This window comes from Kribbella sp. NPDC104218, from assembly GCF_055584105.1.
Genome location: NZ_JBVJMQ010000002.1, coordinates 913134 through 1139486, shown reverse-complemented (window position 1 = coordinate 1139486; position 226353 = coordinate 913134). Strand labels below are relative to the sequence as shown.

At 68.9% G+C, this 226353-nt stretch carries 205 protein-coding genes and 4 tRNA genes (2 of these 209 running past the window's edge); 125 read left to right on the top strand and 84 right to left on the bottom strand.

Annotation, left to right across the window (positions count from 1 at the left end):
• Positions 1 to 438, bottom strand: the 5' portion of a protein-coding gene (gene orn / locus ACZ6ZD_RS21180; protein ID WP_465674598.1) for an oligoribonuclease. 159 nt of this gene lie to the left of the window's left edge; only the first 438 of its 597 coding nucleotides appear in the window; its start codon is at positions 436 to 438; the stop codon falls past the left edge of the window.
• A gap of 190 nt (positions 439 to 628) precedes the next feature.
• Between orn and ACZ6ZD_RS21175 the strand changes: the two genes are divergently transcribed.
• From ACZ6ZD_RS21175 to ACZ6ZD_RS21165, 3 genes are read left to right on the top strand one after another with little or no spacing between them, the layout of a single operon-like run.
• Positions 629 to 3811: a tetratricopeptide repeat protein gene (locus ACZ6ZD_RS21175; RefSeq protein WP_465674596.1), complete on the top strand. Its 3183-nt coding sequence runs from the start codon at positions 629 to 631 to the stop codon at positions 3809 to 3811.
• A gap of 33 nt (positions 3812 to 3844) precedes the next feature.
• Positions 3845 to 4243 carry a M23 family metallopeptidase gene (locus ACZ6ZD_RS21170; RefSeq protein ID WP_465674595.1) on the top strand — a complete coding sequence of 133 codons (399 nt, stop codon included), beginning with the start codon at positions 3845 to 3847 and terminating at the stop codon, positions 4241 to 4243.
• The gene (locus ACZ6ZD_RS21165) at positions 4240 to 4710 is read left to right on the top strand and encodes a GNAT family N-acetyltransferase (protein ID WP_465674593.1); all 471 of its coding nucleotides are present in this window, start codon (positions 4240 to 4242) and stop codon (positions 4708 to 4710) included. Before ACZ6ZD_RS21170 ends, ACZ6ZD_RS21165 begins: the two co-directional genes overlap by 4 nt.
• 44 nt (positions 4711 to 4754) lie before the next feature.
• Here the strand turns inward: ACZ6ZD_RS21165 and ACZ6ZD_RS21160 are convergent, their stop codons facing one another.
• Entirely contained in the window at positions 4755 to 4958 is a 204-nt protein-coding gene (locus tag ACZ6ZD_RS21160; RefSeq protein WP_171671343.1) for a cold-shock protein, read from the bottom strand.
• A 262-nt stretch (positions 4959 to 5220) separates the two neighbouring features.
• Between ACZ6ZD_RS21160 and ACZ6ZD_RS21155 the strand changes: the two genes are divergently transcribed.
• The 4 genes from ACZ6ZD_RS21155 to ACZ6ZD_RS21140 all read left to right on the top strand — a co-directional run bounded on the left by ACZ6ZD_RS21155 (position 5221) and on the right by ACZ6ZD_RS21140 (position 9947).
• Positions 5221 to 6018 carry a hydroxypyruvate isomerase family protein gene (locus tag ACZ6ZD_RS21155; protein WP_465674591.1) on the top strand — a complete coding sequence of 266 codons (798 nt, stop codon included), beginning with the start codon at positions 5221 to 5223 and terminating at the stop codon, positions 6016 to 6018.
• Positions 6019 to 6075: 57 nt separating this feature from the next.
• Positions 6076 to 7842, top strand: a complete 1767-nt coding sequence (gene gcl / locus ACZ6ZD_RS21150; protein ID WP_465674589.1) for a glyoxylate carboligase — start codon at positions 6076 to 6078, stop codon at positions 7840 to 7842.
• A 2-nt stretch (positions 7843 to 7844) separates the two neighbouring features.
• Complete coding sequence (locus ACZ6ZD_RS21145) at positions 7845 to 8822, top strand: 2-dehydropantoate 2-reductase (RefSeq protein ID WP_465674587.1); 978 nt, start codon at positions 7845 to 7847, stop codon at positions 8820 to 8822.
• A gap of 138 nt (positions 8823 to 8960) precedes the next feature.
• Positions 8961 to 9947 carry a LacI family DNA-binding transcriptional regulator gene (locus ACZ6ZD_RS21140; protein WP_465674585.1) on the top strand — a complete coding sequence of 329 codons (987 nt, stop codon included), beginning with the start codon at positions 8961 to 8963 and terminating at the stop codon, positions 9945 to 9947.
• Positions 9948 to 10027: 80 nt separating this feature from the next.
• Here the strand turns inward: ACZ6ZD_RS21140 and ACZ6ZD_RS21135 are convergent, their stop codons facing one another.
• The 3 genes from ACZ6ZD_RS21135 to sucC are packed head-to-tail and all read right to left on the bottom strand — an operon-like array spanning position 10028 to position 12955.
• A complete protein-coding gene (locus ACZ6ZD_RS21135; RefSeq protein WP_465674583.1) occupies positions 10028 to 10903 on the bottom strand; it encodes a 2-hydroxy-3-oxopropionate reductase in 876 nt (291 codons plus the stop codon).
• Positions 10900 to 11790: a succinate--CoA ligase subunit alpha gene (sucD, locus tag ACZ6ZD_RS21130; RefSeq protein WP_465674581.1), complete on the bottom strand. Its 891-nt coding sequence runs from the start codon at positions 11788 to 11790 to the stop codon at positions 10900 to 10902. Before sucD ends, ACZ6ZD_RS21135 begins: the two co-directional genes overlap by 4 nt.
• Before the next feature lie 13 nt (positions 11791 to 11803).
• Complete coding sequence (gene sucC / locus ACZ6ZD_RS21125) at positions 11804 to 12955, bottom strand: ADP-forming succinate--CoA ligase subunit beta (protein ID WP_465674579.1); 1152 nt, start codon at positions 12953 to 12955, stop codon at positions 11804 to 11806.
• Positions 12956 to 13110: 155 nt separating this feature from the next.
• Here sucC and ACZ6ZD_RS21120 point away from each other — a divergent pair, with 155 nt between their 5' ends.
• Both ACZ6ZD_RS21120 and ACZ6ZD_RS21115 read left to right on the top strand, forming a co-directional pair.
• Positions 13111 to 14481 carry an OFA family MFS transporter gene (locus ACZ6ZD_RS21120; RefSeq protein ID WP_465674577.1) on the top strand — a complete coding sequence of 457 codons (1371 nt, stop codon included), beginning with the start codon at positions 13111 to 13113 and terminating at the stop codon, positions 14479 to 14481.
• The gene (locus ACZ6ZD_RS21115) at positions 14478 to 15029 is read left to right on the top strand and encodes a hypothetical protein (protein ID WP_465674575.1); all 552 of its coding nucleotides are present in this window, start codon (positions 14478 to 14480) and stop codon (positions 15027 to 15029) included. Before ACZ6ZD_RS21120 ends, ACZ6ZD_RS21115 begins: the two co-directional genes overlap by 4 nt.
• Here ACZ6ZD_RS21115 and ACZ6ZD_RS21110 read toward each other — a convergent pair.
• Positions 14990 to 15274: a hypothetical protein gene (locus ACZ6ZD_RS21110; RefSeq protein WP_465674573.1), complete on the bottom strand. Its 285-nt coding sequence runs from the start codon at positions 15272 to 15274 to the stop codon at positions 14990 to 14992. The two genes, ACZ6ZD_RS21115 and ACZ6ZD_RS21110, sit on opposite strands and share 40 nt — an antisense overlap.
• Positions 15275 to 15392: 118 nt before the next feature.
• Here ACZ6ZD_RS21110 and ACZ6ZD_RS21105 point away from each other — a divergent pair, with 118 nt between their 5' ends.
• The 5 genes from ACZ6ZD_RS21105 (at position 15393) to ACZ6ZD_RS21085 (ending at position 22612) form a co-directional block, all read left to right on the top strand.
• Positions 15393 to 17102, top strand: coding sequence for a thiamine pyrophosphate-binding protein (locus ACZ6ZD_RS21105; protein ID WP_465674571.1), 1710 nt, complete (start codon positions 15393 to 15395; stop codon positions 17100 to 17102).
• Positions 17103 to 17114: 12 nt separating this feature from the next.
• Positions 17115 to 18341, top strand: coding sequence for a formyl-CoA transferase (frc, locus tag ACZ6ZD_RS21100; protein ID WP_465674569.1), 1227 nt, complete (start codon positions 17115 to 17117; stop codon positions 18339 to 18341).
• 30 nt (positions 18342 to 18371) lie between these two features.
• On the top strand, positions 18372 to 20516 hold the full coding sequence (locus ACZ6ZD_RS21095) for an acetate--CoA ligase family protein (RefSeq protein ID WP_465674567.1): 2145 nt from the start codon (positions 18372 to 18374) through the stop codon (positions 20514 to 20516).
• A 61-nt stretch (positions 20517 to 20577) separates the two neighbouring features.
• Positions 20578 to 22077 (top strand): Nramp family divalent metal transporter, encoded by a 1500-nt coding sequence (locus ACZ6ZD_RS21090; RefSeq protein ID WP_465674565.1) that lies wholly within the window; start codon positions 20578 to 20580, stop codon positions 22075 to 22077.
• Between the two features lies 1 nt (position 22078).
• Entirely contained in the window at positions 22079 to 22612 is a 534-nt protein-coding gene (locus ACZ6ZD_RS21085) for a hypothetical protein (protein ID WP_465674563.1), read from the top strand.
• Between the two features lie 53 nt (positions 22613 to 22665).
• On the opposite strand, the gene ACZ6ZD_RS21080 is transcribed toward ACZ6ZD_RS21085, so the two are convergent.
• The 5 genes from ACZ6ZD_RS21080 to ACZ6ZD_RS21060 all read right to left on the bottom strand — a co-directional run bounded on the left by ACZ6ZD_RS21080 (position 22666) and on the right by ACZ6ZD_RS21060 (position 26566).
• Positions 22666 to 23241, bottom strand: coding sequence for an acyltransferase (locus tag ACZ6ZD_RS21080; protein ID WP_465674561.1), 576 nt, complete (start codon positions 23239 to 23241; stop codon positions 22666 to 22668).
• Entirely contained in the window at positions 23242 to 23997 is a 756-nt protein-coding gene (locus ACZ6ZD_RS21075) for a GntR family transcriptional regulator (RefSeq protein ID WP_465674559.1), read from the bottom strand.
• Positions 23998 to 24123: 126 nt separating this feature from the next.
• Entirely contained in the window at positions 24124 to 24285 is a 162-nt protein-coding gene (locus tag ACZ6ZD_RS21070) for a hypothetical protein (protein ID WP_465674557.1), read from the bottom strand.
• A gap of 103 nt (positions 24286 to 24388) precedes the next feature.
• Entirely contained in the window at positions 24389 to 25549 is a 1161-nt protein-coding gene (locus ACZ6ZD_RS21065) for an NAD-dependent formate dehydrogenase (protein WP_465674556.1), read from the bottom strand.
• Between the two features lie 45 nt (positions 25550 to 25594).
• Positions 25595 to 26566 (bottom strand): LysR family transcriptional regulator, encoded by a 972-nt coding sequence (locus ACZ6ZD_RS21060; RefSeq protein WP_465674554.1) that lies wholly within the window; start codon positions 26564 to 26566, stop codon positions 25595 to 25597.
• A gap of 180 nt (positions 26567 to 26746) precedes the next feature.
• On the opposite strand from ACZ6ZD_RS21060, the gene ACZ6ZD_RS21055 reads away from it, so the two are divergent.
• Positions 26747 to 27508 carry an alpha/beta fold hydrolase gene (locus ACZ6ZD_RS21055; protein WP_465674552.1) on the top strand — a complete coding sequence of 254 codons (762 nt, stop codon included), beginning with the start codon at positions 26747 to 26749 and terminating at the stop codon, positions 27506 to 27508.
• A gap of 80 nt (positions 27509 to 27588) precedes the next feature.
• Here ACZ6ZD_RS21055 and ACZ6ZD_RS21050 read toward each other — a convergent pair whose 3' ends face one another.
• On the bottom strand, positions 27589 to 28032 hold the full coding sequence (locus ACZ6ZD_RS21050) for an Lrp/AsnC family transcriptional regulator (RefSeq protein WP_465674550.1): 444 nt from the start codon (positions 28030 to 28032) through the stop codon (positions 27589 to 27591).
• A 143-nt stretch (positions 28033 to 28175) separates the two neighbouring features.
• On the opposite strand from ACZ6ZD_RS21050, the gene ACZ6ZD_RS21045 reads away from it, so the two are divergent.
• Genes ACZ6ZD_RS21045 through ACZ6ZD_RS21030 form a run of 4 tightly spaced genes read left to right on the top strand, consistent with a single transcriptional unit; the run spans position 28176 to position 32382 of the window.
• The gene (locus ACZ6ZD_RS21045) at positions 28176 to 29351 is read left to right on the top strand and encodes a trans-sulfuration enzyme family protein (protein WP_465674548.1); all 1176 of its coding nucleotides are present in this window, start codon (positions 28176 to 28178) and stop codon (positions 29349 to 29351) included.
• 16 nt (positions 29352 to 29367) lie between these two features.
• Positions 29368 to 30657, top strand: a complete 1290-nt coding sequence (locus ACZ6ZD_RS21040; protein ID WP_465674546.1) for an amidohydrolase family protein — start codon at positions 29368 to 29370, stop codon at positions 30655 to 30657.
• 22 nt (positions 30658 to 30679) lie between these two features.
• Positions 30680 to 31495, top strand: a complete 816-nt coding sequence (locus ACZ6ZD_RS21035; protein ID WP_465674544.1) for an MBL fold metallo-hydrolase — start codon at positions 30680 to 30682, stop codon at positions 31493 to 31495.
• A gap of 17 nt (positions 31496 to 31512) precedes the next feature.
• A complete protein-coding gene (locus ACZ6ZD_RS21030) occupies positions 31513 to 32382 on the top strand; it encodes a fumarylacetoacetate hydrolase family protein (RefSeq protein ID WP_465674542.1) in 870 nt (289 codons plus the stop codon).
• 84 nt (positions 32383 to 32466) lie between these two features.
• On the opposite strand, the gene dnaN is transcribed toward ACZ6ZD_RS21030, so the two are convergent.
• Together dnaN and ACZ6ZD_RS21020 are read right to left on the bottom strand one after the other, a co-directional pair.
• Complete coding sequence (gene dnaN, locus ACZ6ZD_RS21025) at positions 32467 to 33588, bottom strand: DNA polymerase III subunit beta (RefSeq protein WP_465674540.1); 1122 nt, start codon at positions 33586 to 33588, stop codon at positions 32467 to 32469.
• A gap of 79 nt (positions 33589 to 33667) precedes the next feature.
• Positions 33668 to 34639 carry an NAD(P)-dependent alcohol dehydrogenase gene (locus ACZ6ZD_RS21020; RefSeq protein ID WP_465674538.1) on the bottom strand — a complete coding sequence of 324 codons (972 nt, stop codon included), beginning with the start codon at positions 34637 to 34639 and terminating at the stop codon, positions 33668 to 33670.
• A 91-nt stretch (positions 34640 to 34730) separates the two neighbouring features.
• Here ACZ6ZD_RS21020 and ACZ6ZD_RS21015 point away from each other — a divergent pair, with 91 nt between their 5' ends.
• Positions 34731 to 35372, top strand: a complete 642-nt coding sequence (locus tag ACZ6ZD_RS21015) for a TetR/AcrR family transcriptional regulator C-terminal domain-containing protein (protein WP_465674536.1) — start codon at positions 34731 to 34733, stop codon at positions 35370 to 35372.
• Here the strand turns inward: ACZ6ZD_RS21015 and ACZ6ZD_RS21010 are convergent.
• A complete protein-coding gene (locus ACZ6ZD_RS21010) occupies positions 35359 to 35877 on the bottom strand; it encodes an AAA family ATPase (RefSeq protein WP_465674534.1) in 519 nt (172 codons plus the stop codon). The two genes, ACZ6ZD_RS21015 and ACZ6ZD_RS21010, sit on opposite strands and share 14 nt — an antisense overlap.
• 226 nt (positions 35878 to 36103) lie before the next feature.
• Complete coding sequence (locus ACZ6ZD_RS21005; protein WP_465674532.1) at positions 36104 to 36652, bottom strand: hypothetical protein; 549 nt, start codon at positions 36650 to 36652, stop codon at positions 36104 to 36106.
• A gap of 195 nt (positions 36653 to 36847) precedes the next feature.
• Here ACZ6ZD_RS21005 and ACZ6ZD_RS21000 point away from each other — a divergent pair, with 195 nt between their 5' ends.
• Positions 36848 to 37348 (top strand): RICIN domain-containing protein, encoded by a 501-nt coding sequence (locus tag ACZ6ZD_RS21000; RefSeq protein WP_465674530.1) that lies wholly within the window; start codon positions 36848 to 36850, stop codon positions 37346 to 37348.
• A gap of 70 nt (positions 37349 to 37418) precedes the next feature.
• Here the strand turns inward: ACZ6ZD_RS21000 and ACZ6ZD_RS20995 are convergent.
• A tRNA-Arg gene (locus ACZ6ZD_RS20995) sits at positions 37419 to 37495 on the bottom strand.
• Between the two features lie 154 nt (positions 37496 to 37649).
• Between ACZ6ZD_RS20995 and ACZ6ZD_RS20990 the strand changes: the two genes are divergently transcribed.
• The 3 genes from ACZ6ZD_RS20990 (at position 37650) to ACZ6ZD_RS20980 (ending at position 45355) form a co-directional block, all read left to right on the top strand.
• Positions 37650 to 39089, top strand: coding sequence for a PrsW family glutamic-type intramembrane protease (locus tag ACZ6ZD_RS20990; RefSeq protein WP_465674528.1), 1440 nt, complete (start codon positions 37650 to 37652; stop codon positions 39087 to 39089).
• Between the two features lie 90 nt (positions 39090 to 39179).
• Positions 39180 to 43679 (top strand): midas domain-containing protein, encoded by a 4500-nt coding sequence (locus ACZ6ZD_RS20985; RefSeq protein WP_465674526.1) that lies wholly within the window; start codon positions 39180 to 39182, stop codon positions 43677 to 43679.
• Positions 43680 to 43684: 5 nt separating this feature from the next.
• On the top strand, positions 43685 to 45355 hold the full coding sequence (locus ACZ6ZD_RS20980) for a P-loop NTPase family protein (protein ID WP_465676073.1): 1671 nt from the start codon (positions 43685 to 43687) through the stop codon (positions 45353 to 45355).
• 35 nt (positions 45356 to 45390) lie between these two features.
• Here the strand turns inward: ACZ6ZD_RS20980 and ACZ6ZD_RS20975 are convergent, their stop codons facing one another.
• Both ACZ6ZD_RS20975 and ACZ6ZD_RS20970 read right to left on the bottom strand, forming a co-directional pair.
• A complete protein-coding gene (locus tag ACZ6ZD_RS20975; RefSeq protein WP_465674524.1) occupies positions 45391 to 46005 on the bottom strand; it encodes an SRPBCC domain-containing protein in 615 nt (204 codons plus the stop codon).
• A gap of 48 nt (positions 46006 to 46053) precedes the next feature.
• A complete protein-coding gene (locus ACZ6ZD_RS20970; protein WP_465674522.1) occupies positions 46054 to 46695 on the bottom strand; it encodes a single-stranded DNA-binding protein in 642 nt (213 codons plus the stop codon).
• 132 nt (positions 46696 to 46827) lie between these two features.
• Between ACZ6ZD_RS20970 and ettA the strand changes: the two genes are divergently transcribed.
• From ettA to ACZ6ZD_RS20950, 4 genes are all read left to right on the top strand, one after another.
• Positions 46828 to 48510: an energy-dependent translational throttle protein EttA gene (gene ettA / locus ACZ6ZD_RS20965; protein ID WP_465674520.1), complete on the top strand. Its 1683-nt coding sequence runs from the start codon at positions 46828 to 46830 to the stop codon at positions 48508 to 48510.
• 111 nt (positions 48511 to 48621) lie between these two features.
• Positions 48622 to 48960 carry an ArsR/SmtB family transcription factor gene (locus tag ACZ6ZD_RS20960; protein WP_465674518.1) on the top strand — a complete coding sequence of 113 codons (339 nt, stop codon included), beginning with the start codon at positions 48622 to 48624 and terminating at the stop codon, positions 48958 to 48960.
• Positions 48957 to 49421, top strand: a complete 465-nt coding sequence (locus ACZ6ZD_RS20955) for an SRPBCC domain-containing protein (RefSeq protein WP_465674517.1) — start codon at positions 48957 to 48959, stop codon at positions 49419 to 49421. Before ACZ6ZD_RS20960 ends, ACZ6ZD_RS20955 begins: the two co-directional genes overlap by 4 nt.
• Positions 49418 to 50035, top strand: coding sequence for a dihydrofolate reductase family protein (locus tag ACZ6ZD_RS20950; protein WP_465674515.1), 618 nt, complete (start codon positions 49418 to 49420; stop codon positions 50033 to 50035). Before ACZ6ZD_RS20955 ends, ACZ6ZD_RS20950 begins: the two co-directional genes overlap by 4 nt.
• On the opposite strand, the gene ACZ6ZD_RS20945 is transcribed toward ACZ6ZD_RS20950, so the two are convergent.
• Together ACZ6ZD_RS20945 and ACZ6ZD_RS20940 are read right to left on the bottom strand one after the other, a co-directional pair.
• Positions 50019 to 50888: an aminoglycoside phosphotransferase family protein gene (locus ACZ6ZD_RS20945; RefSeq protein WP_465674514.1), complete on the bottom strand. Its 870-nt coding sequence runs from the start codon at positions 50886 to 50888 to the stop codon at positions 50019 to 50021. The genes ACZ6ZD_RS20950 and ACZ6ZD_RS20945 overlap by 17 nt on opposite strands.
• Before the next feature lie 40 nt (positions 50889 to 50928).
• Positions 50929 to 51363, bottom strand: coding sequence for a MarR family winged helix-turn-helix transcriptional regulator (locus tag ACZ6ZD_RS20940; RefSeq protein WP_465674512.1), 435 nt, complete (start codon positions 51361 to 51363; stop codon positions 50929 to 50931).
• A gap of 80 nt (positions 51364 to 51443) precedes the next feature.
• On the opposite strand from ACZ6ZD_RS20940, the gene ACZ6ZD_RS20935 reads away from it, so the two are divergent.
• Entirely contained in the window at positions 51444 to 52781 is a 1338-nt protein-coding gene (locus ACZ6ZD_RS20935; RefSeq protein ID WP_465674510.1) for an FAD-dependent oxidoreductase, read from the top strand.
• On the opposite strand, the gene ACZ6ZD_RS20930 is transcribed toward ACZ6ZD_RS20935, so the two are convergent.
• Positions 52782 to 53243 (bottom strand): MarR family winged helix-turn-helix transcriptional regulator, encoded by a 462-nt coding sequence (locus ACZ6ZD_RS20930; protein ID WP_465676071.1) that lies wholly within the window; start codon positions 53241 to 53243, stop codon positions 52782 to 52784.
• 144 nt (positions 53244 to 53387) lie between these two features.
• Here ACZ6ZD_RS20930 and ACZ6ZD_RS20925 point away from each other — a divergent pair, with 144 nt between their 5' ends.
• Complete coding sequence (locus ACZ6ZD_RS20925) at positions 53388 to 53954, top strand: YceI family protein (protein WP_465674508.1); 567 nt, start codon at positions 53388 to 53390, stop codon at positions 53952 to 53954.
• A 42-nt stretch (positions 53955 to 53996) separates the two neighbouring features.
• Here ACZ6ZD_RS20925 and ACZ6ZD_RS20920 read toward each other — a convergent pair whose 3' ends face one another.
• The gene (locus tag ACZ6ZD_RS20920; protein WP_465674507.1) at positions 53997 to 54596 is read right to left on the bottom strand and encodes a TetR/AcrR family transcriptional regulator; all 600 of its coding nucleotides are present in this window, start codon (positions 54594 to 54596) and stop codon (positions 53997 to 53999) included.
• Positions 54597 to 54670: 74 nt separating this feature from the next.
• Between ACZ6ZD_RS20920 and ACZ6ZD_RS20915 the strand changes: the two genes are divergently transcribed.
• From ACZ6ZD_RS20915 to ACZ6ZD_RS20905, 3 genes are read left to right on the top strand one after another with little or no spacing between them, the layout of a single operon-like run.
• A complete protein-coding gene (locus tag ACZ6ZD_RS20915; RefSeq protein ID WP_465674506.1) occupies positions 54671 to 55816 on the top strand; it encodes an acyl-CoA dehydrogenase family protein in 1146 nt (381 codons plus the stop codon).
• 15 nt (positions 55817 to 55831) lie between these two features.
• Positions 55832 to 57052 carry an acetyl-CoA C-acetyltransferase gene (locus ACZ6ZD_RS20910; RefSeq protein ID WP_465674505.1) on the top strand — a complete coding sequence of 407 codons (1221 nt, stop codon included), beginning with the start codon at positions 55832 to 55834 and terminating at the stop codon, positions 57050 to 57052.
• The gene (locus ACZ6ZD_RS20905) at positions 57052 to 57807 is read left to right on the top strand and encodes an SDR family oxidoreductase (protein ID WP_465674503.1); all 756 of its coding nucleotides are present in this window, start codon (positions 57052 to 57054) and stop codon (positions 57805 to 57807) included. The genes ACZ6ZD_RS20910 and ACZ6ZD_RS20905 overlap by 1 nt, the downstream gene beginning before the upstream one ends.
• Here the strand turns inward: ACZ6ZD_RS20905 and ACZ6ZD_RS20900 are convergent.
• Complete coding sequence (locus tag ACZ6ZD_RS20900; protein WP_465674501.1) at positions 57804 to 58370, bottom strand: TIGR03086 family metal-binding protein; 567 nt, start codon at positions 58368 to 58370, stop codon at positions 57804 to 57806. The two genes, ACZ6ZD_RS20905 and ACZ6ZD_RS20900, sit on opposite strands and share 4 nt — an antisense overlap.
• A gap of 53 nt (positions 58371 to 58423) precedes the next feature.
• Between ACZ6ZD_RS20900 and ACZ6ZD_RS20895 the strand changes: the two genes are divergently transcribed.
• The 3 genes from ACZ6ZD_RS20895 to ACZ6ZD_RS20885 all read left to right on the top strand — a co-directional run bounded on the left by ACZ6ZD_RS20895 (position 58424) and on the right by ACZ6ZD_RS20885 (position 61485).
• Positions 58424 to 59395, top strand: coding sequence for a helix-turn-helix transcriptional regulator (locus ACZ6ZD_RS20895; protein ID WP_465674499.1), 972 nt, complete (start codon positions 58424 to 58426; stop codon positions 59393 to 59395).
• A gap of 205 nt (positions 59396 to 59600) precedes the next feature.
• Positions 59601 to 60500, top strand: a complete 900-nt coding sequence (locus ACZ6ZD_RS20890; protein WP_465674497.1) for a GNAT family N-acetyltransferase — start codon at positions 59601 to 59603, stop codon at positions 60498 to 60500.
• A gap of 100 nt (positions 60501 to 60600) precedes the next feature.
• On the top strand, positions 60601 to 61485 hold the full coding sequence (locus ACZ6ZD_RS20885; protein ID WP_465674495.1) for a GNAT family N-acetyltransferase: 885 nt from the start codon (positions 60601 to 60603) through the stop codon (positions 61483 to 61485).
• On the opposite strand, the gene ACZ6ZD_RS20880 is transcribed toward ACZ6ZD_RS20885, so the two are convergent.
• The gene (locus tag ACZ6ZD_RS20880; protein WP_465674493.1) at positions 61482 to 61937 is read right to left on the bottom strand and encodes a MaoC family dehydratase; all 456 of its coding nucleotides are present in this window, start codon (positions 61935 to 61937) and stop codon (positions 61482 to 61484) included. The genes ACZ6ZD_RS20885 and ACZ6ZD_RS20880 overlap by 4 nt on opposite strands.
• A gap of 10 nt (positions 61938 to 61947) precedes the next feature.
• On the bottom strand, positions 61948 to 62703 hold the full coding sequence (locus tag ACZ6ZD_RS20875) for an SDR family oxidoreductase (protein WP_465674492.1): 756 nt from the start codon (positions 62701 to 62703) through the stop codon (positions 61948 to 61950).
• 92 nt (positions 62704 to 62795) lie between these two features.
• Here ACZ6ZD_RS20875 and ACZ6ZD_RS20870 point away from each other — a divergent pair, with 92 nt between their 5' ends.
• Genes ACZ6ZD_RS20870 through ACZ6ZD_RS20855 form a run of 4 tightly spaced genes read left to right on the top strand, consistent with a single transcriptional unit; the run spans position 62796 to position 64519 of the window.
• Complete coding sequence (locus tag ACZ6ZD_RS20870; RefSeq protein WP_465674490.1) at positions 62796 to 63221, top strand: acyl-CoA thioesterase; 426 nt, start codon at positions 62796 to 62798, stop codon at positions 63219 to 63221.
• A complete protein-coding gene (locus ACZ6ZD_RS20865; protein WP_465674488.1) occupies positions 63218 to 63634 on the top strand; it encodes an acyl-CoA thioesterase in 417 nt (138 codons plus the stop codon). Before ACZ6ZD_RS20870 ends, ACZ6ZD_RS20865 begins: the two co-directional genes overlap by 4 nt.
• A 15-nt stretch (positions 63635 to 63649) precedes the next feature.
• On the top strand, positions 63650 to 64069 hold the full coding sequence (locus tag ACZ6ZD_RS20860) for a globin (protein WP_465674486.1): 420 nt from the start codon (positions 63650 to 63652) through the stop codon (positions 64067 to 64069).
• Positions 64070 to 64090: 21 nt separating this feature from the next.
• On the top strand, positions 64091 to 64519 hold the full coding sequence (locus ACZ6ZD_RS20855; RefSeq protein WP_465674484.1) for an OsmC family protein: 429 nt from the start codon (positions 64091 to 64093) through the stop codon (positions 64517 to 64519).
• Positions 64520 to 64578: 59 nt separating this feature from the next.
• Here the strand turns inward: ACZ6ZD_RS20855 and ACZ6ZD_RS20850 are convergent, their stop codons facing one another.
• Positions 64579 to 65301, bottom strand: a complete 723-nt coding sequence (locus tag ACZ6ZD_RS20850) for a mechanosensitive ion channel family protein (RefSeq protein WP_465674482.1) — start codon at positions 65299 to 65301, stop codon at positions 64579 to 64581.
• 102 nt (positions 65302 to 65403) lie between these two features.
• Here ACZ6ZD_RS20850 and ACZ6ZD_RS20845 point away from each other — a divergent pair, with 102 nt between their 5' ends.
• The 6 genes from ACZ6ZD_RS20845 (at position 65404) to ACZ6ZD_RS20820 (ending at position 70661) form a co-directional block, all read left to right on the top strand.
• Positions 65404 to 66402 carry a hypothetical protein gene (locus ACZ6ZD_RS20845; RefSeq protein WP_465674480.1) on the top strand — a complete coding sequence of 333 codons (999 nt, stop codon included), beginning with the start codon at positions 65404 to 65406 and terminating at the stop codon, positions 66400 to 66402.
• Between the two features lie 50 nt (positions 66403 to 66452).
• Positions 66453 to 68570 carry a 4-alpha-glucanotransferase gene (malQ, locus tag ACZ6ZD_RS20840; RefSeq protein WP_465674478.1) on the top strand — a complete coding sequence of 706 codons (2118 nt, stop codon included), beginning with the start codon at positions 66453 to 66455 and terminating at the stop codon, positions 68568 to 68570.
• A 141-nt stretch (positions 68571 to 68711) separates the two neighbouring features.
• Complete coding sequence (locus ACZ6ZD_RS20835; protein ID WP_465674476.1) at positions 68712 to 69320, top strand: lytic polysaccharide monooxygenase auxiliary activity family 9 protein; 609 nt, start codon at positions 68712 to 68714, stop codon at positions 69318 to 69320.
• Between the two features lie 102 nt (positions 69321 to 69422).
• Positions 69423 to 69704 (top strand): aa3-type cytochrome oxidase subunit CtaJ, encoded by a 282-nt coding sequence (gene ctaJ, locus ACZ6ZD_RS20830; protein WP_465674474.1) that lies wholly within the window; start codon positions 69423 to 69425, stop codon positions 69702 to 69704.
• Complete coding sequence (locus tag ACZ6ZD_RS20825) at positions 69691 to 70089, top strand: DUF5130 family protein (protein ID WP_171671250.1); 399 nt, start codon at positions 69691 to 69693, stop codon at positions 70087 to 70089. Before ctaJ ends, ACZ6ZD_RS20825 begins: the two co-directional genes overlap by 14 nt.
• The gene (locus ACZ6ZD_RS20820; protein ID WP_465674472.1) at positions 70086 to 70661 is read left to right on the top strand and encodes a GNAT family N-acetyltransferase; all 576 of its coding nucleotides are present in this window, start codon (positions 70086 to 70088) and stop codon (positions 70659 to 70661) included. Before ACZ6ZD_RS20825 ends, ACZ6ZD_RS20820 begins: the two co-directional genes overlap by 4 nt.
• Here the strand turns inward: ACZ6ZD_RS20820 and ACZ6ZD_RS20815 are convergent.
• Positions 70643 to 71251: a hypothetical protein gene (locus ACZ6ZD_RS20815; RefSeq protein ID WP_465674470.1), complete on the bottom strand. Its 609-nt coding sequence runs from the start codon at positions 71249 to 71251 to the stop codon at positions 70643 to 70645. The genes ACZ6ZD_RS20820 and ACZ6ZD_RS20815 overlap by 19 nt on opposite strands.
• A gap of 247 nt (positions 71252 to 71498) precedes the next feature.
• Here ACZ6ZD_RS20815 and ACZ6ZD_RS20810 point away from each other — a divergent pair, with 247 nt between their 5' ends.
• Complete coding sequence (locus ACZ6ZD_RS20810) at positions 71499 to 72623, top strand: serine hydrolase domain-containing protein (protein WP_465674468.1); 1125 nt, start codon at positions 71499 to 71501, stop codon at positions 72621 to 72623.
• Here the strand turns inward: ACZ6ZD_RS20810 and ACZ6ZD_RS20805 are convergent.
• Together ACZ6ZD_RS20805 and pepN are read right to left on the bottom strand one after the other, a co-directional pair.
• Positions 72620 to 73150, bottom strand: coding sequence for a hypothetical protein (locus tag ACZ6ZD_RS20805; RefSeq protein ID WP_465674466.1), 531 nt, complete (start codon positions 73148 to 73150; stop codon positions 72620 to 72622). The two genes, ACZ6ZD_RS20810 and ACZ6ZD_RS20805, sit on opposite strands and share 4 nt — an antisense overlap.
• Before the next feature lie 49 nt (positions 73151 to 73199).
• Positions 73200 to 75770, bottom strand: coding sequence for an aminopeptidase N (gene pepN / locus ACZ6ZD_RS20800; protein ID WP_465674464.1), 2571 nt, complete (start codon positions 75768 to 75770; stop codon positions 73200 to 73202).
• Between the two features lie 108 nt (positions 75771 to 75878).
• On the opposite strand from pepN, the gene ACZ6ZD_RS20795 reads away from it, so the two are divergent.
• The 3 genes from ACZ6ZD_RS20795 to ACZ6ZD_RS20785 all read left to right on the top strand — a co-directional run bounded on the left by ACZ6ZD_RS20795 (position 75879) and on the right by ACZ6ZD_RS20785 (position 78109).
• On the top strand, positions 75879 to 76475 hold the full coding sequence (locus tag ACZ6ZD_RS20795) for a mycothiol-dependent nitroreductase Rv2466c family protein (RefSeq protein WP_465674462.1): 597 nt from the start codon (positions 75879 to 75881) through the stop codon (positions 76473 to 76475).
• 115 nt (positions 76476 to 76590) lie between these two features.
• Positions 76591 to 77631 (top strand): hypothetical protein, encoded by a 1041-nt coding sequence (locus ACZ6ZD_RS20790; RefSeq protein WP_465674461.1) that lies wholly within the window; start codon positions 76591 to 76593, stop codon positions 77629 to 77631.
• A gap of 10 nt (positions 77632 to 77641) precedes the next feature.
• The gene (locus tag ACZ6ZD_RS20785; RefSeq protein ID WP_465674459.1) at positions 77642 to 78109 is read left to right on the top strand and encodes a ribose-5-phosphate isomerase; all 468 of its coding nucleotides are present in this window, start codon (positions 77642 to 77644) and stop codon (positions 78107 to 78109) included.
• Here the strand turns inward: ACZ6ZD_RS20785 and ACZ6ZD_RS20780 are convergent.
• Positions 78073 to 78273, bottom strand: a complete 201-nt coding sequence (locus ACZ6ZD_RS20780) for a hypothetical protein (protein ID WP_465674457.1) — start codon at positions 78271 to 78273, stop codon at positions 78073 to 78075. The two genes, ACZ6ZD_RS20785 and ACZ6ZD_RS20780, sit on opposite strands and share 37 nt — an antisense overlap.
• Before the next feature lie 10 nt (positions 78274 to 78283).
• Here ACZ6ZD_RS20780 and ACZ6ZD_RS20775 point away from each other — a divergent pair, with 10 nt between their 5' ends.
• From ACZ6ZD_RS20775 to ACZ6ZD_RS20745, 7 genes are all read left to right on the top strand, one after another.
• Positions 78284 to 79108 (top strand): Fpg/Nei family DNA glycosylase, encoded by an 825-nt coding sequence (locus ACZ6ZD_RS20775; protein WP_465674455.1) that lies wholly within the window; start codon positions 78284 to 78286, stop codon positions 79106 to 79108.
• A gap of 62 nt (positions 79109 to 79170) precedes the next feature.
• A complete protein-coding gene (locus ACZ6ZD_RS20770) occupies positions 79171 to 80265 on the top strand; it encodes a PP2C family protein-serine/threonine phosphatase (protein WP_465674453.1) in 1095 nt (364 codons plus the stop codon).
• 27 nt (positions 80266 to 80292) lie between these two features.
• The gene (locus ACZ6ZD_RS20765; RefSeq protein ID WP_465674452.1) at positions 80293 to 80694 is read left to right on the top strand and encodes a hypothetical protein; all 402 of its coding nucleotides are present in this window, start codon (positions 80293 to 80295) and stop codon (positions 80692 to 80694) included.
• Positions 80695 to 80743: 49 nt separating this feature from the next.
• Positions 80744 to 81178, top strand: coding sequence for a nitroreductase family deazaflavin-dependent oxidoreductase (locus ACZ6ZD_RS20760; RefSeq protein WP_465674450.1), 435 nt, complete (start codon positions 80744 to 80746; stop codon positions 81176 to 81178).
• A gap of 179 nt (positions 81179 to 81357) precedes the next feature.
• Positions 81358 to 82086 carry a CDP-alcohol phosphatidyltransferase family protein gene (locus ACZ6ZD_RS20755; RefSeq protein ID WP_465674448.1) on the top strand — a complete coding sequence of 243 codons (729 nt, stop codon included), beginning with the start codon at positions 81358 to 81360 and terminating at the stop codon, positions 82084 to 82086.
• A 1-nt stretch (position 82087) separates the two neighbouring features.
• Positions 82088 to 82924: a hypothetical protein gene (locus tag ACZ6ZD_RS20750; protein ID WP_465674446.1), complete on the top strand. Its 837-nt coding sequence runs from the start codon at positions 82088 to 82090 to the stop codon at positions 82922 to 82924.
• Between the two features lie 84 nt (positions 82925 to 83008).
• Positions 83009 to 83581 carry a dihydrofolate reductase family protein gene (locus ACZ6ZD_RS20745; RefSeq protein WP_465674444.1) on the top strand — a complete coding sequence of 191 codons (573 nt, stop codon included), beginning with the start codon at positions 83009 to 83011 and terminating at the stop codon, positions 83579 to 83581.
• A 2-nt stretch (positions 83582 to 83583) separates the two neighbouring features.
• Here the strand turns inward: ACZ6ZD_RS20745 and ACZ6ZD_RS20740 are convergent, their stop codons facing one another.
• The 3 genes from ACZ6ZD_RS20740 to ACZ6ZD_RS20730 all read right to left on the bottom strand — a co-directional run bounded on the left by ACZ6ZD_RS20740 (position 83584) and on the right by ACZ6ZD_RS20730 (position 88319).
• Positions 83584 to 84732 (bottom strand): AAA family ATPase, encoded by a 1149-nt coding sequence (locus ACZ6ZD_RS20740; RefSeq protein ID WP_465674442.1) that lies wholly within the window; start codon positions 84730 to 84732, stop codon positions 83584 to 83586.
• A gap of 69 nt (positions 84733 to 84801) precedes the next feature.
• On the bottom strand, positions 84802 to 86658 hold the full coding sequence (locus ACZ6ZD_RS20735) for an ABC transporter ATP-binding protein (protein ID WP_465674440.1): 1857 nt from the start codon (positions 86656 to 86658) through the stop codon (positions 84802 to 84804).
• Positions 86655 to 88319 (bottom strand): ABC transporter ATP-binding protein, encoded by a 1665-nt coding sequence (locus ACZ6ZD_RS20730; RefSeq protein ID WP_465674438.1) that lies wholly within the window; start codon positions 88317 to 88319, stop codon positions 86655 to 86657. The genes ACZ6ZD_RS20735 and ACZ6ZD_RS20730 overlap by 4 nt, the downstream gene beginning before the upstream one ends.
• Positions 88320 to 88757: 438 nt before the next feature.
• Between ACZ6ZD_RS20730 and ACZ6ZD_RS20725 the strand changes: the two genes are divergently transcribed.
• On the top strand, positions 88758 to 89951 hold the full coding sequence (locus ACZ6ZD_RS20725; RefSeq protein ID WP_465674436.1) for an MFS transporter: 1194 nt from the start codon (positions 88758 to 88760) through the stop codon (positions 89949 to 89951).
• On the opposite strand, the gene ACZ6ZD_RS20720 is transcribed toward ACZ6ZD_RS20725, so the two are convergent.
• On the bottom strand, positions 89904 to 90476 hold the full coding sequence (locus ACZ6ZD_RS20720; protein ID WP_465674434.1) for a 2'-5' RNA ligase family protein: 573 nt from the start codon (positions 90474 to 90476) through the stop codon (positions 89904 to 89906). The genes ACZ6ZD_RS20725 and ACZ6ZD_RS20720 overlap by 48 nt on opposite strands.
• A 157-nt stretch (positions 90477 to 90633) precedes the next feature.
• Here ACZ6ZD_RS20720 and ACZ6ZD_RS20715 point away from each other — a divergent pair, with 157 nt between their 5' ends.
• Positions 90634 to 91101 carry a DinB family protein gene (locus tag ACZ6ZD_RS20715; RefSeq protein ID WP_465674432.1) on the top strand — a complete coding sequence of 156 codons (468 nt, stop codon included), beginning with the start codon at positions 90634 to 90636 and terminating at the stop codon, positions 91099 to 91101.
• Here the strand turns inward: ACZ6ZD_RS20715 and ACZ6ZD_RS20710 are convergent.
• On the bottom strand, positions 91098 to 91643 hold the full coding sequence (locus tag ACZ6ZD_RS20710) for an AAA family ATPase (protein ID WP_465674430.1): 546 nt from the start codon (positions 91641 to 91643) through the stop codon (positions 91098 to 91100). The two genes, ACZ6ZD_RS20715 and ACZ6ZD_RS20710, sit on opposite strands and share 4 nt — an antisense overlap.
• Positions 91644 to 91652: 9 nt before the next feature.
• Positions 91653 to 92870 carry a vWA domain-containing protein gene (locus ACZ6ZD_RS20705; protein ID WP_465674428.1) on the bottom strand — a complete coding sequence of 406 codons (1218 nt, stop codon included), beginning with the start codon at positions 92868 to 92870 and terminating at the stop codon, positions 91653 to 91655.
• 325 nt (positions 92871 to 93195) lie between these two features.
• Here ACZ6ZD_RS20705 and ACZ6ZD_RS20700 point away from each other — a divergent pair, with 325 nt between their 5' ends.
• Positions 93196 to 93339: a hypothetical protein gene (locus tag ACZ6ZD_RS20700; protein WP_465674426.1), complete on the top strand. Its 144-nt coding sequence runs from the start codon at positions 93196 to 93198 to the stop codon at positions 93337 to 93339.
• A gap of 90 nt (positions 93340 to 93429) precedes the next feature.
• Here ACZ6ZD_RS20700 and ACZ6ZD_RS20695 read toward each other — a convergent pair whose 3' ends face one another.
• Together ACZ6ZD_RS20695 and ACZ6ZD_RS20690 are read right to left on the bottom strand one after the other, a co-directional pair.
• The gene (locus ACZ6ZD_RS20695) at positions 93430 to 94491 is read right to left on the bottom strand and encodes an ATP-binding protein (RefSeq protein ID WP_465674424.1); all 1062 of its coding nucleotides are present in this window, start codon (positions 94489 to 94491) and stop codon (positions 93430 to 93432) included.
• Positions 94492 to 94711: 220 nt separating this feature from the next.
• Positions 94712 to 94782 (bottom strand) — tRNA-Gly (locus tag ACZ6ZD_RS20690).
• Between the two features lie 122 nt (positions 94783 to 94904).
• On the opposite strand from ACZ6ZD_RS20690, the gene ACZ6ZD_RS20685 reads away from it, so the two are divergent.
• From ACZ6ZD_RS20685 to ACZ6ZD_RS20640, 10 genes are all read left to right on the top strand, one after another.
• A tRNA-Pro gene (locus ACZ6ZD_RS20685) sits at positions 94905 to 94977 on the top strand.
• Positions 94978 to 95056: 79 nt separating this feature from the next.
• Positions 95057 to 96442 (top strand): trigger factor, encoded by a 1386-nt coding sequence (gene tig / locus ACZ6ZD_RS20680; protein WP_465674422.1) that lies wholly within the window; start codon positions 95057 to 95059, stop codon positions 96440 to 96442.
• 150 nt (positions 96443 to 96592) lie between these two features.
• Positions 96593 to 97216, top strand: coding sequence for a ClpP family protease (locus ACZ6ZD_RS20675; RefSeq protein WP_132410344.1), 624 nt, complete (start codon positions 96593 to 96595; stop codon positions 97214 to 97216).
• A 25-nt stretch (positions 97217 to 97241) separates the two neighbouring features.
• Positions 97242 to 97853: an ATP-dependent Clp protease proteolytic subunit gene (locus ACZ6ZD_RS20670; protein ID WP_171671208.1), complete on the top strand. Its 612-nt coding sequence runs from the start codon at positions 97242 to 97244 to the stop codon at positions 97851 to 97853.
• A 173-nt stretch (positions 97854 to 98026) separates the two neighbouring features.
• Positions 98027 to 99322, top strand: a complete 1296-nt coding sequence (clpX, locus tag ACZ6ZD_RS20665) for an ATP-dependent Clp protease ATP-binding subunit ClpX (RefSeq protein WP_465674420.1) — start codon at positions 98027 to 98029, stop codon at positions 99320 to 99322.
• 105 nt (positions 99323 to 99427) lie between these two features.
• Positions 99428 to 101068 carry an alpha/beta hydrolase gene (locus ACZ6ZD_RS20660; protein WP_465674418.1) on the top strand — a complete coding sequence of 547 codons (1641 nt, stop codon included), beginning with the start codon at positions 99428 to 99430 and terminating at the stop codon, positions 101066 to 101068.
• Positions 101069 to 101152: 84 nt separating this feature from the next.
• The gene (locus ACZ6ZD_RS20655) at positions 101153 to 102685 is read left to right on the top strand and encodes an alpha/beta hydrolase (RefSeq protein ID WP_465674416.1); all 1533 of its coding nucleotides are present in this window, start codon (positions 101153 to 101155) and stop codon (positions 102683 to 102685) included.
• An 83-nt stretch (positions 102686 to 102768) separates the two neighbouring features.
• Entirely contained in the window at positions 102769 to 104169 is a 1401-nt protein-coding gene (locus ACZ6ZD_RS20650) for a glycoside hydrolase family 6 protein (RefSeq protein WP_465674414.1), read from the top strand.
• A 188-nt stretch (positions 104170 to 104357) separates the two neighbouring features.
• On the top strand, positions 104358 to 105896 hold the full coding sequence (locus ACZ6ZD_RS20645) for an alkaline phosphatase D family protein (protein WP_465674412.1): 1539 nt from the start codon (positions 104358 to 104360) through the stop codon (positions 105894 to 105896).
• 2 nt (positions 105897 to 105898) lie between these two features.
• Complete coding sequence (locus ACZ6ZD_RS20640) at positions 105899 to 107155, top strand: hypothetical protein (RefSeq protein WP_465674410.1); 1257 nt, start codon at positions 105899 to 105901, stop codon at positions 107153 to 107155.
• 3 nt (positions 107156 to 107158) lie between these two features.
• Here the strand turns inward: ACZ6ZD_RS20640 and ACZ6ZD_RS20635 are convergent, their stop codons facing one another.
• The 7 genes from ACZ6ZD_RS20635 to ACZ6ZD_RS20605 form a co-directional block, all read right to left on the bottom strand.
• On the bottom strand, positions 107159 to 110593 hold the full coding sequence (locus tag ACZ6ZD_RS20635) for a glycoside hydrolase domain-containing protein (protein WP_465674408.1): 3435 nt from the start codon (positions 110591 to 110593) through the stop codon (positions 107159 to 107161).
• A gap of 103 nt (positions 110594 to 110696) precedes the next feature.
• A complete protein-coding gene (locus ACZ6ZD_RS20630; RefSeq protein WP_465674406.1) occupies positions 110697 to 111251 on the bottom strand; it encodes an ABC transporter ATP-binding protein in 555 nt (184 codons plus the stop codon).
• Positions 111245 to 112042, bottom strand: a complete 798-nt coding sequence (locus ACZ6ZD_RS20625; RefSeq protein WP_465674404.1) for an ATP-binding cassette domain-containing protein — start codon at positions 112040 to 112042, stop codon at positions 111245 to 111247. Before ACZ6ZD_RS20625 ends, ACZ6ZD_RS20630 begins: the two co-directional genes overlap by 7 nt.
• Positions 112039 to 112872 (bottom strand): ABC transporter permease, encoded by an 834-nt coding sequence (locus tag ACZ6ZD_RS20620; RefSeq protein WP_465674402.1) that lies wholly within the window; start codon positions 112870 to 112872, stop codon positions 112039 to 112041. The genes ACZ6ZD_RS20625 and ACZ6ZD_RS20620 overlap by 4 nt, the downstream gene beginning before the upstream one ends.
• Positions 112869 to 113858, bottom strand: a complete 990-nt coding sequence (locus ACZ6ZD_RS20615) for an ABC transporter permease (protein WP_465674400.1) — start codon at positions 113856 to 113858, stop codon at positions 112869 to 112871. Before ACZ6ZD_RS20615 ends, ACZ6ZD_RS20620 begins: the two co-directional genes overlap by 4 nt.
• The gene (locus ACZ6ZD_RS20610) at positions 113855 to 115459 is read right to left on the bottom strand and encodes an ABC transporter substrate-binding protein (protein WP_465674398.1); all 1605 of its coding nucleotides are present in this window, start codon (positions 115457 to 115459) and stop codon (positions 113855 to 113857) included. The genes ACZ6ZD_RS20615 and ACZ6ZD_RS20610 overlap by 4 nt, the downstream gene beginning before the upstream one ends.
• A gap of 196 nt (positions 115460 to 115655) precedes the next feature.
• Positions 115656 to 116735 carry an alkene reductase gene (locus ACZ6ZD_RS20605; RefSeq protein WP_465674396.1) on the bottom strand — a complete coding sequence of 360 codons (1080 nt, stop codon included), beginning with the start codon at positions 116733 to 116735 and terminating at the stop codon, positions 115656 to 115658.
• A gap of 45 nt (positions 116736 to 116780) precedes the next feature.
• Between ACZ6ZD_RS20605 and ACZ6ZD_RS20600 the strand changes: the two genes are divergently transcribed.
• Both ACZ6ZD_RS20600 and ACZ6ZD_RS20595 read left to right on the top strand, forming a co-directional pair.
• Positions 116781 to 117161 (top strand): MerR family transcriptional regulator, encoded by a 381-nt coding sequence (locus ACZ6ZD_RS20600; protein ID WP_465674394.1) that lies wholly within the window; start codon positions 116781 to 116783, stop codon positions 117159 to 117161.
• Positions 117162 to 117213: 52 nt separating this feature from the next.
• Positions 117214 to 118866 carry a glutamate--tRNA ligase gene (locus ACZ6ZD_RS20595; RefSeq protein ID WP_465674392.1) on the top strand — a complete coding sequence of 551 codons (1653 nt, stop codon included), beginning with the start codon at positions 117214 to 117216 and terminating at the stop codon, positions 118864 to 118866.
• Positions 118867 to 118913: 47 nt separating this feature from the next.
• Here ACZ6ZD_RS20595 and ACZ6ZD_RS20590 read toward each other — a convergent pair whose 3' ends face one another.
• Together ACZ6ZD_RS20590 and ACZ6ZD_RS20585 are read right to left on the bottom strand one after the other, a co-directional pair.
• Positions 118914 to 120179, bottom strand: coding sequence for a phosphodiester glycosidase family protein (locus tag ACZ6ZD_RS20590; RefSeq protein ID WP_465674390.1), 1266 nt, complete (start codon positions 120177 to 120179; stop codon positions 118914 to 118916).
• Between the two features lie 212 nt (positions 120180 to 120391).
• On the bottom strand, positions 120392 to 121750 hold the full coding sequence (locus ACZ6ZD_RS20585; RefSeq protein ID WP_465674388.1) for a phosphodiester glycosidase family protein: 1359 nt from the start codon (positions 121748 to 121750) through the stop codon (positions 120392 to 120394).
• A gap of 147 nt (positions 121751 to 121897) precedes the next feature.
• On the opposite strand from ACZ6ZD_RS20585, the gene ACZ6ZD_RS20580 reads away from it, so the two are divergent.
• Positions 121898 to 122824: an AEC family transporter gene (locus ACZ6ZD_RS20580; protein WP_465674386.1), complete on the top strand. Its 927-nt coding sequence runs from the start codon at positions 121898 to 121900 to the stop codon at positions 122822 to 122824.
• Here the strand turns inward: ACZ6ZD_RS20580 and ACZ6ZD_RS20575 are convergent, their stop codons facing one another.
• Both ACZ6ZD_RS20575 and valS read right to left on the bottom strand, forming a co-directional pair.
• Entirely contained in the window at positions 122825 to 123832 is a 1008-nt protein-coding gene (locus ACZ6ZD_RS20575; RefSeq protein ID WP_465674384.1) for a hypothetical protein, read from the bottom strand.
• Positions 123833 to 123971: 139 nt separating this feature from the next.
• On the bottom strand, positions 123972 to 126512 hold the full coding sequence (gene valS, locus ACZ6ZD_RS20570; RefSeq protein WP_465674382.1) for a valine--tRNA ligase: 2541 nt from the start codon (positions 126510 to 126512) through the stop codon (positions 123972 to 123974).
• A gap of 72 nt (positions 126513 to 126584) precedes the next feature.
• Here valS and ACZ6ZD_RS20565 point away from each other — a divergent pair, with 72 nt between their 5' ends.
• The 13 genes from ACZ6ZD_RS20565 to ACZ6ZD_RS20505 all read left to right on the top strand — a co-directional run bounded on the left by ACZ6ZD_RS20565 (position 126585) and on the right by ACZ6ZD_RS20505 (position 151586).
• Positions 126585 to 127943, top strand: a complete 1359-nt coding sequence (locus tag ACZ6ZD_RS20565) for a bifunctional folylpolyglutamate synthase/dihydrofolate synthase (RefSeq protein WP_465674380.1) — start codon at positions 126585 to 126587, stop codon at positions 127941 to 127943.
• Positions 127940 to 128299, top strand: a complete 360-nt coding sequence (locus ACZ6ZD_RS20560; RefSeq protein ID WP_465674378.1) for a DUF4233 domain-containing protein — start codon at positions 127940 to 127942, stop codon at positions 128297 to 128299. Before ACZ6ZD_RS20565 ends, ACZ6ZD_RS20560 begins: the two co-directional genes overlap by 4 nt.
• 3 nt (positions 128300 to 128302) lie before the next feature.
• Positions 128303 to 128713 carry a nucleoside-diphosphate kinase gene (gene ndk / locus ACZ6ZD_RS20555; RefSeq protein WP_171671170.1) on the top strand — a complete coding sequence of 137 codons (411 nt, stop codon included), beginning with the start codon at positions 128303 to 128305 and terminating at the stop codon, positions 128711 to 128713.
• A 267-nt stretch (positions 128714 to 128980) separates the two neighbouring features.
• Positions 128981 to 132835 (top strand): LamG domain-containing protein, encoded by a 3855-nt coding sequence (locus ACZ6ZD_RS20550; protein ID WP_465674375.1) that lies wholly within the window; start codon positions 128981 to 128983, stop codon positions 132833 to 132835.
• 11 nt (positions 132836 to 132846) lie between these two features.
• Complete coding sequence (locus ACZ6ZD_RS20545) at positions 132847 to 138681, top strand: RHS repeat domain-containing protein (RefSeq protein ID WP_465674373.1); 5835 nt, start codon at positions 132847 to 132849, stop codon at positions 138679 to 138681.
• Positions 138675 to 144431, top strand: a complete 5757-nt coding sequence (locus tag ACZ6ZD_RS20540; RefSeq protein WP_465674371.1) for a phospholipase A2 — start codon at positions 138675 to 138677, stop codon at positions 144429 to 144431. Before ACZ6ZD_RS20545 ends, ACZ6ZD_RS20540 begins: the two co-directional genes overlap by 7 nt.
• Positions 144432 to 144567: 136 nt before the next feature.
• Entirely contained in the window at positions 144568 to 145596 is a 1029-nt protein-coding gene (locus ACZ6ZD_RS20535; RefSeq protein WP_465674369.1) for a rod shape-determining protein, read from the top strand.
• A gap of 2 nt (positions 145597 to 145598) precedes the next feature.
• Positions 145599 to 146531: a rod shape-determining protein MreC gene (gene mreC / locus ACZ6ZD_RS20530; protein WP_465674367.1), complete on the top strand. Its 933-nt coding sequence runs from the start codon at positions 145599 to 145601 to the stop codon at positions 146529 to 146531.
• Positions 146532 to 146534: 3 nt separating this feature from the next.
• The gene (gene mreD / locus ACZ6ZD_RS20525; RefSeq protein WP_465674365.1) at positions 146535 to 147068 is read left to right on the top strand and encodes a rod shape-determining protein MreD; all 534 of its coding nucleotides are present in this window, start codon (positions 146535 to 146537) and stop codon (positions 147066 to 147068) included.
• Positions 147065 to 149122 carry a penicillin-binding protein 2 gene (gene mrdA / locus ACZ6ZD_RS20520; protein WP_465674364.1) on the top strand — a complete coding sequence of 686 codons (2058 nt, stop codon included), beginning with the start codon at positions 147065 to 147067 and terminating at the stop codon, positions 149120 to 149122. Before mreD ends, mrdA begins: the two co-directional genes overlap by 4 nt.
• Entirely contained in the window at positions 149122 to 150288 is a 1167-nt protein-coding gene (rodA, locus tag ACZ6ZD_RS20515) for a rod shape-determining protein RodA (RefSeq protein WP_465674362.1), read from the top strand. The genes mrdA and rodA overlap by 1 nt, the downstream gene beginning before the upstream one ends.
• A 79-nt stretch (positions 150289 to 150367) precedes the next feature.
• The gene (locus ACZ6ZD_RS20510) at positions 150368 to 151087 is read left to right on the top strand and encodes a hypothetical protein (protein ID WP_465674360.1); all 720 of its coding nucleotides are present in this window, start codon (positions 150368 to 150370) and stop codon (positions 151085 to 151087) included.
• Between the two features lie 55 nt (positions 151088 to 151142).
• Positions 151143 to 151586: a carboxymuconolactone decarboxylase family protein gene (locus ACZ6ZD_RS20505; protein ID WP_465674358.1), complete on the top strand. Its 444-nt coding sequence runs from the start codon at positions 151143 to 151145 to the stop codon at positions 151584 to 151586.
• A 69-nt stretch (positions 151587 to 151655) separates the two neighbouring features.
• On the opposite strand, the gene ACZ6ZD_RS20500 is transcribed toward ACZ6ZD_RS20505, so the two are convergent.
• On the bottom strand, positions 151656 to 152105 hold the full coding sequence (locus ACZ6ZD_RS20500) for an Lrp/AsnC family transcriptional regulator (RefSeq protein WP_171671154.1): 450 nt from the start codon (positions 152103 to 152105) through the stop codon (positions 151656 to 151658).
• Between the two features lie 78 nt (positions 152106 to 152183).
• Here ACZ6ZD_RS20500 and ACZ6ZD_RS20495 point away from each other — a divergent pair, with 78 nt between their 5' ends.
• From ACZ6ZD_RS20495 to ACZ6ZD_RS20475, 5 genes are read left to right on the top strand one after another with little or no spacing between them, the layout of a single operon-like run.
• Complete coding sequence (locus tag ACZ6ZD_RS20495; RefSeq protein WP_465674356.1) at positions 152184 to 152594, top strand: DUF2000 domain-containing protein; 411 nt, start codon at positions 152184 to 152186, stop codon at positions 152592 to 152594.
• Positions 152595 to 152605: 11 nt separating this feature from the next.
• Positions 152606 to 153352 (top strand): alpha/beta fold hydrolase, encoded by a 747-nt coding sequence (locus tag ACZ6ZD_RS20490; RefSeq protein WP_465674354.1) that lies wholly within the window; start codon positions 152606 to 152608, stop codon positions 153350 to 153352.
• Positions 153353 to 153362: 10 nt separating this feature from the next.
• Positions 153363 to 153968, top strand: a complete 606-nt coding sequence (locus ACZ6ZD_RS20485; RefSeq protein ID WP_465674352.1) for a hypothetical protein — start codon at positions 153363 to 153365, stop codon at positions 153966 to 153968.
• Positions 153965 to 154390 carry a hypothetical protein gene (locus tag ACZ6ZD_RS20480; protein ID WP_465674350.1) on the top strand — a complete coding sequence of 142 codons (426 nt, stop codon included), beginning with the start codon at positions 153965 to 153967 and terminating at the stop codon, positions 154388 to 154390. Before ACZ6ZD_RS20485 ends, ACZ6ZD_RS20480 begins: the two co-directional genes overlap by 4 nt.
• Positions 154391 to 154444: 54 nt before the next feature.
• Entirely contained in the window at positions 154445 to 156376 is a 1932-nt protein-coding gene (locus ACZ6ZD_RS20475) for a TIGR03960 family B12-binding radical SAM protein (RefSeq protein WP_465674348.1), read from the top strand.
• Here the strand turns inward: ACZ6ZD_RS20475 and ACZ6ZD_RS20470 are convergent.
• From ACZ6ZD_RS20470 to ACZ6ZD_RS20420, 11 genes are all read right to left on the bottom strand, one after another.
• Positions 156373 to 157200 carry a hypothetical protein gene (locus ACZ6ZD_RS20470; protein WP_465674346.1) on the bottom strand — a complete coding sequence of 276 codons (828 nt, stop codon included), beginning with the start codon at positions 157198 to 157200 and terminating at the stop codon, positions 156373 to 156375. The genes ACZ6ZD_RS20475 and ACZ6ZD_RS20470 overlap by 4 nt on opposite strands.
• Positions 157197 to 159668, bottom strand: a complete 2472-nt coding sequence (locus ACZ6ZD_RS20465) for an Hsp70 family protein (RefSeq protein ID WP_465674344.1) — start codon at positions 159666 to 159668, stop codon at positions 157197 to 157199. The genes ACZ6ZD_RS20470 and ACZ6ZD_RS20465 overlap by 4 nt, the downstream gene beginning before the upstream one ends.
• The gene (locus tag ACZ6ZD_RS20460; protein ID WP_465674342.1) at positions 159661 to 160176 is read right to left on the bottom strand and encodes a hypothetical protein; all 516 of its coding nucleotides are present in this window, start codon (positions 160174 to 160176) and stop codon (positions 159661 to 159663) included. Before ACZ6ZD_RS20460 ends, ACZ6ZD_RS20465 begins: the two co-directional genes overlap by 8 nt.
• Complete coding sequence (locus ACZ6ZD_RS20455) at positions 160173 to 161198, bottom strand: serine/threonine-protein kinase (RefSeq protein ID WP_465674340.1); 1026 nt, start codon at positions 161196 to 161198, stop codon at positions 160173 to 160175. Before ACZ6ZD_RS20455 ends, ACZ6ZD_RS20460 begins: the two co-directional genes overlap by 4 nt.
• A complete protein-coding gene (locus ACZ6ZD_RS20450) occupies positions 161195 to 162346 on the bottom strand; it encodes a hypothetical protein (protein ID WP_465674338.1) in 1152 nt (383 codons plus the stop codon). Before ACZ6ZD_RS20450 ends, ACZ6ZD_RS20455 begins: the two co-directional genes overlap by 4 nt.
• A gap of 94 nt (positions 162347 to 162440) precedes the next feature.
• Positions 162441 to 162812, bottom strand: coding sequence for a hypothetical protein (locus ACZ6ZD_RS20445; protein WP_465674336.1), 372 nt, complete (start codon positions 162810 to 162812; stop codon positions 162441 to 162443).
• Positions 162813 to 162861: 49 nt separating this feature from the next.
• A complete protein-coding gene (locus tag ACZ6ZD_RS20440; protein WP_465674334.1) occupies positions 162862 to 164199 on the bottom strand; it encodes an HAD-IA family hydrolase in 1338 nt (445 codons plus the stop codon).
• A 15-nt stretch (positions 164200 to 164214) separates the two neighbouring features.
• A complete protein-coding gene (locus ACZ6ZD_RS20435; RefSeq protein WP_465674332.1) occupies positions 164215 to 165297 on the bottom strand; it encodes a M28 family metallopeptidase in 1083 nt (360 codons plus the stop codon).
• Positions 165298 to 165455: 158 nt separating this feature from the next.
• Positions 165456 to 165623: a hypothetical protein gene (locus ACZ6ZD_RS20430; RefSeq protein ID WP_465674330.1), complete on the bottom strand. Its 168-nt coding sequence runs from the start codon at positions 165621 to 165623 to the stop codon at positions 165456 to 165458.
• A 110-nt stretch (positions 165624 to 165733) separates the two neighbouring features.
• Positions 165734 to 167941 (bottom strand): DUF8189 domain-containing protein, encoded by a 2208-nt coding sequence (locus ACZ6ZD_RS20425; RefSeq protein WP_465674328.1) that lies wholly within the window; start codon positions 167939 to 167941, stop codon positions 165734 to 165736.
• Between the two features lie 219 nt (positions 167942 to 168160).
• Entirely contained in the window at positions 168161 to 168802 is a 642-nt protein-coding gene (locus ACZ6ZD_RS20420; RefSeq protein WP_465674326.1) for an SDR family NAD(P)-dependent oxidoreductase, read from the bottom strand.
• A gap of 57 nt (positions 168803 to 168859) precedes the next feature.
• On the opposite strand from ACZ6ZD_RS20420, the gene ACZ6ZD_RS20415 reads away from it, so the two are divergent.
• Positions 168860 to 169150, top strand: a complete 291-nt coding sequence (locus tag ACZ6ZD_RS20415; RefSeq protein ID WP_465674324.1) for a winged helix-turn-helix transcriptional regulator — start codon at positions 168860 to 168862, stop codon at positions 169148 to 169150.
• Here ACZ6ZD_RS20415 and ACZ6ZD_RS20410 read toward each other — a convergent pair.
• The gene (locus tag ACZ6ZD_RS20410) at positions 169147 to 170025 is read right to left on the bottom strand and encodes a prephenate dehydratase (protein ID WP_465674322.1); all 879 of its coding nucleotides are present in this window, start codon (positions 170023 to 170025) and stop codon (positions 169147 to 169149) included. The two genes, ACZ6ZD_RS20415 and ACZ6ZD_RS20410, sit on opposite strands and share 4 nt — an antisense overlap.
• A 38-nt stretch (positions 170026 to 170063) precedes the next feature.
• Positions 170064 to 170870, bottom strand: coding sequence for a lysophospholipid acyltransferase family protein (locus tag ACZ6ZD_RS20405; protein ID WP_465674320.1), 807 nt, complete (start codon positions 170868 to 170870; stop codon positions 170064 to 170066).
• A 151-nt stretch (positions 170871 to 171021) separates the two neighbouring features.
• Between ACZ6ZD_RS20405 and ACZ6ZD_RS20400 the strand changes: the two genes are divergently transcribed.
• The 9 genes from ACZ6ZD_RS20400 to ACZ6ZD_RS20360 all read left to right on the top strand — a co-directional run bounded on the left by ACZ6ZD_RS20400 (position 171022) and on the right by ACZ6ZD_RS20360 (position 183101).
• Positions 171022 to 173268, top strand: coding sequence for a M64 family metallopeptidase (locus ACZ6ZD_RS20400; protein ID WP_465674318.1), 2247 nt, complete (start codon positions 171022 to 171024; stop codon positions 173266 to 173268).
• A gap of 100 nt (positions 173269 to 173368) precedes the next feature.
• On the top strand, positions 173369 to 173866 hold the full coding sequence (locus ACZ6ZD_RS20395) for an anthrone oxygenase family protein (RefSeq protein ID WP_465674316.1): 498 nt from the start codon (positions 173369 to 173371) through the stop codon (positions 173864 to 173866).
• A gap of 106 nt (positions 173867 to 173972) precedes the next feature.
• Entirely contained in the window at positions 173973 to 174797 is an 825-nt protein-coding gene (locus tag ACZ6ZD_RS20390; protein ID WP_465674315.1) for a TIGR03936 family radical SAM-associated protein, read from the top strand.
• Between the two features lie 139 nt (positions 174798 to 174936).
• Positions 174937 to 178272, top strand: coding sequence for an Rne/Rng family ribonuclease (locus tag ACZ6ZD_RS20385; protein WP_465674313.1), 3336 nt, complete (start codon positions 174937 to 174939; stop codon positions 178270 to 178272).
• A gap of 162 nt (positions 178273 to 178434) precedes the next feature.
• Complete coding sequence (gene rplU / locus ACZ6ZD_RS20380) at positions 178435 to 178749, top strand: 50S ribosomal protein L21 (RefSeq protein WP_171672361.1); 315 nt, start codon at positions 178435 to 178437, stop codon at positions 178747 to 178749.
• Between the two features lie 12 nt (positions 178750 to 178761).
• Entirely contained in the window at positions 178762 to 179022 is a 261-nt protein-coding gene (gene rpmA / locus ACZ6ZD_RS20375; RefSeq protein WP_171671131.1) for a 50S ribosomal protein L27, read from the top strand.
• A 110-nt stretch (positions 179023 to 179132) separates the two neighbouring features.
• Positions 179133 to 180716 (top strand): GTPase ObgE, encoded by a 1584-nt coding sequence (gene obgE, locus ACZ6ZD_RS20370; RefSeq protein ID WP_465674311.1) that lies wholly within the window; start codon positions 179133 to 179135, stop codon positions 180714 to 180716.
• 5 nt (positions 180717 to 180721) lie between these two features.
• Positions 180722 to 181834, top strand: coding sequence for a glutamate 5-kinase (gene proB / locus ACZ6ZD_RS20365; protein WP_465674310.1), 1113 nt, complete (start codon positions 180722 to 180724; stop codon positions 181832 to 181834).
• A 22-nt stretch (positions 181835 to 181856) separates the two neighbouring features.
• Complete coding sequence (locus tag ACZ6ZD_RS20360) at positions 181857 to 183101, top strand: glutamate-5-semialdehyde dehydrogenase (RefSeq protein WP_465674308.1); 1245 nt, start codon at positions 181857 to 181859, stop codon at positions 183099 to 183101.
• Here the strand turns inward: ACZ6ZD_RS20360 and ACZ6ZD_RS20355 are convergent.
• Positions 183086 to 183742, bottom strand: a complete 657-nt coding sequence (locus ACZ6ZD_RS20355; RefSeq protein ID WP_465674306.1) for a 4'-phosphopantetheinyl transferase family protein — start codon at positions 183740 to 183742, stop codon at positions 183086 to 183088. The two genes, ACZ6ZD_RS20360 and ACZ6ZD_RS20355, sit on opposite strands and share 16 nt — an antisense overlap.
• 8 nt (positions 183743 to 183750) lie before the next feature.
• A complete protein-coding gene (locus ACZ6ZD_RS20350) occupies positions 183751 to 184203 on the bottom strand; it encodes an Lrp/AsnC family transcriptional regulator (RefSeq protein ID WP_465674304.1) in 453 nt (150 codons plus the stop codon).
• A 150-nt stretch (positions 184204 to 184353) separates the two neighbouring features.
• On the opposite strand from ACZ6ZD_RS20350, the gene ACZ6ZD_RS20345 reads away from it, so the two are divergent.
• The 9 genes from ACZ6ZD_RS20345 (at position 184354) to ACZ6ZD_RS20305 (ending at position 189881) form a co-directional block, all read left to right on the top strand.
• Entirely contained in the window at positions 184354 to 184479 is a 126-nt protein-coding gene (locus tag ACZ6ZD_RS20345) for a hypothetical protein (protein ID WP_465674302.1), read from the top strand.
• 78 nt (positions 184480 to 184557) lie between these two features.
• Positions 184558 to 184713, top strand: coding sequence for a hypothetical protein (locus tag ACZ6ZD_RS20340; RefSeq protein WP_465674300.1), 156 nt, complete (start codon positions 184558 to 184560; stop codon positions 184711 to 184713).
• Between the two features lies 1 nt (position 184714).
• On the top strand, positions 184715 to 185326 hold the full coding sequence (gene nadD / locus ACZ6ZD_RS20335) for a nicotinate-nucleotide adenylyltransferase (RefSeq protein ID WP_465674298.1): 612 nt from the start codon (positions 184715 to 184717) through the stop codon (positions 185324 to 185326).
• Positions 185327 to 185333: 7 nt separating this feature from the next.
• Complete coding sequence (rsfS, locus tag ACZ6ZD_RS20330; protein WP_465674296.1) at positions 185334 to 185726, top strand: ribosome silencing factor; 393 nt, start codon at positions 185334 to 185336, stop codon at positions 185724 to 185726.
• A complete protein-coding gene (locus ACZ6ZD_RS20325) occupies positions 185723 to 186370 on the top strand; it encodes a histidine phosphatase family protein (RefSeq protein WP_465674294.1) in 648 nt (215 codons plus the stop codon). The genes rsfS and ACZ6ZD_RS20325 overlap by 4 nt, the downstream gene beginning before the upstream one ends.
• A gap of 720 nt (positions 186371 to 187090) precedes the next feature.
• Positions 187091 to 187163: transfer RNA gene (locus ACZ6ZD_RS20320), tRNA-Ala, on the top strand.
• Positions 187164 to 187793: 630 nt separating this feature from the next.
• The gene (locus ACZ6ZD_RS20315) at positions 187794 to 188036 is read left to right on the top strand and encodes a hypothetical protein (protein WP_465674292.1); all 243 of its coding nucleotides are present in this window, start codon (positions 187794 to 187796) and stop codon (positions 188034 to 188036) included.
• Entirely contained in the window at positions 188033 to 188740 is a 708-nt protein-coding gene (locus tag ACZ6ZD_RS20310) for an HAD family hydrolase (RefSeq protein ID WP_465674290.1), read from the top strand. Before ACZ6ZD_RS20315 ends, ACZ6ZD_RS20310 begins: the two co-directional genes overlap by 4 nt.
• Before the next feature lie 202 nt (positions 188741 to 188942).
• Complete coding sequence (locus tag ACZ6ZD_RS20305; RefSeq protein ID WP_465674288.1) at positions 188943 to 189881, top strand: hypothetical protein; 939 nt, start codon at positions 188943 to 188945, stop codon at positions 189879 to 189881.
• Between the two features lie 435 nt (positions 189882 to 190316).
• Here the strand turns inward: ACZ6ZD_RS20305 and ACZ6ZD_RS20300 are convergent, their stop codons facing one another.
• Together ACZ6ZD_RS20300 and ACZ6ZD_RS20295 are read right to left on the bottom strand one after the other, a co-directional pair.
• Positions 190317 to 190796, bottom strand: coding sequence for a hypothetical protein (locus tag ACZ6ZD_RS20300; RefSeq protein ID WP_465674286.1), 480 nt, complete (start codon positions 190794 to 190796; stop codon positions 190317 to 190319).
• Positions 190796 to 191497: a hypothetical protein gene (locus ACZ6ZD_RS20295; protein WP_465674284.1), complete on the bottom strand. Its 702-nt coding sequence runs from the start codon at positions 191495 to 191497 to the stop codon at positions 190796 to 190798. The genes ACZ6ZD_RS20300 and ACZ6ZD_RS20295 overlap by 1 nt, the downstream gene beginning before the upstream one ends.
• A 444-nt stretch (positions 191498 to 191941) precedes the next feature.
• On the opposite strand from ACZ6ZD_RS20295, the gene ACZ6ZD_RS20290 reads away from it, so the two are divergent.
• Positions 191942 to 192298 (top strand): hypothetical protein, encoded by a 357-nt coding sequence (locus tag ACZ6ZD_RS20290; RefSeq protein WP_465674282.1) that lies wholly within the window; start codon positions 191942 to 191944, stop codon positions 192296 to 192298.
• A 265-nt stretch (positions 192299 to 192563) separates the two neighbouring features.
• Here the strand turns inward: ACZ6ZD_RS20290 and ACZ6ZD_RS20285 are convergent, their stop codons facing one another.
• Positions 192564 to 192896, bottom strand: coding sequence for a hypothetical protein (locus ACZ6ZD_RS20285; RefSeq protein WP_465674280.1), 333 nt, complete (start codon positions 192894 to 192896; stop codon positions 192564 to 192566).
• A gap of 59 nt (positions 192897 to 192955) precedes the next feature.
• On the opposite strand from ACZ6ZD_RS20285, the gene ACZ6ZD_RS20280 reads away from it, so the two are divergent.
• On the top strand, positions 192956 to 193501 hold the full coding sequence (locus ACZ6ZD_RS20280; RefSeq protein ID WP_465674278.1) for a PadR family transcriptional regulator: 546 nt from the start codon (positions 192956 to 192958) through the stop codon (positions 193499 to 193501).
• Between the two features lie 3 nt (positions 193502 to 193504).
• Entirely contained in the window at positions 193505 to 195961 is a 2457-nt protein-coding gene (locus ACZ6ZD_RS20275) for an excinuclease ABC subunit UvrA (RefSeq protein ID WP_465674276.1), read from the top strand.
• Here ACZ6ZD_RS20275 and ACZ6ZD_RS20270 read toward each other — a convergent pair.
• Positions 195946 to 196488 carry a P-loop nucleotide/nucleoside kinase family protein gene (locus tag ACZ6ZD_RS20270; RefSeq protein WP_465674274.1) on the bottom strand — a complete coding sequence of 181 codons (543 nt, stop codon included), beginning with the start codon at positions 196486 to 196488 and terminating at the stop codon, positions 195946 to 195948. The genes ACZ6ZD_RS20275 and ACZ6ZD_RS20270 overlap by 16 nt on opposite strands.
• Before the next feature lie 102 nt (positions 196489 to 196590).
• On the opposite strand from ACZ6ZD_RS20270, the gene ACZ6ZD_RS20265 reads away from it, so the two are divergent.
• Positions 196591 to 197253, top strand: a complete 663-nt coding sequence (locus tag ACZ6ZD_RS20265; protein WP_465674272.1) for a DUF899 domain-containing protein — start codon at positions 196591 to 196593, stop codon at positions 197251 to 197253.
• A gap of 60 nt (positions 197254 to 197313) precedes the next feature.
• Here ACZ6ZD_RS20265 and ACZ6ZD_RS20260 read toward each other — a convergent pair whose 3' ends face one another.
• Both ACZ6ZD_RS20260 and ACZ6ZD_RS20255 read right to left on the bottom strand, forming a co-directional pair.
• Positions 197314 to 197832 carry a hypothetical protein gene (locus tag ACZ6ZD_RS20260; protein ID WP_465674270.1) on the bottom strand — a complete coding sequence of 173 codons (519 nt, stop codon included), beginning with the start codon at positions 197830 to 197832 and terminating at the stop codon, positions 197314 to 197316.
• Entirely contained in the window at positions 197829 to 198572 is a 744-nt protein-coding gene (locus ACZ6ZD_RS20255; RefSeq protein ID WP_465674268.1) for a phosphotransferase family protein, read from the bottom strand. Before ACZ6ZD_RS20255 ends, ACZ6ZD_RS20260 begins: the two co-directional genes overlap by 4 nt.
• Before the next feature lie 55 nt (positions 198573 to 198627).
• On the opposite strand from ACZ6ZD_RS20255, the gene ACZ6ZD_RS20250 reads away from it, so the two are divergent.
• Together ACZ6ZD_RS20250 and ACZ6ZD_RS20245 are read left to right on the top strand one after the other, a co-directional pair.
• Positions 198628 to 199017 carry a hypothetical protein gene (locus tag ACZ6ZD_RS20250; RefSeq protein ID WP_465674267.1) on the top strand — a complete coding sequence of 130 codons (390 nt, stop codon included), beginning with the start codon at positions 198628 to 198630 and terminating at the stop codon, positions 199015 to 199017.
• A gap of 35 nt (positions 199018 to 199052) precedes the next feature.
• Positions 199053 to 199406, top strand: a complete 354-nt coding sequence (locus ACZ6ZD_RS20245) for a DUF2200 domain-containing protein (RefSeq protein WP_465674265.1) — start codon at positions 199053 to 199055, stop codon at positions 199404 to 199406.
• On the opposite strand, the gene ACZ6ZD_RS20240 is transcribed toward ACZ6ZD_RS20245, so the two are convergent.
• Positions 199397 to 199777, bottom strand: coding sequence for a VOC family protein (locus tag ACZ6ZD_RS20240; RefSeq protein ID WP_465674263.1), 381 nt, complete (start codon positions 199775 to 199777; stop codon positions 199397 to 199399). The two genes, ACZ6ZD_RS20245 and ACZ6ZD_RS20240, sit on opposite strands and share 10 nt — an antisense overlap.
• 86 nt (positions 199778 to 199863) lie before the next feature.
• Here ACZ6ZD_RS20240 and ACZ6ZD_RS20235 point away from each other — a divergent pair, with 86 nt between their 5' ends.
• Both ACZ6ZD_RS20235 and ACZ6ZD_RS20230 read left to right on the top strand, forming a co-directional pair.
• A complete protein-coding gene (locus ACZ6ZD_RS20235) occupies positions 199864 to 200796 on the top strand; it encodes an ATP-binding cassette domain-containing protein (protein WP_465674261.1) in 933 nt (310 codons plus the stop codon).
• Positions 200793 to 201536 carry an ABC transporter permease gene (locus tag ACZ6ZD_RS20230; RefSeq protein ID WP_465674259.1) on the top strand — a complete coding sequence of 248 codons (744 nt, stop codon included), beginning with the start codon at positions 200793 to 200795 and terminating at the stop codon, positions 201534 to 201536. The genes ACZ6ZD_RS20235 and ACZ6ZD_RS20230 overlap by 4 nt, the downstream gene beginning before the upstream one ends.
• Here ACZ6ZD_RS20230 and ACZ6ZD_RS20225 read toward each other — a convergent pair.
• The 4 genes from ACZ6ZD_RS20225 to ACZ6ZD_RS20210 all read right to left on the bottom strand — a co-directional run bounded on the left by ACZ6ZD_RS20225 (position 201520) and on the right by ACZ6ZD_RS20210 (position 212871).
• The gene (locus ACZ6ZD_RS20225; RefSeq protein WP_465674257.1) at positions 201520 to 204606 is read right to left on the bottom strand and encodes a BTAD domain-containing putative transcriptional regulator; all 3087 of its coding nucleotides are present in this window, start codon (positions 204604 to 204606) and stop codon (positions 201520 to 201522) included. The two genes, ACZ6ZD_RS20230 and ACZ6ZD_RS20225, sit on opposite strands and share 17 nt — an antisense overlap.
• A gap of 15 nt (positions 204607 to 204621) precedes the next feature.
• Positions 204622 to 209100 (bottom strand): glycoside hydrolase family 2 TIM barrel-domain containing protein, encoded by a 4479-nt coding sequence (locus ACZ6ZD_RS20220; protein ID WP_465674255.1) that lies wholly within the window; start codon positions 209098 to 209100, stop codon positions 204622 to 204624.
• A gap of 63 nt (positions 209101 to 209163) precedes the next feature.
• Entirely contained in the window at positions 209164 to 210177 is a 1014-nt protein-coding gene (locus ACZ6ZD_RS20215) for an acyltransferase domain-containing protein (protein WP_465674253.1), read from the bottom strand.
• 48 nt (positions 210178 to 210225) lie between these two features.
• The gene (locus ACZ6ZD_RS20210) at positions 210226 to 212871 is read right to left on the bottom strand and encodes a helix-turn-helix transcriptional regulator (RefSeq protein ID WP_465674251.1); all 2646 of its coding nucleotides are present in this window, start codon (positions 212869 to 212871) and stop codon (positions 210226 to 210228) included.
• Positions 212872 to 212992: 121 nt separating this feature from the next.
• On the opposite strand from ACZ6ZD_RS20210, the gene ACZ6ZD_RS20205 reads away from it, so the two are divergent.
• Both ACZ6ZD_RS20205 and ACZ6ZD_RS20200 read left to right on the top strand, forming a co-directional pair.
• Complete coding sequence (locus ACZ6ZD_RS20205) at positions 212993 to 214003, top strand: medium chain dehydrogenase/reductase family protein (RefSeq protein WP_465674249.1); 1011 nt, start codon at positions 212993 to 212995, stop codon at positions 214001 to 214003.
• 14 nt (positions 214004 to 214017) lie between these two features.
• On the top strand, positions 214018 to 214566 hold the full coding sequence (locus ACZ6ZD_RS20200) for a nuclear transport factor 2 family protein (RefSeq protein WP_465674247.1): 549 nt from the start codon (positions 214018 to 214020) through the stop codon (positions 214564 to 214566).
• A 3-nt stretch (positions 214567 to 214569) separates the two neighbouring features.
• Here the strand turns inward: ACZ6ZD_RS20200 and ACZ6ZD_RS20195 are convergent, their stop codons facing one another.
• The 3 genes from ACZ6ZD_RS20195 to ACZ6ZD_RS20185 all read right to left on the bottom strand — a co-directional run bounded on the left by ACZ6ZD_RS20195 (position 214570) and on the right by ACZ6ZD_RS20185 (position 217227).
• A complete protein-coding gene (locus tag ACZ6ZD_RS20195; protein ID WP_465674245.1) occupies positions 214570 to 215673 on the bottom strand; it encodes an NAD(P)/FAD-dependent oxidoreductase in 1104 nt (367 codons plus the stop codon).
• Positions 215674 to 215734: 61 nt separating this feature from the next.
• Positions 215735 to 216388 (bottom strand): response regulator, encoded by a 654-nt coding sequence (locus ACZ6ZD_RS20190; RefSeq protein WP_465674243.1) that lies wholly within the window; start codon positions 216386 to 216388, stop codon positions 215735 to 215737.
• Positions 216385 to 217227, bottom strand: a complete 843-nt coding sequence (locus ACZ6ZD_RS20185) for a sensor histidine kinase (RefSeq protein ID WP_465674241.1) — start codon at positions 217225 to 217227, stop codon at positions 216385 to 216387. Before ACZ6ZD_RS20185 ends, ACZ6ZD_RS20190 begins: the two co-directional genes overlap by 4 nt.
• Before the next feature lie 121 nt (positions 217228 to 217348).
• Here ACZ6ZD_RS20185 and ACZ6ZD_RS20180 point away from each other — a divergent pair, with 121 nt between their 5' ends.
• From ACZ6ZD_RS20180 to ACZ6ZD_RS20165, 4 genes are read left to right on the top strand one after another with little or no spacing between them, the layout of a single operon-like run.
• Positions 217349 to 218053, top strand: coding sequence for an ABC transporter ATP-binding protein (locus ACZ6ZD_RS20180; protein ID WP_465674239.1), 705 nt, complete (start codon positions 217349 to 217351; stop codon positions 218051 to 218053).
• Positions 218050 to 218754, top strand: coding sequence for a hypothetical protein (locus ACZ6ZD_RS20175; RefSeq protein WP_465674237.1), 705 nt, complete (start codon positions 218050 to 218052; stop codon positions 218752 to 218754). The genes ACZ6ZD_RS20180 and ACZ6ZD_RS20175 overlap by 4 nt, the downstream gene beginning before the upstream one ends.
• Positions 218754 to 219281, top strand: coding sequence for a hypothetical protein (locus tag ACZ6ZD_RS20170; protein ID WP_465674235.1), 528 nt, complete (start codon positions 218754 to 218756; stop codon positions 219279 to 219281). Before ACZ6ZD_RS20175 ends, ACZ6ZD_RS20170 begins: the two co-directional genes overlap by 1 nt.
• A gap of 7 nt (positions 219282 to 219288) precedes the next feature.
• Positions 219289 to 219804, top strand: coding sequence for an NUDIX domain-containing protein (locus ACZ6ZD_RS20165; RefSeq protein ID WP_465674233.1), 516 nt, complete (start codon positions 219289 to 219291; stop codon positions 219802 to 219804).
• A gap of 91 nt (positions 219805 to 219895) precedes the next feature.
• Here the strand turns inward: ACZ6ZD_RS20165 and ACZ6ZD_RS20160 are convergent, their stop codons facing one another.
• The 3 genes from ACZ6ZD_RS20160 to ACZ6ZD_RS20150 all read right to left on the bottom strand — a co-directional run bounded on the left by ACZ6ZD_RS20160 (position 219896) and on the right by ACZ6ZD_RS20150 (position 223528).
• A complete protein-coding gene (locus ACZ6ZD_RS20160; protein WP_465674231.1) occupies positions 219896 to 221956 on the bottom strand; it encodes a PQQ-dependent sugar dehydrogenase in 2061 nt (686 codons plus the stop codon).
• A gap of 146 nt (positions 221957 to 222102) precedes the next feature.
• Entirely contained in the window at positions 222103 to 222921 is an 819-nt protein-coding gene (locus tag ACZ6ZD_RS20155; RefSeq protein ID WP_465674229.1) for a MauE/DoxX family redox-associated membrane protein, read from the bottom strand.
• Positions 222922 to 222925: 4 nt separating this feature from the next.
• Entirely contained in the window at positions 222926 to 223528 is a 603-nt protein-coding gene (locus tag ACZ6ZD_RS20150) for a cell wall protein (protein ID WP_465674227.1), read from the bottom strand.
• 24 nt (positions 223529 to 223552) lie between these two features.
• Here ACZ6ZD_RS20150 and ACZ6ZD_RS20145 point away from each other — a divergent pair, with 24 nt between their 5' ends.
• Entirely contained in the window at positions 223553 to 223813 is a 261-nt protein-coding gene (locus tag ACZ6ZD_RS20145) for a hypothetical protein (RefSeq protein ID WP_465674225.1), read from the top strand.
• A 295-nt stretch (positions 223814 to 224108) separates the two neighbouring features.
• Here the strand turns inward: ACZ6ZD_RS20145 and ACZ6ZD_RS20140 are convergent, their stop codons facing one another.
• Positions 224109 to 226353, bottom strand: the 3' portion of a protein-coding gene (locus ACZ6ZD_RS20140) for a glycoside hydrolase family 20 zincin-like fold domain-containing protein (RefSeq protein ID WP_465674223.1). It continues 188 nt past the right edge of the window; 2245 of the gene's 2433 nt are visible here — the last part of the coding sequence; its start codon lies off the right edge, out of view — the gene reads right to left on this strand; it ends in the stop codon at positions 224109 to 224111.

Genomic DNA, 226353 nt, shown 5'->3' with positions numbered 1-226353 from the left:
GTAGACGCGCGGGTACCAGCGGCGGACGAGCTCCTTGATCGAGCTGACGTCGACGTTGCGGTAGTGCAGGTGGGACTCGACGCGCGGCATGTCGCGGACCAGGAAGGTGCGGTCGGTGCCGACGGAGTTGCCGGCCAGGGCGGCCTTGCGGGGCTCCTTGACGAAGCCGGCGATGTAGTCGAGGACCTGCTGCTCGGCGTCGGCCAGCGCGATGCCCTGGTCGAGCTCGGCGAGCAGGCCGGACTCGGTGTGCATGTTGCGGACGAAGTCGCCCATCTGGTCGAGCGCGCCGGGCGGCGGTGCGATCACCAGGTCGATGCCGTCGTCGAGCACGTTGAGCTCGTAGTCCGTGACGAGCACCGCGACCTCGATCAAGGCGTCCGCCGCCAGGTCGAGCCCGGTCATCTCGCAGTCGATCCACACCAGCCGGTCGTTCATGGGCACCCACCCTACGACCGGGCGCCGACGGTCGTGCGCCCGCCGGGCGGTATCGGCGGACTTTCCGGTGGCCGATGCCGTTCCGAGACCGGCCGTTCCGGCAATTCACCCGGTGCATTCCGTGTCAACACGGTTGCGAAGCGGTAGCCGGTGGTGCTGTCCTGTTCGGGATTGGGGAGGGGAGGCGCCGGTGGCGGAGGGGACCGTGGTGAGGCCGCGGCTGACGTCGTTGCTGGACGAGGGTGCGCGGCGGCGGTTGCTGACCGTCGTAGCGGACGCCGGCTTCGGCAAGTCGACGCTGCTGTCGGCGTGGGCGGCCGGGCGGAGCTGTGCGTGGCATACGGTCCGCGCCGAGGACGCCTCCCTCGCCGGCATGGTCGCTCGCCTGGTTGACGCGCTCCGCAGTCAGGTGCCTGCGCTGGCAGCCATTCCGGCCGAGCTGCAGAGCCCGCGGGGCCCGGACGCCGATGCGGAGCAGCAGACTCGTGCCTTCGCGTACGCCGCTCTCCTGGCCGATGCGCTCGCCCAGAACCTCGACGACGACCTCGTCCTCGTTCTGGACGATCTGCACGAGCTGGGCCCAGATGCGCCGGCCAGCAGGCTGATCGAGGGCCTGGTCCGGATCGCGCCGCCGAACGTGCACCTGATTGTTGCCTCCCGCACCTCGATGCCCTTCGGGATCGACCGGCTCCGGGGCCGCGGCCAGGTGCTGGAGATCGATGCGACCAGTCTGGCGTTCACAGTGGCCGAGACACTCGCCGTACTGGAGACAGTGCTCGGTGACGGCACCGAAGAGCTAGCTGAGTCCCTGCAGTCCGCAGTCCAGGGTTGGCCGGCCGCAGTCCGGCTTGCAGTCGAGGCTCTGCGGACGGCGCCGCCAGCCGAGCGGTTGGGCCGCCTGCAGCGTGCGCTGCGCTCAGACGGTCCCCTCTACGACTACCTGGCCGAGGAGGTCTTTGCCGCCGAGCCGGTGGCCGTACGACGCCTGGTCGCCGGCGTCGCCGTACTGCCCCGGTTCGGGACAGACCTCTGTCAGGCGATCGGCCTGACGAGTGGCGTCGAGACTCTGCAGCAGCTGCGGACCCGCGGCCTACTCGTCTCCGCAGGAGACGCAGACGGCTACGAACTCAATCCACTCGTCAAGAACTTCGCCAACGACAGACTGACTGTGGACGCCGAGGAGCTGACAAAACTCACTCTGGACGCCGGGCAGTGGTTTGAGTCGGTCGGTGAACACCGCGACGCCCTGGCCTGCTACCAGGTCGTCGACCCCGCCAGAGCGGTTCGCATGCTCACCGACACCGGGCATGCGATGGTCAGCGGCGGCCTGGCCGAGGTAGTCGTCGCAGCTGTGACCGCCTTGCCGGCCGAGCATCGCGACCAGGCGATGGATCAGCTCGAGGGGGAGGCGCGTCAGGTCCTCGGTGACTGGCAGGGCGCCGTCGAGTGCTTCGACCGCATCATCGAGCCGGACGGCGAGATCCCGGTCGGAGTCGCCTGGCGGCTCGGTCTGATCCACCACCTCCGCGGCCAGACCGATGTCGCGATAGCGACCTACCAGCGTGGCCGGATCAACGGTGCACAACCGATTGACGAGGCTCTGCTCCAGGCTTGGTGGGCGGGCGCGCACTGGCTGCGCGGCGAGTTCGACGAGTGCCGGACGCTCGTCAACGCAGCGTACGCAGCGGCCAAGGGCGACGACCGGGCGCTGGCCATCTCGCACACCGTTCTCGCCATGCTGGCCGCCGTCGACAGCGACCCGAACGGCAACTCCTCGAACTACCTACGGGCGTTGGAGCACGCAGAGCGCGCAGGTGACCTCCTGCAGTCGATCCGGATCCGCGTGAACCGTTCGTCGCACCACATCAGCGAGGGCGACTACGAGCCCGGTCTGAAGGAGCTGGACGTCGCCCTGGAGCTGGCCGACCGCGCAGGCTTCGCAGTCTTCCGCGCACTGGCACTGAACAACCGCGGTGAGGCGCTACTGCACCTAGGGCGGCTGGACGAGGCGATCGGGGAGCTGGAGGCATCCCGAGCGCTCTACCAGAAGCTCGACTCCAAACGGGTTGCGCAGCCGCTGTCCGTGCTCGGCGAGGTCTACCGGCAGCGTGGTGACCGCGCGATGGCCAGGGCCTGTTTCGAGGAGGCCAAGGCGATCGCCGAGGAAACCAAGGACATGCAGTCCCTGGTTCCGTCGCTGGCGGGCCTGGCTCGAGTCCTAGCAGTTGAGGAGCCAGAGCGTGCAGCTGAGCTGGCTGAGCTCGCACGGCAGGCTGTTGCCTACGGCCCGGTCCTGGGCCAGTCCGGCGCGCTGGTTGCTCTCGGCTGGGTGACTCTGCACGCCGGCAACAAGGTCGAGGCGGCGTCGACAGCGGAGGACGCCGCCGCGCTCTGCCGCAAGCGTCGCGACCGCGCCGGGCTGGCCGATGCCCTTGAGCTGTACGCCGAAGCCAGCGGCGCCGCCGTCCTTCATGAAGTGCTGAACATTCGGAGTGAGCTGGGCGACCAGCTGGGGGAGGCCCGTGCCGAGCTGATGCTCGCCAAGCGCACTCCGGGTGCAGAAGGCCGTGAGCTTGCCATGCGGGCCCACCAACGCTTTCTGGCCGCCGGTGCGACCCGGTACGCCGCTGCGGCGCTGGCCACCAGCGACCAGACCGGACCGGCCGCCGTCCGAGTCGAGTGTTTGGGCGGTTTCCGCGTCCTCCGAGACGGCAAGGCGATCCAGCTGGGGGAGTGGCCGTCCAAGAAGGCCCGAGACCTGCTCAAGATCCTCGTGGCCCGCCGCTGCCGCCCGGTGGCGCGCGTCCAGCTCCTCGACTTCCTCTGGCCCGAGCAGGACGAGGCGGTCGCCTCACCGAGGCTCTCTGTCGCGCTATCGACCGTCCGCTCCGTGCTGGACCCGGAGAAGAAGTACGCCGCCGACCACTTCGTCGGCGCCGACCGGGCGACGATCTGGCTGGACGGCGATCAGGCGGCCGTCGACGTCGAGCTCTTCCTCCGGGACGCCCGTGAAGGGCTCAACGCCGGTGACCTCCGGCAGCTGCGCACAGCCGAGGCGGCGTACAGCGGAGACTTCCTGGAAGAAGACGTGTACGCCGACTGGGCCGCAGGTATGCGCGAAGAGGCGCGGGCGCTGTACGTCCGGGTGGCGCGAGTCCTGGCCGAGCGCGGACGGCGCGACCCGGACGCCGTGGCCGGCTACCTGCTCCGCATCCTGCAGCGCGACCAGTACGACGAACGCGCGCACCTGGGCCTGGTGACCGCTTTCCAGGCCAGCGGCGCCCACGGCGAGGCCCGCCGCGCCTACCGCACCTACGTCCAGCGGATGGGTGAGCTGGAAGTAGAGCCTGCACCGTTCCCAGCACGCCTTTAAGACTGTCTGAAGGTCGCTTCGCACGATCTGCACATGGCAGCGCCGGTGCACAACCCAACGGTGATCCGCGAGTACGACGCAGCGGACCACCCAGGGCGGGATTACCGGACCACGCCCGGGACGTCGGTCCGGGCGACGCTGGCCGGTGTGGTCCTGCAAGTGCGGGGCGAGCTGGTCGTCGTCGAGACGAACGCGATCCAGCACCTTTACCGGCCGTTGTCCGGTCCCACGGTCAGCGAGGGGGAGACCGTGGAGACCGGTGAGGTGCTCGGCGCAGCCGCCGGCTCGCATCTGCACTACGAGGAGCGGGGCGACGGCGTCCGGAAGCCTCAGTTCGATCTGCACACCAACGCCCGGATGCGGGTGGTGGCGCCAGGTGAGTCGGCCGTGGAGGGAGCCGCCGAGCCGCCTGGCGCTACCGTGCACCCGTGATCGCCACTCCGTTCGCCACCGCACGCCTCCAGGCCCTGCCGCTCCGCGTCGAGTACGCCGAGCCGATGGCCGCCGTCCTCGCGGACCCTGCGCTCTACACCTTCACCGGCGGCGAACCGCCGTCCGTCGACCAGCTGACCGCCCGCTACGAGCGTCAGGTCGCCGGCTCACCGACCGAGCAATGGCTCAACTGGGTCCTCCGGACCGAGGAGCTGGTCGGCTACGTCCAGGCCACCGTCAGCACGGACGGCGCGGCGGAGATCGCCTGGGTGGTCGGCACCGCCTGGCAGGGGCACGGCTACGCCAAGGAGGCCGCTCAGGGCCTCGTCACCTGGCTGAACGCCCAGGGCGTCGAGCGGATCACCGCCACCATTCACCCCGACCACCACGCCTCGGCGGCCGTCGCCACCGCGGTGGGACTCACCCGGACGGACACCCTTGTCGACGGCGAGTACCTCTGGACATGAGAACGGGCCCGGTCGACCAGCGACCGGGCCCGCTCCACAAGACTTCAGACCGGGCGGACGTTCTCCGCCTGCGGGCCCTTCTGGCCCTGGGTCAGGTCGAACTCGACGCGCTGGTTCTCGTCCAGGGTCTTGAAGCCCTGGGTGTTGATCGCCGAGTAGTGCACGAAGACGTCGGCGCCGCCGCCGTCCTGGGAGATGAAGCCGAAGCCCTTCTCGCCGTTGAACCACTTCACTGTTCCGCTGGCCATGATGTACCGCTCTCTGATGGGTAATGAGATGTCGGTTGCCGTCAATCCGGCCCGGAACGAGAAAAACGCCCTGCGGATCACAAATCCGCGGGCGTCAAGAACGAACGAGGAACTGCAAAACTGCAACCGCTGGTAACCGTAGCACAACCCGCCGCAGCTCGGGGCCGGCGATCCGGCGAGCGCTTGCCGCCGGTGTGATCTTGACCGCATCCGGGCTCACGCCTACTGTATCCCGTATACAAAACCACGGAAGGTGGGATCGATGCCGTCTGCCCGATTCGCCGTCAACTGCTCGATCCTGTTCACCGAGCTGCCGTTGCTGGAGCGGCCCGCGGCAGCCAAGGCGGCCGGTTTCGAGGCCGTGGAGTTCTGGTGGCCGTTCGACACGCACCTGCCCGGCGACGCCGAGGTGGACGCGTTCGAGCGCGCGATCCGGGACGCCGGCGTCCAGCTGATCGGGCTGAACTTCGCCGCCGGCGACATGCCGGGCGGTGACCGCGGCCTGGTCTCGTGGCCGCAGCGGGCGCTGGAGTTCCGCGACAACATCCCGGTCACGCTGGGCATCGGCGAGCGGCTCGGCTGCCGGGCGTTCAACGCCCTGTACGGCAACCGGGCCGAGGGGTTCAGCGCGGCGGCCCAGGACGAGCTGGCCGTGGCGAACCTCGCGCTCGCGGCCACCGCGGCGGCCGACTTCGGCGGCGTCGTCCTGGTCGAGCCCGTCAGCGGCGCCGACCGCTATCCGCTCCGGACGGCGGCCGACGTCGTCCAGGTCATCGAGCGCGTCGAGGCCGAATCCGGCGTCACCAGCCTCGGGCTGCTCCTCGACCTCTACCACCTGACCGTCAACGGGGACGACGTGAGTACGGCGATCGCGACGTACGCGGACCGGATCGCGCACGTCCAGCTCGCCGACGCCCCCGGCCGGAACGAACCCGGCACCGGGAAGATCCCCGTCGACCAGCACCTCGCCGAGCTCGCCACCGCGGGCTACGCGGGCTGGATCGCCCTGGAGTACAAGCCGTCCGGCAGTACCGCGGAGAGCTTCGACTGGATCCGCTGAGCCTGAGACGCGCTCTGACACCGCAGTACCGCTCGTTCCTGTTCGATTGGAGCTGGTATGCCCCGAATGACCGCTGCCCGCGCCGCGGTGGAGATCCTCCGCCTCGAAGGCGTCACCCACCTCTTCGGCCTGCCCGGAGCGGCCATCAACCCGTTCTACGCCGCCGTCCGCGCCCAGGGCGAGTTGCGGCACGTCCTCGCCCGGCACGTCGAGGGCGCCTCGCACATGGCCGAGGGGTACACCCGGGCCCGGGCCGGCAATCTCGGCGTCTGTGTCGGTACGTCGGGGCCGGCCGGCACCGACATGATCACCGGCCTGTACTCCGCGAGCGCCGACTCGATCCCGATCCTCTGCATCACCGGCCAGGCGCCGGTCGCCAAGCTGCACAAGGAGGATTTCCAGGCCGTCGACATCACGTCGATCGCGGAGCCGGTGACGAAATGGTCGGTGACCGTACTGGAGGCGGCTCAGGTCCCCGGTGCGTTCCAGAAGGCCTTCCAGATCATGCGTTCCGGCCGTCCCGGGCCGGTGCTGATCGACCTGCCGCTCGACGTCCAGCTGACCGAGATCGACTTCGATCCGGAGCTCTACACACCGTTGCCGGTGGCAACACCCCGGGCCAGCGTCGCGCAGGCGAAGGCCGTGCTGCAGTTGCTCGCGCAGGCGGAGCGGCCGCTGATCGTGGCCGGTGGCGGCATCGTGAACGCCGATGCGGCGGACCTGCTGGTCGAGTTCGCCGAGCTGACCAACGTGCCGGTCGTGCCGACGCTGATGGGCTGGGGGACGATTCCCGACGACCACCGGCTGATGGCCGGGATGGTCGGCCTGCAGACCTCGCACCGCTACGGCAACGAGACGATGCTGGCCGCCGACCTGGTGATCGGGATCGGCAACCGCTGGGCGAACCGGCACACCGGCGGGCTCGACGTCTATCGCGAGGGCCGCAAGTTCGTCCACATCGACATCGAGCCGACGCAGATCGGCCGAGTCTTCGCGCCGGACCTCGGGATCGTCTCCGACGCCAAGGCTGCGCTCGAGGTGCTGCTGCACGTCGCCCGGCAGCAGACGCCGCTCGACGACCGCTCGGAGTGGGCCGCGGCCTGTCGCGATCGCAAGGCGCGGCTGCGGCGGCGTACCGATTTCGACAACGTCCCGATCAAGCCGCAGCGCGTCTACCAGGAGATGAACAACGCCTTCGGGCCGGAGACGCGGTACGTGAGCACGATCGGTTTGTCGCAGATCCAGGCCGCGCAGATGCTGCACGTCTACCGGCCGCGGCACTGGATCAACGCGGGTCAGGCCGGTCCGCTGGGGTGGACCGGCCCGGCCGCGCTCGGCGTCGCCGTCGCCGACCCGGACACGCCGGTCGTCGCGCTGTCCGGCGACTACGACTTCCAGTTCCTGATCGAGGAGCTGGCGGTCGGGGCGCAGTTCAACATCCCCTACATCCACGTCGTGGTGAACAACGCCTACCTCGGCCTGATCCGGCAGGCGCAGCGCAACTTCGACATGGACTTCTGCGTCCAGCTCGCCTTCGACAACATCAACACCCCGGAGCTGGCCGGGTACGGCGTCGACCACGTCAAGGTGGCCGAAGGCCTGGGCTGCAAGGCCGTCCGGGTCTTCGAACCCGACGGGATCCAGCCGGCCCTGGACGAGGCCAAGAAGCTGCTCGCCGAGTTCCGCGTCCCGGTGATCGTCGAGGTGATCCTGGAGCGCGTCACGAATGTTGCCATGGGCACCGAGATCTCCAATGTCGTGGAGTTCGAGGAGCTCACCGACGTCCGGCACCCGGTCCCGACCGCCTCCGGCCCGAGGGAGTGACGATGAAGGTCGCGGTTCTCGGCGCCGGAGCGATCGGCGCGTACGTCGGCGCCGCGCTGCATCGGGGTGGCACGGAGGTGCACCTGATCGCGCGCGGCGCGCACCTGGAGGCGATCCGGCGCGACGGCGTCCGGGTGCTCAGCCCGCGCGGCGACTTCGAGGCGCGGACGCCGGCCACGGACGATCCGGCCGAGGTCGGGCCGGTCGACTACGTCTTCCTCGGTCTGAAGGCCAACTCCTACGCGTCGTCCGGCCCGTTGCTGGCGCCGCTGCTGCACGACAAGACGGTGGTGATCGCCGCGCAGAACGGCATCCCGTGGTGGTACTTCCACAAACTCCACGGCCCGTACGAGGGACGCCGGATCGAGTCCGTCGACCCGGACGGCTCGGTCACCCGGGTGATCGACCTGGACCGCGCCGTCGGCTGCGTCGTCTACTGCTCGACCGAGCTGGAGGGCCCCGGCCTGGTCCGGCATCTGGAGGGCACGCGATTCTCGATCGGCGAGCCCGGCGGGGGAGTGTCCGCGCGGTGTACGGCGTTCAGCGACGCGATGATCGCGGGCGGGCTGAAATGCCCGGTCGAGGACGACATCCGCAAGGACATCTGGATCAAGCTGCTCGGCAACGCGGCGTTCAACCCGATCAGCGCGCTGGCCCGGGCGACGATGGTCGAGATCGCCACCCATCAGGGCACCCGGGCGATGATCCGGCTGATGATGGAGGAGTCGCTGGAGATCGCGGCCGCGGTCGGCTGCCGGCCGGAGATCTCGGTCGACAAGCGGATCGACGGCGCCGAGCGGGTCGGCGAGCACAAGACCTCGATGCTCCAGGACCTCGAGAAGGACAAGCCGCTCGAGCTCGACGTGATCCTCGCGGCGGTCGTCGAGCTGGCCGAGCTGACCGGGACGCCGGCGCCCACGCTACGCGCCGTCCACGCGGTCGCGGATCTGCTCGCCAGCAAGATCGGCACGCCCGCCTGAGCCCAGGTGGGTCCGGCGTACAGCGACCGTCGGACCCACCTGTTTCCACTTCTCATGGCCCCGAGCCGGTCGTAGTGTTCACGTCAACACGCGCCGGATCGGGGGGAGCGGATGGAGAGACCACGGCGAGGGCCTTCGATGGCGGACGTCGCCGCGCTGGCGGGCGTCTCCGGCCAGACCGTCTCCCGGGTCGCGAACAACCGGACGAACGTCGACGCGACCACGCGGGCCCGGGTCCGGGCCGCGATGCGCGAGCTGGGCTACCGCCCGAACGGCGCCGCCCGCGCGCTGCGCAGCGGAGCGTTCCACGGGATCGGCGTGATCGTCTTCGAACTCTCGACCTTCGGTACGACGCGGACGCTGGACGCGATCGCCACCGCCGCCACCGAGCGCGGGTACGCCGTCAACCTGATGCCCGTCCTGGACATCAACCAGCGCGCGGTCACCGCCGCGTTCAACCGGCTCAGCGCGCAGGCCGTCGACGGCGTGATCATCCTGATCGAGGCGTATCTGCTCGACGAGGCCGGCGTCCAGCTCCCGCACGGCCTGCCGGTCGTGGTCGTCGACTCCAGCGCGCATTACGACTACCCGGTCGTCGACACCGATCAGTTCCAGGGTGCGAGCCAGGCGACCGGCCATCTGCTCGACCTCGGTCATCGCACGGTCTGGCACGTGGGCGGCCCGGTCACGTCGTACCCGGCGGCGCACCGGCGTCGGGGCTGGGAGCAGACACTGTTCGACCATCGCCGCGAAGTCCCGCCGGTTCTCTTCGGCGATTGGACGGCGCCGTCCGGCTACGAAGCCGGCCGTCGGCTGGCCGCCGACCCCGCGGTGACCGCCATCTTCGCGGCCAACGACCAGATGGCCCTCGGCGTCCTCCGGGCCCTGCACGAGGCCGGCCGCGCCGTCCCCGGCGAGGTCAGCGTCGTCGGCTTCGACGATATGGAGGAGTCGGCCCACTTCTGGCCACCCCTCACCACCATCCGCCAGTCCTTCAGCGCGCTCGGGCAGCACTCCGTTGAGTCGCTCCTCGAAGCCATCGCCGCCGGCGGACCCCAGTCGGCGCCGATCTCGGTGCCGACCCAGCTCATCGTCCGCGCGAGCACCGGACACAAGAACGGGTAGTAGTGGCCGCGGCGGCCGATTGCGCGCCCGCCGTGAGCGTGGCCGCCGGCTGCCGCGCCGACTACTACCCGTTGCTTGGTTCAGCGACCGGACAGCTCTTCGACGACCTTGAGCAGGGCGGAGTGGTCGAGGGAGCCGTGGCCTTGGGCCCGGGCGGCGGCGACGAGTTGGGCGACGATGCCGGTGACGGGGAGGGCGACGCCGGCTGAGCGGGCGGCGTTCTGGGCGATGCCCATGTCCTTGTGGTGCAGGTCGATCCGGAAGCCGGGCTCGAACTGCCGGGCGATCATCGAGGTCGCCTTGAGGTCGAGGATCCGGTTGCCGGCCAGGCCGCCGGCGAGGACTTCGAGACCGCGAGTGCTGTCGACGTCGGAGGCCTCCAGCAGCACGATCGCCTCGGCGACCAGGCTGATGATGCCCGCGACCATGAGCTGGTTCGCGGCCTTCACCGTCTGACCGGCGCCGTGCGGCCCGACGTGCACAATCGTCCGGCCGAGTGCGTCGAAGATCGGCTGCGCTGTCGCGAAGTCCTCCGGCGAGCCGCCGACCATGATCGACAGCGAGGCCTTGATTGCCCCTTGCTCACCACCGCTCACCGGCGCATCCAGCACCCGGACGCCGCGCTCCGCGCCCGCGGCCGCGACGGCCCGCGACGTCTCCGGCGCGATCGAGCTCATGTCGATCAGCAACGCGCCCGGCTCCACCGCCGAAAGCACGCCGCCCGGCTCCAGCACTACCTCCACCACCTGCGGTGAGTCCGGCAGCATGGTGATCACGACCTCGGCCCCCGCAACAGCCGACGCGATATCGGACGCCGGCTTGCCACCCGCCTGCGCCAGCCGATCCACGGACGCCGGGACGACGTCGTACCCGGCCACCGAATGCCCCGCGGCGATCAGGTTCGCCGCCATGTGCGAGCCCATGATCCCCAGTCCGATGAATCCGATCGCGGTCATACGGCAACCTCCGCGTGCAGGACCGCGCGGAGCAGTTCGGCGGTCTCGGTCGGGGTCTTGCCGACCTTCACGCCGGCTGCTTCCAGCGCCTCCTGCTTGGCGGCCGCCGTCCCGGACGAGCCGGACACGATCGCGCCCGCGTGGCCCATCGTCTTACCCTCCGGGGCGGTGAATCCGGCCACGTAACCGACGACCGGCTTGGTGACATGCTCGGCGATAAAGGCCGCGGCCCGCTCTTCGGCGTCGCCGCCGATCTCGCCGATCATGACGATGGCGTCGGTGTCCGGGTCGTCCTGGAAGGCGCGCAGCGCGTCGATGTGCGTCGTCCCGATGATCGGATCGCCGCCGATGCCGATCGCGGTGGAGAAGCCGAAGTCCCGCAGCTCGTACATCATCTGGTAGGTCAGCGTGCCGGACTTCGAGACCAGCCCGATCCGGCCGGGCCCGGCGATGTCGGCCGGGATGATGCCGGCGTTCGCCTGGCCGGGGCTGATGATGCCCGGGCAGTTCGGCCCGATCACCCGGACGCCCGCGGCCTCGGCGTGCGCGAAGAACGCGGCCGTGTCGTGGACCGGTACGCCCTCGGTGATCACCACCACCAGCGGGATCCCGGCGTCCACCGCCTCGATCACCGCGCCCTTGGTGAACTTCGGCGGGACGAACACCACCGACACGTCGGCCCCCGTCGCCGCCACGGCGTCCGCGCAGGATCCGTAGACCGGGATCGAGCGCTTCGCGAAGTCGACCGACTGGCCGCCCTTGCCCGGCGTGACGCCGCCGACGATATCGGTGCCGGCGGCAAGCATCCGGCTGGTGTGCTTCTGTCCCTCGGCGCCGGTCATCCCCTGTACGACGACCCGGCTCTTCTCGGTCAGGAAGATCGCCATCTGTTCGATCCCTTCAGTTCTGAGCGGCCAGCTCGGCGGCGCGCGCGGCGGCGCCGTCCATCGTGTCGACCACGGTGACCAGCGGATGATTGGCGTCGCTGAGGATCCGGCGACCTTCGGCGACGTTGTTCCCGTCGAGCCGGACGACGAGCGGTTTGTCGGCCTGCTTGCCGAGTAGCGCGAGCGCCTGGACGATCCCGTTCGAGACGGCGTCGCAGGCGGTGATCCCGCCGAAGACGTTGACGAAAACACTGCGTACCTGCGAGTCGCCGAGAATGATCCCGAGCCCGTTGGCCATCACCTCGGCCGAGGCGCCGCCGCCGATGTCGAGGAAGTTCGCCGGCTTCACGCCGTACTGCTCACCGGCGTAGGCGACGACGTCCAGCGTCGACATCACCAGCCCGGCGCCGTTCCCGATGATGCCGACCTGGCCGTCGAGCTTCACGTAGTTGAGGCCCTTGTCGTGCGCCGCCGCCTCCAGCGGGTCCGCGGACGCGCGGTCCTCGAAGGACGCGTGATCGGCGTGCCGGTAGGCCGCGCTGTCGTCGAGCGTCACCTTCCCGTCCAGCGCCTCCAGTGATCCGTCGGCCAGCTTCACCAGCGGGTTCACCTCGACCAGCGTCGCGTCTTCGGCGACGAACACGTCCCACAGCTTGCGGACGACGTCCTCCGCACTGGCCGGGAACCCGGCCGCGGCCACGATCTCGGCCGCCTTCGCGTCGTCGACGCCGACCGCCGGATCGATGGCGATCTTCGCGATCGCGTCCGGGTTGGTGTGCGCGACCTCTTCGATCTCGACGCCGCCCTCGGTACTCGCGATGCACAGGTACTCGCGGTTGGTCCGGTCGACCAGGAACGAGAAGTAGTACTCCTCGGCGATCGCCGCCGCCGGTGCGAGCAGCACCCGGTGGACGGTGTGCCCCTTGATGTCCATCCCGAGGATCTCGCCGGCCCTGGCGGTCGCCTCCTCGGGGGACGCGGCCAGCTTGACGCCGCCGGCCTTGCCGCGGCCGCCGGTCTTCACCTGCGCTTTCACCACCACGCGCCCGCCCAGCTCGGCGGCGGCCGCGGCCGCGTCGGCCGGATCCTCGATCACCCGGCCGAGCGTCACCGGTACGCCGTGCCGGGCGAACAGCTCTTTGGCTTGGTACTCCATCAGGTCCACGGGGGAGTCCTCCGATCGTCTACGGTCGCATGGCGACTGTATGCGGTATGCAATCTGGTCACAAGAGCCAGTCGCAACACGCCAGCTCTGGACAACCGGCGGCGGAGAGGAGTACCACAGATCTCATACGGTATGCAGTAGCCATGGGAGGCGATATGAATCACGTGACGCCCCGGGATGTACGTGATGTCTACGGCCGGCGCTACCGGATCGGCGAGGAGGCTCAGGACCTCACCGGTCACTCGCGGCGCTGGCAGCTGTGGGCGGCCTGGGCCTGCATGATCGCGATCAGCCCGTTGCAGTACTCGTTCGGCACGGCCGCCCTTGGCCTGCAGTCGGATCGCGGCTGGGGTCCAGTGCAAACCCTGTGGCTGCTGGCGATCTTCGTCGCCTGCCAGGCTCTGGTCGCGGTCCCGGCCGGCTGGCTCCAGCGCGTACGCCGAGCCACGCCGACCCAGCTCGTCGTCCTCGGCGGCGTCCTCTCGGCGATCGGCCTCGCGACGCTCGCACACGCGGACAGCTATGTCGTCGTCGTCCTCGGCTATGCGCTGGTGGGCGGCACCGGCGCCGGTGTTGTGTACGCCGCGTGCATCACCACCGCGGCCCGTTGGTTCCCGGATCGCCGGACGGGGACGATCGGTTTCGTCACCGGCGGTTTCGCGATCGGCGCCGTCCCGAGTATCGCGTTGCTGACGCTCGCGGATTCGCCGGGGAGCCGGCGGCTCGTCTTCGATCTGGCTGCGATCGTCGCCGTCCTGGTGACCGCGGTCGGCGGCGGGTTGCTGAAGGATCCGCCTCGGCATTGGTGGCCCGCGGACCTGGATGCCCAGGTTTGGGCGGTCGACCGCAAGCTCAACCGGAGCATCCCGCACAACGCGCCCGCCGTTCGGCACTACCGACCGGCCGAGGCGATGCGGACCGGCGCACTCCCGCTGATGTGGATGATGCTCGCGATCAGCGCGGCGCTCTCGCTGTTCGGGATCGCGTTCGTGGTCAGCTATGCGGTCTCGACCGGGCTCGGCGTGGTCGTGGCCGGCTTCGCCGCCGGATTGCTTGCCGCAGTCAACGGTCTTGGCCGCTCGTTCGCGGGTAATCTCTCCGACCGGTTCGGACGCCGACGCGTGCTGGCCGCGGTCTTGATGGTGGAGAGCTTCACCCATGTCGGGCTGGTCGTCGCCGGTGAGGCGGGTGCGGGCTGGGCGTTCGTGATCTGCGCGATGTTCGCCGGCCTCGGCGGCGGCGCGTTCTACGCGATCATGGCCAATCTCGTCCTCGAGTTCTTCGGCGAGAACAGTCTCGTCCAGAACCAGGCGATCCTGTACTCCGCCAAGGCGGTCGGTGGTCTGGTCGGCGTCGGGGTGGCGGCTTCGGTGATCGCCGCGGTCGGCTACCGCCCGTTGTTCCTGGGTGCGGGGTTGCTCGGCGTCCTCGCGGCCTTGAGCGTGCGGCTGCTGAAACAACCTGGGCGACCCGCGCTGTCGGTCCGCCGTCAGTTGGGTACGCCGGTTGCCGGGTCGAACGAGTGAGTGAGTACGGGCGCGTCCGGCGGCCCGACCCCTGTGTGATGGAGCTGGTGTCGAAGCTGGCCCGGGAGCCGTGGACGGATCGGCCGACTTGCGTGCATCCGACCCTGAGCGCGGCGGCCCGGGCCGTTCACGACCACTCCAGCTCGGCCGGACGCCGGGCGCTCGTCCCGCTGGCGCCGAAGTTCATCAACACTGCCCGGCCGGGGCTGGATGTGTCGGCGCGGATGGTGGCGCTCTGCGTCTCCACCGCGCTGACCACCGGCGAGCTGACGAGTGACGAGAGCGCCCGGATGCATCGAGCGCACGAGACCGCGCTCCATCTGCTGACCGGCCAGGGAGCGGCACGCTGGTGGCTGCCGCTCCTCGACCGGTTCGGCTGGAGCGAGCCCTTCTATCGCACGTTCGTCGCGACCGAACAGGTCGCGGAAGCAGTCGCGGTCACCGCCCGCCATGCGAACGGTGACCGCGACCGAAAACTCAGAAACCTGCTGAAACAGTGCCTTTCGGCTCACGGCGCCCTGCGGCCCGGGGCTCCGACGCCCTCGTGATCGACGTCTCCGACGCCCCACAGGCCGTGGTCGCGGTCGTCCTCGGGGATCACCATCAGCTCGCCGCGGCGGGGGAGCCGGACCTGCTCCTCCAGGCGCCGCAGATCCGTCGTGCAGCGCTCGAGATCGTCCTGCAGTCGCAGGACGTCGAGATGCGGGCCGAGGTGATTCCGCAACGAGACAAGGGATTTCTCGAGGGCCAGCAGGGCGGTCCGGGTCCGTTGCAGCTCTTCGTGGATGGTCATTGAAGCCTCCCTCTGGACAACCACCGTGGCCTGGGTTAAGACTACGACTACCACATACGGTATGCAATCTACATTCAAGTAAAGCCGCACCCCGGCCCTTCCGAGGAGATGACTGCAGATGGCGCAGACAGTGTCGGAGACCCAACCCGTCGCAGAGGTGAAGGAGCCGGAGACCATCTCGGGCGGTCACCTGGTCGCCAAGGCCCTGAAGGCCGAGGGAGTCGAGGTGATCTTCACCCTCTGCGGTGGGCACATCATCGACATCTACGACGGTTGCGTCGACGAGGGCATCGCGGTGGTCGACGTCCGGCACGAGCAGGTCGCCGCGCACGCGGCCGACGGCTACGCGCGGATCACCGGTAAGCCCGGCTGCGCGGTCGTCACCGCCGGCCCCGGTACCACCAACGCCGTCACCGGCGTCGCGAACGCGTTCCGGGCCGAGAGCCCGATGCTGCTGATCGGCGGCCAGGGCGCGCTGAACCAGCACAAGATGGGGTCCCTGCAGGACCTGCCGCACGTCGACATGATGACGCCGATCACCAAGTTCGCCGCGACCGTGCCGCACACCGCGCGGGCCGCCGACATGGTCTCGATGGCGTTCCGCGAGTCCTTCAACGGCGCGCTCGGCCCGTCGTTCCTGGAGATCCCGCGCGACATCCTGGACAACTCGGTCCCGGTGGAGTCCGCGACGATCCCGGAGTCCGGGCACTACCGGGCCTCGACCAAGAGCATCGGCGACCCGGCGGCCATCGAGGCGCTGGCCGACCTGCTGGTCCGGGCCGAGAAGCCGGTCGTCCTGCTCGGCGGCCAGGTCTGGACGTCGCGGGGCTCGGACGCCGCCACCGAGTTCGTCCGGGCGCTCGACGTCCCGGCGTTCATGAACGGCGCCGCCCGCGGCACGCTGCCGCCCGGCGACCCGCACCACTTCCACCTGTCCCGGCGCTACGGGTTCAACAACGCCGACCTGATCCTGATCGTCGGTACGCCGTTCGACTTCCGGATGGGCTACGGCCGCCGGCTGCCGAAGTCGGCGACCGTCGTCCAGATCGACATGGACTACCGGACCGTCGGTAAGAACCGGGACGTCGACCTCGGTCTGGTCGGCGACCCGGGTGCGATCCTGGCCGCGGTCACCCAGGCCGCGTCGGGCCGGCTCGCCAAGGCCGACCGCAAGGCCTGGTTCAAGGAGCTGCGCGCGGAGGAGGAGGCGGCGTACCAGAAGCGGCTGCCGCGCCAGCTGTCCGACGCGAACCCGATCCACCCGCTGCGGCTGGCGCACGAGATCAACGAGTTCCTCACCGAGGACTCGATCTACATCGGCGACGGCGGCGACATCGTCACCTTCTCCGGCGGCGTCGTCCAGCCCAAGTCACCCGGCCACTGGATGGACCCGGGCCCGCTCGGCACCCTCGGCGTCGGCATCCCGTTCGTCCTCGCGGCCAAGTACGCGCGGCCGGACAAGGAGGTCGTCGCGCTGTTCGGCGACGGCGCCTTCTCGATGACCGGCTGGGACTTCGAGACGCTGGTCCGCTTCAAGCTCCCGTTCGTCGGGGTGATCGGCAACAACTCCTCGATGAACCAGATCCGCTACGGCCAGGAGGCCAAGTACGGCCACGACCGCGGCCGGATCGGCAACACCCTCGGCGACGTCAAGTACGACGAGTTCGCGCGGCACCTCGGCGGTTACGGCGAGGAGGTCCGCGACCCCAAGGACATCAGGCCGGCCATGCAGCGCGCCCGCGAGTCCGGCCTGCCGTCGCTGATCAACGTCTGGGTCGACCCGGACGCGTACGCCCCCGGAACCATGAACCAGACGATGTACAAGTAGGGGAGACCGCCCATGAGTAAAGCTCTCGACGGTGTTCGCGTCCTCGACATGACGCACGTCCAGTCCGGACCTTCGTGCACCCAGCTCCTCGCCTGGCTCGGCGCCGACGTGATCAAACTCGAGGCGCCGACCGGAGACATCACCCGCCAGCAGCTGCGCGACCTCCCCGATGTCGACAGCCTCTACTTCACGATGCTGAACTGCAACAAGCGCAGCATCACGCTGAACATGAAGTCCGACCGCGGCAAGGAGATCTTCACCGACCTGGTGAAGAACTCCGACGTCCTGGTGGAGAACTTCGCGCCCGGCGCGATCGACCGGATGGGCTTCACCTGGGAGCGGCTGCAGGAGCTCAACCCCGAGCTGATCTTCGCCTCGATCAAGGGCTTCGGTCCGGGCCGCTACGAGAACTTCAAGGCCTACGAGGTGGTCGCCCAGGCCATGGGCGGCGCGATGAGTACGACGGGGTTCGAGGAGGGCCCGCCGACCGCGACCGGCGCCCAGATCGGCGACTCCGGGACCGGGATCCACCTGGTCGCCGGCATCCTCGCCGCGCTCTACCAGCGCACCCACAGCGGTAAGGGTCAGCGCGTCTCGGTCGCCATGCAGGAGGCCGTGCTGAACCTGACCCGGGTCAAGCTGCGCGACCAGCAGCGGCTCGCGCACGGCCCGCTCAAGGAGTACCCGAACGACAACTTCGGCACCGAGGTGCCTCGCTCGGGGAACGCGTCCGGCGGCGGTCAGCCGGGCTGGGCAGTCCGGACGGCGCCGGGCGGGCCGAACGACTACATCTACGTGATCGTCCAGCCGCCCGGCTGGGCCCCGATCGCGGAGCTGATCGGCAAACCCGAGCTGGCCGAGGATCCGGACTGGGCCACTCCGGTCGCGCGCCTGGACAAGCTGGACAAGATGTTCGCGCTGATCGAGCAGTGGACCGAGCAGCACACCAAGTTCGAGGTGATGGACAAGCTCAACGCGCTGAACGTGCCGTGCGGGCCGATCATGTCCACCCGCGAGCTGATCGAGGACGAGACGCTCGCCGCGCTCGGCGCGGTCGTCGAGGTCGAGCACCCGCAGCGCGGGTCGTTCAAGACCGTCGGCTGCCCGATCAAGCTGTCCGACTCCGCCGTCGACATCGAGACCTCACCCGGGCTCGGTGAGCACAACTCCGCCGTCTACGGATCGCTCGGGATCGACACCGCCGAGCTCTCCGAACTCAAGGCCGCCGGCGTCGTCTGACGCCACTTCTCCCGAATTGGAGTGCATGGCATGACCTATGACAAGGCAGCAGTCCGAACCATCCTCGACCAGGCTCTGGCGGACGGCCGCACCTCGCTGAGCGCGCCCGAGGCCAAGCAGGTCGCGGACGCGTACGGCATCCCGACGCCGGGTGAGGGGCTGGCCACGACTGCCGAGGGAGCAGCCGGTCTCGCGGCCGAGATCGGCTTCCCGGTCGTCCTCAAGATCTCCTCGCCGGACATCCTGCACAAGACCGACGCCGGCGGCGTGATCGTCGGCGTCGACAGCGAGGCGGCGGCGCGGGCGGCGTACGAGCAGATCATCGCGAACGCCAAGGCGTACAAGGCCGACGCGGACATCACCGGCGTCCAGGTGCAGAAGATGCTGGTCACCGGCGGTGACGTCCAGGAGGTGATCGTCGGCGCGGTGACGGATCAGACCTTCGGGAAGGTGGTCGCCTTCGGTCTCGGCGGCGTCCTGGTCGAGGTGCTGAAGGACGTCACCTTCCGGCTCGCGCCGCTGAACGACGCCGAGGCGCGCGAGATGATCGACGGGATCAACGCGCACGAGATGCTCGAAGGTGTCCGCGGCGCGAAGCCGGTGGACAAGGACGCGCTCGGCGACCTGGTCAAGCGGCTGTCCGACCTGGTCACCGATTTCCCGGAGTTCGCCGAGGTGGACCTGAACCCGGTGCTCGCCGGGCCGGCCGGCGCCACCGCCGTCGACTTCCGGATCATCGTGGACGCCGAGGCCGGCAAGGAGGTCGAGCGGTACAGCCAGGAGGAGATCCTGACCGCGATGACGCGGATCATGAAACCGCGCGCGGTGGCCGTGATCGGGGCGTCCAACGAGGACGGCAAGATCGGCAACTCGGTGATGAAGAACCTGGTCAACGGCGGGTACGCCGGGGACATCTACCCGATCAACCCCAAGGGCGGCGAGGTCCTCGGGCTGAAGGCCTTCCCGTCGATCCTGGACGTCCCGGGCGACGTGGACGTCGCGGTGTTCGCCGTCCCGGCCAAGTTCGTCGGCGGGGCGCTCGAGCAGTGCGGTGAGAAGGGCGTGGCGGGCGCGATCCTGATCCCGTCCGGGTTCGCCGAGACCGGTGAGCACGAGCTCCAGGACGAGGTCGTCGCGATCGCCCGCAAACACAACGTCCGGATCCTCGGGCCGAACATCTACGGCTACTACTACCTGCCGGAGAGCCTCTGCGCGACGTTCTGCACGCCGTACGACGTCCGCGGCTCGGTAGCGCTCTCATCACAGTCGGGCGGAATCGGGATGGCGATCCTCGGGTTCAGCCGATCGAGCCGGATGGGCGTCTCCGCGATCGTTGGGGTAGGCAACAAGGCCGACATCGACGAGGATGACCTCCTGACGTTCTTCGAGAACGACGACAACACCAACCTGATCGCCATGCACCTTGAGGATCTCAAAGACGGCCGGGCGTTCGCCGAGACGGCGGCGCGGGTCTCCAAGAAGAAGCCGGTCGTCGTGCTGAAGGCCGGCCGCACCGACCTGGGTGCGCGGGCCGCCAGCTCGCACACCGGCGCCCTGGCCGGCAACGACAAGGTGTACGACGACATCCTGCGCCAGAGCGGCGTCGTCCGGGCCCCGGGCCTGAACGAGATGCTCCAGTACGCCCGGGGGATCCCGCTGCTACCGACCCCGAAGGGTGAGAACGTCGTCATCATCACCGGCGCGGGCGGCTCCGGCGTCCTGCTCTCGGACGCCTGCGTGGACGCCGGGCTGACGCTGATGGACATCCCTGACGACCTGGACGCCGCCTTCCGCAAGTTCATCCCGCCCTTCGGGGCGGCCGGCAACCCGGTCGACATCACCGGCGGCGAACCGCCGTCGACGTACCGGAACACGATCGCGCTCGGTCTGACCGACGAGCGGATCCATGCGCTGATCCTGGGTTACTGGCACACGATCGTGACACCGCCGATGGTGTTCGCGAAGCTGGTCGCCGAGGTGGTCGAGGAGTACCGGGCCCAGGGCATCGACAAACCCGTCGTCGCATCGCTGTCGGGTGACGTCGAGGTCGAGGAGGCCGCCCAGTACCTGTTCGAGCACGGCGTGGTCGCCTATCCGTACACCACCGAGACACCGGTCCAGGTGCTCGGCGCCAAGTACCGCTGGGCCCGCAACGCGGGACCGCTCGGAGCCTGAGGAGGGATGAGACCAGCGGGGGTTTCCATCAGCTGCCTGGCGTCGATCTAAGGAGTCCGCCTTGGACGTCACAAGCAAGACCTCAGAAGTACCCGAAGAACCGGCCGCGGCGGCCGTGACCGAGAAGGTCTGGAAGGCCGGCCGGCTGGAACCGATGCCGATCCGGAAACTGCCGGACGCGCCGCCGTCCATCCACATCCTCGGCCCGACCGTGTTCCTGGTCGCGCTGGGCGTGGGGATGGGTGAGTCGTACATGTGGCCGCGGCTGGTGCTGGTCTTCGGACCGGACATCCGCTGGCTGTTCATGGTCGGCGTCACGCTGCAGGCGTTCGTCCTGCTGGAGATGGCCCGGTACGCGATGGCGACCGGGGAGAGCATCTTCTTCGGCGCCGCCCGGATCTTCAAACCGTTGATGTGGTTCTTCTACGTCGCGGCGATCCTGATCTACATGTGGCCCGGCCACCTGTCGGCCGGCGCCGCCGCGTTCGAGGAAGTGACCGGAATACCCTGGCAGATCACCGCGTGCGTGGCTCTGGTGTTCGTCGGTGTGCTGTTCAGTCTGCTCTCGGTCATCTACAACTTCCTGGAGAAGCTGCTCGGTCTGCTGATCGGCTTCCTGGTCGTCGGGACGTCGGTGATCGCGGCGATCGTCGGCAGCTGGGACGACCTGGCCAAGACCGTCTCCGGGATGTTCGCGGTCGGTTTCCTCCCGCAGGAGGCGATGACGGCGGCCTGGTTCCCGGTCGTGGTCGGCTCGATCGCGTTCGCGGGCCCGTCCGGGATGCAGCAGATGTGGTACACGCTGCAACTGCGGGACTCCGGCGCCGGCATGGGCGCCCACATCCCGAAGATCCGCGGGCTGCGGTCGGCCGGCGAGGCGGAGTCGATGCCGTCGCGCGGGTTCATGTTCGACACCGAGGACCCGGCGGAGATGGCCAAGTGGAAGGGCTGGCGCAAGTGGGTGACGTTCGACGCGCTGCTGCTCTTCTGGGGAATCACGATGCTGGTGACGATCTCGTTCACCGTGCTGGCCATGTCGGCGGCCCGGACGAACCCGAACGTCGCCTCGCTGATCGAGGGCGGTGACCGGGAAGCGGCGCTGAAGGCGATGTCGGACGCGTTCGCCTCGGCCGGTTCGCCGATCCTGGGCACGCTGTTCTTCGCGTTCATCGCGCTGATCGGCCTGAACGCGACCCTCGGCCTGTTCGACTCGTTCTCCCGCGGCCAGGCGGACATGACGTACTACTTCGTGCCCGGCGCGAAGCGGTTCTCGATGTCGCGGCTGTACGCCGGGTTCCTGTGGGGTGTCATCGTCTTCGGCATCCTGATCCTGCTGTTCGGCCCGGCCGACGGCCCGGCCGGCATCCTGGACACGCTCGCCTTCTTGTCGACGTTCGCGATGGGCGCCTACTGCATCGTGTTGCTCCTGGTGAACAACAAGCTGCTGCCCAAGAAGATCCGCCCCGGCCCGGTGCGGAACGTGATCATCGGCTTCGGCGCGGTGTTCTACCTGGGCATGTTGTTCTACTGCCTCTTCCGCTTCGGCGTGGCAGTGGGCTGACATGGCGGAGCTGAAGCAACTCGCGGAGTTCTGCGCTCCGGCCGCGACGGTGGGCGTCGCGGCCGGGGTGGTCGCCGGCATCCTCGGCTCGATCGCCGGGCAGCCGCTCGGCACGGCGGTCGTGACCGGCTTCGGTCTCGGCGTCCCGCTGATGCTGTTCGGCGCCGGGTACGCCGTCCTGATGGCCTTCGGCAAAGTCCCCGCCGGAGTGTTCGCGCCGGCGGCGGTCTACTGGGTGATCGCGTTCCCACTCGCCCTGATGGCGCACGCGATCGTCACCGAGTGGGCGATCGCGGGCAGCCCCGGCCTCCCGCCGGAGCCCTGGAAGTTCCTCGCCTTCCGGGCCCTGATCAGTATGGGCTTCGCGATCGGCTTCCTCTGGATGCACGAACAACTGGGCCGCCACTGGTGGCCCCGCATCCTGCCCCACAACGAGTACGCCCGCCGTACCGTCGAGCAGTACGCCCACCTCGCCGCCGCCCTGGAGGCCCGCAAAGCCGCCACCGGCCGCACCCGCAAGAAGCGCGTCGCCTGACGCCGTTCCCCCTGCCGTGTGCCCGCAGACCCCTCCCGGTCTGCGGGCATACGTCAGTTCTCGTAGGTGATCGTGCGGAGGACCTTGGCGGGGGCGCCGGCGGCGATGGAGAAGGGCGGGATGTCGTGGGTGACGACGCTGTTGGCGCCGATGACGCAGCGCTCGCCGATCGTGACACCGCTGGTGACGACGACGTTGGCGCCGAGCCAGACGTTGTCGCCGAGGCGGGTGGGGCCCTTGGAGGTGAAGCCCTGCCAGGGGACCGGGCGGTCGGGGTCGTCGAAGCGGTGGTTGGAGTCGGTGACGAAACAGCCGTTGGCGAGCATGCAGTGCGCGCCGATCTCGACCTCGTCGAGGGCGGCGACCATGACGGCGATGTTCAGGTAGGTGCCCTCGCCGATCCGGATCTTGGCGTCGTCGCCGACGGTGATCCAGACATTGGGCTCGAGGTGCGCGTGGGCGCCGATCTCGAGCCGGCCGTCCCGCAGCGCCTCCAGGACGTTGCCCTGCAGCGGCCAGCGGGCGAACGCTTCGCGGCGCATCAGCTCCCAGTGGATCCGCGCGCGGTTCCAGGGCAGCGAGTTGCGCTCGTACCAGCGCCACTTCTGCACCCAGAGCTTGAGCTTCACCTACGGCGTACGGCGTCGGCGGCGCGGACCCTCCGGCTCGGCCGCGGTCTCGGTCGGCCCTTGCTCGGCGCGCAGGTCGTGGTACGCCTTGCGGGTGTGCTCGGTGTGCTCACGCATGATCTGCGCCGACTTGTCCTCGTCGCCCTCGGAGATCGCCTTGACGAGCCGGCTGTGCTCACGCCACGAGGCCGCGCCGCGGACGGGCGCCAGCGGCGTGTAGTACCAGCGGACGCGACGGTCGACCTGGGCCGCGAAGTCCATCAGGAAGCGGTTCCCCGACATCTGCGTGATGAAGCTGTGCAGCTCGCCGTTCGTCCGGACGGCGCCGTCGGTGTCACCGGACTCGTGGAACGCCGTCCCGACCTTGCACAGCTCCTTGAGCTTGGCCAGGTCCTCCTTGGTCGCATGCCGCGCCGCCAGGCGGGCGGACTCCGACTCCAGGGCCGCGCGGGCCGCGAGCAGCTGGTCGACCTCGTCCTCGGCGGGCACATGCACCATCGCGCCGAAGCCGGGCCGCAGATCCACCCAGCCTTCGTTGTTCAGCCGCTGCAGGGCCTCGCGGACGGGCTGCCGGGAGACGCCGAGCATGCCGGCCAGCTCCACCTCGACGAGATGCCGGCCGCGCTCCAGCGTGCCGTCGATGATCATCTCGGTGAGCGCCTCGTAGACCGACTCACGCAATGGCTGCGGCCGCTTCACGTGCCGCACTCCGGCCGGTTCGGTCCCCGCCCCTTGGCCTGCGCTGATCGTGGTCATGAGGTCCTTCCCGGTTCTCGCTGTGACACCTCTGGAGCAACAGCATGGCACTTGGTAGACAGTCTACCAAGTGCCATGACCGTACATAGTGTTTCTTCGCAGCCTCGGGCCGGTCGGGCCGGTCGCTTACGCGGCCGACTCGCCGGCGTGCCGCTTCTCGTCCGTCTCGGTCAGTTGGGCGAGCTCGGCGTCCAGGTCCACGGGGGTGTTCAGCTCATGCTGCAGCTCCGGGGCATCCGGGAACTGCGGGCGCGCCGCCAGAGCACCGAACCTACGGGTGAAAATCATTGCTTTCCTTCCTGCTCCCGGGGGAGCTTTTTTGAATTCTGGCTTCTGTATACATTCAACCAGGCGTACCGGCCGGTTATGCCCGCGTCTCACGTGATGCTGCTTACATGCGCGTCGAATACGAATGCGCTCCGGTACCCGCCAGTCGCCCACCGTCGACGATCAGGTACTCGTCGCGGATCGGCGTCCCCGCGAACCACGACTCGAGAATCTCCCGGGTGCCCGCGGCGTACCGGGCCTGGGCGGACAGCGAGGAGCCGGAGATGTGCGGTGTCATGCCGTGGTGCGGCATGGTCCGCCAGGGGTGGTCGGCGGGTGCGGGCTGCGGGTACCAGACGTCACCGGCGTACCCGGCCAGCTGACCGCTCTCGAGTGCCTGGACGACGGCGTCCCGGTCCGCGATCTTCGCCCGGGCGGTGTTGATCAGGTAGGCGCCGCGCTTCATCGTCGCCAGCAGCTTCGGGCCGAAGAGCCCTTCGGTCTCCGGGTGCAGGGGAGCGTTGATCGTGACGACGTCGCAGTGCGGGACCATCTCGGCCGCGCTGGGGTGGAAGGTCAGGTTGAGCTCGCGCTCGACCGACTCGGGCAGCCGGTGCCGGTCGGTGTAGTGCAGGTTCACGTCGAACGGCGCCAGCCGGCGCAGCACCGCCGTACCGATCCGCCCGGCCGCGACCGTGCCGACGTGCATTCCCTCCAGGTCGTAGGAGCGGGCGACGCAGTCCGCGATGTTCCAGCCGCCGTCGACGACGACCTGGTACGACGGGATGTAGTTGCGGACCAGGCCGAGAATCATCATCACGACGTGCTCGGCCACGCTGATGCTGTTGCTGAAGGTGACCTCGGCGACGGTCACGCCGTGCCGGACGGCGGCGTCCAGGTCGACGTGGTCGGAGCCGATGCCGGCGGTGATGGCGAGCTTGAGGTTCGGCGCCTTCGCGATCCGCTCCGCGGTCAGATAGGCCGGCCAGAACGGTTGCGAGATCACCACATCGGTGTCGGGCAGCTCGCGATCGAGCACCGAGCCGTCGCCCTCCTTGTCCGACGTCACGACAAGAGTGTGGCCCTGGCTCTCCAGGAAGCTGCGCAGGCCGAGCTCACCCGAGACGCTGCCGAGCAGCTCACCCGGGGTGAAGTCGATCGCTTTCGGCGTCGGCGCGGTCTGGCCGCCGGGATAGCTCGTGATGGCCGGGACGTCGTCGCGCGCGTACGCCGTCGGGTAGCCGTCGGTCGGGTCGTCGTACAGGACGCAGAGGATCTTCGCCATGATGTGGAATCTCCTTGTTTACTTGGGGATTCCACGGTCCCGCCGTCAGGTGCCGACGGTCAAAGACTTGCTCTGTATCGCGTGATAGCCGGCGCCCATCAAATGCACGTCGAGCAGATCGTCGAGGGCTTTGTGGACGCCGGCCTGCCGCGCGACGTCCAGCAGCGCCCGCGCGAGCACCGGCTCCGGGCTCCGCGCGGCGATCACCAGGCCGACGCGCGGGCCGTGGTCCGGGCCCTTCAGCGGGACGACGCGCATCCCGTCCGGGACGCCGAACATGTGCAACCAGGCATGGGAGATCACGGTCGACCAGTGGTTGCCGTGCAGGTGGCTGTAGAGCCCGGAGACGGTGTCGCTCTCGATCGCCGGATGCGCCGTGACGCCGTCGTCAGTGAAGTAGCTGTTCATGATTCGGCGGTTGCGCATATCCGGTGACAGCAGGCACAGCGGCAGCTCGGAGACTTGCGCCCACGTTGCCATCGGCAACCCGGCGAGCGGCGAGTGTTGTGGGGTGAGGAGTAGGTAGCGTTCCTCGTACAGCGGCGTCTTGCGCACCTGCCCGAGCGTGTCGTCGTCCAGGTACGTCATCGCGACGTCCAAGTCGAACTCGGCCAGCTTGTGCGTGATGTCTCGCGACGACAGCGACTCGATCGTCACTCGCGCGTTGGCGTGCCGCTCGCAGAACGGCGTCGTGAGTAGCGAGATGACCGGCATCGCGGTTGGGATCGCACCGAGCCGCAGCGTCCCGGTCAGGCCGCCGCGCAGCACCGACAGCTCGTGCCGCAGCGCGTCCTGCTCTGCAAGAATCCGCTGCGCCCACAACAGCACCCGCTCACCCTCGGGGGTCAGCCCCTCGAAGCGCCGTCCGCGCCGGACGATCGGTACGTCGAGCTCCTGCTCGAGCTTGCGGATCGCGGCCGACAACGACGGTTGCGAGACGTAACAAGCTCCCGCGGCCCGCGCGAAATGCTTCTCCCGGGCCAGCGCCACCAGGTACTCCAGCTGCCTCAGCAGCATCGGGGTCCGCCTACGGGATACCAGTCGTCTGTATACATAATCCAACTGTAGTGATCGGCCTGAGCTATCGGTAGGGCTCGCCGGATTGTGACCCACGTCACATCCTGAGGTGGTCGCTGTGCCGGGTCGCCGTTCGACGCGTTGGCAGGAAGCAGGTTCGTTCGGCAGAAGGGTCTGGAGATGGAGAAGGTCACGTCCAAGGACGGCACGGAGATCGCGTACGACGTCAGCGGCAGCGGGCCGGGGCTGGTGCTGATCGCAGGTGCGTTCACGGCGCGGTCGTACTTCACGGAGTACGCCGACGTCCTGTCGCGCGCGTTCACGGTGGTGAACTACGACCGGCGCGGCCGGGGTGATTCGGGTGACAGCACGACGTACTCGATCGAGCGCGAGTGGGAGGACCTGGAGGCGGTTCGGGCGGCGACCGGGGCCCGGTTCGCCTGTGCGTTCTCGTCCGGCGTGATGGTGTTGCTGCAGTCGGGGGTGGCGTTCGAGCGGGTCGCGGTGGTGGAGCCGCCGTTCCGGGTCGAGGGCGCACCACCCGCGCCGGAGCGGTACCTCGAACGGCTGCAGGAGTTCGTCGCCGCGGGGGAGCCGGGCCGGGTCGCCGAGCTCTTCATGGTGGAGGCCGTCGGGCAGCCACAGGAGGCGGTGGACCAACTCCGGCAGTCACCGATGTGGCCCGGGCTCGAGGCCATTGCCCCGACACTGGTCTACGACACCCTGCAGATGGGCGACAGCTCACTGCCGACCGACCTCCTGAAGTCGATCGAGACGCCAACATTGGCCCTCTACAGCAACGGCAGCCCGGAGTGGCTCCAAGAGGCGACCCGGCAGATCGCAACAGCGCTTCCGCACGCAACCGTCGAAGGGCACGACGGCCCCTTCCACACGATCCCGCCGGAGACGCTCCTGCGCGCGCTGACGGACTGGGCAGCCTGACGCTCAGCCCGCCACGCGCCATCGGGACACGATGTACGGCGGGTTTCAGTACCAGTTCGATCCTGATCTGACCTGCCTGGTCAGGCGGTGTCGGGCGTCAGGGTCTTCATGGTGACGTAGCTGGTCACGGTGGCGACGCCGGGCAGTGCGGCGAGCAGGTTGGCATGGAAGTGTTCGTAAGCCGGCAGATCGGCGACCTCGACCTGGAGCAGGTAGTCGAAGTTGCCAGTGACGTGGTGGCAGGCGACCACTTCGGTGAGTTGGGTGATGCCTCGTTCGAAGGCGACGACGTCAGTGCGGGCGTGCCGCATCAAGCGAACGCCCGCAAGGACCCGCAGGCTGCGCCCGACGGCGGCTGGGTCGATGAGTGCACGGTAGCCGCGGATGACGCCTGTTTCCTCGAGGTGGCGTACGCGGCGCAGGCAGGGGGACGGGGACAGGCCGACCCGTGCCGCCAGGTCGTTGTTGCTGATCCGGCCGTCGTGCTCGAGGACAGCCAGAATCGCCCGGTCCACATCATCCATAGAAGCAGAATATTGCGCTGGATGACGCTTTACCACAATGAATCTGGGGTCTGGTGCGCAATGTGCTGCCAAATATTGCGCATCAGGCCGCCATCTCGGTCCGCGGGGGACAGGCTGGCCCGGAGGCCGAACGGAGGGCAGTAATGACCGGAGCCAGCACGACCACAGTTCACGCGGATCGCGACATTCATCCCAGTCGCGCGATCGCGGCGCCGATCTATCAGACGGCGGCGTTCGCGGCCGAGGACGGGGACGCGTTCGCTCGAGCGGCCGTCGAGCCGCGGGGTAAGGATTTCTACACCCGGTTCGGCAACCCGAACCATGCGCAGGTCGCCGCGGTCGTCGCCGAGCTCGAGAAGACCGAGGCTGCGATGGTCACGGCGTCCGGCATGGCTGCGCTGACCACGACGGTCCTGGCGTTGGTCTCGGCCGGTGACCACGTCATCGGGCAGAAGTCCACCTATGGTGGCACCGCGTCGGTGCTGCTCAATCTGCTGCCGCGCTTCGGCGTCATGACCACCGTCGTCGACCAGACCGATCCGGACGCGTTCACGCGAGCACTGACGTCGAAGACGCGGCTGATCCTGGTGGAGACGCCGAGCAATCCGCTCCTGCAGGTCACCGACCTGCGTGCGGTCGCGGAGCTTGCCCGAGCGCACGACGTGCTGACGGTCGCGGACAACACCTTCGCGACGCCGTTGAACCAGCGCCCGACCGAGTTCGGGATCGATGTGGTGTGGCACAGCGCCACGAAGTACCTCAACGGGCACTCCGACGTATCGGCCGGTGTCGTAGCCGGACCGGCCGCCGTTCTCGATCGCGTCTGGGACACCGGCCTGCTGACCGGCGCGACGCTCGGCCCGATCGACGCCTGGCTGTTGCTGCGCGGCCTGCGCACACTCCCGCTCCGGATCCCGCGCCACAACGCCAACGGCTTCGCGCTGGCCGAAGCACTGGCTCAGCATCCAGCGGTGGCGCGGGTGCATTACCCCGGTTTGGAGACGCACCTGCAGCACAAGCTGGCGGCTGCCCAGATGAGCGGCTTCGGCGGCGTGCTCGGGATCGAGTTCGCCGGCGGGTTCGACATGGCCGACGCGTTCCTCGGTCAGCTGCGCTACCCCCGGCGGTCCGCGAGCCTTGGGGGAGTCGAATCACTGGCCGTCCACCCAGCCTCGATGTGGCGCGGAATGCTCAGTGCGGACCAGATCGCCGACGCCGTCCCACTCGGCCTGGTCCGGCTGGCGGCCGGTATCGAGGACACCGCCGATCTGGTCGCCGACGCTCTCGCCGCGGCCGACGCGGTACTCGCAACCTCTTGATGAAGGAGTTCATTCGATGAAGACCCTGCTCACCGGGGGTATCGTCGTCACCCTCGACCCGGCCCTGGGAGACCTCGGTAGTGGTGACGTGCTGATCGAGGACGGTGTGATCGTCGAGGTCGCCGAGCGCATCGACGCACCGGACGCGGACGTCATCGATACGACCGACCGGATCGTCATGCCGGGGTTCGTCGACAACCACCGGCACGCCTGGCAGACCGCGTTCCGCGGCGTCGGCGCGGACTGGACATTTCCCGAGTGGGCCGCCGCGATGCACCGCACCGTCAAGCCGCACTACCAGCCTGAAGACGTCTACATCGGCACTCTGCTGGGCCGTCTGGAGGCGCTGCATTCGGGTGTGACGACGATGCTCGACTGGTACCACGTCGCGCAGACCCACGAGCACGAGGACGCCGCGATCGCCGCACTCCGCGACGCTCCCGGCCGGTCGCTGTTCTGCCTCGGCGCCGGCTGGGGCGGCGCGGACCCGGTCGACGACGACATCCGCCGTGTTCACGAGGTACTGGCTGGTGACGCGCGGGTGGCCTTGGTGCTCGGTCTGCGCGGTCCCGAGGCCACACCGATGGACAGCGTCGCGCGGGAGCTGAAGCTGGCCGAGGAACTCGGCATCCGGACCAGCCTGCACGTCGACGGCGGCGGCGATCGCAAGCCTGTCGCCGAGTTGCATGAGCACGGTCTCCTGCGCGGCACGACCACGTTCGTGCATGCGAACGGCGTCAGCGACGAAGAGCTGCGGATGCTGGCCGAAGCAGGGAGTTCGGTGTCGATCAGCCCGGACGTCGAACTCAAGATGGGCTTCGGTAACCCGATGACCGGCCGCGTCCTCGCCGCTGGGCTGCGCCCCACCCTGTCCGTGGACGACGTACCGTCGGTCGGCGGCGACATGTTCGCGACGACGCGTACGGCCTTCGCCGTCCAGCGTGGGCTCGATGGCGGCCTGCGCTCACGCGACCTGGTGGAGTTCACGACCGTCGACGCCGCTCAATCCCTGGGACTGCAGCACCGCACCGGAAGTCTCACGCCGGGCAAGGACGCCGACCTCATCTTGCTGCGCACCGACGACCTGACCGTCTTCCCGGTCACCGACCCGATCGCGACCATCGTCAGTGCCGGCCACCCGGGCCTGGTCGACACCGTCATCTCCGGCGGCCGCATCGTCAAGCGCGACGGCGTACTGGTCGACGTCGACCTCGCGGCGCTGCGCACGCGGCTGCTCGCGTCCCGCGACCGGATCGGTCGTGCCGCAGGGATCCCGCTCGACGGGACCTGGCGGCCGCAGGCCTGACGACAACACGAAGGAAGGACCTATGCGTTTCATCTCGGGCGGACAACACCACGCAGTCTTCGAGTTCGGCGACCTGCGCGTCACCTCCCTGCGCGACGGCTACGTCGACATGCCACCCACCCGGCTGCGCGACGAGACCGGTGCCGCACTCGGCGGCGTACCGGACACTGTGCCGCTGGTCGACGGGAATCTGCGGCTGTCGGTCAACGCGTTCCACATCAGCGACGGGACGCGGTCGGTCCTCATCGACTCCGGCGCCTCCAACGCCTGGCACGACACCATGGGCTCGCTGTACGACGCCCTGACCGAGGCCGGCATCGACGCGGACGACATCGCCGACGTAGCGGTCACCCACAACCACGAGGACCACGTCAACGGCCTGATCGCCCCGGACGGGACACCCGCCTTCCCGAAGCTGAAGCGGGTGTGGATCGGAGCTGCCGACGCTTCGGTCTTCACCGGCCGCCTGGAACCGGTATGCGATCTCGTCCGGCCGATCACCGAGAAGGTCGGCATCACCGAGTGGATCACCGCCGTACCAACGCCCGGCCACACCCAAGGCCACACCGTGTACGACGTCGCGAACGGCGGCGGCCACCTCCTGGCCTGGGGCGACACCGTGCACGTCCCGTCGCTGCAGTTCGACCAGCCACAGGTGACCTGGGAGCTCGACAGTGACCAGTCCCAGGCTCGTGACGCCCGAGCCGCACTGCTCGAACAGCTCACCCAGCCCGGCTACTTCGTCGCCGGAGCCCACCTCGACTCACCCGGCATCGCCCGCGTGACCCCGACCCGGGAAAGCTACGCGCTCGAATACCTCGCCCCCACGATCGCCTGACCACAGGAAGGACCACCATGCGACTGGCCACTGTCGACCACAATGACCGCGAAACCATCGCCCTGGTCGACCACAACGGTCAAGCCTTCGACCTGACCAGCCAGGTAGGGCAACGCTCCATGCTCGACCTCATCGACGACTGGGACGCCCTCGCGCCCCAGCTCACCGGACCCAGCGGCCTGCCCGCCATCGAGTCGCCGCGCTACCTGGCGCCGATCCCGCAACCGCGCCGCAACCTCTTTGCCGTCGGCAAGAACTACCGCGACCACGTCTCCGAATTCGGCCGCTCCGGCTACGACAGCCCCGATCGCAGTGAAGATCTCCCCGACCGCCCGATCATCTTCACCAAGGCCACCACGACCGTCATCGGCCCCTACGACGACGTCGACGCCCACACCACAATCACCTCCGAACTCGACTACGAAGCCGAGCTCGCCGTCATCATCGGCCACGGCGGACGAGGTATCACCCGGGCCGACGCCATGACACACGTGTGGGGCTACACGATCATCAACGACGTCACCGCCCGCGACCTGCAGCGCGACCACAAGCAGTGGTTCCTCGGCAAATCGCTCGACACCCACGCCCCGATGGGGCCCTGGGTCGTCACCGCCGACGAATTCACCGACCTGGCCAAGATCCACGTCAGCAGCACTGTCAACGGCGAAACTCGCCAGCATGCTCCACTGTCCGACCTGATCTTCCCCATCCCCGAACTCATCGCCACCATCTCCGCCGGTATCACCCTCCTCCCCGGCGACATCATCGCCACCGGCACCTCCGCCGGCGTCGGCATCGGCTTCACCCCACCCCGCTTCCTCCACCCCGGCGACATCGTCGAATGCACCATCGACACCATCGGCAGCATCAGCAACGTCATTCGCTGAGCCGGCCGACACCAACGCCCCACAGAATTCACCTTCAGCCCGCCACGCGCAGGCGCGGCGCTGACGGACTGGGCGGCCTGAGCCTCAGCCCGCCACGCGCATCGGGACGACGATGTACGCCGAGGCGCCTGCGGATTCGTCGTCGGGGGCGCGCAGGCCGGTGAGGTTGACCGGTTTGGTTGGTTGGGTGAAGTCGATTCGCGCCAGTGGCGTGCCGAGGGCGCCGAGCGCTTCGAGTAGGTAGGCGGGGTTGAAGCCGGTTGCGATCGGCTCGCCGGTGAGGGTGATCTCGACCGGTTCGGAGGCCTCGGCCTCCTCGCCGCTGCCGGCCCGGAGCGTCGCCGTCCCGTCGTCGAAGCTGATGCGGACCGGCGACGTCCGCTCGGCGACCAGGGAGACGCGTTTGACCGCCTCGATCAGCGCGGCGGTCGAGACCGTGACGCTGCTGGTGATCGCGGCCGGGGCCGGGATCAGCTTGCGCACCTTGGGGAACTCGCCGTCGATCAGCCGGCTGGTGGCGCGCCGCCCGGCACCCTCGAACCCGATCAACCCGTCCCCTGTACGAGTTGAGCCGAGCGCGAGGGTGACGTCGTGGCCGGCCATCGTCTTGGCCAGCTCCGCGAGCAGCTTCGCCGGGACCAGCGCATCGGCCTCGATCTCCGGATCGGCCGGCGTCCACTCGAACGAGCGGACGGCCAAGCGGTAGCGATCCGTGGCCAGTAACGTGATCACCGGGCCACGGATCTCCACCTTCACCCCCGTGAAGACCGGCAAGGTGTCGTCCCGCCCCGCGGCGGTCACGATCTGCGTGACCGACCGCGCGAGCACCTCGCCGCTCACCACCCCGCCGGCGGCCGGAAGCTCCGGCAACGACGGGTATTCCCCCAGCGGCAGCGTTTGCAGCATGAACCGGGAGCCGCCGCTGGACACCTGGACCCGAGCGCCCACCCCGCTCAGCTCCACGGTGTCCCGCGGCATGCTCCGGCAGATGCCGGCCAGCAACCGCCCCGACACCAGGACCCGGCCCTCGTCCCCCACTTCGGCCGGAACCACGACCTGTGTCGAGCTCTCGTAATCGAACCCGGACAGCGTCAGCTGCCCGTCGGCCGCCTCGACGACCATCCCCGACAGAATCGGCACGCTCGGCCGGGCGGGCAGCCCCTTCGCCACCCAGCCGACCGCTTCGGCCAGCACGTCACGCCTCACTCGAACCTTCACGGTCACCCCTCCGGATCGCGAGGTTCGACTCAATCAGGCGCCACCGACACTTTTCGCGCCGTCCAGTTCAGGTCACCGAGATCACCACCTTGCCGCGGGCGTGCCCGTCGGTGAGGTAGCGGATCGCGTCGGCGGCCTCGGCCAGCGGGAACGCCCGGCCGATGATCGGGACCACCTGCCCGGTCTCGATCAGCTCGGTCATCGCCTGCAGGTCGACGTGGTTCTCCGAGTTCAGGAGCGGCCGGAGCCGTTGCCCGATGAACGGCGACCACAACATCGCCCGCAGCTGGCGGTCGTTGCCCCCCAGCCAGCGACCGCCGGTCTCACCTCCGATGATGACCAGCGTCCCGTTCGGCGTCAGCGCCTTCCGCAGCCGGCGCAGCGACGCGTTCCCGTTGATGTCGAGGATGGCGTCGTACGGGCCGTGCTCGGTGAAGTCGTCGGTGCGGTAGTCGAGCACCTCGTGAGCCCCCAGCCAGCGCACGATGTCGGCCTTGCCCGCGCTGCAGACCCCGGTGACCTCGGCGCCGTACGACTCCGCGATCTGTACCGCGTAACTGCCCACCCCACCCGACGCGCCGATGATCAGCACCCGATCCCCGACCTTCACCCCGGCGCCGTCCCGGACCGCCTGCAGCGCGGTCAGCGCCGAGATCGGGACGACGGCCGCCTGCTCGAAGGTCAGGTTCTTCGGCATCGGCGCCAGCTTCCGCTCCAGCACCCGCGCGTACTCCGCGAACGCGCCGGTCCCGATCCCGTACACCTCGTCGCCCGGCCGGAACCGCGTCACGTCCGCGCCGACGGCGCTGACCACCCCGGACAGATCCATCCCGGGCACCTTGTTCTTCGGCGCCCGGACGCCGTACCCCGCCAGGCGCACGGGGTACGGCAGCCCGGTCATCAGGTGCCACACGCCCCGGTCGACCCCGGCCGCGCGGACCTCGACCACGACCTCGTCGGCGGCCGGGACCGGCACTTCGACGTCCCGCAGCGCGAGCACCCCGCTGTCGCCGTACCGGTCCTGTGTAATCGCCAGCATCCTCATCCCCCCTGCCGTACTTACAGCGTAAGCTTACGGCGTAAGTTATATGATGTCGAGGGATTTGGTCCAGGCAGGAAGAGAGATGTAGATGACACCGCGTGGCGACCCCCTGAATCGCGAGCGGGTGCTGCGGGCCGCGGTCGCACTCGCCGACCGCGACGGCCTGGACGCGCTCAGCATGCGCAAACTCGGCCACGAGCTCGGCATCGAGGCGATGTCGCTCTACAACCACGTCCGGAACAAGAGCGACCTGCTGGACGCGATCGTCGACCTGGTGCTGACCGATATCGACGTCCCGCCGGCTGGGACGCCGTGGAAGGAGGCGATGCGCCGCCGGTCCATCTCGGCGCACGAGGTACTGGTCGCACATCCGTGGGCGGCGATGCAGATCATGTCCCGGTTCACGATCGGGCCGGGGATGACGAAGTACCTGGACGCCACACTCGGGCGGCTGCTGGAGGGCGGCTTCACGGTCGAGGGCGCGCTGGACGCCTGGCACACGCTCGACAGCCACCTCTACGGCTTCACGCTGCAGGAGGTGAGCCTGCCGTTCGCCATCGAGGCCGCGCCGGACGTGTCGGCCCAGGTCGTCGGCGGCCTGGATCCGGAGCAGTTCCCGCACGTCGTCCGGATCATCACGCACGTGATGCAGTCCGGGCGCGTCGAGGACTTCGAGTACGGGCTCGACATCGTCCTCGACGGCCTGGAGCGCAAACTCAGCGGAACCTGATCGCCTTCAGCAGACCGGCCTGGCGCCGGCTCAGCACGATCGCCGACCGCGCACCCGGTACGACGCTGCCCGGGTCCGCCGCCGCCTTCTCGAGCAGCCGCGGCCAGCGGCGGCAGTGCTTCTCCATGCTGCTGGTCCGGACCACGCGGCCGCGCGCCCACTGCCCGTCGCGGGCGACCTCGCCGGGCACGTCGATCAGGATCAGGTGCAGCGGCAGCCCGGCGCGTTTGGCTCGCCACCCGAGCAACCGGCGTACCCACGGCCGGGTCGCGCAGTCGTGGATCATCAGCGGGCCGGTGTGCATCGCGCTGAACACCTGCACGTAGTACGCGAGGTGCAGGAACGGCCGCCAGTAGGAGTAGGGGACGACGCCGAGCACGCGCATCCACTTCGCGCGCAGCCGCTCGGAGTCGAAGACGCGGACGCCGCCGTGGTCGGCGCCGTCCGGGTACAACCTGCGTAACAACGTGCTCTTGCCGGCGCCTGGGATCCCCGCCAGCACCACGACAGAGTCCCCCGAGTAGCGGATTTCCTCTTCGGCCCCAACGACCGCCAGGTGCGTAGCAACCACCGCAGTGCCCTTCCATCGCCCATCAAGTACCTCGTTAGACGAACGGGTTCCCGCACACGCCCCATGAGACCGCTAAGAACTCCCTGGGAAATACCTGAGAGGGAGTCCCCACTCCGCCCCCGATTCGGACCTCGGGGCAGGGCAGGGGAGTCGCTGGTCGCTAGCGTCGCGGATGGTCCGTCGTGCACCAGACCTCGGCGTCCGCGATGAATGCGCTCGACGCCACCTTCACCGGATCCACGGTGATCTCGCCGGTCAGCCGTTCGCCGCCGACCGAGATGACGCCGTCCCGGCAGGGGATCCAGACGGTCGACAAGATGTTCGGCGTGCCGCCGAGGTCGTACTCGTCGTTGCGGGTCAGGAAGCGCTCCATCGGCCCGGTGATCTCGACCGACACATCGGCCGCGGTCGACCGGAAGCCCTTCGCGAGGTCGAGCTCGAACTCGACCGCCGCCGTCGTGTGCTCCGGCTCGGCCCAGTCGATCCCGTCGGTAACCGACTTCAGATGACGGTTGAACTCCTCGCCGAGCCAGGCCCCGAGCTCCGGATCCTGCCCAATGATCCGGACCCGCTCACGCGTCCCCAGCACCAGCACATTCCCGGCGCCACGCATTGACCAGTCGACCCGCCAGACCGACGCGAACGCCGTCGTCCGACCGTCCTCGTACAAGGTCACACAAGGGTTGGCGCCCATCATCCGAAGAGTCACCCGAAAACCCTATAGCGCGCTCGGGGTCGATTCGAACCTGCGACCAACAAATCGGCCGAGCGCCGCGCCCCTGAATACGACGGTGATCGAAAGGGTGGTCGAGGCAACTATCTTCTTGTGAGACTCCATAAATATCTTCAGGATAATGATGATAGGAGTTCAGCTTTGCGTATTAGTGGAAAAACTTTCGGATTAATGTTCCTGGCGGTGGCTGCAATCGGCGTGTTGCCGACTTCCGCCAGCGCCGCAGCTCCGGCGGCCAAGCCCGGACCTGCGGGAACGTCAGTACCGCCGGGGTACAAATTCGAGAAGGCGGGGATCAACGCCTACGGTTTCATCAGGAACGACTTGTGGGACCGTTGCCTGACCAATGACGCCTCCGATCGGAGCCGCGTCTACCTGGCCCCGTGCCATTGGGGCGCCAGTCAGCAATGGCAGTGGAACGAGCGGAACGGTGGCAATTGGCCCGAACTGTTCAACAAGGCGACCTACTTCTGCCTCGACGGCAACGGCAGCACCGGACTCGTCTACGGACACGCGTGCAACGACGGTGAGTACCAGGGCTGGCGGTACGACTCCAACAACTGGACGATCTACCACCAGCAATCGCGAGGTGGGCGCGGTGTGCTCGACGCCGCCCCCGAACGTGTCTACATCGGAACCGAAGACGGCGGCCAGACCCAGGACTGGCTCTGATCAACACCTGAGGTCTTCCTGCCAGGCGGGCGCCCGGATTCGTCGTCCGAGCGCCCGCTCTGGTCAAGGATGGCGCGCCCGGCAGGATTCGAACCTGCGACCAACGGATTAGAAGTCCGACGCTCTATCCAGCTGAGCTACGGGCGCGTGGCAGGGAGAAGTCTGTCAGATGGGCGGGTGAACGCGCTGCCGGGTTACTGGGCGTGGCGTGGGAGGGGGAAGTACAGGGTTGTCGTTCCATCCCGGTAACGCTGCGTGGGCGGTTCTGCCGCCGGGTCGGGTCTCCAACTAGGCTGCGGGCATGAGTTACCCCTCAGCAGGCCCGGCCGGCCCTCCGCAACCAGCGGCGGGGACGGCGTCGTCCGGCGGCCAGTACCCGCAGCCGAACGTTCTCGGGAACCATCCGGTGCCCGGGCAGCGGCGGAACCGGGGCGTGCTGATCGGTGTCGTGGTCGCGGTGGTGATGGCGATCGCGGGGCTGGGGATCTTCTGGATCGTCGGGCAGTCGACCGGCGCCGGCGGGTTCACCTGGGGGATGGCGTTCGCGCTGGTACCGGTGGTGCCGGTGATCGCGCTGTACCTGTGGCTGGACCGTTACGAACCGGAGCCGACCCGGTACATCGTGTTCGCGCTCTGCTGGGGTGCGTTCATCGCGACGCTGGTCGCGATCTTCATCAACACCGAGGTGGCCCGGCAGCTCGCCGAGACCGGCGCCGGCGGCGACCGGTCGGCGATCTTCGTGGCGCCCCCGGTCGAGGAGTTCGCCAAGGGCGCGGTCATCCTGCTGCTCGCGCTGGTCCGGCGCAAGGAGTTCGACGGGATCATCGACGGCCTGGTCTACGCCGGGATGGTCGGCGTCGGCTTCGCCTTCACCGAGAACATCCTTTACTACGGCCGCATCTTCAGCGAGCTGTCGAACGAGGCCGGCAGCGACGCCGGACTGCGCGGCGTCCTGGTGCTGTTCGTACTCCGCGGGCTGATGTCGCCGTTCGCGCATCCGCTGTTCACGTCGTTCACCGCGATCGGGATCGGGATCGCCGTCCGGCACCGCAGTACGGCGGTGCGGTTCCTGGCGCCGGTGGTCGGGTTCCTGGCCGCCGTCCTCGCGCACGCCGCGTGGAACGCGTCGGCCAGCTGGGCGGAGGGGACCGGCTTCCTGGTCGCCTACTTCCTGCTGATGGTGCCGATCTTCGTCGGCATGGTGATCTTCGCGCTGGTCCTGCGCTCCCGCGAGGGCAAGATGATCGCCTCCCGGCTCTACGACTACGTGCGCTTCGGCTGGCTGGTCGCGCCCGAGGTGCCGCTGATCGCGACGATGCGCGGGCGCAAGGCGCTGCGGCAGAACGCGCGGCGCTACGGCGCCCAGGCCGAGTCCGCCGCGAAGGCGTTCCAGCAGAACGCGACCGACCTGGCGTACTTGCGGGACAAGATCGTCCGGCAGGTGATCGGGCCGGAGGCGCTGGACGAGGAGAAGAAGTTGCTGGACGAGCTGCGGGCGCGGCGGGCGAGCGTTCCCTTCCCGCCGATGCCGGCTGCCTTCCCCCAGGCGATGCCGGGGCCGAACGGCGGGCCCCAGGACCAGGTTCGCGGCGGACCGGCGCCAGGGGGTTATCCGGCGCCTCAGCCGGGGTATCCCTCGGGGCAACCCGGTTACCCAGCGGGCCAGGCCGGTTACCCATCCGGACCCCCTGACCAGCTGGGAACGCCGGGAGGATACGGTCCGTATCCACCATCGCAGTGACCGCCGCCCGTCCACGCCGCCAAACGGGGATGACGATGACTTTGCTTCTGTGCTGTCCGACCGGGCACTCTGTGCTCGTGGGCGGACGCCGTGGCTGACATCAGGTCAGCAGCTGGTGAAGGTCCGGAGCCACAGGTTCCGGGCCAGGACCAGCCTGCCCAGGAGCTGGCGAACCTGATCGCGCGGTCCGAGGCCGGTGCCAAGGGCAAAGGATTCTGGCGCCGCCGCCGGCGGAAGAACGCCACCCCCGAGCCCCCCGCCGCCCCACCGCAGGCGACCCCCGAGCCCGCCGGTACGCCGGTCGCTGGGGGCGCGAGCCCGGACGCCGGGACGCCGGGCGCCAAGGCGACCGCGGACGGCGGACCTTCGCCCGACGAAGCGACCGCAGACGCGGCGTCCCATGGCGAGGCGAGCACCGACGCAGCCTCGGACGCCACCGGTACGCCGAGCGGCGAGGCAAGCTCGGATGCCGCCGGAGCGTCGTCCGAGGGTGCACGTGGCGCCGCGGACGGTACGCCGGACGAGGCGTCAGACAAGTCGGCCGCTGATGGGACCAACACCGGCGAGGCCACGGCAGACGGTGACGTACCAGCCGGTGCCTCGGCTGAAGCTGCCGGTTCGGGCGAGGCCGGTGGTTCGGCTGGGTCTGCAGGCGCAGGTGCAGCTGGTGGTTCGGCTGGGTCTGCAGGCGCGGGTGAATCTGGTGGCTCGGCTGGAGATGTCGGCCCGGGTGAGTCTGGTGGCTCGGCTGAGGTCGTCGGCGTGGGTAAGGCTAGCGGCGCTGCGGACGCTGTAGGTGCTTCGAGCGACGGGTCGGGCGCTGATGCGGCCGAGTCGGGTGATGTAGCTGACGGTGCCGCCGATGGTGTTGAGCCGTCGCAGGCTGCGGCGCACGGCGGGTCGGTGGACGACGTACCGGCGGCTGCGGAGGTCGAAGAGCGGCCGCGGCCAACAGTCGGGGTCGTGTACGAGCCGGATGAGTCGCCGGACGGGTTCCCGCTTGAATACGGGAACATCATCGTCGGACTGCCGAAGTCGGGCAGCTCGTCGACGGTTTCTGCCGCCGATGAGGCGGCCGCGTACGCCGCGGAGCTGGCCGCTGTCGAGTACTCCGAGGTGATGGAGTCTCCGGAGGCCCTGCAAGAACCTCACACCCCAGAGCCAACCGGCGCGGACCAGAAGGCAGACGCCAAGGTCGCGAAGAGCGAAGCTCAGGCCACCGCCGAGTCGGCCGACGACGACGCCACGGACGTCGAGGCGAGCAGCGCCGAGCATGCGGACGCCGAGGTCGGAACGAGCGAGACGCAGGCCGCTGCCACGACCAGCGCTGACTCCGCTGACGGGGACGCCGCAGCGAGCGGTGCCGAGCAGGCAGACGCCGAGGTCGCGAAGAGCAGCGGTGAACCGGCCGGGCCAGCCGAGAACGCGGAGAGCGGCGCTCAACCCGCCGCCACGGAGGTTGCCGAGACCAGCGACGCTGACGGGGGAGCGGCGAGTAGCGCCGAGCAGGCGGATGTCGAGGTTGCGGAGAGCGAGGCTCAGTCCGCCGCCGAGGCGCCTGCCACAGCCAGCGCCGAGCCCGGTGACGCTGCAGAGGTCGTCGCGAGCAGCGGCGGACCGGCTGACACAGCCGAGAACCCTGACGGGGACGCGGCGAGCGGTGCCGAGCAGGCAGACAGCGAGGTCGCGGAGAGCGATGCGCAGTCTGCGGAGGCCGCCACGACCAGCAGCAAGTCGGCTGACGCTGACGGGGACGTCGAGCCAGCTGATGGCGAGGTCGCGAAGAGTAGCGCCGGACCGGCTGACACAGCCGAGAACGCTGCCGAAGTTGCGGCGGCTGGTGCTGAGCAAGCGGATGTTGAGGCTGCGGAGAGCGGCGCTCAGTCTGCTGGCGCGGTGGTTGCCGGGAGCACTGCCGAGGCAGCTGACGGGGATGCCACTGACATCGCGGCGAGTGGCGCCGAGCAGGTGGATGCTGAGGTCGCGGAGAGCGGCGTTCAGTCCGCTGGCGCGGAGGCTGCGGCGGCCAGTGCTGGGTCGGTTGACGGGGATGTCGCGACGAGTGGCGCCGAGCACGTGGATGCTGAGGTCGCGGCGAGCGGCGGTCAGTCCGCTGGCGCGGAGGATGTCGCGGCCGGTGCCGAGCCCGCTGACGCGGCCGAGGCTGCCGCGGGTGGTGGCGAGCTGGCGGATGCTGGGGTTGCGGAGAGCGAGGCGCAGTCGGCCGCCGCGGAGGTTGCCGGTAGTGGTGTCGAGTCGGCTGATGCCGGCGGGGACGCGGCGGGTGGCGCCGAGCAGGCGGACGGCGAGGTTGCGGAGAGCGACGTTCAGTCCGCTGGTGCGGAGGTTGCCGGGAGTAGCGCCGAGTCGGCTGACGTGGACGCTGCGGCGGCTGGTGCCGAGTCGGCGGATGTCGAGGTCGCGAAGGACAGCGGCGAACGGGCTGAGACAGCTGAGAACGCGGAGGATGTCGCGGCGGCTGGTGCTGAGCAGGTGGGTGCTGAGGTCGCGGAGGGCGACGCTCGGTCCGCTGGCGCGGTGGTTGCCGGGAGCAGTGCCGAGTCGGCTGACGGGGATGCCGCGGATGGCGCGGCGAGTGGTGCCGAGCAGGTGGACGACGAGGTCGCGAAGAGCAGCGGCGAACAGGCTGAGACAGCCGGGAACGCGGAGGATGTCGCGGCGGCTGGTGCTGAGCAGGTGGATGCTGAGATCGCGGAGAGCGACGCTCAGCCGGTAGGCACGGAGGTTGCTGGGAGTGGTGTCGAGTCGGCGGGTGCTGACGGGGACGCGGTGAGTGGCGCTGACGAGACGGGTGCTGAGGGGGCTGACGACGGGGAGTCGGCTGACGGCGCTGAGGGGTTGGCTGGTCGGTTGGCGGCTGAGCAGGCTGCTATGGCGCTGATTACGGCTTTGATGAAGTTGCGGGGGGCGCTGGCGGGGAGTCGGTTGCCGCTTGATGTGGTGGGGGCTGATGAGGCTCGGCAGCAGCAGAAGAGCATGCTGGATCAGCTGGACGACTACATTTTGCCGCGGTTGGTGCAGTTGGAGGCGCCGATTCTGGCGGTGGTCGGTGGGTCGACGGGGGCTGGGAAGTCGACGCTGGTCAACAGTGTGATCGGGAAGGTTGTCAGTGAGCCGGGGGTGTTGCGGCCTACTACGCGGTCGCCGGTGCTGATCCATCACCCGGCGGATGCGGACTGGTTCGTGGGCGACCGGGTGTTGCCGGGGATGGCGCGGACGACCGAGGGCAGCCCGGGTGGGATGGAGGACCCGGGGCAGCTGCGGCTGGTGGCTTCGGACACTGTGCCGCGCGGGCTCGCTGTGCTGGACGCGCCCGATATCGACTCGGTGGTCGAGGCGAACCGGGATCTGGCGACGCAGCTGCTCGCCGCGGCGGATCTGTGGTTGTTCGTGACGACGGCCGCGCGGTACTCGGATGCGGTGCCGTGGGAGTTCCTGCAGAGCGCGTCGGATCGCAGTACGGCGGTGGCCGTGGTGCTGGATCGGGCGCCGGCGGAGACGATCGACGACATCACCGGCCACCTCGCGCAGATGCTGCTCGAGCGCGGGCTCGGCGACTCGCCGCTGTTCTCGATCAAGGAGACGGTTGTCGACGGCAACGGCATGCTGCCGGCCGAGACCGTGGTCTCGATCCGGGACTGGCTGGTCGACCTGGCTGCGGACGCCGACGCACGGGCTGCGGTGGTCCGGCGGACGCTGCACGGCGCGGTGACCGCGATGGTGAAGACGACGCCGCCGTTCGCGGCGGCCGTGCGGGCGCAGGGTGACACCGCGGCCGAGCTGCGCTCCAGCGTCGAGACCGCTTATGACCAGGCGTTCAAGGACATCGCGACGGCGACGCAGGATGCGACGCTGCTGCGCGGCGAGGTGCTCGCCCGGTGGCAAGAGTTCGTCGGGACGGGTGAGTTGCTAAAGGGGCTGCAGGGCAACGCCGGCAAGCTGCGCGACAAGGTGAAGAGCTCGCTGGCGGCCAAGCCCGCGGCGACGACGCGGGACCTGAACGACGCGATCGAGTCGGGGCTGTCGTCGCTGCTGATCGAGCAGGCCGAGGTGACGGCCGAGCGCGCCGAGAAGATCTGGCAGGCCTCGCCGGCCGGCCGGCAGCTGCTCGCCGCGGCCGACGGCACGCTGGGCACGATGACCGAGGGCTTCCCGGCGGCGGCCGAGCAGACCGTCCGGGAGTGGCAGGGCAACGTGCTCGAGCTGGTCCGCAAGGTCGGCACCGAGAAGCGGCTCGCGGCCCGCATCCTGGAGGCCGGGGTGAACGGTCTCGCGCTGTCGGTGATGGTCGTGCTGTTCGCGGAGAACGCGGGCATCCCGACCGGCGCCGAGCTGAGCGCCGGGGTCGGCAGCGCGGTCGTCGGGCAGAAGCTGCTGACCGCCGTGTACGGCGACGACGCGGTACAGACCCTGGTGACGACGGCGCGGGCGGATCTTGACGGTAGAGTTCACGCCTTGATGGATGCCGAATTCGCCCGCTATCTGACTGTCCTCGACCAGCATCCGGTCGACACCGAGGCGGCCAGGCAACTGACCGAGGCCGCGCGCGCGGTGGAGGACTGCACGTGACGGAAATGACGGATACGGTCGACAGTCCGGTGCGTGGCGCGACCGACGTCCTGAAGAAGATCGACGCCCTGGAGCAGGCCGCCACGGCCGGCCAGGGCCGCCTCGATCCGGTCGTCCTGACCGAGGCCACGCAGATCGTGGACCGCGCCGGTCAGCGGCTGCGCATGTCCGGCGAGCTGACCGTGGTCGCGCTGGCCGGGGCCACCGGCTCGGGGAAGTCATCGCTGTTCAACTCGATGACGGGCCTGGACCTGGCCGCGATCGGGACGCGCCGCCCGACCAGCTCGATGCCGCTGGCCTGCGTCTGGGGCGAGGAGCCCGCCGGTGAGGTGCTGAACTGGCTCGGCATCCCGCGCCGGCACCAGGTGCAGCACCGCAGCTCGCTCGAGGACGCGCAGTCCGAGGATCTGGACGGCCTGATCCTGCTCGACCTGCCCGACCACGACTCGATCGAGGTCGAGCACCGGCTGATCGTCGACCGGCTGGTCGAGCTGGTCGACATGCTGGTCTGGGTCGTCGACCCGCAGAAGTACGCCGACGCCGCGCTGCACGACCGCTACATCAAGCCCTACGCCTCGCACTCCGGCGTGATGGTCTTCGCGCTGAACCACGTCGACAAGCTCACGCCGGACCAGCGGAAGAGCTGCCTGAACGATCTCGACCGGCTGCTCAAGTCCGACGGTGTGAAGGCGCCGACCATCGTCGCGACCTCCGCCGTCAGCGGCGACGGGCTCGACGAGATCCGCGGTCTGCTGGTCAAGCGGGTCAGCAACAAGCGCTCGGCCAAGGAGCGGCTCGCGGCGGACGTCGACCGCGTCGCCGACCGGATGGCCAGCCAGTGCGGTACGGCGAAGACGCCGGAGATCGCCGAGAGCGACGTCACCGAGCTCGTGGACGCGCTGGCCGATGCCAGCGGTCTGCCTGTGGTGGTCGACGCCGTCCGCCGCTCGTACCTGCAGCGGGCCCAGTCGGCCACCGGCTGGCCGCTGACGAAGTGGATGGGCCGCTTCCGGCCGGACCCGCTGCGCGGTCTGCAGCTGGACGAGGTCTCGCGGCAGGAGGGCAAGGCGCTGCGCAAGTCCGCGTCGACGGAGGTCGCGCAGGCGCGCACTTCGTTGCCAGCGGCAACTCCCGTGCAGCGGGCCCGGATGGACAGCGCCGTCCGCGCGATCACCGAGCGGGCCGCGGCCGGTCTGTCGCGCCCGTGGGCCGACTCCGTCCGGACGGCGATTCGCCGCCGGGAGGAGAAGCTGGGCGACGAGCTCGACCACGCCGTCGCCCGCGCCGACCTCGGCGCCTCGGCCAGCCCCGGCTGGTGGGGTGTGGCCAAGTTCGCTCAGTGGCTGCTGTTCCTGATGGCGCTCGGCGGAGCGGCCTGGCTGCTCGCGGCGCTGGTCGCGCGGATCGCCGACGCCGGCGAGGTGCCGCTGCCTGGAGCGGGCGGGATCGCCTACGCCTGGATCATGCTGGTCGGCGGTGTCGGGCTCGGGATCGGGCTGGCAGTGCTGTGCAGGCTGTTCGCGACGAGTGGTGCGGCGCGCCGGGCCCGGCTGGCCGAGACCGCGCTGCGCACCGAGCTGGAGAAGGTTGCCGACAGCCACGTTGTGGCGCCGGCCCGGGCCGAGCTCGAGGCGTACAGCACCTGCCGCGACGCGCTCGCCGTCGCCCGCGGCTGAGTAGAGACCCAGCCGCGGGGCGACGAGCAGGACGGTTAGAGCTCGGCGCCCGGTGCGAACTGCGCCATGGAGACCCGCGCGGCCTCCAGCAGATCCTCCTCGGAGGTCGTGCCGGAGGCGCGGACGACCTCCAGCCAGACCCGCACGCAACGCTCGTTGAACTCGAGCATCGCCGGGGAGTCGGCGAAGACGATCGGGTCGTGGTCGTCGGCCAGGCCGTCGACGTACAGCGCCAGGCCGAGCAGCCCGCCGTCCCAGCCGGGGCCGACGTACAGCGCGCCGCCGGCGCCCGGGGCGGGAATCTCGGTCACGACGTGCTCCAGCTCGAGCTCGGTCGACGCACCCGGGCCGGGCTGCAGACGAATCTCCAGCAGGCTGTTCGGGCCGCCGTAGGTGACCTTGAATCGCTTCGGCGGCTCGCACTCCACGATGTCGCCGCCGGCCATGTCCTGCAGCTGGAAGCTGCCGCCGACCTGGAAGTCGCCGGTCGTCGGCCAGAACCATCTGGCCAGCCGGGCCGGGTCGGTCAGCGCGTCCCAGAGCTCCTCCGGGGTGGCCTGGTACGCGCGGGTCATCTGTAGCCGCACGGTCTCGCCCGTCCGGCCGACCTCGCGCTGGACGGCGTCGAGCTGTTCGAGAATGTCGATCATGCGGCCCAGAATGCCGGTCCGAGCTTATATAAGTCAAGACTGAGATAATCATGCCGCCTCCGCGGGACTGGTCGGAGCAAGGGGGAGTGGGGACGCCGTGAACTCGTCCGGCGGGTAGGGCGCGACGAGGCCGGACTCCGGGGAACCCGCGGACCCGGGCGGCGGGGGAAGAGTCGGCGTTTCGGGCGCGCGGGCCGCCTCGGGGCTCGGTGTGCCTTGGCCGGGTGTCGGCGTACTGGGAACGAGCGAGAGGGCAGGACGCCGCGAGTCGGCCGGACCTGGCTCGCCGGTGCTGAGCGGCGACCAGGCCGGTTTCGGCTGGGGTTTGGATCTGGTGAAAGTGGTCGTGCCGCGAGAGAGGTCATGGCCGATCGCGGACGCTTCGAGGACGACGCGGGAGCGTTTCTCGCCGTCGTCATCGGTCCACTCGTGTGTCCGCAGCCGGCCGCTCACGAGGATCGGCTGGCCCAGCTGCACGGAATCGAAGGTGTTCTGCGCGAGGGCGCGCCAGCACTCGACCGCGAACCAGGTCGTCGGTCTGTCGGCCCAGGCATTCAGCCCGCGGTCGAAGTGTTTGGGGGTGGAGCCGACCCGGAACGTCACCCGCGGCGTCCGGCCGCCGACCTCCTTGAACTGCGGCGCGCTGCCGACCCAGCCCTGCACGGTCACCTGGGTTTCGCCCACGCTCATCTCGACCACCGTCCTCTCGATCGCTGTCGTCAGCAGAGAACATGCCGCGATCGGCCCCCGGAATCCGCGCCGATTCCGGGCCTGTGGACAACCGGTTGGGTCCGCACCCCGGTCAGCGCATAGGCTCTGGGTATGGCGGAATTCATCTACACCCTTCGCAACGTCCGGAAGGCGTTCGGCGACAAGGTCGTTCTCGACAACGTCACGCTGAACTTCCTGACCGGGGCGAAGATCGGCGTCGTCGGGCCGAACGGCACCGGCAAGTCCTCGCTGTTCAAGATCATGGCGGGGCTCGACCAGCCCTCGAACGGCGAGGCGCGGCTGGCCGACGACTCGACGGTCGGGATCCTGCTCCAGGAGCCGCCGCTGACCGAGGGCAAGACCGTGCTGGAGAACGTCGAGGAGGGGGTCGGCGACACCAAGGCCAAACTCGACCGCTTCAACGAGATCTCCGCCGAGCTGGCCGACCCGGACGCGGACTACGACACCCTGCTCGCCGAGATGGGCGACCTGCAGACCGAGCTCGACCACCGCAACGCCTGGGACGTCGACGCCCAGCTCGAGCAGGCGATGGACGCGCTGCGCTGCCCGCCGGCCGACGTCCTGGTCGACAACCTGTCCGGTGGTGAGCGGCGCCGGGTCGCGCTCTGCAAGCTGCTGCTGCAGCAGCCCGACCTGCTGCTCCTCGATGAGCCCACCAACCACCTGGACGCCGAGTCCGTGCTGTGGCTCGAGCAGCACCTGCAGAAGTACCCGGGCGCCGTCCTGGCGATCACCCACGACCGCTACTTCCTGGACAACGTCGCCGAGTGGATCCTGGAAATGGACCGCGGCAAGACCTACGGCTACGAGGGCAACTACTCCAAGTACCTCGAGACCAAGCAGCAGCGGCTCGTGGTCGAGGGCCAGAAGGACGCGAAGCGGCAGAAGATCCTGGAGCGCGAGCTCGAGTGGGTCCGGTCGAACGCGAAGGCCCGGCAGACCAAGAGCAAGGCCCGGCTGGCCCGCTACGAGGAGCTCGCGGCCGAGGCCGAGCGGTCCAAGAAGCTCGACATCGACGAGATCAACATCCCGGCCGGCCCGCGGCTGGGCAGCACGGTGCTCGAGGTCTCCAAACTGGAGAAGGGCTTCGGCGGCCGGACGCTGATCGACGGCCTGAGCTTCAGCCTCCCGCGGGCCGGCATCGTCGGTATCGTCGGCCCGAACGGCGTCGGCAAGTCCACGCTGTTCCGGATGATCGTCGGCGAGGAGCAGCCGGACGTCGGCAGCCTCAAACTCGGTGAGACGGTCAAGATCTCCTACGTCGACCAGTCCCGCGGCGGCCTGGACCCGAAGAAGACGGTCTGGCAGCAGGTCTCCGACGAGCTCGACTACATCAAGGTCGCGAACTTCGAGATGCCGAGCCGCGCGTACGTCGCGTCCTTCGGGTTCAAGGGTCCGGACCAGCAGAAGCCGACCGGCGTCCTGTCCGGCGGTGAGCGCAACCGGCTGAACCTGGCCCTCACGCTGAAGATGGGCGGCAACCTGCTGCTCCTCGACGAGCCGACCAACGACCTGGACGTCGAGACCCTGCAGTCCCTCGAGGACGCGCTGCTGGAGTTCCCGGGCTGCGCCGTGGTCGTCTCCCACGACCGCTGGTTCCTGGACCGCGTCGCCACCCACATCCTGGCCTGGGAGGGCACGGACGAGGAGCCGGCGCAGTGGTTCTGGTTCGAGGGCAACTTCGCCTCCTACGAGGCGAACAAGATCGAGCGGCTCGGCCCGGAGGCGGCGCGCCCGCACCGCGTCACGCACCGCAAGCTCACCCGCGACTGACCATCGACACCGAAGGACCCCGGCTCCGCGCGAGCCGGGGTCCTTCGTGCGTTCGGGCGGTCAATACTTAGCCCTTGCGCTAAGTATTGATCGCAGGCAATACTTAGCTTCATGGCACAGTATTCACTCGAGGTCGACGGGGTGTTCGCCGCGCTCGCCGACCCGACCCGCCGGGACGTGATCCGCCGCCTCGGCCGCGGTCCGACGAGCGTGGGGGAGCTGGCGGCGGAGTTCCCGATGACGCTGCCGTCGTTCATGAAACACGTCCGGACGCTCGAGTCGAACGGGCTGATCCGGACGGTCAAGACCGGCCGCGTGCGGACCTGTGTACTCCATCGCGAGCGGCTCGCGCTCATCGACGACTGGCTCGCCGATCAACGCCGGATCTGGGCGGACCGGACCGATCGGCTGGAGCGATTCGTCACCGAATCGACCGAGGAGCAGCAATGAATCCCGAGCTGGATCTGACCATCGAGCGCGTCATCCGCGCGCCACGGGCCGCGGTGTGGAGTGCATGGACCGAGCCGGAGAAGTTCGCCCAGTGGTGGATTCCGGCGCCTATGGTGTGCCAAGTCGAGCGGTTGGAACCGCGGGCCGGTGGCGCGCTGGTGACCCGGATGAGCGAGGACGGCGTCGACTTCACCCCGCAGCTCGACGCGACCTTCCTGCTCGTCGAGGAGCTGGAGCGGATCGTGTTCACCAATGCGATCGACAGCCAGTGGCGGCCGGCCAGTCCGGAGCCGGTCGTGATGGTCGCCGAGATCACTTTGGCTGATCATGCGGAGGGTACGGCGTACCGGGCGATCGTGCGGCACGCGGATCCGGCTGCGCGGAAACGCCATGCGGAGCTGGGATTCGCCGACGGCTGGGGGACTGTGACCAGGCAGCTGGCAGAGCAGGTGGAGCGATGAAGCTCGTCCTCACGGAGTTCGTGACGCTCGACGGTGTCAGCCAAGGCCCCGGCTCGGCGGACGAAGACACCAGCGGCGGCTTCGTCCGTGGCGGCTGGCTCGTTCCGTTCATCGACGAGACCTTCGTCAGTCGGACCGTCGAGTGGCTCGGGTACGCCGATGCCCTGCTGCTCGGCCGCCGGACGTACGACGCATTCGCGCGTGACTGGCCGCAGATCACCGACCCCGGCGACCCGTACACGCGGCGGATGAACGCGCTCCCGAAGTACGTGTTCACCAACACCCGCGACGAGGGCAGCTGGCGCCCGACGACCGTCCTCCGGACCTTCGCCGAGGTCGCGGAGCTGAAGAGCCGGCCGGGGAACGAGCTGCAGATCCACGGCAGTGCGCGGCTCGGAAACTCGCTGCTGCAGGCCGGGCTGGTGGATGCGGTTCGGCTCGTCGTGGCGCCGACGATCATCGGGGACGGACGCCGGCTGTTCGAGGCCGGAGCGCCGTCCGGCTTGGCACTCCACAAGCACGAGGCGACGTCGAGCGGTCTGTTGCTGCTGGAGTACGAGCGCGTCGGCGCTGCTCGGGTCGCCGATTATGAAGGCGTCAGCGCGTTTGTGTGATGTGGTCCGTGAGGACCTCGTCGATGACCCGGAGATCCGCAGTGATCAGGGCCTTCCAGAGAGCCCAGCCGCGGCCGCGGGCCCAGGTACCGGCGTCCTGCTGAACGGCTGAGCGGAAGATCTCTCGCGAGGATCCGGAGAAGAAGGTGTAGGCGATCGCGAGCTCACAGGCCGGGTCGCCGATACCTGACGTGCCGAAGTCGATCACAGCGGACAGGCGGCGGTTCTCGACCAGCAGATTGCCGTAGGCGAGATCGCCGTGGAACCACACCGGCGGCCGATCCCAGGAGGTGGCGAGCGCGGCGTCCCAGACTTCGAGGGCCAGTGTCGCGTCGATCCGATCCTTCAGCTCGGTCAGCGCGGCCATGGTCTCGGAGTGGTAGTAGGACGGCGGCCCGCCGCGATAGAAGCTGTGGATACCCGGCAGCGGCCCACCGGTCGCGTCGCAGCGCTGCAAGGCCAGGATGAAGCTCGCGACCGAGCGAGCAAAGTCGTCAAGATCGACGTTCTCGAGGCTGGCGGTCGCGCCTGGGATCCACCGGCGGATCGCCCAGCGGTGCGGATATCCGTGGCCGGGCTCGCCGATGCCGACCGCTGTGGGAATCGGGTAGGGGAGCTGGGGCGCCAGGATCGGCAGCCAGTGGTGCTCCTTCTCGACGGCCGTCGCGTACGCCGCGGCCGTGGGCAGCCGGACCGTCAGCTCGTCGCCGAGGCGGTACGTGCGGTTGTCCCAGCCGTCGATCTTCACCGGCTTGATCGGTAGCGCTGCCCACTGCGGGAACTGGTCGGCGATCAGCCGCCGGACCAGCTCGGCGTCGATGCCGGCGCGGCCGTCCTGATGATGATTCGGCATCGGATCAGCATCCGGGCCGGGGTCCGCGCGGTCCAGCGATTTAATCCTCGGCGACCGAGTCGGCGAGAAAGGCCGCGATCGTCCGCAGTTCGGCGTCCGAGCGGCCGGCCAGGACCGAGTGCATCCGCGCGCCCTGCTCGGCGTACAGCGGGACCAGCTTGTCCTGGATCGCCGCCAGCGACGGGGTGACCAGGACCTTGCGGCGGTCGGTGGGGTCGGCCTGGCGGGTGACGAAACCGTGCGCCTCGAGCCGGTCGATCACGCCGGTGATGGTGCCCGAGGTGAGGCCGGTGTGCTCGGCGAGCTGGCGCGGGGTGAGCGGGCCGTACGTCGTCAGCAGCGTCATGAACTGTGAGTCGCTGGCGCCGAGCCCCAGGCGGGCGGCGACGGCGTGGTTGAACAGGATTACGTCCGCGATGAATCGGACCATCCGCTGCTCGATCTGGGCGGTGAGCTCTTCCCTGGCACTGGTCATGGTCCGCCTCAGCATAGAGCTTGCTTTTATCTCGGATCTCCAAGATGCTCGGATCATCGAGATAAGTGGAGGAGTGCATCATGAAGGTGCTGGTGATCGGGGGCGGGACCGGCGGGCTTGCGCTCGCGCACGGGCTCGAGCGCGCGGGGATCGAGGTCGAGGTCTTCGAGCGGGACGCCGTGCGCACCGACGGTCTGCACGGCTACCGGGTCGGGATCGATCCGGACGGGAGTCGCGCGCTGCACTCGTTGCTGCCGACCGACCTCTACGCGACCTTCGTCGCGACCAGGGCGCGCGATCCGAAGTACTTCAACATGCTCACCGAGGGCCTCAAGGAGGTCCTGTCGATGGAGCTGCCACCGGCGACGGACCCCGTCGAGAGCGAGAAGTCGATCAGCCGGATGACGCTGCGCCAGATCCTGTTGACCGGTCTGGACGACGTCGTCCGGTACGGCAAGGAGTTCACCCGCTTCGAGCAGCACGGCGATCAGGTGACGGCGTACTTCGCTGACGGCACGCAGGCCACTGGCGACCTGCTGGTCGGCGCGGACGGGTCGGGCTCGCGCGTTCGCCGTCAGTACCTACCGCAGGCGCGGACCGAGGAGACCGGGATCGTCGCGATCGCCGGCAAGCTCGCGATCACCGCGGAGAGCAAAGCGCTGCTGCCGCCGAAGGTGTTCGAGGGGATCACGATCGTCAACGCGCCGCGTGGGCTGGCCTGCATCCTGCATGTGATGGAGTTCCAGTGGGACCGCGACGGGAACGTGAAGAGCGGGATCGGCGGTAGTACCGAGGAGCTGATCCGGCGCTGGCCGGGGCTGCAGTTCGACAACACCCGCGACTACATCAACTGGGGGCTGTCGGCGACGAAGGACAAGCTGCCCGCGAATGTCATGTCACTCCGCGGCCAGGACCTGATCGACGTCGCCCTCCAGCTGACGCCGCGCTGGCATCCCGACCTGCGCCGGTTGTTCGAGCTGACCGACCCGGGTACCTGCTTCCCGGTCAATATCTGGACGTCGGTGCCGCTGGAGCCGTGGGAGACGACCAAGGTGACGTTGCTCGGCGACGCCATCCACACCATGACGCCCGGCCGCGGCGTCGGTGCGAACACCGCGCTCCGCGATGCGGTCAACCTCTGCCGCGCGCTCGTCGAGCTTCGCGATGGCCGGACGGACGCCGTCCGCCGCTACGAAGCGAAAATGATCGAGTACGGGTTCGACGCCGTCCTCAAATCGCGCGCGCAGATGACCGCGGCCGATCCGGTCCACAAACCGGTGGTCGGCCGGTTGGCGCTGGCGGGTCTGCGGACGGCGATGCGCGCGGTCAACCACCTGCCGCCGGTCAAGCGCCGGATGCGCGACTCGATGCTCGCGTATCGCGGCGCCGACCGGGAAGAGCTCGAACTGGCGCTGTGATCAGCGTTGCTGGCCGACGTGCTCCGAGACGGCGTCGAAGACGCGGCCGATCGCGGTGAAGTCCTCGGCGCTGGCCAGGTCGACCAGGTTCTCGCGGACGCTCTCCACATGGGTCGGCGCCGCCTCGACGAGCAGCGTGTGGCCGGCGTCGGTGAGCTCGGCCCAGACGCCGCGTTTGTCGCTGGTGCACGACGTTCGCCGGACCAGCTCGGCCGCCTCGAGCCGGCCGATGGTGTGGGTCAGCCGGGACCGGCTCTGGTGCAGCCGGTCGGCGAGGTCGGCCATCCGCAGGCGCCGATCGGGCGCTTCGGAGAGGCGGACCAGGATCTCGTAGTCGTTGATGCCGATGCCGAACTGCCGCAGCTCGTCGTCCAGCTTCGCCATCAGGCGCGCGGTGCCCAGCAGGTACGCGCGCCACGCCACCTGCTGCTCGGCGTTCAGCCAGCGGGTCTCAGTCGTCATCGTCACGAGAACCAGTGTACCGGGAATGTAGTTGACATTTAAACCGTTGATGCCTACTGTCGTGGTCAACGGGTTGACACTTCAACCTAAATACTACTGACCGCGTCGCCCCCGACACCGTTCGCACTCCCTGAAGAGGATGAAATGACCGAGACCGTCAGCACCCCGACCACCACGATTCCCGGACTGGTCGCGGGCACGTACTCGCTCGACACGGCGCACACCGAGATCGGTTTCACCGTGCGGCACCTGATGACCAAGGTGCGCGGCACCTTCCGTGAGTTCACCGGCGAGATCGTCGTGAAGGACTCGCTCGAGGAGTCCACCACCAACGTCGTGATCGAGCTCGCCTCGGTCCACACCCGCAACGACCAGCGCGACGGGCACCTGCGCTCCGGCGACTTCTTCGACGCCGAGAACACCCCGAAGATGACCTTCACCAGCAACGCGCTGAAGGCCGTCGGCGACGACTACATCCTGGCCGGCGAGCTGACCATCAAGGACGTCTCGAAGCCGGTCGAGATCGCCTTCGAGTTCCTCGGCGTCGAGCAGAACGCCTACGGCCAGACCGTGATCGGCTTCGAGGGCTCCACCTCGATCAGCCGCAAGGAGTGGGGGATCGACTTCAACGTCCCGCTCGAGGGCGGCAAGCTGCTGATCGGTGACAAGGTGGACATCCACCTCGACGTCCAGGCCGCGCTGAACGCCTGACCTGACTTCGAAGCCCCGCATCCAGGTGGATGCGGGGCTTTGTCATGCCTGGACCATCCGGTGCGCGAGGTCGGCGTACAGCTTGCCCAGGGCGTCCGGGTCGCCGCGGTGCGGCGTGTACCAGCGGGCCACGTCGATCGACAGCGAGAGGATGGCGAGCGTCGTACCGGGCAGGTCCGGAACGGCGAACGATCCGTCCCGGACGCCGTCCGCCAGCACCTGCTCGATCTGCGCCGAGATGGCCCGGCGGATCGTGGCGACCTCGGCCAGGTGCTCGGGGGAGAGGGCGTTCAGCTCGTACTGCACCACGTGCGCGATGGTGTGGTGCCGGGCGTGCCAGGCGGTGAAGGCGGCGACCAGCGACCGCAGCCGGTCGGCCGGCGCGCCGCCGGTGTCGGCGGACCGCAGCACCTCCAGAGCGGCGTTGTGGCCGTACTGACTGATCTCGAAGAGCAGCCGCTCCTTCGACGGGTAGTGCACGTACAGAGCGGCCGGACTCATCCCCGCACGCGAGGCGATGTCCCGCGTGGTGGTGGCCTGGAAGCCCTGCTCGGCGAACGCGTCGATGGCGCCGGTCAGGAGCCGGCGGGCGGCTGCGGGCTCGACGTGCGCCCAATCGAGCGGATCGGTGACTGCGGACACGTTGACACCCTGCACCAAACGCGTGAAGCTAAGCAAGCGCTTAGCCAGCAAATCTCGCACCGTGGAGGGCACTGATGGAACGCGTCATCTTCAACGAGGACCACCACGCCTTCCGGGCCAGTGCCAAGGAGTACTGCGACCGGTCGCTGGTGCCGCGGATGGAGCAGTTCCTCGAGGAGAAGACGATCGAGCGGGCCGCCTGGCTGGAGGCCGGTAAGCAGGGCTTCCTCGGCCTCGACGTCCCCGAGGAGTACGGCGGCTCCAGCGTCGGCGACTACCGGTTCAACCAGGTCTTCGCCGAGGAGGTCTCGAAGGTCTCCGCCGCGCTGTCGAGCTGTTTCGGCATCCACTACGACTGCGCCGCGCCGTACTTCGTCGACCTCGGCACCGAGGAGCAGAAGCAGCGCTGGCTGCCCAAGTTCTGCTCCGGTGAGTACGTCGCCGCGATCGGGATGACCGAGCCGTCCGGCGGGTCGGACCTCGCCGCGCTGAAGACGACCGCGAAGAAGGCCGACGGCGGCTGGGTGCTGAACGGCTCCAAGACCTTCATCACCAACGGCGACATGGCCGATCTCGTCATCGTCGCCGCCCGGACCGACCCGGAGAAGGGCGCGAAGGGCATCACGCTGTTCGTCGTCGAGGAAGGGATGGAAGGGTTCGCCCGCGGCCGCAAGCTGGACAAGGTCGGGCAGACCGAGTCCGGTACCTCGGAGCTGTTCTTCGAGGACCTCTTCGTTGCCGATGACAACGTTCTCGGCGAGCTGGACCGCGGTTTCATCCACATGATGGAGCGGCTCGCCCAGGAGCGGATCGGCGCCGCGGTCTCGAATATCGCGCACGCCGCGCAGATCCTCGACGAGACGATCGAGTACGTGAAACAGCGCAAGGCCTTCGGCCAGCCGGTCGGCTCGTTCCAGTACAACAAGTTCCTGATCGCCGAGCTGGTCACCAAGGTCGAGGTCACCCAGGCGTACGTCGACAACGGCGTGGTCGCGCACGGCGAGAACCGGCTGACCGCGGTCGACGCGGCCAAGACCAAGTGGTGGAGCGCGCACGTGCAGAACGAGGTGCTCGACGCCTGCGTCCAGCTGCACGGCGGCTACGGCTACATGAACGAGTACCGGGTGGCCCGCGCCTGGCGCGACGCGCGCGTCACCAAGATCTGGGCGGGATCGAACGAGATCATGAAGGAACTCATCGGCCGCGACCTGGGCCTGTAGAAGGGGAACCGCGAAATGCCTGAAGCAGTCATCGTCTCGACGGCCCGCTCGCCGATCGGCCGCGCGAACAAGGGTTCGCTGACCACGATCCGGCCGGACGACCTGGCCGTGCAGATGATCAAGGCGGCGACCGACAAGATCGGTCTGACCGGCGACCAGATCGAGGACCTGATGCTCGGGTGCGCCGAGCCGCACGACGAGCACGGCGGCAACATGGCCCGCCGGGTCGCGGTGCAGCTGGGCTGGGACAACGCGCCCGCCACCACGATCAACCGGTTCTGCGCGTCCTCGACGCAGACCGCGCGGATGGCCTTCCACGCGATCAAGGCCGGTGAGGGCGACATCTTCGTCAGCGCCGGCGTCGAGTGCGTCTCGCGGTACAAGAACTTCGGCTCCGCCGGGGTCGGCGACCCGAGCTCGTTCAACGAGCAGTTCACCGACGCGGTCGCGCGGACGGCGAAGTACGCCGAGACCAACGAGACCTGGCACGACCCGCGGCAGGACGGCTACCTGCCGGACATCTACATCTCGATGGGTCAGACCGCGGAGAACGTCGCGACGCTCAAGGGGATCACCCGCGCCGACCAGGACGCGTTCGGCGTCCGCTCGCAGAACCTGGCCGAGAAGGCGATCAACAACGGCTTCTTCGAGCGCGAGATCGTCCCGGTGACGCTGCCGGACGGCACGGTCGTCAGCAAGGACGACGGGCCGCGCGCGGGCACCACGCTGGCGGGCGTGAGCGGTCTGAAGCCGGTCTTCCGGCCCGACGGCACGGTCACCGCCGGCAACTGCTGCCCGTTGAACGACGGCGCGGCCGCGGTCGTGATCATGAGCGACACCAAGGCGCGCGAGCTCGGTCTGACGCCGCTGGCGCGGATCGTGTCGACCGGCGTCAGCGGTCTGTCACCGGAGATCATGGGGCTCGGGCCGGTCGAGGCGTCGAAGCAGGCGCTGGCCCGCGCCGGGATGAGTATCGGCGACATCGACCTGGTCGAGATCAACGAGGCCTTCGCGGTCCAGGTGATCGGCTCGGCGCGGGAGCTCGGCATCGACGAGGACAAGCTGAACGTGCACGGCGGCGCGATCGCGCTCGGCCACCCGTTCGGCTCGACCGGCGCGCGGATCATGACCACCCTGGTGAACGGGCTTCAGTTCGAGGACAAGCAGTTCGGCCTGGAGACCATGTGCGTCGGCGGCGGTCAGGGGATGGCGATCGTTCTGGAGCGCCTCAGCTGATGAGCCTGCAGAACCGGACGGCGATCGTCACCGGAGCCTCCCGCGGCATCGGGTTCGCGATCGCCCAGCGGCTGGTCGCGGACGGCGCACAGGTCGTCATCACCGGCCGCAAACAAGATGCCCTCGACGAGGCCGTTCAGAAGCTGGGCGGCCGACCGCATGCGCTCGGGATCGCCGGGAACGCCGCCGACGGCGCTCACCGCGGCGCTGTGGTGGCGGCCGCGGTGGCGACGTACGGATCGCTCGATCTGCTGGTGAACAACACCGGCATCAACCCGATCTACGGCGACCTGCTGGACGTCGAGGCCGGTGTCGCGGCCAAGATGGTCGACACGAACGTGCTGGCCACGATCTCCTGGGTGAAGGCCTGCCGGAATGCCTGGATGGGCAACCACGGCGGCGCCGTCGTGAACGTGTCGTCCCTGGCCGGCCAGGCCCCGTCGCCGGGGATCGGCTGGTACGGCGCGACCAAGGCGATGCTGTCGCGGGTCACGGCCGAGCTCGCGCTGGAGCTCTCGCCCGAGATCCGGGTCAACGCGGTGGCCCCGGCGGTGGTGAAGACCAAGTTCGCCGGAGCCCTCTACGAAGGCCGGGAGGAGGAGGTCGCCGGGACGTACCCGCTGGCCCGCCTCGGCCGTCCGGAGGACGTCGCCTCACTGGTCTGGTTCCTGCTGTCCGACGAGGCGTCCTGGATCACCGGGCAGACCATCACCATCGACGGGGGCCTCACCCTCAAGGGCGGCATCGTCGGTTAAGGCTGTCGGCCCTCCCAAGCGGCCAACCGGTCGTACGGCGACGCGTCGTCGGCGACCGGTACGACCGGGCCGAACGGGATCGGCTCACCGCGAGGCTGATCCGGCAGAGCCCGCTGCATCAGTGGGAGTACGTAGCGCGCCAGCTCGTCGTCGAGTTGTTCCCGTCGGCCCAGAGCCGTGGCCAGGTCCCAGGCGTGCATGGTGAGCTCACCGACGTAGCCTGCGGCCGCAGCCGCGCCCGGAACCGTTCCCCAGGGGACAGTGCAGGTCTGAGTCAGGACACCGTCGTCGGCGAGCGTCACCGCGAGTTTCGCGCGGCGCTCCTGCCACGTGCCGAGGACGTCGTCGCTCGTCGTGACCTGAGGCAGGACCAGCGGGTCGGCGCCGCTCAGGGCGAGGTCGATCCGCCCCACCACAGTCAGCAGGTGCCCGAGCAACGTCCGGACGTCGTACTCCGCACAGGGCGTCGGGCGCGCAAGGTCGTCCGGTCCGACGGCGGACATCAGGTGTTCGGTCTGGTCGAGCGCGCGAATGAGCATCGGTCGGGGATCAGCGATCGTCATATCCCTACCTTCGCGCTGAATATGCGACATCTTCTGTCGCATATTCTGAAACCATGCGAGCGGACCGGTTGTTGCAGATCATCTTGTTGCTCCAGCGCCGCGGCCGGATCAGCGCGGGTGAGTTGGCGGAGCGACTGGAGGTCTCGCGGCGGACCGTCGTCCGGGACATGGAGGCGCTGTCGGCGGCCGGAGTGCCTGTGTACGCCGAACGCGGGCGGAACGGCGGATGCGTGCTGCTGCCGGGGTACCGGGCTGATGTCAGTGGGTTGACGGCCCGGGAGGCGCAGGCGCTGTTCGCCTGGTCTGGGCGGTCCGCGATGTCTGACGAGCTGGGGCTTCAGGGCGCGCTGAAGAGCGCTATGGGGAAGCTGGCGGCCACACTGCCTGCAGAGCTGCAGGACGACGCAGAGGCGTTGTCTGGCTCGATTGTGGTGGACAGGCGGCGCTGGTTCGCCGATGCGGAGGACCACGGCGCACTGCCAGTGCTGCGGCAGGCAGTGGTGACGCAGCGACGCGTGCGGTTGCGCTATGCGTCGGCCAGTCAAGGGCTACAGCGCCGTACGGTCGATCCGTGGGGTCTGGTCGAGCAGGCCGGGCGCTGGTACCTGGTGGCCGCGCACCGGGGCACTGCGCGGATGTACCGGGTGTCGCGGGTGCAGCAAGCGGATGTGTTGGAAGAGGCGGCGGTGCGGCCCGAAGGCTTGGACGTGCGGGCGGAGTGGGAGCGGCTGCGGTCCAGCTTGGAGCAGCAAGCGCCTGAAGGGGTGTGCGTCGAGGTGCGGGTCCGGCCGGAGCGGGCCGAGCTGTTGCGGCGCATCGCGACGCCGATGCTTGCCAAGGGCACCGTCGTCGAGGAGGTGCCGACGGACGACGACTGGCCGCATCTGCGGCTCGACTTCCGGGTGCGTGAGGCGGCGTGCGGCGTCCTGCTGGCCTTTGGCGCAGACACCGAGGTACTGGAGCCGGCCGACCTGCGGGCCCGGCTGCTGGAGCTGGCGAGACAGACCGTCGCGCTCTACAGCTGACTACTGCGGACTCCCCGCCGCCGGTGACCACGTCGTGTCCCAGCACGATGGCGCTTCCGGCGGTCGGGGCGTCAGTCCTACAGCACCGGATCACTCTAATACCCCGGGGTCCCACGACCGAATCACAGTCCGCGCACACCGGTTGCGATCACGTTGCGTTCGTAATTCCGTGGCGAGGCGGAGCCCGCGTCGCTAGGGTCCGGGCATGACAGGGGCGCAGATCCGGCCAGCGACGGCCGACGACGCGGAGAGGGTCGCGGCGCTGCGCCGCACCGTCTACGGGTACAAGGTTCTCTCGGTCGCCGCCGCGCGGCACATGATCACGGTGTCGCCGCCGGCCGAGCGTTTCTGCGCTCTGGTGGCCGAACAGGACGGCGAGCTGGTCGCCTGGGGCTCCGGCGGGCTGAACACCTGGACCAGCGAGGCAGGCCAGGGCAACATCTCCATCTACGTGCACCACGACGCACGTAACCAGGGGATCGGCAGCAGCCTCTCCGATCGGTTGCACCAGCATCTGACCGAGATCGGCGCCAAGCGCGTCCGCGCCTTCGCCCAGACCGACGGTCTGGAGTTCGCGCGCAGCCGCGGCTACGACGGCACGCGGCAGATGCACTTCGCCGGCGTCGAGACCGGCACGCTGCCCGAGCAGCCGCCGACGCCGGCCGGCATCGAGCTCGTCGCGATCGACCAGCTCGACCCGCGGCAGGCCTTCGAGGCCGACACCGCGGCATCCCTCGACGAGCCGGGCGATTCGCCGATCGACGCGGTCGACTACGACGACTGGCTGGGCGAGGTCTGGAACGCGCCGGGTCTGGACAAGTCGCTGAGCGTCGCGGCGATGGCCGGTGACCGCGTCGCGGGTTTCACCGCGGTCGAGACCGACGGCGACCGGGCCTGGTCCGGGATGACCGGCACGATCCCGGAGTACCGGGGGCTCGGCCTGGCCAAGCTGGTGAAGTCGGTCGCGCTGCGTCGTTGCGCGGCCGCCGGAGTCACGTCGGCGTACACGTCGAACGACGACGAGAACGGGCCGATGCTTGCCGTGAACAACTGGCTCGGTTACCGCCGCGTGCAGACGGAACACGTGTTGCTGCGCTCCCTCTGAGCGTGACGGGGGGTGCTGAGATCGACCTGTAACGTGACGATCTCTCCGGTTTTGCCGGGGGCACGGGTTATCTTCCGAGGACTTCGGTGAAGGAGTTCTCATGGAGATCAGGGCTGCCGAGCCAGGAGATCTGGAATCCGCACTGGCGTTCCACGACGCGCAAGTTCCGTATCTGGTAGTCACCGCAGGCGATCTGAGCCGCCGGCTCACGGCGCGGCCGACGCCCGGGCACGTGACGTACACCGTGGTCGACGACGGTGAAGTGGTGGCCTGGGCAAGTACCGCGCTGACCCCGGGATCCGAACCGCTGGCGGGGGAGTTCCGCATTCTCGTCCGGCCCGAGTACCGGCGCCGCGGCATCGGCACCCAGCTGCTCGACGCCGTGCACGAGGAGTTTCGCCGCGTCGGCGCGACCAGCGCCCGCATCTTCGCCGAGCCGTCGGCGGCCGAATGGGCGGCGCGCTGGGGTTACCGCCGGACCAGACAGGTCCACTACGCGGGGATCGACCCGCGTAAGGCGCCGGACCGCCCCGGCCTGCCGACCGGTGTCGAGCTGATCGCGCTGAACGACGTCCCGCCGCGCGATCTGTACGCCGCCAACGAGGTTGCCCAGCGCACCAAACCCGGTGACGCGAAGATCACCTCCCAGCCGTACGAGGACTGGCTGCAGACCATGTGGCGTTCACCGTCGGTGGTGCTCGACCTCGGGCTGGCCGCGGTGCTGGACGGCGAGGTCATCGGCTTCACACTCGCCTTGGGGGACCGCGAGCGGCTGTGGTCCAAGATGACCGCCACGATGCCGGAGTACCGGGGGCGTGGATTGGCCAAGCTGGTCAAAGCCGCCGCGCTGCACCGGGCCGCCGAAGCCGGCGTGCAGAGCTGCTACACGGCCAACTACGACGGCAATCTCCCGATGCTCGCCGTGAACGAGTGGCTCGGCTACTACCGCGTCGCCACCCATTCCGTCCTGGTCCGCGACCTCTAGGGGACCAGCAGGACGACGGTCTCCGCCACACAGGCCGGTTTCGTGGAGCCCTCCAGCTCGATCACCCAGTTCAGCGAGACCTGGACGCCGGCCGGGGTTTCGGCGGTGCCCGCGATCGAGGCGCCGGCGCGGACCCGGGAACCGACCGGGACCGGCGTGGGGAAGCGGACCTTGTTGACGCCGTAGTTGAGTTTCGCGGTGACGCCGGAAACCGCGAACAGCTCCTCGCCGAAGCGCGCGATCAGGCTCAGCGTCAGATAGCCGTGCGCGATCGTGCCGCCGTACGGGCCGGCCGCGGCGCGCTCGACGTCCACGTGGATCCACTGGTGGTCGCCGGTCGCGTCGGCGAACTGGTTCACCTGCTCCTGGGTGATCTCCAGCCACTCGCTCTCGCCGAGCGTGGCGCCGACGGCGGCCACGACCTCGTCGACGCCGGTGAAGGACTTCGTCATCGTTCGCTCCTCAGTTCCGCGGTCCGCCGGCGACGTACAGGACCTGGCCGGAGACGAAACCGGCCTCCGCGCTCGCGAAGAACGAGGCCGCGGCGGCGATGTCGTCCGGCGTCCCGGTGCGCTGGACCGGGATCGACGCGGCGGTCGCCTTCTTGAACTCCTCGAAGTCGACACCGACGCGGGCCGCCGTGGCCGCCGTCATATCGGTCTCGATGAACCCCGGCGCGATGGCGTTCGCGGTGACGCCGAACTTGCCCAGCTCGATCGCCAGCGTCTTGGCCAGGCCCTGCAGACCGGCCTTCGCGGAGGCGTAGTTCGCCTGGCCGCGGTTACCGAGCGCGGAGGTGGAGGACAGGAAGACCAGCCGCCCGTAGCCGGCCTCGACCATGTGCGCCTGGACGGCCTTCGACATCAGGAAGCTGCCCTTGAGATGTACCGACATCACCGTGTCCCAGTCGTCCTCGGACATCTTGAACAGCAGGTTGTCGCGGAGGACTCCGGCGTTGTTGATCAGGATGGTCGGCGCACCGAGCTCAGCGACCACTCGCTCGACCGCAGCGGCCACCTGGTCGGCCTTGCTCACGTCGGCGCCGATGGCGACGGCCTTGCCGCCGGCCTCGGTGATCGCCTTCACGGTGTCCGCGCAGGCGCCTTCGTCCAGGTCGAGGACGGCGACCGCGTTCCCGTCCTTCGCGAGCCGGAGCGCGACGGCCGCGCCGATTCCCCGGGCTGCCCCGGTCACGATCGCCACCCGCTGCTCGGTCATCGCTACTCCCTACCCGTCGGTTTATGACTGCCTGGGATGACACTACCGACGCTGTGTCACACCGGAAGTCCCCCGGATGTAATGATCGTGGTGTGGATCATCACAACCGGCACGTCTATCAGTGTCAGCTGCGGTGGGGGGACATGGACGCGCTCGGCCACGTGAACAACGGCCGGTACGTCGACTACCTCCAGGACGCGCGGGTGGAGTTCATCTTCGCGACCGCGTCACAGGCCGGAGTGGACACGCTGGAGACCGGGCTGGTGGTCTCCCGGTACGAGGTCCAGTACCGGGCGCCGCTGCACTACCGGCCCGAGCCGGTCCGGATCGAGCTGTGGATCAGCGAGATCAAAGCCGCGTCGTTCACCATCGACTACGAGATCGTCGACCTGGAGCCGGAGCGGCGGGTCTACGTGCAGGCCCGGTCCCGGCTGGTCCCGTTCGACTTCGCCGCGAACCGCCTGCGCCGGATCACTCCCGAGGAGCGCGCGGTGCTGGCCGGGCTGGTGGGCGCATGACCTTCAGCTACCCGATCGCCGTCCGCTGGTCGGACATCGACTCCTACGAGCACGTCAACAACGTCCGGTACTTCGACTACCTCCAGGAGGCCCGGATCGCCTTCCTGAGCACCGTCGTCGGAAGCCGGCAGTACTTCGACGACTACCCCTGCGTGCTGGTCAGTCAGACGCTCGACTACCTGCGTCCGATCGTCCTGCGCCCGCAGCCGTACGACGTCGACGTGTGGATCGAGGCGGTCGGACGGACGTCGTACACGATCGGCTCCTCGATCGTCGACCGTAGTACCGGCGGTGCGGACGTCTACGCGAACGCGACGTCGGTCATCGTGGCCGTGGACGGCGAGACGCACGCCAAGCGGGAGCTGTACGACGCCGAACGGGCAGCCCTGCTCCGGAATATCCGGACGACTTGAGACACTGGTCTCGATATGAGTGAGCCACAGAGCTTCTACGACGCCGTCGGCGGCGCCGAGACCTTCCACCGGCTGGTTGCGGCGTTCTACCGCGGCGTCGCCGCCGACCCCGAGCTGCGGGCGATGTACCCCGAGGAGGACCTCGGTCCGGCCGAGGTGCGGTTCCGGATGTTCCTGGAGCAGTACTGGGGCGGTCCGCGCACGTACTCCGAGCAGCGGGGCCACCCCCGGCTGCGGATGCGGCACGCGCCGTTCCCGGTCACTCCGAGCGCCCGGGACAGCTGGCTCGGTCACATGCGCGCCGCGCTGGACGAGATCGCCCTGAGTCCCGACCGGGACGAGGAGATCTGGAAGTACATGGTGATGGCCGCCCACAGCATGGTGAACACCGACGAACCGCAGTACCCGGGCGCGATCGACGTGTCCGGCCACTGAGTCTGAGGAGACAGCACGAGCATGGCAACCATTCGTACGGCCAAGGCGCACTGGGAAGGTTCGCTGATCGAGGGCGCCGGGCAGGTCAGCCTGGAGTCGTCCGGTGTCGGTACCTACGACGTGTCCTGGGCGTCCCGCGCGAACGACGCGAACGGCAAGACCAGCCCGGAGGAGCTGATCGCCGCCGCGCACGCGTCCTGCTTCTCGATGGCGCTGTCGCACGCGCTGACCGGCGCCGGGAACGCTCCGGAGGCCCTGGACACCACGGCCGACGTCACGTTCCAGCCGGGTGAGGGCATCACCGGCATCAAGCTGTCCGTCAACGGCAAGGTCCCGGGCCTGACCGCCGACGAGTTCGCGGAGTTCGCCGAGGGCGCGAAGAAGAACTGCCCGGTCTCGCAGGCGCTGGCCGGCACCACGATCACGCTGGACGTCACCTTCACCGCCTGAACCACCCCGACGTACGACGGCGCCCCGGTCACCGCGACCGGGGCGCCGCTGTCTGTCCGCTACTCCGCGGCGGGCGCGGGCTCGTGCGGCTCCTCGGCCTTCTCGGTGCCGCTGCCGACACCGGAGGAACCGGTGCTGGCCGGGTCGCGGGTGGTCAGGTTGCCGACCCGGAGCACCTCGCCGTTGCGGACGTACCAGGTGGTGCCGTCCTCGCCGCGCAGCGTGGTGATCCGCAGGCCGACGGCGACCACGGTGCCGGTCGCCTTCTCCATGTCGATCAGGTCGCCGACGCCGTACTGGTCCTCGAAGATCATGAAGACGCCGGCCAGGAAGTCCTTGACCAGGGTCTGGGCGCCGAAGCCGAGGGCGACGCCGATGATGCTCGCGGACGCGATCACCGGCAGGATGTTGAAGCCGAGCTCGGCCAGCACCATCACCACCAGGACCGCGGTCAGGATGATCGTCACCGCGCTGCACAGCAGCGAGCCGATCGTCTCGGCCCGCTGGGCCCGGCGCTCGGTGGCCAGGGTGTTCTCGACGAAGTCCTGACCGAGGCGCGATTTGGCCAGCACGCCGGCGACGGCGCCGTTCCCGGTCTTCCGGGCGAACCGCCGGATCACCTTGTGCAGCACCCAGCGCAGCACGAAGAAACCGATGATCAGGCCGGCGATCCGGGCCGGCACCATGACGATGTTGTCGGTCACTTCCAGCTTGCCGTCGTTACCCATCCGGAAGAAGGTTGGGAACGCCTCCGGCAGGGAAAGCAGGGGGTGACCGATCATGGACACAAGGTAACTGGTCAGAATAGGCATCTCGCCGCCCGATGATAGCGAGCTCCGCGAAGAGGATCACGGGGCCCGAAGAGTGACAAGGGAGACGGACGCATGGCCAGCCGGCTGGACGACGAGCTGCTCAGGCTCGTAAGCGCGGGCGTGCTGCGCCAGTACCAGGCCGACGCGCTGCGCGAGGCAGCCGACGCCGAGGTGGACGCCGCACTCGCGGACCCGGGCCGGAAGCGGCCGGAGCCCCCGCCCGCGCCGCCGGTGAAACCGCGGACTCCGCCGGCCGCGACGCACACCAACGCTCTGGTCGAGGTGCTCGGCTACATCGGCGGTGCGTTGCTGCTGGGCGCTGTGGCGCTCCTGACGCTGGCCAACTGGGGTGAGATGGGCCGTGCGGCCCGCATCAGCACCGGGGCCAGCGCAGCGGTCGCTCTACTCGGTTCTGCGGTCGTCCTGGCGCTGCTGAAGCGCCGGGAGACACTTGCCTCGGCGCTGGCGTCGCTCGGCTGCTGTGTGGCCGGTTTCGCGGCGTACGTCGCCATCGAGGGGGAGACCGGCCGACTCGTCGGTGTCGGGCTTGCCCTCGCGCTGGCCGTGGTGGGGCTCTGGCGGCTCGCCGGCTCATCGTTGCTGGTAGCAACGTTCGGCATCCTGGCCGTCGGGGTCCTGGTGCTCACCTCGGACGTGCTGACGCCGTCGGACGGCTCCGGGACGAACAGCGCCGGTATCGCCGGGACGGGGTTCATCCTGGTTGCGTTCGTGCTGGCCATGCTCGGCCTGGTCCGGGACCAGGTGACCGCCTGGTCGCTGGCCGGGGCCGCGATGTTCAGCTCGTCGATCTGCTGGCTGATCCAGGAGCGCGGCGAGATCATGGCGCTGGCGGTCGGTACCGCCGGCCCGGCGGCGCTGCTGGTCGCCTACGGGTTACGGCGGGCTTCGGCGTACGCCGTGGTCGGTTGCTCGATTCTGCTGGTCATCTGGCCGACTGCGCTCTACCAGCTCACCGACAACGTCGCAGGCGTGGCGATCGGGCTGGTCGTGGCCAGTGTGGCGCTGCTGTTCGCCGTGCTGCTGCTGAGTCGGCGACGGGTGGCTGACTGACACGGCGCTGCGTTACCCGCCAGGGGCCGGAATACGGCAGACTCGCTGAGGTGACTGCTCCCACCCCGGCCCTTGTCGAGCTTGCGGTTGCCCATGGTGTGGCGACGGAGTACTGGAACTGGCAAGGCGAGCATGTGATCGTCTCGACCGAGGTCGTGTCCGCAGTGCTCGCAGCACTCGGTGTTGACGCGTCGACGCCGGAGAAGGCCGCGCTGGCACTCGATGAGCACCAGGAGGCGCGCTGGCGCCGGACGCTACCGCCGACTGTGGTGATGCGAGCTGGATGGACGCCGTGGTTCGCCGTCCATCTGCCGCACGGCTCCACGGCCGAGGTGTGGGTGGACCTGGAGGACGGCGGTCAGCGTCGGGACATCCCGCAGCAGGAGCACTGGGTCGAGCCTGAGTGGGTCGACGGCGTCCAGGTCGGTGAGGCGACGTTCCAGCTGCCAGGCGACCTGCCGCTCGGTTACCACCGGTTGTGCGCCCGGATCGGTACCAACCCGGAGATCTCGGTCAGCACGCTCATCGTCACTCCGGCCAAGCTGGAGCCGGAGAAGCTGCAGCGGACGTGGGGCTGGGTGCTCCAGCTGTACTCCGTCCGCTCGCGGCGTTCTTGGGGGATCGGTGACCTGCATGACCTGGCCGACCTCGCAGCATGGTCCGCGAACGACCTGGGCGCCGGGTACGTCCTGATCAACCCGCTGCACGCGGCGGAGCTGGCCGGCCGGATGGAGCCGTCGCCGTACCTGCCCGCGTCCCGCCGGTTCGCGAACCCGATCTACCTGCGCATCGAGGACATCGACGAGTACGGCGACCTCGCACCGGCCGAGCGGGACCGCGTCCGCACGCTGAGCCTGCAGGCCCGCGCGCTGAGTGAAGACTCGAACGCGCTGGACCGCGACACGGTCTGGGCGACGAAGCGTGAGGCGTTGCAGCTGCTGTTCGGCGTCCGGCCCTCGATCGGCCGCATCGCGGAGTACGGCGCGTACTGCGATCGCGAGAGCCAGGGGCTGATCGACTTCGCGACCTGGGCGGCGATTGCCGACGTCCACGGGCCGGAGTGGAGCAAGTGGCCCGAGGAGCTGCAGGAGCCGACCAGTCCGGCGGTGGTCGCCTTCCGGAACGACAACCCGGACGCCGTCGAGTTCCACTGCTGGCTGCAGTGGCAGCTGGACGAGCAGCTCGGCCGGACGCAGGCGCGGGCGAAGGCGGCCGGTATGTCGCTGGGCATCGTCCACGACCTCGCTGTCGGCGTACACCCGGACGGCGCGGACGCATGGGCGCTGCAGCACGTGCTCGCGTCCGGCATCCACGTCGGTGCGCCGCCGGACGCCTTCAACCAGCAGGGGCAGGACTGGTCGCAGCCGCCGTGGCGGCCGAACGCGCTGGCTGAGACCGGGTACGCCGCCTGGCGGGACCTGGTTCGCGCCGTCATGCGTCACGGCGGTGGGCTGCGGATCGACCACATCCTCGGCATGTTCCGGCTCTGGTGGGTGACCGCACCGGACCGGCCGACCGAGGGGACGTATGTCCGCTACGACCACGAGGCGCTGATCGGCATCCTGGTTCTGGAGGCCACCCGCGCCGGAGTCACTGTCGTGGGTGAAGACCTCGGCACTGTCGAGCCGTGGGTGCGTGACTACCTGACCGAGCGCGGCGTCCTCGGTACGTCGGTGCTGTGGTTCGAGCGTGATGCGGATGGCAAGCCGCTGGCGCCGGAGCGCTGGCGAGAGCTCTGCCTGGCCACAGTCACCACACACGACCTCCCACCGACCGCTGGCTATCTCGCCGGCGACCACGTCGAGCTACGCAACCGCCTCGGCTTGCTGACGCGTCCGGTGGCAGAAGAGCTGGCCGTCGACGAGGCCGACCGGGACGCCTGGCTGGACGCGCTACGCGAGCGGCACCTGCTCAGCTACATCGACGGCGACGTCGAGCGCATCGTCGAGGCCCTGCACCAGTACGTCGCGCACACGCCGGCCAAGCTGGTCGGCGTCGCACTGACGGACGCCGTCGGCGAACGCCGGACCCAGAACCAGCCGGGCACGACGGACGAATACCCGAACTGGCGCGTGCCGCTCGGCGGCCCGGACGGCGAACCCGTCCTGATCGAGGACCTGCCGAACAATCTCCGGCTGCGCCGATTGATCGGCGCATTAACGATCTAGTGATCGAGAGAAACGATCTAGCTTTCCGTAATTTTCCGCTAACTCGCTGTTGACAATAGATTTGAAAGCTTGTTTTCTATTGGTCAATACGAAGGCGCCTTCCTTCACTGTCACCGCCCCCACAGTTGAAGGAGTTTCCGCATGCTGCGTTCCCGCAAGATCACCATGGCCGGTGTCGCCGTCGGCGCCCTGGCCCTCACCAGCACCCTGTTCACCGCCCCCCTGGCCTACGGCCACGGGTACACGACGAATCCGGTCAGCCGGGCCAAGAACTGTCAGAGCGGCGCCGTCTCGAACTGCGGCAACATCCAGTGGGAGCCGCAGAGCGTGGAAGGCCCGAAGGGCTTTCCCGGCTCGGGACCTGCCGACGGTCAGCTCTGCTCGGCCGGTCTGGGCCAGTTCAATCAGCTGAACGGCGCCAAGACGCCCAACGGCGGCGACTGGCCGCGGACGAACTTGTCCTCAGGTGCGTCGTACGAGTTCAAGTGGTACTTGACCGCGCCGCACGCGACGGCGGACTTCAAGTACTACATCACCAAGAACAACTGGAACCGGAACGCGCCGCTGACGCGCGGCGCGCTCGAGTTGACGCCGTTCCTGAACGTGCCCGGCAACGGCCGTCCCTCGAACAACGTCACGCACCGCGGCACCCTGCCGGGCGGCAAGTCCGGGCACCACGTGATTCTCGCGGTCTGGTCGATCAGTGACACGACCAACGCGTTCTACCAGTGCTCCGACGTCAACTTCTGATCCTTCCGGGCCCGGCTCTCCTTGAAATGACCGCCCTCATTTCAAGGAGTGTGCCGGGCCCTGGGCGGTGCGCGGCGGCGCCGGAGTACTAGGCTGCGGGCTGTGACTCCTCAGTTGGCCGGCCACACGTTGTGGGTGTTCGTCGGCATTCCTGTCCTCGTCATCGCGGTGGTGACGCTGCTGGTGTTCGCGTCGTCGATCGCGAGCGGGCCGCGGTACCGGCCGGGCCTGTCCTGGTGGGCGCCGCCGGTCTGGATCAACGGACCGGTCGCGACCAAGCCCGACCCGGCGAGCCTGCCGGAGCTGCCCGGCGCGTCCAGCGCCCCCGCGACCGCCGGTGCCGGCGTCGCCCGTACGACCGGAGGCGCAAGTGCCAGTTGGTGACGCGTTCACGCCCGATCAGCTCTTCGACATCGAGCGCGCGGTCCGCAACGCCGAGGTGGCGTCCGGTCTGCACTTCTCGGTGTACGTCGGCGGTGCGGACTCCGAGACCCGGCCGTTCGCTCAGGAGCTGCTGAACGAGCTCGACGACCCGGACCACACCGTGCTGGTCTACGTCGACCCGGCGGGCCGCCGGCTCGAGATCGTCACCGGCGCCGAGGCGAAGCGCCAGCTGTCGGACACCGCGGCCGGTCTGGCTGCGCTGACGATGCAGACCTCTTTCGCCACCGGCGACCTCACCGGCGGTCTGGTGACCGGTGTGCAGCAGCTTGGCGCGAATGCGCACCAGGCGCCGTTGCTGCACGCCAACGAGCCCCACAAGCAGTGACCCGGGCCCTGCAGCCGCACCGCATCGAGCTGGACGACGTCGTACTCCGTCCGTTCGTGGCGTCCGACGAGGACGCGGTCGCGGAGGCGCTGCGGGACCCTGACGTACTGCGCTGGACCGCGGGGACTGCGGTGATCCGCACCCCCGCGGGACGGCGGGCTGGTCGCTGGCTACGGCCGCGTCTGGATGCCTGGGCCCAGGGGAACGCGATCTTCGCGATTGCGGACCGGACGACGGACTACGTCCTCGGCAACGTCGCACTGCGCGATGTGCACCGCGTGCCCGACCAGGCGGTCGCGGCGTACTGGGTGAACCCGGCCGCGCGCGGCCGAGCGATCGCCTCCCGTGCGCTGGACGCCGCCGTGCGCTGGGCGTTCGCGCCTGACGGCCTCAACCTGCACCGCATCTCCCTCGACCACGCACTGGTGAACGAAGGCTCCTGCCGCGTCGCTCTGCGCGCCGGCTTCCAGCTGGAGGGCACGATGCGCGACTACTACGTCGAGCCGACCGGTGAGCGGCACGACTCGCACCTGCACGCCCGGCTGGCGACGGATCAGCCAGCCGGTTCGTAGGTCGGGCAGGCCGGGCTCTTGTAGGCCCGCTGCGTCCTGGGCGCCGCGCAGAAGTTGAGCATCTCCGTGGACGACGGCCCTGGCCCTAGGTAGACGACCCACGTATCGAGCACCGGCTCGCCGCTGCTGTTCGCGAAGCCGGGGTACTGGCCGTTCACCAGCATCGCCTTTGCCGGCACGCCGGCGCGGGTGATCTTCGTCGCGGTCGCCTTCGCGAGCCGCCCGGCGTCCAGACCGCCGTCAGCCGTGTACTTCTCCAGGACGACGATCCACTGCCCGGCCTTGAACCCTGGCGACTCCGGACCTGTGTTCACCGGCGCGGCCGAGGTAGTGGTCGCCTTGGCGGCGGAGCGGCTGGCTGGTGGCTTCCGGTCGGCCTTCGTCGCAACGCTCGGGTGCGCGCTCGGTGTGGTCGAGGTGGCCGGCGTCTCGCTCGGCGCGGCGTCCAGCGCGGTGTTGTCCGACGCGGCCGGGGCCCCTCTGGTCAGAATGAATGCGAACGCGGCCGTCATCGCGGCCGCAGCCACGACGGCGGCTCCGATCGCGCTGCGCGACCGTTGCGGTTTTCGCTTACGGCGATGTGATGTCACGGCAAGGGCCCCTCCCCGGACTCCCTTGTACTTCTCCTCAGCTTTCAGCCTAGACGGAAGTGCCGCCGAAGTGAGCCCCGCTCAGGTGGTGAGAATCTCCTTCTGTACAAGGGAATCGCGGTCTGTGTACGACTTCTCACGCTGTGCCGACCAGCAATCGTTTGATCCCTACAGGTCGCGTTCGCGCTACCACTGTCCGGGTCCGGAGGCGATGGTGGCGGTAAAAGCACGCTGAGAACGTCGAGGCATGAGAAAACAGCTATTCGCCGCCGTACTGACGCTGGCCGCGCTGGCTGCGCCGCTGACTGCCCAGGCCGGCCGGTCCACGCTGCAGAAGGACGCCGACGCGATTACGGCCACCGGAGTGACCGGTGTGCTGGCACGGTCGACGACTCCGCACGGCCCTCGCACCGCTGTGAGTGGTGTTTCGGTGCTCGGCGGCCACGCTCCGCGCCCGGACGGTCGCTTCCGGATCGGCAGCACCAACAAGGTCCTGGTCGGGACTGTGGTGCTCCAGCTGGTGGCCGAGCGCCGCATGCGGCTGGAGGACCCGGTCGAGAAGTACCTGCCCGGCCTGGTTCAGGGCAACGGCTACAACGGCCACAAGATCACCATCCGCCAGCTGCTCCACCACACGGCCGGTATCTACGACGGCAACTTCCCCAGCATCGAGAGCGCAGAGGAGTACTACGAACGCCGCTACCGCGTCCACACCGAAGAGGAGATCGTGAAGGCGGGGCTCAGCCACCCGCCGGGGTCCCAGCCCGGCGAACGCTTCGACTACTCCAACACCGGGTACGACCTGGTCGGTCTGGTCATCAAGGCGGTCACCGGTCGAACCTGGCACGAGGAGGTCGACCGACGCATCGTTCGGCCGTTGGGCCTGCGGGACACCTATTTCCCGCGGACGAACCCACGCATCGCCGGTCCACACGCCCACTCGTACACCCGCTTCACTCCCGGCGTGTACACCGACACCACCGAGCTGATCGACGCGGACGCGTCCGGTGGCTACATCTCCACCCTGAAGGACCTGGACCGAATCGTCCGGTCCATCTTCGACGGCAAGCTGCTCAGACCAGCCCAGCTGCGCGAGCTGAAGACCACAGTGCCCGTCACCGGCACCAGCGCCGAGCTGTGGCCAGACGCACGCTACGGCCTGGGTGTGTTCTCCCGCTCGCTCCCGTGTGGCGGCACGATCTGGATGCCCAGCGGCGACCAGATCGGCTTCCGGACCCGTACTGCGGTCACAGCGGACGGCAAGCGCAGCGTCGTGGTGTCCATGTCGTCACAGCTCTTCGACTCCCCGGAGTCCGTCTTCGCCCAGGAGAACGCGGCCAGCAAGCTGATCGACGACCAGCTCTGCCGCTAGACCCCGGACGGGATGCCGTCGAGCTTCGGCTGGGGGCGCGTGTCGAGCGCGTCCTCCAGCCAAGCGTCCACGTCGACGCTGTTGCTGAGGATGTGCTCGACGTACGCGGCGCGCTCGTGGCTGAGCACCTCCAGCTCCCAGACGCACGGTGCGGCGCCGAGTGGCGCGGGGCGGAGGTCGTCGACGTCGTACCCGCTGAACACGCTGAGCCGGGACTGGAAGTCCTTGGACCAGCTCTGCACGACCAGGTAGATCCCGTCGTCGCCCAGGTGCAGTACGACGACGGCCAGGCCGACAGCGCCCATCGCGTCGTCGAAGTCGAGCTGGCGGCTCGCAGTGGTGCGGGCTAGAGCGACCATGTGGTCGTCCCACTGTCGGCCGCGGGCCGTGATGATGTAGGGCTTCACCAGGCGGTGCGGGTCGCGCCAGGGGAGCAGGGGAGTGATCGGGCGTGGGCGGTACGCCTCGGCGAGTCCGGTCAGCGCAACAGCTGCCGCACCGGCCAGGGCGGGGTCAGAGGCAGGCATCCCCTCTGTTCTACCCCGGCCGGGTGCGGACTGTCTTGTTCCGGTCGAATCAGCTCGCGTCGCGGACCTGTGCGGCGATCGCGCGCGTCAGGTCGTCCTGCGCCTCGCTGACGTAGCGGCGGGTCGGGGCGTCCACGGTCGCCGACTCCGCGGCTAGCCACTCGGTCAGCGCGTCCAGCGCCGACTGCTCGGCCAGGTTGCGCGGAGACAGGTTGACGAGCACGTTCTCGCCCATGGACGAGCCGAGCCGCGTGTAGACGTCCTTGGCCGCGGTCAGGTACTTGCCGACGTACGGACGCAGCAGCTCCTCCTGGCCGGGCTGCTGGAACCCGAGGATGGTCCGGTACTGCGTCTCGTTCGGGGTGTCGTCCGACTCGACCGCGATCCGCCAGGCCTCTTCCTTCGCCTCGGCCGTCGGCCGGGCTGCCCGCGCCTGTGCGGCCCGCTCCTGGCCGGTGATCGTGGTGTCCCGGGTCAGCTCGTCGTCGATCTCGTCGGCGCCGACACGGCCCAGCCGGGCCAGGGCGACGACCAGCGTCCAGCGGAGGTCGGTGTCGACGACCAGGCCGGTCGGCAGGTCGCGCCCATCCAGCCAGCCGGCCAGCCGGTCCGCACCGGCGTCCGAGAACACCGCGCTGGTGTACGCCCGCGTGAAGGCGAGCTGGTGGTCGCTACCGGCTTCGGCGTCCGCCACCAGGCTTGCCAACGCCTCCTCGAACTGCGCCCGCAGCGCGGGCCGGTTCGCCGGAGCGGTGAACAGGTTGATGGCGCTGGTGGCCTGGCCGAGCAGCGAGCGGACGCCGGTCAGGTCGCTCTCGGCCCGGATGCCGCGCAGCACGATGCCGACGTACTGGCTGGCCGGCATCTCGGCGTCCCGGGTCATGTCCCAGGCGGCGCCCCAGGCGAGAGCCCGCGGCAGCGACTCGGTCAGCTGGTCGATCGACTCGACCAGCGTCGCCCGGGAGCGCTCGTCCAGCCGGATCTTCGCGTAGGTGAGGTCGTCGTCGTTCAGCAGGACCAGATCCGGCTGTGTTGCGCCGACCAGCTCCGTCAGCTCGGTACGCGCACCGTCGATGTCCACCTCGAACCGGTCGGTGCGGACCAGGCCCGCGTCGGTGCGCCGGTACAGACCGACGGCCAGCCGGTGCGGCCGCAGCGTCGGGTAGCTCTCGACCGCGCTCTGCTCGATCGCGAACGAGGTGAACGCGCCGGAGTCGTCGACGGCGAAGTCGGCGCGCAGCGTGTTCACACCGGCGGTGCGCAGCCAGCGCTCGGTCCAGTCGTCGAGGTCGCGACCGGACGCCTTCTCCAGCGGCTTCAGCAGATCGGTCAGCTCGGTGTTGCCGAACGCGTGGTCGGCGAAGTACTCCTTCAGCGCGGTGATGAAGGTGTCCTCGCCGACGAACGCCACCAGCTGCCGCAGCGTCGACGCGCCCTTGGCGTAGGTGATGCCGTCGAAGTTCACCTCGACGGCGTGGAAGTCGACCATGTCGGCCGCGATGGGGTGCGTCGACGGCAGCTGGTCCTGCCGGTAGGCCCAGTTCTTCCGGGCGTTGCAGAACGTCGTCCAGGCGCCGGCGTACTTCGTGGTGGCCGTGGCCTGCGCCCAGTGCGACGCCCACTCGGCGAACGACTCGTTCAGCCAGAGGTCGTCCCACCAGGTCATCGTGACCAGGTCGCCGAACCACATGTGCGCCAGCTCGTGCAGAACGGTGTTGGCGCGGCTCTCCAGCTCCGCATGTGTGGTGCGGCTGCGGAAGATGTACTCGTCCCGCAGCGTCACGCAGCCGGCGTTCTCCATCGCGCCCATGTTGTACTCCGGCACGAACGCCTGGTCGTACTTGTGGAACGGGTACGGCGTCCCGAACGCCTCCTCGAACAGCGCGAAGCCCTGTTTGGTCACCTCGAACAGGTCCTCGGTGTCCAGCGCCTCCTTGAGCGACGGCCGGCACAGCAGCGACAGCGGGTACGTCCCGTGCGGGCCCTCGTAGGAGTCGGTGACCACGTGGTACGGACCGGCGACCACAGCGGTGATGTACGTCGACATCCGCTCGGTCGGCGGGAACTCCCAGCGGGCCAGCTCCTCACCGCTCGGACCGGCGTACGGCGTCGGCTCGGGCGTGGGGGAGTTCGAGATGACCACCCAGCGCGCCGGCGCGGAGACGGTGAACGTGAACGGCGCCTTCAGGTCCGGCTGCTCGAAGGTCGCGAACACTCGGCGCGCGTCCGGCACCTCGAACTGCGTGTAGAGGTAGGTCTCCTTGTCGGCCGGGTCGACCGAGCGGTGCAGCCCTTCACCGGTGCGCGAGTACAGGCAGTCGGCGACCACGCGCAGCTCGTTGCGCTCGGCCAGCCCGTCGAGCTGGATCCGGGCGCCGTCGTACACCGCGTCCGGCGCCAGCGAGCGGCCGTTCAGCGTCACCTCGCGGACCTGGTCCGCGATCAGGTCGGCGAACGTGCTCGCGCCGTCCGTCGCGGCGAAGGTGATCGTGGTCACGGACGGGAAGGTCGGCGCGCCGCCGGGGGCGTTGGTCAGGTCGAGCTCGATCGCGTAGCTGACGTCGCTGACCACGCCGGCACGGGTACGCGCCTCGTCGCGCGTGAGGTTGGTTCCAGGCATATCGGCATCCTATGCACCCGCTCCGCGAGTTGGCCGACGGTTTCCCCGCGACATCGGCCGATGGATACCAACCCGGTACCTAGTTCGGCAACCTCATATACTTATTCAATGACCGCCGCTGCTGATTTCTGGTTCGATCCGGCCTGCCCCTGGGCCTGGATGACGTCTCGCTGGATGCTCGAGGTCGAGCAGGTCCGCGATGTCCGGACGACCTGGCACGTGATGAGCCTGGCCGTGCTGAACGAGGAGCGTGACGAGCACGACGCCAACTGGCACCGCAAACTCGGGATCACCCGGGTGCTGATCGCCGCCGAGCAGGCGCACGGCGCCGAGGTGCTGCTGCCGCTGTACACCGCGCTCGGCACCCGCATCCACAACGAGCGCCGCGGCACCCAGGACGAGAACGTCCTGCCCGAGGCGCTCGCCGAGGTGGGCCTGCCGGCCGCCCTGCTCGAGGCCGCGACCACCGACCGGTACGACGACGCCCTGCGCAAGTCGCATTTCGCCGGGCTGGACCAGGTCGGGATGGAGGTCGGGACGCCGATCATCTCGGTCGAGGGCTCGGCCTTCTTCGGGCCGGTGGTGACGCCGATCCCGCGCGGTGAGGCGGCCGGCAAACTGTGGGACGGCGTCCGCCTGGTGGCCGCGACCGACGGCTTCTTCGAGCTCAAGCGCAGCCGCGACCGGCGGCCGAGTTTCGACTGACGTGCAACCCCTGACCAGCACGATTCGGTCCAGGGTTCAAGGCTTGAACTGAGTACCCCGAGACGGTGAAGGTTGCTCACCAACGGGAATTCTTCAAGTGGTGAGTAGGTGTCACATGACGTTACGTGACGAGCGGCAGTCCGAGCTCGGAGTCGTCCCCGCCGGCGTGACCGCCGGTATCGCCGTGTTCGACCGGCACACCGGCCGGTTCGTGCAACAGTCCGACGCGGATCATCGGTTTCGCTCCGCGTCGGTGGTGAAACTGCTGATCGTCCTCGACCTGCTCTGGGACCGCGGTCCGGCGTACGGCGTCGACCCCGCGGACCGGAGCCGGCTCGAAGTGATGCTGCGCAGCAGCGACGACGACGCGGCCAGCTACTACTGGGACGCTCGGGGCGGCGCCGCCATCGTCGAGCGGATGGTGCGGCGGCTCGGTCTGACGCACACCGCGGGTCCGCCGCCCACTCACCCGGGCTTCTGGGGCTACGTGGCGATCACCGCGGCCGACACCGTCCGGATCTACCGCTACATCCTCGACCACGCGCCGCGCCCGGTGCGCGAGTTCGTGATGGAGCTGCTGCACGAGCCGACCCGCTACGGGACGGACGGCTTCGACCAGTACTTCGGGATCGCCTCGGTTTTCGATCCTGATTTCAGTATCAAACAGGGCTGGTCCGGCTTTCTCGGGTCCAGCGGCTTCGGCTCCGACCGGGCCAAGCCCCTGGACAGCGCGGTCGACCTGGTGAGCGATGCGCTGCACACCACCGGCACGGTCGGTAAGAACGACCGCTGCATCGTGTCCGTCTACACGCTGCATCCGCGCGGCACGCAGTACGGCAAGGCGTACACCGATGTGACCCGGCTGACCCGCGCGCTCGTCGTACCGGGTGCGGTGCGGACGACGGGGAGCTGGCTGGAGACCACTGGCGTGGGTGTGCGGGTGCGGACGGCGCCGAACACCTCCTGCGGCATCCTCGGCCAGCTGCCGGCCGGGGTCGAGGTGCTGGTCAGTGGGCAGCGGCAGGGCGAGTTCATCGACGCGCCGCCGCGCTCCAGCGACTGGTGGGCGTATCTGCCCAAGTACGGCGGCTACGTGACCACTGTGTACGTCGGGTCGGGTGCACCCAAGCTGCCAGGCGTTCCGGTGTATCAGTAGATTGCACTCCATGCGAGTGCACATCGGCTCCGACCACGCCGGCTTCGAGCTCAAGAACCACCTGGTCCAGCACCTGACCGCCGCGGGACACGACGTCGTCGACCACGGCCCTGCCGTGTACGACGCGGTCGACGACTACCCGCCGTTCTGCCTGCGCGCCGGTGAGGGCGTCGCCGGCGACCCCGGCAGCCTCGGCATCGTGATCGGCGGGTCCGGCAACGGCGAGCAGATCGCAGCGAACAAGGTGAAGGGCGTACGGGCCGTACTGGCCTGGAGCACCGACACCGCGAAGCTGGGGCGCGAGCACAACAACGCGAACGTCGTCAGCGTCGGTGCGCGGATGCACTCGACGGAGGAAGCGACCGGGTTCGTGGAGGCGTTCCTGGCCACCGACTACTCCGGCGAGGAGCGCCACACCCGCCGGATCGACATGCTGACCGCCTACGAGTCGACGGGCGAGCTGCCGCCGGTCTCCTGACCTTCGTCCGCGTCGGCCGGCTCCGGCGGGAGCACTGCGCGACGTCTGCCCGGCTCGCGCGGCTGGGAGACGTCGCGAGCTCGCATCGACCGGCTGACGCCGACAACGGCCGGTGTCGACGGACCGGACCGGCCCTTGGCCGGTGTGCCACCTGCAATCGCCATAAGAGGAATCATGCCTGAAGGACACACGCTGCACCGGCTGGCGAACGACGTCTGGGACGCGTTCGGTGGCCGACCGGTCCGGGCGTCCAGTCCGCAGGCCCGCTTCATCGAGGGCGCCGCGCTACTCGACGGGCACGTGCTGCGGCTGACAGAGGCCCACGGCAAGCACTTCCTGGCGGACTTCGAGGGCGCGGGCTGGCTGCACATCCACCTCGGTCTGATCGGCAAGGTCTCATTCGGAACGGCTCCGATCCCGGAGCCGGTCGGCGCCGTCCGGCTGCGGTTGCAGAACGACGCGGCGTACGCCGATCTGCGCGGTGCGACCGTCTGCGAGGTCATCACCGACGACGAGCGGGAGGCGCTGATCTCCCGGCTCGGTCCGGACCCGCTGCGCGACGACGCCGACCCGGAGCTGGCGTGGAAGCGGATCCACCGCAGCAAGCTGCCGATCGGGCAGCTGCTGATGAACCAGGACGTGTTGAGCGGTGTGGGCAACGTCTACCGCGCCGAGGTGCTGTTCCGCGCCAAGCTGCACCCGATGACCCGCGGTCATCTGGTCAAGAAGCGTGAGTGGCAAGGCATGTGGGACGACCTGCTCGAGCTGATGAAGTACGGCGTCGAGACCGGTCGCATCGACACCGTTGCCGACGACCACACGCCGGAGGCGATGGGGCGCGATCCGCGGCAGGACGACCACGGCGGCGAGGTGTACGTCTACCGCCGTCAGGGGCAGCGTTGCTACGTCTGCCAGTCGGTGGTGCGCACCGAGATCCTGGCCGGACGCAACCTTTTCTGGTGCCCCAAATGTCAGCGCACCGGACTCACCCGCAAGTAATCTGAACAGTTATCAAGTTTTCTGGTGCGCGGACCATGGAGTGCCGTTATCTTCTTCACACCATGATCAGGAGCGGCGGTCGCGCGTTGGTGCATCGGGTCGGCCGCCGGGTCGTCGCGCTGGTCAGACGCGTCCGCCGGATCCATCCGCTGGCCTTCTTCGCGCTGCTGTCCTGCTCGCTGGTTGTCGCTGCTGCGAGTGCTACTTGGCCGATGCACGTCCCGGCGTCCGCGCTGGTCATTCCGTTGCTGCTCGGCGGTCTGGTGCTCGGCTTCCGGCAGCTGGTTGTTCTGACCTTGCTGACGCTGATGATCGCGTCGTTCGTTCTGGTGTCGCGTGATCAGCCCACTCCGACGACTGGCTTCGTGCTGGTGCTCGGTGTGGTCGGCTGGATCGTCATAGCGGGCGCGAAGGTGCGCAACCAGCTCGGAGTGCCTGGTACGCGCGGTGAGTCGATGCTGATGGAGCTGCGCGACACTCTGACCGCGCAGGGCGAGCTGCCGCCGCTACCGAGTGGCTGGCGAGCCGAAGTGGCGATTCGCTCGGCCGGACGGTCGAAGTTCTCCGGGGACTTCGTAGTGTCGACGACTCGCGACCACATGCTCGAAGTGGCGCTGGTCGATGTCTCCGGCAAAGGAGTCGACGCGGGGACGCGCGCTCTGCTGCTGTCCGGTGCCTTCGGCGGGCTGCTGGGCGTCGTGCCAGTGGAGGAGTTCCTGCCGTCGGCGAACCACTACCTGCGCCGCCAGGACTGGGAGGACGACTTCGCCACCGTCGTCCACCTGGCGATCGACCTGCGGACCGGTGACTTCGCCGTCCGCACCGCCGGTCATCCGCCGGCGATCCAGTTCGACGCCTGGTCCGGGCGGTGGCAGTCGCGGGATGCGGACGGGCCGCTACTCGGTCTGATGGAGGCGCCGGCGTTCGAGCCCAACCATGGCGTACTGAAGCCGGGTGATGCGCTGTTCCTCTACAGCGACGGAATGGTCGAGACGCCGCTGCGTGACATCGGCCGGGGTACTGACCGGCTGGCCGGGCATGCGGAACGCCTGGTGGCACAGGGATTCGCCGGTGGCGCCGACGTCCTGGTCAAGGCCGCCGGGGGACCGGGCGACGATTCCGCGATCGTCATCGTGCACCGGCTCGCGCACGGCTGACCGCGGTCCGCTGTAGCCTGCTGCGTCGTGACGTTCGATGAGCTGGTCGCGATCATGCCGGCCGAGATCCGCGAGGTCTTCCCGCCGCATCACTGGCAGCTGGAGAAGCTGTGGGCCCTCGACCTGAAGGTCGAGCCGGTCGAGGTCGCGGACCTGCTCTGGATGTTCGACCTGCCGCTGTGGGAGCTCGACGGCGAGCGGTTCAAGGTGACGCCGAACCAGGTCACCGAGACCCCGATGAACTTCCGCACGCTCTACCAGCGAGTGATGGACGCCGACCTCGACCGGCCGATCAACCTGGTCGCCTACCGCGGCCGGCTCGTCGTCCTGGACGGCATGCACCGCCTGCTCAAAGCCCACTTCCTGCGCCGCCGCTGGATCGAGGCCACGATCGCGACGGCCACTCAGCTACAGTCGTGCGCACCTTGACATCTGACTGAGGTGGTGATGGTGATGCGTCACTATTACCATGGATGACATGACAACCGACGAATACGTCCCGAGCTCCTCCGACTTCGCGCGCGGTCACGTGGAGCAGATCCTCGAGGCCGGCACCACCGACGTCGCCGACGTGATGGGCCTGAAGATCGTCGTGCTGACGATGCGCGGCGCGAAGTCCGGCAAGATCCGCAAGACCCCGGTGATGCGGGTCGAGCGCGACGGCGTGTACTGCGCGGTGGCCTCCCTCGGCGGCGCGCCGAAGAACCCGGTCTGGTACTACAACCTCAAGGCCGACCCGAACGTGACCGTGCAGGACGGTGACCAGACCCTCGAGCTGGTCGCGCGCGAGATCGACGGCGCCGAGTACGACGAGTGGTGGGAGCTGGCCGTCGCCGCCTACCCGCCCTACGAGGAGTACAAGACCAAGACGACGCGGAAGATGCCGTTCTTCCTGCTCGAGCCCGCTTCCTGAGGCCCGCTCCGGGCGCGGGCCTTCGGGGAGGTCCGCGCACCGATGCGGCGTGTGTGAACAGCCGGTGACGAACACGGGACCGGCTCTGTGAGACGCTGGCGGCGGCCGGTTCGAGTCGACTCGGCCCGGCGCGCTGCGTCGTCCGAGTTCTGGGAGTCGTCCTGACCACACACGACGCGGTGCGGGAGCCGTTCGTCGGGTCGACGCGGTTGCGTCTGGCCGGACTGGCGCTGCACGCCTATACCGCGAGCGGAACCGTGCTCGCGCTGCTGATCGTCATCGCTGCCATCGACGGCGACGCCGTCCGCGCCCTGTGGCTCGGCCTCGCGGCCCTCGTCATCGACGGGACCGACGGGATGCTCGCCCGCAAGCTGCGGGTCAAGGAGACCATCCCGTGGTTCGACGGCGCGATGCTGGACAACATCGTCGACTACCTGACCTACGCGTTCGCTCCGATCGTTCTGCTCTGGTCCGGCGGTTACCTGCCGTCCGGCGCGTGGGGCGCCGTGCTGGCCGCGCTGCCGTTGCTGGCGTCGAGCTACCAGTTCTGCCGTACCGACGCGAAGACCGACGACCACTTCTTCCTCGGCTTCCCCAGCTACTGGAACGTCGTCGCCTTCTACGTCGTGGTCCTCGGCCTCAGCCCGGCGACCACTGGGGTGATTCTGCTGATCTGCTCGGTGCTGGTCTTCGTGCCGGTCAAGTACGTCTACCCGTCGCGGACCAAGGCCTTCCGCCCGCTGAACCTGCTGACGACGGCGATCTGGCTGGCGTCGTACGCCGTCCTGCTGGCCCAGATGCCGAACCCGCATCCGCTGGTGGTGGCGATCTCGCTCGCCTATCTCGTGTACTACGGGGCGCTCAGTCTGTACCTGACGTTCTGGGTGCCGCGGCGCAAGGTTGCCTGACTTGTTCCTCGGCCTGAGTGCGGCGCTCGCTGCCGCGGTGCTGTTCGGAATCGCTGCGATCCTGCAGGCCGTCGGCTCCCGCAAGGTGCCCACCGAGTCGGAGCTGAGCCCACGGCGGTTCTTCGGCTTCGTTGTCGCGCTGCTGCGCCAGCCCGCCTTCCTGGGTGCGCTGGCGTTGCAGCTGGCCGGCTTCGTCCTGCACTTCGTCGCGCTGCGGTTGCTGCCGCTCTACCTGGCTCAGGCTGGTATCGCAGTCAGTCTGGTGGTCACTGCGCTGCTCGCGACTCGGCTGATGTCCGACCAGCTCAGTTTGCTGGAGTGGTCAGCGGTTATCGCGGTCTGCGTCGGTCTGGGCCTGCTGGCGGTTGCTGCGGGCCATGCGGGGGAGAACGCACCGCATCACGTGCTGACTGTCGGCATCGTGGTCGGTCTGCTCGCCATTGCGGTACTAGGTGCTGTGGCCAGCCGTTCGTCGCGTGGTGCGTCCACAGCGATCCTGGGAATGCTCGCGGGCCTCGGCTACGCCGGTGTGGCCATCTCGGCCCGATTGCTCGACGACAGCTCGATCGGTGCGCTGCTGAGCAGCCCCTCGTCGTACACGCTGCCGCTGAGTGGCGCGCTGGCGTTCGTCCTCTACTCGCTCGCGCTGCAACGTGGTTCGGTCACCCTGGCGACCACGCCGATGATCGCGCTGCAGACGATCACGCCGGCCGCGGTCGGTGTTTTCGTCCTGGACGACGCCGTCCGCGCGGGCTGGTGGCCGCTCGCCGCGCTCGGCTTCCTGCTGTCGGCGGCGGGCTCCCTTGTCCTCGTCCGCTTCGAGTCCGTCAAGGTGTGACTCAGGTCACTTTGGCGGATGTCGACTGGGCTGCGATCCGGTCGACGCAGTGATGACAGCAGTTCAGAACCCGAGGAGTTTCCGATGCGTACCCTGATCACCACCGCGTTCGTTTCGCTCGACGGCGTCGTCGAGGCCCCGGGCGGCGAGCCCGGCCACCGGAGCTCCGGCTGGACGTTCAAGGATCTCGACTTCGTCGAGGCGGCGTACGAGCTGAAGGGCCGCGAGCAGGACGAGGCGACCGCGATGCTGATCGGCCGGGTCAGCTACGAGGCGTTCGCGCCGGTGTGGCCGACGCTGGCGGATTTCCCCAAGTACAACGCGATGCCGAAGTACGTCGTGTCCAGCACCCTGCAGGAGGCCGACCTGGTCGACAACTGGGGTGACATCACCATCCTGCGCACGCTGGACGACGTCGCCGCGCTGAAGGAGACCGAGGGCGGCCCGATCAGCATCCACGGCAGCGCCACCCTGAACCGCAACCTCGCCGATGCCGGCCTGATCGACCGCTACAGCCTGCTCGTCTTCCCGGTCCTGCTGGGCGCCGGCAAGCGGCTGTTCAGCGACACCGACAAGGACAAGCAGCAGCTGACCGTCGTCGAGAGCGAGACCTACGCCAACGGCATCCAGAAGCTCGTGTACGACGTCAAGCGCTGACGTCAGCGCTTGGGCCACTTCCACGGCGGTTCGTCGAGCGGTCCCTGCCCGGCGATGGTCGTGGCGCCGAGGTCCTTGACCAGCTCGATCGTGTGCAGGTCGTCCAGCGCGTCGAGCGCGGCCAGGAATGGCCGGGAGTGCGTCACCAGGATCACCTGCGTCGTCTTGGCGGCCGTCACCACGAGGTTCGCCAAGGCAGGCAGCAGATCCGGATGCAGACTGGTCTCGGGCTCGTTGAGCACGAGCAGCTCCGGCGGCCGCGGTGTCAGCAGTGCCGCTACCCACAGCAGGTAGCGCAGCGTCCCGTCTGACAGCTCTGCACCGGACAGCGGCCGCAGCAGGCCGTGCTGGTGGAAGGCGATTTCGAAACGGCCGGCGTGGTCGTTGATGGCCACGCGGCTGCCAGGGAACGCCTGGTCGACCGCTTCGGCGACGGCGCCCGCTGGGCCGATCTCCTCGATGGTCTGCAGCGCTGCGGCCAGGTCTGCGCCTTCTGGACCGAGGATCGGCGTCCGCGTGCCCAGATGGGCCTGACGAGCCGGAGCATCGGCGTCCGTCCGGAGGTGGTCGTAGAAGCGCCAGGACCGCATTCGCTCCCGCACGAGCAGGAGCTCCGGCGCTCGCTGCGGATCAGCGAACTGGCTGAGCATGCTGTCGAAGGTCGACAGCTCTTGCCCGGCCTGTTCCCATTGGCCGCTGGAGGCCCGGATCCGCACTTGACTGTTGCTGCGCTCCACCAAGAGGGACGCCGGTCGCAGGAACGGCCCTGACCACAGCGACTCGCGTTTGATCTCCGGGTCGCGCCCGAACATGCTGTGGCTGGGAATCGGCAGCCCGAGATCCATCAGGTAGCCGTAGTCGTCGCTGGCGAACCCCATCCGCAGGGAGACCGGACCCATTCGCGTAGTGCCTTGCACGGGCCGGTCGTGTCGGACGAACTCCGGCCCGGCCCACAGTGTCGAGTCGAGCCCGCCCTCGCGCGCCAGCGCGGTCACAGCGCCGTTCCGAGAGGCATCCGCCAGCAGCCGCAACGCCCGATAGAGGCTGGACTTGCCGGTGCCGTTCGCGCCCGTTACGACGTTCAGCCGCCGCAGCGGCACGATGACTCGTCGCAGCGACCGGTACCCCTCGACTGCCAGCGCGTTCAGCATGCCGCCAACGTACCGACCCCCTCCGACAACCTCTGTGAGGTGCCGAAGGGGGCCGGTACAGACCGCGCGTCAGGCCAGGGAGTCTTCCCAGGCTCGGTGGAGGCCGGCGTAGTGGCCTCCGGTGCCGGTCAGGACGTCGGGGGGACCGTCTTCGAGGATCTGGCCGTGCTCCAGGACCAGGACCCGGTCCGCGGTCTCTACGGTGGAGAGACGGTGGGCGATCACGATGGCCGTGCGGTCCGCGAGGATGGTGCGGAGCGCACGCTGGATGAGGCGTTCGCTGGGGATGTCCAGGCTGGACGTCGCCTCGTCCAGGATGAGTACGGCGGGGTCGGCCAGGAAGGCCCTGGCGAACGCGACGAGCTGGCGCTGACCGGCGGACAACCGGCTACCGCGCTTCTCGACCTGGGTCTCGTAACCGTTCGGCAGGGCGGTGATGAACTCGTGCGCGCCGATCACCTTCGCGGCCTCGACCACCTCGTCGAGGGTCGCGTCCGGCTTGCCGAACCGGATGTTGTCGGCGACCGAGCCGGTGAACAGGAAGTTCTCCTGGGTCACCATCACGACCCGCTCGCGCAGGTCGTCCTCGCTGAGGTCGCGCAGGTCCTGGCCGTCGAGCAGCACGCGCCCGCCGGTCGGGTCGTAGAACCGCGACACCAGTTTGGCGATCGTCGTCTTGCCTGCGCCCGTCGTGCCGACCAGGGCGAGCGTCTGACCGGCTGGCACGTCCAGATCGAGACCTGGCAGCACTGTGACGCCGTCGACGTACTGGAAGCGCACTCCGCGCAGCTCGAGGTGCCCACGCGAGTTGGCGGGCCGCACCGGCTTGGCCGGCTCCGGCACGTCCGGCTCCTCGTTCAGCACGCCGGACAGCTTCTCCAGCGCGGCACTGGCGGACAGGAAGGTGTTGTAGAACTGCGAGATCTCCTGCAGCGGCTCGAAGAACTGCCGCAGGTACAGCAGGAACGCGGTCAGCACACCGACGGTCACGTGGCCGTGGTAGGCCTGGTAGCCGCCGTACGCGAGGATGGCGACGATCGTGATGTTGCCGACGCCCTTGATCGACGGCATGAAGATCGCGTTCAGCCGGAACGACTCGTAGTTCGCTTCGCGGTACTGGTCGTTGACGCCGTGGAAGATCTCCTCGTTCCGCGGCTCGCGGCGGAACGCCTGCACCGCGCGGATCCCGGTCATCGACTCGACGAAGTGCACGATGACGAGGACGACGGCCTCGCGCGTCCGCCGGTACACCACGGCCGAGCGGCGCCGGAACCACGCCGTCAGCAGAAGCAGTACCGGAAACGACAGCAGCGCGATCAGACCGAGTTTGAGGTCGAGCACCAGCAGCAGCACCGACGTACCCAGCAGGGTCAGCACGGCCGTCACCAGGCCGTCGAAACCCGTAGCGAGCATTTCGTCGATGACTGCGACGTCCGAGGTCAGCCGAGAGATCACCCGGCCCGACGTGTACTTGTCGTGGAACGCCGGGCTCAGCCGCTGGAAGTGGTCGAAGACGCGGCGCCGGAGGCCTAGCAGGATCGTCTGCCCGAGCCGGCCGGACCGCATCAGGAAGAGCTGCCTCGTGAACGCCTGAAGCAGCGCGCTGACCAGAACCGCGATCACGACGGTGATCAGGACCTGTGGGCCCTCACCGGCCAGAATCGGCGGGATGCCGTTGTCGATGCCGAGGTGGACGAGGTACGGCACGGCGAGCCGCGCTGCGTTCTCCACGACGACGATCACGACCAGCAGCCAGATCAGCTTCTTGTAGGGCCGCAGCAGCTCACCGAGCAGCTTGCGGGAGTCCTCCTTGAGGCGGACGGTCGTTGCCTTCGACAACTCCGCGGTGCCTTCGTCCTCGTAGACACCGCGCCAGGACTGCTCAGAATCGTCCTGCTGAGGAGGTGGCTGCTGGGTCGTCGTCATGCGTGCACCTCCTCTTCTTCCGCCGCTAGCAACTGCCGGTACGCCGGAACGGTTGCCAGCAACTCCTGATGGGTCCCGACGTGGGTGATCGTGCCGCCCTGCAGCAACGCCACCTGGTCGGCCAGCATCACTGTCGACGCGCGGTGGGCGACGACGATGCCTGTGGTCTTGGAGAGCACACTGCGCAGCGCCTCCTCGACCAGAGCCTCGGTGTGCACGTCGAGCGCCGACAGGGTGTCGTCGAGGACCAGAACGGCCGGCCGGGCCAGCACTGCCCGAGCCAGCGCGAGCCGCTGGCGCTGGCCACCGGACAGCGACATGCCCTGCTCGCCGACGCGGGTGTCGAGCCCCCACGGCAGGTCGTTGGCGAACTCGGCCTGCGCCACCTGCAGCGCCTGCTGGATGTCCGCCTCGGTCGCCTCCGGACGGCCGAGGGTGAGGTTCTCCCGGACGCTCATCGAGAACAGCGTCGGGTCGTCGAACGCCGACGCGACAGCTGTCCGCAGTGAGTTCAGGCTGAGCTCCCGGACGTCGTACCCGTCGATGGTGATCCGCCCGGCGGTGACGTCGTACAGGCGGGGGACCAGCGCGGTCAGCGTGGTCTTGCCCGAGCCGGTGGCGCCGACCAGGGCCAGCGTCGTCCCGGGGGTGAGGTCGAGGTTGATGTCGTGCAGGATCTCGGTGGAGTCGTCGGAGAAGGCGAAGCCGACGTGCTCGAAGCGCAGGTGCCCCCGCGCGCCGGTCAGCTCGACCGGTCCGGACTTGATCACCGAGTGGGTGTCGAGGATCTCGCTGATCCGGTCCGCCGCGGTCATCGCCTCCTGTGACATCGCGAGGATGGCGCCGAGTGAGGTGACCGGCCAGACCAGCGACAGCATCAGCGTGATGAAGGCGACCAGCGTCCCGAGGGTGACCGCCTCCCGGCCGACGGCGAGCGCGCCGAGCAGCAGCACGATCACGAGCGTCAGGTTCGGGATGACGCCGAGGAAGCTCCAGAACCGGGAGGCGAGCCGGACCTTCTCCACCTCGGTGTTGTAGAGCTTGATCGCCTCGTCGTCGAACTGGCCCTGCACGTGCGCCCGGCGTCCGAACGCCTTCACGACCCGGAAGCCGAGCGCCGACTCCTCGATCCGGGTGGCCAGATCGCCCTGCTGGTCCTGCACCTCGCGGGAGATCAGCAGGTACTTCTTCTCGAAGCGCAGCGACAGCCAGACGATCGGCACGGCCGCCGCCAGGACGACGACGCCGAGCGGCCAGTACAGCCGCAGCAGCAGGATCGTGACCACGATCAGCTGCAGGATGTTCATCACGAGGAACAGCAGGCCGAAGCCCATGAACCGGCGAATCGTGGACAGGTCGGTGGTGACGCGGGAGAGCAGCTGACCGCTCTGCCAGCGGGTGTGGAACTCCATCGGCAGCGACTGCAGCCGCACGTAGAGGTCGTGCCGGAGCGAGGCCTCCAGGTCGCTGACGGTGCGGGACTGCGCCATCCGGCGGACCCAGACCAGGATCACTTCGGCGACGCTGAGGCCGAGGGCGAGAAAGGCGAGCGGGACCAGCAGGTCGAGCTCGCGGCGGGTGACGGGGCCGTCGATGATGGCCCGGGTGACCAGGGGGACCGAAAGGCTGACTCCGACGCCCAGCATGGCGGTGGAGAACATCAGCACCAGCCGCCAGCGGTGCGGCCTCAGATAAGGCCGGAGCCGCCACAGGTTGCGGCTGCGTTCAGGAGCTCGTGGAGAGGGATCTGCGATCGAGGGCGCTTGGACAGGGGACTCTGAGGGCATCTGGACGGGCGCACTTCCCATCATCAATCGGCACGGGGGTTCGCGACCGGAAATCGGCGCACTTTCCAGTATCGCTCACCAGGTAAGCGCTTGTCGTCCGTTTTCCATTCCCGGTGGATGAATTACCACTGGTTGCAATAGGCCCGCCGGCGCCCAAGCGGTGACCGGGGTCACAGTCATTGCGAACCGTGATAGATCGGCGGCTCGATTGCCACTTCGTGCAATTTCGCAGGCACCCCGCGCGTCGTCCGGGCTGCCCTCGCGGCGAACAGCTGTAGTCGGCGGGTGGCTCGGGGTGGCAGGTTGCTCGGCATGGTCTGGGTGCCGCGAGGCGAGTTCGGCAAGCTGTGGGTCGGCCAGCTGGTCTCGATGGCCGGCAGCTCGATCACGTCGGTCGCGTTACCGCTGATCGCGGTGGTGACGCTGGAGGCGGCGCCGTGGGAGATGGGACTGCTCTCGGCGTTGACTGTGTTGCCGCATCTGGTGTTCGGCCTGCCTGCGGGGCTGGTGGCGCGGCGGTGCTCGCTGCGCTGGCTGCTCGTGATCGGCGACGTCGGGCGGGCTGTGGTGCTGGGGTCGATCCCTGCGGCGGCCGCGCTCGGCGTCCTGCGGATGTGGCAGCTGTACTGCGTCGCCGTACTGGTCGGTGCGTTGACGCTACTGGCGGACACGGCTTCGCAGACGCTGACTCCGGCGTTGGTTCGGCGTCCGGACCTGATGCGGGCGAACAGCGCGCTGATGCTCAACGCGAACGTCGCGTCGACAGTCGGGCCTTCTGCGGCCGGTCTGCTGGTGCAGGTGGTGACTGCGCCGTTCGCGATCCTTTTCGACGCGGTGTCGTACGTCGTGTCAGCCGTCGCGTCGTACCGGCTCCGGGAGCCTGTCAGAGAGCAGGTCGCCGACACAGAACGCGTGCGGCTCTCCACTGGCCTGCGCGTGCTCTTCAGCGATCGCCTACTAGGTCCACTCACACTGTCCGCAACCCTGGGCGCCCTGTTCGGCGCGATGCAGGGCCCGCTCGTCGTGCTGTTCCTGGTCCGTGAGCTGCACTGGGCCCCGGCGTACGTCGGCATCGCACTGACCACCTCAGGCGTAGCAGCCGTCGTAGGCACCCTCCTCGCCCCCGCCTGGTCCAGGCGGATCGGCATCGGCCCCAGCTACCTCTCCGGTCAGTTCCTGGCCTCCCTCTCCGGCATCGCAATGGCCTCTGCCCTGACCCCCGTCATCTTCCTGGGCCAAGCCGTCGCCGGCCTCGGCATGGCCCTCTACGGCGTCCCCCAACGCACCCTCCGCCAGTCCCTCATCCCCACCCACCACCTAGCCCAAGCCACCGCCACCTGGCGCACCCTCGTCATCGGCGGCCAAACCCTAGGCGCCGCCCTAGCCGGCCTCCTGGCCACCACCCTCGGCCTCCGCCCCACCCTCCTCCTAGCCACCCTCGGCACCCTCACCGCCGTCCTAACCGCCACCCTCTCCCCCCTCCGCCACACCCGCACCCTGACCTAGCGGCACAGCCTCAACAGTCCGCCACTCGTACATGCGGTTGTCCCGATGCATCTCGATCAGCGACACCGCGCCGACGGTCACCTCGGCCGGTTGCGTCGCCACCCGCGCAATCGCCGCGGTGGCAGCAGCCGCAGGCTGCGCAGCGTTCACATACGCGAGGCTGACATGCGGCCTGAACCCGTCGGCCCGCTCCGGCACCTCCCCGAACACTTCAGCGATCGCCTCCCGAACGGCCGACCGCATCTCGTGGAAAGGCGTAGCGGGCTGCGGCGGCAACACGACTGCCTCCGTGTGCAGCACCGGCAGGTGAAACCGCACCCGAACCGGCGGCAGCGCGGCCAGCCGCCAGCGAGCGGCCCGCAACAGGTCCTCGACCTGCGCGTCAGACACCTCGCCAACGTGCCCGACCCCCTGCATCGTCAGATGAAGCCACTGGGCCGGAATGAGATCAAACCCAGCCAGTGCCGCCAACTCCCGCTGGTACTCCTGAACCAGCCGCTCCAACTCGCCGACGAACAAGTTCACGTGCCACGCGTAGTACCGCGTCCCAACACCCCACCCGGGCCGCCACCACCAGTGATCCCGAAGCTCCATCACCCCAGTCTCCAGTACAGACTGCGCAGATACCTTTGATCTACGTGACAGGTGCGTCGGATGCGGGACGTGGCGCGTGGGAGGTGCGGTGAAGGGCGAGTTGTTGGGGGCGTTGGGGGTGCGGCGGCGTCAGGTGTTGGGGGCTTTGGAGGGGTTGTCGGAGTACGACCGGCGGCGGCCGATGGTGCCGAGTGGGACGAATCTGTTGGGGCTGGTGAAACACCTTGCTGGCTTGGAGTACGGGTACCTTGGCGAGTCGTTCGGGCGGCCGCCGGTGGAGCGTCCGTCCTGGTTTCGGGACGATCCGTACGACGAGATCGACATGTGGGCCACGCCGGATGAGACGAGCGAGTACATCGTCGGGGTGTATCGGCAGGCTTGGGCGCATGCCGATGCGACTGTTGAACTGCTGGAGCTCGGCAGCCCGGGGTGGGTTGCGCATTGGGAGCAGCACGAGACCACTCTGGGTGAGCTGCTCGTGCGGATGCTCAGTGAGACCTCTCAGCACGCCGGCCATGCGACCGTTATCCGCCGGCTCATCGACGCGGGGCGCTAGACGGGGGCGTTGATTGCGCCGCCCTGAGTCCAGTCCAGGTCGGTGACGATCCGGCTCACCGTTTCGTCGAGGGTGCTGTTGATGCCGATGATTTGTTCGTTGGGGACGCCTAGTAGGTCTTGTGGTTGGTACCAGCCGCGCATCTGTTCTGTGGTGACCACGTTGGCCAGGGCGCGGGTTGAGTGGCGTTTGATGGTTTCTTCGAAGGGGAGCTGGAAGTAGTAGACGCCGGTGACGCCGCGGTGGTCTTCGAGGAGTTGGCGGACCATGGCGCCGTACGTCGGCTCGTAGAGGATGCCGTCCAGGACTACGTGGTAGCCGTGGTCGAGGGCGTAGCGGACGGTGAGGTCGATCAGGCCGATGTTGGGCTGGTTCGGGCGGTCGTGCTCGCGTAGGAGTGTTCGCCTCAGGTAGTCCTGCTCCACCCAGGCGACGCCGTAGCCGAGGCGCTCGCGTACTGCCCGGGCTGTGCTGCTCTTTCCGGAGCCGGAGTTCCCGCGGACGACTACCAACCGACTGTCTACAGCCCCGATCTGCGCCATCGGAGGAACCTACTCGACGCGGAAGACCGGGCCGCGTGGGGTGAAGGGCAGGGGGGCGGAGCGGGGGAGGAGCCAGGCGTGTTCGCGGCGGACGCGGACGACGTCGCACTGGCCGTCGGTGATGAGGAGGATGGGCCCAGTGGCGGGGAAGTCGTCGGCGCGTTCGAGCAGGTCGACGCCCGGCTGCAGGACGGTGCCGCCCCGGCCGCGGACCTGGACGCGGCCGGCGATGTCGTCGACCGGGACGTAGCCGGCGTCGTACGCGTGGGCGTCGCAGTAGATGACGCGCGCAGCGGGGACGTCGCGCGCCCGGGAGTACGACGCGATCGCACCGAGCGCCTTGCCGAGCAGCTCCCGGTTCATCGAGCCGGAGGTGTCGAGAACGACGCCGTACGTCGGGAGCTGCGCCAGCTCGACCGGCCGGATCCAGCCGGGGCGGGGGATGTCCGGCGTACTGGCCTGGCGGCGGGAGGCGCGGGCGTACGTGCGGCGGCGCTCCACGGCTGGAACGTGCTCTTCGAACCAGCGAGCGAGCTGCGCGTCCCAGGTGAGAGGTGGGTGGTCCAGCGCGCGGATCTCCTCGACCAGGCCTGCAGGGAGTGTGCCGCGGGATGCGTCGTGGTAGGCGAGCCCAGTGCTCAGCGCGCGCCGGTAGATGTCGTCCAGCCCGGCAGCGCGGGCAGACTCGCCAGAGTGCGGCAGCGGGTGCCCCAGCACGTCGCCCAGCCCAGCGCCGCGCAGTGTCGCGAGTTTCCGGTACCGGCGGAGGTCTGTGGTGATGCGGTCGTACACCTCCTCGGCCGACATGCCTTTGAGGGAGGCGTCGTACAGAGCGCCGTCCGGCATGCTGCCGACGTTCATCTCCAGCAACCAACCATTGATCACCAGATCGGCCGCGACGTTCCACAGGTACGGATCACGCCCACCGACTCGCTCGCCATGCCGCAGCGCGGCGTGCAGCATCTCGTGCGCCATCACGAACCGCCACTCGTGCTGCGTGAGCACTGTCAGCGGGTTGACGTAGATCTCGCCTGCGGCCGCGTTCACCGCGGCCACGCTGATGTCCCAGCCGCGGGCCAGCTCCGCCTCGGCCACGATCTTCATCGTCGATGCGAGAGCGCCCAGCAGTGGGTACGACGAGACGAACCAGCCCAGCGCGAGATCCCATGCACCCCGACGGTGCCTCGAATCCGACAGCGACGACCGCGCGCCACCAGCGACGTCCACAGCCGCAGCGGCTGCATCGGACAGCCCAGCTGCGAACAGTGCACTCCAGTCCGGCGGCTTGCCCCAGCCGTCCCACCGCGCGATCAGTACGTCGGACTGCGCACCGGCAACGCCGAGACCGTCGTACTCAACCGGTACGGCGCTCGCTCGCCACCGCCGGGCGAGCGTGTCCTCCTCAACCCCAGGAAACGTCGGCGGTAGCTCCACGACCGGTGTGCCCAGTTTGAGCGACTGCAGGAAGTGATTGACCGCCGTGTCGTACGCGGCCGCCGCAGCGTGGTCAGCAGCCGACTGATCGCGCGCTGCATGGCCCAGGCCGAGGTGAATGAGCAGATGCGCGAAGACCCAGCTCCACTCGGACGGCGTCGCCCGGCGGCTCGGATGCGCGCGGATCGACCCGTTCGAGTTGATCGTGGCCCAGCCGTCGCGGGGGATCGAGTTGTCGCGCACCGGCGCCGGCAGCCAATAGACCATCGGTGCGAACAGCGGATGCAGGCGGACGACAGCCCACCCGGCGACGATGGCCTCCCACGCCGGATCCTTCCGGGACTTGCGCCGGTCAGGCACGCGCAGCGACCAGCCGCGGCAGATCCCGGCTGACCTCGACCAGGAACCACGTCGGCAGCACCGGGCGGCCGTCGTCGTCCGACGCGATCACCAGCTGGGCCACCTCGAGCGAGATCGCGGCCAGCTCGACGAGCAGCGCCTTGCCGCGGTGGGCGAGTTGACGCGCGGCCGGGCTCGCCGAGTTCTTGTCCGCGGCCAGCTCCTTCACGAGCCGGGCCCGGAACGTCTCGGCCAGGAAGTACAGCAGGTCGCGGTCCTCGGGCGCGCTCGGCCAGCCGGCCTCGCCCTTCAGGACGGCGTCCAGCCCGAACGCGTTGCGGACCGTCTTCACGAAGGCGCGGAACGTGGACGCGTGTGCCGGTGACAGGGTGCCGAAGGCAAGCACCCGGAGCATGTCGTCGGTGATGTCGGCGCCGTACGAGTGCAGGGCGTCGGACAGCATGTGCCAGCTGCGCGGCGTCGAGAACGGCTCCTCGATTTTCGGCGGCGCCGTCCACAGGTGGTCCGGCCGGTTGCGCAGGTACTCCAGCACCCAGGGGTGGATCCCCGCCGGGCCGGCCCACTGCAGCCAGTCGCTCGCCGATGCCCGCAGGTGCACGTGGACGAGCCGGTTCACCAGTGCGCTCGCCATCGGCCGCGCCAGCGCGTTGTCGGTGGCCCGGTTCCCCGCGCCGATCACCACCGAGCCGGCCGGTAGCTCGTACTCACCGATCCGCCGGTCCAGGATCAGCGAGTAGAACGCCTTCTGCACCTCGGCCGACGACGCGTTCAGCTCGTCCAGGAACAAGCAGTACGGCTCGTCCCGCGCGATCGCCACCGGCGGCGCGAACCGGCTCCGCCCGGCAACGATCTGCGGCACCCCGATCAGATCCTCCGGCGCCAGCTGCGTCCCCAGCAACGTCACGCACTCGAGCCCCAGCGACTCCGCGAACGCCCGCACCAGGCTGCTCTTCCCGATCCCCGGCGCACCCCACAAGAACACCGGCCGCACCACGGCCACCTGCAACAGAACCCCCGGCAACTCACCCGCCGAGACCGAAATCCCCGCCTGCATCCATCCCTCTCGTCGACTCTCCCGAGCCAACGATCCCCCGCCCCACCCCCGCTGTCACACCATTTACACCCCCGACCAGCCCCACCCCGGGGCGCCTACCCGCCCCACGCCAGGGGGTGCGGGTGGCGGAGCCCCCGCTCGCGCCGAGCGGAGCGACGGCGCACAAAGAAGAGGGCGAGCCCCGCCTGCGCTGTTCGCAGGCACGACTCGCCCTCGGCCGAGCGGGTGACGAGAATCGAACTCGCGTAGTCAGTTTGGAAGACTGGGGCTCTACCATTGAGCTACACCCGCGTGCGCCTGGTGGAACGGGCGCATGGACATGATTCCACACACCCGGGGCGCGGCTCAAACTGGTTCGGGGTGGGGGGTGGCGCGAGCAGTGCTGTGGGTGGACTAGACTCGGGCGGTCACTGCGGGGCGTAGCGTAGTGGCTAGCGCGCCTGCTTTGGGAGCAGGAGACCGCAGGTTCGAGTCCTGTCGCCCCGACAAACCCCCTGCAGCACCGCTGCGGTGCGGGCTGTCCGCCGCGCCGGCAATGTCATTCAGATCAAGGAGAACCGCCACCGTGAAGAGCACCGTCGAGTCCTTGAGCCCGACCAAGGTCAAGCTCATCGTCGAGGTGCCGTTCGAGGAGCTCAAGCCGAGCCTCGACGCGGCGTACAAGAGCATCGCCCAGCAGATTCAGGTGCCGGGCTTCCGGAAGGGCAAGATCCCGCCGCAGGTGATCGACCAGCGGGTCGGCCGGGCGCCGGTGCTCGAGGAAGCGATCAACGACGCGCTGCCGAAGCTGTACTCGCAGGCGGTCCAGGACAACCAGGTCAAGGCGATCGGGCGTCCCGAGGTCGACGTGACCGAGTTCAACGACAAGGAGAGCCTGCAGTTCTCCGCCGAGGTCGAGGTCCGTCCCGAGATCACCCTGCCGGACCTGGACGGCCTGGAGGCCGAGGTCGAGGACATCGCGATCGCCGACACCGAGGTCGAGGAGCAGATCGAGGGGCTGCGGGCCCGGTTCGGCTCGCTGAACCCGGTCGAGCGCGCCGTCGGCGACAAGGACTTCATCACGATCGACCTGTCGGCCAGCAAGGACGGCGAGCTGGTCGAGGAGGCGCAGGCGACCGGCCTGTCCTACCAGGTCGGCAGCGGGCAGCTGCTCGACGGGCTGGACGACGCCGTCCTCGGCCTGAGCGCCGGCGAGAGCAAGACCTTCGTCACGCAGCTGGTCGGCGGCGAGCTCAAGGGTGACGACGTCGACGTCGCGGTCACCGTCACCGCGGTCAAGGAGCAGGAGCTCCCGGCCTTCGACGACGACTTCGCCCAGACCGCGTCGGAGTTCGACACCGCCGACGAGCTGAAGGCCGACATCCAGGCCCGCCTGGAGCGCGGCAAGCGCCTCGAGCAGGCCGGCGAGGCCCGCGACGCCGTCCTGGAGAAGATCCTCACGCTGGTCGACGTCCCGGTGCCCGAGGGCCTGCTGACCGACGAGCTGGCCGCCCGCAAGGAGAACCTGGAGCAGCAGCTCGGGTACTCCGGGATGTCGTTCGAGCAGTTCCTGGAGTCCGAGGAGCAGACCCAGGACGAGTTCGACGAGGACCTGAAGAAGCGCTCCGAGGACGCCATCAAGGCCCAGTTCGTGCTGGACCTGGTCGCCGAGCAGCAGGAGCTGCAGGTCAACGACCAGGAGCTGACCGAGCACATCGTCCGGCACGCGCAGCGCTCCGGCGTCAGCCCGGACCAGTTCGCCCAGCACGCCGTCGAGAACAACCTGGTCCCGAGCCTGGTCTCCGAGGTCGTCCGCGGGAAGGCCCTGGCCTACCTGGTGGAGAACGCGAAGGTGTCCGACGCCTCCGGCAACCTGGTCGAGCTGAAGACCCTGCAGCCGGACGGCACCTACGCCGAGCCGCAGGCCGAGGAGGCCGCCGAGGCGCCCGTCGAGGAGCCCGCGAAGGCCTGAGCAACGCCTGTACGCCGAGCAGCCCGGACCCACTGTGGGTCCGGGCTGCCGTGCGTTCAGCGGCCGGTCGGGGCGCGCAAAGGTGCGCCGTGAGCGAACACCCGCAGCCCAGCCTTAGGTCTGTCGCCGCCGCCCAGTAATGTCGGCTTCGTGAACGAGACATTTGCAGCCAGCCCCACCGCCGCGGGCGGCAATGGATCCGGCGGCCACGACGACCACATCTACCAGCGCCTGCTGCAGAACCGGATCATCTTCCTGGGGTCCGAGGTTCGCGACGACAACGCGAACGCGATCTGCGCGCAGATGTTGCTCCTCAACGCCGAGGACCCCAACAAGGACATCTGGCTGTACATCAACTCGCCGGGCGGCTCGGTGGACTCCGGCATGGCGATCTACGACACCATGCAGTGGATCTCCAACGACGTCGCCACGGTCGGGATGGGCCTGGCCGCCTCGATGGGCCAGTTCCTGCTCTGCGCCGGCGCCAAGAACAAGCGCTACGCGCTGCCGCACGCGCGGATCATGATGCACCAGCCGTCCGGCGGTATGGGCGGCACGGCGTCCGACATCAAGATTCAGGCCGAGCAGTCGCTGCACCTGAAGGCGCTGCTGTTCAAGCTGATCTCCGAGCACACCGGCCAGCCGCTCGAGCAGGTCGAGAACGACGCCGACCGCGACCGCTGGTTCACGGCCGACAAGGCCAAGGAGTACGGCTTCATCGACCACGTGGTCAACAGCGCCGCTCAGCTCAGCTCCGGCAGCCCGAACTCCTGACCTTCCACTTCAAAGGACGCGACACATGAACTACTTCATCCCGCAGTGGGAGGAGCGCACGTCGTACGGCATGCGCCGGATCGACCCGTACACGAAGCTGTTCGAGGACCGGATCATCTTCCTCGGCACTCCGATCACGGACGAGATCGCGAACGCCGTGATGGCGCAGCTGCTCTGCCTGCAGTCGATGGACGCCGACCGCGACATCAGCATCTACATCAACTCGCCGGGCGGCTCCTTCACGGCGCTGACCGCGATCTACGACACCGTCCGCTACATCAAGCCGGACGTCCAGACGGTCTGCCTGGGCCAGGCGGCCTCGGCCGCCGCGGTGCTGCTCGCCGCCGGGACGCCGGGTAAGCGGCTCGCCCTGCCGAACAGCCGGATCATCATCCACCAGCCGGCCACCGAGGGCACCTACGGGCAGTCCAGCGACATCGAGATCCAGGCGAACGAGATCCTCCGCCTGCGCGCGCTGCTCGAGACGATGCTGTCCGACGCGAGCGGCAAGTCCCGCGAGGAGGTGTCCCGCGACATCGAGCGGGACAAGTTCCTCACCGCTCAGCAGGCGATCGAGTACGGCCTGATCGACGACGTCCTGCAGACCCTCAAGACCCCGGTCCCGGCCGGCGTCTGACCCAGTACGACGGCGCGTGGGCCCCGATCGGGGCCCACCAGCCGTGCCCCGCTGTCAAGGGGCTGCCGCGTTCGCCACCGGCGTAGACACAACCCGGCGCAGAGCGCGGCGTTTCGGCCCCGGACGGGGTACCGTCGAAAAAGTTCGTCTGCTCAGAGAAGGGAACTGTCCCGGTGGCACGCATAGGTGACGGCGGTGACCTGCTCAAATGCTCGTTCTGCGGAAAGAGCCAGAAGCAGGTCAAGAAGCTCATCGCCGGTCCCGGCGTCTACATCTGCGACGAGTGCATCGATCTCTGTAACGAGATCATCGAGGAGGAGCTGAACGAGGGCTCCGAGGTCGGTCTCACCGAGCTGCCGAAGCCGCGGGAGATCTACGACTTCCTCAATGCCTACGTCGTCGGACAGGACGTGGCGAAGAAGGCGCTCGCGGTGGCGGTGTACAACCACTACAAGCGGGTCCGCGACGGTCAGGGCTCCTCGAGCGCCGGCCGGCACGCGAAGGACGAGGCCGTCGAGCTGGCCAAGTCGAACATCCTGCTGATCGGCCCGACGGGCTGCGGCAAGACCTACCTCGCGCAGACCCTGGCCCGGATGCTGAACGTCCCGTTCGCGATCGCGGACGCGACGGCGCTGACCGAGGCCGGGTACGTCGGCGAGGACGTCGAGAACATCCTGCTGAAGCTGATCCAGGCGGCCGACTACGACGTCAAGAAGGCCGAGACCGGGATCATCTACATCGACGAGGTCGACAAGATCGCCCGCAAGAGCGAGAACCCGTCGATCACCCGCGATGTCTCCGGCGAGGGCGTCCAGCAGGCGCTGCTGAAGATCCTCGAGGGGACGACGGCGTCCGTCCCGCCGCAGGGCGGCCGTAAGCACCCGCACCAGGAGTTCATCCAGATCGACACCACCAACGTGCTGTTCATCGTCGGCGGCGCGTTCGCCGGTCTGGACCACATGGTCGAGCAGCGGGTCGGCAAGAAGACACTCGGGTTCAACGCCTCCCGTGAGCCGGAGAAGCCGAAGGAGGTCGGCGGGTACGCCGACGTCATGCCGGAGGACCTGCTCAAGTTCGGTCTGATCCCCGAGTTCATCGGCCGGCTCCCGGTGATCACCACCGTCTCGCCGCTGGACCGCGAGGCGCTGATCAAGATCCTCTCCGAGCCGAAGAACGCGCTGGTCAAGCAGTACCGCCGGCTGTTCGAGATCGACAACGTCGAGCTCGAGTTCACCGATGACGCGGTCGAGGCGATCGCCGACCAGGCGCTGTTGCGCGGCACCGGCGCCCGCGGGCTGCGGGCCATCATGGAGGAGGTGCTCCTCAACGTGATGTACGAGGTGCCCAGCCGTGAGGACGTCGCCAAGGTCGTCGTGAACGCCGAGGTCGTCCTGGAGAACGTGAACCCGACGCTCATCCCGCGTGACCAGATCGAGCGTAAGCGCGAGCGGCGCGACAAGACCGCTTAGTCCCTCAGTCGACGAAAGGGAGGCCGGGTCCGCCGTACGGCGGGTACCCGGCCTCCTTCTCGTGGTGGACGCGGCCGGAGTGCCTCACTACCTACGGTCGGTGACATGAGGCAATCAAGAGTCTTTCGAAGATTGACCGTCGTCACCACCGCTCTGGTGCTGCTCGCGCCGCTGACGACCGCGACCGCGACGCCACCGGTCGCCACGGCACAGGTCGCCGTCCCGAAGGCAGCCGTCCCGAAGATCAACTGGGGGAGCTGCGGGCCGGCGCCGGAGCTGAAGCCGTTCCAGTGCGCCTCGGTCGAGGTCCCGACCGACTACGACCACCCGAACGGCCCGACCACCACGATCGCCCTGACCCGGTTGCCCGCCAGCGACCCGGCCAAGAAGATCGGCACGCTGTTCACCAACCCCGGCGGTCCCGGCGGGGAAGGGGTGCCGTTCATCCAGCAGATCGCCCAGTTCGGCTACTCGGCCGAGCTGCGCGCGCGGTTCGACATCCTCGGCTTCGACCCGCGCGGTGTCGGCAAGTCCGACCCGGCCACCTGCTACCCGACCGAGGCCGAGGAGCAGGCTGCCTTCGAGGGGATCAAGGCGTTCCCGGTGACGGCCAAGGAAGAGCGCCGCTACATCACCGCGGCCGCCAAGCAGGCGATCAACTGCCGCATCACGTCACCGGATCGCCTGCGGCACTTCTCGACCGCGAACGTCGCCCGGGACATGGACCTGCTCCGGCAGGCCGTCGGCGACGCGAAGCTGAACTACATCGGCTACTCGTACGGGACGTACCTCGGCGCCACCTACGGCAAGCTGTTCCCGAACAACGTCCGGGCGCTCGTCATGGACGGCACGCTGAGCCCGGAGTGGTACACCGGCACGAACGGCGAACGGCAGCCGGTCGGGGCGCGGCTTCGCCAGGGCGAGGGCGCGTCGGACAGCTACCAGCAGTTCCTGCTGGAGTGCAAGAAGGCCGGTCCGGCCTGTGCGCTGAACGCGCTCGGCGACCCGCGGACGGTGTCCGAGAAGCTGCTGGCCCAGCTGAAGGTCAAGCCGGTCGTTGTCGAGTTGCCGGACGGTACGAAAGAGACGATCGGATATGCGGACCTGGTCGCGTACATGTTCCAGAGCTTCTACTCGTCCTACGCCTACCCGGAGCTCGGTGAGACCCTCGCCGCGCTGTCGACGCTGGCGACGCCGGCCGCCCGGGCCAAGGCGACGCCGAAGCTGCCGGAGTCGCTGAAGGAATGGAACCGGCGCAAGGAGGAGTACGCCTCGATCGGTACCTTCCTGCAGTTCTGCGTGGAGGCCAAGCAGACCGGTCGCCCGCTGTCCTACCCGGCGTACGTCGACGCGGCGGACAAGCGGGCTCCGCACTTCGGCCGGTTCCGCTCCTGGGTCGGTCTGCAGTGCGAGTTCCTCGGGCTGAAGGACGACGACGCGTTCCTCGGGCCGTGGGAGAACAAGGTCAAGCCGCCGGTGCTCGTGTTCGGCACCCGGCACGACCCGGCGACGCCGTACGAGGCGACGCGGCCGTTCGCCGACCTCTGGCCGGACGCGCGGATGATCACCATCGAGGGCTGGGGGCACTCCACCAGCCTCGGCGGCAGCAAGTGTGCCGATCAGCTGCTCACCAAGTACCTGACCACGCTGGCGGCGCCTGCCGACAACTCGACCTGTCAGCAGGACCGGAAGCCGTTCGACCCGCTGCCGAAGGGGAAGAAGCAGGTGGCCGGCCTGGCCGGCTGACCCCTCGCGAGAGGGAGGCCGGTCACCGGCTTCCCTCTTGTGGCCGAAGCGCCGCAGGGGGCTGGATGCCTACGGTCGGTGGACATGAGAATCGTTCGAAGTCTGACCGTCGTCGCGACCGCGCTCGCGCTGGTCACACCGGTCACTGCGGCCGCCAAGGCGCCGTACGACGTACCGCGGATCAACTGGGGGAGTTGCGGAGCGGCGCCGGAGCTGGCGCCGTTCCAGTGTGCGTCGGTGGAGGTGCCGACCGACTACGACCGTCCGAACGGCCCGACCACCACGATCGCGTTGACCCGTCTGCCGGCCACTGACCCGGCTCAGCGGATCGGCTCACTCTTCGTCAATCCAGGAGGCCCGGGTGCGCCCGGAGTCCCGTTCGTCCAGCAGATCGCCTTGTCTGCCTATTCGCCGCAGCTGCGGGCGCGGTTCGACGTTGTTGGGTTCGACCCGCGCGGCGTCGGGCTGTCGGACCCGGCGACCTGCTACCCGACCGCAGCCGAAGAGGCGGTCGTGCTGGCGAAGCTGAAGGACTTCCCGGTGACTGCGGCGGAGGAGCGCGGCTACATCGCGGACGCCGCGAAGCTGGCGGCCAGCTGCCGCAGGACGTCGCCGGATCGGCTCCGGCACATGTCGACCGCGAACGTCGCCCGGGATCTGGACCTGCTCCGGCGAGCGGTCGGTGACGCGAAGCTGAGCTACGTCGGCTATTCGTACGGCACGTTCCTGGCGGCGACGTACGCCAAGCTGTTCCCCAACAACGTCCGTGCGCTCGTGATGGACGGCACGCTGGTGCCTGAGCGCTACACCGGATCGAACGGCGAGCAGCTGCCGGTCGGTGCTCGGTTCCGGCAGGGCGAGGCTGCGTCGGACAGCTATCAGCAGTTCCTGCTGGAGTGCAAGAAGGCTGGTCCGGCCTGCGCGCTGAACGCGCTCGGCGACCCCCGGACCGTCGTCGAGAGCCTGCTCGAACGGCTGAAGACCAAGCCGGTCGGCAGCTTCGACTACCCGACGACGGTTGGGTACATGTTCGGGTCGTTCTACTCGTCGACGACCTACCCGGCGCTGGCGCAGAAGCTGACCGAGCTGGCGTCGTCCGCGAAGGCCCAGAGCAAGGCCGCACCGGCGCGGCGGGAGGACTATCCCTCGATCGGCAACGCGTTGCAGCCCTGTATCGAGACCCGCAACACCGGCCGGCCGCTGTCCTACCCGGCGTACGCCGATGCCGCGGACGAGCGTGCTCCGCACTTCGGCCGGTTCCGCGCGTGGATCGGCATCCACTGCGAGTTCCTCGGACTGCGGGACGCCGACGCCCACCTCGCGCCCTGGCCGAACAAGGTCCGCCCGCCGGTGCTGGTGTTCGGGACGAGACATGATCCGGGGACGCCGTACGAGGCGACCCGGCCGTTCGCGAACCTCTGGCCGGATGCGCGGATGGTCACGATCGAGGGCTGGGGTCACGCGACCAGCCTCGGCGGCAGCAAGTGCGCGGACCGGCTGCTCACGACGTACCTGACGACGCTGCGGGCGCCCGCCGACGGCTCGACCTGTCAGCAGGATCGCAAGCCGTTCGACCCGTTGCCGGCCGGGAAGTCGGTGGCGGGGTTGATTCGCTGACCGAAAACTAGCGACAACCGGGAGCGTGACCAGCGAGACTGGGAGCGCTCCCGGTCCACCTCTTCCGCCCCGAAGGACTGTCTATGCGCTGGATTTCCCGCGGCCTGGTCGCGGCTGCCCTTGCCCTCGGTGTTGTCGTTCCTGGCAGCGCTACCACCGCCAGTGCCGCCACCGAGCTGATCACCAACGGCGCCTTCCCCACCAGCACGGCGAACTGGTGGGGGACCGGTAACACCCCGATCAGCGTCGACGCCGGGCAACTGAAGGCCGTCGTCCCCGGCGGCACCGCGCAGAAGTGGGACGCGATGATCGGCCAGAAGGCTCCGGCCTTCCCGATCCGCCAGAACCATCGGTACATCCTGTCGTTCGACGCCCGCGTCTCCGCGCCCCGGACGCTGCAGACCACCGTGCAGCTCAACACGGCGCCCTTCACAGCCCCGCTCAACAAGGCCTTCACGGTCGGTACGACGAAGCAGCGGTTCGTTTTCGGCTTCACCAGCTCGCTCGACACGACCCAGGCGGAGTTCACCATCCAGCTCGGCGGCCTCGCCGGCGGCGCCTTCACGCTCTGGCTCGACAACGTCTCGCTGCTCGACCTGCACGGCACCCCGGCCGGCAGTCCGGTCGCGCTGACGAGCGGCTTCTACGTCGACCCGCACTCCAATCCCAAGACCTGGGTGACCAACAACCCCGGGCCCACGGCGACCACGATCAACAACGCCCTGGCCAGTAAGCCGATGGCCCGCTGGTTCGGCGGCTGGAACGCCAACCTCGCCCACGACATCAACCTGTACGCCGGCGCCGCGGACGCCGCCGACAAGCTGCCGGTCCTGGTCGCCTACAACCTCCCGGGCCGGGATGCGTGCGGCGGTCACTCCAGCGGCGGCGCGGCCGGCGAGGCGGCGTACAAGGAGTGGATCCAGACGTTCGCCGCCGCGATCGGCACCCGGCCGGCGCTCGTCGTCCTCGAGCCGGACTCGATCGGCGACTTCCAGTGCATCAAGGAGACCAAGGACAAGGAGGCCCGGGTCCGGATGCTCGCCTTCGCGCTGCAGACCCTCAAGGACTTCGCGCCGAACACCTGGACGTACGCCGATGCCACCAACAAGGGCTGGGCCGCCGAGATCGGCGTCGCCGAACTGGCCGCCCGACTCACCAGCATCGGTATCGCGAACGCCCACGGCCTCGCGACCAACGTCTCGAACTACTACGGCACCGCCGAAACCGTTGCCTTCGCCAACGATCTCTCCAGCCGCCTCTCGAAGCCGTTCATCGTCGACACCAGCCGCAACGGCAAGGGCGCCGGTGCCGGCTGGTGCAACCCGCCCGGCCGCAAACTCGGCGTCACGGCCCAGCACGGCGGCGGCGCCGAAATGCTGCTCTGGGTCAAGGTCCCCGGCGATTCCGACGGCGTCTGCGGCGACTCAACCGTCGAGGCCGGCCACTTCGACCCCGACCTGGCCATCAAGTTGATCAACAACTAGCACTCGCGGACGCCGTTGTCCTACTGCACAACATGCGTTCACGGCTTGATTGTTTTCACAGTAGGAAAGTTTCACCGTTTCGGTGAAGATGGTCAGCGCACCACGAACGCTCAAGGTCTTCCGGATGTCAGCGTCCAGTCATCCGTCCGGGAGACCGCCGCCCTGAGTACCCGTGAAGGTGAGACGTCATGAGCCCAATCAGTCGCAGAACCCTTGTCCTCGGCGGTCTCGCCGCGGCCGGGGCCGGCGCACTTCCTGTTCGCTCGGCGGTGATGGCCGCGACCGCGGCCACGCCGTACCCGTTCCAGCTCGGCGTTGCGTCGGGTGATCCGGACGCCGGCAGCGTCGTCCTGTGGACGCGGCTTGCGCCCTCGCCGTTGAATTCCGACGGTTTGGGTGGGATGCCAGCCGGTGATGTCGTCGTCGACTGGCAGGTGTCGACGTCGGAGACGTTCGGCACGCTGGTCGCTTCCGGCTCGGTCACTGCCAAGTCTGCCCAGGCGCACTCGGTCCACGTGATTGCGGGCGGTCTGAGCCCGGACTTCGACTACTACTACCGATTCCGTGCGCAGGGGCATCTGTCCCCGGTCGGCCGGACGCGTACTGCGCCCGCTGCGGGCACAGCAGGTCGCGAGCTGGTGATGTCGTTCGCTTCGTGCGCGCATTACGAGGAGGGCTACTACACGGCCTACCGACGGATGGCTGAGGACAACCCGGGGCTGATCCTGCATCTGGGTGACTACATCTACGAGTACGGCGCTACGGCCGGTCGGCCGCGGTTGCACGCTGGGGCGAGTGAGATCGTCTCGCTGGCGGACTACCGGCGCCGGTACGCGCAGTACAAGAGCGACCTGGACCTGCAGGCCGCGCACGCTGCAGCCCCGTGGATCGTCGTACCGGACGACCATGAGGTGGAGAACAACCGCGCCGGCAACGTCCGGGCCGACAGCACGCCGGCGCTGACTGCTGCGCAGTGGACTGCACGACAGGCGGCGGCGTACCAGGCCTACTACGAGAACATGCCGCTCCGGCCGGCTCAGGCGAACAGCGGTGCCAGCATCCCGCTCTACCGACGGCTGCAGTGGGGGAGTCTGGCCACCTTCCACATGCTCGACACTCGGCAGTACCGCAACGACCAGGCCTGTGGTGACGGCTGGAAGGTCTGCTCGGACGCCGACCTCGCATCGCGTAGTCTGCCGGGCAACGCCCAGGAGACCTGGCTGTTGAACGGTCTGAACCAGAAGGCCGCGACGTGGGACCTCATCGGGCAGCAGGTGTTCTTCGCCCGGCGCTTCAACGCCAGCGGCGCGAGTATGGACGCCTGGGACGGCTACCGCGCTTCGCGGGCCCGCATCCAGCAGGGCTGGGTCGACCGCGGTACGCGCAACCCCGTCGTCCTCACAGGGGATGTGCACCGCGCCTGGGCCAGCGACCTCAAGCTGGACTACAACAACACCAACTCGGCGACCATCGGCTCCGAGCTGGTCTGTACGTCGGTTTCGTCCAGTGGGGACGGCGACGGCGCGACGACCATCCCGGACGTCGGGAACAACCCGTGGCTGAAGTTCTTCAACAACAGGCGCGGTTACGTCCGGACGACGATCAGTCCGACGCAACTGCGGGCGGACTTCCGCGCGGTCGCGAAGGTGTCGGAGCACGGCGCTCCGGCGACGACTGCGAAGTCGTTCGTCATCCAAGCCGGTCAGCCCGGATTGCAGGCGGTGTGATCATGCTGAAGAGGACTCTGGCTGTAGCCGGCGCCGCTGTGACGGCTCTGGGGCTGCTGGCGCCGACGGCGTCCGCACACGTTGCGACGCCGACCTGGGTGACTGCGAACAGCACAGCGACCGGGGACCAGGATGCGCCGTCGGTCGCGACCAACCGGTCCGGCTACGTCGCCGTGGTCTGGGAGGACGACCGGGACACGGACAACGCGACCGACCCGGTGCACAGCGACATCTGGCTGCGGCTGTTCCGGAACGGGACTGCCGTCTACGAGAAGAAGCTCTCCGCCGGCGGCAGCTCTGGTGTGACCAACTGGCGGCATCTGCACCCGGACGTCGGGCTCGACGACAACGGAAACGCCGTCGTGGTCTGGCAGGACGATCCGGACGGTAACGGGTACTACAACATCCCGTACCGCGTCGTGAACACCGCCGGCACGGTTACCGCGTCGGGGTACGCGAACACCAGCTCCGACGGTCAGCAGATCAACCCACGCGTCGCTGTCGACCCCGACGGCTCGCCCTCCGGCGCAGCTGTCGCTTTCACCGCCGTCTGGGAAGACATCCAGACCGGTACGCCGGCCACCGTCAAGGCGGCTGGATTCACCGGGCCGACCACGCGTGCGTGGGAGGTGACCGCTTCACAGACCACAGGTCAGCACCACAACCCGGATGTCGCGGTATCGGCGTCCGGTGACGCAGTCGTGGTCTGGGATGAGGACGGTGATGCCAACGCGGCGTACAACGCCGGTCTGGTCCGGCTGGCGCGTACGAACGGCGCGGTGAACCTCTCGCGGCGCATCGCCAATTCCAATGGGGACGGTCAGCAGACGCATGCCTCAGTGGCCGCCAACTTCAACGGCGACTTCGCTGTGGCCTGGGAGTCCGACCACACCGGCACCGCCGGCGCCTGGACCCGCACCTTCGACGCCAATGGCACCGGCCGCTTCGCCGACGTCCAGGTAGCCGCCGGGGGTAAGGCGCCGTCGATCGGCATCGACAACGCGCTGCAGACCGTCGTCGGCTGGACCACCCAGGCCGCCGACCTCGACGTCTGGGTCCGCGGTTTCACTCCGAGCGGTACTGACACCGGCCGCCTGTCCGCCCAGCAGCTCAGCTCGGCGACGGTCGGTCGCCAGGAGCAGATGGCTATCGCCGTGTCGCCGTACGCCGGTGTTGCCGTCGCCTACACCGACGACAACGACGGCAACACCTACGACCAGGTAGTACTCGGGACCGGGATCTCCAACAACAGCTGGTGATTCTCAGGTCACCACGACTTCGTCGACAAAGAGGTAGTCGGCGAAGTCGTGGTTCCGGGTTTTGGTCAGTCGAACGGTCAGATAGCGCGTAGTGGTCGTCGGGAAGGTGACGTCGAACCACTGGTCCTGCGGAGTCGCCACCTCAGCCAGCTGGGCACCGTCCACGGCCACGGCGACGTTGTCGGGCGAGTAGTCGTGCCGACCGTTGTCGAAGGACCGCAGCCGGACCCGCGACACCGAGCGGCTGCTGCCGAGGTCGAGGGTGAGTTCGACGGTCCGGGTCTGACCGGCGCTGCTCAGGCGATAGCCGTAGCCCTTGCCGTCTTCGAATGAGCCGGCGATGACGCTGTCGGTGGACTCCGCGCCGCCGGTGTCGGGATAGGCGGACTCCGGGGTGGCGGGCAAGGTGGTCCGATAGGGCTTGCGCAGAGCCACATTGACGCCCGAGCTGTTCAGCACCTCCACCTCGTCCAGAAACAGGAAGTCGGCGAGGTTGCCGGTACGGGTCTTCTCGTATTGCAGCTTGACGTAGCGAGCCGTTCCAGTGGCGGGTAGCTCGTACCAGCGCCCGTTGGCGGTGCTGGTCTGGCCGCGGGCCGACATGGTGACTACGTCGTCGCCGGTAAACGCGCGAACCACCGACGGCCCGTAGTCGTGCCGGCCGTCGTCGTACCGGCTCGTCCGGATCTTGCTGATGGCTGTTGGCGCACCAAGGTCCACAGTGACCTCCACTGTGCGTTTCTCACCCGGCGTTGGCAGCTCGTACCCGTGGCCGACGCCGAAGCCGGCAGCTGCGACGCCGTCCGTCGATTCGGTGCCGCCGGTGTCCGGGTAGCCGGAATGAGTGCTGGCGGGTTCGCTCTTCAGGTACGGACGGCCGGCGGCGAGGTTCTGCCGGTCGGCGGCGTACACCTCCAGCTCGTCGATGAACAACGAGGAGGCATCGGCGTCGTACGCCTTGGTGAAGGTGACGCGGACATGCCGGGCCGCCGCCGGTGCGAACTGGAAGCTGTACCAGACCCCGGACGGTCCGCGCGGCGTGAACTGCAGACCGCGCTGGGTGTACGTCGTCCCGTCGACACTCGTCGAGATGCGCACGCTGTCCGGCCGATACTTCGGGAACTCTTCGTACGCGTGCAGCGCGGCGCTGTCCACGGTCTGCACCGACCCGAGGTCCAGGTCGAGAACGACCGTCCCGGTCGGACTCCGGTAGCCGAAGCTCCGGCCGTCGTCCCAAGCATCGGCGAGGACGCCGTCGGTCGACTCGATCCCGGAGTCCGGTTGGTCGTTCGGTTCGGGCGTACGCCGATACGTCCGTCCACCGGCCACATTCGCCTTGGCCAGCGCGGCCCCGGCCACCTCGAGGTCGGCCAGGTCCGGCGTGCCGGCTATGGTCTGCAGCCGCAGGTACCGTCCCTTCGCGTTCAGGCCGGCAAAGTCGGTTCCGCCGTCGCTACGGGTGTTGGCGGCCACCTGAGTCCAGCGGGTGCCGTCGTACGATGTCTGCAGCGTGTAACCGACCCCTGCGGAGTTCCAGCGCAGTTTGACGCCGTCCAGCTGCACCTGGCGGCCCAGATCGACCTGCAGCCACTGCGCGCCGGTACCCGGTTTCCAGCTGGTCGTCGCGCTGCCGTCGGCAGCGTGCGCGCCGGTCCCGGCCGAGGCGGTAGTCGCGGCCGACCGAGCCGGATCGGCCGCGGGACGTCCAGCTGCAGCATCGAGCGCGCGAGCCCGGATTCGCTGCATGTATGCCGTGTCCGGCGTGAACTTGTCAGAGCGCTGGACGAGACCGTCGGCGAGACCTCGGGCCAGCCCAGGGTCCTGCCGACCCAGCAGCGTCAGCAACTCGTAGTCCTCGATGCCGTCGCGCAGGGACTCGTACCGCGGTGTCACCTCAACGGCGTTCCGCGCTCGGTCCGGACGGACGATGAAGCGGTCGCCCATGGCGTCATTGGCCCTCGGGTCGACGGTCCACGTGTTCATCGCCCAGTGCAGGTAGCCGTGCAACCCTTGCCCGTAGGCGTACCAGATCGTCATTCGCTGGTACCACTGCGGCTGGTCGATGAATCTGTTCAGGAAGTTGCCGCGCGGCGCGGTGGAGTTGTAGAGCCAGACTTCCTTACCTTCGGCCGCGATCTGCTGGAACAGCGGCTTCTCGTCGTCGTAGACGAACTCCTGGGCGATCGCCTTGTGGGTCAGGCCGGTGATCTGTGCCTGCATCCCGGTGATGTCGACGGCGTCGGCGAGTCTGATCCCCGGCCAGATCTCGTGCATCCGCTGCGCCAGCCGCTTGAAGTCCGCGACGTTGCTGTGCTGCGGCTCGTCACTGGCGTGCGTCCAGAACATGTCCTTCCAGCCCTTGGCGGCGAGGTGATCGCGCAGCGCGGGCAGATAGTGGGTCAGCCATCGCTGTCCGTCGGCCGACGTCCAGTCCACCCACTCCCGGGAGGGCTTGCCGTTGACCTTCTTGATCACCTCGATGTCGCGGACGTTCGGGTCACCCTGCAGCGCGAACGAGGCTTGCGGAAAGCCCTCCAGCTGCTTCACCGCGCCGGCGTCGATGAACAGCTGCACGATCTGGTCGAACCGGGTCCAGTCGAACGTGTAGCCGCCGTTCCCGTCCGGCAGCGACCCGGCGTCCGCCAGCAGTTTGGTCACCGGGATCTCGAGGTTGTTGGTCCGGTACTGCTTGAACATCACGGCGACCTTGCGCATCAGCTCCCACCACTCCGGGCTGTACCGGTCGTGGTTGTACGCTTCCTCGATCTCCTCCGGCTTGTGGACCTCCCAGTTGATGTTGCCGAAGAACAGGTGCCACAGGCTGGTGGTGAACTTCCCCTGGCTCGCCTCGGGCAGGGTGACGGCGCGGACGTCGGCCTGGATCGGGACGGTCTGCGTCCCGCGGTTGGTGACCACGTCGATCGTGCCGCGGTAAACGCCACCGGCCGTGCCGGCTGGTGCGTACACGCGGACCCAGATCGACTGGGTCGAGCGTGCCGCGACCGCCTTGGTCGGCTCACTGGTCAGCCGGTCCGGGTACAGGCCGGCGCCGACGCGCACACCTGGATAGATGTCCATCTTCCCGGTCTGGCCGTTGTGGGTGTTCTTTTCGAGGTAGTGGTAGTCGACGAAGTTCGTGGTGACGTTCGCGGCGGCGATGGTTCCGCCCGGGCTGGTGAGCGCGCTCGGCCGGACGGCGTCGATGGTGAACGCCTCGTGCCGGCGGAGGACGATCTGGGCGCTCTCATACTCGTTGCACGCCATGTCGATGCTGATCGCGCGACCGGCGTCCGCCGAGGGGCCGCTGTCCCGGAACACACTCGTGTACGCCGATTCGGTCCAAAGGTCGGTTGTCACCGCGGTGGCCGGTGCGGTGCCGACCGCGACGAGTGCGCCCGCTACCAGCGTGAGAACCGTTCCGAGCTTGATGAGTCGCATACCTGTCCCTCCTGGCGGAAGCTGCCCAACCATCGTCAGCCGTGCCAGGAGCGCGGTAAATGCCACCGGCTAGACCACTGCGGTCCGCCGGGAGGTGCTGGTCTTACCGCATTTGCTCGGTGCGGCGGGTGACCCGGGCGAGCAGGTCCTGATCGTGCGAGATCGCGAGGACGCCGATGCCGTGGGCCTCGGCGTACTCGGTCAGCTGCCGCCAGATCCGGGCCTGGGTGACGGCGTCCAGGCTGGCGCTGATCTCGTCGGCGATCAGGTAGCGCGGCTCGGCGAGCAGGGCCCGCGCGAGGTTGACCCGTTGGAGCTCGCCGCCGCTCAGCTCGTGCGGGAAGCGGTCCATCCAGTTCTCCGGCACCAGGGCCGGATCGGCCGGGCCGCCCGCCTCGGCCAGGATCTGACGGATCCGCCACTGCGGGTTCATCGCGCGCTCGGGATGTTGCAGGACGAGCTGGACGCCGTCCGCTTGGATCTCGCCCTGACTGGGCGTGAGGAACCCGGCCAGCAGCCGGCCGACCGTGCTCTTCCCCGAACCGCTCGGCCCTTGTAGACCGACGAACTCGCCCGGCTCAACGGTCAGCGAGAAGTCTTGGAGGATCCACGGATCGCGCCGGCGGTAGCGGAACCAGACGTCCTTCGCGATCAGCACGGCTGCTCCTCCGGAACCTCGAACTCGTTACCGGGCAGGGCCCGCCACAACGCGCGGCTGTACGGCGGCAAGTCGTCACCGGCGCCGGTGAACGCTGCCGGTTCGGCCGTCTCGATGGTTCGGCCGTCCCGGCAGATGACGACGGCGTCCGCGATCTCAAGCGCGCCGCGGAGCTCATGCGTGATCAGGACGACGGCCCGTCCGTCATCGGCCAGGGCACGGAAGTCCCGCAGGACGGCGGTGACGTCGGCCTGCGGCAGCCCGGGCGTCGGCTCGTCGGCGAGGATCAGCTGCGGATCGCCCATCGTCGCCATCGTGACGAGCACCCGCCGGATCATCCCGCCCGACAGCTCGTGCGGGTACCGCCGCAGCACCTCCGCCCCGAGCCCACGCTCGGCCAGCGCGGCAACGGCGTACGACTCCGGCCGCCCGGCCAGCTGCGCGGATCGGCGTACCTGCCGCCCGATCGTCGCCAGCGGATCGAGGAAGTCGACGGACTGCGGCAGCAGCGCGATCTCGTGGCCGGCCCGCCGTCGCCGGTCCTCGGGCGTGAGGACGGCGCCGTCGTACGCGATCACTCCCGACTCGGCAGCGTTCGGCGGGAGCATGCCGAGGACGGCGTGGGCGAGCAACGTCTTACCGGCGCCGGATGCGCCGACGAGCGCGACGACCTGGCCTCGATCGGCGGTCAGGTCCATCCCGGCGACGGCGACCGTCTCGCGCCGCCGCAGGCCGCGCGCGTACTGGACGAAGGAGATCTTGAGGTCGGCGATGCTCAGTAGCGGACTCACAGGTGGTGACTCCTCGGGTCGAGCAGCGCGCGGACGTTCTCGCCGATCGCGTCGACCAGCTTGACGACGATCAGCAAGCAGAGCCCGGGCAGCACGGCCAGCCACCACGCTCCGGCTGACAGGAACCGCATCGACTCGGCCAGCAGGACGCCGATCGACGGCTCGGCCGGATCGACGCCCAGCCCGAGGAACGACAACGCGGCCTCGTGCAGAATCGCGTGCGGGAACAGCAGTACCGTGCCGACCAGGAAGTGGCCGAGCAGCTGCGGCGCCACGTGCCGGCGGGCGATCCACCAGCGGCCACGGCCGAGCTGCCGCGAGATCTCGACGTAGTCCGACGAGACCACCTGGCGAGCGTGGCCGCGCAGGACTCGGGTCAGCGACGGCCAGTGCGTGATCGCGACCGCGATGATGACGGCGCGCGTCCCGCCGCCCAGCGCGAACGCGAGCAGGATCAGCAGCACCAGATGCGGCAGGGCGAGAAATAAGTCGACAAGCCAGGTGATCGCCCGATCGACGAGCCGCCCGCCGACGGCCGCGGCGCAAGCCATCACGACGGCGAGCACCCCCGAGATCGCTGCCGCGCTGACGCCGACCACCAGACTCAACCGGAGCCCGGACAGCACGCGCGCGAACATGTCCCGGCCGAGCCGATCCGTGCCGAACAGGTGCTCCCAGGACGGGCTCAGGTTTCGGCCGGCAAGCTGGGTCGTACTCGCGGCATCGACGGAGACCGAGCCCGCGATCACGACGGTGAGGACCACCGCGAGCGACAAGCCGGTGTAGACCAGCGTCCGCCGGCGCCGGTCGAGTTGGACGGCGACCTTCACGCGGTCACCTCCGCTCGACGGGTCCGCGGATCGAGCCAGGCGTGGACCAGATCGCCGACCTGATTGCCGACGTACACGAAAACTGTGGTGAACAAGGCGATCGCGAGCAGTAGCGGTACATCCTGCCCGAGCGCGGCCGCGGTCGTTGCAGCGCCGAGGCCCGGATACGAGAAGACCTGCTCGGCCAGCACCGAGCCGCCGAAGAGCTCGCCGAGTGAGCTGAACTGCAGCAGCACCGCGGGCCCGGCCGCGTTGCGCAGCACGTGCTGGACGACGAGGCCGAATGTCCGCTCACCCTGTGCGCGGGCGAAGGCGATGTAGTCGCTCGCCATCGCGACCGCGACGGCCTGGCGGGTATGCAGGGTGACCGGAGCGATCCCGACCAAGCTCAAAGTAAGGGCCGGTAGCAACAAATGGTGCAGCCGGTCGAGCAGCCCGACCTCACCCGCGATCGAGCCGACCGGGACCGCGCAACAGATCGGCGTCCACTGCAACGACACCGAGAACGCGTAGAGCAGCAACAGGCCGACCCAGAAGGTCGGTGCCGAGGACAACGTGTAGGCCCACCAGGTGATGACCCGGTCGGCCCATCGGCCGCGGCGGACACCCGCGATCACTCCGAGCGTGAACCCGATCAGGCCGGACAGGCTCCAGGCGACCGCCATCAGGGCGAGGCTGGTCAGGAACTTGCCGGCGATCACGTCGGCGACCGGCTGGTTGAAGGTGTGCGAGTACCCGAGGTCGCCGCGGGCGATGTTGGCCAGCCAGGTGCCGAAGCGCTCCAGCGGCGGGTCGTTCAGTCCCCATCGCTCGGCGATCTGCGCGCGCTGCTCCGGCCCGATCGCGGCGATGTCGCCGCCGACGTACGCGTCCACCGGGTCGACCGGGGACGCGGCCATCAGCGCGAACGACGCCGCCGCGACTGCCGCGAGCAGCAGGACCAACCGGATCAGCCGGGAGCCGACCGATCCCAGTGCGCTGGTCAACAGCTCCAGCGCCAGCCCGTGATGCCGGCCGTGATCGGCCAGCCGTGCCCGTGCGGCTCGATCTGCGGCTTACCGACGTCCAGGCAGTCGCTGACGAAGTACGTGTGCTGCAGGTTCACCAGCCAGGCCCACGCGGCGTCGCCGCTCGGACCGAAACCGTTGCCGTCGGCATCGCGCTGGGCGGCCTTCCAGTACTTCGTCGCTGCCGCCTGATCGGTCGCGGCCATCGCGGCGTCCAGGTTCTGCTGGACGATCGGATTCCCGTAGTAGCCCGGGTTCCAGTACTCGACGCCGGCCTGCGTGGTCGAGTACAGGTTGTACATCTCGCTCGGATCGTGGCTGCCCCAGCCGAACAGGACGGCGTCCGCGTGCAGGCGCTTGTCGATGACGTCCCAGCTGACGCCCTTCGGCGTGATCCGGACCCCGATCGGTTTCACCATGTCGGCGACGCTCAGCGCGAGCCCTTGGCGGATCGTGTCATCGGCCTTGTAGAGCAGGGTGAACTCGGCCTTGACGCCCGCGCGCTCCCGGACGCCGTCGCCGTCGGCGTCCTTCCAGCCGGCGGCTTCGAGCAGCTGCTTGGCCTTCGCCGGGTCGTTGCCCTGGATCGCCGACGACGGCTCGTACCACGGCATCCCGTCGACCGGCCCGGTCGCGGGGGAGCCGTAGCCCTCGAGGACGCCGTCCACCAGGGCCTGCCGGTCGACGGCCTGGTTGATCGCCTGCCGGACGGCCTTGTCCGACGTGACGTTGTTGCCGATCGGGCCGGCGTCCGCGGACTTCTTCCCGGTGTCGGCGACGTACGGGAACATGATGCCGCGGTTGTCGACCGACTTGACCGGGACGACCTTCATCCCGGCGACCGTCGTCTTGGCCAGACTCGACGGGACGGCGGCCATCGACACCTGACCCGCCTTCGCGGCGGCCAGCGACGCGTCTTCACCGGTGAAGGTGAACACGATCCGCTCGAAGGCGGGTTTCGTGCCGTAGTAGTTCTCGTTGCGCTGCACGATCAGCTGCTGGCCCTGGTCCCACTGGACGAGGGTGAACGGGCCGGAGCCGATCGGCTTACGGGCGTAGTCCTTGCCGTGGGCATGTTTCGGCACGATGCCGAGTGAGATCAACCGGTTGACGAACGTACTCTGCGGCCGCTTGAGCCACAGCTGGACGGTGTCGTGGTCGACGGCGATGGCCTTGGCCAGCGCGGTCACATCGGTCAGCCCGCCGCTCTTGCTCGCGGTGGTGAACGTGTACGCGACGTCGTCCGCGGTCACCGGCGTACCGTCGCTGAACTTGGCGTCGGCCCGCAGGTCGACCGTCCAGACCAGGCCGTCCAGGCTGACCGCGTGCTTGGTCGCGAGGTCGTTGACGACGTTCAGGTCGGCGTCGCGGGTGAGCAGCGTCGACTGGAACAACGGCGAGCCGTACCGCCCCCACCCGAGCGTCGGGTCGTACCCGTCCTCGGACTCCCCGCCGATCGCCAACCGCAACTCCTTCGGCGCCTGCCCACCCGAGCCGGCCCCGTCGTCCACTCCGGCAGCACAGCCGGGCGCCACGGCCCCGACCACGATCGCCGTCAGCACAGCACCAATTCGCCTCACGCCCACCGCTCCTCACATGCGACCCGATCGCAGCAACCCCGGGAAAACCTATGTCCCCCGCGCCTTCGCCGCAAGAAGCACAGGATGTAGTCGCCTACGTACATGCCCGCCGCACGCTCACCCCGTTGCCCACCCGCCCGTTTCTGCCCACCACCTCCTGTCCTTGGTGCCGCCGATCGGACGCGGGTGCGGCCGATCAGGCGGGGACCGCGTAGTGGTAGGGCGGGTAGGTGAGGTAGCCGCGGGTGCCGCCTTGGAAGTAGGTGGATTCGTCGGCCGCGGCGAGCGGCAGCTGGTTGCGCAGCCGTTCGACCAGATCGGGGTTGGCGATGAAGGCGCGGCCGAAGGAGATCAGGTCGGCGCCGTGGCGGAGCCAGGTCTGGGCGTCGGCCGGCGTGGTCTGGCCGGGGCCGAGCGGCGGGCCTGGGTTGACGATGAGGGTGTTGGGCCAGAGGTCGCGGAGGGTCAGCAGGGTTTCGGTGTCGGTGGTGACCTCCAGGTGGAGGTACGCGAGGTCGAGGCGCGCGAGTTCGCGAACCAGCTCGGTGTAGAGGCCGGGGACGTCGTCCTCCTCGACGCCCCAGATCGTCGCGCCGGGGGAGAGGCGGATGCCGGTTCGGTCTGCGCCGATCGCGTCGACGGTCTGGGCGACTGCTTCGACGGCGAAGCGAATGCGGTTCGCGATCGAGCCACCGTACCGATCGGTGCGCAGATTCGCGTTGCTGGAAAGGAATTGCTGGATCAGGTAGCCGTTCGCGCCATGGAGCTCCACGCCGTCGAATCCGGCGTCGACCCCGCGGCGCGCGGCTTCGGCGTATGAGCGCGCGTGGTCCGGTACTTCGTCCGTCGTCATCGCCCGGGGGATCGGGGCGGGCTCGCGGCCGGTCGGCGTGAATACCTCGCCGACCGCGGGGACGGCGGACGGGCCGGCCGGTTGAAGTCCGTTGGTCGATGGGTGCGAGACGCGTCCGCCGTGCATGATCTGGGCGAAGATCCGCCCGCCGTTCGCGTGCACCGCGGTGGTCACCTGCCGCCACGACTCCTGCTGTTCGGCGGTGTGCAGACCCGGCGTACCAGGGTTCGACTGGCCGATCAGGCTCGGCTGGACGCCTTCGGAGACGATCAGACCGGCTGTCGCGCGCTGGGCGTAGTACGTCGCCATCTCGGCCGCCGCCAGCCCGCCGGCCGCGGCGCGGACGCGCGTCATCGGCGCCATCACGAGCCGGTTGGGCAAACTGAGAGCGCCGAGCTGGTGGTTGTCGAAGAGTGTGTTCATACCGGTTACGCTAAAAGCTCACATCCATGTGAGGGGCAAAGAATCGTGGTCCAGGTCACACCGTCGATGCGGATCGGTGAGCTGTCCCGGCGGACCGGGGTGAGCGTCCGATCGCTGCGGTACTACGAGGAGCAAGGGCTGCTCGCGAGCATCCGCAGCGAGAGCGGGCAGCGGCACTACGAGGCCGCGGCGGTCGAGCGGGTCGAGTTCATCCAGCGGATGTTCAGCGCGGGGCTGTCCAGCCGGACGGTCGCCGACCTGCTGCCGTGCGTGGACCGGCCCAGTCATGAGACGTCGGACGTGGCGCTCGAGCGGATGGCCGAGGAGCGCGACCGGCTGTCGGCGTACATCGTCGAGTTGCTGCAGACCCGGGACTCCCTCGACGAACTGATCGGGACCAACCGGGCCCACCGTGCGACGCTGTGAAACTTGCTAGGCTCGACCGGTTGACACCCCTCTGGAAATGAGACTTACCTTCATGCTCGACCGCGCGGTCATCGATGGCCTGTTCCCTGCTGATCTGCCGGAGCCGGCGTACTGGGAAGAGCAGTATCCGCAGCGTGAGCTGGCCGCGGGCGCGAAGGTGACGCGGCTCGGCCCGTCGCCGACCGGTTTCATCCACATCGGCGGGATCTACGTCGGGATGATCGACCGCGACATCGCCACCAACTCCGGCGGGGCGTACCTGGTCCGGGTCGAGGACACCGACCAGTCGCGTGAGGTCGAGGGCGCGCTGGAGCAGTTCGCGCGCGGGTTCGCGTACTTCGGGATCGACTCCGACGAGGATGCGACCAAGGGTGCCTACGGGCCGTACCTGCAGTCGCAGCGCGAGCAGATCTACCTGACCTACGTGCGGCACCTGCTGCGCGAGGGCAAGGCGTACCTGTGCTTCGCCACCAAGGAGGAGCTCGCCGACATCACCGGCCGCCAGCAGGCGAACAAGATTCCCACCGGCTACTACGGCAAGTGGGCGATCTGGCGGGAGGCCTCGGCCGAGGACGTCGCCGCCAAGCTCGCGGAGGGGGCGCCGTACGTCGTCCGCTTCCGCGCCCCGGAGGACGCCGACGGCCAGCGGACGCGGTTCGTGGACGCGATCCGCGGCCGGCTCGAGCACGAGGCGAACCGGAACGACGCCGTCATCCTGAAGTCGTCGGACACCTCGCCGCGGCTCCCGACGTACCACTTCGCGCATGCCGTCGACGACCACCTGATGCGGGTGAACCTGGTGATCCGCGGCGACGAGTGGATCTCGTCGGTCCCGCTGCACCTGCAGCTGTTCGCGGCGCTGGAGTTCGAGCCGATCGAGTACGCGCACATCGCGCCGCTGATGAAGCACATCCCGGGCGGCAAGCGGAAGCTGTCCAAGCGCAAGGACCCGGAGGCCGGGGTCGACTTCTACATCGGTGCGGGCTTCCCGGCGGCCGCCGTCCTCTACTACCTGCGCGGCCTGGCGAACGGGCGGCTCGCGGAGGTCCCGCTGGCCGAGGCGCTGGCCGCGCCGATCCAGCTCGACCAGTGCGGCGTCGCCGGTCCGCTCGTCGACCTGGTCAAGCTCGACGACATCAGCGCCGACCACATCGCCACGCTGAGCGGGCAGGAGATCCTCGACGCGGTGCGCGTCTGGGCCGCGACGTACGACACCGAGCTCGTCCCCGTCCTGGAGACCGAGGGTGAGCTCGCGCTGCGCGCGCTCGCGGTCGAGCGTGACGGCGTCGAGAACCCGCGCAAGGACCTCCGCAAGTGGTCCGACTTCCGCGACGCCTACGGCTTCTTCTTCCCGCAGCTCTTCCAGCCCGTCACCGGCCCCACCGACGAGCGCATCGCCGCCCTCGGCGTCGCCCCCGACGTCGTCCGCGCCTTCGCCCAGGACCTCGTCGACACCTACGAACACCGCGACGACCCCGCCGACTGGTTCAACCAGCTCCGCGACCTCGCCGCCAAACACGGCTTCGCCCCCAACCCCAAGGAATACAAGAAGAACCCGGACGCCTACCCCGGCTCCATCCGCGAAGCCTCCCAACTCGTCCGCGTAGCCATCACCGGCGCCACCCGTTCCCCCGACCTCCACGCCACCACCCAAGCCCTAGGCGCCCCCGAAACCCTCCGCCGCCTCCAGGCCCTCACGAACTGAAACTGAAAGAACCGCGGTACGCCGGCACTCGGCGTACCGCGGTTTTCTCATGAGTGCGGGATGAAGACGAGGGCGTCGCCTACGGGGCGTTCGGTGCCGGCGGTGTTGCTGGGGTGGTTGATGAGGGTGCCGTTGGCGCGGGACATGGTGGTGGAGCCGCCGCCGTCGAGGTTGATGGAGTTGGTGAGGGAGAGGGCTTGGGCTACGGCGGCGGTTTCGGCGAGGGTGGTGCCTACGCTGGTGGTTTGGCGGCCGTCGATGGTGGCGAGGAGGATCTTGCCGTCGCGGGTGGTGCCGGCGATGGTGCGGGGGTTGCGGTCGAAGAAGGAGCCGGAGCCGGGTGGGACGACGATGGCGCCGTTCGCGGTGAGCTGGTAGCGGCCGGTGACGCCGTACAGGTCCTTGCGGAGCGGGATCTTGTGGCCTTGGGTGTCGGAGAGTTCGACCTTGCGGTCCAGGCAGCCGCGGCGCGTCAGGGCCAGGAGGGCCTTGGTGTCCTGGCCAGTGGCTTGTAGGGCGAACTGACTGCGGGTGAGCGTGGTGCCGCGGGTGGTCGACGTCCGGACGACGCAACCGCGACGGTCCAGGACGACCTCGACCCCGGCCCCGGACGGCGTGGCCGCGGCGAACTCAGGTGTGAACAGGACGACGTCCCCCGCGACCGCACACGTGGTCTGGTCGGGGTCGGTGCAGGCGGCGGGAACCACAGGCGGGTGGTTCACGAACTCCAGCGGCAACCGGACGCCGGTCCACCGGTTGCGGACCTGACCGGTCCAGCTCACGTGCCCGGTGAGCATCTTGTTGCTCTTGGCATCGATCAGCAGGTTCGCCTCGGCCGGGTCGGTGAGCGGCTCGCTGAGCAGCTTTCCGCCGAACACCCCGAGCCCCACCTGCTCACCCGGGTACGCCGGGTTCGCCGTGAACGTGAAGAACGAGGCATTCACCCCCGCCAACGCACCCGCCGACTTGACCAGCTCGGACGTCTTCTCGACCCGCGCCAGATCCGCGCCGTACGTCGCCTCCAACCGCCCGCGAGCCCTTCGCGGATCAATCGTCAACACATTCACCACCCACGGCCCGCGCGTCGTCGTGTTGATCTGATCAGCCGGCGCCGGCTCGGTCCCCCGCGCGATCCGGGTCAGCGTCACCCCACGCGCCAACGTCTCGGACGTACGCGTCTCGACCAGATCACCATCCCCCAAGGGCAACCCGCCAGGCGCGGCAGCCGCAGCCGGAAGAGCAACCAGGGACGCCGAAACGGTCAGCAAAGCAGCAGCGAGCGCACGGCCTCGGAGCTGAGCGGAAGCAGTCATACCCAGCATCCTGCCCCGATTCGGTGGAATCTTTCCTCTCCAGCCGATTTCCGGTCAGCATCCACCAGGTTACGGCGCAGGGATGGACGCCGACAGCAGGCGGACCCCAGGCACCCACCAACTGGCCGCGCAGGTCGCGACACGCCGTGCCAGACGGCGTGTCGCGGGGTGGAGCCGCAGTTGGTGGGTGGTGGCGGTCCGCCGGGGTGAGATCAACGCGTCGGGTAGTAGACGAGCGCGTCGCCGACGTACCGCTCGGCGCCGTTCGTCCCGCTCGGGCGGTTGATCAGCGTCCCGTCCGTCCGCGCCATCGCCGTCGAGCCGCCGCCGTCCAGGTTGATCGAGTTGTGCAGCCCGAGCGCCTGCGCGACCGCACCGGTTTCCGCCAGCGTCGTCCCGACACTCGTCGTCTGTCGCCCGTCGATCGTTGCGATCACGACCTTGCCGTCGGTGGTCGACCCGGCGATCGTGCGCGGGTTGCGCGCGAAGAAGCTTCCGGAGCCGGGCGGTACGACGTTGGCGCCGTCCCGCGTGAGCCGGTAGCGACCCGTGACGCCGTACAGGCCGCGATGCAGCGGCACCGGCGTGCCCGCCTCGTTGATGAGTGTGTGGTTGCGGTCGATGCAGCCGCCGGTGGCGGTCAGCGCGAGCAGGGCGTTCGTGTCCCGGCCGGTCGCCTGGAGGGCGAACTGGCTGACGGTGATCGTGCTCCCGCGGATGGTCGAGGTTCGCACCACGCAGCCGAGCCGATCGAACACGACCTCGATCCCAGGCCCGGACGGCGTCTTGGCGGCGAAATGCGGCGTGAAGAGGACGACGTCACCCGCGGCCGTACAGGTGGCCTGATCCGGATCGGTGCAGGCGGCGGGGACCACCGGTGGGTGGTTGACGAACTCCAGCGGCAGCGTCGCCGCGGTCGCGCGGTTCTTCACCTGCCCGTTCCACCGCAGTTTGTCCGCCACCACATTGTTGCTCCGGGCATCGATCAGCAGATTGGCCTCGGTCACGTTCGCCAGCGGCTCACTGATCAGCTGACCGTCGAAGATGCCCAGCCCGACCGGCTCGCCCGGGTAGGTCGGGTTCGCGGTGAACGTGAAGAACGACGCGTTCGCCCCGACCACCGCGGCCGCGCTCCGCACCAGCTGCGACGTCTTCTCGACCCGCGCCAGATCCGGCCCGTACGTCGTCTGCACCCGGCCCGGCGCGATCGCCGGGTCGATCGTGACTACGTTGACCACCCACGGGCCGCGCGTCGTCGTACCGATCTCGTCCGGATCGGCGGGGTCGGTGCCGCGGACGATCTTGGTCAGCGTGACGCCGGGCGCGAGCGGCTGATCAGACCGCGTCTCGGCGAGGTCGGCGTCGCCGAGCGGGAGCGTTCCGTCGGCGCGTGGCGCGGACGGCGTCGGCTGGCCGGCGGCGCTCGGCGTACTGCGGTAGCCGGGTGACGCCGGGTCGGAGCCGAAGCCCGAGGAGCCTGGATCATCGCCCGGCGTCGCGCCGGCCGGGACGATCGTGACGACGAGCAATGTGGTGACGGCCAGCGCCGTCCGTGTGAAGTGGGCGGGCATGTCGGCGTTCCTTCCCCCAGGTGGTACATCTCAGAGTAGGCGGTCAAGTACGGAGCGTGAAGATGTCCGGGGAGTGACTGCTCGAACGGACGATTCCATTGGTCCGGGATACGATCCGGACGTCCCGAGTCGAGGAGTTGAGCGCGGGTGTCGGCCGTCGTAGGTGCGTTTGTCGCGCTGATCGCGGTGGCGTTGCTCGGGTACCTCGTGGGGCTGGCCGGCGTCCTGAAGGCGCAGGACGAGCTGGTGCTGTCGCGGGTGGCGTTCTTCGTCGCTACGCCCGCGTTGCTGTTCACGACCGTCGCCCGGGCGGATCTGCACTCGATCTTCTCGGTCGTGCTGGTGACCAACCTGGCGAGTCTGGTCGTCGTCCAGCTGGTGTTCCTGCTGGTCGCGGTGCTGCTCTGGCGGCGGTCGCGCTCGGAGGTGACGGTCGGCGTCCTCGCGTCGTCGTACGTGAACGCCGGGAATCTGGGCGTGCCGATCGCGGCGTACGTGCTGGGGAACGGCGCGCTGGTGGCGCCGATCGTGTTGTTCCAGCTGCTGGTGTTCGCGCCGGTCGCGTTCGCGATCCTGGACGGCGATCGGCAGGGGAGTGGCCGGCGGGTGCCGTGGCGCGCGGTGCTGACGCGGCCGCTGCGGAACCCGCTGACGGTTGCGTCGCTGCTCGGGCTGCTGGTTGCGGCGTTCGACGTACCGCTGCCGGCATTGATGATGCGGCCGATCGATCTGCTGGCCGCGGCGGCGGTGCCGGTCGCGCTGATCGCGTACGGGCTCAGCCTGAGCTCAGGGACGAAGGACTCGATCACGCTCGAGCGGGACGTCGTCCTCGCGGTCGTCCTGAAGACCGTCCTGCAACCGCTCGCGGCGTACGCCGTCGGCCGGTGGATCCTCGGCCTGGACGGCGCGGCCCTCCTCGCACCGACGCTGCTCGCCGCGCTCCCCACCGCGCAGAACGTCTACGTGTACGCCGTCCACTACCGGACGTCGCGCACACTCGCCCGCAGCGCCGTCCTGCTCAGCACGCTGATCTCGATCCCGCTGATGACGGCGATCGCCGGCGTCCTGGGGTAGTTACTTCATCGCGTTGAACGCCTCGACGGCGACCGGCGCGACCTCGTCGACGCTGATCCCCTCGTTGGCGGACTGCGCGATCACGGTCAGCGTGTTGGAGCCGCGGTAGCACTGGGTCGGCAGGTTGCCGCTGGTCTCGACGCAGGTCGACTTGCCGATCCGCTTCACCTTGTCGGCCGGGGCGCCGGAGTCCGCGACGGTCTTGTCGATGTCGACCTTCCCGCGGAGCGCGATCACCACGAACATCTTGTCGCCGTTCAAACTCCCGTACGCCTCGACGGTCGCCTGCTTCCCGTCATTGATCCGGCTCAGCGCCTCGCGCGTCGTGTCCAGCTGCAGCGACGAGCGAATCCCCTCGTCAGTGATCCGATCCAGCCCCGCCAGCTTCGCCGGCACCGCGATCCCCTGCGCCGTGTTCAGCCGGTTCAACGGCCCAAGCCCCCACACATACCCCAGCACCGCCAGCGCCACCAACACCACCAGCGCCCCACTCACCGTCACCACCGGCCCCCGCCGCCACCAAGCCGTCTTCTTCTCCCCACCCTTCCCACCGTCCGCCCCCGCGCCCCCCGCCGCAGGTACCTCGCTAGCCGCCCCCGCCTTCGACTCCCCACCCGTCGTCGCCTCGCCCGTCGCAGCGCCCTTGCCGTCAGCCTTCGCCGTGTCCGCCTTCACGTCCGCGTCGCCGCTCGCGACCGACGGCGTCCCGACCGTCGCCCCCGCTGCGGCCTTCGCGCCGTCCGTCCCCGCAACCCCCGCCGCAGGCACTTCGCTAGCCGCCCCCGGCTTCGACTCCCCGGCCTTCTTCGCCTCGCTCGTCGCGGCCGCGTCCGCCTTCACATCCGCGTCACCGCTCGGCACCGACGGCGTCCCGGCTGTCGTTCCGTTCGTGTCCTTCGCGGCGTCCGCCACCTCGTCGGCCTTCGGCTTTACTTCGCCGGCCCCCGGGGCCGGGGTTGCCGGGCCGTCGGCGGGGGTGGGTGGGGTCGGGGTGGTGGGGTCGGTCATGGGGGCTCCTTGGGACAGCGCGGGGGTCAGGCCGATGGTTGCATACCGGACCAACTGACTCCGCAGCGTAGTCGTTCACTGCGAACGCGTAGTGCCCGCCTCCCCAGCCGGGGCGACGGGCACTGCGCGGTGACGAACCTCAGAGAGTGGCGACGACCTTGACGGCCTCGCTGTCGTCGGCGTTCCAGACGATCTCGCCGGTGATCCGGCCGGCGGCGCGCAGGTCGGGCTCGGCGCGCTCGGCGAGCGCGAGCCGCGCGGCCGGTCCGCTGACCTCGACCTTGCTGACCTCGGTCTTCATCGAGACCTGCGCCTCGGACTTCGCGCCCCGGATCCCCGCCAGCACCTCGGCGACGGCGTCCAGGACCTCGGTCTCCTGCGCGGCGACCGTGAGGTCGCCCTCCGGCGTCGGCCACGGCGCGACGTGGATCGAACCCTCCTGCCACCACGACCAGACCTCTTCGGTCGCGAACGGCAGGTACGGCGCGAGCAGCCGCAGCTGGACCGAGAGCGCGACCGCGAGCGCGGCCTTCGCCGAGGCGGCCGGCGCGTCACCCTGACCGCCGTACGCCCGCTCCTTGACCAGCTCGACGTAGTCGTCGCAGAACGACCAGAAGAACCGCTCGCTCACCTCGAGCGCGCCCGTGTAGTCGTACCGCTCGAAGGCCGCCGTCGCATCCGCGACGACCGCGCGCAGCCGCTGCAGCATCGCCAGGTCGACCGGCTCGGTGACCGCCGCCGGGTCGGCCTCGGTCGCCCCGAACGACAGCACGAACTTCGACGCGTTCAGGACCTTGATCGCCAGCCGCCGGCCGACCTTCATCTGCGACTCGTCGAACGGCGAGTCCATCCCCGGGCGAGCCATCGCCGCGCGCCAGCGGACGGCATCCGACCCGAACTTCTCCAGGATCTCGGACGGGATGACGGCGTTCCCCTTGGACTTCGACATCTTCTTGCGGTCCGGGTCGACGACGAACCCGGAGATCATCGACCGCGCCCAGGGCAGCGTGCCGTTCTCGAAGTGCGCCCGGACGACGCGGGAGAACAGCCACGTCCGGATGATCTCGTGGGCGTGCGTGTTCAGATCCATCGGGAACGTCCGCCGGAACAGGTCGTCGTCACGCTCCCAGCCGCACGCGATGTGCGGGGTCAGCGAGGACGTCGCCCAGGTGTCCATCACGTCGGGGTCGGCCTCGAACCCGCCCGGCTTGCCGCGCTGGGACTCGTCGTACCCGCGCGGGGCCTGGGACGTCGGGTCGATCGGCAGCTCGGCCTCGGCCGGCATCAGCGGGTGGTCGTAGTCGACCTCGCCGTCCGCGTCGATCGGGTACCAGACCGGGAACGGGACGCCGAAGAACCGCTGGCGCGAGATCAGCCAGTCGCCGTTCAGGCCCTCGACCCAGTTCAGGTAGCGGTGCTTCATGTGCTCGGGGACCCAGCCGAGCTCGCTGCCGCGCTCGACGAACTCGGCCTTCAGGTCGGCGCTCCGGCCGCCGTTGGTGATGTACCACTGCCGGGTGGAGACGATCTCCAGCGGCTTGTCGCCCTTCTCGAAGAAGTTCGCCATCCGCTCGGTCTTCTTCGGCTCGCCGTCCAGGTCGCCGCTGTCGCGTAGCTTCTGGACGATCAGCTCGCGCGCCGAGAACGTCGTCTTCCCCGCCAGCTCCGCGTACAGCTCCGAGCCGGTCAGCCACTCCGGGGTGTCGCGCAGGATGCGCCCGTCGCGGCCGATGACGGTACGGACCGGCAGCTGCAGCTCGCGCCACCACTGGATGTCGGTCTGGTCGCCGAACGTGCAGCACATGGCGATCCCGGCGCCCTTGTCCATCTCGGCGGCCGGGTGCGCCAGGACCGGGATCTCGACGTCGAACAGCGGCGAGCGGACCGTCGTCCCGAACAGCGTCTTGTAGCGGTCGTCGTCCGGGTGGGCGATCAGCGCGACACAGGCCGGCAGCAGCTCCGGCCGGGTGGTCTCGATGTAGACCGGACCGTCGGCGCCGTGGAAGGCGACCCGGTGGTAGGCGCCCGGATACGGCCGCGGCTCCAGCTCGGCCTGCGCGACCGCGGTCTGGAACGTGACGTCCCACAGCGTCGGGGCCTCGGACAGGTAGGCCTCGCCGCGGGCGAAGTTCCGCAGGAAGGCGCGCTGCGACGTCCGGCGCGAATCCTCCGAGATGGTGGTGTAGAGGTGGTTCCAGTCGACGCTCAGGCCGACCTGGCGCCACATCGCCTCGAACGCCTGCTCGTCGATATGCGTCAGCTCGCCGCACAGCTCGACGAAGTTCTGCCGGGAGATCGGGATCTGCTTCTTCGGATCCGGCTTCTCCGGCGGGGTGAAATCGGCGTCGTACGGCAGCGACGGGTCGCACTTGACGCCGTAGTAGTTCTGGACGCGGCGCTCGGTCGGCAGGCCGTTGTCGTCCCACCCGATCGGGTAGAAGACCTTCTTCCCGCGCATCCGCTGGAAGCGGGCGACCAGATCGGTGTGGGTGTAGCTGAAGATGTGCCCGACGTGCAGCGACCCGGAGACCGTCGGCGGCGGCGTGTCGATGGAGTAGACATCGGCGCGCTCGGCGGTGCGGTCGAAGGCGTAGGTCTGCTGCTCCTTCCATACGGCAGCCCACTTCTCCTCGAGGCCGTCGAGGCTGGGCTTGTCTGGAACGCGGGACGTCTGGCTCATGCGCACAATCCTAGTGGTTGTCAAGGGGTGCTCCGAACGGTTATCCACACCCCCTCCTAGACTGGCCTCCTGATGAGCGACCTCTCCTACGCCGAGGTATCGGCACGGCTCCAGGCCCGCTGGCCGGAGCAGAAGATGGACCCCACGCTGGAGCGCGTCCAGCGGCTCGTGGAGCTGCTCGGCGACCCCCAGAAGGCCTACCCCGTCGTGCACCTGACGGGGACCAACGGCAAGACCTCGACGGCGCGGATGATCGACCAGCTGCTGCAGGAGGCCGGCCTGCGCACCGGGCGGTTCACCAGCCCGCACCTGGAGACCGTCCGGGAGCGGATCACGCTGAGCGGCGAGCCGATCAGCGAGGAGCGCTTCGTCGAGACGTACGCCGAGCTCGAGCCGTACCTCGAGGTCGTGGACGCCGAGCAGGAGCACCCGCTGTCGTTCTTCGAGGTGATCACCGCGATGGCGTACGCCGCGTTCGCGGACGCCCCGGTCGACGTCGCGGTGATCGAGGTCGGCCTCGGCGGCGCCTGGGACGCGACGAACGTCGCCGACGGCACGGTCTCGGTGATCACGCCGGTCGCGGTCGACCACGCGCACATCCTGGGCGCGGATCCGGTCACGATCGCGGGCGAGAAGTCCGGCATCATCAAGCCGGGCGGTACGACGGTGGTGGCGCAGCAGAGCCTCGACGTCCTCGAGGTGCTGATGGCCAAGGCGGCTCAGGCCGGCGCGCCGATCGTCCGCGAGGGGCTCGAGTTCGGCGTGGTCAGCCGCTCGGTGGCCGTCGGCGGGCAGCTGATCTCGCTGAAGGGCATCGGCGGCGAGTACGACGACATCTTCCTGCCGCTGCACGGTGAGTACCAGGCGCACAACGCGGTCACCGCGGTCGCGGCCGTCGAGGCGCTGTTCGGCGCCAGCGCGGAGTCCGAGGGCCGCGTCACCACCGAGCTGCTCCAGGCCGGCTTCGCCGAGGTGACCAGCCCGGGCCGGATGGAGGTCGTCCGGACCAGCCCGACGATCATCGTGGACGCCGCCCACAACCCGCACGGCGCGCAGGCGACCGCGGAGACGGTGTCCGAGGCGTTCGCGTTCCAGCCGCTGATCGGCGTCCTGGGGTGTATGAAGGACAAGGACGTGTACGGCCTCCTCGAGGCGTACGAGCCGATCATGGAGACGGTTGTCTGCACCCGGAACAGCTTCCTGGAGCGCTCGATGCCCGCCGAGGAGCTGGGCGAGCTGGCCGCGGAGGTGTTCGGCGAGGACCGCGTCCTGGTCCGTCCGCACCTGATCGACGCGATCGACGACGCCATCCGGCTGGCCGAGGAGAACGCGATCGCGATGGGCTCCGGCGGCGTCCTGATCACCGGCTCGGTCGTCACCGCCGGCGAGGCGCGCGCCCTGCTCGTCCGCAAACCCAAGGATGCCGAATGAGATCCCTGGCCTCCATCGTCCTGGGCTTCGAGGCCCTCCTGCTGGCGCTCGTCACGCCGGTGATGATCTCGATCGCCGATGTCCGCCCGGCCGTCGCTCTGGCGGTCTGCCTCGGCTTGTCCGTGCTGGCGATCCTGTCGGCCGGCCTGCTCCGCAACCGGACCGGCTACATCCTCGGCTCGGCCGTCCAGGCCGGCGCCGTCGGCCTCGGCTTCGTCGTCCCCGTCATGTTCGTCCTCGGCCTCGCCTTCGCGTCCTTCTGGGTGGCGGCCATCGTCCTCGGCCGCCGCATCGACGAGGCGAAAGCCGCCCAGCAGGTAGGCTCTGCCGCCCCGCCTTCTTCGAGAGAGAGTTGACAGATGTCGCAGCGCACCCTGGTCCTGCTGAAGCCCGACACGGTCCGCCGCGGCCTGGTCGGCGAGGTCCTCGGCCGGTTCGAGGCCAAGGGGTTGTCGATCGTCGCCCTGGACTTCCGCACGATCGACGCCGACACCGCCGACCAGCACTACGCCGAGCACGTCGAGCGTGACTTCTACCCGCCGCTGCGCGACTTCGTCACCAGCGGCCCGCTCGTCGCGCTGGTCCTCGAGGGCGACGAGGCCATCGAGGTCGTCCGCGCCCTCAACGGCGCCACCGACGGCCGCAAGGCCGCCCCCGGCACCATCCGCGGCGACCTCTCCCTCTCCAACCGCGAGAACCTCGTCCACGGCTCCGATTCCCCCGAGTCCGCCGACCGCGAGATCAAGATCTGGTTCCCCGACCTGCCCTGAGCCTGCCGTTTGAAAGTGGTTTGAAAGCGGCTTGCGTGATTCTCCCAGCGGGGGGTGGTCCCACACCCCCATCTGCCCTGGGAGGGACCTGTGCGACCGCTGCGTGCCGTTCGGTCTGTTGTGTTGTCGGCCAGCGCTTTGGCCTTGTTGTTACCTGTGCAGGCTGCGGCGGCTCCAGAGCCGTCCGAGCCGGGCGCTACTGAGACTGCGCGCCGGACCGGGACGTCTGTCCCGGTGCCGGCCGCACAGACTGCCACGAGTGATGTGGTGGCCAATCCGGATGGCACGTTCACCGAGACGTTCCACACCGAGCCGATTCGCGTACGCCGGGGCTCCGGCTGGGCTCCGATCGACACGACGCTCGTACGGCGTGCTGATGGCACGGTGGCTCCGCGGGCGACGAGTATCCCCACTGTCTTCTCCGGTGGCGGTAAGGACGCGTTGGTGCGACTCGGTGGCTCTGGCCGGGAGATGTCGTACAGCTGGGGTAAGGCGCTCCCGGAGCCGACTTTGCAGGGCAGTACGGCGACGTACGCCGATGTGCTGCCCGGGGTCGATCTGCAGCTGACGGCGAAGACACAGGGCTTCGCCAAGGTGTTCGTCGTCCACAACGCGACCGCTGCGAAGCAGTTGGCGACGTTGAAACTCGGTCTGGCCAGTGACGGCCTCGCACTGCGCGACAAGAAGGCCGGCAGCTTCGGTGCGTACGACGCCGCCGACAAGCTCGTCTACACGGCCAGCTCACCGCAGATGTGGGACTCCGCCGACAAACGCGCCACCGGTACGTCCAAGCTGGCCGGTGGGACGCTGACGATCACCCCGGACCAGAGCCTGTTCACCAGCAGCACCACGAAGTACCCGGTCTATCTGGACCCGGACACCTCCGGTCCGCTCTATGGCTGGGCGATGGTGCTGTCGGGTAAGGCGGACACCGAGTACTGGAACGGCGGCGCCGACCCGGACAAGATCGGCAAGGTCGGCAACTGCTACACGTTCAGCGGCGGCTGCAACAACATCGGGGTCGCCCGCACGTACTTCCGGTTCGACGTCCGGGGGCTGCTGGGTGGTCAGAAGATCATCAAGGGCGCGAGTTTCAACGCCTTCCTGGACCACGTGCCGGACTGCTCCAAGCAGCGGCACGTCCGTGCCTCCAGCACGTCGCCGGTCGAGCCGACGACCAACTGGATCAACAAGCCCGGTCTGGGCGCCAACCTCGGTGACGTGATGCCGCCGCAGTGCAAGGACATCTGGCTGGGCTGGCAGGCCGCTCCGGCCGTGAACGACGCCATCAACTCCTGGTGGGGCTGGGCGACCATCGCACTGACCGCTACTGACGAGAACGACCAGTACGCGTGGAAGAAGTTCGGCGTGAAGCCGACGCTGTCGGTCACCTACAACACCCGCCCCGGCGTCCCGACCGATCTGACTGTCGAGAACCAGCCGTGCCAGGGCCAGGAGATCTTCGTCAACCCGGCTGTCAGCGCGGACCAGAACCCGACCCGCGGACCGCGTCTGTTCGCGACCGCGACCGAGCAGGACCCGGAGCTGATCCGTACGCGGTTCGAGTGGCGCGACCGCTCCCGGCAGACGGTTCTCGGCGGAGCCACCACTGGTCTGTTCAGGACCGGGACGAAGTTCGGTGCGGAGATTACGCCGCAGCACGCCGCTGACAACAGCAAGCTGTCCTTCCGCGTCTACACCTCCGACGACAAGGACACCTCCGCCTGGAGCGGGTACTGCGATGTGACGGTCGACCGGACCGCGCCGCAGCAGGCTCCCGTCGTGTCATCGCCGACGTACAAGGAATGTACGCCGGACTGCACGCCCAGCGGAGGTGTCGGGTTCACCGGCGGCTTCGCGTTCAAGACCGGTGGTGACACCGACGTAGCGGGCTTCCAGTACTCCTTGCATGGCGACTTCGAGAACCGGTACGCCGCTGTCGGCTCCGATGGACAGGCGCACGTACTGGTGACGCCGCCGGACCGTGGTCCGCAGTTCCTGACCGTGCGGGCCGTGGACCGAGCGCGCAATGTGTCCCAGAAGGCCTACGTGTACGAGTTCTTCGTCGGCCAGGGCGCTGCCCCGATCGCGAAGTGGCGCATGGACGGCGAGGGTGCGGACACTGCGGTGTACGACGACGCTCCGGGCGACCGGAACGGCGTCCGGCCGGCGGCACCGGCCAGTCAGTGGAAGGGCGGCCGTCTGGGTGATGCCCTCTGGCTGGACGGCTCGAAGCAGGCGTTCGTGGAGACTCCGAGCACTGTCGACACCAGCAAGTCGTTCACGGTGTCCGCGTGGGTGAAGCTCGACCAGGTCGGCACGGTCTACCGGACCGCGGTCAGCCAGAACCACGGCCGGATCAGCGGCTTCTTCCTGCAGTACAACCCGAACAGCAAGAAGTGGAACTTCATGATGCCGGCCAGTGACGCCGATGCGGCGGCCCGGCACATCTCCGAGTCGGCGGGCCTCGCGGTACCTGGCCGCTGGACGCACCTGACCGGTGTGTTCGACGACGCCGCGAAGCAGGTCAAGCTGTACGTCGACGGTGTCGCCGGCACGACCGCAAGCCACCCGAACCCGTGGCACGCGACCGGCAAGACGCAGCTCGGCCGTGCGCAGTACCAGGGCGTCGGCGTGGACAACTGGCTCGGCGCACTCGACGACGTCCAGATCTACAACCGGGTGCTGGCGCAGGGGGAGATCGACGACCTGGCTGCCAAGCCTGCGAGCGAGGAGCTGTTCTGGCCGCTCGATGAGCCGACCGGTACCCAGGTGAACGACGCCTCCGGCAACTATCGGCTCGGGACCGCTGCCACTGGGGTGACCCGAACAGAAGGGACAGTCGGCACCGGTGCTGTTCGTTTGGACGGAACTGGCGGCGTCACCGGTCCGAACGCGGTCCTGCGTACCGACACCAGTTTCACCGTCAGTGCGCGCGTCAAGCTCGACGCGGTGGACGACGTAACGCGGACCGTGCTCAGCCAGGCCGGCCAGCAGAACAGCGGTTTCCAGCTCGGGTACGACGGTCCGAAGCGACGCTGGTTCTTCAGCCTCTCCCAGGCCGATGGCAGCACCGACGTACCAGTAGCGGTCCGCGACGACAGTGCGCCGACGGCAGGCAGTTGGACGCTGCTGACCGGTGTCTACGACCATGCGGCCGGGCAGATCCGGCTGTATGTCGACAACCGGCAGGTAGGCGGTTTCGTCGCCGCACAGACGAAGTGGAACGCCGCCGGTGCATTCCAGCTCGGTTCGGCCCGCCAGGGCGGCCAGGCGGTGAACGCGTTCCTGGGCGAGATCGACGATGTCCACGCGTGGAACGGCGTCCGGACCGAAGGCCAGATCAGGGACGACTTCGCGACTCCGGTCACCGGTGCGCGGCACACGGCGTACTCCGGTCAGCTGTCCTACTTCATGGACACGAACGGCTTCCGGATGGTCACCACCGGACCGGTGCCCGCCAGCTCGCACTTCCAGCGGAGCCTCGGCGTACCTGCTGCAGCTGGGACGGCGAACACCAAGACCATCTACGCCTGCCGCAATGGGGCGACGGACTACTTCCTCGACCCGACCTGTGCTGGTCACACCGTGCTGCACAGCGTCGGTCAGTTCTGGGCCACTGCCCCGGCTGACATCGAGACCGTCCCGGTCTACCGCTGCTACATCCAGATGGTCGCGCACTTCGCCTCCAACAACGAGAACTGCGACGGTGTCGAGGGCGCCCGGATGGAGTTCCTGCTCGGCTACGTGCAGGCCTACTCGGCGCTGATCCGGACGAACGCGACCAACCATCCCTTCGACCACATCAGTAGTACTGGTCGGTTGGCCGCGACTCAGCGCGCTGAAGGCGCACTGGGCTACCTCGCCGTCCGTCAGCTGCCCGGAACGACGGCGTGGATGAACTGCCGCGACGGAGCCGATTCGTTCACGTCCAGCTCTGCTGACTGTGAGGGCAAGACGGTGGTCAGCCTGTCCGGCTACGGCTGGACCGAGGCCGCACCCGGCCGTACCGAGGTGTTCCGGTGCCGTGCGTCCTGGGGCGACCTGTTCGACTCCCGCGACCCTGGTTGTGAACGCCAGACCCTGGTCCGCTCCCTCGGCTTCACCGCCGCCTACCTCTGAAGGACACAGGGATGAATCGATCAGTACTGCGATGGCGGCGTCCTGCGACCGCCGCCGTCGCGGGCCTGGTGGCCGTGCTGCTGGCTGTGCCCGCACAGGCTGTCCAACTGCCCGAACAGACGAAGAAGCCGGCCGCACCGGATGTCCAGTCCACTCCGACCGTCAGGACGAAGGACTTCGTTCCGACACCGCCTCCCGCCGCACCCGCCCGGCCTGAGTCGCCGGCGCGCACAGCGTGGCCCACCGGTAAACAGCTGCCGATCCGGGTGCTGTCGCCCGGAAACGCCAAGGTCTCGATGGGACCGCGGGCCAAGGACAAACTCACTTTCCAGGTCGACGGTACGGCCGCCAGCGGGACAGTTCGAGTCGTGGTGGACTACGCCGCGTTCAGGGACTCGTTCGGCGGCGACTGGGCGTCACGGCTGCAGATCGCCGGTGGAAAGAACCAGCGCAACGACACCAAGACGAGCAAGCTGTCCGCCGATGTGCCGGTGGGCAAAGCTCTGACCGTCGCTGCGGCGCCGGAGGGCTCAGCTGGGACGTATAAGGCGACCTCGCTGGCACCGACCGGGGCCTGGCAGGTTTCCACGGCCAGCGGCGGCTTCGCCTGGAGCTACGACTTCTCGGTGCCACAGGTCCCGGGTGGCCTGGTACCGGAGCTAGCGGCGTCGTACTCGTCCCAAAGCGTCGACGGCCGCACAGTCGCGACCAACAACCAGACCTCCTGGATCGGTGAGGGCTGGGACCTTGGAGCAGGCTTCATCGAGCGGTCCTACAAGGCCTGCGCGGAGGACCTGGACGGGAACAACGGCAAGACCAAGACCGGTGACCTGTGCTGGGAGACCGAGAACGCGGTCATGTCGATGGGACCGAAGTCCGGCCGGCTGGTGTTCCAGAATGGCGTCTGGCGGCCGGAGAACGACGACGGCACCAAGGTCGAGCGCATCGTGCGGACGGCCGGTGTGAACGGCGACGACAACGGCGAGTACTGGAAGGTCACCACGCCGTCCGGCACGCAGTACTACTACGGGTTGAACCAGCTGCCCGGTTGGAGCAGCGGTAAGCGGGTCACCAACTCCACCTTCACCGTGCCGGTGTTCGGCAACGACGCCGGTGAGCCCTGTAACAAGCCGACGTACGCCGCGAGCGCGTGCCAGCAGGCGTACCGGTGGAGTCTCGACTACGTCGTGGACCGCAACGGCAATGCGATGAGCTACTACTACGACGTCGAGACCGGTAAGTACGGTCAGAACCTCGGTGCGAGCGTGGCGACCTACACCCGCGGCGGAACGTTGAAGCAGCTCGAGTACGGCCTGCGGGACGGCAATGCGTATACGCAGGCACCGGCGCGCGTCGTGTTCACCACAGCGGACCGCTGTGCGCCTGGGAAGAACTGCACCGTGCACGACGCCAAGAGCTGGCCGGATGTCCCGTGGGACGCGGAGTGTGCCCAGGCGGACTGTAAGGACGAGCTGTCGCCGAGTTTCTGGTCCACCAAGCGGTTGGCCAAGGTGAACACGCAGGTGTCCACTGGCGGCGGCAACTACGCCCACGTCAACCAGTGGGACCTCACCCACAGCTACCCCGCCCCCGGCGATGCCAGTGCCGCGCCGCTGTGGCTGGACTCGATTGTCCGGACCGGACTGGCCACGGATACGCCGATCAACCTCCCACCGATCAAGTTCGCTTATGAGATGAAGCCAAACCGGGTGGACTCCGCTCCGGACGGTCTGCCGGCGCTGAACCGGCCCCGGATCATCAGCATCACCAACGAGTCCGGCGGCCGCACGAACGTGACGTACGCCGCCGCGAACTGCACGCCGACCACGCTGCCGACTCCGAGCGCCAACGGGAAGAGGTGCTTCCCAGTCCGCTGGGTGATGGCACCGGAGATCGAGCCGCGTAACGACTGGTTCCACAAGTACGTCGTCCAGGAGATCACCGAGGATGACCTGGTGACGACCAACTACAACGGCCGCACCAGCTACACCTACGAAGGCAACGCTGCGTGGGCGTACGACGAGAACCCGCTGGCGGACCCGAAGTACCGCAGCTGGACCGAGTGGCGTGGCTACGAGAAGGTTCTGGTCACCAAGGGCGATCTGACCCAGGAGCCGACCAGTCCGCAGTCAGCAACCCGCCATCAGTACTACCGCGGTATGGGCGGCAACCTGACCGACTCGACCGGCACCGTCGTACCGGACTCCAAGCAGTACGCCGGGATGCTGCGTGAGGAGATCACCTACAACGGCGTCGGGGGCCCGGTGGTCAGTAGCCAGATCCACGACCCGTGGTCACGGCGCACTGCCGAGCAGGCGCCGTACGAGGCCTTCCAGATCGAAGAAGGGCGGACACAGAGCCGGACCGCGCTCGCAGCGGGCGGCTTCCGGACTACTGAGGTCCAGAGCAAGTACGACGCGTACGGCAACGTCACCGAGGCGAACGACCTTGGCGACACCGCTACCGCGGCGGACGATCGCTGTACGACGACTAGTTACGTGGGCGACCTGCCGACGCGGAGCCGGACTGTTGCCGCGGCGTGTGGCGCCAGCTCGACGGACGTGGTCTCGGACACGAACACGTCGTACGACAGTAGGGGGAACGCTACGAAGGAGGAGGCCGCCAAGGCCTTCAACGGTGGCACTCCGACCTACCAAACGCAGAGCACCACAACCTACGACAGCTACGGCCGGCCGCTGGAGAAGAAGGATGCGCTCGGCCGGGCGACCACTACGGCCTACACCGACGTCAACGGGCTCAACACCGGCCTGGCCACAACGAACCCGCTTGGCCACGTCGCCAAGCAGACACTCGAAGCGCGAGTGGGCCAACCGGTGACGGACGTCGACGCGAACAACCGGGTCACCTCGATCACGTACGACGCACTCGGCCGGCTCACCGCCGTCTGGAAGCCCGGCCGGACCAAGGCCGACCAGGAGTCCCCGCATCTGCAGGTGGAGTACGGCGTCCGGCAGACCGGTGGTCCGACGTGGGTGAAGACCCTTGCTCTCAAGGCCAACGGCAACCAGGTGGCGTCGTACCAGCTGCTTGACGGCTTCCTGCGGCCGCGGCAGACCCAGGAGCCGAGCCCGCTCGGCGGGCGCATTCTGACCGATGAGGTGATCAACAGCCGCGGACTGGTCTTCTACAAACGCGCGCCGTTCTACGACACCACGACCGCACCTGGAACCACGCTGGCGACGGCCGCGAACGGTGAGGTCCCCAGTGCGACCGTCACCGGGTACGACGGCGCCGAGCGTCCGACCGCTGAGGTGCATGTCGAGTTCAACGTGGAGAAGTGGCGGACGACCACGACGTACGGCGGCGACCGGGTCACCGTCCTGCCGCCGTCCGGCGGAACGTTGACGACGGCGGTGACTGACGCACGTGGTCAGACAACGGCCCGCCTGCAGTACCAGGGCCGTACGACGAGCACTCCGGCTGACACCACGACGTACGGCTACAACAAGCGCGGCGAAATGACTGCGGTCACCGACGCGGCCGGAAACGCGTGGCGGTACGAGTACGACGTACTGGGCCGCAAGACCAAGGTGGACGACCCGGACAAGGGCGTCGCGACCATGACGTACGACGCCGCCGGCCAGGTGCTCAGCACGACAGATGCCCGTGGCAAGACCATCACGACGAAGTACGACGAGCTGGGTCGATCGGTCGAGACCCGCAGTGGCTCCACCCTGCTGACCAAGTCGGTCTACGACACGCTGGCCAAGGGACAGCTGACCTCGTCGACTCGGTACGTCGGCACCAGTGAGTACGTCCGGTCGGTGACCGGCTACGACGAGGCCGGACGGGCGCTGGGGGAGCAGGTAGTGATTCCGCCAGCTGAGGATCGGTTGGCCGGGACGTACACGACCAGCCAGACCTACTCCGACGACGGGAGCCTGTGGTCGACCGGTCTGCCCAAGCTGGGCGACCTGGCCGCGGAGACCCTCAACTACTCGTACACGGCGTTCGGACAGCGCGACAAGCTGACCGGTGCGCTGCCTTACGTGAACAACACGAAGTACACCGCCCTGGGGCAGGTCGCGCAGCAGGTGCTGGGCACGACGGCCAAGACGCTGTGGCGGACGACGTTCTACGACCCGGGCACCAGCCGGTTGAGTCAAGTGAAGACGCAACGGGACGCGGCGGGCAACGTGCTGGCTTCCAACCAGACGTACTCGTACGACCCGGCCGGCAACGTCACCAAGGTCGCTGATCAGGTGCAGGGGCGGGCGCTGGACACGCAGTGCTTCAGCTACGACCACCTGCGGCGTACGACGGCAGCGTGGACGGCGACCGACGACTGCGCTGCTGCTCCGAATGCCTCTCGGATTGGCGGTCCGGCGCCGTACTGGCAGGAGTACAGCTACGACGTCACTGGCAACCGGACGAAGGTAACCAGCAAGGGCCTCAGCGGAGCAGCCGACAAGGTCAGCACCTACGCCTACGGCCAGCCGGGTAGTGACCGGCCGCATGCGGTGCAGTCGGTGACCGCGGGTGCCACAGTGGCGTCGTACCAGTACGACGCGGCCGGCAACACAGTCAGTCGCACCGGACCGGACGGACAGCCGCAGCCACTGGTGTGGAGCGACGAGGGCTTGCTGTCCTCGGTCGGCGGTAGCACCTATCTGTACGACGCTGACGGACAGCCGCTGATCCGTCGGGACAGTGGTTCGAGCACCCTGTTCGTCGGGGCCGGTGAGCTCAAGCAGACGGGCACTGTGCTCAAGGGGACGCGCTACTACGACGACCTCGGTGTTCGCACCTCCGGTGGATTCAGCTGGACTGTTGAGGACCGGTACGGCACTGCGCAGACGGCTCTGGATGCGGCCACGCTGTCCATTACGACCCGGCTGACTGACCCGTTCGGCGTCCCGCGCGGTTCGGCGTCCGGCTGGACCGGGGGAGACCGGGCGTTCGTCGGCGGTGTGCCGAACGCCGAGACCGGTCTGACGCGGTTGGGCGCCCGGGAGTACGACCCGGCGCTGGGCAAGTTCCTGTCGGTCGACCCGGTGATCGACCCGGCCGACCCGCAGCAGCTGAACGCTTACGCGTACGGCAACAACAGCCCGGCCACGTTCACCGACCCGAACGGACTGCGGCACATCGTCGACCTCGACGGCTACGTCACCGCGCCGCCGGCGGCCGGTCAGTCGAAGTCCGCGATGCGGAAGGTCCAGCAGCGGATCAACCGCCACAAGAAGATGTACAACAAGTGGGGCCAGACGCAGCGCAAGAAGCGCGAGGCCCAGCGCGCCAAGTTCCAGCGCTCGATGGCGGAGCGGAAGCGGCGCGGCCCGGTGCGCATGCACAAACACGTCAAGGGCCCGCTCCAGACGACCGCTGAGTCGCTGTTCGGCGGCGACGGCTTCATCAACTCCGGTTCGTTCTGCCTCGAGGGCTTCGCTGGAGCCGGCGTGGGCGGCGGGGGTGAGGGCTGCTTCAACGTCGACGACAAGGGCTTCACGTTCAGCGCCGGAATGAAGGCCGGCGTCGTCTACGGCGCCGACGCGTCGATCAGCGGGGTGCTGAAGGCCAACACCGGTGATGCGACGACGATCAACGACGGCATCGGGTACGAAGCGTCCGGAGCGCCGCATCTGAACGGGAGCTGGGCCAAGGTGATGTCTCATCTCGGCTCGACCAACGTGAAAGCCGGCTGGGGCGGCGGCCTCGACATGACCCACGATCCGACCACCGGGAACTCGTCGTTCGCGGTCAAGGGCGGCTTCGGGCTCGGCGCGAGCATGGGCGGCTACTACAACACGGTCGGCGTGAACTCCGGCTATGTCTCCACCTGGGAAACGATGGACAACGTGCTGGGGATGGTAATGGGATGGTGAGACGCGCAGCGGTGAAGAGAGCGGCGACCGCCACGGTGGCGGGCCTGCTGGCCCTCACCTTGACCACACCGGCCGATGCGGTGCCCGTCGGCGTACCGGCTGCCACACCGGAGACCCTGGGTGTGCAGTCCGCGCCGACTGTGCGGACGAAGGACTTCGTCCCACCTGCGGCTCCGGCCGCGCCGGTGCGCGCGGAGACGGCGGCCCGGACGGCGTGGCCCAGTGCTGACCGGCTACCGGTGCGGGCGGCGTCGCCGGGGGTGAAAGTGACGATGGGGCCGCGGGGGAAGGACGCGCTCACTTTTCAGGTCCAGCGGACCGATGGGAAGCGTGCGGGCACGACTCGCGTCACTGTCGACTACTCGGCGTTTCGCGACTCGTTCGGTGCGGACTGGGCGTCGCGGCTGCGCATTGTCGGCGGGCAGAACCAGCGCAACGACACCAAGGCGAACAAGCTGTCCGCTGACGTTCCGATGGGTGCCTTCACGGTCGCTGCGGCGCCGGAAGGCTCGGCTGGAACGTACAAGGCTACTTCGCTGTCGGCGTCGGGCAGTTGGCAGGTTGCGACGTCCAGTGGCGGTTTCTCCTGGGCCTACAGCTTTCCGGTGCCGAAGGTGCCCGGTGGGCTCGAGCCGGAGCTGGCGGCGTCCTACTCGTCGCAGAGTGTCGATGGCCGGACAGTCGCGACCAACAACCAGACCTCCTGGATCGGTGAGGGCTGGGACCTCGGTGGTGGTTTCATCGAGCGGTCCTACAAGGCCTGTGCGGACGACCTGGATGGCAACAACGGCAAGACCAAGACCGGTGACCTGTGCTGGGAGACCGAGAACGCCGTTATGTCGCTGGGAGAGCGTTCTGGTCGTTTGGTGTTCCAGAACGGGACCTGGCGGCCGGAGAGCGACGACGGCACCAAGGTGGAGCACGTCCTGCGTACGGCCGGGATCAGCGATGACGACAACGGTGAGTACTGGAAGATCACCACACCGGATGGCACGCAGTACTACTTCGGTTTGAACCGGCTTCCGGGCTGGACCGCCGGCCGGGCGGCCACGAACTCGACACTGGGTGTTCCGGTCTACGGCAACGACAGTGGCGAGCCGTGCTACAAAGCGACATTTGCGGCGAGCGCCTGTCAGCAGGCGTACCGGTGGAACGTCGACTACGTGGTCGATCGCAACGGCAACGCGATGAGTTACTACTACGACGTCGAGACCGGTAAGTATGGTCAGAACCTCGGTGCGAGCGTTGCGACGTACGCGCGGAGCACCTCCCTGAAGCGCATCGAGTACGGTCTGCGGGACGGCGATGCCTACGCACAGGCACCTGCACGCGTCGTCTTCACTACGGCCGACCGGTGCGCGGCTGGACAGAATTGCGCCGTGCGCGACGCCAAGAGCTGGCCGGATGTCCCGTGGGACACCGAATGCGCGAAGGCTGATTGCAAGGACGAGCTGTCGCCCAGCTTCTGGACGACGAAGCGGCTGGCCAAGGTGAACACGCAGGTGTCCGCCGGCGGCGGCAACTACGCCCACGTCGATCAGTGGGACTTGGCCCAGAGCTATCCGGCACCAGGAGACGCAACGGCGGCCCCACTGTGGCTGGACTCGATCACCCGCACCGGACTGGCCACGGACACTCCGGCCAGCCTGCCACCGGTGAAGTTCGCCTACGAGATGAAGCCCAACCGGGTGGACTCCGCTCCGGACGGTCTGCCGGCGCTGAACCGGCCGCGCATCATCAGTGTCACCAACGAGAGCGGTGGCCGGACGAACGTGACGTATGCGGCCGCGAACTGCACGCCGAGCACGCTGCCGGTTCCGAGCGCCAACGGGAAGAGGTGTTTCCCAGTTCGGTGGGTGATGGCTCCCGAGGTGGAGCCGCGTAACGACTGGTTCCACAAGTACGTCGTCCAGGAGATCACCGAAGACGACACGGTCACCACGAACTACGACACCCGCACGACCTACAGCTATGAAGGCAACGCTGCCTGGGCGTACGACGAGAACCCGCTCGCGGACCCGAAGTTCCGCAGCTGGACGGACTGGCGTGGCTACGAGAAGGTTCTGGTCACCAAGGGCGATCTGACGCAGGAGCCGACCAGTCCGCAGTCGGCGACGCGCTACCAGTACTACCGCGGCATGGGCGGCAATCTGACTGACTCCAGCGGCGCAGTGGCCCCAGATGCCAAGCAGTACGCCGGTTCGCTGCGTGAAGAGATCACGTACAACGGTGTCGGCGGTCCGGTGGTCAGTAGCGAGATCCACGACCCGTGGTCCCGCCGGACCGCGCAGCAAGCGCCGTACGAGGCCTATCAGGTGGAGGAGGCGCGGCTGGTCAGCCGGACCGGCCTAGCCGCTGGCGGCTTCCGGACTACCGAGGTGCAGACGAAGTACGACGAGTATGGCAACGAGACCGAAGTCAACGACCTCGGTGACACGGCGACGGCGTCCGATGATCGGTGTACGACGACTAGCTACATCGGCGATCTGCCGACGCGGAGCCGGACGGTTGCCGCGGCGTGCGGCGTCAGCTCGACGGATGTGGTGGCGGATACGAACACGTCGTACGACAGCAGGGGGAACGCGACGAAGGTGGAGGCTGCCAAAGCTTTCAACGGCGGCGTTCCGACGTACCAGACCCAGAGCACCACTACCTATGACAGCTACGGCCGGTCGCTTCAGATCAAGGATGCGCTCAACCGGCCCACGACCGCTGCGTACACCGACGTCAACGGTTTGACCACCGGATTCACGAAGACCAACGCCGCCGGGCACGTCACCAAGCAGACGGTCGCGCCACGGCTCGGTAAGCCGGTGTCCAGTACAGATGCTGCCAACCGGGTGACGTCGGCGACGTACGACGCACTTGGCCGGCTGACGGCGGTGTGGCAGCCGGGACGCTCCAGTGCGAACCAGGAGACGCCACACGTTCAATTCGAGTACGGCGTCCGTCAGACCGGCGGTCCGACTTGGGTGAAGACACTGACGCTGAAGGCCAACGGCAACCAGCTGCCGTCGTACCAGCTCTTCGACGGCTTCCTGCGGTTGCGGCAGACCCAGGCACCGAGTCCGCTCGGTGGGCGCATCCTGACCGACGAGTTCACCAACAGCCGCGGGCTGGTCTTCTACAAGCGGTCACCGTTCTACGACACCACGACCGCACCCGGTACGACGTTGGCCACGGCCGCACACGGCGAAGTGCCGAACACGACCGTGATCGGCTTCGACGGCGCCGAGCGTCCGACCGCTGAGGTGCATGTCGAGTTCAACGTGGAGAAGTGGCGGACGACCACGACGTACGGCGGCGACCGGGTCACCGTCCTGCCACCGGTCGGTGGAACGCTCACCACGACCGTCAGTGACGCTCGTGGGCAGACGACTGCTCGGTTGCAGTACGAAGGCCGTACGACGAGCACTCCGGCCGACACGACCACGTACGGCTACAACAAACGCGGTGACATGACGTCTGTGCGCGACGCGGCCGGAAACGTCTGGCAGTACGAGTACGACGTACTGGGTCGCAAGACGAAGGCGGACGACCCGGACAAGGGCATTGCGACGATGACGTACGACGCCGCCGGCCAGGTGCTCAGTACGACGGACGCGCGTGGCAAGACCGTGACGACCAGCTACGACGACCTCGGTCGCAAGCTGGAGACGCGCAGTGGGTCGACGCTGCTGACCAAGTCGGTCTACGACACGCTGGCCAAGGGACAGCTGACCTCGTCGACCCGATACGTTGGCACGCACGAATTCGTCCGGTCGATCACAGGCTACGACGAGGCAGGTCGCTCCTCGGGGGAGCGGGTGGTGATTCCGGAGTCCGAGGGCAAGCTCGCGGGCACCTACACCACCAGCCAGACCTACGCCGACGACGGCAGCCTGTGGTCGACCGGTCTGCCCAAGCTGGGCGACCTGGCCGCGGAAACCCTCAACTACTCCTACGAGACCTCCGGCCAGCAGGACAAGGTCAGCGGCGCGCAGCCGTATGTGAACGACACCAAGTACACAGGTCTGGGGCAGGTCGCCCAGCAGGTGCTGGGCACGACGGCCAAGACGCTGTGGCGGACGACGTTCTACGACGCCGGCACCAGTCGGCTCAGCCAGGTGAAGACGCAGCGGGACGCGCAGGGCAACGTGCTGGCCGCGAACCAGACCTACAGCTACGACCCGGCCGGCAACGTCAAGAAGATCGTCGACCAGCTCCAGGGGAGCGCGCTGGACACCCAGTGCTTCAACTATGACCACCTGCGGCGTACGACGGCAGCGTGGACGGCGACCGACGACTGCGCGGCCGCACCGAACGCTTCCCGGGTCGGGGGTCCGGCGCCGTACTGGCAGGAGTACAGCTACGACCAGACCGGCAACCGCACCAAGCTCACGACCAAGGGGCTCGGTGGGGCGGCTGACAAGGTCAGCACCTACGCCTACGGGCAGCCGGGTAGTGACCGGCCGCACGCTGTGCAGTCGGTGACTGCAGGTGCGACGGTGGCGTCGTACCAGTACGACGCGGCGGGTAACACGGTCAGCCGGACTGGACCGGATGGACAGCCGCAGCCGATGGTGTGGAGTGACGAGGGGCTGCTGGCCTCGGCTGGCGGCAGCAGCTATGTATACGACGCCGCTGGCCAGGTATTGCTCCGGCGGGACAGCGACTCGACCACGCTGTTCGTCGGCTCGGGCGAACTGAAGCTGACGGGCACCGTGCTCAAAGGCACCCGGTACTACGAGGGGCTCGGCGTCCGGACCGCCAGCGGGTTCAGCTGGACGGTGGATGACCGCTACGGCACCGCACAGGCCGCTCTCGACGCGGTCACGCTGTCCATCACTACGCGGCTGCTCGACCCGTTCGGCGTCCCGCGGGGCTCGGCGTCCGGCTGGACCGGGGGAGACCGGGCCTTCGTGGACGGCGCACCGAACCCGGAGACCGGGCTGACCCGGCTCGGGGCCCGGGAGTACGACCCGGCGCTGGGCAAGTTCCTGTCGGTGGACCCGGTGATCGATCCGGCCGACCCGCAGCAGCTGAACGCTTACGCGTACGGCAACAACAGCCCGGCCACGTTCAGTGACCCGGACGGCCTGCGGTTCTTCGAGGGTGACGACGGCAAGTGGACCGACTCCCGCCGCGATCACCGCAAGGCCGCCGAGCGGCGCAAGGTGTCCAAGGCCAAGGGGAAGGCCTGCGCGGGCAAGTGCGCGTGGGCGAAGACGAAGAAGCTGAAGAAGAGCAAACTGCCGCTCGCCACGCCGAAACAGCGCAAGAAGATGTACCAGAAGCTCACTGCGGACACCCCGGAGGCCATCGCGCTCTTCCGGCATGCCCGGGCGCACAAGGATGACCCCGAGTGGGCCCGGTACGACTTCGACTGGGGCTCCGACGGCTGTAGCCAAGTGCCGAACCTGCAGCTCGAGGCAGCTTGCCAGCGCCACGACTTCGGCTACCGCAACAACGAGTCGGTCGGGCTGCACACCGACAAGGAGCGTCTGCGGATCGACAACATGTTCTATCGGGAGGCCAAGCGGGACACTGGCCTGGCCGTCGTCGGTCCACTGGCCGGACAGAAGGCGCCGACCTCATTCGGCCTGTTCGCCCCGCAGATCTACTACACCGGAGTCCGTGCCGCCAGCTGTTGGGACGATCCCTGCGAGACACTCGGCAGCATCGTCGAGGAGCAGTACGGCGGGCCCGCGAAGGTGGCGGTCACCGTGGCCGACAATCTGACCGGCCTGAGCGGTCTGCTGTTCGAGTAGTGACCCGAGGGCTCGTTTGAGTGAGGGGACCGATACGATGCGTGCTGGGCGGACGGGTCGTGTCGGTCCCCGGGTGGCGCTGGGTCCGCGCTTAGCCTGAGAATCTCAGGACCCGAGCAGGTGGAGGGCCCCCGGGATGGCGAACAGCATGCTCGGCCGCGACATGGCGGTCGACCTCGGGACGGCGAACACCCTCGTCTACGTACGAGGGCGCGGCGTCGTCCTGAACGAACCGTCCGTGGTCGCGACCCGGACCGACGAGCCCCGTGAAGCCGTCGCCTTCGGCCACGAGGCGAAGAAGATGATCGGCCGGACGCCGGGCAACATCACCGCGATCCGGCCGCTCAAGGACGGCGTGATCGCCGATTTCGACGCCGCCGAGCAGATGCTGCGGTACTTCATCCAGCGGGTGCACCGGCGCCGGTACTTCGCCAAACCGCGGATCGTGGTCTGCGTGCCGTCCGGGATCACCGCGGTCGAGCAGCGCGCCGTCCGCGACGCCGGGTACATGGCCGGCGCCCGCAAGGTCTACATCATCGAGGAGCCGATGGCGGCCGCCCTCGGCTCGAACCTCGAGGTCCGCGACGCGACCGGGAACATGGTCGTCGACATCGGCGGCGGGACGACCGAGGTGGCGGTGATCTCGTTCGGCGGGATCGTCACCAGCCAGTCGATCCGGGTGGCCGGCGACGCGATCGACAAGGCCGTCGTGAACTACTGCAAGAAGGAGTACTCGCTGCTGCTCGGCGAGGCCACCTCGGAGCAGATCAAGATGACCATCGGGTCGGCGTTCCCGACCAGCGACGGGCCGGACAGCGAGATCCGCGGCCGGGACATGGTCTCCGGCCTGCCGCGGACCGTGAAGGTCTCCTCGGCCAGCATCCGGCAGGCGATCGAGGAGCCGATCACCGCGATCGTCGACGCGGTCAAGGCGACCCTGGACAAGACCCCGCCGGAGCTGGCCGGTGACATCGTCGACCGCGGCATCGTGCTGACCGGCGGCGGCGCCCTGCTCAAGGGGATGGACGAGCGGCTGCGGCACGAGACCGGGATCCCGATCCACGTCGCGGAGAACCCGCTGGACGCCGTCGTCCTCGGCGCCGGCAAGTGCGTCGACAACATCGAGACGCTGAACCGGATCCTCGTCACCGACAATCGGCGCTGACCATGCTCAAAGACCTCGGCACTCCGGCGCGAGGCCTGGTCCGGGCGGCCGGCGTCCCGCGGGAGGTCCGCCGCCGCCGGACCGTCCTGGTGCTCATCGTGCTGGCCTGTTTCACGCTCATCGTGCTCGACGCCCGGCGGTCCGCGGGCTCACCGGTGGAGCCGCTGCGCTCCGGCGCCGCGGCCGTCTTCGGCCCGCTGGAGTCGACCGCGAGCTCGGCCCGGCAGCCTGTGGACAACCTCCGCGATCGATTCGCGGAACTGGATAGGTTGCAGGCAGAGAACACAAAACTGAAAACTGAGAACGACGAGCTGCGGCAGCAGCTGAACACCACCGACTACACGCGGAACCGGGCCGGCGAGCTGGACCGGCTGCTCCGGGTGGCGCCGAAGTTCACCGTGACCCCGGCGCGGGTGATCGGGATCGGCGGCGCGCAGAGTTTCAGCCAGACGGTCACGATCGACGCCGGCACGGCGGACGGCGTCCGCGTCGACCAGACCGTGCTGAACGGGAGCGGCCTGGTCGGCCGGGTCGTGCGGACGACGCAGGGCACGTCGACCGTATTGCTGATCGGCGACCGTAACTCGACCGTCGGTGGGCGGTTGAACTCCACGATGGCGCTCGGCTTCGTCTCCGGTCGCGGTGAGGTCGGCGGCACGCTCGACTACAAACTCGTCGACCTCAAGGCGCGTCCTCGCGTCGGGGACCGGATCGTCACCTGGGGCTCCAGCGGCAACGCGCCGTACGTGCCGGGGGTGCCGATCGGGGTCGTCACCTCGGTGACGGCGACCGCCGGCGCGCTCGGCTCCACCGCGATCATCAAGCCGTACGTCGATCCGACCCGGATCGACACCGTCGGCGTGGTGACCGGGCCACCCGCCCGGGCGCCGCGCGGCCAACTGAAACCGACCACCACAGCAGGGAAGGCGGGTTGACACGTGATTGCACTACGCATCGGGCTGGCGGCCCTCTTCTTGATGCTGGCCGTCACCATCCAGACATCCGTCCTGACCAATATCGCCGTCGCCGGGGTGACGTGTGACCTGGTGCTGATCGTGGTGATCGCGCTCGCGCTGTCCCGCGGCCCGGAGTGGGGTGCGATCTCCGGCTTCGTCGGCGGCCTGCTGCTGGATGTCGTCCCGCCGGCCGATCACACCGCCGGTCGCTGGGCGCTCGCGCTGGCGATCGCCGGCTACGTGGCCGGGCTGATCCGGCGAGAGACCTCGGCCGGTCCGGTCGGGCCGCTCGGCGTCGCGCTCACCGTGGTCTTCGGCTCCGCGCTCTCACTGCTCATCTACTCGGGGACGGGCGCGCTGCTGCACGACCCCGCGGTCGACTGGGGGCAGTTCGGCGTCCGCGTCGGGATCGCCGCCGGGTACGACGTCGTCGGCGCGATCGTCGTCATCCCGCTGGTGATGTGGGTGATGTCGCGGTTCACCGCGGCCCGTGAGCGGCGGCGGGTGGTCTCATGAGCTTCGACTACTTCGAGACGCCGTTGAAGGCGCGGTTGCGGTTGTTCGTGATCGGCGTGCTGGTCTTCTCGCTGTTCTGCACGCTGTTCGCGCGGCTCTGGTACATGCAGGTGATGTCCAGCGCGGACTACAGCCAGGCCGCCACGCAGAACCACACCCGCCAGGTGCTGGTGCCCGCGCCGCGCGGCGTGATCGTCGACGCCAAGGGCCGGACGCTCGTCGGTAACCGGGTGTCGCTGGTGATCACCGTCGACCGGTCGGTGCTGGCCAAACTGCCCGACGACCAGCAGACCCAGGTGATCGCCCGGCTGGCGAAGGTGCTCGGCCAGACGCCCCAGGAGCTCAAGGCGCGGACGATGCTCTGTGGTGAGCCCGGAGCATCGAAGCCGCCCGCCTGCTGGAACGGGACGCCTTACCAGCCGATCCCGGTCGCCAAGGATGTCAGCGAGCAGGTCGCGATCGAGGTGATGGAGCGCCGGGAGGACTTCCCCGGCGTCGGCGCCGACTCGCAGACCCTGCGCAACTACCCGGCGCCGTACCAGGTGAACGCGGCGCACATCCTCGGGTACCTCTCGCCGATCACCACCGCCGAGCTGGACAAGTTCGACAAGTCCGGGCAGGACTCCGTTCCGCACCGCTCCGACCTGGTCGGCCGGGCCGGCGTCGAGCGGACGTACGACGCGATGCTGCGCGGCGCGCCCGGCGTGAAGGACGTCATCGTCGACGCCGTCGGCTACACGACCGGGGTCGAGAAGCAGACCGCGCCGACGCCGGGGGCGACCGTGGTCAGCTCGATCGACGCGCGGATCCAGGCCGCGGTCGAGACGCAGCTGCGCGGCGCGCTGTTCACCGCCCGCAAGCAGTACGACAAGATCACCAAACGCAACTACGTCGCCGACTCCGGCGCCGCCGTCGTGATGGACACCAAGACCGGCCGGGTGATCGCGATGGCGAGCTATCCCGACTACGACCCGGGCGTCTGGGTCGGCGGGATCAGCCAGCGTGAGCTCGACGCGCTCTACTCGCCGAAATCCGGGACGCCGCTGGTGTCGCGGGCGCTGCAGGGCCAGCTCGCGCCCGGCTCGACGTTCAAGCCGATCACCACCGCGGCCGCGCTCGGCGCCGGGTACAGCCCGAAGACCCGGCTGGACTGCTCCTCGTTCCTCGAGGTCGGTGACCGCCGCTTCAAGAACTACGAGTCGGCCTCCTACGGGATGATCGGGTTCGACCGCGCATTGGCGATCTCGTGCGACACCTTCTACTACCGGATCGCCTATGCGCTCTGGCTGCGCGCCGGCGGCAACTCTGGTGACATCAACGCGCGGGACCCGCTGGTCGAGATGGCGAAGAAGTTCGGCCTCGGTACGCCGACCGGGATCGACCTGCCCGGTGAGGTGTCCGGCCGGATCGCCGACCGGAAGTGGAAGAAGGAGTACTACGACGCCCAGAAGGACTACTACTGCAAGCTGGCCGACAACCCGCCCGCCGGGACGTCGGCGTTCCTGAAGCAGTTCTCCCGCGAGTTCTGCGTGGACGGCTACCGCTACCGCGCGGGTGACGCGGTGAACTTCTCGATCGGCCAGGGCGACACCACGATCACGCCACTGCAGCTCGCGGTGATCTACTCCGCGCTCGCCAACGGCGGCACGTTGTACGAGCCGCGCGTCGTCCAGTCCTGGAAGGGCGCCAACGGCAAGAACCACGTGATCAAGCCGACCGTGAAGGCCAAGCTGCCGGTGTCGGCGAGCAATCTGCGCTACATCGACAAGGGCCTCAAGGAGACCGCCCGCAGCGGGACGGCGGCCTGGAAGTTCACTGGCTTCCCACTCGACCAGGTCCCGGTCCGGGCCAAGACCGGCACCGCCGAGGTCTACGGCAAGCAGACCACCTCGTGGATGGCGGCGTACACCGATCGGTACGCCGTGGCGATGATGCTCAGCCAGTCCGGCACCGGTTCGGGCGCGGGCGGCGCGGCCGTGCGGAAGATCTACGAGACCCTCTACGACATCAAGTCCACGCCGCCGCCGGCCAAAGACCCGCAGAAGAACCCGTGATGGCGCAGCTCGCCCCGATCCGGACCAGACCGCGGATGGACCGGCGGTCCACCGTCTGGCACATCGACTGGGTCCTGGTGCTCGGCGTCGTCGCGCTGTCCGCGATCGGTGCGCTGCTGATCTGGTCCGCGACCCACAACCGGACGTCGCTGACCGAGGGTAACCCGCACTACTTCCTGCTCCGGCACGCGCTGAACTTCGTCATCGGGCTGGTGCTCGCGATCGGCGCCGCGGTCACCGACCACCGCCGCGTCCGGCTGCTCGCCCCGGTGCTGTACGGCGCCTCGATCGTCGGGCTGATCCTGGTCCTGGTGCCCGGCGTCGGCTCGGTGATCAACGGCTCCCGGTCCTGGATCCAGCTGCCGTGGATGTCGATCCAGCCCAGTGAGTTCGCCAAACTCGCGGTGATCGTCGGGATGTCGCTGCTGATCGCGGAGAAGGGCGAGACCGACCGCAACGACAGCGCCCGGACGATCGACATCGCGCAGGCGATCGCGGTCGCCGCGATCCCGGTCCTGCTCGTGCTGCTGCAGCCCGACCTGGGCACGGTGATGGTGCTCGGCGCGATCGTGTTCGGCATCATCGCGGTCTCCGGGGTGCCGAAACGCTGGATGCTCGGCATCGTCACGGCCGGCGTGCTGATCGCGACCGTGGCGATCCAGCTGCAGATCCTCAAGGATTACCAGATCGATCGGTTCACGAACTTCGCGCGACCGGAGCAGGACCTGCAGGGCAGCGGGTACAACGTGAACCAGGCCCGGATCGCGATCGGCAACGGCGGCGTCTTCGGCCAGGGGCTGTTCAGCGGCGGCCAGACGCAGAACGCGTTCGTCCCCGAGCAGCACACCGACTTCGTCTTCACCGTCGCCGGTGAGGAGCTCGGCCTGATCGGGGCCGGCGCGATCATCGCGCTGTTCGCGCTGATCCTGTTCCGCGGGCTGCGGATCGCGATCAACGCGCGGGACGCGTTCGGCCGGCTGGTCGCGACCGGAATCGTGTGCTGGTTCGCGTTCCAGGCCTTCGAGAACATCGGGATGACCCTCGGCATCATGCCGGTCACCGGGCTGCCGCTGCCGTTCGTCTCCTACGGCGGATCGTCGATGTTCGCCGGTCTGCTCGCGATCGGTCTGCTGCAGAACATCCACCTCCGGTCGCACACCTTCTGATCCGGTACGCTGCACCCTGCTCGGCCGCCGGTGGACATGCTGTCCACGATGCGGGTGTTTCCGCCACCCAAGGAATTCCATGACCAGGTTCCTGTCGTTTCCCGTTGCCCTCACCGCCGTCCTCACGCTCACGCTGACCGCGTGCGGCGGCGCCGACCAGGGCTCGACCGCGGCGCCGTCCGATCCGCCGCCGTCCGTCGCGCCGTCCGATCCCGGCGGCCCGGTCACCAGATCCGATGAGAGCCTCGCCAAGGGGTTGCTCGAGCTCAGCGACCTGCCGGCCGGCTTCACCCGCGAGGAGGACGAGCGGGGGAACGGCACCAAACTGTTCGGCTCGTCGAGCAACCGCTGTAAACCGCTGGTCAAGCTGATGAACGCGACCAAGGCCCCGGGTGCGGAGTCCACCGCGACCCGCTCGTTCTCCGGCGGTCCCGCCGGTCCGTACCTCGACTTCGGCCTGGACGCGATGGGCACGGCCGAGAACGTCGCGACGCTGCGGGCGAAGTACGCCGACGCCGTCACCGCCTGCTCGAAGATCTCCCTGCGCTCCGAGAACGGCGGCAGCACGGTGATGCAGGTCGACCTGCTGACCGCGCCGGAGTTCGGCACCGAGCCGCTCGCGTTCCGGCTGATGGGCGTGGACGGGCCGCGGCGCGGTCTGGAGTACAACACGTTCGTCGCCGGGATCGGCGATGTCGCGCTCTCGGTCGAGGTGATGGCCGGCGACGAGCAGATCCTCGCGACCGCCGCCGAGACCGCCGTCGCCAAGGCGCAGTCCGGGCTCGGCTCCGGTCAGTGACCGAGGTCACCCCGCCCGGTGTCACAGCCAGGTGGGGCCGTCTTGTCGAGTTGGTATGGAACAACGCATCGACATGACCAAGGCGATGCCCGGCGGCGTGAAAGCCGTCTACGGCATCGAGGGCTACCTGCAAGGCGTCCTCGACCACACCCTGCTGCACCTGATCAAGGTTCGCGCCTCGCTGATCAACGGCTGCGGCTTCTGTATCGACATGCACACCAAGGACGCGCTCAAGGAGGGCGAGACCGCGCAGCGGCTGTTCGGCCTGGCCGCCTGGCGTGAGGTCTCGTTCTACGACGACCGGGAGCGGGCCGCGCTCGACCTGACCGACGTGGTGACCAAGCTCGGCCCGCACGGCGTCCCGGACGACGTCTGGAACGCCGCCGTCGAGCAGTTCGGCGACGAGGGCACGATGAACGTCGTGCTCGCCATCGGCACCATCAACCTGTGGAACCGGCTCGCGATCGCCACCCGCACCCAGCCCCCGGTCACCGCCTGACGGGATCGGGAAGATCCCGGGGACGCGCGGGGCACAGGGCGCGTCCCCGGGATTCCGGAACGGGGGCGGTCAGAGCGGGAGCACCGTCGTCCGGTGGTGGTGCTCGAAGACGACGGAGCTGCGGATGTCGGCGATCTCCTGCCGTTTGGCCAGGTCGAGGACGAGGTCGCGGAGCGCCTGGGTGTCCTTGACCGCCACGTGCGCGAGGAAGTCGCTGCCGCCCGAGACCATGAACATGTCCAGCGTCTGCGGCAGCCGCACCACGTAGTCCTGGAAGGCGGTCGCCTTGGCCATCGCCTGCGGGCGGAGCTTGATCGAGATGATCGCCTGGGTGGACCGGTCGATGGCCTGCAGGTCGACCGCGGCGTGGTACCCGCTGATCACCCCGCGCTCCCGGAGGCCGCGGATCCGCTCCAGGCAGGTCGACGGCGCGATGCCGAGCTCGGCGGCCATCTCCCGGTTGGTCCGGCGCGCGTCGTTCTGCAGGATCCGCAGCAGCGCCGTATCAAGTTCGTCCATACCCACGAGTTTCGCAGATCCGCCGAACGACGTTCGGTTCGCGAGCGAGTACGCCGTACGTCGAGCTAGGTTCTCCTCGTGCTGACGAACAAGATCGTGGTCGTAATCGCCGCTGAGGCGCCCGTGGGCGTCGCCCTGAACACCGCCGCCCTGCTCGGCGTCGCGCTCGGCCGGCATCACGACGACACGGTCGGCGCGGACACCGTGGACGCCGCCGGCGGGCCGCATGCCGGGATGTCGGCGTACCCGATCCCGGTCCTGCGCGCGTCGGCCGAGCGCCTTCACGAGCTGCGGGAGCAGGCGGCCGCGCGGCCCGAGGTGATCGTGCACGACATGAACCAAGTCGCGCAGCAGGCGCGGTCGTACGACCAGTTCGCCACGACGCTCAGCGGCACCAAGCCGGCCGACATCGAGTACTTCGGCCTCGGCCTCTACGGCCCGCGCCAGGCCGTCGACTCGCTCACCGGTTCGCTCGCGCTCTACCGGTAATACTGGGCTGCATGCGACTTGCGTACACCGAAACCGGTCCTGCTGACGCGCCCGTCGTCCTGCTGGGTTCCTCACTCGGCGCGGCGAGCGGCATGTGGGCGCCGCAGCTCGACGCCCTGAGCGCGCAGTTCCGGCTGATCGCGTTCGACCACCGCGGCCACGGCGCCTCCGAGGCGCCACCCGGCCCGTACTCGATCGACGACCTCGGCAACGACGTGATCGAGCTGCTCGACACGCTCGGGGTCGAGCAGGCGTCGTACGTCGGGATCTCGCTCGGTGGCGCGATCGGCCTCTGGCTCGCCCAGCACGCCCCGGCCAGATTCCACCGGTTCGCGATCTTCTGCCCGCCGGCCAACCTGGCCGCGAACCCGCAGCCCTGGCGGGACCGCGCCGCCCAGGTCCGCGCCGACGGGACCCAGGCCATCACCGAGGCGACCCTCGGCCGCTGGTTCCGCCCCGACTTCACCGGCGAGATCGAGCCCGTCCGCCAGATGCTGCTCAACACCTCTGACGAGGGTTACGCCGCCTGCTGCGAAGCCCTCAGCGCCACCAACCTGATCCCCGACCTGCCCGCCATCACCGCCCCCGTCCTCCTCGTGACCGCGGACTCCGACACCAGCGTCCCACCCGAAACCGTCGTCCCCCTCGCGGCCCAGATCCCCGGCGCCCACCTCGAGATCATCGAGAACGCCGCCCACCTGGTCACCTACTCCCATCCCGACATCGTCAACCCGCTCCTCCGCACCCATCTCGGCTAGCGTTGCCCTGGTGAAGGATCAAGCCGCCCGCCATCGCGGCAGCCTGCCCGGCCTCGCCGTCGCGTTCGGGATGTTCGCATTCCTGCTGGCCGACGGCGCCGAGGCGAACCCCGTGGCCGCGTTCTTCATCGCGGCGGTCGCTGTCGTCGTCCTGTTCCTGCTGGTTGTGGCCGGCTACGCCGTACGCCGGTCGGTGGTGCGTGGGTCGCTGAGCCGCTTCAAGGTGCAACTGGCCGGGCAGTTGGAGCTCGCCGACCCGTCGCTCACCGGCCCTGGGACGGCGGCTGGCCGGCCGGGCGGCGGGCTGTTCAGCCGGCGCACCGTGCGGTACCGGCAGGTCGACCCGGCGGAGTTCGTCCGGGCCCTCGATGCATTCCTCGTCGCGGCCGACGCGGAGTCGCCTGGCCGTCAGCGCCTCTTGGAGGACGATCTACTCGGCGCGGCGGGCGCCCCGGAGTCCAGCCGGGGGCTGTTCCTGAACCGGCTGCTCGTGACGGGCGCGTACTCGCCGGTCAGCTCCGAGCTCACCGTTCTGGTCGCAGCGCTCGGCACGGCGACGCCGGAGCAGTTGCAGTACGTCGCAACCGTCGTCCGAGCCAGGTGGGAGCTGCGGTGATCGACGATCTGGGCAAGCTGCTGGACCGGGTGTCCGCGCCGGCCGACCTCGCGGTGATCCTCCTGCTCGGCCCGCTGGGCTACGTGCTCGACGCCGGGCTCGACGTGGTCGGCTTCCTCGCACCGAGTTATGTCGCGATCGGCGCTGCTTGCGTCGGGCTCGGAGTGAAGAAGGTGGTTGACGTCCGTTGGGACGGCCGGACCGAGCGAAAAACTCTGCTGCAGCGTCGGCAGCAGGTGCGCGCTCGGGCCGAGGGGCTGTGTGAGCGGCTGAGGGCCGCAGGGGTCTCGGCGGACCGGTTGACGAACGAGCTCACGCTGCACGAGCTCGGGATCACGACTGACGAGCAGCTCGAGTGGGCGCTCGGAGAGGCGCTTGCGGAGTACCGCCGGGTGCCGGTGCGGCCTGCGATTCCGGAGTAGGGCACCTGCGGCGCTAACCTGGTAGGCGCTCCAGTTGCCGACCGGAAGTGCCTGATGACTGTCGAATCGCTGTTCCCGCGCCTGGAGGCGCTGCTGCCGACCGTGCAGAAGCCGATCCAGTACGTCGGAGGTGAGCTGAACTCGGTCAGCAAGGACTGGGACGCCGCCTCTGTGCGCTGGGCGCTGATGTATCCGGACGCGTACGAGGTCGGCCTGCCGAACCAGGGTGTGCAGATCCTGTACGAAGTGCTGAACGAGCGCGAGCACCTGCTGGCCGAGCGGACGTACTCCGTCTGGCCGGATATGGAGGCTGTGATGCGGGAGCACCAGATCCCGCAGTTCACGCTGGACAGCCACCGGCCGGTGCGGGCGTTCGATGTGTTCGGCCTGTCGTTCTCGACCGAGCTCGGGTACACGAACATGCTGACCGCGCTCGATCTGGCCGGGATCCCGCTGTACGCCGCCGACCGGACCGACGAGGACCCGATCGTGCTGGCCGGCGGGCACGCGGCGTTCAACCCGGAGCCGGTCGCCGACTTCGTGGACGCCGCCGTCCTCGGCGACGGCGAGGAGATCGTGCTGGCCATCTCCGAGGTGATCCGGGAGTGGAAGGACGAGGGCTCGCCGGGCGGGCGCGACGAGGTGCTGCTGCGGCTGGCGAAGACCGGCGGGGTGTACATCCCGAAGTTCTTCACCGTCGAGTACCTGGCCGACGGCCGGATCCAGCGCATCGTCCCGAACCGGCCGGGCGTCCCGTTCCGGACGGCGAAGCACACCGTGATGGACCTGGACGCGTGGCCGTACCCGAAGAAGCCGCTGGTGCCGCTCGCGGAGACCGTGCACGAGCGGTTCTCGGTGGAGATCTTCCGCGGCTGTACGCGCGGCTGCCGGTTCTGCCAGGCGGGCATGATCACCCGGCCGGTGCGGGAGCGCAGTATCACCACGATCGGCGACATGGTCGACAACGGCCTCAAGCAGACCGGCTTCGAGGAGGTCGGCCTGCTCAGCCTCTCGTCGGCCGACCACACCGAGATCGCGGATGTCGCGAAGGGCCTCGGCGACCGGTACGAGGGCAGCAACGTCTCGCTGTCGTTGCCGTCGACAAGGGTCGACGCGTTCAACATCACGCTGGCCAACGAGTTCTCCCGCAACGGCCGGCGCAGCGGGCTCACGTTCGCGCCCGAGGGCGGCTCGGACCGGATGCGCAAGGTGATCAACAAGATGGTCACCGAGGAGGACCTGATCCGCACGGTCGCGGCGGCGTACAGCCACGGCTGGCGGCAGGTGAAGCTGTACTTCATGTGCGGGCTGCCGACCGAGACCGACGAGGACGTGCTCGCGATCGCGGAGCTGGCGAAGAAGGTGATCGCGACCGGGCGGGAGGCCTCGGGCCGCAACGACATCCGCTGCACGGTGTCGATCGGCGGGTTCGTGCCCAAGCCGCACACACCTTTCCAGTGGGCCTCGCAGCTCGGCGTCGAGGAGACCGACGCGCGGCTGGCGAAGCTGAACCAGGCGATCCGGTCGGACAAGAAGTACGCGAAGGCGATCGGCTTCCGCTACCACGACGGAAAGCCGGGCATCATCGAAGGTCTGCTGTCCCGCGGTGACCGCCGGGTCGGGCGGATCATCGAGGCCGTCTGGCGTGACGGCGGCCGTTTCGACGGCTGGAGCGAGCACTTCTCCTACGAGCGCTGGATCGCCTGCGCGGAGCAGGCGCTCGCCGAGTACCCGGTCGACCTGGCCTGGTACACGACCCGCGAGCGCGAGTACGCCGAAGTCCTGCCCTGGGACCACCTGGACTCCGGCCTCGACCGCGACTGGCTGTGGGAGGACTGGCAGGACGCCCTCGAAGCGGACGGCGCCCTCGAGGTCGACGACTGCCGCTGGACGCCGTGTTTCGACTGTGGCGTCTGCCCGCAGATGAACACCGAGATCCAGATCGGCCCGACCGGCAAGAAGCTCCTGCCGCTGTCTGTCGTCTAGACCGACAGCAGCAGACTCACCGTCCGGTTCCGCGCTTGCCCCGGGAACAACGGTCTGCCCTGATCACCTGACGCCAGCGTCAGTCTGGTCAGCGGCAGGCCGCTCGCGGTCGCGATCCGCTGCGCCGCCACCCGGGCCCGAGCCAGCGCCATCCCCGACCCGCCGCTGCTCTCACCGCCGGGCACGACGACTGATTGCCCGACCACCGTGATTACCGGCACCTCCCGCAACCGCGGCGCCAAACGCTCCAGCACGGCCAAACTTTCGGGTGCGAACGCCGTCCCCTCCGTGAACAACCCGCGCTCGAACACCACCCGCAAGGCCGCTCCTTCTCGCCGTACTTGCACGCCCGGCATGCGCACCGCGGCCGCGATCGCCTCCAACCGAGCTGCCCGCTCTCGCTCCCGAGATGCGTCTTCCGAAGGCGCCGTCGTCGTCACGGTCACTGTCGTCGGTGAAACCACCGGCACCACCTGAGCCGCGGGCTCCCCGCGACCCGAGACCGCGACCGCGGTCCCGTACGCCGTCCCGCCCACAGCAACCGCTGCCGCCAGCAGCACCCCCACCGGCCGCAGCACCGGCCGCCCGCGAACCCGACCTCGCAACACCTTCCGGGCGAGGGCGCGCTGCGGTTCAGCTTCCGGCAGACCTGCCCACAGGTCGTCGGCCTCTTGCCAGCGACCGAGCTGGGCGAGGATTCGGGCCCGCAGATCGATGGCTTCGGGGGAGTCCTGAGCGGCCAGGAGCTCGAGGGCTCGGGTGTGGTTGCCCGCTCGGGCGGCGCGGGCCGCTTCGGAGTGAGCGAGTTGCTGGGAGAGGTTCATGAGCGGACCAGGCCGACGACGGTGGATTGGTGCGACTGGGGAAGCAGCCGGACGAGCTGCTGGCAGATGATGGTCAACTCGTGTTCGTCACCGCGCGCGGCCGCCGAACGGCCGGCAGCGAGCAGGCGCTTGGCTTCGGCGGCGGGCCGCATGGAATCCGCGCTGAGGGCCAGCTGGTTGAACAGGCGGATGACGAAGCCGGGCTGACGGCGTTCCAGACCGATGAGGAACGAGACCAGGTTGTCGGTCTCGCGTTCGATGGCGCGGAGGTCTTGGCGATCGAGGGCGTCCTGGGCGCGGACCCGCAGGTCGGCGAGCTCCGCCCGGTCGTCGGCGCGGCCGACGCGCTCGGTCAGTTCGCCGGCCTCGGCGAGGACCTCGCGCAGCTCACGCTCCTTCGCCGGGCGCTGCGCGGCCTCGTCGATGTCGTCGAGCTGTGCCTGGACCTCGCGCAAACGCTCCTCCGCCGTGACCGCGGCGCCCGCATCGGACGTCGCCGCCCGCACCTGCTCGCGGGTCGTCGCCAGCGTGCCCTCCTCCTGCAGCCGGGCCAGCCGCTGCTCGACCTCCGGACTCGTGGACGCCGTCCGCCGCGCGGCCGCGATCCGCTCCTCGACGTCCGCCAGCTCGGCAGCGAGCTCGTCGGCGTCCGGCGTCCGGATGTCGTCCAGATCGATCTCCGCCTCGAACTGCGCCGAGATCAGCGGGACGTCGGCGACCACCGTGACCAGGTTCGACTCGTCGACCTCGAACGTCACCTCGACCTCGGTCCCGGCCGGCAGGTCGATCCGGATGTCGACCGGCCGGATCTGCAACACCCCGACCTGCCGGTTCCGGTCGGCCCGATCCCGTTCGCCCTGGACGACGGGGATCCGCACCATCGCTCCCGGATCGGAGCGGTTGAACGCGTGCGACGTCCGGAACACCTCGCGGACCCGGGTCGGCACCGCCGTCCCTTTCCGTACCAGCGGGGAGAACTTCTGATCCGCCAGCGCGATCCCGAGCGAGTGCGTCAGCCGCGCTCCGCCGAACTCCACCTCGCGATGGGTGATTGAGAACTTCCCGCCGACCAGCGGCAGCGGCGCGCCGTTCGCGTCCAGCAGCTCCACGGTGAAATGCGACGTCCGGTGCTCGTCCAGCTCGACCTCGGTCGCGAACGCGCCGACCCGGTTCACCGTCACCTGCCCGGTCCGGAACGGCGGCCGGCCCTCCGGATTCGCGATCACCACACTGTGCCCGGCCCACTCCGCCGCGCCGCTCAGCCGCCCGGCCACCGTCGGCCGGGTCGTCGTCGAACTCGGCTCGTACGCGAGCTCCACGCCGTACTCACCGGCGCGCACCACGGACGTCGAAGCCGGCCGCCGCATCGTCCCCGCGAAGATCGCCGCCCCGCGGGCGACCACGGTCGTCGGGTCGATCCGGGTGTCCAGCTCGATCGGCAGCCCGTGCACCGGATCGGTCAGCAGCGCGCGCAGACCGGGCGACAGCGTCGCGCCGCCGACCAGCAGCAGCCGGTCGATCGCCTCCGCGCCGAGCCCGCTCTCGGTCAGCGCCTCCCTGCAGAGGTTGACCGCGCGGGCGTAGTACGGCATCGCGACGCCGTCCAGCGCATCCTTGGTGAGGCTGAACTCGAACGACTCTTCGTTGCCGTCGACAACCAGCTCCAGCAGCAGCTCGGTCCGCTCCCGGCTCGAGAGCTGGATCTTCGCCTGTTCGGCGGCCGCCTTCAAGCGCCCGAAGTTGCCGCGCCAGCGCGGGTTGTCGCGCCGGAAGTCGGGCAGCCCGAGGTCACGCGCCGCGGCCGGTGCCAGCAGCCGCTCGACGATGGCCCAGTCGATCAGCTTCCCGCCGAGGTACGGGTCGCCGGCGTGGTTGAGCACCCGCAGGTCGCCGTCCCGCTTGCTCACCACGGCCGCGTCGAACGTGCCGCCGCCCAGGTCGAAGACCATCCAGTACGCGCGTTCGTCGGCGTCCTCGAAGCCGTACGCGAATGCCGCCGCCGTCGGCTCCTGCAGCAGCGGCACCGAGCCGGTGAAGCCGGCCAGCCGGGCCGCCTCCAGCGTCGCCTTGTTCTGGTTCAGCGCGAACGCCGCAGGCACGGTGATGACGGCCGAGTCCGGAGCGGTCCCGGCGTACCGGGCGGCGTCGGCGCGCAGCGTCTTCAGCACCTCCGCCGACAGTTGCGGCGCGCTCAGCGTGACCCCGGCCTTGCCGAACGTCCGGCTCGCGTCCGCCAGGCCCATCTCGAGTTTGAACTCGATCGCGACGTTCTCCGGGTCGGTCTCGGCGCGGTGCCGGGCCCGGCGGCCGACCCAGACCGTGTCGGCCTTCGGCAGCCAGACCGCGGACGGCGTGATGTCGGACTGGTCGTCGTTGTTCTTCAGGATCCGGACGTCGTCGTCGCCGGCCACCGCGAGCGCGCTGTTCGTGGTGCCCAGGTCGATCCCGAAGTCGATCGTGTCACGCATGGTCGTCGCCCACCTTCGTCGGCTCGTGGTCGGTTGTCGGTCGGGCGACGATGACTTCGCCGCGCTGGATCTGCCGGTCGCGGTAGTAGACCGACGGGCGGACGGTCTCGACGATCGTCTCCTCGCGCACCGCCGGATCGTCCTGGTAGACCAGGACGTCGAGCGCCCGTCCGGCGTTGAACGTCGTCCCGTCGTGCTCCTGGACGACGAGGCCGGCTTCGGCGAGCGCCTCGGCGGACGTGCGCAGATAGCGGCCGGCCTGGCGGCTCTCGGCCGTCCGGCCGGCCTGGCCGAGCTTGCGCTGTGCGCGCCACAAACTCGTCGCCGCTTCCGCCAGTGCTCTGGTGTCGGGTTCGTCGACGGGCTCCGGGACGGTCTCGAGTAGCGTGACCAGCTCTGCCAGCTCCGCGCACTGCTCGGCGCTGAAGCTCGGCTCGGCGACGCGTATCTCTCGGTGCTGCCGCCACTGCCGGAACCTCTCGGACCAGCGTTGTGTCCGCCGGCTCACCAGATCACTCCCTTTCGCCACCGCGCTACGTCCAGCCAGTACTGCGTCCGCAGCTCCGGGCATAGCGCGAACGCCTCTTCCATCACGTCGACTGCCCGTTCCAACGCCCCAGCTCCAGCCAGGTCAGTTGCCTCCGCAGCCAGCGCCTCCGCGCGTTCCGCCGGCGCTAGCGTCCTCCGCCGCCAGGCGTCCAGCTGTGCTGTCAGGGCGACGGCGGACTCCGTCCGGTCGATCGGCTTGGGTGCTAGTGCGGCCAGCACGATGTCGTCCAGCCCGGAATCGATCCGTGGGTCAAACGAGCTGGGCGCGTGCGGACGCCGTTCGAACCGTGGGCCTGACCAGCGGGTGACATCCGTGCCGTCGTCGTACGGGAGCAGGCCGGTCAGCAGCAGGTAGCCGATGACGCCGATCGACCACACGTCGGAGGAGGTGGAGTAGCCGAAGTCTCGGAGTACTTCGGGCGCCATGAAGGCGTAGGTGCCTTGGGCGCTGGCAAGGAGCGTGATCGGGTTGGCGCTCTTGGCCAGTCCGAAGTCGGAGACGCGAACGCGCAGCCGGTCGCCGTCGTACCCGTACATCACGTTGGCCAGGGTCAGATCGCGGTGCAGGATCGGCGGCACCCGTTCGTGCGCTGCGGCCAGGCCGGCGGCGAGCTGCTCGATCACCTGGACGGCGAGCGCGGGCGGCAGCGCGGGCCGGTGCGCTTCGAGCAGCTGCTGCAGCGTGCCGCCGGCGACGTACTCCATCGTGAAGTAGCCGCGCGGACCCTCGCTGGTCGTTACGACGCCGGCATCGAACAGCCGGACGATGTTCGGGTGGCCGAGCGTCGACAACAGCCGGGCCTCTTCCAGCAGCGCATCGGTCCCCTCAAGGGAGGACACCTCGCGAAACACCTTCAGCGCTTGGAATCCCAGGTGCTCGTGCCGCACTCGATACACCTCACCGAACGCGCCGGAGCCGAGCCGGCGGTCCACTACCAGCGCCTCACCGACCCGATCGCCCGGCGCGAGCAGCGCGGTCACGCGAAGATCCAGATCAGCAGGAGGGTGAGGGCGAAGAGCACGCCAAGCATGATCAGGAACCTGACGAAGAACTGGCGGCATCCGGAGCCCTGCTGTGCGTACGCGTAGTAGGGGTCGTTGTAACGCGAGGCGTAGCCACGCGCGAGGCTCTCGGCCACGCTGCGGTTCTCCGCGATCTTCGCCTGCATGGACGGCGTTCCGGCGTACCCGGCAGCCTGGTTGAACAGGTCCATGATCCGGCGGTCGGTGACCGAGCCTTCGTTCGCGATGTAGACGGCGCTGTTGTGGTAGACGAGCGCGATGTCGTCGCGGAGTGTCCTGGTGCGCTGGTGTTGCTCCGACGGCTGCAGCACCTCCAGCCGGCGGTAGACCGGGAGCACGCTGCGGTCCAGCTCGGCGATCACCGGGTCGATGTGGCGCTGTCCGGCCTGGAGTCTGCGGAGCAGCGCGACTGTTGCGTCCTCGGCGCGCTCGTATTGCGGGCGGAGGGCATTGGTGACCAGCTGCTGGGTGGCTGCGCCTGACACGCCCCAACTAGTCAGAATCCGCGCAGTGCGGTCGGGGTAGTCCGCAGTGGTCGCCAGATCGAGTAGGGGACCGGCGAGCGTGGTTGGAAGCTCAGCACGGATCAGATCGATCGCACCGGCGGCCAACTGCCAGTCGTCAAGAGCCAGCACCCGTGTCCGCAGGTGCTGCCAGAACTGCGGGTTGGCGATCGTTGTGGCCCAGTGGGTATCCGCAGCGTTCCAGACGGCGCCAACTGTTGGTACGCGAACCGTCGGCGGTTCCAGCAGCATCTCGATCGCTGCGGCGTGCGATTGGACGGCGCGGTCGTGCACCTGGTGCAGTTTGAGGTCGCAGCCGCAGTCCGCGTCCGGCGCTCCCCAGGGGCCGAACACCTCGTCGACCAGGCGCCGCCGCGGGTCACCGAGCAGCCGGTCGAACGCCGTCCGCAGCTCGTCCGGGTCGGTCGATCCAGTGGTCTGGAGGTCCGCACCGACTTCGAGCACCGCTGCGACGTGCTGCTGACGCCGCCGCGTCGTCCGCCGGTCGACGCTAGTCGGCAGCCCGGTGAGGTGAAACGCGTTGCGCTGGTACAGGTCGCGGTTGGCGATCTCGCGCAGTGCGCTCAGGACGGCATCGGTCACCTGGAAAGCGTGACCGCCGGACGGCGTCCGCAGTGGATGGTGACCTCAACAGGACACCGGGCCTGCGGGCACAGGCCCCGGCGTCCTGTGGTGCTCAGCTACAACCGAAGTTGACGTCCGGAGTGGTCTCGGTCTGCCCTTGCCAGCGAGCCACGCCCTTCCAGTACCCGCAGTCCGTGCCGGGCCCGAACCAGGCCGCGCCCCCGGAGTACGCGTTCGCCTCATCGAACTTGGTGAACGGCCCACCGGCACTGTCACCCCGGTGCAGCTCGACAAGCACCTCGGTCACACTGGTCGAGCACCCATCCAGCGACACCGCGACGTACAGCATCCCGGCGCTCGAGTACACGCCGTCCGCGATGTGCAGGTCGCACGCCTGCGCCCCACTGCCCGTCGCCTGCGCCGGCCCGGCCGCCAGGCCAACCGCCGCCACCGCCGCCAGCGCAGCTCCCAGAAGCTTCTTCATCCCCAGTCCTCTCGGTTATAAAGTAACAAGAGGGCAGCAGGTTAAGTCATTACATTACGAAGGTCGAGCCTTTCGATCCCACCGAAAGCACGACCTCCGAGAGGGGGCGGTGGTCGGCGCCGGGGAGGACCAGGCCGGCGCTGGTGAGGGTCTCGGCGGCGACGTACGGGTTGGGGATGGCGACCGCGTACATGCCTGCGGCCTGCGCGGCGGCGACGCCGTGTGCGGTGTCCTCGACGGCGATCGCGGCGCTGCCGGGAAGGCCGAGGCGCCGCAGGGCGAGCTGGTAGATGGCCGGGTCGGGTTTGTGGGCGGCGACCTCGTCGCCGGTGACGATCAGATCGAAGAGGTCGAGGGCGCCGACCCGCTCGAGGTGACCGCGGACCCAGCGCCGCGGTGAGCTGCTCGCGATCGCGACCTGCAGGCCGAGGTCCCGGGCCGTCGTCAGCCAGTCGTGGATCCCCGGGCGGAAGGTCAGGTCGGCGTGCAGACGGTCGCGGTGGGCGGTTCGGCGGGCGTGGCTGGCCGCGCGGTCGAAGCCGGTGCCGACGGCGGCCGCGAGGACGGCGTACCGGTCCTCGGTGACGTCGCCGCCGTGGCCGGGCCAGAAGGCGGCCATGTCGAGTTCGAGGCCGTGGTGCGCCCATTCGGCTTGCCAGCTCTCGACCATCGTCGTCTCGGTGTCCATCAGGAGGCCATCGAAGTCGAAGACGACGGCGCGGATGGGGGACGGGACCAGGCGGGTAGCCAGCCGGTGAAGCCGGCTGGAGGTGAGGCCGATGGCGGTGAGGTAGTTGCGGACGCCGCCGTACTCGGCGTCCAGGTGATCGAGGGCGCCGAGGATCGTTTCCGGTCTGGTGCGGGCGAGCTCGGGGGAGTTGTGGAGTTCGAGGTTGACCTCGCTGATCGCGTAGTCGGCGGCGATGGCGGTTCGGGGGACGCCGACCAGGTCGAGGAGGAGGGCGACGGTCAGGCCGGTGCGGTCCTTACCGGCTCGGCAATGGATGACGACCGGGCGATCGGCCGGGGCGTCGGCGATGGCTTGGAAGACGCGGGCGATCGTGGTCGCGTTCCGGGTCAGGCTGTTGCGGTAGATGTCGACGAGGCGCGGTTCGGCGTCCGGGTCGCGTCGCGCTTCGGCCGCCGGGTCGATCCAGGGGAGACGTATGTACGCCGGATCGGTCGCGAACGGGTGCGGGTGCGTTAGCTCGTGGTCCGAACGGAGGTCGAGGATGAGGCCGGGGGCGACGGCGGTGAACTCGCGGCGGCCGGCGTCGTCCAGGAGGTCTGGGGAGTCGGTGCGGTAGAGGGCGCCGGGCGGGGTCGGTACGCCGTACCTGGTCGGGAATCCGGCGAGGTCACGGGCGTTGCGGCAGCGGCTCCACACGCGGCCAGCTTAGAGTCAGCCGGTTGCGAAGATGTCGATTCGGCCGGGGCCCCAGGAGACGATCGGGCCGGCTGGGCGCGGGCGGGGGTGGGTCAGGGGCTCCAGCCAGGTGGCTAGCGCGGCGGTGTTCATGCGGAGGATGTCGGCGGCGTAGGCCCAGTCGAGGCGGTTCAGGGTGTCGTTCGCGGTGTGGATGTTGGCGTTGGCGGAGTCGCCGCCTTCGATGGTCAGGACGGCGGGGATGCCGGCGTTGAGGAACGGGACGTGGTCGCTGGCGAACGGGTTCAGCGAGGTCTCGACGGTCAGGCCGGTGTACGTCGCGGCGGCGTTCGCCAGGGTCGTGATCAGGCTCTGGGAGAGTTGGTGGCCTTCGAGCAGCACGGTCGGGGTGGTCGTGTTGCGGGTCGCGATCATGTCGAGGTTGAGGACGGCGCGGATTCGGCTTCGCTCGGCCGGTGGGAGCGCGGCGACGTACTGCTTGCTGCCGTGCAGTCCCTGCTCCTCGCCGCCGAACAGGATCAGCCGGACGTCGTGCCGCCAGCTCCCGCTCGCCAGCACTCGCCCCAACTCCAGCACTCCGGCGGCCCCGCTCGCGTTGTCATCCGCCCCCGGCGCGGACGCCGCGGCCCCGCCCGCATGGTTCACCGAATCCAGGTGCGCCGTCACCAGCACGACTCCGCCACCGGCGCCGGCTCGCTCTCCGATCACGTTCTGCGAGCTCTTCGCCCCGACCGTGATCGGCTGCCGGCGCGTTTGGTAGCCCATGGCAACCATCTGCTGGTCGGCCCAGTCCGCCGCCGTCCCGAACGAAGCGCTCGTCGAATGCCGCGTCGGCAACCCCGCCAACCACGAAACCCCAGCCTGGTAAGCCGCCGGATCAACCCGCGCCACCAGCCCCGCCACCCGAGTGTCCTCCCGCGCCCCGACCCCCACGACGCGCTCGACCACCACCCCCGGCTTCAAAACCTCGACCCGCCAGCAGTTGTTCGACCGCCGCCGCGGCCGATCCGCCCCCGAGATCACCAGATGCCGCCCCCGATCCAGCACCGGCGCCACCTCCGGGAACTCCGCCTGAAAACTCCTCCCCACCTGCGTCACCAACAACAACCCAGGAGCCGACCGCGCCCCCCGCCCCACCCGAACCCCCTCCCCACCCCAAACCACCACCCCCTCCCCAACCCAAGCCTCACAAACCCCCTCTGCAGTTGAAGGAGTTGAGGTGCGGCTGGACGGGGAAACGACTCGGTAGCGGATGGTCATGGGGTTTGCTCCCAGCGGATTTCCAGGCGGGTGGGGGTGGCGGTGGTGATGTGGCCGTGGGGGAGGGCGCCGGCGGGGGTCCAGCGGCCGGCGGGGTGGGTGGTGGGGGCGTCGGCGGGGCCGGGGGTGAGGAGGTGGAGGGTGCCGTCGGGGCGGAACTCCACCCCCCGCCGGCCGCGGGCCGGCGGGAAGGCGAAGTCGTCGCGGCGGTAGACGGTGAGTCCGTCGTGATCCTCCTCGAAGGAGTGGAACCACCGGCCGGGGACGTGGGTGCTCAGCTCAGCACCACCTCTCCGATCGACGGCGACGGCTCGGTGGGGATCTCGGTGGGGATGGTGAGTTTGAAGTCCGAGATCGTGCCGCCGAGCGCCTCGTACCCGGTGAGCGACGGCCCCCACGCCGTCCCGTCCCACCACTTGTGGAACAGCTGCTTGTCCGTCCCGGTGACGAACACGTCCAGCCGGTTCGGCCCCCACGAGACGACCCGCGGCTCGTCGGTGCAGACCCCGCCCTGGTACTCCCAGCCGGACCACGTCGACCCGTCCCACCACTGGTGGTAGAGCGCCGAGTCCGTCCCGAGGACGAACACGTCGAGCCGGTTCGCGTCCCACGACACGACGGTGGGCGCCGTCGTACAGACCCCGCCGAGCGACTCCCAGCCGGACCACGCCGATCCGTCCCACCACTTGTGATACAACGCCGAATCGGTGCCGATCACGAACAGATCGAGGCGGTTCGGCCCCCAGGCCACGGCGCGCGGCGGCGAAGCGCAGACGCCGCCGAGCGACTCCCAGCCCGACCAGGCCGACCCGTTCCAGCTCTGGTGATAGACGGCGTTGTCCGTGCCCAGGACGAACACGTCCAACCGATCGGGGCCCCAGGCAACGACCTCGGGCGGGCTCATACAGATCCCGCCCAGGTACTCGTACCCGGTGACCGACGGTCCCCAGGCCGCGCCGTCCCACCACTTGTGGTAGAGCGCCCGGTCCGTCCCGAGGACGAACGCGTCCAGCCGGTTCGGCCCCCAGGTCGCCAGCCGCGGCGGGCTCATACACGTCCCGCCGAGGTACTCCCAGCCGGTCACCGACGGTCCCCACGCGGCGCCGTCCCACCACTTGTGATAGACCGCGTGGTCGCTCCCGAGGACGAACGCGTCCAGCCGGTTCGGCCCCCACGACGCGACCTCGGGCGCGCTCATGCAGATCCCGCCCATGTACTCGTACCCGGTCACCGACGGTCCCCAGGCGGTCCCGTCCCACCACTTGTGGTACGTCGCCAGATCCGTCCCGAGCACGAACGTGTCGAGCCGATCCGAGCCCCACGACACGATCGACCCGGCCGGTTCCGGCGTCCCGGATCCGCCGCCCGACACCGGCAGACTGCTCCGCACCGTGTCCAGACAGGCCTCCATCCGCGCGACCTGGTCGTGGGTGAACATCACCATCCCGCGGTCGTCGGTGTAGTCCATGTAGTTCACGAACAGATCGCCGTTCGGCCCGTTGCTGCACGACAGCTTCGGGAACGTCGGGACGCCGAAGTTCGGACCGCCCTGGTTCGGGGTGTCCGCGACCTCGTCCGTCCCGCTGCAGCCCGTCCCGTCGTCACCCCAGATGTGGAACAGGTTCAGGTAGTGGCCGATCTCGTGCGTCGTCGTCCGCCCGAGGTTGAACGGCGCGGCCGCCGTCCCGTTCGTCCCGAACCCCGAGTGCAGGACGACGACGCCGTCGGTCTCGGCCGGGCCGCCGGGGAACTGCGCGTACCCGAGCAGGCCGCCGCCCAGCTGGCAGACCCAGATGTTCAGGTACCGGTCGGTCGGCCACGGATCGATCCCGCCGGACGCCGACGACTTCACGCCGTCGTCGGTGCCGAACGAGTTCCGCGTCGTCTGCGTCCTGGTGATACCGGACGTCGGATTCCCGTTCGGGTCCTCGGTCGCCAGGAAGAACTCGATCCGGGCGTCCGCGACCAGGCCGCCGAACGGTGCCGGCACGATCCCGAGATCGGCGTTCGTGGCCCGGAAGTCGTGGTTCAGCACCTCGAGCTGACTGTCGATCTGCGCCTGCGAGATGTTCTGCGCGGGCGTCTTCCAGACCACGTGCACCACGCACGGGATCCGCGCGACGCCGCTGAACCGCTGCTGGCGGGACAGGAACAGCGTGGTCGCGTTCTCCAGCGCCGACCGGGTCAGCGCGTACTCCGGCGAGTTCGTCAGCAGCCGCCGGTGCACGTCCATCACACCGCACTGCCGACGCGTCGGGTACTCCGTGCGTTCCGGTCCAGTGCCGCTCATACCGGCGCTGCCGTCCATCCCGGCGCCGCCCGCCGCGCCGCCGCCGCTCATCGCGGTCGACCCGCCCGCCGGGCCCTTCATCGCGTCCCCGCCCGCCGCCGCGTTCATCCCCGCGGCGCCGCCGGTCGCGCTGCTCATCCCCGTGCCCGGCGTGCCGTTCGCCGATACCTTGCCGTTGGCCTTCCTCGGCATGTCCTTCCCCCTAACGCAGGGGGCACCTGAAGCAGGCCCTGACCGTCGATCTCACCCCCAGCGCAAGCCCCGGCCGACGACGATCCCTAACCGTCGCCACCCACCGAACAGCCGGCCCCCAAGTCGCTGCTCTGCCTTCACCATCCTCCGCTCACGCCCCGCACACAACCCCTCGCGCACACTCCGTCAACTTCATCAAAACGCTTGCTGGGCTGACGATCAGAGCGCTCGCAGTATCTCGAGGTCGCCGAGGACGAGCTCCGGCCCCGCGGCCGCGGCCAGCTGCCCGGCGTCCACTTCGGCCGCGACAGTCACCGCCGTGACGTCGACCCCGGTCCCGTCGAGGCTCTTGTGCAAGGCGAGCGTGTAGTTGCGCAAGGCAGCCATCGCCGGACCGACGTTCCCCAGCACAGCCATCGGCACCACCGACGACGCCCCGGTCAGGACGACGATCCTCCCCCGCCCACGCCGCAGCATCGCCGGCAACACCTCCCGGACGGCGACCACCGCGCCGAGCTGGACGTCGAGCTGGGCCCTGACATCGGCAGCGGACGCCGACCGGATGTCGACGATCGGCGCACTCCCCGGCCCGATCAACCACAGCAGTGTGTCGATCTCGCCGTACTCCGCCAGCTCGCGCAGTGCACCAACGAGGCTGGCGGACTGCGTCACGTCAGCAGGGTGCGCCGACGCGGACAGCCCGGCGTCCGTCAGCTCGGTCGTCAGCGCAGCCAGTCGCGCGCGGTCGCGAGCGATCAGCCCGATGTGGTCGCCGTCCTGGCCGAAGCGGTGCGCGACCGCTCGGCCCAGCCCTGCGCCGGCGCCGACGACGGCCGTCACTCCCTTGTACGTTCGTGTCATGCGAACGATCCTCGGCCGCGCCGGTCGGCCCCCGCAATGTGGCACATTGATGTGCCTATGACGGACTGCCAGGAGACGCTGACACTGCTGGACAAGGTGACCGGCCGCTGGGCGCTGCCGATCCTCGGCCAGCTCGCCGAAGGCCCACGCCGGTACCAGGAGCTTCGGCGTGCTCTCCCCGACAGCACCCAACGGATGCTCACCTGGACCCTGCGGATGCTCGAGGATCACCAGCTCGTCGACCGCGCGGTACGCCCGCTCGCCCGGCCCGAGGTGACCTACAGCCTGACCGCCAGGGGAGCGGGCCTGTTCGAGACGCTCAACACCTGGGCCAAGACCCAGACCTAGTGGTGCGGGCGGAGGGCGCGGTTGGCGGCGGGTTCGGCGATCTGGGTGCGGAAGGGGTGGGCGGGGTAGACGCCGAGGAGGCGGACCTCGACGGAGAAGAAGGCGAGTTCCTCGAGGGCGAGGGCGACGTTGGGGTCTTCGGGGTGGCCTTCGATATCGGCGTAGAACTGGGTGGCGAAGAACATGCCGCCGAGCTGGTAGGACTCCAGCTTGGTCATGTTGACGCTGTTGGTGGCGAAGCCGCCGAGGGCCTTGTAGAGGGCCGCGGAGACGTTGCGGACCCGGTAGATGAAGCTGGTGATGATCGGGCCGGAGCCGACCGCCGGGACGACGGGCTCGCGCGACAGGACCAGGAACCGGGTGGTGTTGTGGTGCTCGTCCTCGACGTCGCTCGCCAGGATCTGCAGCCCGTAGAGCTCGGCGGCGGCGCGCGGGGACAGTGAGGCGACGGTCGGGTCGTTCAGCTCGGCGACCTCGCGGGCCGAGCCGGCGGTGTCGTCGGCGACGATCGTCGCCCAGCCGTGCTCGCGGATGATCTTGCGGCACTGACCGAGCGCGTGCACGTGGCTGCGGACGGTCTTGATCTGGTCGATCGACGCCCCGGGGACGGCCATCAGCTGGAAGTGGATCGGCAGGAAGTACTCACCGATGATGTGCAGCCCGGACTCCGGCAGCAGGTGGTGGATATCGGCCACCCGGCCGGCGATCGAGTTGTCGATCGGGATCATCGCCAGCCCGGCGCGGCCGCTGCTGACGGCGTCCAGGGCGTCCTCGAACGTCGTACAGGGCAGCTGCGCGCGCCCCGGGAACATCTCGGTACAGGCCATCGCCGAGTTGGCGCCTGGCTCACCCTGATAAGCGATCGGTCCGTCCACGACCTCCAGAGTAGACCCCGGTCATCTCACCCTACGGATCAGGTGTCCGACTTGCGGACCTTCTTCGGCGCTCCGGTGACCGCCCGGCCCTCCAGCGACTTCGCCTTGGTGGCGTACATGTCGAGGTACTCCTGGCCGGACAGCTCCATGATCTTGTACATGATCTCGTCGGTGACGGCGCGCAGGATCAGCCGGTCGCTCTCCATCCCCTCGTACCGGGAGAAGTCCAGCGGCTCGCCGAACTTGACCGTCGGGGAGGCGAACGAGGCCACCACCTTGCCGGGCGGGGCGACGACGTCCGTCCCGATCACGCCGCACGGGATCACCGGGACCTTCGCCTCCAGCGCCAGCCGGGCCACGCCGGTGCGGCCCTTGTACAGCCGGCCGTCGTGCGAGCGGGTGCCCTCGGGGTAGATGCCGAACAGGTCGCCGCGCTCCAGCACCTTCATCCCGGCCCGCATCGCGCCCTCGGACGCCGAACCGCCGGAGCGGTCGATCGGCACCTGGCCGGTGCCCTTGAAGAACCCGCGCTGGAACCGGCCCTTGATCCCGGCGCCGGTGAAGTAGTCGGATTTCGCCACGAACGTCACCCGCCGGCGCAGCGCCAGCGGCATGAAGATCCAGTCGGCGTACGAGAGGTGGTTGCTCGCGATGATCGCGGCCCCCTGCTCGGGCACGTGCTCGGCGCCGATCACGTTCGGCCGGAAGATCCGCTTCACCGGCGGTCCGACGATCACGTTCCGCAGCAACCAGTAGATGCCCTTGCCGTCACCGTCGGCCGCGGCGTCGACGACCGGGTCTCCCCGGGTCGGTTCTGGCCGTGGCGACTGCGCCGGTTCCGTCATCGATGTCCTCTCCTCACAGTTCCCCGAGTGCTCATGATGCCGTACGACGGCCGGGTCTGCCTCGAAGTCGCCACGCGGAAGGTCCTGACACAGGTCGGTGCGCGTTCGTAAGCTGCTGACGGCACAGTCGCCCGGGGCCAGGGGAGTGGGAATGCGCGCACGAGCATTGACGGCAGTGATCGGCGTTTTCGCGGCGGTCTTCGCCGGGGGAACCGTGGCCCGCGCCGAGGCGCCACCCGGGGTCGAGGTCGTCCCGCTGCAGGTGACCGGGCCCACGGCGTCCCGGTTCAACCTGATCGTGATGGGCGACGGCTACACCGCGGCCGAGCTGCCGAAGTTCCGCGAGCAGCTCGACAAGCACCTGAACATCCTCTGGAGCATCGAGCCGTTCAAGTCGTACCGCAACTACGTCAACGTGTACGCCGTCGAGATCCCGTCCCCGCAGAGCGGCGTCGACTGTGACCCGAACCTCACCTCGCCCAAGGTCGACACCCCGCTCCAGATGGGCTTCTGGGGCGGCTGCAACCCGAACAGCGTCCAGCGCCTGCTGACCGTCAGCTCGGCCGCCGCGATCCAGTACGCCGACCTGGTCGCCGGCACCACCGCCGGGAACCGCCAGATCCTTGCTATCGGCAACAGCGACACGTACGGCGGCGCCGGGGGCACGTACGCGACGGCGTCCGGCGGTAACGCACTGTCCGCCCTGATCACGCCGCACGAGCTGGGCCACTCGCTCGGCGGTCTCCAGGATGAGTACGACTACTACGCCCGGGGCGACCGCGGTGCGCCGTACGAGGGGCCGGAGCCGTCCTCGATCCACCACAGCCTGCTCACCGAGCAGCAGATGCGCGACCAGCAGGTGAAGTGGTTCCGCTGGCTGGGGGAGCCGTCGGAGTCGGGCGGCACGATCGGCCGCTACGAAGGCGGGATGTACGCCGGTTCCGGCGTCTGGCGGCCCAGCCGGCACTCGATGATGAAGACCCTGGGCTACTACTTCGACCAGCCGTCCCGCGAGCGGATGACCCAGCGGATCTCGTCCCGGGCCAGCCTGTTCCAGGCGAGTACGCCGGTCGGCAAGGTCGCGCCGGACCAGGTGGTCTGGCTGCAGACCCTGCACCCGTCGAGCCATGAACTCGACGTCACCTGGACACTCGACGGCCGGGTCCTGCCGACCGCCAACCGGCGCGCGCTGGATCTGGCGACGCTCGAGCTCGGCCCTGGTCCGCACACGTTGACGGCCAAGATCGTCGATCCGACCGAGTTCGTCCGGGATCCCGCCGTCCGCCCGACTGCCTCGCGGAGCTGGACGATCGACGCTGCGCTGAGCGCTCAGGACGCCGTCGCGCCGGTCACCTTCACCGGCTCGACCTCGACCGAGCACCCGGTCGCCGCCGACGAGGTCGTGTACGCCGAGACCACGCAGTCCGACAGCGAACAGCCGGCCGTGGAGTGGCGGCTGGACGGCGCGGTCGTGCCGAATTCGGGCAACGATCGCGATTTCGACCTCGGGTCGCTGCAGCTGACCAGTCGGCACACGCTGACCGCGACCGTCGGGTCGCAGACCCTGACCTGGCAGGTCGACGGCGTCGAGCCGACCGTGACCTCGACGCTGTCCAAGCCGCTGCTGACCGTCCAGAAGCCGACCGGGCCGGAGTACATCTACAACGACGCGTTCACGATGAAGCTGGCCGCGACCGACGACAGCACCGGCTACGTCGTCCCGGAGTTCCGGGTCAACGGCGACGGGTGGTTCAACTACTTCGGCTGGCCGACCGACGCCTCCGCGCCGTACCGGTTCACGGCGGAGGGGACGGCGATCGACCAGCTCGTCTACGGCAAGCTCGGCGTCCCGCGGGTGGTGCCGTGGGACGACGTCCCGCCCGGGTACGGCCGGCATCAGGTCGAGTACCGCGCTATCGATGCCTCCGGCAACATCGGGACGCCGGGCCGGTTCGCGGTCACCTTGTTGCGCCCGGCCCCGACCTGTACGACGACGATCACGGGCACCCGGAACGGCCCGCTCGCGGTGCGATCCGGCGTGACGTGCTTGACCGGGGCAACGATCAACGGGCCGGTGACGGTTTCGGCCGGTGCGGCGCTGGTCGCCACGGACAGCCGGATCGCGGGTCCGGTCCGGGGTGGCGACGTCCACCTGCTGCGATCGACGGTGAGCGGGCCGGTCGCGCTGTCCGGAGCCGCGCGGAGCGTGGTGCTGGTGGGCAGCACGGTCAACGGGCCGGTGTCGATCACGGGTGCGCGGACGGCGGAGCCCGTCGTCCTCGCGGGGAACGTCGTCCGCGGGCCGCTGGCGTGTTCGCAGAACGCCGCCGTACCGACCGATCTGCAGGCGGCGAACCGGGTCGACGGACCCCGATCGGGGCAATGCGCCCGGCTGTGAGTCGCCGGGACATGAAGCTGAGCCGCGGCGACATGTCCGTGACCGGCGGCGGGACCTAGTTTTTCAGTGCGGGGTGTTCCCGCCGTACTGGAGGAGCGACATGAACGGACTGCGGGTGGCGGCGCTGATGGCGGCCACGATCACCACGGGGACGATGGCCGGGATCTACTTCGCGTACGCGAACGCGTTCATGCCGGGGCTGGCCAAGGTCGACGACAAGACCTTCGTGTCGACCTTCCAGGCGGTCGACCGGGCGATCTACAACCCGGTCTTCCTCGGGCTCGGGTTCCTCGGGGCGCTGCTGTTCACGGTGCTCGCGGGGGTGCTCAGCCTGAAGGAGAAGGCGCTGCCGTGGATCGCCGCGGCCTTCGTGCTGTACCTGATCACGATGATCCTCACGATCGCGGTGAACGTCCCGCTGAACGACGCGCTCAAGGCGGCCGGCGACCCGGACACGATCGACCTCGCCGCCGCCCGCGCCGCCTTCGACGAGACCCGCTGGCGCACCTTCAACGCCGTCCGGACCGTCCTCGACCTGGTCGCCTTCGGCCTCCTCGGCTGGGCCCTCTACCTCACCGGCAAGGCAGCGCAGCCGTAACGACAGGACGTAGGGGCCGGATCCGGCCCGCCGCCGCCCGCGCTGAGCGTGCGCCCCGGCCACCGGGCCGGGTACCTCCTGTCGTTCGAGCTGGCAGAATGCGGGCGTGCCTGTTCAAGCCCCGCCGTCGCAGCAGCTGCCCGCGGTCCAGAAGCTGCGGATCCGGTTCGCCAAGCACGGCCGGCTGCGATTCACCTCACACCGCGACTTCCAGCGCGCCTTCGAGCGGGCCGTCCGGCGCGCCGGGCTGCCGGTCGCCTTCTCGCACGGCTTCAGCCCGCACCCGAAGATCTCGTACGCCGGGGCCGCGCCGACCGGGGCCGCCTCCGAAGCGGAGTACTTGGAGATCTCGCTCACACACGAGCGGGACGCCGAACAGGTCCGCGCCGCCCTGGACGAGGCGCTGCCGCCCGGGCTGGACGTGCTGGAGACGGTCGTCGCCGGGCCCGGGTCGCTGGCCGACCAGCTGGAGGCCAGCGAGTGGCGGATCGCGCTCCCGGGTGTGGATCCGGAGCAGGTCGGGGCCGCGGTGGCGGCGTTCCTCGAGCGGGACGAAATCCTGGTCGAGCGCATGACCAAGCGGGGGCTTCGCTCGTTCGACTGTCGAGCGGCCGTTCTGCGACTCACCGTAGCGCGCGAACCGGAGCCGGTTCCGACGTGTGCGATACTGCAAGTGGTGTTACGGCACGGAACCCCGGCCGTGAGACCCGACGACGTTCTCGCCGGCGTGCTCGAAGTAGCGACGCTTCCGGTGCCGGGCCCGGCTCTTCTGACCAGGCTCGCCCAGGGCCCGCTGATCGCGGCAACCGGCACAGTGGACGACCCGCTCGCTCGTGACCGCGACGCCAACCAGGCGACCGCGACCGGCCAGGCAGGTCCCCACCAGACGCATACCGCGGAGGGCGACGCCGCCGCTCCCTCTGTGCCCTGAGCGCGGGCGGAGCGGATCCAGCAGGCTTCCGTCGCCCGGGCCCCGGTCAGGAGCGACGAACCGTGACCGCCGGGCAGCAGCGCCGGACCCGTGACAGGGGTCGCCGGATGCGCCGCCGGGCTTGAGGAGACCGCACCACATGCTCGACAACGAGCCGACCACCGCGGCAGCCGAGACTGCCACCGCCCCCGCCAAGAAGGCGGCCCGGAAGACCGTCGCCAAGAAGGCGGCCACCCCGCGCAAGCGGGTCGCCAAGAAGGTCGCCGACGTCCCGACCCAGTCGGACGACGCCACCGCCGACCCGGCGCCGAAGGCCACCGCCAAGAAGACGGCCGCCAAGAAGGCCGTCGCCAAGAAGACCCCCGTGAAGCGCGCCGCCAAGAAGGCCGCCGCCGCGGAGGAGACGTCCACCGCGGACGCCGGCCCGGTCGTCGAGACCCCGGCCGCCCCGCGGACCACCCGTAAGCGCACCACCAAGGCCGCGGCCACGCTGGTCGCCACCGACGCCCCGACGACGGACGGCCCGGTCGCCGACGCCGAGCAGGCGCCGGCCAAGAAGGCCCCCGCGCGCAAGCGCGCCGCCAAGAAGGCCGCCACCCCGCTGACCGACGCTCCGGTCGCCGACGCCGAGCAGCCCGGTACGCCGGAGGCCGCACCGGCCACCCGCCGTACCCGCAGCCGCCGTTCCGCGACCGCCGAGCCGGTCAGCGACGTCCCCGCCGTCGAGGCGACCGCCGACGCTGAGCCCGCGCCCAAGCGTTCGCTCACCTTCACCGGCACCTCCCACGTCGTCAGCCCGGCGGCCGCGCCCGCCGTTGAGGAAGCTGCTGCCGCTGAGCCGGCCGCCCCGGCCAAGCGCGCTTCGCGCCGCCGCGGGAAGGCTGCCGAGCCGGTAGCCGCCGACGAGTCCGCGGCCCCGCTCTTCCCGTCCGCTTCCGCGGACGAGCCGGCGGCCGAGGTCGCCGAGGAGGCCGAGCCGACCACGCGGCGTACGCGTCGCCGGGCCCCGGCCGCGGCCGCGGTGCTGTTCCAGGCGCCGTCCGTCCCGGGTAAGGCGGCTCCGGCCGAGGCGGCCCCGGTTGCCGAGCCGGCCGCCGAGGACGAGGAGCAGCCGGCCGGTACGCGCCGCCGGCGGAGCCGTCGTGGCCGCGACGTCGTGGCCGAAGAGGTCGTCGAGCCGGTCGTGACGGCCGAGGAGGACGACGAAGAGACCGACGAGGACGCCGAGGCGGCCGCGGTCGAGACCGACGAGGACGCCGACGAGCAGGCCGACGCGAACGCCGAGGACGGCGACGAGTCCGGTGAGGGCAGCCGCCGTCGCCGGCGCCGCCGGGGTGGCCGTCGCCGCCGCAAGACCGGTGACGACGACGCCGAGGACAGCGCCGACGAGCAGGACGGCGAGGACGCCGAGGCGACCGCCGAGGACGAGACCGACGAGCAGACCGACACCGCCGAGGACGGCGAGGAGGGCAGCTCGTCGCGCCGCCGTCGCCGGCGCCGCCGCCGGAAGGGCGAAGAGGGCACCGGCGCGGCCGACGACCCCGACGAGACCGTCGTCCGGGTCCGCGAGCCGCGCAGCAAGAACACGGCCAACGAGGTCACCGCGATCGAGGGCTCGACCCGTCTGGAGGCGAAGAAGCAGCGCCGCCGCGAGGGTCGCGCCGCCGGTCGCCGCCGCGCGCCGATCGTGACCGAGGCCGAGTTCCTGGCCCGCCGCGAGTCGGTCGAGCGGACGATGGTGATCCGCTCCCGCGAGGACCTCACCCAGATCGCCGTCTCCGAGGACAACGTCCTGGTCGAGCACTACGTCGCCCAGGCCGAGCACACCTCGCTGATCGGCAACGTCTACCTCGGCCGCGTCCAGAACGTGCTGCCCAGCATGGAAGCCGCCTTCATCGACATCGGCAAGGGCCGCAACGCGGTCCTGTACGCCGGTGAGGTCGACTGGGCCACCCTCGGCGGGGCGAACGGGCCGCGCAAGATCGAGCAGGTGCTGAAGTCCGGCCAGGCCGTCCTGGTCCAGGTGACCAAGGACCCGATCGGTCACAAGGGCGCCCGGCTGACGAACCAGATCAGCCTGCCCGGCCGGTACGTCGTCTACGTCCCGCGCGGCGGCAACGGCGGGATCAGCCGCAAGCTGCCCGACACCGAGCGGAACCGGCTGAAGACGATCCTCAAGGACATCGTTCCCGACGAGGCCGGCGTGATCGTCCGGACGGCCGCCGAAGGAGCCTCCGAGGAGGAGCTGACCGCCGACGTCAGCCGCCTGCAGGCCGCCTGGGCCGAGATCGACAAGAAGTCGAAGAACGGCCAGGCCCCGCAGATGCTGTCGGCCGAGCCCGACCTGGTGATCCGGGTCGTCCGCGACCTGTTCACCGAGGACTTCACCAAGCTGGTCATCTCCGGCAGCGATGCGGTCGACGAGGTCCGCGACTACGTCGCGGGCGTCGCGCCGCACCTGGCCGATCGGGTCGAGCGGTGGACCGGGGACGGCGACGTCTTCGCGAACTTCCGGATCGACGAGCAGATCAAGAAGGCGCTGGACCGCAAGGTCTGGCTGCCGTCGGGCGGCTCGCTGATCATCGACCGGACCGAGGCGATGACGGTCGTCGACGTCAACACCGGCAAGTTCACCGGCTCCGGCGGCAACCTCGAGGAGACCGTCACCAAGAACAACCTGGAGGCGGCCGAGGAGATCGTCCGCCAGCTCCGGCTGCGCGATATCGGCGGCATCATCGTGATCGACTTCATCGACATGGTGCTGGAGTCGAACCGCGATCTCGTCCTGCGCCGCCTGGTCGAGTGCCTGGGCCGGGACCGGACCAAGCACCAGGTCGCCGAGGTCACCTCGCTCGGCCTGGTCCAGATGACCCGCAAGCGGATCGGCACCGGTCTGCTCGAGGCGTTCAGCGAGAACTGCGACCACTGCGGCGGCCGCGGCCTGATCCTGCACGACGAGCCGAAGGAGTCCCGGCGCCGGGACGGCGGCCGCGGCGGGAACAACGGCGGCGGCAACGGCGGTAACGGGAACGGCCAGCAGGAGCAGAAGCCGGCCGCGCAGTCCGACGAGAGCGGCCGCAGCAAGAGCTCCCGCCGCCGGCGCGGCAAGAACCGCGCCGAGGAGGAGCAGGCCGAGCCGGAGGCGCAGCACAACGGCGACGCCGCCCAGCGCCTCGCCCAGATCGCCGCCGCGTCCGCCAAGAAGGACGACGAGGCCGCCACCGGCTCGGAGTCCGGTGCGCCGGAGCCGACCGGGTACCCGGCGTCCGACGCCGAGACGGCGTCCAGCCCTGAGGCCACAGGCTTCCCGGCCAACGGCACGGCGAGCGACAGCTCGGCGGCTGAGGCAGGCGACGAGGAGACGGCCAGGAACGGCTCGAAGAGCACCCGGCGGCGGCGGAGCAGCCGGGGCCGGGGCAAGGCGGCCGCCGACGCTCCGGAGTCACCTGCGGAGCTCGTACCGGCCGGTCAGTAACCCGATTTCCAGGATGCTGCGCTCGCGTAGTATCCTGGTCCTTCGGTGCGCTTGAGCGCGCCGACTTGTGTGTTGTGACTGTGAGAGTGTGAGGAAGTCTTCGCGCCTCAGACCAACGCACTGTGTACAGAACTTCCGATCCAGCAGAGAGTGAGATCCACGGTGTACGCGATCGTGCGCAGTGGCGGCACCCAGCAGAAGGTCGCCGTCGGCGATGTCATCGAGATCGACAGCCTGACGGACAAGGCGGGCGACACCGTCGTCCTGCCGGCGGTCCTGGTCGTCGATGGCGACACCGTGACGACCGACGCGGCGGCGCTGGCCAAGGTTGCCGTGTCGGCTGAGGTTCTCGGCCGCACCAAGGGCCCGAAGATCACCATCCTGAAGTACAAGAACAAGACCGGTTACCGCAAGCGCCAGGGGCACCGTCAGCACTACACCCAGGTCAAGGTCACCGCGATCGACGCGAAGAAGTGAGCTGATTAACTCATGGCACACAAAAAGGGCGCGGCCTCGACCCGCAACGGTCGTGACTCCAACGCGCAGCGGCTCGGCGTGAAGCGGTACGGCGGTCAGCTGGTGAACGCCGGCGAGATCATCGTTCGCCAGCGCGGTACGCACTTCCACCCGGGCACGCTGGTCGGCCGCGGCGGCGACGACACGCTGTTCGCGCTCGCCGAGGGCAAGGTGGAGTTCGGCACCCGGCGCGGTCGCCGCGTCGTCAACATCGTCCCGGCCCCGGCGGAGTAACACCGCCACCCGGACGTAGCAAAGCTCTTGTGAAAGGGCGGGTCGCGGAATACCGCGCACCCGCCTTTTTGCTTGTGTAGTAGGCGGTACCCGAGAGAAAGCAGTGACCGATGGCGATCCCCAGTTTTGTCGACCGCGTGACGGTGCATGTCACCGCGGGCCGCGGCGGACACGGATGTGCCTCGGTACACCGGGAGAAGTTCAAGCCGCTCGGCGGCCCGGACGGCGGCAACGGCGGTGACGGCGGCAGCGTGATCCTGCGCGTCGACCCGGACACCACGACGCTCGTCGACTACCACCGCTCCAGCCACCGCACGGCGACGAACGGTGCCCAGGGCAAGGGCGACAACCAGGCCGGCAGCAACGGCGACAGCGTCGTCCTGCCCGTCCCGGACGGCACCGTCATCAGCACGGCGGACGGCGTCGTCCTGGCTGACCTGGTCGGGCCCGGGGCCGAGTTCGTCGCCGCGCAGGGCGGTAAGGGCGGCCTGGGCAACGCGGCGCTGGCCAGCAGCTCCCGCAAGGCCCCCGGGTTCGCGCTGCTCGGTGAGGACGGCGAGGAGCGGACGCTCGTCCTGGAGCTCAAGGTCGTCGCGGATATCGGCCTGGTCGGCTTCCCGAGCGCGGGGAAGTCGTCGCTGATCGCCTCGATCAGCCGGGCCCGGCCGAAGATCGCCGACTACCCGTTCACCACCCTGATCCCGAACCTCGGCGTCGTGGCCGCGGGTGACAACATCATCACGGTGGCCGACGTCCCCGGTTTGATCGAGGGCGCCAGCGAGGGCCGCGGCCTCGGGTACGACTTCCTGCGGCATGTCGAGCGGTGTGCCGCGCTGGTGCACGTGATCGACTGCGCGACGTACGAGCCGGGGCGGGACCCGCTCAGCGACCTGGACACGATCGAGGCCGAGCTGACCGCGCACGGCGGGCTCGAGGACCGGCCGCGGCTGGTCGCGCTGAACAAGATCGACGTCCCGGACGCCCGCGAGATCGCGGACATGGTGCAGGCCGAGCTGGAGAGCCGCGGGTTGCGCGTGTTCCCGATCTCGACCGCGTCGCACGAGGGGCTGGAGGCGCTCAAGTTCGCGATGGCGGAGATCGTCGTCAAGCGGCGCGCCGAGGAGGAGAAACCCGACACCACGCGGATCGTGATCCGGCCGCAGGCGCAGGGCGGGCCGGAGTTCAAGGTCAAGCAGCTGCCGGACGGCGAGGGCTGGCTGGTGCAGGGCGACAAGCCCGAGCGCTGGGTCAAACAGACCGACTTCGCGAACGCCGAGGCCACCGGCTACCTGGCCGACCGGCTGAACCGGCTCGGCGTCGAGAAGGAGCTGCTGGAGCGCGGCGCGCTGGCCGGTGACGCGGTCGTCATCGGCGACGGCCCGAACGCGATCGTGTTCGACTTCGCGCCCGAGGTCCAGGCCGGCGCCGAGATTCTGGCCCGCCGCGGCGAGGACCACCGGCTCGAGGAGGACCGCCCGGCCGCCCAGCGCCGCAAGGCCAAGGACGAGCAGTACCACGCGCTGCGTTCCGGCGAGGCCAAGTCGGACCTCTCGGAGTACGGCCACGGCTGGATCGAGGACGAGGTCGACCTGTCCCCGGCCGAGGCCCGGCGCGCGGCCGAGAAGGCGGAGAAGCTCGCACGCAAAGAAGCGCGCGAGTTGGCTCTGCAGAAGGAACTCGACCAGAACGGTTGAACCTGATGGACCAACGCGCGGAGGCCCTCGCGGCCACGCGAATCGTCGTGAAGGTCGGCTCGTCGTCGCTGACCCAGCGCGGCCGGATCGATCTGGACCGGCTCCGGCCGCTCGTCGACGCCATCGCGGCGCGGCGGGCGACCGGGACCGAGGTCGTGCTCGTCTCCTCCGGGGCGATCGCGGCCGGCCTGGCGCCGATGGGGTTGCGCACGCGACCGCGTGACCTGGCCACGCAGCAGGCCGCGGCGTCCGTGGGGCAGGGCGAGCTGATGGCCCGCTACAGCGACGCGTTCGCCGCGCACGACCTACGGGTCGGCCAGGTGCTGCTGACCGTGGACGACGTGACGCGGCGCAGCCATTACCGCAACGCGTTCCGCACGTTCGCCCGGCTGCTCGAGCTCGGCGTCGTCCCGATCGTGAACGAGAACGACACCGTCGCCACCACCGAGATCCGCTTCGGCGACAACGACCGGCTAGCCGCGCTGACCAGCCACCTCGTCCATGCCGACCTGTTGTTGCTGCTCTCGGACGTCGACGGCCTGTACGACGGCGACCCGCGCAAACCGGGGACGACGATGGTCACCGAGGTCCGCGGCGCCGCCGACCTCGAACCGCTTGCCATCGGCAAGAGTGGCGCGTCGGGCGTCGGTACCGGAGGCATGCAGACCAAGGTCGAAGCGGCCGCGATCGCTACCGAGGCAGGGATTCCGGTCGTTCTGACCTCGGCTGCCCTGGTCGGCGATGCGCTGCAGGGTAAGCGGGTCGGCACGCTGTTCCACCCCACCGGCCGCCGCCAGAAGACCCGGCTGCTCTGGCTCGCCCACGCCACCTCGGGCGTCGGCGTCCTCCGCCTCGACGAAGGCGCCGTCCGGGCCGTCACCGAACGCCGCAAGTCCCTGCTCCCCGCCGGCATCACCGCCGTCGAGGGCGCCTTCTCCGCCGGCGACCCGGTCGACCTCGTGTCGCCGTCCGGTGTCGTCGTGGCGCGTGGTCTGGTCAACTTCGACGCCGCCGAACTGCCCGCGCTGCTGGGCCGCTCCACCCATGACCTGGCCCGCGAGCTGGGCCCGACATACGAGCGTGAGGTCGTCCACCGAGACGATCTGGTCCTGTTGTGAACGCCGAATTTAGGATGGCACCGTGAGCGAGATCATCGAGCTGGCCCGGCGTGCGCGGGAAGCGTCGTACGCCCTGGCGGAGGCGTCCCGCGGGACCAAGGACGCGGCGCTGCACGCGATGGCCGCGGCCTTGCGCGCCAACACGGACGCGATCGTCGCCGCCAACGCGAAGGACGTCGCCGCCGCGCGCGAGGCCGGTACGCCGGAGTCGACCGTCGACCGGCTGGCGCTCGACCCGAGCCGGGTCGACGGGATGGCCGCGGGGCTGGAGCAGCTGGCGGGGCTGACCGATCCGGTCGGTGAGGTGGTGCGCGGGTACACCCTGCCGAACGGTCTCGAGCTGCGGCAGGTACGCGTTCCGTTCGGGGTCGTGGGGATCATTTACGAGGCCCGGCCGAATGTGACCGCCGACGCGGCGGGTATCTGCCTGAAGTCGGGGAACGCGGTGCTCCTGCGCGGTTCGTCGTCCGCGGCGGCGTCGAACGTCGCGATCATCGCCGTCCTGCGGGAGGCCGCCGAGTCGGTCGGGCTGCCGGCGGACGTCGTCCAGGGCGTGCCGACCGATCGGGCCGCGGTCAAGGAGCTGATGCAGGCGCGCGGGCTGGTCGACGTGCTGATCCCGCGCGGCGGCGCCGGGCTGATCCAGACCGTTGTCAGTGAGTCGACGGTGCCGGTGATCGAGACCGGCGTCGGCAACTGCCATGTGTACGTCGATGCCGAGGCCGATCTGGATCTGGCGCTGGAGATCCTGCTCAACTCGAAGACGCAGCGGCCGAGTGTCTGCAACGCGGCCGAATCGCTGCTCGTGCACGCCGCGGTCGCGGAGGCGTTCCTGGCGAAAGCCCTTCCGGCGCTGGCCGCCGCGGGGGTGACTGTCCACGGCGATCCGGCGGTGGTTGCTGCGGGCAAGGGTATTGTCGCGGCGACGGACGACGACTTCGGGACGGAGTACAACTCGCTCGACCTGTCGGCCGCGGTGGTCGAGTCGCTGGAGGCCGCCGTCCAGCACATCCGGCGCTACAGCTCGGCTCACACCGACGCGATCATCACGCGCTCGCAGTCCGCGGCCCGGCGCTTCGTCCAGGCCGTCGACTCGGCGGCGGTCGTCGTCAACGCGAGCACCCGGTTCACCGACGGCGGCGAGTTCGGCTTCGGCGCCGAGATCGGGATCTCGACGCAGAAGCTGCACGCGCGGGGCCCGATGGGCCTGCCGGAGATGACCTCGACGAAGTACGTCGTGACCGGCGAGGGTCAGATCCGGAACTGATGGACCTGTAGGCGCGGCGGCGCTGAGCCGAGGACGGCCAGGGCCGCCGCGTAACCGGCGCCGACGTCCAGATCGGCGAGCTGGGCCTGGCCGCTCCACCGGAGCACTGCCGGCGGCTCGTCCGGCCCGCTCACCACCACGCTCTGTAGGCCGGTGATCCCTTCGCCGCTGGCCTTCAGCACGGCCTCCTTGCGGGTCCAGTACCTGGCGAACGCCAGCGGTTTGTCCCGCGCCGCTTCGAGCACCTGCAACTCCTCCGGGACGAGGCTCATCCGGGCGACGCCGTCGACGTCCAGCTTGGGGTCGATCTGCTCGACGTCCAGGCCTACCGGGGCGGCGCCGACCGCGATCCCGACCCAGGAGCCGGAGTGGGTCACGGACAACTCGACTCCGTCGGCCCGCACCTTGCCGTGCGGCCGCCCGCAGTCCGCGCAGGATCGGTCCAGGACGACGGCGGCCGGTGCGATCGACATCCGCGCGCCGAGCACCCGCCGTACCATCGTCACGCCGAGCAGGAAGCGCGCCTTGTCGGCGTCCCGCCGGTAGCTGGCGTACCGCTCGCGCTCGACGTCGTTCAGATCATTGCGGAACTCGGCCCGCGCCTGGTCGGGCCGGGCCCACCACACCTCGACGTCCGTCACGCGGGCCGTCAGTCCTGCGGGAGCGGGGCCGGGCGGCTCTCCCAGCGAGTGGAGAGGACGACGGTGGTCCGTGTCCGGACGACGCCATTCACGCGGCGCAGGGAGCCGACCACGGCCTCCAGCTGGGTGACGTCGGCGACCCGGACCTTGACCACGAGCTCCTGGTCGCCGGCGACGAACCAGCAGTCCTCGACGGCGGCGATGTCGCGCACCTGGTCGACGATGTCGTCGGTCTCCACGTCGTCGCGCTGGAACAGGCCGATCAGCGCGCTGGTGCCGAGGCCGACCTGGCTCGGCGCGACCACCGCGCGGTAGCCGAGCAGGACCCCGCGCTCCTCGAGCCGGCGGACCCGCTCCTGGACGCTCGGGCCGGACAGCCCGACCACCCGGCCGAGCTCGGCCCAGCTGGACCGGCCGTTCAGCCGCAGCGCCTCGAGCAGCTGCCGATCGATCACATCCATAGCCGGTGAACCTCCCGTTTACCGCAGATTCGTTGGCAGTTGCCTCGATCTGCCTTCAATTCGTTTGTCTGAACCGTCTGATTGTCGTACAATTTGAGGTGTCGGCGCCAGACCGCGCCGGTTCGAACCGCACAACCCAGTGAAGGAATCATGATCTCCGACGTCGCCCGTGCCCACATCGACGAGATGCACCGTGTCGCCGCGCAGTACCAGCGCGCCGCTGCCGCGCCGTCCTTCTGGCGCCGGCTGCTGACCCGTCACATCCGCCACAGCTGACCCGCCACCCCCGCGACCGGAGGCCCTCGTGCCCACCGGTCGCGGACTTGTCGGTGGGCACGAGATAGGCTCTGTCCCATGCTCAAGCTTGTCGCGCCGCAGCTCGCGGTCCTCGAGGAGGCCTCCGAGGCCGCCCACATCTCGCCGTGGTGGTACGGCGGGTTCGCCATGGTCGTCCTGCTCCTGCTGCTGCTCGTCACGGTGATCATGGGCAAGGGCCGGCCGCACAGCTGACATGGCTGCCGTCGAGCGGGTGCGCCGGCTGGGCGTGATGGGTGGAACGTTCGACCCGATCCACCACGGTCACCTGGTCGCGGCCAGCGAGGTCCAGGCGTACTTCGATCTGGACGAGGTGATCTTCGTCCCGACCGGCCAGCCGTGGCAGAAGTCCGACCGCGCGGTCTCCGCGGCCGAGGACCGGTACCTGATGACGGTCATCGCGACCGCCTCGAACCCGCGCTTCTCGGTCAGCCGCGTCGACATCGACCGGCCGGGTCCGACGTACACCATCGACACCCTGCGCGACCTGTCGGCGCTCTACCCGGACGCCGAGCTGTTCTTCATCACCGGCGCCGACGCGCTGGCCCAGATCCTGACCTGGCGCGACGTCGACGAGATGTTCAAACTGGCCCAGTTCGTCGGCTGTACCCGGCCGGGGACGGAGAGCCAGGAGCTTCCCCTGGACAAGCTGCCGATGGACCGGATCACGCTCCTCGAAGTACCGGCGCTGGCGATCTCGTCGACCGAGTGCCGCGCCCGGGTCGCCAAGGGCAACCCGACCTGGTACCTCGTCCCGGACGGCATCGTCCAGTACATCGCCAAGCGCGAGCTCTACACCAACCGTTAGGAACACCATGTCAGCCAGTGAACGCGCCATCGAGCTGCTCACCGCGGCCGCCGAGGCGGCGCACGACAAGAAGGCCGAGAACGTCCTCGCCTTCGACGTCTCCGAGCAGCTCGCCATCACCGACGCCTTCCTGGTCGCGTCCGCCTCCAACGACCGCCAGGTGCGGGCCATCGTCGACGCCGTCGAGGAGAAGCTCCGCGTCGACTTCGACGCCAAGCCGGTCCGCCGCGAAGGCGCCCGCGAGGGCCGCTGGGTGCTGCTCGACTACCTCGAGATCGTCATCCACGTCCAGCACGACGAGGAGCGCAACTTCTACTCCCTCGAGCGGCTGTGGCGCGACTGCCCGACCATCAAGCTCCCGTCCGCCGGACCGGAGTCCCCCGCGGGTTCGGCCGAATGACCGCAGGACGGCTGATCGTCTGGCGGCACGGCCGCACCGCGTGGAACCTCCAGGACAAGATGCAGGGCCAAGCCGACATCCCCCTCGACGAGGTCGGTATCGCCCAGGCCCGCGCTGCCGCGGCCCGCCTGGCCGCCCTGGCCCCCACCCGCCTGTTCGCCAGCGACCTCCAGCGCGCCGCCGCCACCGCCGGCGAGCTGGCCGTCCTGACCGGCCTCACCATCGAGTACGACAAAGCCCTCCGCGAGATCGACGTCGACGACTGGGCCGGCCTCACCCAAGCCGAACTGGCCGCCCAGCACCCCGAAGCCGCCGCCCGCATCAAATCCGGCGCCCCCCAGCGCCGCGGCACCGCCGGCGAAACCATCGAAGAAGTAGCCACCCGCTTCGCCGCCGCCCTCACCCACATCTCCACCCAAGGCACCCCCGCCGACACCATCGTCATCGCCACCCACGGCCTGGCCGCCCGCGTAGGCATCTGCACCTTCCTCGGCATCCCCGCCCCCCACTGGCCCTCCTTCGGCGGCCTCTCCAACTGCAACTGGGTCTCCCTCCTCCCCAACCGCACCCCCGGCTGGCGCATCGAAGAATGGAACGCCGGCTCCCTCCCCGAACCAGTCCTCTCCGACGACCCCCAGCCCTAACCCCCGCCAAACGCCACCGCTCCGCGCCGCCTGCCTTCGGCGGCTCCGCCAAACGACACCGCTCCGCGGCGACTGCCTATTAGCGGCTCCGCCGCGCGCGGACCTGGCCGTCGCCGACCCGCATCGGCGAACAACTCGGGGAAGCACGGCCCATCGGACACCGCTCCGCGGCGACTACCTTTCGGCGGCTCCGCCGCGCGCGGACCCTGTCGTCGCCGACTCGAATTGGCGGATCAATCGGGTAGGGGTTGACCCATCGGCCACCGCTCCGCGGCGACTGCCAGTTGGCGCCTCCGGCGCGGTCGCGAGGCCTGGTTGCCGTCGGCCCGCCGCGGCGAACAACTCGGATCAGGGGACTCGGCGGAAGCTGCTCAGCGCCGACTGCCTGCTGACGGCTCCGCCGCGCCTACCTACAGATCTAGTTTGATTGGCTCGGACTGACGCCCATCGGTCAGATGCAGGCTGTCAGCGTGTGGGGCGGACCCCAGACACTCACCAACCACCCCGTCCCCACCCATCTGAGCGTGACAACTACCGCCCAACCCGCAATATCAGGAGTAGGTGAGTGGCAGCGGTCCGGCAACCACCCTTCCGCACCACCCAATGCAAGCCCAACACCCTCACCACCCGTGTCATCTACCTCACCCACCCACCACCCCCCTCTCGATTTTTCTTCTCCGCCCCCCATCAGCTAAACTTCCGGAGTCGCAAGGACAACGCGGGGCTTTGGCGCAGTTGGTAGCGCGCTTCCATGGCATGGAAGAGGTCAGGGGTTCGAATCCCCTAAGCTCCACCGCAAGAAACAGCAGGCCAGAAGGCGTTCGCCTTCTGGCCTGTTTTCTTGTGAGGAGGCCGTGGGAGCCAAGCTAGACACGATCCGCGTCCGCCGTACAAGCGGACAATGAACACACTGCGTACGGCGCCGTCACACGCCGGTACAACGCGAGGTGGAAGCTTCCATCGCGGCACGAGCTAGCTGCCCAGTACGGCGCAACCGGGACGAAGGCCCGATCGTCTCGCGCGCTGGCAGCGGCGTCTATCTCCGCGACAGGGCCGACCAGGCGGTCGGACTCCGTCCGTCCATCGAGAGCGCCTTCGAGCATGCTCGGGTGACGATCGACTTCGCGGGTCTCACCGGCGAAACTCTGCTCAGAGCGCTCGAGGAGCCCGTCGACCGGATTCGCCGCGGACGCCTGACTCCGGAGTCCATCAACATCCGGCTGCTGATCTCCGACATGTCGCAGCCGATGGCAGTATCGTCCCGTGCAGGACGCAAGCCGGGGGACGACCCGGCAGTTCGTGGCCGCGTAGAGCAGATCGCCCACCGATCGGCCGGCCAATCATCGAAACCATCGAGGAGCTCAGCAACATCGGCCTCGTCAAGAAGACGAGCGTCGAGTGCCGAGTCGTCAACTTCCCGATGATGTTCAAGATGTACCTCCTCAACGACGAAGAGGTCTTCTTCGGCTTCTATCCTGTCATCGAACAGGATGTCTCAATCGATGGGAGGAACGTTTCCATCTTCGACGCCGTAGGTAAGGACACCGTGCTCTTCCATCACTCCGCCAACGACGACGACCGAGTCGCCGGCTCCCAGTACGTCGACCAGGCCCGCATGTGGTTCAACAGCGTCTGGAGCACCATCAGCCGGACCCACACGCCGTGACCACCGAATCCCCTGCCTCCATCCTCCGCTCAACCCAAGCCGTCCTCCTGGACTTCGACGGCCCAGTCTGCTCAGTCTTCGCAGGCTACCCAGCACCACAGATCGCCGAAGAGCTTCGGGAGCTAGTCCGTGATGTCCTCGGTGAACTGCCCGCGGCCATCGTCGAGGCTGATGGTCCACATGAAGTGCTGGCTGCCTCCGCGCAGTTCGGAGACGACCTGAGGCGGCGAGTCGAGGACGCTCTCCAAGTAGCCGAGATCAAGGCCGTGGAGAGCGCCACAGAGACACCGGGTGTCGGAGTCCTTCTCGATGCTTGCAAGGCCTCAGAACGCCCTGTGGCGATCGTGAGTAACAACTGCGAGGCGGCTATCCGCGCTTACCTCGACCATGTTGGATTCGGCTCACTGATCCAACACATCGAAGCCCGAGACCCGAACCGCGTTGACCGGATGAAGCCAAGCCCCTTCCTGCTCAACCGGGCCGCTGCCGCACTTGAAGTCGAGCCGTCCCGATCGGCGTTCGTCGGAGACCAGGTGAGTGACATCGAGGCCGCAATCGCCGCTGGAACCCGCAGCGTCGGCTACGCCAACAAGCCCGGTAAAGAGGACGACCTGGCAGCCGCCGGTGCCGACATCGTTGTTGACGACATGCGCGTCCTTGCTGATGCCATAGCTTTCGTAGGGTGGCTGAAGGGACGTGCCTGATCAGGAGTCGTCTGATGATCCTGCTCGCGGCCCGTCCGGACGGCCTCTGAGTTTGCGGCGTGCCGTAGAACTTCGACTGATAGCCGAAGATTCTATCTGGGCAGAAGATGCGATCTATGCGCTATCGGCGCTCCCGGAATCACAGATCTCTCTCGGGGCGTTCTGTATTTACCCGCACGCTTCGCGAATAGTGCACGAAAGTGTGAAGCATCTCGGACGGATATTCCCGCAGCTCGCCGATGATCTGAAGCTCGAATTCGGAGCCTACATCGAGTCCGCCCGGCATAGTGTCAAGCTGTTCGACGACAAGAAGCGCGGGCTCGATGGTGTAGTCCAATGGTTTGAATCGGAGAATGCCGTAGCGCAGCGCGGCGCTTTCACAGGCAATGTGCGTTGGAAATGGTTGCAAAGATTCGAAACCGACATGGGGCAGTACTTCGTCGATGACTGCCTGACTATGACGAACCACATTGCTGCGTATCACACGGCGATGCCGCTCGAGATCCTAAGTAAGGAAGATCTTCAGCAACCCTTCTTTGAAGGCGCTAGCTCCGATTTGGGGCGAGTCGTTGGTGCGCTGGCTCACGCATTCAGAGGTGAGCGTCCCAGTTCCATCCCTCCCCTCGAGCCCTTCACGATGTTCCGGACATGTGATGTGAGGACGGAAAAGTATCTCAGTTCCAAGTTTGATCCCAGTTTCTCGCTGGGATTGAAGTCGGCCCTTCTGGCCATGCAGTGTGATTTAAACTCAGTTGCGAAGGTTCTGAGTCGCTTAGAATCAGGGCACGAGGCGGTGTTGCTTCGGGTTCGTCTCGTTACCGTGTCTCACGTGCTATCTGGGCTGGCAGAGGTTCGGCGGCGATTTCGTGACAACGCAAGCAGGTCAACTCAGGTGATCCTGGATGAGATCGTGATCGACCCCATGTCGCAGTTGGTGCTGACAGACTGTCGTCGGCTTCGGAATGTCGCGATGCACTATGGCGTGGATCCCGCTTGGGAGGGTCTTGACTTGGGGTTGCCCATGTCTGGACTCGTCGAGGTCCTCACCCCCGGTGTTTCCTTCCCGCAGCTCGATGCAGACCTTCGCTCGCTCACCGCTCGCCTGTCCGACGTGTTCAACGCGTGGACCGCGACCGCCTGACAAGTTTCTCTACGTCTTCAAGACGGGCCCCTGAGGGGCCCGAAAGCGCGACGCCACCACAGGGCGGGCTGCCTGCCCGCCGCCCCGCTTCGCTGCGCTCTGGGCGCATCCCTTGGCTTGGCGCGCACGTGCCAACAGGGTGCCGGGACGAGGACAGCAGACTCGCCGCCAACGCTCGACACCCTGCCCGGTGCACCACTCGCCGAAAGGCCGGCCACCCACCTCGCGGCCGGACCTGACGCCCGAGCTGGCCGGTGGGTTCCCGCATCGCCCCGCTAGCAATCATGGAAGGGATGGCCCGAGACACCACGCATCAAGGGTGCCTGTGGCGTCCCTCCGGGAGCTCCGCCCCTTGACCCGGACTCCACCGAGCCTAAGGCTGGCAGCTATTGGGGCGATGCGGGAGGGCTGGCCCACACTTTTGGACATCGTCCGTCACAGCTCGGCGTTGGGGCTGGCGTCCCAAATCATGGGCACGAGCACTTGCCTCAGAATGCGATCCAGGGTCTCGCAATTTCCCCCAGACGCCTTCAGGGTTCCAGTCGTGTTTCCGGAGCTGTACGAATATTTGATATTTAGGCGTGATCGCTGATTCGACTCACCTGACTCAAAGTCTCTGCGCTGACACACAATATACTCGAGTGAGCCGCGGATTCTAGCCAGATCGAAATTGTCCTCCACCATGAAGTTGTGCGCTTCAGCCCAAATATCATCGAAGAAAAACCAAAGGTTCTCATTCAGTCGTCTGCCATCCTCACCAACGGTTTCACTGATGAAGACATCCCGCAGCTCGCGCCCCAATACAACATCGTCGTAGAACTTCCATATTGTTCGCACTCGGCTACGCAGCACTGACGATGCATCGAAGCCATCCAGATACGCTTCGATCTTTTCCAATTGATTTTGGTTCATCATCAAGGCAACCTCCGGCCGCGAACTTCCATGATCATGCCTTCAATATAATGCAGAATGTGGCCTAGATAATTTGGAACGAAATCAGGGTGCGAATGGTCCCATTGCCATTTTCTTTGGTTGGGCGCAGGTGCTACGCTCCTGCGCGACGCGTAGTTCTCGTGTGTAAGCTTCCGAATCGCTTCCTGAAGCTGGGTGGTGATCTGAATCTCATGGTGGAGCGATACTTCTACTGCATCCCATGTGGGAAGTGGAATCGTGACATCCATCATTACGTACAAATGTGCTGCGTAGTACCCCTCCTCCCTGGCTTCCATGTCGATTCTGTATTGCAATGAGTGAGATTCACACAACTTGGCGATCGAGTCAGTTAAATACTCGACTCCATCCAGGTACTTGACAACCAATGTGGTGCGGATTAGATCATTAAGTCTTTCGTACCAATTTGATTGATCAATCCATCCAGCGTCTGGCGGCGTCGGCCATTCTTTGTCCGCTAGATTCTTGTTTGACAAAACATTCTTTCGAAACGATTTGTCGAGTACCGATTCAAATGTCTTGCGGACCCAAAAGGGTTCCTCATTGGAGGCGAAAAGCTTGAAGCCTGCCGTCTCTGCAAGATAGTGATCATCCAGATCGCGCATCGCGCCGAGCAATTCTCTCCAAAAAGGGGCGTTATTGGCGGCCTCAAGAGCCTGGGCCATTGCTGAATCATAGCGACCGCGAGCTACCCGCAATGGCTCTGCAGCTACGTGCTTGTCGAGCCACCTGCAGTACTCCGCAAAATCCGGTGTTGTCATCGTCCCCCCTGCATACCCCAAAGCCCGTGACGAAACACGAGCAGTTCTGACGACCTTGGTGCACGTGTCCATCAGTCGTCAACCCCAAACGACTACTCTCTGATCTAGGTCAGCGAACACTCGGCGAATGGCTGCATAGGCGGTTGCAGATCAGGCAGGCACAGACCGGCGCCTTGCCAATCTTGACCGCGGCCCTGCGACTCTCCCGAACCATGATGGACGCTCGCGCACCCACGTAGATCGAACCGAAACCCTCGGCGGTGCGGCGTGCGAGACTGTGCTGTGAGCACATGGCGACGGGGCGGAGTCACTCGGCCCTGGACCTATGCGTTCGGGGAACGATCGTGGGTGGACATTCGGTCGTTTCTGGGCGAGATGGCGGCCCAGTACGCGGGGTTTCGATACATGGTCGACATCATTGACAGTGTCACCGACTCCGGTGCAGATGAACTTCTCGCGGGGGGCACATCGATGCACGACCTCATGGTCGTTCCGCGCCCGGTTGGCGCACAGGTCCGCGAGATGATCGTCGTTCGAGCGCCCGGCTCGACGAGGCCGGCGCCCGGCGGCCAGGTACGCATTGAGCATCTCTCCAGCACCGGTCTGAACGACTGCATCGACCGGCCTACTTCGGAAGCTGTCCCACTGTTCTGGCGATTCGCGATCGAGAAGTACGGCATCAGGCCGCCGTGTCGACCCATCTGAGCTGACCCCGCCGAATGGGATGCCATGGGAGGATTTTGGGAGCCGACTACGCGTAACAACGGTCTCGAAGCGGGGCCAACTCGCGGCAATCAGGAACGCGAAAACGCCTTGTGTGTAGGGGAAAATGTGCCACCCAGCGCAGGTCACCGAAGCGACCTCCGCCCATGGCATGGAAGAGGTCAGGGGTTCGAATCCCCTAAGCTCCACCGCAGGTCAGAAGCCGGTTCTCCGTCAGGGGAACCGGCTCTTTTTATGTCCCGGGAGGCTACTCGGGAGGCTGGGGTTCGGGCTCTGGGGGAGAAGTGGGGTGGGTGTAGGTGATTGGTTTGTTGGTGGATTGGGCGTGGGCGATTTCGGTTCGGGTGGAGTCGCCTAGGTAGGCGTTGGGGTTGACTACGAGGACGGTGTCGGCGAGGTCGATCTTTTGGAGGTGGAGGGCGCTCAGGGTGGCTTTCTGGGTGGGGGTTAGGGGGTGGGGGAAGGTGGTGGGGGCCAGGACTATGGCGCCGGAGAGGGTTAGGGCGCGGGCGGCCGCTTGGATTTCGTTGGTGAAGCGGGTGGATCCGCAGATGCAGACGATCTCTGGGCGGGTGGGCATGGTCGGTCCTTGGGGTGGGTGGGGTTGGCGGTAGCTTAGGGCGGGAGTAGATTAGATTCATGAATCTAACTCGGCTCATGATCTTGGGGCTGTTGGCGTCTCAGGGGGCGATGCATGGTCATGAGATCAAGCGGATCGCCAAGGACACGGATGTGTCGGAGTGGGGTGGGGTCGGGATCGGCGCGATCAATCGTGAGTTGGTGCAGGCGAAGGAGGGTGGGCTGCTGCGGGCGGTTGCGGTGCAGCAGGTGGGACGGCGGCCTGCGCGGACGGTGTACGAGATCACGGGGACGGGGCGTGCGGAGTTGGCGGCGCTGCGGGAGCGGGCGATCTGTGAGCTGCACTTCGGTCCTGATCCGATGGCGGTGGCGTTGTTGTTCGGACGGGCGTCGGATCCGGTCGAGCTCGACGGATTGCTTGCGCGGCGGCGGGAGTTGCTGATGACAACGATCGCCGAGTTGGACGCCGAACGGGCTCAGCTGGTCGGCGACGGGCAGATCAGCGGCCTGGACTCGGCGCTCTTCCGGCGTCAGGTGATGTTGCTCGAGGCAGAGATCAGCTGGCTCGACGACCATCGATCCGCCTTCACTACAAGGCCGGAGTGAGCCGTGGGCTGGATCGAGCTGACCGGCGTCCGGACGCACAACCTGCGCGGCATCGACGTCCGGGTTCCGCATCAGACCATCACCGCGTTCACCGGCGTCAGTGGAAGCGGCAAGAGCTCGCTGGTGATGGACACGCTGCATGCCGAGGCGCAGTTGCGGTACGTCGAGGGCTTCGACCCATACGTCCGCAAGTTCCTCACGCCGCGGGACCGACCGCAGATCGATCGCGTTCGTGGACTGACGGCGACGCTCGCCGTCGACCAGCGCAACTCCAACCGCAACCCCCACTCGACGCTCGGCACGCTGACCGGTGTCGACGCGTATCTCGGGTTGGTCTTTGCCCGCCTGGCGCCGTTGGCAACCGGCAGCACGTGGGCTGGGCCGCTGCATCCCGCCCAGTTCGATCCGGACACCCGCGATGGCATCTGCCACACCTGTATCGGCGCCCGTGAGATCTTCAGCGCGCGACCCGACCTGATCGTGCCGGCGCCAGGGCGGCCGTTACTGGACGGCGGTTCGCCCTGGTTCGGTGGCAACCTGGCGAACGAGGCCGCCTACCTGCCCTCGCTCGCCGCGCACCACGGCACGGAGCTGAGCCTGCCCTGGGGCGAGCAGCCCGAGGCATTCCAGCATGCAGCGCTGCGCGGAACGGCAGGTGCGACCATCCCGGTCACACTCTCCGGCTCGAACAGGAAGAAGAACAGCCAGTACTCCTACAAGGCCGACCAGGCGTTGGTCGGTGCGATCGCCGAGATCGAGACGGCGTACGCCGCGGCCGTCACCGACGAAGCCAAGGAGCTCTATCGCCAGTTCCTCGAGCGGCAGCCCTGCCCCGCATGCGAAGGCACGGGCCTCGGCCCGATCGCGCGGACCGTCACCTTGCGGGACAGCACATTTCGCGACGTGCTCGAGAGCCCGGTCGACGACGTACGGCGCTGGATCGACGAAGTGGACGCCGAGCTCAACGAGCCACAGCGCAAGGTCGGACAGATTCTGGTGCCCGAACTGCGCGACCGGCTCGACCTGCTGATTCGTCTGGGCCTCGGTCATGTGGAGCTGTGGCGTGGCGCACCGACGCTCTCCGGCGGCGAGCTGCAACGGGCCCGCTTGTCCGCCCAGATCAGCACGGCGCTGAGTGGTCTCACCTACGTTTTTGACGAGCCCGGCGCGGGCCTGCACCCGGCCGACAAGGACCACCTCCTCGCGATCTTGCGTGAGCTACGGGACGCCGGCAACACCGTGCTGCTGGTTGAGCACGATCCCGACCTGATCGCTCGCGCCGACTGGGTCATCGACTTAGGCCCGGGCGGCGGGCGGGACGGCGGTACGTTGGTTGCCGCAGGCACTCCAGAGGACGTCGCCGCCTACCCGGCGTCCGTCACCGGCCGGTACCTGCGCGAGCCGCACTACCGGCTGGAGCGTGCGGAGCGACCGCCGACTGCCGACACCGAGTGGCTGGTGCTGCATGGCGCTTCAGTTCACAACGTCGATGCGCCAGAGGTCCGCATCCCGCTGAACCGGCTCACGTGCTTGACCGGCATCAGCGGCAGCGGCAAAAGCAGCCTGCTCAACCAGGCATTAGCCGATTCCGTCGAGTCCGTGCTGGCCAACCGCCCGCATCCTGCGGTCCAGAAGCTCGCCGGGTACGGCGGTCTGCGCTGGGTCACGATCGTTGACCAGGCGCCGATCGGACGTACGCCGCGGTCGAACCCGGCGACGTACACCAAGGCTTTCGACCAGATCCGCGCGCTCTTCGCGGGGACGGACGACGCACGCCGCCGAGGGCTCGCCGATCCGTCGATCTTCTCGTTCAACTCCAGCGGTGGCCGGTGCGAGACCTGCCAGGGCCTCGGCCGGCTGAAGCTCGACATGCAGTTCCTCGGCGACGCCTACTTGACCTGCCAGGAATGTGAAGGACGGCGCTACACCGCAGAGGTGCTGGCGGTCACGTATCGCGGGCTCGCGATCGATGAGGTGCTCGACCTCACGGTGTCCGAGGCGGTCGGAGTGTTCGACGAGCCGGGCTTGCTCGCCGCGCTGCTGGAGGCGATGGACGGCGTCGGCCTCGGCTACCTCACGCTCGGCGAGAGCGGCACCGCGCTGTCCGGCGGCGAGGCGCAGCGGCTCAAGCTCGCCAAGGCCACCCTGCGCGGACGCCGGGGCAGCGACCCTGGCCTACTCATCCTCGACGAGCCGGCCACCGGCCTGCACCCGGACGACGCCCAGCGCCTGATGCGGACTCTTGACTTGCTCCTGGAGCGCGGTCAAACCGTGGTCATCGCCGAGCACGACGTCCACACCGCAGCCTGCGCCGACTGGATCATCGACCTGGGGCCGGGCGCCGGTCGGGCCGGCGGGCGGATCATCAACGCGGGAACTCCCGCGCAGGTCGCGTCCGGCAACGGGCCCACCGCGCCGTACCTACGGCGACTCGTGCACAGCGATCAGCGGCCCAGGTAGCTGTCGACCTGGGGGAGTAGCTCCGGTAGCGGACGGCGCGTGTCCAGCTGGAGGTAGTTGGCGGGGCGTTGGGTTTGGTTTGTTGAGGTTTGGATGAGGGTTTGTGGGTCTGTGGGGGTGTTGGGGGCGTCTGCGGGGGCTTGGGTTAGTGAGGGGCGTTGGCTTCTGAGGGTTGGGCGGGTGCGGAGGCGTTCGTCCAGGAGGTCGAGGTCGGTCAGGTGGCACTCGATGTATTTGTAGGGGACGTTGTGGGTTGCCGCGATCTGTTGGCCGGTGGTGAGGATCTGGGGCCAGAAGCAAGGGCTGTCCATGACGACGGGGTGGCCTTGGGTGAGTAGGTGGCGGGCTTCGGCGTACATGAGGGCGTACGCCGCTCTGGTGCTGGCGGGGAAGTCGAAGCCGGTGTCCAGGAGGGTGGATTTGAGGACGTCGTAGTCGACGACTGCGGCGCGGTGGGTGGTGGCGACGTGGCGGGCGATGGTGGATTTGCCGGCGCCGGGGAGCCCGGACATCTGGAGGAGGAACATGCAGGTCGGGCCCTTCGGTCTGGGGGGCTTCCGGTGCTGAGCGTACGGCGGGGTGGGTACCGGGCGGCTGACGTGGCCGATCGTGGACCGGGAGTGGTTTGGATGTTGCCTGAGGTGGTCAGTGCGGAGGAGTGGCAGCGGGAGCGGGATGCGTTGCTGGTGAAGGAGAAGGCGCTGACGCGGGCGCTCGACGAGCTGGCGGCGGAGCGGCGGCGGTTGCCGATGGTTCGGTTTGGTGAGTACGCGTTCGAGGGTGTGGATGGGACGGCGGGGCTGGGGGAGCTGTTCGAGGGACGGCGGCAGCTGATCGTCTACCAGATGATGGATCTTGGCCCGGATGAGTACTGCAACGGATGCTCGAGTTTCGTCGACAACATCGGCCATTTGGCGCATCTGAACGCGCGGGACACGACGTTCGTCGTCGTCTCGGATATGCCGGCCGAGCAGCTGTTCGGCTGGCGGCGGCGGATGGGTTGGACGATGCCGTTCTACTCCTCCCGCGGTACGACGTTCGCCACCGACTGCGGCCTGGACGGCGGATTCGGGCTGAGCGTCTTCCTCCGCGACGGCGCCGACATCTACCGCACCTACCTGACCCAGGCCCGCGGCGTCGACCGCCTCCGCCCCGACCTCAACCTGCTCGATCTCACGCCCTTCGGCCGGCAAGAGGAGTGGGAAGACACCCCGCCCGGCCGCCCGCAAACCCCGACGATGGCGTGGCTCCGCCACCACGACGAGTACGACGACGCGAACGACAGGAGGTAGTCGGTCAATCAGCCCCGCGCTGCGCCGGCCTCAGGCGTAAACGCCGCTATACGTACCCATCTACGTCATGTCCTTAGCGACGCCAAAGTGCCGACCGATGCGTTCGGCAACTTCATGCGGCCGGAGTCGGCTGGTGTCGATCACCAGTTCGTCCAGGTCCGCGGCCGCGAGGCGGGCCGCCAGCTCGGCGTACCGCTCCAGATGCCATTGCAGGGCTTGGGTTTGGCTCGCGGAGTAGCGGCCGCGCAGGCGGCGCTCGGTGGTCGCCGGGTCCGCGGTGAGGCGCACCGAACGAAGTGGGCTGCCGAGGGCCGCCTCATAGCGCGCTTTGGCCGCCGGGGTTGAGATCACGCCGCAGATGACCAGCTGCCGTGGGCCCGCCGACTGGTAGTTCTTCCAGACCGCGGTGAGATTGTCGGCTTCGATCTGGGCGTTGTCCGGGTCGGCGGGCGGCCAGGAGCGGTGGAACCAGTCGACGTCCATCAGGCTGAAGGGGCGGCCGGCGGCGGCGAGGAGGTCGCCCAGGTGGTCGAGGGTGGACGACTTGCCTACGCCGTAGCTGCCGTTCAGGAAGATCACACGGAGAGTTTGCCGCGGAGGACGTCGAACTCGCAGCCGGGCTCGTTGGGATCGAAGCCGTGGTCGATGAGCCAGCGGGCGGCGCTGAGGCTGCGGAGGGACCACCACGCGCGGATGGCGTCGAGGTCGACGTCGTGGCCGTAGCCGGCCAGCAGGTCGGGGAGGCGTTCGGCGTGCCCGAGGGTGAGGGTGGCGAGGTCGAACATGGCATCGCCCTGCCGGCCCTCCGACCAGTCGATCACGCCGGTGACCTGGTCGTCGTCGACGAAGATGTGCGTGATCTGGAGGTCGCCGTGGATGAAGGACGGCGTCAACGGGCGGAAGGCGGCCGACGCGATCTCACGATTGCGCCGGACCAGCTCCGCGGGCAGGACGTCGTTCGCGATCAGCCACTCGCATTCGCCGTCCAGCTGCGCGGCGATCTCCTCGTCGCTCGGCCCAGTCCACGGCGGCAAGGGCGCCTCATGCAGCTCGCGCACGGCCGCGCCCGCCGCGGCCCACGCCGCCGCCGAAGCCTTCGACGGTTCGCCAAGCACGCCGAGCGCCGTCCCCGGTACCAAGTTCAGCGCGAGGACGGAGGGCTGCTGCCACAACACTGTCGGAGTGGGCAGCGGCGCCAGCTCCATCGCCGCGACCTCGACCTCGAGCCGCCGCGCATCGCCGTCCACCTTCAAGAAGACGTCGCCCACCCGCAACGTCGCCCGCTCACTGTGCGCCACCACCACCGCGACCTCGTCCACCCGCCCAGTCTCCCAATCCCGCCTCCACCCGTCATCGCAATTACAGTGACGACCGATGAAGACCTGGCCCGAGCAACCCACCCGTAGCGACGTTGAACCCGTCGTCCACGAGTACGTCGCGCTCCTCCGATCCGCCCAACTCGCCGCCGCCGAGCAGCTCATCGACCACAACCCGATGCCGCACGTCCTCAAAGGCCTCTGGCGCGAGTCGGTCGGCATCGAAGACCTCGAGACCGCCGACGCCCGCGTCGCAGCCGGCGAATGGCACCAAGACCTCACCTGGCTCGACCCCCTGGCCTTCGACCACATCGCCTGGGGCTACGCCGACACCACCTTCCTGCTCCACCTCACCCATCACTCCCGCCCCCTCGAGGTAGCCCTCGGCTTCCATCTAACTGAAGCCGAAGTCGGCTGGACCCTCCGAGGCCCAGCCACCTACTGGTGACCCCCGCCCATCAGCGCCGTTATGGAGAATGAGACATGGCGAAACACCGGATCTACGGGATCAGCTTCGCGAGCATCTACCCGCTGTACCTGCAGAAGGCGGAGAAGAAGGGGCGGACCAAGGCGGAGGTCGACGAGGTCCTGCGCTGGCTGCTCGGCTACACCCAGGACGGGCTGGAGGCGCAGCTCGCCAAGGAGGTCGACCTGGAGACGTTCATCACCGAGGCGCCGCGGCCGAATCCGGATCGGGTGCTGGTCAAGGGCGTGATCTGCGGGATCCGGGTCGAGGAGATCGAGGATCCGCTGATGCGGGAGATCCGGTACATGGACAAGCTCGTGGACGAGTTGGCGCGCGGTAAGGCGATGGCGAAGATCCTGCGTCAGCCGTGACTGCCGAGCCGGTCGCGGAGCAGGCAGAAGGTGTTGCCCTCCGGGTCGGCCAGGACGTGCCAGGGTTCGGCGCCGGTCTGGCCGACGTCGGCGTGCCGGGCGCCGAGGGCGAGCAGGCGGCCCAGCTCGGCGTCCTGTGAGCGGTCGGTCGGGCTGACGTCGAGGTGCAGCCGCAGGTTCGCCGGGTCCGGCGCGTCGGCCTTGGCCAGGATGAGCGTCGGCTGCAGCCCGCCGAAGCCGTCCGGGGGCCCGATCACGACGTCCGCGCCCTCCCGGTCGATGATCTCGAAGTCCAGGACGGCGCACCAGAACGCCGCGAGCGGCTCCGGATCGCGCGCCTGCAGGATGAGCTCGCTGATCCGAGAGGCCATGAGCCGACGGTACTCCGGCGGACCCGCTGACACGGGTGTTCGGGCCGTGTCAGGGCAGTGTCAGGGCCTCCCGGCACCTTGGAGCCATGACAGGCTCAGCGATCACCGCCTCCGGACTCCGGAAGGCTTATCAGGACAAGGTCGTCCTCGACGGTATCGACCTCGACGTCCCCGCGGGGACCATCTTCGCGCTGCTCGGCCCGAACGGCGCCGGTAAGACCACGACCGTGAACGTGTTGACCACGCTCACCAAGGCGGACGGCGGCGCCGTCCGGGTGGCCGGGTACGACGTCGCCGCCGACGCCAAGGCGGTGCGGAAGGCGATCGGCGTGACCGGCCAGTTCGCGGCCGTCGACGAGTTGCTGACCGGCCGCGAGAACCTCCAGCTGATGGTCGACCTGACCCCGGCCGCCGACCCGGCGGTCATCGCCGGTCTGCTGGACCGCTTCGAGCTCACCGCGGCGGCCGATCAGCAGTCCTCGACGTACTCCGGCGGCATGCGCCGCAAACTCGACCTCGCGATGACGCTGGTCGGCAGCCCGAAAATCATCTTCCTCGACGAGCCGACCACCGGCCTGGACCCGCGCAGCCGGCGGACGATGTGGACGATCATCCGGGACCTGGTCGCCGAGGGCGTCACGATCCTGCTCACCACGCAGTACCTGGAGGAGGCCGACCAGCTCGCGCACCGGGTCGCCGTCCTGGACGGCGGCAAGATCGTTGCCGAGGGCACCCCCGAGGAGCTCAAGCGCCGGATCCCCGGTACGCATGTCCGCTTCCGGTTCGCCAATGCCGACGAGCTCGACACCGCGGCCCGGATCCTCGACGGCTCGACCGCGGACGAGAGCGAGCTGGTCCTGCGCGTCCCCAGCGACGGCCGGACCAAGTCCGTCCGGGCGCTGCTCGACAAACTCGACGAGTGGGAGCTCGACGCCGAGGAGTTCTCCGTCCACACCCCTGATCTCGACGACGTCTTCCTGGCCCTGACGGGTCACACCACGGAGGTGACCGCGAAATGAAGTCCCACTCGATCGTGATGCTGCGCCGCAACCTGAAGCACATCGCCCGCAACCCCACGTCGGTCTTCAACGCGGTGCTGATGCCGATCGTCGTGATGCTGATGTTCGTCTACATGCTCGGTGATGCGTTCAGCGTCGGCGTCGACTATGTGGACTACGCGACGCCCGGCCTGCTCCTGCTGGCCGTCTGCTACGGCCTCGGCTCGGTCTCGCTGGCCGTGAACGCCGACAAGACCAAGGGCATCATCAACCGGTTCAAGGTGATGGACGTCCCGCCGAACGCCGTCCTGACCGGGCATGTGATCGCGAGCATGCTGACCAACCTGATCGCGGTCGTCGCGATCGTGGGGGTTGCCTTTCTGCTCGGGTTCGACCCGGCGGCGAGCTTCGTCCAGTGGCTCGCGGTGATCGGCATCGTGCTGTTGCTCAGCCTCGCGACCAGCTGGATCACGGTCGCGCTCGGCCTGGTCGCGAAGACGCCGGAGACGGCCGGTCTCGTCACGGTGCCGCTGATCATGCTGCCGTTCTTCAGCAGCGCGATCGTCCCGGCCGACAAGATGGGCCCGGGCGTCAAGCAGTTCGCCGAGTACCAGCCGTTCACCTCGATCATCGAGGCGCTTCGCGGCCTCCTGAATGGCGTACCGGCGGCGGGCGACCTGATTCCGGCGCTGGCCTGGCTGGTCGGGATCCTGCTGGTCGGCTACTTCTGGGCGTCGTCGACGTTCAAGAAGCAAGCGTGACGGCGGCCAGCTCCCGCCAGTCGGCGTCCGTCCCTTCCTGCGTCGCCTCGGTGAACCTCTGGTCGCCGAGGCGGCGCCGCGCCTCCTGCTCGATCCGATCGACATCCGGGGTCGAGCGGTCGCGCAGTCCGCGGACGCGGTGCCCGGCCGCCAGCAGCCGGGCCGCTTGCGCGAACTCCTCGTCGCGCAGCGCGAGATCTGCGACCCCGACGAGGATCTGCGCGACCATCAACGGCGATCGGTCGGCAACCGCCTCGAATACGCCCGCGTAGTACCTCCGGGCCTGCTCCAGATCATCGGTGACGTACCCGAGCGTGCTGTCGATCACGCTCTGCATTCCGGCCTGACCAACCGCTGCCGGGACGTCGGCCGCGGCGACGTCCAGCTGTCGTCGGGCCTCGGCCGTGTCGCCGTTCCAGCGCGCGATCTCCGCCTTTGCCAGGGCCAGCTCGGCGCGAGCCTCGGGCCACGCGACCACGCGGGCGACCCGCTCGGCCTGCGCGATGGCCGCCGTACTCGCCGCCTGATCCCCGGCCAGCCAGTACAGCTGCGCCTGCCGCGACCGCATCCGCAGCAGATCCTCGATCGCGCCGACTTCGGTGACCACGACGGCGGCCTGCTCGTAGTACTCCGCCGCGTTGACGAACTCACCGCGGACGGCGATCCGGTCCGCCAGCTCGGTCAGCGCGAAGGCGGTCCCCCAGCGTTCGCCGACCGCGCGGAACTCGGCGACCGCCTCCTCCAGGTATGCGTCCGCCCGCCGGCTCCCGTCACCGAGCTGCCCGAGTTGTTTGCCCAGCTGTAGTCGCGCCAGCGCGCCGACCCACGGATCGTCGTCGGTCAGCAGCGACTCGAACGCCGGCATGAAGGCATCCGAATCGTGCAGTAGACCTTCTAGCGCACCCGCGAACCGTACGGCGGGGTGCGCGCTCTGCACCTCGCGACTCAGCTGGAACAGGCGCTGGATCCATTCCGCTGCGTCGAACTGGTCGCCCCGCCCCGATGACATGAACCCGACCACGAACGAGAGCACGATGGCCTGGATCTCGTCGGCCGCCTCGCCCGGCAGCGCGGTCGCCGCCATCAGGAACTCGCTGCCCTCGGCCCGATGCCCGGCCAGCCACCAGTACCAGCACGCGGCCGCGGCCAGCCGCATCGCGGGCTCCGCCTCCCCGGCCGCCAACGCGCCGCGCATCGCGGCGGTCAGGTTGTCGTGCTCGGCCTCGAGGATCGCGAGCCAGGTCAGCTGCTCACCACGGCGCAGATGCGGGTCGGCCGTCTCGGCCAGCTCGGTGAAGTAGGTCAGATGCGCACGCCGGGCCGGCTCGGCCTCACCGGCCTCGGCGAGCCGCTGCTCGGCGTACTCCTTGACCATGCCGAGCATCCGGTACCGCGGCGCATCATTGCCCTCAGCAACGACTAGCGACTTCTCGGTGAGCGCGGTGAGTAGCTCGAGGACGTCGATCGGGTCGTCGGCGCAGACCTGTTCGGCCGCCTCCAGGCTCGCTCCGCCGGCGAAAGCCGACAGCCGGCGCAGGACGGTCCGCTCGGGTTCGCTGAGCAGCTCCCAGCTCCAGTCGATCACCGCGCGCAAGGTGCGGTGCCGCGGTAGCGCCGTCCGGCTGCCACCGGTCAGCAGCCGGAAGAGATCGTCGAGCCGATGCGCGAGCTGATCGAGCGTCATCGTGCGCAGCCGAGCGGCGGCGAGCTCGATCGCCAGCGGCATCCCGTCGAGCGCACGACAGACCCGTGCCATCGTGGCGAGCGTCGCCGCGTCGGTCCCGAGATCCTTGCGGACGGCGCTCGCCCGGTCGCGCAGCAGCCGGACGGCGGGCGCCGACTCGATCACCGCCGGATCGGCGTCCGGCCCGGGGAGTGTCAGCGGCGCGACCGTCCAGAGCGCCTCACCAGTGATGCCGAGTGGCTCCCGGCTGGTCGCGAGGATGCGCAGCCGTGGGCACTCGCCAAGCACCCGATGCGCGAAGGCCGCCGCCGACTCGATCACGTGCTCGCAGTTGTCCAGGATCAGCAGCAGCTCGCGATCGCCGATCGCGGTGATGATCCGGTCGACCGACTCGGCGTCCGGCGCGCCGCCGAGCAGCGCGTCCCGATGGCCGAGCGCGGCGAGGGCGGCCGCGGCGACGTCGTCCGCGGGTCCGATCGCGGCCAGCTCGACGACGCGGGCGCCGTCCGGCAGGCTGGGCAGGAGTGTTCGCGCGGCCTCGGTAGCCAATCGGGTCTTGCCGGAGCCGCCCGGTCCGATCAGCGTGGTCAGGCGGTGGCTCTTGACGAGTGCGCTGACGGCTGCGACGTCGTCGTCCTTGCCGACGTAGGTGGTCAGCTCGGAGCGCAGGTTGGTCTTCGGGGTCTCCTCGCGGCCGCCGACCTCGCCGCGCAGGAGTGCGACGTGCAGCGCGGCGAGCTCGGGGGAGGGGTCGACGCCCAGCTCGTCGGCGAGGGTCTCGCGGGTGCGTTCGTAGACCAGCAGCGCCTCGGACTCGCGGCCGCTCGCGGCTAGCGCCCGCAGCAGCGCGCCGACGAGCCGCTCCCGAACAGGATGTGCGGCAACGAGGTCGGTCAGCTCGCTGACCAGCGGGGCGCCACGGCCCCGGCTGATCTCGGCGTCGTACCAGTCCTCGGCCACGGTCAGCCGCAGGCCCTCCAACCGGGTGACTGCGGCATCGAACGCGGCGCTCTCCTGCAGACCGACTTCCTGCAGCGCGGCGCCGCGCCATAAGTTCAGCGCGGCGCGCAGCTCGCCCTGCCCGACGAGCCGCTCGAACCGGACGGCGTCGACGTCGTCAGGCTCGACGCGCAGCCGATAGCCCTCCGGTACTCCCTCGACTGGTAGGACCTTTCGGAGCCGGGAAACCAACCGCTGCAAGGCGTTCGCCGCATCGGACGGCGGCTGCTCGCCCCAAATCCAGTCGACCAGCGTCGATTTCGGGACGACGCGGCCGGCCTCCAGAGCGAGTGCCGCCAGCAGTCCGCGCAGCCGGGCACCGGGGACGTCGGCGACCGTTCCGTCGTCCGTACGGACCTCGAACGGCCCGAGTAACCCGATCTGCACGCACTGATCTTGCCATCACGGGGTGCAGCTCAGTTTCGCGGCGGCCCAGTCGGCGTGATCGTGGGCGTTCCCGTTGGCGCCCGCGGTGACCTTCAGCCGCAACACCTTGGCTCCGGAGACGTCCACCGCGACCGGGACCGCCTGGTCGTTTCCGGTCAGTACGGCGCTGCCGTAGCGCCGAGTCCCGTCGGTGTAGACCTCGAACTCGACGCTACCGGCGTTGCCGACTTCGTCGTCCAGACCGACGTCCGCAGTGAACGAGGTGCAGTGACCGCCCAGATACAGCTCGACCGTGGACTCCGCGTGCACACCGAGCCCGGAGGCGTACGTCGTCCCGCCGATCGTGATTGGTCGACCGTCGGACTCGCCCTCCTCGCCGTTGCTCCGATCACGCTCAACCGGCCCCCAACCGTTCTGGACAGTGAGGAAGTCCAGCGCGCTGACGGCGACCTCACCGCGCGGCGGCGTCGGCGCTCCGACCAGCTGAGCCGATGCGAAGGCGGTCGCTTGTCCGGCCCGCACCTCGACAGTGACCGGCCGGACGCCGCGCGGCGAGTCGGCACTACGCGTGATCTGGACGACCGCAACCACCGACTTACCCGGCGCGAGCGCGCTCAGCGGCACCGTCCGCGGCGCGACCGTCCACCCTTGGGAGGTGGTGAGCGTCGCCGAGCCGGCGGGCAGAGCGGTTCGGCAGGGGTTGGTCACGGTCAGCGTCGCGTCGACGTTCTCCCCGGGCTCGACCGTCTCCTTGCTCGGTACCAGCGTGACGTCGGGGGTGCAGGTGAGCTGGTTGTGTGGTAGACCCGTGCGAACCTCCGCCCGGCTGAGCGGCCGGAGCAGTACGGAGTAGACGTACTCGTGGTCGGCCTCGACCTGGTACTGCGGCAGCGTCTCGTGGAAGGTCTCGCTGACGCCGGTGACCGCATGGCTGACGTGCAGTGTCGTACCGTCCTGGTTGCGCTTCAGTGCGTGTGGGTAGACCGCGCGGTCGGCGTCGTCGTACTGATCGACAGCGACGTTCAGATCGCCGGCCACCAGTAGGCCGCCCGACTTACCGTCGGTCAGCGTCGCCCAGCGGACGTCGCCGTGGTTGCCCTGCTCCTGTGGTTGTACGTACGGGAAGTACTCGTCGGCCACCGTGGAGGAGTAGACCCCGATGGGGGTGGATGCCTCGCGGTCCGGGTAGTTCTCGACCGGGCCGCGACCGTAGTAGCTGAACTGCTCGAACTTGTCGGGCACCTTCAGCGAGAACCCGAGCCGCGGCAGGTACGGGACGTTACGGGCCTTGCCGAGCGGATCGGCCCGATGCGAGACCCGGACCTCGCCGTTCCCGGACACGGTGTAGGTCATCGTCTGCCGGAACGACGAATCAGTGGTTCCGGCGGCCGTGCTGCGGGCGGTCACGGTGACGGCGTCCGGTGTCTGCTCGACGGCGAAGTCGTCGACCGTGGTGGTGAGGCGATCAAAACCGGCGTTACGCCAGGTGCCCGCCTCGCCCCACATCTCGTTCGACAGCGGTGCGCGCCACACGTCCAGCTTCGGCCCGCGGTTCAGGAGTTCTTGACCCCGGACCCGCATCGAGTCGAGTGCGCCGGTCGTCTTGTCGAAGGTGTAAGTGAAGTCGCGGCCCGACACGACGGTGTTCGCGCCGTCCTGACGGACGTTCAGACTGCCGGTGGGCTCGGGCGAGGTCACGCCGCGCAGCTGCTTGCCGCCGACCGCGAACTGACCGAGCGCGACTACATGCCCGGCCGGGGCCCAGTTGGTCGGTTTCGTTAACACTGCTTGGACGTTGAGCCATCGCTCCAGGCCGTCCGGATTGGCGGGAAGCGCGGGCAGTTGGATTGATTTGGTGGTGCCTGCGGCGACGTCCAAGGGCTGTCGGCCGGTGGTCAGCGTGCGGTTGCCCTCGACGACAGACCAGCGCAACTGCAGGTCGCCGGTACCGGCGAAGGCGCGCTCGTTCGTGACGATCAGCCGACCGTCGGGCCGGGTGAACCGGATCGGCGCGTGGACGTGCGCCAGCTCACGGGTCTCTGGCTGCAGAGTCCGGTCGGCGTTCACCAGACCGTCCACGCCGCCCGGCCCGGCGCCGTACGTCTCGTAGCGGCCCTTGGTTTCGACCTCGTCGAAATCGAGCGCGAGGACGGCGGTCGTCTTCGGATCGGCCGCGAGCTCGGCCTCGGTCAGTGCGCGGTGGTAGATCCGGACGTTGTCGAAGGTGCCGTGCGCCGGTCGGGTCGACGGGTTCTCCTGGGCATCCGGATTGCGGCCGATGTTGAGCGGGTCGCTGGAGGCGGCGATCGTCCCGGCCCACGCCGTCCGGCCGATCTCCTTGCCGTCCAGCAGCAGTCGCAGGGTTTGCCCGTCGAAGGTGCCGGTGACGCGGTGCCAGTTGCCACGCCAGTCCGCCGGGACGGCGGCGCGCACGCTGTGCCAGTCGCCGGCGCCGTAGACGAAGAACTCCAGGGTGTTCTGGTCGGCCATCTTCAGTGAGTACTGCCGGTTGCCCTTGGCAATCATCGTGAAGTCGCCGGTCCAGCTGTCCGGTTTCACCCAGGTGTCCAGGGTCAGCTCGTCCCGGACCTTGTCGAACTCGCGATCGCGATAGACCTCGACCCAGTCGTCCAGGCTGGACAGGTACAGCCCGGTGCCCTGCTTACCCTCGACCTGCTCGGGCAGACCGGTCAGCCAGGCCATGATCTTGTTGCCCGAGGCATCCGGCGTGGTGCGCAACGGCTGGTACAGGTTCTGATCGGCCCAGTCCCAGATGAAGCCGCCCTGCACCACCGGATTGCGGCGGACGACGTCCCAGAACTCGTTGAAGTTGCCGAAGCCGTTACCGCTGGCATGCGCGTACTCGCCCATGATGATCGGCTTCTCTGTGGTCCGCGCCATCGACTCCAGGCCTTCGGGCGACGGGTAGCGCGGCCCCCAGACGTGGGCGAACGGAGCGTCGCCGTCCGGGCCGTTGGACTGGTGGTAGAGCGGGCGGCTCGGGTCGTTCGCGGTGGCCCACTCGGCCATCGAGTAGTGCGCCTTGCCGAGGCCGGCCTCGTTCCCGGTGTCCCAGAGGAAGACGCTCGGGTGGTTCTTGTCCCGCTCGACCATGCCGATGAAACGGTCCATGAACGCGGTCTGCCACTCGGGCCGCTCGGCCAGGCAGTTGTTCGGGCAGCCGTCGTGGTGGTGGGTCTCGATGTCGACCTCGTCGGCGATCCACAGGCCGCGGGTGTCGGCGAGGTCGTAGAAGTAGGGATCGCTCGGGTAGTGCGAGGTGCGGACGGCGTTGATGTTGAGCTGTTTCATCAGTGCGACGTCCTCGAGCATCCGCCCGGTGGTCGCGTGCCGTCCGGTCGCGGGGTCGGTCTCGGCGCGGTTCACGCCCTTGATCAGGACGCGTTTGCCGTTGACCAGGAGCTGTTTGTCCTTGATCTCGATCGTCCGGAAGCCGGTCGGCTGACTGGTGATGTGGGTGACGCGGCCGGCCGGGTCGAGCAGCTCGACCACGACCCGGTAGACGTTCGGCGTCTCGTCGCTCCACTTGGCCGGCGCGGCGATCGGCGTACTGAGCAGGACCTTGCCGTCAGCAACTGTCCCTGTTGCGGTCGCGACCTTACGACCGGACGGATCGTGCAGTCCGGCGCGGACCGAGTAGCCCGCGGCGGCGCCGGCGACCTCGATCTCGGCGTTCAGCGCGCCGTCGCGGTACTGCGGGTCCAGCTTCGGCTTGAGCGTGACGTCCTGAACGTGGACGTCGGGGGTCGAGTACATCCACACCGACCGGAAGATGCCCGCGAACCGCCACTGGTCGTAGTCCTCGAGATGGGAGCCCGCCGACCAGCGGTGGACCTGCAGCGCGACCGTGTTCCGGCCGGGTTTGAGCAGCGGCGTGACGTCGAACTCCGCGGGCAGGTAGCCGCCTTGGTCGTAACCGGCGTACTTACCGTTGACCCAGACGAAGTACGCGCTCGTCACGCCCTCGAAGCGCAGGAACGTCCGCCGCTCCCGCCAGTCCTTGGGGACGTCGAAGTTCCGGATGTACGCCGCCGTCGGGTTCACGTCGCGCGGTACCCGCGGCGGGTCGTCCGGCCACATCTCGGTCGGGATGTTCCGGAAGATCGGGTGATCCAGGCCGTCGGTCTGCCAGGTGTGCGGGACGTCGGCCGTCGGCCAGCCGCTCACGTCGTACCCGTCGGCCTGGAACCCGGTCGGCACGTCTTGCGGCCGGTCGGCCATCCGGATCCGCCACTCGCCGTCGAGCGAACGCGTCCACGGCGTGTCCTTGCCGGCCCGGATCGCCTGCCGCGGGTCGGCGTACGGGCGCAGCTCTGCGTGCGGTGGTTGCTGACCCTCGGCGACCAGCTCGGGATTCTCCAGATAGCTGTAGACGTCCGGCGGTGGCGCGGCCGCCGGTGCGGGCGCCACCGACAACAGCGCGAGCATCGGGACGACGGCGAGCGTGGACAGGAGGGCACGGCGTAGCGACATGGTCGACCCCAGTTCGTGGGCGGAGGGAGCCAAACACCCAGAATCGAACACTACTGAACCGAATTACTCAAGGTGTCGAGTCGAATCCTGTCCGTAGTCGGTCAGCATTCCGGTCCGGAGGTGGAAGTGCCGGCCCGCGCTCAAGTGGTCCGCGAAGGCGCGCTGCAAGGTGGTCCGGCGCGGGACGGCGGCGAGATCTTCGGCGGTCAGGGCTCCGACCGGCGGGTCGAGTTGGAGTGCGAGCCGCATGAGCTCGTGATCACCCTCGAAAGCGGTCGCGGGCGGCAGGTGCGGCAGGAGGGTGAAGCGCTGCTGGAAGCGGACGAGGTTGGACTCCGCGGGCAGATACTCGGCCAGTTGTGGATCGAGCAGCCAGGAGTGGCAGGTGAAGGCGTAGATCGGCTCATCCGGATACCACTGCGGAAACAGCTCAGCGGCCGCGGCGATCGACTCGCCGGCCGTGGTGGCGTCGAGCGGGCCGGTCGGCGGGATGTGGATCGACAGCAGCTGCCCGGAGACGCCGTAACCGATGCCGAGCTGGGTTCGGGTGAAGTTGAGCCGGCCGATCTCGTAGTCCGCACAACGGAAGCGCAGCGGCGGGCCCCACAGCGGCATCAATCCGACGCCCGGCCGGCCGTATACCTCGCGATGACTGCGCAGTACGCCGCCCAACGCCGCGATGGTTGCCTTGGTCACCTGTTCCGGTACGCCGCGCTGTGCGTGCGTGTCGAGCAGTCGAGGGACGACCGAGAGCAGCGCCCAGGCCCAGGCGAACATGCCGACCGGGGACGCGTTCTCCGGGACGACCGGCCACGACTTGAAGCCGGTCGGGGGTAGTGGTCGCTCCCAGTTGCGGTCGAGGCTGCCGGCGATCGCGGACAGCAGCGCCCACCACTCCGGGTGCTGGTCCGGATCCGGGCGGGCAGCGAGCAGCTCCTGTTGATCGGCCTCGGCGACCCCGCAGTACGTGAGCAGGTCAACGGGCCGTTCGGGCAGCTGGACGCCGTCGGTTCGGGGAAACTCGGTCCAGGGCTGGGGTGCGAGACCGAGTCGTTCGGCTGCTTCGAGGAGGTCCATTCCCCGACCTCACCACGGGCCGGGCGACCCATGCACGACTCGTGTGACTCAGATCACTTCCCGGAGTTGGCGGCGGGACGTGATGTCGAGTTTGCGGAAGATGTTGCGCAGGTGGGTGTCGATCGTGCGTGGGCTGAGGAAGAGCGTCGCGGCAACCTCTTTGGACGTCGCACCGCCCGCGACCTGGTTGGCGATCAAGCGTTCTTGGGCGGTCAACTGGTCGAGCGGATTCGTCCCTTCGCGGCGCGGGCGCTGGCCGGTCGCGGACAGCTCGCGCGCGGCGTGTTCGGCGAAGGCGGCGGCGCCCATGGCCGTCAGGGATTCGTGTGCGGCGTGGAGCTCGACGCGCGCCTCGGCTCGGCGTCCGGCTCGGCGCAACCATTCGCCGTACGCGAGCCGGGCTCGTGCATGCTGCGCGCGGACGTCGGTCTGCGCGAACAGGTCGATCGCCTCGCGGTAGTGCGGCTCGGCATCCGTCGGATTGCTGAGCGCCTGCGCAAGGTGATGCTGCGCGACGGCCCAGGGCGTGGGGTTGGCGCGGGCCAGCGCTTCGAGCTGCTCGAGCGCGGGCGTCGCCTCGGCGGGCTGCCCGGCGCGCGCGGCCGCCTCGACGAACTCGGCGGCGAGCGGCCAGACGACGTACGAGCCGCGTTCTCGTTCTGCGTAAGCGGTTCGGGCTGCTTCGAGGGCAGCCGGATAGTCGCCGAGCCCGTTGCGGAGGACGGCGGTGGCGTAGAGCGCGGCGACCAGCTCGTCGCGGCCGACGCGGTCGTGGATGGACGAGCGCAGCTGGTCGAACTCGTCGGCGTTCCCGCGCCAGGCGGCGAGAATGACATCGGCGAAGGCGAGGCTGACGCTGCCGGCCGCTTCGTCGACGGCGTTCGCCTCGGCCAGACCGGCCTCCGCTTCGGCGAACCGGCCGAACATCGTCTTGCCGATCGCCTGGAACTTCAACGCCTGCGGGAGGATCGCGAGCGCGGACTGCCGGCGCGCCAGCTCGACCTGCCGGGCGGCGATCTCGTCGGTCGCCTCCGAGTCGTGCAGGTCGAGCGCCATCATGCAGACGAGTTCCATCCACCACGGGTCGGTGAGCTCCGGCGTCCGGAACGAGTCCACCGCGCGGCGCATCGCGGGGACGGCGTCGGCGACCGGGAGCATCGCCTGGTCGAGGAGCGCGTCCAGGAGCAGGTCGGGCGGGCGTGGGTGGTCCCGCGGCGGGACTTGCTCGCGGATCCGGACGCCGAGCTGCCGCAACCGGCCGGGGAGCCGGTCGATGAACATCGCCGCCGAGAAGGCCTCGATGTAGGTGCCGGTCGCGTCGTCCGGGCCGAGGTCGGCGGCGGCCGCGACGAGCGCGGTCGTCGCCTCCGGGCTGCGGGTGCGGTGGACGTCGATCTGGGCGGCTTGCAGCCGAGCTTCGGCGCGTTGCGCGGCGTCCAGCGGACGGCGCTCGGCCTCGGTGAGCAGCTCGCGGGCGGTGTCGAAGGCGCCGAGCTTGAGCCGGAGGCGGGCGGCGGCGAGGAGCCGGGTGGCCTGGTCGACGGGCGCGGGGGTGAGGCGGGCAGCGCGCTCCAGGAAGGCTGCGGCGGAGGCGAAATCCCCACGGAGCTGGGTGCGCTCGGCGGCTTGGGCGAGCTCCGCGGCGACGTCCGGGTCGGTGTCGATGACGGCGTGCGCGCGGTGCCAGGCGCGGCGGTCGGGGTCGATCCGTTCGTCGGTCGCGTCGGCGAGGGCGGCATGCAGCGTACGCCGGGTGCCGGGCGTCGCCGACTCGTACGCCGCGGCCCGGACGAGCGGATGCCGGAAGCGCAGCCGCGGACCGAGGGTGAGCAGGCCGACGTCCTCTGCTTCGGAGAGGGCGGTGGGGTTGAGATCCAGCCGCTTGGCCGCACGGCGGAGCAGACCGAGGTCGCCGACCGGCTCGGCCGCGGCCAGGGCCAGCAGCTGTTGAGTTGCCGTGGGCAACCGGCGTACGCGGCGGGTGAACTCGGCCTGCAGCGCCTCGACGACGCCCGTGCGAGGAGCGTCGGGTTCGGGATCGAACTCGAGCAGGGCCAGCGGGTTGCCGCGGGCCTCGGCCAGGATCCGGTCGAGGACGGCGGACTCCAGCCCGGCGCGGCCCGTCGTCCGCAGCAGGGCCTGCGCGTCGCGGTCGTCCAGCCCGGTGAGCGGGAGCTGCGGGAGGTCGGGGAAGCCGGCGCCGTCGGGGCGGCCGGCGAGGATCATCGCGATCCCTTCGGCCGCGATCCGGCGGGCGACGAAGCCGAGTACCTGACGGGTGCCGTCGTCGATCCACTGGACGTCGTCGACCACGCAGCAGACCGGCTGCGGGAGCTCGTTGAGCAGCCCGAGGACGGCGAGCCCGACGAGGAGCGGGCTCGGCGTCGTCCCGGCGGCCAGGCCGAAGACGGACTCGAGGGCCTGGCGCTGGACGTCGGGCAGGCCGGCGCGGGCCTCGATGACGGGCGCGCAGAGCTGGTGGAGCGCGGCGTACGGGAGGTCGCGCTCGAACTCGGTGCCGTCGGCGCGCAGGAGCGTCCAGCCGGTGAGCCGCTCGGTCGCGGCGCCGATCAGTGTCGACTTACCGATCCCGGCCTCGCCGAGGACGACCACCGCGCCGCCGGCGCCGCCGGCCGCTCCCTGGGTGAGCGCCTCGAGCGTGTGCAGCTCCTTCGCGCGGGCCACGAACTGCATTCGGTCGGTTCTCCTGCCTTCGCCTACCTAGGCGATCTACGTAATTCTCGCCGACGCGCGGGCAGGTGGCCCGGCGGCATCGTTGACCTCGACAGCAGGACGCTCTCGAGGAGGCAAAAGGATGATCACCCAGGTCGAACTGCCGGGAATCGTGGATCCGGAGGGGCTGCGGTTGCGGCAGACCGAGGTGCCGGAGCTCGGTGCCGGGCAGGCGCTGGTCCGGATGGAGGCGAGCGGGGTCTCGTTCGCCGAGCAGCAGATGCGGCGGGGTAAGTACTACGACCAGCCGCCGTTCCCGTTCGTGCCCGGGTACGACGTCGTCGGCGTGATCGAGGCGCTCGGCGCCGGGGACTCCGGGTTCGCGGTCGGGCAGCGGGTCGCCGCCGTCACCAAGGTGGGTGGCTGGGCCGATCGGCTGGTGCTCGACACCGCCGACCTCGCGCTGGTGCCGGACGGCGTCGGCGCGGAGGAGACCGAGGCGGTCATCGTCAACGGCGTCACCGCACGGCGGATGCTCGCCATCACTCGCGTCGGCCGGGGTGACACGGTCGTCGTCCTCGGTGCGAACGGCGGCGTCGGGTCGCTGCTCGTCCAGCTCGCTCGGCATGCCGGGGCGCAGGTGATCGGCGTGGTCTCGAAGCGGCACTTCCCGTACGTGCGGGAGCTGGGCGCGCTGCCGATCGACCGGGCGAGTGACGTCGCCGCTGAGGTTGCCGCGCTGGCGCCGGAGGGGGTGAAGGCGGTCTTCGACCACGTTGGGGGCGCTGGGATCAACACGTCCTGGTCGATGCTCGGCCGGGGCGGGACGCTGGTCTCCTACGGCACCGCCGCGACCCGCGACCAGGAGGGCAACGCACGGCTCCCGATCCTGGCGCTGATCGGCAAGCTCGTGCTCTGGAACCTGCTGCCGAACGGTAAGTCCGCCACCTTCTTCAACCTCTGGGCCGGCCGCCGTCGCCTCGCTCAGCACCGCGCCGAACTCCGCGCCGACCTCGAAGCCGTCTTCGCCCAGCTCGCCGCCGGCGACCTCACCGCCCGGATCGCCCGCGCCTTCCCGTTGTCCGACGTCGCCGACGCCGTCCGCTACGCCGAGTCCGGCGCGGCCGCCGGCAAGGTCGTCCTCATCCCCTGAAAGGAACCACCCTCATGTCTCGCACCACCCGCCTGCTCGCCGCCCTCACCCTCACCGCCGGCGTCGCCCTGACCGCCGCCCCCGCCACCGCCGTCCCGGACGGAACCAGCATGTCCCAGCACGGCCGCCACACCCCACGCATCGTCCAGCAATGGGCGAACGCCTGGAACACCGCCGACCCCGTTGCCATGAGCAAGCTCTTCGCCCGCAACAGCACCTACACCGACCACGCCTTCCAAGCCACCTTCACCGGCCCCGCCGGCGCCAAGCAATGGGTCGAGCTCACCCGCGACAGCATCCGCCCACTCGAGGTCACCATCCACGACACCATCAGCACCGGCGACCGCATCGCCGTCGTCTGGACCTTCTCCGGCACCTTCACCGAAGACACCCCCTTCGCCCCCTACAACCCAGCCGGCAAATCCTTCGCCGTCCCCGCCACCACCATCATCACCCTCCGCCACCACCGCATCACCACCCTCGACGACTACTACAACCTCGCCGACCTCCTCCGCCAAGTAGACCTCCCCGCCGGCCCCTTCACCCCACCCGCGACCTCCTGACCCTCAGCTGAAGCGAGCCAGCGCGGGGTTGCGCATGGTGTAGAGGGCGCCTCGGACGATGTTTTCTTTGTATCTGGCGGCTAGGGGGCCGGTGAGGACTACTTTGCGGGGGGAGTCGTCGGCGTGGACGAACTGGATGAGGCCGTCGTGGCGGCCGAGGCTGATGCATTGGTTGAAGTAGCGGAAGCGGAGGGCGCGCGGGGTTCGGCCGGCGAGGCGGTCGGCGACGGCGCGGACGGCGTGGCCGGCCATGGGGATGCCGGTGGCGCAGGACATGCGCAGTTCGTCGGCGCCTTTGGGGCGGACGACGGCGGCGTCGCCGACGGCGGTGACGTCGGGGTGCGAGACCGACTGGAGGGACGGGTCGACGATGATCCGGCCGCGGTCGTCGACGGCGAGACCGGCCTTCTGGGCGATCTCAGGGACTTCGAAGCCGGTCGTCCAGACGACCACGTCGGCATCCACGCGGCCGCCGTCCGCGAGTTGCAGGCCGGCGCTGTCGACCGCGGCGACGCGCGCGTTCTCGACGGTGGTGATGCCGAGGCGGTCGAAGACCTTGTGCAGATGGCGGCGTCCGCGCTCGGAGACGGCCGCGCCCAGCCCGCCGGCGGTTACCAGCTGGATGTCGCGGCCCGGGTAGGTCTCGGCGAGCTCGGTCACCGCTTCGAGCCCGGTCAGCCCACCGCCGGCCACCGCGATCGACCCCGGCGCCTGCAATCGCGCGTACAGCTCCCGCGCGCTGTCCACATCCGCCACCGTGTACGCGTACTCGCGCACCCCGGCCACCGAGTCCAGATCCGCCCGGCTGCCCAACGCATAGATCAGGACGTCGTACGCCACCTCACCACTCGTCAGCCCGACCACGCGCCGCTCGGCGTCGACATACTCGACCTGATCAACCACGAACTCGACCCCGGTCCCCTCCAGCAGATCGACGATCCGCCGCGCCCGCAGGTCCTTCCCCGAAGCCAGCTCATGCATCCGCACCCGCTCCACGAACGTCTCCCGCGCGTTCACCAGCGTCACCCGCGCCTTCGTCCGCCGCGCCGCCGTCTGCGCCGCCACCATCCCGGAGTACCCAGCCCCCAGCACCACGATCTGCGTCATCCCAACTCCTTTCGTCCCCCTTCGGACACGCGCCGCCAGGCGGGTTGTGACATGACGCCGGTCACATCCGCGGTGTGACGAGCCCGTGGTCGTAGGCGGCGATGACGAGCTGCGCGCGGTCGCGGGCGTGCAGTTTGGCGAGCAGATTGCCGATGTGGGTCTTCACGGTGCCGGTCGAGATGTGCAAGGTCCGCATGATCTCCTGGTTGGACAGGCCGCGGCCGACCAACGCGAGCACCTCGGTCTCGCGGTCGGTGAGTGACGCCGGCGCATTGGTTGCTGTCGGCACCGAAAGGTAGTGCTCGACGAGCCGGGTCAGGATGCTCGGGGCGAACAACGACTCACCCGCGGCGGTTCGGCGTACGGCGTCGAGCAGCCGTTCGGGCTCGGCGTCCTTCAGCAGAAAGCCGCTGGCCCCGGCGCGCAGCGCGGCATGAACGTATTCGTCGAGCTCGAACATGCTGAGCACGAGCACCCGGGTCGTCGTCAGGCGCGGATCGGCGACGATCCGCCGGGTCGCGTCGATCCCATCGCCGCCGGGCATCCGAATGTCCATCAGGACGACGTCCGGTCGCAGCTCACCCGCCTGCAGCACCGCGCTGTCACCGGTCCCAGCCTCACCGACCACGACGAGATCGGCGGCGCCGTCCACGATCAGCCGCAGGCTGTGCCGGATCAGCGGCTGATCGTCCACCACCAGGACGCGGGTTGTCATCGAGCCTCGGGAAGCTCTGCGACCAGCTCGTACCCGTCGCCCGCCGGTCCCGCCGTGAGACTGCCGCCCAGCGCCGCGATCCGCTCCCGCAGCCCGGTGAGCCCGGCGCCCGCGCCCGGGTGCGGCGTCCAATCAGGGCCGGGGCCGTCGTCGGCGACCGTCACCACGATCGCGTCGCCGGTTCGGCGTACGACGACCTGCGCGCGGGTCGGCCCGGCGTGCCGAGCGGTGTTGGCGAGCGCCTCGCGGACGACGGCGCACACCGCGAGCTGGACCCCGCCGGAGACGCCGCCGAGCTCGCCGATCTCGGCCCGCGCCTCGACTCCGCTCCGGCGGGCCGAAGCGACGATGTGGGGCAGATCGGCCAGTGAGTCAGCCGGCCGCAGTGATGCGCCGGGCGTGCGCAGTACGGCGAGCATCCGGCGCAGCTCGGTGGTCGCCGCGCGGCCGGCCGCCTCGATATCGGTGAGTGCGGCGGCCCGCTCGGACTCACCGCCCGGCCCAGTGACCCGGCGTGCGGCGGCGGCGCGGACGGTGATCAGGCCGAGCCCGTGCGAGGCGAGATCATGCAGCTCGCGAGCGATGCGCAGCCGCTCGGCATGCGCGGCCCGCTCCGCGGCCCACTCCGTCAGCTCGTGTTCGAACCGGCGGCGCTGGCGGCGGGTCTGCCACAGGGCCCAAGCGACCACCGCCGCCGCGGCACACACCACCACGAGCGTGACCGCGATCGCTGCCACCGGTGGGCTCGCGCCGACAGCCGCGAGGACGAGGAGCAGCAGGATGAGGACGCCGACCGCAATCGGCCACGCCCGGGAGCGCAGTACCGGCCGACCGTCCATCGGCTCAGTCTAGGTTTCCGGACGGGTCGCGACCTCGGCCCTGGGTCTGATGGACCACGGGCCGAAGCGGTCCGAACCTGAGGCCGATGACCGCCGGATCGCGGGCGGCTGGGATGGGCCGATGATCTCGATCGACCAGCTCGTCAAACGCCATCGATCCCGGACCGTCCTGGATCACGTCACGTTCGAGGCGCGCCCCGGACGCGTCACCGCGTTCCTCGGCCCGAACGGCGCCGGTAAGTCCTCGACGCTGCGGATCCTGCTCGGTCTCGACCGCCCCGACGCGGGCAGCGCGGTGATCGGCGGACGCCCGTACCGGACGCTCCGAGACCCGCTGCGCAGCGTCGGATCCATGCTCGAGGGCTCCGGCGCGCACCGGTCCCGGACCGCACGCAGCCACTTGACCTGGGTTGCCCAGAGCAACGGTATCGACCGACGCAGGGTCGGGCAGGTGCTCGATGAGGTCGGTCTTGCCGACGCCGCCCGGATGCGGGTGGCGAAGTACTCGCTCGGAATGGGCCAGCGACTGGGCATCGCGACCGCGCTGCTGGGCGAGCCGGCGACGCTCGTCCTCGACGAGCCGGTGAACGGTCTCGACCCGGCCGGCATCCGCTGGATCCGGCGGTTGCTCCGCGGGCATGCGGACGCCGGGGGCACGGTCCTGCTGTCCAGCCACCTGATGAGCGAGGTCGCGGACGTCGCCGACGACTTGGTGGTGATCGCGGGCGGCCGCATCGTGTCGACCGGGACACTCGACGAGGTGACCGCCGGCTACGACAACCTCGAGGAAGCGTTCTTCGCACTCACCGGCGAGGTGACTCGATGAATCACCTGTACGCCGAGCTGCGGAAGGCAGGCACACTGCCGGCCGTCTGGGCCGGATTCGCGGTGACGTTCCTCGGCGTGGTCGCCCTCACCGTGGTGACCGCCGACCAAGGATCGCCGGTCCTTTCGGTCCTCCCGCTCGGCACGGTCGGCGCGGTGGTCATCGGAGTCGTCGTCTTCAGTAGCGAGTACACCGCCAACAGCGCGGACGCCGGTGGCGGCCGACAGATCACCAGCACGATGGTCGCGAACCCACGCCGTACGTCGATCCTGGTCGCCAAGGCGATCAGCGTCGTCCTGCTCGTGCTCGCGACGGCTGCCCTCACGTTGCCTACGGCGTTCGGGGTAGCCGCATTGGCTGGTGCGGATCCGGTTCTGACGGTGCCGGGATACCTGCGCGGCACGCTCTATTGGGTCTTGAGCGCATTGATCGGTTTCGCGATCACGGTACTGGCGCGCAACGGCGTCCTGCCGCTGGTCGTGATGATCGTGAACAGCTCGGTTGTCTCGTTCTCGTTCCTGCTGTCGAAGCTCACCCCGTTGGCGCACTGGCTCCCGGATCTGGCTGGGCGGCGGCTCTTCACCGGCGTCCGGACGGTCGATGGCGGTCTGGACGCCGTCCCGGGCGCGCTGGTGATGACCGGCTGGGCAATCGGGTTGTGTGTGATCGCCGGTCTCGTGCTGGCCCGGCGGGACGCGTGATGCGGCTCCTGCTCGCGGAGCTGACCAAGCTCCGGACGTTGCCGATGACAACCATCATTGTCGCCGCGACCCTGCTGGTCGCCGTCGTCGTCAGCACCGCGGGCGAACCCGTCGCGGACTACGCCCAGCCAGGGCTGATCGTGCTGGGCATCCTGCCGATCGCCCACGAGTACGTCGGCCGCCAGTACCGAACCTCGCTGGGCGCAGTCCCGAACCGCTGGCAGTTCGTGGCCGCGAAGTCCGCCGCCTGCTTGCTGATCGTGGCGGCGACCAGCTTCGCGGTGAGCCTCGGATCGCTCGACGGAGTCGTGTTCCTGATGTTGAGCGGCCTGCTTGCCCATGTGGTCGCGCTGCTGGTGCGACAGTTCGTGCCCGCGCTGGTGATCACCTTGGTCAGCGCGTTGCTCCTCGGGCCGGTTCTGGGCGATCCCGGGTGGCTGCCCTTGCAGTCCACCGGGATCACGCTCGCCTGGATCGCGGGTATCGGGGTGATCGGGACGTACCGCTTCGTCGTCCGGGATGCATGATGGTGGCGTGAATCGACAGGACGACCTGATGGCCGATGGTCCGCCGGAGCCGGAGTTTCATCCCGGAGTCGCAGGGCGGTTGCCGCGGAAGCGGGTTGCGGGTGGGGCGTTGATCCGGGACCGGGACGGGCGGATCTTGTTCATCGAGCCGACGTACAAGCCGATGCTGGATATTCCGGGTGGGATCGCCGAGGCGGACGAGTCGCCGTACGACGCGTGCCGGCGGGAGGTCTTGGAGGAGGTCGGGCTGCAGCTGGCCATCGGGCCGATGCTGGTGGCCGACTGGGATCCCGCGCGCGGCGTGTGGCACGACGCGCTCGCGTTCGTGTTCGACGGCGGCGTCCTGAACGGGGACGAGGAGCTGGTGTTACAGGCGGGGGAGGTGCGGACGGCGGTGTTCCTGACACTCGAGGACGCACGGCCGCGGCTGAAGCCGTCGATGTACCGCCGGCTCGGGCTCGCGCTGCAGGCTGTGGAGTCCGGCGTGCCGCAGTACTCGGATTTCGGGCGACCGCGTCCGTAACGACATGACGTAGTCGTCTACGTAGACCGCCCGGCACGCTCAGGATCGAGCGGCCGGGCGGTTTCGGAGGGACTACCTCATGTCGTTGGCGTCAGCCGAAGCGGAGGCGGACGATCACGTTGTCGAGAGTGTTCGGGCTACCGCCGTTGCGGTCGCCGTTGGTGGAGGTCAGCCAGAGGCCTCCGTCGGGCGTCTTGGTGACGCTGCGCAGGCGGCCCCAGCGGCCGGAGAAGACCGCTTGCGGGTTGCCGACGCCGTTACCGGCGGAGTTGATCTGCGTGACCCACAACTGCGAGCCGGTGACGCCGGCGATGTAGATCCAGTCGTTGACGATCTCGATCCCGCTCGGGCCGGCCTGGGACGTCGACCAGGTGCGCTTCGGCGCGATGAAGCCGCCGCAGCTGCCGATGGTCCCCTCGCAGGACGGCCAGCCGTAGTTGCCGCCCTTCTGGATCAGGTTGAGCTCGTCCTGGCTGTTCTCACCGAACTCCGAGGCCCACAGCTGACCGCGGGAGTCCCAGGCCAGACCCTGCGGGTTGCGGTGGCCGCGGCTCCAGACGTAGCGGGCGTTACCGCCGCTGCTGAAGAACGGGTTGTCGCTCGGCGCGGTGCCGTCCGGGTTCATCCGCAGGATCTTGCCGTTCAGCGAGCCGTTGTTCTGCGCGTTCCCGGTGTTCTGCGCGTCGCCGACCGACGCGTACAGCTTGCCGTCCGGACCGAAGCCGATCCGGCCGCCGTTGTGGAAGCGGTTCTTGGTCAGCCCGGTCAGCACCGGCGACGACGTCGTGGCCAGGACGCCGTTCACCAGCTTCATCCGCACGACCCGGTTGTCGTTGGCGGCCGTGTGGTAGAAGTACACCCAGTTGTCGGTGGCGAAGGTCGGCGAGACGGCGATGCCGAGCAGGCCGCCCTCACCGGTGGTCGTCACCGCGCCCGGGACCTTGCCCAGCGTGGTCTTCGCACCCGTCGAGGTCACCCGCACGACCTCGAACCGGTCCCGCTCGGTGACGAGCGCCGAGCCGTCCGGCAGGAACGCGACGCTCCAGCCGAGGTCGACCTTCGCGATGTCTCGGTCGAACGCCGGGATACCGCCGCCACCGGTCGCCGACGTCCGCACGGTCAGCGCGTTACTCGCCGCCGACTCGTTGTTGTTCGGGTCGCGGGCCTTGACCGTGAACGTGTAGTTGGTGTTCGGCGTCAGCCCGGTCACGGTCGTGGTCAGCGAGCCGGTCGACGCGACCTTGGTCGCGCCCTGGTAGACGTCGTACCCGGCGATGCTGCCGCTGTTGTCAGTGGATGCGTTCCAGGCCAGCGAGACGCTGTTCGCGGTCACGGACGTCGACCGCAGGTTGCCCGGCGCCGTCGGCGGCTGGGTGTCGTTACTCGGCGGGGTCGTGAAGGCGACCACGTTGCTCTGCTGCGAGGCGTTGCCCGCGGCGTCGTAGGCGCCGACCGAGATGTCGTACTGCGTGTTGGCGGTCAGGGTGTCCACGGTCGCGGACAGCGTGTTCGCGTCGACGACCTTGAGGACGTTCCCGCCGCGGTTGATCTCGTACCGGGTCACGCCGACGTCGTCCGACGCGGCGGTCCAGGTGAAGGTCGCGGCGTTCGACCGGATGTTGCTGACCACCAGGTTGCCCGGCGGGGACGGCGGGTTGGTGTCGTTCGTGGTCGGGTTGACGGTCAGCCGGTCCGCGTTCGGGCCGCCGTCGGCGGTGGTCGCGCGGGCCCGGATCTTGTTGACTCCGGCAACGAGTTGGAGGCGGACGGTCTTGGTCTGCCAGGTGGTCCAGGCGCCGGTGCCGGGATAGGTGATCCCGACGGCGCCGGCCTGGCCGTTCACCGTCCAGTCCAGCGGCCGGGTGGCCGCCGTCCCGTTGGCGAAGCGCAGCGTCACGTCGGCGGGCCCGGCCGGGGCGCTGACGGTCCATTCGACGTAGCTGCCGACGAGGTTGTCGTAGTTGACGAAGCCGCTGCCGGTGAACCCGGCATGGTTGGACTCGACCACGCCTTGCGAGATGGTCGCGTCCTCGGCCTGGTAGTCGGTGGGGGCGGCGGTGGCGGACGGCGGAGCGGCGGCGACCAGCGCGAGGGCTGCGGCCAGAGCCGTCGCAGCCGACACGGCGGCACGCCGGAGCGAGCGAGGTGTCATCAGTTCTCCTGGGTTCCGGGGCGGAGGAGCTGCAGGGGAAACCACACATCGTTAGGAAGACTTCCTAACGATGTGTGGTGATGACACCACCTTCTGTCGACGACTGTCAACAGGAGGGAAGGCGCTTTCCGGACAGGGGCGGAGGATCAGGCCGGTAGGGCGACGGGCCGGTACAGCGTTTGACCGGAATCGTCGTCGACGACGGCGACGCGGACGGCGTCACCGGTATGCGGTACGGCGAACACGGCGGTCGCCGGGCGGCCGTCGTACCTGGCGGTGTAGCTGACGTACCGCCAATCTTCGTCGTCCCAGTAGTCGCGAATATCGGAACGCAGCAGTCCGGTGACGGCTCGGTACGCCGGGCTGTGCATCAGGCGGCGTTGGGTCGCCGCGAGCGGAGTGCCGGTGGACGTCGTACCGGCGAGGGGATGGCTGAGGCGGACGCGAAGCCGCCGGAGCGGGAGTAGCCAGTAGCGGTCCAGCTCGGCCGACAGGACGACGTACGCAGCGGCCTCCAGGAGGAGGACGAGCGTCGTCGGGCCGGTCGACCACCATCCTTCGGTGGCGGTGAGGGCCGCCAATGATGTTGCCAGGAGCAACGATGCGCGGACGATCGCGCGATAGCCGACGGGTTTGGCGGCGGCGCCCGTACAGCCGCAGGACGCCTCCGGGACCATCCGTTTGGCGTAGATCAGATAGCCGGTGAACCCCGCGAACAGAGCTGCCGCGGCGAGCGGTTCGACGATCGAGACGGGCGGGAGGAGCAGGGCGAGTGCGAGGGCGACCTCGATCCCGCCGACTGCCCGGTAGACCGGTGCGGCGCGACGCTCGCCGACCAGTCGTGGCAATGCGGTCTTCTTCGCCTGCTCGGCGACGTCCCGGCCGAAGAGCTTGCCGTACGCCGACCAGAGCAGGATCAAGCCGATCAGCAGCGGCTGGGCGGCCGCCAGCTGGTGCGCGGACATCGCGTCAGCCGGCCGCGTAGATCGTCGCGATGTCGATCTCGGTCGTCCCCGGTCGCCAGGCGCCGATCACCTGGACGTGCCGGCCGACCTTGAGCATCGTCAGGTCGGAGACGGCCGGGGTGCCGTTGTAGACCGCCGCGGTGATCCCTTGGCGGACGTGGCCGACGATCTTCTGGCCGTGGTGGTCCAGGTTGAGACTCGAGCGGCCGATCGAGTTCACCATCACGTCCAGGTTGACGATGTTGAGCCAGACCGACTCGGCAGCCAGGACGCCGTCCGGCAGTTTGACGCCGCGGGCGTACAGGCCGTCGCCGATCCGGGCCTCGTCGATCGTGGTCGGTTGGAGCTTCCAGATACTCGTCACTCCGGTGAGCTGAATCTTGTGCAGCCGGCCGTCGGATCCCTGTACCTGCAGGAGATCCTTGTTCCGGCCGGTGATCAGCCCTTCGGCGAAGTCCGGGTCCGGCAGTCCGGCGTCCGGGAACTGCTGACCGGTGGCGAACGCGGCCTCCGGCGCCAGCGAACCCATCGCGCTGGCGGCCATCAGTCCGGTCGCACCCAACGCGGCCCGCGTGAGCAGAGCGCGGCGATCCATGGTCGTTGTCATCTCGGCTCACCTCATCCCACGTCGATGCCGGCCGGAATCAACCCGGCACTCAGACTCGCGATCCGCGTGAACGCGGCCGGCGTCAGGTCCATCACCCGGTTGGACGCGCACGTCCCACCACAACAGGCGCGCTCCCCGCAGAACGACCGCGTCCGCGGCCCGCAGTCCGCGATCGCCGTCACGACCCGCGCGCCGTTACACAAGTTCGTCGTCGCGTGCCGGAACCCGCAGGTCCGCCGGGACACCCCGGTCACCCCGCAGTTGTCCGGCCGCGTGATCGCGTAACAAGCGTCCGAAGTGTTCGTCCACGCATGCTGCATGTTCCCCGAATGACACGTGTTACAAGCGCCGCGGCCGGTACTCGCACACGGTCCCCACGCGTTCCCGCAACAGAACCACGAAGCTTCACCGACAAGTCCGTACATCACACTCATGCCAACCTCCAGGTCTAGGGGCGGTAAGACCTCAGACCCTCTTTGTACTCCTCCCAGCAAAAATCTCCCACCCCTCAACCGAAACAGAAACTTTTTGCCTAAGTAGGCGGCGGTGCGGACTGCGGAGGCTCGAAAACCGTGGCCTGTCAGGCTGGGAGGGAGCCTGGCCAGTCGTCGGTTGTCAGTTCGTTGGTGCGGGCGTTCCAGTAGCGGTGGCCGAGGGTGGCGGTGGGGGTTCGGTAGAAGGTGTGTTGTTGGGTGGGGGTGGCGTAGCCGGTGGGGTCGGTGGTGACGGTGTTGGGTGGGGTCCAGAGGTCACGGGCGGGGGTGGTGGTTTGGGTGGGGGTGTAGTACCAGTGGGCGAGGGCGTTGGCGGGGGTGCGGGCGAAGACGTGTTGTTCGTCGCGCCAGACGTAGGCGACCGGGTCGCCGGTGAGTTCGCCGGCCCAGTCCTCGGTGGAGATTCGGTCGGCTGATTGGTCCCAGTGGGTGTGGGCCAGGCGGTTGGCGGGGGTTCGGTAGAAGGTGTGTTGCTGGTCGCCGTAGGCGAAGCCGGTGGGTGCGGAGGCGACGGTGTTGGGGCCGGTCCAGGTGTCGCGTTGTGGGGTGGTGGTCTGGCGGGGGGTGTACCACCAGTGGCGAAGGGAGCCGTCGGGGCCGCGGCCGAAGACGTGCTGCTCGTCGTTCCAGACGTAGGCGACTGGGGTGCCTTCCAGGGCACCGCCCCAGTCTTCCGTTTTGATGTCGCGGCTTGAGCGGTCGTAGTAGCGATGCGTCAGCCCGCCGGCGGCGTTGCGGTAGAAGATGTGTTGCTGGTCGAAGTAGGCGAGGGCCGCGGGGGCGGAGGTCAGGGAGCCGGGGCCGGTGTTCCAGTTGTCGAGGTGCGGCGCGTTGGCGTCGCCCGGCGTCCATTGCCAGTGGGCCAGCGAACCGTCGGCGGTCTGGCCGAAGGCGTGGTGCTCTTCGCCGTGCTGGAAGCCGATCGGCTGTCCTTGCAGAACGGGCCCCGGCCAGCGTTCGCTCACCACGCCGGTGGCGTCGCTGTAGGACCAGTGCAGTACGCCGCCCGCCGCACCGGCCGCGACCAGCACATGCTGCTCGGCCCCCTTCACGAACGCCCGCCCACTCAACCCAGCCGTCTCACCCAACCACCCCTCGTTCCCCGGCGCATGCCCGAGCTGGGTGATCCGCGGCGCAAACTCGGCGTACGTCTCGACCGGCCGATCGATCGCCCACGTGCGCTGCGCGAGACTGCGCATCGGCGCGAAGATATGCGCCGCGATCTCCGAGTTCGAAACGGTTGTCTCGTAGTCCATCCACACGTGCAGCTTCGCCCCGAGCAGGCCGGCGTCGGTGTCGAGGACCGCGCTGCCGTTGAACGCCCCGACCCGGAAGTCCCGGTAGATCTCTTCCGGGTCGAGCGCGAGGTCGCCGCCGACGTTGTAGTACAGCTGGTGACGGTGGCAGTTCTGCAATTTGTAGCCCTCGGCAAGCAACTGCTGGGCGGGGACGCCGAAGTTCTCCCAGTGCTCGATGGCCACACTCTTGTCGATCCGCACGACCGCGTTCGGGAACAGGTCGTCGTTCCAGATCCGCGCCTGCATGCCGTGCGCCTGGACGACGGCGTTCGCGTGGTTGACGAAGTCGTACACGAGGTCTCGCTCGGTCGCGTTCCTGCCGAACATCCCCTGTGCGCGCTCGAGGAGCGTCGGGTAATCGGCGTAGTCGCCGCGGTGCATGTACTCGTCGGCGCCGAGGTGCCAGGTCGGGGTCGTGAACGCGGGGAGCAGCTCCTCCAGTTTCCGGCGGGCGAAGTCGAGGCCCTGCGGTCCCCTCAGGTCCAGGCTTTGGGGTCGTCCCGGTAGGTGGGGGTGGCCGGTGACGTTGTTCATGTGGCCGGGCATGTTGAGTTGGGGGACGACGGTGACGTGGTAGCGGGCGGCGAAGGCTGCGACGTCCTGCATGTCGGCGACGGTGGCGAGTGGGTAGCCGACGTAGAAGTACAGGAGGTTGAGTTTCAGGTAGGCCATTTCGCGGATCTGCTCCTGCCACCACAGCAGCGGTAGCGCGCGGAGCTCGTTCGCGATCAGCAGGCCGCGCTCGGGGTAGGCCGGCCAGTCGCGGATCGTCCCGGCCGGGATGGTCGTTGCCGTCCGCAACATCTGCAGCAGGGTTCGCGTCCCGTAGAAGCAGCCCCGCGCCGTCCGCGCCTCGATCCGGACGGCATCGCCGACGATCAGCCGATACCCCTCGTCACCCAGCTCCGTGTCGTTCACCAGCGTCAAGAAAACATCTCCGGACGCCGGCGAAGCGGCCTGGACGACGATCGGACGCCGACCCGTCAACGCCAGTAGATCCTCGGCGACCGTGGCCGTCGTCCCACTCAAGGAC

Coding starts and splice junctions, on each gene's coding strand:
- ACZ6ZD_RS20695 (WP_465674424.1), bottom strand. CDS start 94,491: ATGCAGGCGGGGATTTCGGTCTCGGCGGGTGAGTTGCCGGGGGTTCTG.
- ACZ6ZD_RS20540 (WP_465674371.1), top strand. CDS start 138,675: ATGGTGAGACGCGCAGCGGTGAAGAGAGCGGCGACCGCCACGGTGGCG.
- ACZ6ZD_RS20270 (WP_465674274.1), bottom strand. CDS start 196,488: ATGTTCCTCCTCCAGATGTCCGGGCTCCCCGGCGCCGGCAAATCCACC.
- ACZ6ZD_RS20980 (WP_465676073.1), top strand. CDS start 43,685: ATGACGGATACGGTCGACAGTCCGGTGCGTGGCGCGACCGACGTCCTG.
- ACZ6ZD_RS20950 (WP_465674515.1), top strand. CDS start 49,418: ATGAAGCTCGTCCTCACGGAGTTCGTGACGCTCGACGGTGTCAGCCAA.
- ACZ6ZD_RS20145 (WP_465674225.1), top strand. CDS start 223,553: ATGCCGGCCGGAATCAACCCGGCACTCAGACTCGCGATCCGCGTGAAC.
- ACZ6ZD_RS20670 (WP_171671208.1), top strand. CDS start 97,242: ATGAACTACTTCATCCCGCAGTGGGAGGAGCGCACGTCGTACGGCATG.
- ACZ6ZD_RS20220 (WP_465674255.1), bottom strand. CDS start 209,100: ATGTCGCTACGCCGTGCCCTCCTGTCCACGCTCGCCGTCGTCCCGATG.
- ACZ6ZD_RS20160 (WP_465674231.1), bottom strand. CDS start 221,956: ATGACACCTCGCTCGCTCCGGCGTGCCGCCGTGTCGGCTGCGACGGCT.
- frc (WP_465674569.1), top strand. CDS start 17,115: ATGAGTAAAGCTCTCGACGGTGTTCGCGTCCTCGACATGACGCACGTC.
- ACZ6ZD_RS20585 (WP_465674388.1), bottom strand. CDS start 121,750: ATGCCCGCCCACTTCACACGGACGGCGCTGGCCGTCACCACATTGCTC.
- ACZ6ZD_RS20465 (WP_465674344.1), bottom strand. CDS start 159,668: ATGCGTGACACGATCGACTTCGGGATCGACCTGGGCACCACGAACAGC.
- ACZ6ZD_RS20775 (WP_465674455.1), top strand. CDS start 78,284: ATGCCTGAAGGACACACGCTGCACCGGCTGGCGAACGACGTCTGGGAC.
- ACZ6ZD_RS21060 (WP_465674554.1), bottom strand. CDS start 26,566: ATGCTGCTGAGGCAGCTGGAGTACCTGGTGGCGCTGGCCCGGGAGAAG.
- rpmA (WP_171671131.1), top strand. CDS start 178,762: ATGGCACACAAAAAGGGCGCGGCCTCGACCCGCAACGGTCGTGACTCC.
- ACZ6ZD_RS20575 (WP_465674384.1), bottom strand. CDS start 123,832: ATGACCGACCCCACCACCCCGACCCCACCCACCCCCGCCGACGGCCCG.
- ACZ6ZD_RS20645 (WP_465674412.1), top strand. CDS start 104,358: ATGAGCCCAATCAGTCGCAGAACCCTTGTCCTCGGCGGTCTCGCCGCG.
- ACZ6ZD_RS20265 (WP_465674272.1), top strand. CDS start 196,591: ATGTTGCCTGAGGTGGTCAGTGCGGAGGAGTGGCAGCGGGAGCGGGAT.
- obgE (WP_465674311.1), top strand. CDS start 179,133: ATGGCGATCCCCAGTTTTGTCGACCGCGTGACGGTGCATGTCACCGCG.
- ACZ6ZD_RS21085 (WP_465674563.1), top strand. CDS start 22,079: ATGGCGGAGCTGAAGCAACTCGCGGAGTTCTGCGCTCCGGCCGCGACG.
- sucD (WP_465674581.1), bottom strand. CDS start 11,790: ATGGCGATCTTCCTGACCGAGAAGAGCCGGGTCGTCGTACAGGGGATG.
- ACZ6ZD_RS21030 (WP_465674542.1), top strand. CDS start 31,513: ATGCGACTGGCCACTGTCGACCACAATGACCGCGAAACCATCGCCCTG.
- ACZ6ZD_RS20910 (WP_465674505.1), top strand. CDS start 55,832: ATGCCTGAAGCAGTCATCGTCTCGACGGCCCGCTCGCCGATCGGCCGC.
- ACZ6ZD_RS20180 (WP_465674239.1), top strand. CDS start 217,349: ATGATCTCGATCGACCAGCTCGTCAAACGCCATCGATCCCGGACCGTC.
- ACZ6ZD_RS21055 (WP_465674552.1), top strand. CDS start 26,747: ATGGAGAAGGTCACGTCCAAGGACGGCACGGAGATCGCGTACGACGTC.
- ACZ6ZD_RS20785 (WP_465674459.1), top strand. CDS start 77,642: ATGCGAGTGCACATCGGCTCCGACCACGCCGGCTTCGAGCTCAAGAAC.
- ACZ6ZD_RS21035 (WP_465674544.1), top strand. CDS start 30,680: ATGCGTTTCATCTCGGGCGGACAACACCACGCAGTCTTCGAGTTCGGC.
- ettA (WP_465674520.1), top strand. CDS start 46,828: ATGGCGGAATTCATCTACACCCTTCGCAACGTCCGGAAGGCGTTCGGC.
- ACZ6ZD_RS20415 (WP_465674324.1), top strand. CDS start 168,860: ATGACGGACTGCCAGGAGACGCTGACACTGCTGGACAAGGTGACCGGC.
- ACZ6ZD_RS20885 (WP_465674495.1), top strand. CDS start 60,601: ATGGAGATCAGGGCTGCCGAGCCAGGAGATCTGGAATCCGCACTGGCG.
- rodA (WP_465674362.1), top strand. CDS start 149,122: ATGGCGCAGCTCGCCCCGATCCGGACCAGACCGCGGATGGACCGGCGG.
- ACZ6ZD_RS20865 (WP_465674488.1), top strand. CDS start 63,218: ATGACCTTCAGCTACCCGATCGCCGTCCGCTGGTCGGACATCGACTCC.
- ACZ6ZD_RS20740 (WP_465674442.1), bottom strand. CDS start 84,732: ATGCTGAACGCGCTGGCAGTCGAGGGGTACCGGTCGCTGCGACGAGTC.
- ACZ6ZD_RS20605 (WP_465674396.1), bottom strand. CDS start 116,735: ATGAACACACTCTTCGACAACCACCAGCTCGGCGCTCTCAGTTTGCCC.
- ACZ6ZD_RS20240 (WP_465674263.1), bottom strand. CDS start 199,777: ATGGCCTCTCGGATCAGCGAGCTCATCCTGCAGGCGCGCGATCCGGAG.
- ACZ6ZD_RS20250 (WP_465674267.1), top strand. CDS start 198,628: ATGAAGACCTGGCCCGAGCAACCCACCCGTAGCGACGTTGAACCCGTC.
- ACZ6ZD_RS20545 (WP_465674373.1), top strand. CDS start 132,847: ATGAATCGATCAGTACTGCGATGGCGGCGTCCTGCGACCGCCGCCGTC.
- ACZ6ZD_RS20895 (WP_465674499.1), top strand. CDS start 58,424: ATGCGAGCGGACCGGTTGTTGCAGATCATCTTGTTGCTCCAGCGCCGC.
- ACZ6ZD_RS20340 (WP_465674300.1), top strand. CDS start 184,558: ATGCTCAAGCTTGTCGCGCCGCAGCTCGCGGTCCTCGAGGAGGCCTCC.
- ACZ6ZD_RS20925 (WP_465674508.1), top strand. CDS start 53,388: ATGACCGAGACCGTCAGCACCCCGACCACCACGATTCCCGGACTGGTC.
- ACZ6ZD_RS20405 (WP_465674320.1), bottom strand. CDS start 170,870: ATGACGGAACCGGCGCAGTCGCCACGGCCAGAACCGACCCGGGGAGAC.
- ACZ6ZD_RS21050 (WP_465674550.1), bottom strand. CDS start 28,032: ATGGATGATGTGGACCGGGCGATTCTGGCTGTCCTCGAGCACGACGGC.
- ACZ6ZD_RS20315 (WP_465674292.1), top strand. CDS start 187,794: ATGTTCAAGATGTACCTCCTCAACGACGAAGAGGTCTTCTTCGGCTTC.
- ACZ6ZD_RS21135 (WP_465674583.1), bottom strand. CDS start 10,903: ATGACCGCGATCGGATTCATCGGACTGGGGATCATGGGCTCGCACATG.
- ACZ6ZD_RS20590 (WP_465674390.1), bottom strand. CDS start 120,179: ATGACTGCTTCCGCTCAGCTCCGAGGCCGTGCGCTCGCTGCTGCTTTG.
- ACZ6ZD_RS21000 (WP_465674530.1), top strand. CDS start 36,848: ATGTTCCTGGCGGTGGCTGCAATCGGCGTGTTGCCGACTTCCGCCAGC.
- ACZ6ZD_RS21105 (WP_465674571.1), top strand. CDS start 15,393: ATGGCGCAGACAGTGTCGGAGACCCAACCCGTCGCAGAGGTGAAGGAG.
- ACZ6ZD_RS20810 (WP_465674468.1), top strand. CDS start 71,499: ATGAGAAAACAGCTATTCGCCGCCGTACTGACGCTGGCCGCGCTGGCT.
- ACZ6ZD_RS20395 (WP_465674316.1), top strand. CDS start 173,369: ATGAACGGACTGCGGGTGGCGGCGCTGATGGCGGCCACGATCACCACG.
- rsfS (WP_465674296.1), top strand. CDS start 185,334: ATGTCAGCCAGTGAACGCGCCATCGAGCTGCTCACCGCGGCCGCCGAG.
- ACZ6ZD_RS21040 (WP_465674546.1), top strand. CDS start 29,368: ATGAAGACCCTGCTCACCGGGGGTATCGTCGTCACCCTCGACCCGGCC.
- mreC (WP_465674367.1), top strand. CDS start 145,599: ATGCTCAAAGACCTCGGCACTCCGGCGCGAGGCCTGGTCCGGGCGGCC.
- pepN (WP_465674464.1), bottom strand. CDS start 75,770: ATGCCTGGAACCAACCTCACGCGCGACGAGGCGCGTACCCGTGCCGGC.
- ACZ6ZD_RS20790 (WP_465674461.1), top strand. CDS start 76,591: ATGACGTTACGTGACGAGCGGCAGTCCGAGCTCGGAGTCGTCCCCGCC.
- gcl (WP_465674589.1), top strand. CDS start 6,076: ATGCCCCGAATGACCGCTGCCCGCGCCGCGGTGGAGATCCTCCGCCTC.
- ACZ6ZD_RS20970 (WP_465674522.1), bottom strand. CDS start 46,695: ATGAGCGTGGGCGAAACCCAGGTGACCGTGCAGGGCTGGGTCGGCAGC.
- ACZ6ZD_RS20850 (WP_465674482.1), bottom strand. CDS start 65,301: ATGATCGGTCACCCCCTGCTTTCCCTGCCGGAGGCGTTCCCAACCTTC.
- ACZ6ZD_RS20875 (WP_465674492.1), bottom strand. CDS start 62,703: ATGACCGAGCAGCGGGTGGCGATCGTGACCGGGGCAGCCCGGGGAATC.
- ACZ6ZD_RS20155 (WP_465674229.1), bottom strand. CDS start 222,921: ATGTCCGCGCACCAGCTGGCGGCCGCCCAGCCGCTGCTGATCGGCTTG.
- ndk (WP_171671170.1), top strand. CDS start 128,303: ATGTCGCAGCGCACCCTGGTCCTGCTGAAGCCCGACACGGTCCGCCGC.
- ACZ6ZD_RS21110 (WP_465674573.1), bottom strand. CDS start 15,274: ATGACCATCCACGAAGAGCTGCAACGGACCCGGACCGCCCTGCTGGCC.
- ACZ6ZD_RS20700 (WP_465674426.1), top strand. CDS start 93,196: ATGAGCAGATGCGCGAAGACCCAGCTCCACTCGGACGGCGTCGCCCGG.
- ACZ6ZD_RS20400 (WP_465674318.1), top strand. CDS start 171,022: ATGCGCGCACGAGCATTGACGGCAGTGATCGGCGTTTTCGCGGCGGTC.
- ACZ6ZD_RS20635 (WP_465674408.1), bottom strand. CDS start 110,593: ATGCGACTCATCAAGCTCGGAACGGTTCTCACGCTGGTAGCGGGCGCA.
- ACZ6ZD_RS21065 (WP_465674556.1), bottom strand. CDS start 25,549: ATGGCGAAGATCCTCTGCGTCCTGTACGACGACCCGACCGACGGCTAC.
- ACZ6ZD_RS20300 (WP_465674286.1), bottom strand. CDS start 190,796: ATGATGAACCAAAATCAATTGGAAAAGATCGAAGCGTATCTGGATGGC.
- ACZ6ZD_RS21140 (WP_465674585.1), top strand. CDS start 8,961: ATGGCGGACGTCGCCGCGCTGGCGGGCGTCTCCGGCCAGACCGTCTCC.
- ACZ6ZD_RS20425 (WP_465674328.1), bottom strand. CDS start 167,941: ATGCCGAGGAAGGCCAACGGCAAGGTATCGGCGAACGGCACGCCGGGC.
- ACZ6ZD_RS20650 (WP_465674414.1), top strand. CDS start 102,769: ATGCGCTGGATTTCCCGCGGCCTGGTCGCGGCTGCCCTTGCCCTCGGT.
- ACZ6ZD_RS21095 (WP_465674567.1), top strand. CDS start 18,372: ATGACCTATGACAAGGCAGCAGTCCGAACCATCCTCGACCAGGCTCTG.
- nadD (WP_465674298.1), top strand. CDS start 184,715: ATGGCTGCCGTCGAGCGGGTGCGCCGGCTGGGCGTGATGGGTGGAACG.
- ACZ6ZD_RS20500 (WP_171671154.1), bottom strand. CDS start 152,105: ATGGACGAACTTGATACGGCGCTGCTGCGGATCCTGCAGAACGACGCG.
- ACZ6ZD_RS21015 (WP_465674536.1), top strand. CDS start 34,731: ATGACACCGCGTGGCGACCCCCTGAATCGCGAGCGGGTGCTGCGGGCC.
- ACZ6ZD_RS20660 (WP_465674418.1), top strand. CDS start 99,428: ATGAGGCAATCAAGAGTCTTTCGAAGATTGACCGTCGTCACCACCGCT.
- ACZ6ZD_RS20505 (WP_465674358.1), top strand. CDS start 151,143: ATGGAACAACGCATCGACATGACCAAGGCGATGCCCGGCGGCGTGAAA.
- ACZ6ZD_RS20905 (WP_465674503.1), top strand. CDS start 57,052: ATGAGCCTGCAGAACCGGACGGCGATCGTCACCGGAGCCTCCCGCGGC.
- ACZ6ZD_RS20535 (WP_465674369.1), top strand. CDS start 144,568: ATGGCGAACAGCATGCTCGGCCGCGACATGGCGGTCGACCTCGGGACG.
- ACZ6ZD_RS20490 (WP_465674354.1), top strand. CDS start 152,606: ATGCGACTTGCGTACACCGAAACCGGTCCTGCTGACGCGCCCGTCGTC.
- ACZ6ZD_RS20280 (WP_465674278.1), top strand. CDS start 192,956: ATGAATCTAACTCGGCTCATGATCTTGGGGCTGTTGGCGTCTCAGGGG.
- ACZ6ZD_RS20475 (WP_465674348.1), top strand. CDS start 154,445: ATGACTGTCGAATCGCTGTTCCCGCGCCTGGAGGCGCTGCTGCCGACC.
- ACZ6ZD_RS20325 (WP_465674294.1), top strand. CDS start 185,723: ATGACCGCAGGACGGCTGATCGTCTGGCGGCACGGCCGCACCGCGTGG.
- ACZ6ZD_RS20960 (WP_465674518.1), top strand. CDS start 48,622: ATGGCACAGTATTCACTCGAGGTCGACGGGGTGTTCGCCGCGCTCGCC.
- ACZ6ZD_RS20170 (WP_465674235.1), top strand. CDS start 218,754: ATGCGGCTCCTGCTCGCGGAGCTGACCAAGCTCCGGACGTTGCCGATG.
- ACZ6ZD_RS20900 (WP_465674501.1), bottom strand. CDS start 58,370: ATGACGATCGCTGATCCCCGACCGATGCTCATTCGCGCGCTCGACCAG.
- ACZ6ZD_RS20230 (WP_465674259.1), top strand. CDS start 200,793: ATGAAGTCCCACTCGATCGTGATGCTGCGCCGCAACCTGAAGCACATC.
- ACZ6ZD_RS20940 (WP_465674512.1), bottom strand. CDS start 51,363: ATGACCAGTGCCAGGGAAGAGCTCACCGCCCAGATCGAGCAGCGGATG.
- ACZ6ZD_RS20730 (WP_465674438.1), bottom strand. CDS start 88,319: ATGTTCTCCACCGCCATGCTGGGCGTCGGAGTCAGCCTTTCGGTCCCC.
- ACZ6ZD_RS21075 (WP_465674559.1), bottom strand. CDS start 23,997: ATGACCACGATCAGCGCAGGCCAAGGGGCGGGGACCGAACCGGCCGGA.
- proB (WP_465674310.1), top strand. CDS start 180,722: ATGGACCAACGCGCGGAGGCCCTCGCGGCCACGCGAATCGTCGTGAAG.
- ACZ6ZD_RS20835 (WP_465674476.1), top strand. CDS start 68,712: ATGCTGCGTTCCCGCAAGATCACCATGGCCGGTGTCGCCGTCGGCGCC.
- ACZ6ZD_RS20845 (WP_465674480.1), top strand. CDS start 65,404: ATGGCCAGCCGGCTGGACGACGAGCTGCTCAGGCTCGTAAGCGCGGGC.
- ACZ6ZD_RS20945 (WP_465674514.1), bottom strand. CDS start 50,888: ATGCCGAATCATCATCAGGACGGCCGCGCCGGCATCGACGCCGAGCTG.
- ACZ6ZD_RS20990 (WP_465674528.1), top strand. CDS start 37,650: ATGAGTTACCCCTCAGCAGGCCCGGCCGGCCCTCCGCAACCAGCGGCG.
- ACZ6ZD_RS20930 (WP_465676071.1), bottom strand. CDS start 53,243: ATGACGACTGAGACCCGCTGGCTGAACGCCGAGCAGCAGGTGGCGTGG.
- ACZ6ZD_RS20345 (WP_465674302.1), top strand. CDS start 184,354: ATGATCTCCGACGTCGCCCGTGCCCACATCGACGAGATGCACCGTGTC.
- ACZ6ZD_RS20855 (WP_465674484.1), top strand. CDS start 64,091: ATGGCAACCATTCGTACGGCCAAGGCGCACTGGGAAGGTTCGCTGATC.
- ACZ6ZD_RS21045 (WP_465674548.1), top strand. CDS start 28,176: ATGACCGGAGCCAGCACGACCACAGTTCACGCGGATCGCGACATTCAT.
- ACZ6ZD_RS20710 (WP_465674430.1), bottom strand. CDS start 91,643: ATGGCGCAGATCGGGGCTGTAGACAGTCGGTTGGTAGTCGTCCGCGGG.
- ACZ6ZD_RS20780 (WP_465674457.1), bottom strand. CDS start 78,273: ATGGCGATTGCAGGTGGCACACCGGCCAAGGGCCGGTCCGGTCCGTCG.
- ACZ6ZD_RS20935 (WP_465674510.1), top strand. CDS start 51,444: ATGAAGGTGCTGGTGATCGGGGGCGGGACCGGCGGGCTTGCGCTCGCG.
- ACZ6ZD_RS20295 (WP_465674284.1), bottom strand. CDS start 191,497: ATGGCCCAGGCTCTTGAGGCCGCCAATAACGCCCCTTTTTGGAGAGAA.
- valS (WP_465674382.1), bottom strand. CDS start 126,512: ATGAGCCAGACGTCCCGCGTTCCAGACAAGCCCAGCCTCGACGGCCTC.
- ACZ6ZD_RS21070 (WP_465674557.1), bottom strand. CDS start 24,285: ATGATTTTCACCCGTAGGTTCGGTGCTCTGGCGGCGCGCCCGCAGTTC.
- ACZ6ZD_RS20200 (WP_465674247.1), top strand. CDS start 214,018: ATGTCTCGCACCACCCGCCTGCTCGCCGCCCTCACCCTCACCGCCGGC.
- mrdA (WP_465674364.1), top strand. CDS start 147,065: ATGAGCTTCGACTACTTCGAGACGCCGTTGAAGGCGCGGTTGCGGTTG.
- ACZ6ZD_RS20565 (WP_465674380.1), top strand. CDS start 126,585: ATGAGCGACCTCTCCTACGCCGAGGTATCGGCACGGCTCCAGGCCCGC.
- ACZ6ZD_RS21020 (WP_465674538.1), bottom strand. CDS start 34,639: ATGCTGGCGATTACACAGGACCGGTACGGCGACAGCGGGGTGCTCGCG.
- ACZ6ZD_RS20890 (WP_465674497.1), top strand. CDS start 59,601: ATGACAGGGGCGCAGATCCGGCCAGCGACGGCCGACGACGCGGAGAGG.
- ACZ6ZD_RS20735 (WP_465674440.1), bottom strand. CDS start 86,658: ATGACGACGACCCAGCAGCCACCTCCTCAGCAGGACGATTCTGAGCAG.
- ACZ6ZD_RS20470 (WP_465674346.1), bottom strand. CDS start 157,200: ATGAACCTCTCCCAGCAACTCGCTCACTCCGAAGCGGCCCGCGCCGCC.
- ACZ6ZD_RS20175 (WP_465674237.1), top strand. CDS start 218,050: ATGAATCACCTGTACGCCGAGCTGCGGAAGGCAGGCACACTGCCGGCC.
- ACZ6ZD_RS21145 (WP_465674587.1), top strand. CDS start 7,845: ATGAAGGTCGCGGTTCTCGGCGCCGGAGCGATCGGCGCGTACGTCGGC.
- ACZ6ZD_RS20210 (WP_465674251.1), bottom strand. CDS start 212,871: ATGCAGTTCGTGGCCCGCGCGAAGGAGCTGCACACGCTCGAGGCGCTC.
- ACZ6ZD_RS20350 (WP_465674304.1), bottom strand. CDS start 184,203: ATGGATGTGATCGATCGGCAGCTGCTCGAGGCGCTGCGGCTGAACGGC.
- ACZ6ZD_RS20595 (WP_465674392.1), top strand. CDS start 117,214: ATGCTCGACCGCGCGGTCATCGATGGCCTGTTCCCTGCTGATCTGCCG.
- ACZ6ZD_RS20245 (WP_465674265.1), top strand. CDS start 199,053: ATGGCGAAACACCGGATCTACGGGATCAGCTTCGCGAGCATCTACCCG.
- ACZ6ZD_RS20975 (WP_465674524.1), bottom strand. CDS start 46,005: ATGATCGACATTCTCGAACAGCTCGACGCCGTCCAGCGCGAGGTCGGC.
- ACZ6ZD_RS20215 (WP_465674253.1), bottom strand. CDS start 210,177: ATGGACCTCCTCGAAGCAGCCGAACGACTCGGTCTCGCACCCCAGCCC.
- ACZ6ZD_RS20420 (WP_465674326.1), bottom strand. CDS start 168,802: ATGACACGAACGTACAAGGGAGTGACGGCCGTCGTCGGCGCCGGCGCA.
- ACZ6ZD_RS20745 (WP_465674444.1), top strand. CDS start 83,009: ATGCGTACCCTGATCACCACCGCGTTCGTTTCGCTCGACGGCGTCGTC.
- ACZ6ZD_RS20285 (WP_465674280.1), bottom strand. CDS start 192,896: ATGCCCACCCGCCCAGAGATCGTCTGCATCTGCGGATCCACCCGCTTC.
- ACZ6ZD_RS21160 (WP_171671343.1), bottom strand. CDS start 4,958: ATGGCCAGCGGAACAGTGAAGTGGTTCAACGGCGAGAAGGGCTTCGGC.
- ACZ6ZD_RS20185 (WP_465674241.1), bottom strand. CDS start 217,227: ATGGACGGTCGGCCGGTACTGCGCTCCCGGGCGTGGCCGATTGCGGTC.
- ACZ6ZD_RS20770 (WP_465674453.1), top strand. CDS start 79,171: ATGATCAGGAGCGGCGGTCGCGCGTTGGTGCATCGGGTCGGCCGCCGG.
- ACZ6ZD_RS20190 (WP_465674243.1), bottom strand. CDS start 216,388: ATGACAACCCGCGTCCTGGTGGTGGACGATCAGCCGCTGATCCGGCAC.
- ACZ6ZD_RS20880 (WP_465674493.1), bottom strand. CDS start 61,937: ATGACGAAGTCCTTCACCGGCGTCGACGAGGTCGTGGCCGCCGTCGGC.
- ACZ6ZD_RS21155 (WP_465674591.1), top strand. CDS start 5,221: ATGCCGTCTGCCCGATTCGCCGTCAACTGCTCGATCCTGTTCACCGAG.
- ACZ6ZD_RS21170 (WP_465674595.1), top strand. CDS start 3,845: ATGGCAGCGCCGGTGCACAACCCAACGGTGATCCGCGAGTACGACGCA.
- ACZ6ZD_RS20150 (WP_465674227.1), bottom strand. CDS start 223,528: ATGACAACGACCATGGATCGCCGCGCTCTGCTCACGCGGGCCGCGTTG.
- ACZ6ZD_RS20955 (WP_465674517.1), top strand. CDS start 48,957: ATGAATCCCGAGCTGGATCTGACCATCGAGCGCGTCATCCGCGCGCCA.
- ACZ6ZD_RS20195 (WP_465674245.1), bottom strand. CDS start 215,673: ATGACGCAGATCGTGGTGCTGGGGGCTGGGTACTCCGGGATGGTGGCG.
- ACZ6ZD_RS20860 (WP_465674486.1), top strand. CDS start 63,650: ATGAGTGAGCCACAGAGCTTCTACGACGCCGTCGGCGGCGCCGAGACC.
- ACZ6ZD_RS21120 (WP_465674577.1), top strand. CDS start 13,111: ATGAATCACGTGACGCCCCGGGATGTACGTGATGTCTACGGCCGGCGC.
- ACZ6ZD_RS20915 (WP_465674506.1), top strand. CDS start 54,671: ATGGAACGCGTCATCTTCAACGAGGACCACCACGCCTTCCGGGCCAGT.
- ACZ6ZD_RS20725 (WP_465674436.1), top strand. CDS start 88,758: ATGGTCTGGGTGCCGCGAGGCGAGTTCGGCAAGCTGTGGGTCGGCCAG.
- ACZ6ZD_RS20805 (WP_465674466.1), bottom strand. CDS start 73,150: ATGCCTGCCTCTGACCCCGCCCTGGCCGGTGCGGCAGCTGTTGCGCTG.
- ACZ6ZD_RS20385 (WP_465674313.1), top strand. CDS start 174,937: ATGCTCGACAACGAGCCGACCACCGCGGCAGCCGAGACTGCCACCGCC.
- ACZ6ZD_RS20640 (WP_465674410.1), top strand. CDS start 105,899: ATGCTGAAGAGGACTCTGGCTGTAGCCGGCGCCGCTGTGACGGCTCTG.
- ACZ6ZD_RS20205 (WP_465674249.1), top strand. CDS start 212,993: ATGATCACCCAGGTCGAACTGCCGGGAATCGTGGATCCGGAGGGGCTG.
- ACZ6ZD_RS20795 (WP_465674462.1), top strand. CDS start 75,879: ATGACCGCCGCTGCTGATTTCTGGTTCGATCCGGCCTGCCCCTGGGCC.
- ACZ6ZD_RS20445 (WP_465674336.1), bottom strand. CDS start 162,812: ATGAAGAAGCTTCTGGGAGCTGCGCTGGCGGCGGTGGCGGCGGTTGGC.
- ACZ6ZD_RS20510 (WP_465674360.1), top strand. CDS start 150,368: ATGACCAGGTTCCTGTCGTTTCCCGTTGCCCTCACCGCCGTCCTCACG.
- ACZ6ZD_RS20560 (WP_465674378.1), top strand. CDS start 127,940: ATGAGATCCCTGGCCTCCATCGTCCTGGGCTTCGAGGCCCTCCTGCTG.
- ACZ6ZD_RS20655 (WP_465674416.1), top strand. CDS start 101,153: ATGAGAATCGTTCGAAGTCTGACCGTCGTCGCGACCGCGCTCGCGCTG.
- ACZ6ZD_RS20760 (WP_465674450.1), top strand. CDS start 80,744: ATGACAACCGACGAATACGTCCCGAGCTCCTCCGACTTCGCGCGCGGT.
- ACZ6ZD_RS20235 (WP_465674261.1), top strand. CDS start 199,864: ATGACAGGCTCAGCGATCACCGCCTCCGGACTCCGGAAGGCTTATCAG.